The sequence below is a fragment of the Vibrio sp. THAF64 genome (assembly GCF_009363455.1).
In the GTDB taxonomy this organism is placed as follows: Bacteria; Pseudomonadota; Gammaproteobacteria; order Enterobacterales; family Vibrionaceae; genus Vibrio; species Vibrio coralliilyticus.
The window spans coordinates 57,672-288,357 of sequence record NZ_CP045355.1 but is presented as its reverse complement, the minus strand read 5'-3'; the positions used below and the strand labels follow the sequence as shown (position 1 = coordinate 288,357).

Below are 230,686 nucleotides of genomic sequence, written 5' to 3'. Positions count from 1 at the left end.
CGGGGTTTTGTCCGTTAATTAAGGCGATTATTATCGTCTCCATCCTTACGCTCATATTCCCCTTCAAACGTATTACCGTCTTTAGGTTGTTGATTAAACGGGTCTTGATCAAAAGGGCCTTGTTGGAAGTTTCCAGAACCGAAGCCGCCTTGAAAGCCACCACCGACAGACTGCACCGTCATCTTACTCATAAGGTATTTTGCCATCGCAGCGCGTGGTGCCGGTAATAGCACCAACATGCCGAGCGCATCGGTCATAAAGCCCGGTGTCAGCAGTAGTACCCCTGAGACCGCTAGCATCACACCTTCAAGAATTTGCTGAGCAGGCAGCTCGCCTTGCTGCAAGCGGTTTTGCACTGACATCAAAGTCTGTAAACCTTGGCTGCGTACCAAAGACGCACCGACAAACGCGGTAATCAGTACCAGTGCGATCGTCGGCCACAATCCTAAGTAACCGCCGACCGAAATAAACAGGCCTATTTCAATAATAGGAACGAAAATAAACATCAATAATAAGATAGGAAACACACGCCCTCCTTTGTTAGGCCCAGTGTAAGCCCAAAGCTGATTCAAGCTCAAATTAAAGCTGTAAAAAAGAGTGATAGAAATCTCAATAAACCACTACTACTTTGTGGTTATTAATACCCTGTTCATATCTTGCAAAAGTTTAACTAAACAAAAGCAAAAAAGGTGATCAAGCTACTATTTTTATCCGCTGGGTACAGTATCATGAGCCCCATAAGTCAGGACGGATTTTACAGCCAAAAATTCTGACGAAAGGATTCTTACACTGCAGAATGGCTAGCATTTTACTTTATCATCAGAATAATTATCTAAGGATCCTGTGATGGCTACCCTAACTGATACTCCAAGCACTGCAGCTGCAGCCACTCGTATCGAAGAAGACCTACTTGGCGAACGCCACGTTCCTGCCGACGCTTACTACGGCATCCACACGCTACGCGCTATCGAAAACTTCAACATCTCAAATGTCACGATTTCAGACGTACCTGAATTTGTCCGTGGCATGGTTATGACCAAGAAAGCCGCGGCGTTAGCAAACAAAGAGTTAGGCGTTATTCCTAAAGATGTCGCGAAATACGTGGTTGAAGCGTGTGATTTGATCCTTGAAACAGGTAAGTGCATGGATCAGTTCCCTTCAGACGTCTTCCAAGGCGGTGCAGGCACATCAGTCAACATGAACACCAACGAAGTGATCGCCAACGTCGCACTTGAGCTGATGGGCAAGGAAAAAGGTCAGTACGAATTCGTTAACCCAAATGACCACGTTAATAAGAGCCAGTCGACTAACTGTGCTTACCCAACGGGTTTCCGTATCGCCGTTTACAACAGTGTTCACACTCTGATTGAAGCGATTGAGTACCTGAAAGGTGCATTTGAGCTTAAGAGCCAAGAGTTCAAAGACGTGCTTAAAATGGGTCGTACTCAGCTTCAAGACGCGGTACCAATGACCGTAGGTCAAGAGTTCCACGCATGGGCGGTGACTCTGAATGAAGAAATCCGTGCCCTTGAGTACACTTCAAAGCTACTGCTTGAAATTAACTTAGGTGCCACTGCGATCGGTACCGGTTTGAACGCAGCTGAAGGCTATCAGAAACTGGCAGTGAAACACTTAGCTGACGTGACTGGCCTAGACGTAGTCCCAGCAGAAGATCTGATTGAGGCAACTTCAGACTGTGGTGCTTATGTAATGACACATGGCGCGTTGAAGCGATTGGCGGTCAAACTGTCTAAGATCTGTAATGACCTGCGCCTGCTATCTTCTGGCCCACGTTCAGGTCTAAACGAACTTAACCTCCCAGAGCTGCAAGCAGGCTCTTCTATCATGCCAGCTAAAGTTAACCCTGTGGTACCAGAAGTGGTCAACCAAGTGTGTTTCAAAGTACTAGGTAATGACAACACCATCTCATTTGCCGCAGAAGGTGGTCAGCTACAGCTAAACGTGATGGAGCCTGTCATCGCGCAAAGCATGTTCGAGTCCATTTCTCTACTATCTAACGCGTGTGTCAACCTGCGTGACAAATGTATTGATGGCATCACGGTCAACAAAGAGATCTGTGAAGGCTACGTTTACAACTCAATCGGTATCGTGACTTACCTGAACCCATACATTGGCCACCACGAAGGTGACATCGTCGGTAAGATCTGTGCGGAAACGGGTAAGAGCGTCCGTGAAGTAGTGCTAGAACGTGGCTTACTGACCGAAGAAGAGTTGGACGATATCTTGAACGTTGAAAACTTTATGCATCCTAAGTATAAAGCGAAACGCTACGAATAAGATTGCTACCAAGGAGGGCCCAATAGGGCCCTTTTTTAGGCACTAATACGGTTAACCACAATTTTATCAGGGTTAACTCATTCAGTGGCTCCCTCCTTCCATTATCTAAACGTTTAGACACTGAGTGTTTAGATAATCGAATTTAAGTTAACAATATGAGGTATCTATTATGGTAGCGGTCGAACTGTTAGTCGTTCTGCTCTTTATCTTTTTAGGAGCAAGAATCGGCGGTATTGGCATCGGCTTTGCGGGCGGTGCAGGCGTTATCGCATTGTCATTAATACTTGGCGTACCGACCAGTCAGGCATACATTCCTGTTGATGTTATTCTGATCATTATGTCGGTCATCACAGCAATTGCTGCAATGCAAGTTGCCGGTGGTATGGATTGGTTAGTACAACTGGCAGAAAACTTCTTGCGCAAGAACCCTGAGCGCATCACCTTTTATGCGCCTATCGTCACTTTCCTTATGACATTAATGGCGGGTACAGGCCACACGGCATTTTCAACTCTACCGGTTATCGCGGAAGTCGCAAAAGGTCAGGGTGTTCGTCCATCTCGTCCTCTCTCTATTGCTGTGGTCGCATCGCAAATCGCGATTACCGCTTCACCAATCTCTGCGGCGGTTGTAGCATTCGCTGCAATGCTGGCACCAATGGGTGTTGACTACCTGACACTGCTTGCGGTGTGCATCCCAACCACCTTCATCGCTTGTATGATTGGCGCCTTTGTCGCTAACTTTATGGGCAGTGAACTGAAAGATGACCCGATTTATCAGGAGCGTTTAGAGAAAGGCCTGATCAAACTCGCAACGGAAAAGCAGCGCGACATTCTGCCAACGGCAAAAACAGCCACGTACATTTTCCTTGCGGCAATAGGCTTCGTGGTTTGCTACGCAGCGGCCATCTCTAAATCAGTAGGTCTGATTGTTGACCCGGCACTTGGGCGTAACGAAGCCATCATGACAGTGATGCTGGCAGCGGCAGCAGCGATCGTTCTATTCACTAAGATTGATGCGTCAAAGATTCCTAACGCCTCGACTTTCCGTTCTGGCATGACCGCTTGTGTATGTGTTCTAGGTGTGGCTTGGTTAGGTTCAACCTTCGTCAATGCACACGTGGATGGCATTAAAGAAGTGGCAGGTGCGTTGCTGGCTGACTACCCATGGATGCTGGCCATGGTACTGTTCTTTGCCTCTATGTTGCTTTACTCACAAGGTGCAACCACGGTCGCGCTAATGCCTGCCGCCCTTGCTATTGGTGTTGCTCCGCTAACAGCAGTCGCGTCTTTCGCCGCAGTGAGCGCTCTGTTCGTTCTACCGACTTACCCAACGTTGCTTGCTGCCGTTGAAATGGATGACACAGGTTCAACTCGCATCGGTAGCTACGTATTTAACCACCCATTCTTCATCCCAGGCGTGGTAACCATTGCGTCAGCCGTTGCATTAGGCTTCACTTTCGGTGGGCTACTGATCTAATTAAAACGGTAAAAATAAAGGGAGCTTGTGCTCCCTTTTTAATTTTGTTCTCAATAAAAAGTCTCACATCACAGTTTTATTTTGACTTTAGTCAAAAGATCTCCCAAAAAATCATCCTGAATGAAAATCCGAATCAATGAATAAAAATCCTCATTTTATTTATTCATCATCAGTTATGACCTAAATAACTTGCCCTTACCTCTGATAAAGGAATAGAAATCCATTTTAATTAAACAAATACCCTAACATTATCAACTTATTTAAAAGTCAGAAAAATAACACTGAATATTTTTGTGAAGATCACCAAAGTTAGAAAATCTATCAATAATTAAAATAACCTCCAAGAGCTATTCGTAATCAGCTCAAAATAATTATCACTATTCCAATAACTTAGTATTTATGAGTTTATATTTATAACTCTAGTCGCTGATTCACTTTTATTTGTTATTCAACAAGTAAGAGTAAGGAGATCACCATGACCACCCAAACTGTACCTACCGAAGAAAAAAAAGGCGGCTTCTTTGCCAACTTTAAGTTCCCTTCCGCTTACACGATTCTGTTTGTTTTAATTGCGCTGGTTGCGATGTTGACCTGGATAGTACCTGCTGGCCAGTATGACCGAGCAATGAATGAAGATTTGGGTCGAGAAGTCCCTGTCACTGGTACTTATCAAGCTGTAGAAGGCAACCCTCAAGGTGTCATTGACGTACTACTAGCACCCATTGACGGCTTCTATGACCACAATAGCTACGAAGCCGCCGCAATTGATGTTTCTCTGTTCATCCTTGTCATTGGTGGCTTCTTGGGGCTAGTGACAAAAACGGGCGCCATCGATGCTGGGATTGAGCGCGTAACGCAGCGCCTTCAGGGCCGAGAAGAGATGATGATACCCATTCTAATGGCTCTGTTTGCTGCTGGAGGAACCGTCTACGGCATGGCCGAAGAATCCTTGCCATTCTACACCCTGTTAGTGCCAGTGATGATGGCTGCACGCTTCGACCCACTGGTTGCCGCAGCCACGGTGTTACTCGGCGCAGGCATTGGTGTATTGGGTTCCACCATAAACCCATTTGCCACCGTCATTGCTGCTAACGCATCTGGCATTCCGTTTACTGATGGCATCATGCTACGTGCCTTAATGCTGGTGATCGGCTGGGTCATTTGTGTCGCCTACGTGATGCGCTATGCCCGTATGGTGCGTGAAGACCAGAGCAAATCGATTGTTTACGATAAATACGAAGAGAACAAAGCGCATTTCCTTGGTAATCAAACTGGCGAATCTCTTGAGTTCACCACCACACGTAAAGTCATTTTAACCATCTTCGGCGGCTCATTCGGCGTGATGATCTACGGTGTCTCCGTTGCTGGCTGGTGGATGGCAGAAATCTCAGCCATGTTCTTAGCAGCAACGATTTTAGTCGGACTCGTCGCACGTATGAGCGAAGAAGAGTTCACCAACAGCTTTATTGATGGTGCTCGTGACCTACTTGGCGTAGCGCTCATCATCGGTATTGCGCGCGGGATTGTAGTTGTCATGGACCGCGGCATGATCACTGATACCATCTTGTACTCAGCGGAGCAGATGGTGACCGGTCTTTCGTCGGTCGTGTTCATTAATGTCATGTTCTTCCTTGAGATATTGCTATCTTTCCTTGTGCCTTCCACCTCTGGTCTGGCAGTACTCACTATGCCGATTATGGCTCCACTCGCAGACTTTGCTGGTGTCGGACGCGACCTAGTCATCACGGCTTATCAATCGGCTTCTGGCTTGGTCAACCTTATTACCCCCACTTCGGCAGTCGTTATGGGCGGCCTTGCCATTGCCCGTGTGCCTTATGTGCGCTGGGTGAAATGGGTGGCACCATTGCTAGCCATTCTAACACTATTCTGTGTTGTGATGATCAGTATTGGCGCACTTATCTAACCTGCTCTTTTCCTTACACTCGCTCACAGGATGTGAGCCCCCAAAGCCGCCTTAGTGCGGCTTTTCTTTTATCTGTTCAGCTGAAAATTAGAAAAACTATTCCTATCTATAATCTTCATTTATCCAATATTAATTCTCTAAAATAATCCTACGAATTTAATATGTGATCGACATTAAATTTATTATCAAAAGTTTTGTTATAAAACGAATAGCTCAACACTTAAAAGCAATTATCTAGAAAGTTAGAGTGCATAATTTCAATCTAATATACCCTTTGTAAACAATTTAAATTTGAATATTTTTCCTTGGTAAGGATATTAATCAGACATTCAACCTTAACTTATGCATAAACTTCCCCCTTAAATGGTTAAATAGGGGGTTCACATACCAATAACAACTGCATAGATATTGTTAAACCCCTTGAAAACACTGGCTTTAGGCATAAAAAACGAACTGTGATTGATCTCTAAGATTCCTACCCAGACAAGCGTAATATGAATTCCAGAAACAAAATAAGTGAATAAATAAATTCGCTCTTCTATTCCCTACAAATTAAATATTAGTTTTTTAAGTTTTAAAACTAATTAAAAATATAAGAGAGATACGATCATGAGTAAGTTATACGTAGGTTCTGAAATCGGTCAATTACGTCGCGTTCTGGTGCATCGCCCAAGACGAGCACTGACTCACCTGACGCCTTCCAACTGCCACGATCTGCTATTTGATGACGTACTTGCCGTCGAGCGTGCAGGTAAAGAGCACGATGTGTTCACCCAAACTCTGCGCGACCAAGGTGTGGAAGTGTTACTGCTTACTGACTTACTTGCAGACACGCTGGCGGTAGCAGAAGCCAAAGACTGGCTGCTAAGTCGTCAGGTATCGGATTACCGTTTAGGTAAAACTTTTGCCAATGACGTTCGTTGCTACTTAGGTGACTTACCCAATGTTGAGCTGGCTAAGATTCTTACCGGTGGTCTTTCTTATGCTGAAATGCCGATGAAATCCTCATCTATGATGCAGGGGCTTCATGCACCAACAGATTTCATCATTGAGCCATTACCAAACCACCTATTTACCCGCGACACTTCTTGCTGGGTCTATGGCGGTGTCTCTATCAACCCAATGGCGAAACCAGCCCGTCAACGTGAAACCAACCACGTTCGTGCTATCTACCGCTGGCACCCAAGCTTTGCTGGTCAGGACTTCATCAAATACTTCGGTGATGAAGAGAAAATCTACGACAACTCCACCATTGAAGGCGGCGATGTCTTAGTCATTGGTAAAGACGCCGTGCTGATTGGTATGTCAGAGCGCACAACCGCTCAAGGTGTTGAGCATCTTGCTTCTGGCTTGTTCAAACATGGTCAAGCTAAACAAGTGATTGCGATGGAGCTGCCAAAACATCGTTCATGCATGCACTTAGACACCGTCATGACTCATATGCGTGAAGATACCTTCTCTGTTTACCCAGAAGTGATGCGCAAAGATGTGAAGTGCTGGAGCCTGACTGGTGATGCGTCTGGCGCTGTGAACGTCAAAGAAGAAGGTTACTTCGTGATGGCTATCGAGAAAGCTCTTGGTGTCGACCAACTCAACCTTATCACCACTGGCGGTGACAACTTCAACGCGGAACGTGAACAGTGGAACGACGCTAACAACGTTCTCACCGTTAAGCCTGGCGTCGTGATCGGATACGAAGGCAATACCTACACCAACGAGAAGTACGACAAAGCGGGCATCACAGTATTGCCTATTCCGGGCGATGAGCTGGGTCGTGGCCGTGGCGGCGCGCGCTGCATGAGCTGCCCAATCGAACGTGATGGTATTTAAGTAACGGATAAGTTGGCGAGAGCGACTTAGCTCTCGCCCTCAGCAGAGAGATTAAAGCAATGACAAAACAAACTGTAGTTGTCGCACTTGGTGGAAACGCCCTACTTCGCCGCGGTGAGCCATTGGAAGCCGAAGTACAACGTCAGAACATCGAAATTGCCGTCAAAACCATTTCGGAAATTGCTCAGGAATACAACGTCGTACTGGTACACGGTAATGGCCCACAGGTTGGCTTGTTGGCATTACAAGGTTTGGAATACAAGAAAGTAGCACCATACCCACTGGATGTTCTGGGCAGTGAAACGCAAGGCATGATTGGTTACATGCTAATGCAAGAGTTCAAAAACCAAATGCCAAACGTCAATGCCACTTGCATGTTAACGCAGATGACAGTGGACCCTAATGACCCTGCATTTGCCGATCCAACCAAACCCATCGGCCCAATTTATGAAGAAGCCGAGGCTCGTGAACTGGCTGAGAAATACCACTGGACCATCAAACCAGATGGTCAGCACTTCCGCCGCGTCGTACCTAGCCCACAACCAACAGGCATCATCGAGCACGACGCGATCACCAAGCTCATCGACGAAGGTCACTTAGTGATTTGTACTGGTGGTGGCGGCATCCCAGTCAAAAAAGAGAATGGCAAACTGGTTGGTGTTGAAGCTGTGATTGATAAGGACATGTCCGCAGCATTCCTGGCTAAGCAGCTAAATGCTGACGCTTTGCTTATCCTCACTGACGCAGATGCGGTTTACCTCGATTGGGGCAAGCCTACTCAACATGCGCTGCGCAGCACGAACCCAACCGAATTAGCACAGTACCAGTTTGACGCCGGCTCAATGGGGCCAAAAATCGAAGCGTCATGCGAGTTCGTCAAGCAAGGTGGCAAAGTGGTCGGTATCGGCTCACTGGAAGATGGTTTACGCATTCTTCAGGGCACGGCAGGCACCAATATCACCAAAGGCTAATTACCAGCAGTCCTGACTTGAGTCAGGGCTGAGATGAAACAAACAATCACTCAAATTCATTACTGCACTTTCTTACCTCTTTCCCTGCAACGAGAAAGTGCACATCGATAAGAAGGAAAACATCATGGCTTTCAACCTACGCAACCGTAACTTCCTAAAATTATTAGACTTTACTCCGCGTGAAATTCAACACATGTTGGACCTATCCGTGGAGTTGAAAAAAGCGAAATACAACGGCTATGAGCAGCCTCGTCTGAAAGGTAAAAACATCGCTCTGATCTTCGAGAAAACGTCGACTCGTACCCGTTGTGCCTTTGAAGTTGCGGCTTTTGACCAAGGCGCTCAAGTTTCTTACTTAGGCCCAACAGGCTCTCAGATTGGTCACAAAGAATCGATGAAAGATACCGCTCGTGTTTTAGGCCGCATGTACGATGGCATCGAGTACCGCGGATTTGGTCAGGAAATTGTCGAAGAGCTGGGCGCTTACGCCGGTGTACCGGTATGGAATGGCCTGACCGATGAGTTCCACCCGACGCAAATTCTCGCTGACTTCCTAACTATGATGGAACATGGCCGTGGCAAACAGCTACACGAAATGAAGTTTGCCTACCTAGGTGATGCGCGCAACAACATGGGCAACTCTCTGATGGTTGGCGCCGCTAAGATGGGCATGGATATTCGTCTCGTCGCGCCTAAGCAGTTCTGGCCAGAAGAAGCACTTGTCGCACAGTGCCGTGAGATTGCTGAAACAACCGGTGCGAAAATTACACTGACTGAAGATGTTCAAGAAGGCGTTCAAGGTTGTGACTACCTGTACACGGATGTGTGGGTATCGATGGGCGAAGCAAAAGAAGCATGGGCAGAGCGTATCAACCTCATGCTGCCTTACCAAGTCAACATGGAAATGATCAAAGCAACAGGTAATCCTCATGTGAAATTCATGCACTGCCTACCTGCCTTCCACGGCGAAGATACCACGGTCGGTAAACAGCTTGCTGAAGAATACCCAATGCTTAAAAACGGCTGTGAAGTGACTGATGAGGTGGTTGAATCTGACTACTCTATTGTGTTCGACGAAGCTGAAAACCGTATGCACACCATCAAAGCGGTGATGGTAGCTACACTAGGTGACTAATATCATCGATTAAAAGTAATCATACTCAAATTAGACTGAGTATTGTTTGCAGGGAAATGCGGGTGGCGTTCATCATGTATCAAAAACATGCTGAATAAAGCCCGCATTTTTTTTCACACTTAAGGATTCATCATCGTTCTCAATGCAAGACAGCACAACCGCTGCAAACGTGTCGCTAAAATAGGCGAAATACGCATAAAAATCCAATTTATGAATACTTTACGCAAACGCTTGCGTTGGCTTTTTTTGTCCGTATAATCCTCCGCAATTTGTCTTCGGAGGATCAAAATGAACCTGTCAGCAACCACTCAATGTTGGCTTAACTTATGCCCTGACTCAGGAGCATGTGTGGTTTCATTTTATTCTGTCGATCCTTTTCAAGCCTCCTATTTAGGAGGCTTTTTTTTGTCTGAAATTTACATCAACCCATGGATTAGCAATCTACAAGGGTTGGACAAACTCACCCATTGAGACGAGGAAACACTGCTATGGCGCATTCGTTATTTAACAAGCACATTATCTCCATTCCTGAGCTCAGCCGCAGCGAGCTAGAGCTTATCGTCGACACCGCGGCTAGGCTAAAAGCCGAGCCAAACCCGACACTGCTAAAAAACAAAGTAGTGGCCAGCTGCTTCTTTGAACCTTCCACTCGCACCAGGCTGTCATTTGAAACGGCTGTGCAGCGCCTCGGTGGCACAATCATTGGCTTCGACAATGGTGGCAACACGTCACTGGCGAAAAAGGGGGAGACACTGGCCGACTCAGTTCAGGTGATTGCTTCTTATGTCGACGCCTTTGTGATGCGCCATCCACAAGAAGGCGCAGCACGTTTAGCGTCCGAATTTTCCAATGGCGTACCTGTGGTCAACGGGGGTGATGGCGCGAATCAGCATCCAACTCAGACTCTGCTGGATTTGTTTTCTATCTACGAAACCCAAGGCACGCTCGACAACCTCAATGTCGCGTTTGTGGGTGACCTTAAATACGGTCGTACTGTCCACTCTCTGACTCAGGCACTGGCGAAGTTCAACAACGTTCGCTTCTTCTTTATCGCTCCTGAAGCGTTGGCGATGCCCGATTACATCTGTGAAGAACTCGAAGAGGCAGGCATCAAATTCAGTATGCACAACAACATCGAAGACGTCGTACCGGAGCTTGATGTCTTGTATATGACGCGCGTACAGAAAGAGCGCTTTGACGAGTCCGAATACGCTCACATTAAGTCAGCGTTCATTCTCACCGCCGATACGCTGAAAGAGGCACGTGAAAACCTGAAGGTACTTCACCCGTTACCACGAGTCGATGAAATCACAACAGACGTCGATAAAACGCCACACGCTTACTACTTTGAGCAGGCCGAAAACGGTGTCTATGCCCGTGAAGCCTTACTTGCCCTTGTTCTTAGTGAAACCCTTTAATTGCAGGAGAATTATCATGGTGAAAGAAACTCAACTACAAGTAGAAGCCATTCGTAACGGCAGCGTGATTGACCATATTCCTGCTAACGTCGGCATTAAAGTGCTCAAACTTTTTAAAATGCACAAGACCAATCAACGCATCACCATTGGTCTCAACTTACCTTCTTCGGCGCTCGGCGAGAAAGACCTCATCAAGATTGAAAATGTCTATTTGACCAAAGAGCAGGCCAACCAATTGGCTCTGTATGCGCCGAAAGCCACCGTAAACCAGATTGAGGAATATCAGGTGGTCAACAAGCTGACCTTAGCGCTCCCAGAACATATTCATAGCGTCTTTGAGTGTCCGAACAGCAATTGTATTTCGCACGGTGAACCTGTCGAAAGCCACTTTAAAGTGCTGCAAAAGCAGAGTCACGTTCAGCTCAAATGCCACTACTGTGAAAAAGTATTCTCACGCGAAATCATGGCAGAAGTGCGCTAATCAGCTCTGACAAACGCTATTTAAAAGTGCTGTGGATATTTATTCCCATTTGAGAATAAATATCCACACACCACAGAATTATCAACCAATAAAATCACCAATTAATAGTTTTTAATTGGTGATCCCTTTCAAAAAGCCACACTTTGTTTGGTGTTAAAATACTCCCGAATCAAATCTTTAAGTCACCACAGAAGTGACCGCTCAATGTCTGAAGGCACTACTAGGGAATGAAGTGCCGAAGGTCGCAAGGAAGAGTTATCTCTACGTCATGTTTTAAGGAGTTCGCATGAGTGAAACTCTAAATCTCGCTTCGGTGGATTACACTGAAGACAAAACCCTGACCGCAGCCTGTAAACGCCTGCTTCAACAGCAGAGCTTTACCACTCAGAATGAGTTGCGCGAAGCACTGGTTGATATTGGCTTTGAAGGTATCAGCCAGTCTACGGTCTCGCGTCTGCTGTCTCAGCTTGGGGTAGTTAAGGTCCAGAATGCCTGTGGTAAAAAGGTGTATTGCATTACCGTTGAAACCGCACCTGTGCGTGTTGAGTCATCGATTTCCTCGCAGATTGAATTCATTACCCATAATCAGGCGATGGTGGTGGTTAAAACTCACCCAGGCAGTGCCCAGCTTGTCGCACGATTGGTCGACATCGACCCACACACCGAAATCCTCGGTACAGTAGGTGGCAACGACACCGTCCTCGTGATACCAAAAGACACCGATCATATTGATGCCTGCGAACGAGTGGTTCGCGCTCGACTCGGTGTGGCTTAAGTCTTGCCTACATCATCTCAACTTAAGTCAGGTATCGGCCTGACTTAAGCTTTTGAATTGGCGATATTTGTCGGAGTATGAAACTTATTCCCCCTTTCCCCTGTCTGATTGAGTTAAAATGATGAAAATTTAACTCAAGTGACTTTTCTATGCGTGCCGTCTTTTCACTGATTTTATTATGTCTGACTGTAGCTTCTGCCCCTGCTATGGCGCTTTTCGAGCAGTCTAACTCTGCGCCTAGCTTCGGAAATCAGAGCAATACTTTTGTCCCTGTCGATCAAGCTTTCCCGTTTAACGCCTACCAACAAGGCGATCGGGTTTTCCTCGACTGGCAAGTCAAACAGGATTACTACCTCTACCAACACCGTTTATCGGTCAGCGGCGAAAATGTCACGGTAGGCGAGCTGAAAATGGAAGACGGCCAGCCCTACAAAGACGAGTTTTTCGGTGAGGTCAACATCTATACCACACCTCTGTTTGTCGAAGTGCCTTTGGCCGATTATCAGGATGGCGCCCGTCTGATTGTCCAGTATCAGGGCTGTGCAAAAGCTGGCTTTTGCTACCCACCAGAGACTCGCGTGGTTGACTTAACCAGCTTCCAATCCAGCGCTGGTGACCAATCAGCGCCATCTGGCAGCGCAAGTTCTTCTGCCCCAACTGACACTCCAGTCAAACCGTCACAGCCGGTTTCTCAGGAGTCGAGCCTAGCGTCCAGCCTAAGTGATAGCTGGTGGACCCCCTTACTGTTTTTAGCACTGGGTGTTGGCCTTGCGTTTACGCCATGCGTACTGCCGATGTATCCGATTTTGACCAGTATTGTGCTTGGCAGCGGCAAACTGAGTCACGGCCGAGCATTAGGCCTGGCGTTTATTTACGTTCAAGGGATGGCACTCACCTACACCTTATTGGGATTGGTTGTCGCCTCGGCGGGTATGCAGTTTCAGGCCGCCATGCAACACCCTTATGTCCTGATTGGTTTAAGCGTCATGTTTGTTGCCCTAGCGCTGTCGATGTTTGGTGCCTACACCATTCAGCTGCCAAGTGCAGTGCAGACTTGGCTCAATAACCTAAGTAACAAACAGCAAGGCGGCAGCTCGCTGGGCGTGTTTGCCATGGGTGCAATTTCTGGATTAGTCTGCTCCCCTTGCACCACAGCGCCGCTTTCAGGCGCACTGCTCTACGTCGCACAAAGCGGTGACTTACTCACGGGCGGCGTCGCACTGTACGCTCTCGCTTTAGGTATGGGCATCCCGCTAATGCTGGTTGCGGTATTTGGCAACAAACTGCTGCCAAAAGCCGGTAACTGGATGGACAGAGTAAAAACCCTGTTTGGCTTTATTCTGCTTGCTGCGCCAATCTTCTTACTTGAACGTATCCTGCCAGAAACTTGGGCAACCGGGTTGTGGTCCGCACTTGGTCTAGCCGCTTTTGGCTGGCTATACCATGTTAAAAACTCACTGCCATTTGGCGGCTGGAAACAAAGTGCAGTCGGTATCATTGCGGTTCTTGGCTTATTCGCTTCAGCGCAACCCGCACTCAACTATTGGTTTGGTGGTCATACAGAACAAGCGCAGCCTAGTATTCAATTTACACGCATTAGCACTGTGGATGACCTCAACAGCCAGTTGGAACAAGCTAAGCTGGCAGGCAAGCCTGTGATGCTCGACTTCTATGCTGACTGGTGTGTGGCGTGTAAAGAGTTCGAAAAGTACACCTTCCACAAGCCTGATGTAGAAGCAAAGCTACGTAATTTTGTGCTGTTACAGGCCGATGTCACCAAGAACCTGCCGCAAGACATCGCACTGCTAAAAGAGATGAATGTACTTGGCCTGCCAACAATAGAGTTCTGGGACGCCAGCGGCCAACATGTCTCCAACGCCAGAGTAACCGGATTTATGCAGGCAGAGCCGTTTTTACAACACATCAACGCCCACAGCCTGTAAGCACCAGCGGATTAACTTCACGCCAGTCTAACGACTGGCGTTTTTGTATCTTGTTTATTTATATGCAATTTGGCGATAAAACCCGATACAGTTCAGACTTTTAGGGTATGGATATTGTCCATACTCTCAAAGGTGACAATAATTCCTGTAAGCAAACTTTCAATAGCAGTTAACGTCATGGACTCGACCTACACCATTATCATCGCCGACGATCACCCTTTATTTCGTAATGCACTGTTTCAATCTGTGCACATGGCGGTTAGTGGTGCCAATTTATTGGAAGCGGACTCCCTCGATGCGCTTCTGGCAGTTCTTGCCAAAGAAGACGAACCCGACCTTCTGCTGCTTGATTTAAAAATGCCTGGCGCCAACGGGATGTCTGGGCTGATTCAGCTACGGGCAGAGTACCCGGACATGCCCATTGTGGTCGTGTCGGCCAGTGAAGAACCTTCCGTAGTCACTCAGGTCAAGAGCCACGGTGCGTTTGGTTTTATCCCTAAGTCGAGTGACATGCGAGAATTGGTCAGTGCATTGAATCAGGTCTTGAGCGGCGAACCTTTCTTCCCAGAAGGCTCCATCACCAACAACGCAGCTTGTAATGACTTAGCAGAGAAAATTGCCACTTTAACGCCACAGCAATACAAAGTACTCGGAATGTTATCTGATGGTCTGCTAAACAAGCAAATTGCCTATGAGTTAAATGTTTCTGAAGCAACGATAAAAGCCCACATGACTGCGATCTTTAGAAAGTTAGGTGTTAAAAACCGTACTCAGGCTGTGATTTTACTTCAGCAGCTAGAATCTGAATCTTAATTTTCTTTTTCACCCTATCTCGATCATTTATCTGCTAAGATAGTCAAGTCGGTCATCTGATCGACTTATTCATCCCTCTGTTTCACTAACTCTGGGAGTCAAATCATTGCTTAGCGTATTGATCACTCAATTTGTCGTTCTCTGGGCCGTCATCGATCCGATTGGTTCAGTTCCGGTCTATCTATCCCAAACTCAACACCTTACTGCCAAGCAACGCCGTTTAGTGGCGCTCAAAGCGGTAGGTATTTCAACAGGCGTACTTCTGTTCTTCCTCATTGCCGGTCAGCTGCTGCTGGATGCAATGCAGATTCCTCTACCTGCGTTTCAGGCAGCTGGTGGCTTAGTACTCTTGCTGTTCGCTCTAACAATGATTTTTGGTGAATCTAAGCCTGAACAGGAAACTAAGCTTTCTGAAGAAGTCAGCCACTCCGATCTGGCTGACTTAGCCGTCTACCCACTCGCGATCCCTTCAATTGCCTCTCCCGGCGCAATGATGGCGATCGTGATGCTGACCGACAACCACCGTTATTCCTTGGTCGACCAAGGCATTACTGCCGCGGTGATGGTGAGTGTTCTGTTGATCACCTTACTCCTGCTGCTTGGCGCGACACATATCCAGAAATGGATTGGCAATGTCGGCGCTGCGATCATCAGCCGAGTCATGGGGTTGATCCTTGCAGCAGTGGCTTTAAACAACCTGTTATTGGGCATCAAAGACTTCTACCTTGGTTGAATTATTTTATAAAGTCATCAACACATCATTAGACCTTAGGCTAATTTAACACCACATTAACATCACAAAAATCTATCATTCAAATATTAAGCACCTGATTTTTAGGTGCTTTTTGTTTTTTCTCTCGCGACTAAAGTTGCAAAGAGTTCTTGTCAGCACCTTGCTAATGTAGATGGTGAAACATTTATTTAACAACGAAACCAATCGTAAGGAGGCGGCAATGGCGTTTGAAAGTCAGGAACGAGCCAAAGCCTACTGGGACAAAAACGTAAAACTGATGATTAGCTTAATGGTTATATGGTTTGTCGTTTCTTTTGGCTGCGGCATTCTATTTGTCGACGAGCTTAACCAATTTCAGATAGGTGGTTACAAACTGGGCTTCTGGTTTGCACAACAAGGTTCCATCTATACCTTTCTAGGCATTATTTTCTACTACGCGTGGAAAATGCGCCAAATCGATCGCGAATTTGATGTGGACGAGTAAGGAGCAGTTCAGATGGATTTGAAAACAATCACTTATCTCGTTGTAGGTGCCACCTTTATCCTTTATATCGGTATCGCAATTTGGGCACGCGCGGGATCAACTAAAGAGTTCTATGTTGCAGGGGGCGGGGTTAACCCGATCGCCAACGGCATGGCAACCGCCGCAGACTGGATGTCTGCTGCTTCCTTCATTTCAATGGCAGGCCTTATCGCTTTCATGGGCTACGGTGGTTCTGTATTCCTGATGGGCTGGACAGGCGGCTATGTACTACTCGCTCTGCTTTTAGCGCCTTACCTACGCAAATTTGGTAAGTTCACGGTACCTGAGTTCGTTGGTGAGCGTTTCTACTCCAATGGTGCACGTATTGTTGCGGTTGTGTGTCTGATTATCGCGTCAGTGACTTACGTAATCGGTCAGATGAAAGGGGTTGGTGTTGCCTTCGGTCGATTCCTTGAAGTGGACTACTCAACAGGTCTACTGATCGGTATGTGTATTGTATTCATGTACGCAGTAATGGGCGGCATGAAAGGCATTACCTACACGCAGATTGCTCAGTACTGTGTACTTATTCTTGCGTACACTATTCCAGCTATCTTTATCTCGCTCCAACTAACGGGTAACCCAATTCCACAAATCGGTCTCGGCAGTACCATGGCCGGAACGGATGTCTATCTACTCGATCGGCTTGATCAGGTGGTCACCGAACTCGGCTTCAGTGAATATACCACCCAAGTACGTGGCGATACCTTGAACATGTTCGTCTACACCATGTCTCTGATGATTGGTACTGCGGGTCTACCGCACGTTATCATCCGTTTCTTCACGGTACCGAAAGTACGTGATGCACGTACTTCAGCAGGCTGGGCGCTAGTCTTTATCGCGATTCTATACACGACTGCACCTGCGGTATCTGCAATGGCACGTCTAAACCTAATGGATACGGTTAACCCGGCTCCGGGTCAAAATCTTGCTTACGATGAACGCCCTGACTGGTTCAAAAACTGGGAAAAAACTGGCCTACTTGGCTTTGATGACAAGAACGGTGATGGCAACATCCAGTACACATCAAATGCTGAAACCAACGAGCTGAAAGTCGACCGTGACATCATGGTATTGGCTAACCCAGAAATTGCCAAGCTACCTAACTGGGTTATTGCACTGGTTGCCGCGGGTGGTTTAGCCGCTGCTCTATCTACCGCTGCTGGCCTGCTACTTGCGATATCGTCGGCAATATCTCATGACTTAATCAAAGGTGTGATAAATCCGAATATCTCTGAGAAGAAAGAGCTACTGGCGAGCCGGATATCCATGGCGGTCGCAATTGCTGTCGCCGGTTATCTGGGGTTAAATCCTCCTGGCTTTGCAGCAGGTACGGTGGCACTGGCCTTCGGTCTGGCCGCATCGTCCATCTTCCCAGCCTTGATGATGGGTATTTTCAGTAAGAACATCAACAAGGAAGGCGCGATTGCCGGTATGATTGCAGGTATCACGATCACTCTATTCTACGTATTCCAGCACAAAGGCATCCTGTTCATCGCTGACTGGAAGTACCTAGAAAGCTGGGGCAGCAACTGGTTCCTAGGTATCGAACCTAATGCCTTCGGTGCTATCGGTGCGCTATTCAACTTCCTAGTTGCATTCGCGGTATCGAGAGTCACGGCAGAAACACCACAAGAAGTGAAAGATTTGGTCGAACACGTTCGTGTTCCAGCAGGCGCTGGAGATGCGGTAGATCACTAATCTACACTTAACTATTAAAGCCCCTCACGGGACGACCCGTCCGGGGCTTTTTTATTGCTCTTAATTCAGTTACCGTAGTTTCGAAATGTTGTCGCAAGGAAGCCAAGATGTTCAAAAATAAGCACTTTATTGTCGCTCTTTTGATTGCACCGATTCTGTCCATTATTGCCTATTTCGGCACTGACATGGCAGTCAGCGAAAAACCCCATGCCGCCAAAGAAGGCCAGAGCTACAAACTGGTCAGCAAATCAAACTGCCGCTACACCAGTGGTTTGTGCGATATGGAAAATGGAGACTTTAAGGTCAAGTTCCGCTCAGAAAAGCTTACTGATGAAAATCTTGAGTTATCACTTCATTCAGCCCATTCTCTCGAAGGCGTTAAGCTTTCTTTGGTCGACAGCCAAGAGCAGAACGCGCAACCAATCAATATGGAACCAGCCGATCAAGCAGGGCAAAACTGGTATATCACGTTACCTAAACCCACATCAGCAGACAGCTGGTTGAGAGTGGCGATTCAATCTGACGGCACGCTGTATTATGGGGAAACACAAACCGCATTCGTGAAATACGAAACACTGTTTACTGAGTAAACCGAAATTAGAATAGCTAAAAGGGTTGACGTGAAGCGTCAACCCTTTTTGTTTAAACGCACTGAGTCATATTCAAACGCGCGACAGGATGCTTGGTAAGCCTAGACCCGATTCAGAATCGCTCTAAGTTTGAGCGGTTTAACTGGCTTAGGAATAAAGCTAAATCCGTTAGATTTAATGCCATCCATCATGTCGTTGGTTCGATCAGCACTGATGATCACCCCTTCAAAGCTATCTCCCAAGCGCAGGCGACACTGTTGGAGAACTTCAAGCCCTGTACGGCCGTTATCGAGACGATAGTCGGAGAGAACCACGTCCGGCAGCCACTCTTCGTCTAGACATTTCAGACTAGTGACAATATCGGTTGCCGTGCGCACGTTACATCCCCAACGCGCAAGCAAGTTTTCCATCCCGACCAAGATTTCTGGCTCATTGTCGACACAGAGTACATTAAGGTGGCTGAGGTCAGAGACGGCAGCAGAAGGCGCAGCTTGCGGCTGCACTAAAGCTTCTGCACTGCGGTGGAGTGTGATTGAGAATACACTGCCTTTACCGGGCCACGAACGCATGGATATTTGATGACCAAGCACGTGGGCGATGCCTTTCGAAATCGCTAAACCAAGCCCAAGCCCCTGATCCGAACGAACCTGACTGCCGCGGGTAAACTCTTCAAAAATTTCCTGCTGTTTGTCTTCATCGATACCGGTGCCGTTATCCCACACTTCAATCCTCGCCTGTTGACCTACCCGTCTTACCCCAAGCACCACCTTGCCTTTGGGATTGTAACGGAAAGCATTGGTTAGGAAGTTCTGCACCACCCTGCGCAGTAGTTTCGGGTCAGATTGAACAATCAGCTGGCTTGGCACCATCTCAAACTCTATCCCCTGCTGTTTTGCCAACGCACTGAATTCAGCATTTAGATTGGAGAGAACATCATTAATTGCAAAGCTATGCACATTAATATCAAGCTTGCCAGACTCCAACCGAGAAATATCAAGCAAGTCACCAATCAGATCTTCAGCAGCCTCCAAAGCACTTTCAATATGCTTGGAGAGACGCTTGGTTTCCTCTTCTTGCGCCACCTCAGACAGTGATGAAGCAAACAAGCGGGCGGCATTGAGTGGCTGCATCAGATCATGACTGACCGCCGCAAGAAAGCGCGATTTCGACTGAGATTCATGCTCGGAACGTTGAGTGGCAGAGACCAGCTGTTTGTTGAGTTGCTCCAGCTCTTGAGTCCGCTCATGAACCCGCTCTTCCAAACTTTCGTTAGCATCCTTAAGTGCCTGTTCCGCATCACGGAACACTGTAATGTCCGTAAAACTCATCACAAAGCCGCCACCGGGCATCGGATTGCCCTGCACTTCAATAACCCGACCATCAGGCCGAACTCGTGAAGAAGTATGACGGGTGCCTTGTTCAAGGTGATAGATACGGCGACGGACATGGTCTTCTGGGTCACCGGGGCCACATAGCCCCTGCTCCGCATTGTGACGAATCACATCCGCTATCGGCCTGCCTACCTGAATCAACCCTTGAGGAAATACAAACAGTTCCAGATATCGTTGGTTCCATGCCACCAGACGAAGCTGCTTATCCACCACCGCAATGCCTTGGCCAATATGCTCAATCGCCCCTTGGAGAAGCCCGCGGCTAAAGTCATACAACTCAGAGGCTTCATCGACAATGGTCGCGACTTCTTCCAGTTGCATGTTGCGACCTTGTAGGGCAGAGGTCAGGACCAACTTTGCTGAAGAGGCGCCAAAGACGCCAGCCAACACCCGTTCCGTGTGGCGGATTAAACTGGCGGGTGCTTGCTGATTTGGCAGCATAGTTTCGTGTTGCTGGGCCCAGTATTGCTCAAACGCAATGCGCACCCTTTGTCGACCAACAAATCGCGCAGCTAGCATTTCCAGCTCTCCCACCGTCACGCGGCTTTGGTAGAGGCTGATGTTCTCACTTTCTGGCATTGGCGTACCGACAAAAGACGCCGACTGCAAACGCTCACTCAGACTTGAACGCGTCATTAACGAAACTACTACATAGCACAGCGCGTTGATCGTCACGCTGAGGACAATTCCCCAGTCAGAACCTTTGATGCCTACAGCCTGTAAAGCCTCTGGCGGTGTCACTAGCCACAGAAGGAAATTACTGTTGGCATCGCCGGCCAGCATATCGGTCTGACTCATTAGGGTAATAAGCCACAAGCCAAAGCCAAACGCGAGGCCAACATAGACACCTTTTCGGTTGCCATTTCGCCAGTACATTCCGCCCAGAAGAGCAGGTGCAAACTGAGTAATAGCCGCAAATGAAAGAAAGCCAATTGCCGATAGAGAGTGGATGTTGCCTAATGCCTGATAGAAACCCCATGCCCCAAGTAACAGCAGCAAAATTAAGCCACGTCGAATAACCAGTAATAAGCCTGAAAAGTGGCGATGATTTCGCTGAGCAAGCTTCATCCGGCGCAGCAACAGCGGCATCACCAGATCGTTCGACACCATGATGGCTAACGCAATAGTCGAGACAATAACCATTCCGCTAGCGGCAGACGTGCCACCGAGAAAAGCCAGCAAAGCAATATCCTGAGCACCTACGGCCATCGGTAAGCTGATCACATACGTATCCGGGCTCGCACTACTCAGCAGCCCCTGCCCTACCCAAGCAATAGGCAAAACAAAGATGCCCATCAGCACCAGATAAACAGGGAATAACCAGCGCGCCGTATGCAAGTCCTGTGCGCGCTCGTTTTCCACTACCATGGTATGGAACTGACGCGGCAGACAAACAATCGCCATCATGGTCAGCACAGTGTGAATTAATAATGTCGGTAGGTTTGGTGATTGATAGGTGTCAGAGGCAATCGACATCAGCTCAATGTCGCTGCGATTGAGCGCCAGATAGAGGATGAAACACCCAACGGCGAGGAATGCCACCAGCTTGACGATCGACTCAAATGCGATCGCCATCATCATTCCACGATGGTGCTCTGTGTTGTCGATGTGGCGCGTACCGAACAACATGGTAAATATCGCCAATGCACCAACCACAAACCAAGATACATCCATGCCCCGAGCGTTAAATGCTTCCGGTAATTCCGGAGAGACGATCTCCAACCCCATGGTAATACCACGCAGCTGTAAGGCGATGTAGGGCAAGATCCCCGCCACGGCAATCAGAGTGACGGCGACGGCTAAGCCTTGAGATTTACCATAGCGAGCAGCGATAAAGTCGGCAATCGACGTAATGTGTTCGCGCTTAGCGGTAATGATCAAGCGAGCTAGTACTCGCCATCCAAGGGTGAACACCAAGATAGGTGCAATGTAAATCGGGAGGAATGACCACGGATTGTTACTGGCCTGCCCCACCGTGCCATAGAAGGTCCACGACGTACAGTAGACCGCAATCGACAAACTGTAGATCCACGGCCGCCAGCGAGCTAGCCAACGATGCTGCTTATCGCCATACCAAGCAATGAGAAAGAGGAGTCCGAGGTACATCAGTGATACGGTGATCACTAGCCAGCCTTGCATCTGATTTCCTTATCGAATTGAATTCCGCAGCTTTGTTTATACAAACAAAAACCTCTCCATACTGGAGAGGTTTCATTTAACTAAGGAAGCGAATCGAACTCAAACAGTTCCGCTTAATTCTGTGCTTTAACGTCGATAACCGAGGTACGTTCGCGTTTTGGTTCAACACGAATAAACAGGGCCAGAATACCCATCACCGCCATCGCCCAAAACACGTTCGCGCCCCAATTCTCATACCCCCAACCACTCAAAGCGGTCATCAGAGCGATGAATGCACCGAGCGGAATCGCATTGTACAGTGCTTGCAGGGCGACCATTTTTCTTGGCTCCGAGTGCTGGATGTATTGAATAGCAGCAATGTGTGCGACGGCAAACGTCACACCGTGGAGTAATTGGATTAAGACAAGCCCAATCAGAACCGTGGTCGAAGCGGTCAACCCCCAGCGAACCACGACTCCAATAGCAGCGACTAAAAACAGTGCACGTAGCGACCAGCCGGCAAACAGGCGTTTACTCAAGGCGAAAATTGCCACTTCCGCCACCACGCCTAAGCTCCATAAATAGCCGATTATATCTTCAGAATGCCCGGCTTCTTTCCAGTATATTGAGCTAAAACTGTAGTAAGCGGCATGACTGCCCTGAATCAAAGCCGCCAGAGCGAGGAACTTCAAGACGGAAGACTCCTTTAGTAGCTCGGTCAGTTTCGGTCTTTCTGCCTGCTCTTCTTCCGTCGTGACAGGCATCGGATTGGTGTTGCGCATCCCAACTAAAATGGCAAAAAATACCCCCGCTAGCGCGGTATACAAAATCATATCAGTGCCGAATTTGGCCACCAGATAGCCGACCACCGTAGAACCTGCAATAAAGGCCACAGATCCCCACAGTCGAGCACGCCCATAGTCGAGCATCTTCAGCCGCGCATAGTAGTTCGCCATCGCATCAGACAGCGGCACAATCGGCCCGCAGCAAAGGTTAAACAGCACAGTTGCACCTGCCATCAACCAAAAACTACCGCCCGTAAAGAAGTGAAAACCGATAAAAATTAGGGCTGCAATGCTCAACCAGCGCAGCGCGGGCATCAGGTGCTCAACTATATGGATACGCGGCGTTAGTACCATATTGGCGACACAACGAGTCGCAAAACCAATTCCAACTAATAAGCCGATATCTGTAGCTGAAACACCCTGTTCCTCAAACCACAACGCCCAGAATGGCAGATAGACACCATAGGCAAAAAAGAATCCGACAAAGTATTGAGATATCCAGCCATAGGGAGACGGATTGAGCATTTTGACCTCTGAATGCGATATGAGAGCGGATGCCGCATTATCTCTGCTTACTTGCTGAATAAAAAGGGAAGATTACTCACCAATCTGTTTCCGCACAGCCATCCTAAATTAGAGTAATTCGACCAAAGTCGTCTGGCACTTAAAAGGAAACTTGTCACACTTAAAACATGGTTTCTTTTCTCACGCGGATCCGGTATGCCAGATAAATTCAACATGCACTCTCCACCGTTTGATCGTCTCGACGAAAGACAGCAGAACAAGCTACGTGCTTCGCTGGATGTGGCGTACTACCGAGATAAAGAAGTTTTGCTGGCAACCGATGGGGACAGCCAGCACCTGCATATTCTGATTAAAGGCGCTGTTGAGGAGCGCAGTGCTAATGGAGAGGAAGTATTCGCCCATTACGCCAATGATGACTTGTTTGATGTACGCGCGCTGTTTGAAGGTAAAGTCCGCCACCACTACGTCGCGCTGGAAGATACACTCACGTATCTGCTGCCTAAAGCGGTCTTTCTTGAGCTATACAACGAAAATGGCCAGTTTGCGGCCTATTTCGATAACAATCTCGCCAAGCGACAGCAGTTGATTGAAGCTGCCCAGCAGCAACAGAATCTGGCCGAGTTTATTCTCACTAAAGTTGACCGTGATATCTATCACCCTCCGATGATTCTTAACCCTGAGCAACCGCTTAATGAGGTCACTCAGGTCTTAAAACAAAATGGGATTGATGCCGCTTTGGTCAGGCTCCATGATGACGATCCACGCTTGACCAACAACCCAAATCAGCTGCCTTTCGCTATCGTCACCCGAACCAACATGCTGCATGCCGTAATGCTTGACGGTCATCCGCTGGATACTCAAATCAGCGCGATTGCTACCTTTCCGGTGGTTCATGTCGACGATGGCGATTTTCTGTTTAACGCGATGATAAAGATGACCCGTCAGCGTCTGAAACGGGTCATGGTGGCGGACGGTAAAGAAGCAGTCGGTATGCTGGATATGACCCAGATTCTCAGTGCCTTTTCGACCCATTCTCATGTATTAACCTTGAGCATAGCCCGCGCTTCCAGCATCGAAGAACTGGCATTAGCATCCAATCGCCAGCGTCAGTTAGTCGATAGCCTGCTAGGAAACGGCATTCGTACACGCTTTATCATGGAGCTGATTTCAGCAGTCAACGAGCAAATTATCGAAAAAGCGTTTGAGCTGATTGTTCCTCCTGCCCTTCACGATCATTGCTGTCTGATCGTTTTAGGCTCAGAAGGGCGCGGGGAACAGATCTTAAAAACCGACCAAGACAATGCATTGATTATCAGAGACGGATTGGACTGGCCTCAGTGCGACACAGTTATGGCTCAACTGACCCACACTTTACAACAACTAGGCTACCCACTTTGCCCGGGTAACGTGATGGTCAACAATCCGAAATGGGTAAAAAGTCAGAGTAACTGGCAGACAACATTAACACGCTGGTCTAAACCTTCTTCTGCCGAGCACGTCATGGATCTGGCTATTTTCACCGATGCCCACGCGGTCGCGGGCAACAAGACCTTACTCACTCCTGTGCGACAACACCTCAAAGGGCTGATGCTGAATAATATGCTGGCGCTACAGGACTTCACTCGACCCGCCTTGCAGTTCTCTCTGCCACTGACTCTGTTTGGCAACGTCAAATCGGATAAACAAGGAGTCGATCTGAAAAGTGGCGGTATCTTCCCAATCGTTCACGGGATTCGTACCCTAGCACTGGAATATGGCTTAGAGGAAAACAACACCTTTGACCGGATTGAAGCGTTGCGTAACAAGCGCATCTTAGAGCCAGAAACCGCGGACAACCTCAATGAAGCATTGAAACTGTTCTTTAAACTCCGTCTTAGCCAACAGGTCGCGAATCAACATAGTCACAACCGCATCAACCTCAAACTGCTCGAACGCACGGAACGTGACTTACTGCGACACAGCCTGCATGTGGTCAAAAAATTCAAACAGTTCCTTGGCTACCACTATCAAATTCGGGACTAATGATGAACTGGATTCAGCGCCGTTACTGGTATCACAAATTGAAGGGCTCTCCTTATCAGCCCCTGTTTGCCTCAGTCCAAAAAGGTGAGTATGTCTCGCTCGACTGTGAAACCACCAGCTTAGATCCAAAGCGCGCCGAACTGGTCACCATCGCAGCGACCAAAATCATCGACAACCGCATCATCACCAGCCAACCTTTCGAAGTGAGATTAAGAGCTCCCCAATCGCTGGATTCTAATTCGGTCAAGATCCATCAGATTCGCCATTCAGATCTGGCCGATGGTATCGATGAAAAACAGGCATTGACACAGTTACTGGCTTTTGTCGGCAATCGGCCACTGGTGGGATACCACATTCGCTACGACAAGAAGATTCTTGATCTGGCGTGTAAACGTCATCTGGGATTTCCTCTCCCCAACCCCTTGATTGAAGTCAGCCAGATTTACCACGACAAACTGGAGAAACACTTACCCAACGCCTATTTCGATCTGAGTCTGGAAGCCATTTGCAAACATCTCGATTTACCGATGCAGAGTAAGCACGACGCTTTGCAAGATGCCATCTCAGCGGCGCTGGTATTTGTTCGCCTGACCAAAGGAGACTTACCGAGCTTAAGTCTGCCCTATACCCGCTAACGGATTCCTACGATCCAACTCTCAAAATCAAACATAGCTTCCTCAATACTAAGCAGAATCAGGCCTCTCATCCTAAAGTCTAATTGTCGAATTACGCTCGGTGCTAGAAAGTTACGGATATAGGGAATTTCGACAAACGTGGAAAACGTTTTAAACGAACACTTGCTCAATTCGTTCTGAATTAAGCCCAAGGAGAAAAGCAATGAGTGAAGCCCATATTTATCCGGTAAAAGAAAATATCAAAACAAATACCCATGCGGATAATGATACCTACCTCGCCATGTACCAACAGTCTGTCTCTGACCCAGAAGGATTCTGGACTGAGCACGGTAAGATTGTTGATTGGATCAAACCCTTCACCAAAGTTAAAAACACTTCATTTGACACAGGCCATGTCGATATTCGCTGGTTTGAAGATGGTACGCTCAACGTATCTGCAAACTGTATTGACCGCCACCTAGCTGAGCGCGGTGACGACGTGGCAATCATCTGGGAAGGTGACGACCCAGCAGACGATAAAACACTGACGTTCAACGAACTGCATAAAGAAGTGTGCCGTTTCTCTAATGCTCTAAAAGAGCAAGGTGTACGTAAAGGCGACGTCGTGTGTCTTTACATGCCAATGGTACCTGAAGCGGCTGTTGCTATGCTGGCTTGTACTCGTATCGGTGCAGTCCACACGGTTGTTTTCGGTGGCTTCTCTCCAGAAGCACTATCAGGACGTATCATTGACTCAGATGCCAAAGTCGTTGTCACAGCCGATGAAGGTGTGCGCGGTGGTCGAGCGGTTCCGCTGAAAAAGAACGTCGATGAAGCATTGACCAACCCAGAAGTAAAAACAATCGATAAAGTACTAGTGCTGAAGCGCACTGGTGGTGATATTGACTGGCATGAGCATCGCGATGTTTGGTGGCATGAAGCAACGGCCTCTGTTTCAGATGATTGCCCACCAGAAGAAATGAAAGCGGAAGACCCACTCTTCATCCTCTACACATCAGGTTCAACCGGTAAACCTAAAGGTGTCCTTCACACCACAGGCGGTTACCTCGTTTACGCCACCATGACTTTCAAATATGTCTTCGACTACCAGCCAGGTGAAACCTTCTGGTGTACCGCTGACGTAGGTTGGATTACAGGTCACACTTACCTTATCTACGGCCCTCTAGCTAATGGTGCTAAAACCATCCTGTTCGAAGGTGTGCCGAACTACCCGAACACCAACCGCATGAGTGAAGTTGTTGATAAACACCAAGTCAATATTCTTTACACTGCACCAACGGCTATTCGTGCGTTAATGGCAAAAGGCAATGAAGCAGTAGATGGCACTACTCGTGACAGCCTGCGTATTATGGGCTCAGTAGGTGAACCAATTAACCCTGAAGCATGGGAGTGGTACTACAAGACGATTGGTAATGAGAAATCTCCGATTGTCGATACTTGGTGGCAAACCGAAACCGGTGGCATCCTTATAACTCCACTACCAGGTGCTACGGCACTAAAACCTGGCTCTGCAACTCGTCCATTCTTTGGCGTACAGCCTGCGTTAGTCGATAACATGGGTAACATCATTGAAGAAACCGCAGCTGAAGGCAACTTGGTGATCCTTGATTCATGGCCAGGTCAAATGCGTACTGTTTATGGCGACCATGAGCGCTTTGAGCAAACGTACTTCTCTACGTTCAAAGGCATGTACTTCACCAGTGACGGTGCCCGTCGTGACGAAGACGGCTACTACTGGATCACAGGCCGTGTTGATGACGTACTCAACGTCTCAGGCCACCGTATGGGTACCGCAGAGATTGAATCGGCTTTAGTTGCCCACGATAAGATTGCAGAAGCGGCAATTGTTGGTATCCCGCATGACATCAAAGGTCAGGCCATTTACGCTTACGTTACGCTTAACGATGGTGAGTTCCCATCAGCAGAGCTGCACAAAGAAGTGAAGGACTGGGTACGTAAAGAGATTGGCCCAATAGCCACGCCAGACGTACTGCACTGGACAGATTCTCTACCGAAAACTCGCTCCGGTAAGATCATGCGTCGTATCCTACGCAAGATAGCCACTGGTGATACCAGCAACTTAGGCGACACCTCAACACTGGCCGATCCAAGCGTTGTTGATAAGTTAATCGCCGAAAAAGCCGAACTTGCATAGAAATAGCAAAACAAGACCAAGCCGCCACATTTGTGGCGGCTTTTTTATTTGTTGGAACATATCTAGCGAGCTGAAGTCCAAGACAAAGCAGTCAAATTTGTTACCTTGGTAGCAGTTTTTCATCTCAGAAACGGGAGATTAGACCAGTAAATTGCTGCTAAATGCGCTGAATTGGCTATAATCTGGGTCTATTTTAAAGATCCAGCGTAAAATTTGACAATACAATCACGCTGAATCGGAAATATTATGGGAAGATTCCAGTTCATATCATGAAGTAGGAAGATGGCAGCACAATGACAGCTAAATCACGCATTCTTGTCTTAAATGGTCCAAATTTAAATCTGTTGGGTCTACGCGAACCGGGTCACTATGGTTCTCAAACCCTACCACAGATTATCGACACTTTAACCGAGCAAGCCCACAAAGCTGGTGTTGAACTAGAGCATCTGCAATCAAATCGCGAATATGAACTGATTGAGAAAATCCACGAATCTTTTGGCAAAGTTGATTTCATTATCATCAACCCAGCAGCCTTCACACATACTAGTGTTGCTCTGCGAGACGCCCTGCTCGGCGTTTCTATCCCATTTATTGAAGTACATTTATCCAACGTGCACGCACGCGAGCCTTTCCGCCATCACTCTTATCTCTCAGATAAGGCACAAGGTGTGATTTGCGGCCTAGGTGCACAAGGTTATGAATTCGCTTTGTCTGCTGCCGTAAACACATTGCAGGCACAGTAGCTTAATTACTATCACAGTAAATGAACACACTCTGCAGCTCACAGAGAGCTGTCTTATTCACAAGATAAAAGAGAAAGAAAAAATGGATATCCGTAAAATCAAAAAGCTTATCGAGTTAGTTGAAGAATCTGGCATTGCTGAGCTAGAAATCTCTGAAGGTGAAGAGTCGGTACGAATCAGCCGTAACGGTTCAGCGGCACCAGCTCCAATTCAATACGCAGCAGCACCAGTTGCAGCGGCACCAGCAGCAGCTCCTGCGGCGGCACCGGCAGCAGCACCTGCTCCAGCGGCAGAAGCAGCAGCGCCAGCAGTACCAGCGGGTCATCAAGTTCTTTCTCCAATGGTCGGTACTTTCTACCGTGCTCCAAGCCCAGACGCGAAAGCATTCATCGAAGTAGGTCAATCAGTAACCGCTGGCGAAACTCTATGTATCGTTGAAGCAATGAAGATGATGAACCAAATCGAAGCAGACAAATCTGGTGTAGTTACTGCAATCCTAGTTGACGATGGTCAGCCAGTTGAATTCGACCAACCACTTGTTGTTATCGAATAATAGAGGCTGTCTCTTATGTTAGATAAATTAGTCATCGCGAACCGAGGCGAAATTGCGCTTCGTATTCTTCGCGCATGTAAAGAATTAGGCATCAAAACCGTTGCCGTACACTCAACAGCAGACCGTGATTTGAAACACGTTCTTCTTGCTGACGAGGCAATTTGTATCGGTCCAGCTCGCGGTATCGATAGCTACTTGAACATCCCACGTATCATTTCTGCAGCAGAAGTAACGGGCGCGATCGCTATCCACCCAGGTTATGGCTTCCTGTCTGAGAATGCAGACTTTGCAGAGCAAGTTGAGCGTAGCGGCTTTATCTTTGTTGGCCCGAAAGCGGAAACGATCCGCATCATGGGTGACAAGGTTTCTGCTATCACTGCAATGAAGAAAGCGGGCGTTCCTTGTGTACCAGGTTCTGACGGCCCTCTAAACGATGATGAAGCGACGAATAAAGCGCACGCTAAACGCATCGGCTACCCAGTCATCATCAAAGCCTCTGGTGGCGGCGGTGGTCGTGGTATGCGCGTGGTTCGCTCTGAAGCTGAGCTAGTAGAAGCTATCGCGATGACGCGTGCAGAAGCAAAAGCAGCATTCAACAACGACATGGTTTACATGGAGAAATTCCTAGAAAACCCACGTCACGTTGAAGTACAGGTGATTGCTGATGGTCAAGGCGGTGCTATCCACCTAGGTGAACGTGACTGTTCTATGCAGCGTCGTCACCAGAAAGTGGTTGAAGAAGCGCCTGCTCCGGGTATCACAGCAGAAATGCGTAAGTACATTGGTGAACGTTGTACGCGTGCTTGTTTGGAAATCGGTTACCGTGGTGCAGGTACTTTCGAGTTCCTTTACGAAAACGGCGAATTCTACTTCATCGAAATGAACACACGTATTCAGGTAGAGCACCCAGTAACAGAAATGGTGACGGGCGTTGACCTAATCAAAGAGCAGCTTCGTGTTGCAGCAGGCCAGCCTTTGTCATTCACTCAGGATGACATCAAGATCCGCGGCCATGCGATTGAGTGTCGTATCAACGCAGAAGACCCTGAGCGTTTCCTACCTTCACCAGGTAAGATTGAGCGCTTCCACGCACCAGGCGGTATGGGTGTTCGTTGGGAATCGCACATCTACACGGGCTACACAGTGCCACCGCACTATGACTCAATGGTCGGTAAGCTGATCACATTCGGTGAAAACCGTGATGTTGCCATTGCTCGCATGAAGAACGCACTCGGTGAGATGATCATCGAAGGCATTAAGACCAACGTTCCGCTGCAAGAAAGCATCATGAACGACGAAAACTTCCAACACGGTGGTGCGAACATCCACTACCTAGAGAAGAAACTCGGTCTGCAGTAATTCGATTACTGACACGATACAAATGCTCACTTCGGTGAGCATTTTTGTTTTCAGCGCACTCTGGACTCAAATAACCCCCCGAGTTCTGCTACACTCTGCGCAAATTTAAATCTAACTATCTAGACGAGCACATACCCATGCCTTGGATTCAAATCAAACTCAATGCGACCAACGACAACGCTGAGCAAATCGGCGACATGCTAATGGAAGAAACAGGAGCACTGTCTGTAACCTTCTTAGACGCGCAGGATACGCCAGTATTTGAACCTTTGCCGGGAGAAACTCGTCTGTGGGGTGATACGGATATTCTCGCTCTGTACGACGCAGAAGCGGATACTAAGTTTATTATTGACCAGACCAAGAACAGCAACTTGCTACCAGAAGGCTTTGCTTACAAAGTGGAGCAGTTGGAAGACAAAGACTGGGAACGAGAGTGGATGGACAATTTCCACCCGATGAAGTTTGGTGAGCGTTTATGGATCTGCCCAAGCTGGCGAGACGTCCCAGAGCCGGATGCGGTCAACGTGATGTTAGACCCTGGCCTCGCTTTTGGTACTGGTACTCACCCAACTACTGCTCTGTGTCTGGAGTGGCTGGAAGGGCTAGACCTGTCGAGTAAAACCGTGATCGATTTTGGTTGTGGATCTGGCATCTTAGCGATCGCTGCGATCAAACTCGGTGCCGAAAAGGTCATCGGGATCGATATTGATCCTCAGGCTCTCATCGCTTCAAAAGACAACGCCGAGCGCAATGGCGTTGCCGATAAGCTCGAAGTTTTCCTACCTCAAGATCAGCCAGAGGGCCTGATTGCTGACGTCGTCGTCGCGAACATCCTTGCCGGCCCACTTCGTGAGTTGTCGCCGATTATCAAGTCTCTAGTCAAACCGAACGGTAAACTGGCGATGTCTGGCGTGCTGGATACACAAGCAGAAGATGTGGCTAACTATTACCGTGATGAACTTCACATTGATCCTATCAAGGAGCAAAGTGAATGGTGTCGCATCTCTGGTCGAAAGCAAGGCTAGATAAGACTTTCAGGGCTAATTGTTTGAAATTCATACAAATTACAAAAACAATTTGTAAATGCTCAAATATTAGTCTTTTCACAGCGGAAAAAAATGCGTAAAATGCGCGCCCTTGCTGGTACTAAGCTGTGAAGACGTTTTGAAAATCGGAAATCATCAACTTAAGAATAATCTCATCGTCGCCCCGATGGCGGGAGTGACCGATAGACCGTTTCGAGAGTTATGCCTCCGCTATGGTGCTGGGATGGCCGTCAGTGAAATGATGTCCTCAAACCCAAAGCTATGGAAAACGTCAAAGTCCAAGCAGCGCATGGTGCATGAAGGTGAATCGGGCATTCGCTCTGTACAGATTGCGGGTGCGGATCCACAACTGATGGCCGATGCTGCTCAGTTTAGCGTTGAAAACGGTGCGCAAATCATCGATATCAACATGGGCTGCCCAGCAAAAAAAGTGAATAAGAAGCTTGCCGGTTCTGCACTGCTTCGCTTCCCAGATATCATCGAAGATATCCTGAAAGCGGTAGTCAATGCAGTCGATGTCCCAGTGACACTCAAAACCCGAACAGGCTGGGACCCAGATAATAAAAACTGTGTCCAAATCGCTAAATTAGCCGAAGACTGCGGCATACAAGCGCTTGCTCTGCATGGCAGAACAAAAGCCTGTATGTACAAAGGTGAGGCCGAATATGACAGCATCAGAGCGGTCAAGCAGGCAATTTCGATACCGGTTATCGCAAACGGTGATATCGATAGCCCAGAGAAAGCCAAGCGCGTACTGGAGTACACCGGTGCAGACGCTCTGATGATTGGACGTCCCGCCCAAGGTCGTCCGTGGATTTTCCAGGAAATCCAACACTTTTTGGAAAACGGCACCACGATGCCTGACCTTCCGTCCGCGGAAGTGAAAGACATTCTGCTGGGTCATGTGAATGCGCTCCACGATTTTTATGGAGAGTACTTAGGACCACGAATCGCGCGTAAGCACGTAGGTTGGTACCTAAAAGAGCATGAGCAAGCAAGTGAGTTTCGCCGTGCCTTCAACGCGATTGAGGCAGCAGAGCTGCAACTTGAAGCGTTAGAAGAGTATTTTGATAAAGCCTAACTATTTGAAGCGAACGCTTCAGATACGATGGCTAAACGTTGCATCATAATTAAGAGAAGAGCTAGACCGAATATGTTCGAACAAAATCTGACTTCAGAAGCATTAACAGTAACTACAGTAACGTCACAGGACCAGATTACTCAGAAACCATTACGTGACTCTGTTAAAGCGTCTCTTAAAAACTACTTGGCTCAACTAAACGGCCAAGAAGTCACAGAACTATACGAATTAGTTCTAGCTGAAGTTGAACAGCCACTACTAGATACCATCATGCAGTACACTCGCGGTAACCAAACTCGCGCAGCAACTATGATGGGTATCAACCGCGGTACTCTTCGCAAGAAACTTAAAAAATACGGCATGAACTAATACGTTCTGACGAATTTTGTTTTGAGAAAGCCGATTCCAAATGGATTCGGCTTTTTCCGTTTCTAGTCGCCATTACTTTATAAAATTCAATTAATTTGCACACTCACTGCTCAGCATGTTTTACTTTTGAGACTCCCAAAGAGCAGAGAAACCAAACGCATATTAAGTCTCACTTTCGTGCCATCTAACTGAGCAAATAGTAAGCAAACTGTGATCTATCACGATTGCCATCACTACCTGTCTAGATATAATGCGGTGTTCATCTGTTGTTGGATAAAACTATATGCTTGATAAGCAAAGGGAAGCATGGCTAAGCCTGATTCTGAATGAACTTCCTGACCGACTTTTCGTTTTAGAGCAGTCGGGGCGCTTTGTCGAGGGCTTTGGGGGAACGTTCCACTCCGTTCGTCTAGAAAAAAATGGTTACGCCAACAAAACGCTTCACGACATCCTTCCACAGGATAAAGCCGACCAGTTACTCAGTTACATACAAGATGTTAGTGAGTCAGCCAAACCTCTGGTTGTACAGTACAGTGTCAACCCTATCGAATGCTTGCAACTGTCTATTGATGAGCTGGAAACACTAGATGGCCCTGAAGACATGTGGTTCGAAGCTACCATTAAGCCACTGTGCTTAGTAGATGGCACCCAGTATGTCCTGTGGCAAGAACGTGACATCACGAGCAACTATCGCCGTCAGGAAGAGCTGAAGCGCCTGTCTGAAACCGATGAGCTAACCGGCATCTTCAACCGCCGCGCCTTCCTTGAAGCTCTTGAGCAGGAATTACAAAGCTACAATGAGACTCAGCGTAATTTGTCTTGCTTGATGATCGATATCGATCACTTTAAAGAAATCAACGATCAAGTCGGTCACCTTTCGGGTGATGAAGTCATCACTCAGGTTGCCAGAATTTGTCAGAAACAGATCCGTGGCAGTGACTACATTGGTCGACTGGGCGGCGAAGAGTTTGGCATTGTACTCTCAAACACAAATGCCATTCAGGCTTACGATATTGCCGAACGCATACGACAATCAATTGAAAGTTCCCCCTGCAGTGTCGACGACCATATCATTCATCCAACCGTCAGTATTGGTATCGCAGAAGTTACCTCAGGCATCTCTCATGTGAAAGAACTCTTGGTTCAGGCAGATAAAGCGATGTATTACTCTAAACAGACGGGTCGCAATCAAGTCACGCTCTACCACGATAACTTGCCGGATATGAAGGTTCAGTCCGCGATTCAAGCCAAAATTCGACAAGCGAGTTAAGGCTCATCACAGCAAGTCGCTGGGCTCTCTTCACTGCCCAGCGCCCCTAAAATCGAACAATGACTGGCATCGTCATCAATATGACCACAACACGCATCGTTGATTTTCTTCAATGCATGGCGAATACGGGTCAACTCCGCAATCTTTTCATCAATCACTTCGAGTTTTGCCGAGGTGATGGCTTTTACTTCTGCACAACTGTGCTCGGTGGCTTCCAGCTTTATCTCTAACAGTTCGCGAATTTCTTCCAGGCTTAGCCCTAGGTCTTTAGCTTTTAAGATAAAACCGACCTGTTTTTGATTTTCTTCGTTATAAATACGATAACCCGATTCACTGCGCCCCATGGGGCGGATCAGTTCATTTTTCTCATAGAAGCGCAAAGTATCGGTGGTCACACCACAACGCTTTGCCAGTTCTCCAATCTGGAACATAACTTTCCTTATTAACTATCTCGTTACTTTTTAAGTTAAAAAGCATGGTTTTCATAATTATTTTTGAGATGCCAAACGATTGCGCGAGCTTTTTTGTAATAAATTAGTTAGAATGTGCGCCATCAAGTTTAGAGTCTAATATCTGTCCGGTCTCGACTGGCAAAAAGGTCTTTACCAAAACTGGCCAATATTTTATCCCTACGAGATAAAAACAAGTTCATTTTTGGCAAATATCTTTAGTTTTAACTCCATGACTTTGAGGAAGATGGAAGCATGAACAACGCTCGTCCAATTCGCCGCGCCCTAATCAGCGTATCAGACAAAACAGGTATTGTTGAGTTTGCCCAAGCTCTCGCTGAACGCGGTGTCGATATCCTATCCACAGGTGGTACTGCCCGCTTACTAGCTGAGCAAGGCATTGCTGTCACAGAAGTATCCGATTATACGGGTTTCCCGGAAATGATGGACGGACGCGTTAAAACGCTTCACCCAAAGGTTCATGGTGGTGTTTTAGGCCGTCGCGGTCAAGACGATGACGTGATGGAAAAACACGGCATCAATCCTATCGATATGGTTGTCGTTAACCTATATCCATTTGCTGAAACTGTGGCTAAAGAAGGCTGTACGCTTGCTGACGCGGTTGAGAACATCGATATCGGTGGTCCAACAATGGTTCGCTCTGCTGCGAAAAACCACAAAGACGTGACTATCGTAGTAAATGCACACGACTACGACCGCGTCATCGCAGAAATGGACGCAAACGAAACGTCTCTTACGCTAGAAACACGCTTCGATCTCGCTATCGCGGCATTCGAGCACACAGCGTCTTATGACGGTATGATCGCAAACTACTTCGGCACTATGGTTCCTAGCTACGGCGAGAACAAAGAAGGTGACGAAGAGAGCAAATTCCCTCGCACATTCAACCAACAGTTCGAGAAGAAGCAAGACATGCGCTACGGTGAGAACAGCCACCAAGCAGCGGCTTTCTACGTTGAAGCAAACCCTGAAGAAGCTTCGGTTTCCACTGCTCGCCAGATCCAAGGCAAAGCCCTTTCTTACAACAACATCGCAGACACGGACGCGGCGCTTGAGTGTGTGAAAGAGTTCGCTGAACCAGCGTGTGTGATCGTAAAACACGCGAACCCATGTGGTGTTGCACTTGGCGAAGACATCCTTGAAGCATATAACCGTGCTTACCAGACTGACCCGACATCGGCATTTGGCGGCATCATCGCGTTCAACCGCGAACTTGATGCAGCAACAGCATCTGCGATTGTTGAGCGCCAATTCGTTGAGGTTATCATCGCACCATCTGTTTCTGCTGAAGCAATCGAGGTTGTTGCAGCGAAGAAGAACGTTCGCCTACTTGAATGTGGCGAATGGACAACTAAAACAACTGGCTTCGACGTAAAACGCGTTAACGGTGGCCTGCTGGTTCAAGACCGCGACCAAGGCATGGTAAGCCTAGATGACCTTAAAGTGGTCTCTAAGCGTCAGCCAACAGAAGAAGAACTGAAAGATGCCCTATTCTGCTGGAAAGTAGCAAAGTACGTGAAATCTAACGCGATCGTTTACTCGAAAGGTGACATGACGATTGGTGTAGGCGCCGGCCAAATGAGCCGCGTTTACTCAGCGAAAATCGCAGGCATCAAAGCGGCAGACGAAGGTCTGCAGGTTGAAGGTTGTGTGATGGCATCAGATGCATTCTTCCCATTCCGTGACGGTATCGATGCGGCGGCAGAAGCGGGCATCAAGTGTGTAATTCAACCGGGCGGTTCTATGCGTGATGACGAAGTTATCGCTGCAGCGGACGAACACGGCATGGCGATGATCTTTACCGGTATGCGTCACTTCCGCCACTAATTTCCTCTTCGTATTTGGCACTGTGGCGTCGTTAGCGGCTTTCGCCCACCCCAGCTGGCTATGCTCCCGGGGATGGGCTCAATTGCTACCTAGCCACATCACCAATTACTTTGAGCAAGACTTATAATTTTGTTTTTTAAATATTCCGATATTTGAAATACGTAGAGCAAGTCAGTGACTTTAGTTCAAGGAAAACACGCGGAGCTTATGACCATAAGTGAGCATGTTTGACACAGAAATAAAGGCTCTGAAGCAGCTATAAGGATTTTAAAACATGAATGTATTGATTATTGGTGCCGGCGGTCGTGAGCACGCTTTAGGTTGGAAAGCAGCACAAAACCCAAACGTTGAGACAGTATTCGTTGCACCTGGTAACGCAGGTACCGCGCTTGAGCCAAAGCTAGAAAACGTAAACATTGGTGTTGAAGCAATCTCTGAGCTGGTTGCATTCGCTCAAGAGAAGAAGATCGAGCTGACGATTGTTGGCCCAGAAGCGCCACTCGTTATTGGTGTAGTTGATGCTTTCCGTGAAGCGGGATTACCTATATTTGGTCCTACTCAAGCCGCTGCGCAGCTAGAAGGCTCTAAAGCGTTCACCAAAGATTTCCTTGCACGCCATAATATTCCAACTGCGGCTTACGCTAACTTCACTGAGATTGAACCAGCTCTTGCTTACGTTCGTGAACAAGGTGCTCCTATTGTTGTAAAAGCAGACGGTCTTGCTGCAGGTAAAGGTGTTATCGTTGCGATGACGCTAGAAGAAGCAGAAGACGCAATCAAAGACATGCTCGCAGGTAACGCGTTTGGTGAAGCCGGCAGCCGTGTGGTGATCGAAGAATTCCTAGACGGTGAGGAAGCCAGTTTCATCGTGATGGTTGACGGCCAGAGCGTTCTGCCAATGGCCACCAGCCAAGACCACAAACGTGTTGGCGACAAAGACACTGGCCCTAACACCGGCGGTATGGGCGCTTACTCCCCTGCACCAGTGGTAACGCCAGAAATTCACGAGCGTATTCTTGAAGAAGTTATCTACCCAACCGTGCGCGGCATGGATGCGGAAGGTCACCCATACACTGGTTTCCTTTACGCTGGTCTTATGATCGACAAAGACGGCACGTCAAAAGTTATCGAATACAACTGCCGCTTTGGCGATCCAGAAACCCAGCCTATTATGATGCGTATGGAATCTGACCTTGTTGAGCTTTGCCTGATGGCTATCGACGAGAAACTTGATGAAGCCGAGTCTAAATGGGATCCACGTGCGTCTATCGGTGTGGTTCTAGCAGCTGGCGGCTACCCTGCTGACTACGCGAAAGGTGATGTAATTTCACTTCCTACAGGCGATGTTGAAGGCCAAAAAATCTTCCACGCAGGTACAGCGAATAACGAAGCAGGCGAAGTTGTGACGAATGGCGGTCGTGTTCTATGTGCAACGGCACTGGGAAATAGCGTCTCAGACGCTCAGCAGCAAGCGTATGCGCTGGCTAAGCAAGTTAGCTGGAATGGTATGTTCCACCGCAATGACATTGGTTACAGAGCGATAGAGCGCGAACAAAGCAAATAATCGCTCTGTATCCAAAAAGGCGCCTCTTTAGGCGCCTTTTATATTTTAATCAGATAGCAGACTAGGCCTTTCAATACAGGAGTGATCTTCATCTGCCAGCATGAGTAAGTCTTCAACAATAACTCGGTTGGTGCGTGTCGAACCAAGGAAAGCTACGTAGTTGTCCACTCCAGCTAAGCGATTCACCACAAATGACGGCAGTGTCTGATTAAACTCCAATCGAGAGTAGCTCTGTCCAGAACAGGTTTCAAATGTTGAACCGTCCCAGTAGCCTTGAATCAGCTCTTGACCTTTTTTATCCTGCTCTTTCGTCACGGTTACCACAGTCATCGCATCATTTTTGTAGCGTTCGAGTTCAGCTGGCTTGACCGGAAGCACTTTGCCATCTAATCGGTACTGCTGATAAACCGCTTCACCGTCCTTATTGAAACGAACATGCACTCGGTATTTCACCAGCCCTTGTTCGCCTTTAAGCTGTTCGCCTTCACGAATCAGTTCTCTCAGCTCCCCTTCCGTCCAGCTGTAGTCGGTTTTATACCAACCGTAATCTCCTGCTGTGACATAGTCTGCGGCTGCGCTAGGAGAAGCAATCTTTTCCGTATACCAGTATAAGCTTGTGGCATCGCCCATGCTTTTCCCGCCCGTGTAATAAGCGAACTGATCTAAGTTAGGAGTAGGAACGCTGGAAGAACAACCAACAATAAAAGAAGTGATTAGTGAAGAGAATAAACGTTTTTTCATGACAGTGATGCGCCAAGACAGAAGACTACCTTGGCGCATTATAAATTATTTCACTGCGTCTTTCAGAGCTTTACCTGAAACAAATGCAGGAACGTTTGCAGCAGCGATTTGGATCTCATCACCAGTTTTTGGGTTACGGCCAGTGCGAGCTGCACGGTGGTTTACTTTGAACGTACCAAAACCAATTAGTTGAACTTGGTCACCCTCTTTAAGTGCATCAGTCACACCGTCAAGAGTTGCTTCAAGAGCAGCTTTAGCTTGTGCTTTAGATAGATCTGCTTTCTCTGCGATAAAGTCGATTAATTGGGTCTTGTTCATTAGGTTTCCCTTCTCATATGTTATCGAATTCAACTCACTCTAAAGCATAAATGCCCCATCTGGCAAAGGTTTGTAAGCGATCTTTAGCTTTCATGACGTACTTTTAACCATAATATGAGTAATAACTCACAATTTGTTACCTTCCTCTCCTATGCGAAGGCTTGTTTTTAATCATAATTAACCTTATTTATAAAACGCGGATAGTCCACGAAGCCTGATATTGTGGGGCCTGAAGCGAATATAAAATACTCACACCAATAATGCCCAGGCATAGTGACTCATTTCATAATTGATAATTTTGATGAGTACATTGCAAAATTCGGTGGTGGTATAAACCTGATATAGGACATTTATGTTACTGCTAACCATCTACGTCTCTGTTGCGATTGGCGTATCCTTTATCTGCTCGGTCCTCGAAGCGGTTCTACTGAGTATTACTCCCAGCTATCTGGCACAACTGCGTCAGCAAGGCCATCCGGCCGCAGAGAAATTATCAAAATTAAAAGCGGATATCGACCGCCCACTAGCTTCAATTCTGACACTGAATACCATCGCTCACACTATCGGCGCCGCCAGTGCAGGTGCACAAGCTGCTGTAGTTTTTGGTAGCGAATGGCTAGGTGTATTCTCAGGTGTATTAACTCTGGGTATTCTTGTGCTATCGGAAATTGTGCCTAAAACCATTGGCGCAACATACTGGCGTCAGCTGTCTCCTCTTGCAGCCATTACGTTACGTTGGATGGTGTGGGCACTGACACCGTTTGTGTGGTTTTCAGAGCAGATCACTAAACGCCTTGCCCGCGGTCACCAAGCACCAAAGATGCGTGATGAACTCTCTGCGATGGCGATTCTGGCTAAAGAGAGCGGTGAATTTGCAGAAGGTGAGACGAAAATTCTCAACAACCTGCTTGGCATTCAGGACGTTCCTGTCACTCAGGTCATGACACCACGTCCGGTCGTGTTCCGTGTTGACGCTGAAATGAGCATCAATGAATTTCTGGCTCAGCATAAAGACACACCGTTTTCTCGCCCACTGGTTTACAGCCAGTCCAAAGACAATATCATCGGTTTTGTACACCGCTTAGAGATGTTTAAACTTCAGCAGGCAGGTTGTGGTGAGAAGCAGTTAGGAGCAGTGATGCGTCCGGTTCACGTACTACTGAACAACTTATCTTTGCCAAAAGCGTTTGAGCAGATGATGGCGAAGCGCCTCCAGTTGGCGATGGTTGTTGATGAATACGGCACCATTCAAGGAATCCTAACGCTGGAAGATATCTTCGAGCACTTAGTTGGAGAAGAGATCGTCGATGAAGCGGACAGAGCTACCGACATGCAAGAGCTTGCGTTTGAGCGTTGGGAGAAATGGAAAGAGACACACGGCGTGATTGAAAGTCGTGATGACGATGAAGAAAATCAGGTTTCTGAACTACAAACCAAGAAAGAAGACCACTAATAAAATCGGGAGCCTATGGCTCCCGATTCACATTAAAGGCTGACGCCAATATTGCTGATACCATCTTCTCTCAGCTCAAAGCGAAGATCTTTAATCAGTTCAATGTCTCGTTCCTGAGCATCTTTCAGTGGACGGAAAATAGCCCACTGCACATCCCACTCTTCACAAACCGCTTCATTGTCTTTCTGATTATCATTAGTTATTTCGAGGCCAGTTTGCGCTTCTTCTAGCTGAGCCACCGTCTGTACCGACTGTTGACTGATTTTTTGCATGCTTTCAAATAAGTCATCGCGATCCAACAGGCCGTGTAGCAGGGTAGACAAACCAATACAGGCATCAATCGCGGGGTAGACACCATAAAAATCAAAATCTTCAGAACTTGGAATAATCTCTTCTAACTTCTCCAACTGGCGCTCATAATTAACCTTGGCACTCTTGACTGTTAGTTGCTCCCAAATGCTATCCAGAATATCGCGATAAATACGTGGCTCTGCAAATTCCGTGCTGTCACAAAACATCGCAAAATTAGGGTACATACGTTCACACAGACACGCCATAAAGGTAATCTGCTTCCAAGGTTCTAACTTCTCAAGACGAAGTTGAAGAGGGTTCTGTAGCATAAGGACTCATTGGTTCAGAAAAAGACAGCGGAAGTGTACTTGATAACCATAGTGGAAAAAAGCGAAGCCGATGAACAATTTCACCAACAAAGTCTATTTACTGACTGAGCACAACGAAACTTACCAGCAGCAGATCGACAAGCTGCAGTTACCGGATCTCGAGATCACCGACAATCCAGAAGATGCTTCTATTTTACTCGCCTCTCCACCACTGGTCGCCAAACGGCTTAGTGATTTTCCCAACGTAGAGTGGATGCAATCGGTTTATGCTGGAGTCGACGCTCTCACCACCAACACCCCGAATTTTCTCCTCACCAATGTGAAGGGGATATTTGGTCAGCAAATCTCGGAATACGTTCTCGGTTACCTTATTCAACATCATCGCCACTTTTTGCACTATCAAGAAAGTCAGAATCAGGCCAAATGGGAGCCCAAACCCTATCAATCTCTAAGCGCACTCACTTTATTGATTTTAGGGACTGGCTCAATAGGTAACCATCTCGCCAAAACGGCTCAGGCATTTGGCATAAAAGTGATCGGTATTAACCGCAGTGGTATTCCGTCCATGCATTCTCCTTTTGACGAAACTTACCATATTCAGGAGCTAGACAGTGTACTGAGCCGAGTCGATGTGGTAGTTAACACGCTGCCCAGTACCAAAGAAACACATCATCTACTTAATCATCAGTCTCTCAGTCACTGCCAATCCGCCTTACTATTCAATGTGGGCCGCGGTGATGTCGTGTGTGAGAACGGTTTACTTGCCGCTATAGAAGAGCAAGCCATTGCCCATGCCTTTCTTGATGTGTTTGAAAACGAGCCACTCGAAGCCAGCCATCCATTCTGGCACCACCCAGCTGTTACAATCACTCCGCATATCGCCGCTCTTAGCTTCCCTGAACAGGTAGTCGAGATCTTTGCTGACAACTATCAACGTTGGCGAGATGGGTTTTCTCTACTGAATGAAGTCGATCTCGACAAAGGTTACTGATGCTAGAAGATCTGCTCCAACAAATTCGCCAATGCCGGCTGTGCGAGCCTAATCTACCCCTGGGAGCCAATCCCATTATTCAGGCGAGTAAAGAAGCCAAGCTACTGATCATCGGCCAAGCGCCAGGGACCCGAGTGCACAAAACGTCCATCCCTTGGAATGACCCGAGCGGTGACAGGTTAAGACAATGGCTTAAGCTTGATAAAACGGCCTTTTATGACGCGACCAAGATAGCCATCATGCCCATGGGGCTGTGTTATCCCGGCAAAGGCAAAAGCGGTGATCTCCCTCCAAGAAAAGAGTGTGCCCCGCAATGGCACAGTAAGGTGCTCGAACAACTGCCTAACATCGGTATGACGCTGTTGATAGGCCAGTATGCACAAAACTATTATCTGCAAGACAAACCGAAAACACTCACCGAAACCGTCAGAGCGTGGCAGCAGTGGGCACCTCACTATTTGCCCCTACCTCACCCTTCTCCGAGAAATACTTTGTGGTTAAAGCGTAACCCTTGGTTCGAAGCCGAAGTGGTGCCTTTTATCCGCGAATACGTTCATGCTCATATAGGGCTTGAACAAGAAACGAGTTTTGAATCAGCTCGTATTTCTGTAATAAAGTTTCAACAAATATAGAAAAAATAGCCACATCACCTTAGTTGCATTCACTTGCACAATATTTGCAATCTTAGCCTACAGCATTTGACTCACAGCGATATTTTTCGCTAGATTGTCTACTTAACAAGGAACAATGGATGTAATTTTTTTACAAGGCAGGACGACAATGAACGAGAAATACTCTGCACTCAGAAGCAACGTGAGCATGTTGGGACACTTGCTCGGTAATACCATTAAGGACGCCCATGGTGATGCACTTCTGGAAAAAGTAGAAACGATTCGTAAGCTTTCTAAGTCTGCGCTTTCTGGTAATCAATCAGATCGTGAAAGCTTGATTGAGGAAATTAAAAGCCTACCCGATGAGCAACTGACGCCTGTTGCCCACGCTTTCAACCAGTTCCTCAACCTGACGAACATGGCGGAGCAGTACCACACTATTTCACGTCATTGCGATGCACATGTCTGCGAACCAGACGCCATCAACAACCTGTTTTCCAAACTTAGCCAAAACGACATAAGCAAACTCGACACTGCTCAAGCGGTGCGAGCTCTCAACATTGAGTTAGTGCTTACTGCGCACCCAACCGAAATCACTCGACGCACCATGATCAACAAGCTGGTCAAAATCAATAAGTGTTTGTCGAAACTAGAGTTAAACGACCTGTCAGCCAAAGAACGCCAGAAGACTGAACGTCGCCTCGAACAATTGATTGCCCAAGGCTGGCACTCTGACACTATTCGTCAGCAGCGTCCAACCCCTCTTGATGAAGCCAAATGGGGCTTTGCCGTCGTCGAGAACTCCCTGTGGGAAGCAGTGCCTGACTTCTTACGCGAATTGGATGGTCGTCTGCGTGGTTATCTTGAAGAAGGCCTGCCTATTGATGCTCGCCCTGTGCATTTCTCTTCTTGGATGGGTGGCGACCGTGATGGTAACCCATTTGTCACCCACACTATTACCCGAGAAGTCATGCTGCTGTCACGCTGGAAAGCCGCAGATCTCTACCTCAATGACATCAATGAGCTGGTCAGTGAACTGTCGATGACCCGCTGCAATGACGCGGTACGCTCGCTCGCGGGAGAAGACGAACACGAACCTTACCGCGCCGTACTGAAACAGCTGCGAGCTTTGCTGACTGAAACCAAAGAAATACTGGATGCCAAAGTAAATGGTCAGAAGCTGGCTGTTAAAGCTCCCCTTCAATGTGTCGAGCAGTTATGGGAACCTCTTTATGCTTGTTACCAATCTCTTCATGAGTGCGGTATGGGCATCATTGCTGATGGCTCGCTTCTCGACACGCTACGCCGAATCAAAGCCTTTGGGGTTCATCTGGTACGCCTCGATATTCGTCAGGAAAGTACGCGCCACTCCGATGCTTTATCAGAGCTGACTCGCTACCTTGGCATTGGTGATTACAACCAGTGGAGCGAACAGGACAAGATAGCGTTTTTGACCAATGAGCTGGCTTCTAAACGCCCACTTCTCCCACGTGACTGGCAACCATCCGAGCAAGTCCAAGAAGTACTCGATACCTGTAAGATTGTCGCCGCCCAGCCACGTGAAGCCTTTGGGGCTTACGTGATTTCTATGGCGCGCACGGCTTCTGACGTATTGGCCGTACATTTACTTCTGCAAGAAGCAGGCTGTCCATATCGCATGGATGTCTGCCCACTGTTTGAAACGTTAGACGATCTGAATAATGCCGAATCCGTGATCAAACAATTGATGGGCATTGATCTCTACCGTGGCTTTATCCAGAACCACCAAATGGTGATGATCGGTTACTCTGATTCTGCAAAAGATGCTGGTGTGATGTCAGCGGGCTGGGCTCAGTATCATGCGATGGAAGCACTGGTCAAAGTCGCTGAAGAAGAAGGGGTTGAACTGACACTATTCCATGGTCGAGGTGGCACCATTGGTCGAGGCGGTGCGCCCGCTCATGCAGCTCTATTGTCTCAACCACCGAAGAGCTTGAAAGGTGGCCTGCGAGTGACAGAACAAGGGGAAATGATCCGCTTCAAGCTGGGCTTACCTGAAGTTGCTGTCAATAGCTTCAATCTATATGCCAGTGCGATCTTGGAAGCTAACCTGCTGCCGCCTCCCGAACCAAAACAAGAGTGGCGTGATCTGATGAATGTACTTTCAGAGGTCAGTTGTGAGGCGTATCGAAGTGTTGTTCGCGGTGAACCTGACTTTGTTCCGTACTTCCGTCAGGCAACGCCAGAATTGGAGTTAGGTAAACTACCTCTTGGCTCTCGCCCCGCTAAACGTAATCCAAAAGGTGGCGTAGAAAGCTTACGTGCAATTCCATGGATCTTCTCTTGGAGTCAAAACCGTTTGGTTCTACCGGCGTGGTTAGGTGCTGGTGAAGCCATTCAATACTCCATCGATAAAGGTCATCAGGCGCTACTCGAAGAGATGTGTCGTGAGTGGCCGTTCTTCTCCACTCGCTTAGGCATGCTGGAAATGGTGTACACCAAGTGTAACCTTGAGATCTCACGTTACTATGATGAGCGCTTAGCTGATCCTAAACTGCTGCCTCTTGGCGATAAGCTGCGAGCTCAACTTCAGCAAGATATCAAAGCGGTACTCAACGTTGAAAACAACGAGAACCTGATGCAAAGCGATCCGTGGGGTCAGGAGTCAATCCGTCTGCGTAACATTTACGTCGAGCCATTGAACATGCTGCAGGCTGAACTGCTTTATCGTACTCGTCAGAGCGACGCTGCGTCACCTGAGCTGGAAGAAGCATTGATGGTAACTATCGCTGGTATTGCAGCGGGCATGCGCAACACAGGATAAACTTGTAACAAAGTACAAAAAAGGCTGTCTCAACGGGCAGCCTTTACTATATCTGATTCTAAAAACGTCAAATCAAATAGCATTATTTAAACAAAAAAGTGGCAAAACTATCAATCAAGCAGGACAATAAACTAAAATATCCATTTATTGAGCAAATTATCAGTTTTTTGGGTTATTTTGTCCTTCTATTCCACTTTATGCTTATTATTTAGATATACTAATGCTCCCTTGCGATACACAACAACATCTACATATCGCTCTAGGTGATAAAACGGCTTTTAAGGTGACATGGCCAACTTTGTTGGCGCTGCTTAAAGAAATTAACTGATGATAAGTGCCACAGAAGCACGACAGTAACTAAGCAGTTGTTAGTAGTTATTTGACCATTTGGATTGAAGACATGTCATTACCACACGTTATCCTGACAGTTCTGAGCACACGCGACGCAACTGGATATGATATCACCAAAGAATTTTCCGCCACTATTGGTTACTTCTGGAAAGCAAGCCACCAACAAGTTTACCGCGAGCTGAATAAAATGGCTCAGAATGAGTTGGTTACCTGCGTATTAGAACCTCAAGAAGGCAAACCAGACCGCAAAGTATATTCGATCACAGATTCAGGCCGTGTCGCTTTAGGTGAATGGTTCGATCAGCCAACAGCGCACCCAACAGTTCGTGATGAATTCTCCGCTAAGTTGATGGCTTGCGCCGTTCAACCTTCCGCACCTTATCGTGAACAACTGGCTGAATTGGTTGAGGAATCACGCAAGCTAGTGGCTCACTATCAAGAAATAGAAAATGCGTACTATTCAACTCCTGCAACTTTGGATAAACAGCAGCGCTTGGAACGTTTAACGCTTCGCCGTAATCTATTGGTTCGCCAAGCTTGGATTGAATGGGCTGAAGAAGTACTCGCTGAATTAGCCTCTCTAGGCTAATGCGATAAAAAAGGGTTGAAGCCAAAACTTCAACCCTTTTTTGTTTTCTTATCAGCGGTTCAGTGTTAAATGCCGTCTCCACCAATAAAGCTTTGTGAACGGCCGTTAAACTGTTGATCCATATCCAGTGAGGGCTTATCCGTTTTAGGGCGACCAACAATCTTAGCTGGTACACCCGCCACCGTGGTGTGAGCAGGAACTGGCTGCAATACGACAGAGCAAGACCCAATCTTAGCGCCTTCACCAACTTCAATATTGCCAAGAATCTTAGCGCCCGCGCCGATCATCACCCCTTCACGGATCTTCGGATGTCGATCTCCGCACTCTTTACCAGTACCGCCTAACGTTACGTCTTGCAGAATCGAGACATCATTTTCGACGACCGCCGTTTCGCCAATCACTATGCCCGTTGCGTGGTCAAGCATGATGCCATGACCAATTTTTGCTGCCGGATGAATATCCACCTGGCACGCCACTGAAATCTGGTTTTGCAGGTAGGTGGCCAGCGCAATGCGACCCTGGCGCCATAACCAGTTCGCCACACGATAACCTTGCAAAGCATGATAGCCTTTCAAGTACAGTAAAGGCATTGAGTACATAGAAACCGCAGGATCTCGATTCACTGTAGCACAGATGTCACAAGCCGCCGCTTCTGTTATCGAGTGATCAGCGTTAAAAGCTTCTTCAACCACTTCTCGCACGGCCATCGCTGGCATAGACGCTGTATTCAGCTTGTTGGCTAAAATATAACTCAGCGCGGCTGCTAGGCTTTCATGCTTGATGATCGTCGCATGGTAAAAGCTTGCTAGCATTGGCTCTTGTTCTGAAAGCTCTCGCGCTTCGCGAACAATGGCTTGCCATACTTTCTGTTTTTCACAATGTTTCATTTCTCAACCCTTCACCTAAGCTTGCTTAAGTGTTTTTCGCTTTCCGTGTCTCTGGACGTTTACGCCTCTGATTTCTTATCACGAGCAAGCAAATCTTTTGCTGCCATGTGTGCATCTTTTCCTTGATACAACACTTGATAAATTTGGTCAACAATTGGCATCTCGACACCCATGCGCTGTGACAATAGCCAGACCTCTTTGGTATTACGATAGCCTTCGACGACCTGGCCAATCTCATCTTGAGCAGTATCCACATCTTTACCCTGACCTAGAGCTAGGCCAAAGCGACGGTTACGTGATTGGTTATCTGTACAAGTCAGAACCAGATCCCCCAACCCCGCCATACCCATGAAGGTTTCTGGCTGCGCACCTAATGCAGCGCCAAGACGCGTCATTTCAGCAAGGCCACGAGTAATCAGAGCCGTTCGAGCGTTAGCGCCAAAACCAATACCGTCTGACATGCCAGCACCGATCGCAATCACGTTCTTAACTGCGCCACCCAACTGCATACCTGTAAAGTCACTGTTGGCATAGACACGAAACGTCTTGCTGCAGTGAATTTTCTCTTGGAGTTCAGAAACAAAACTTTCATCAGGGGAGGCCACTGAAATCGCCGTTGGCATGCCCATCGCAAGCTCTTTGGCAAACGTAGGTCCTGATAGCACAGCTAAAGAGTACCCTTCCCCCAACGCTTCTACAGCCACATCTTTCAGCAGACGCCCTGTCTCTGGCTCAAGCCCTTTCGTTGCCCAGCAAATACGTGAGTCGGCTCTTAAATGAGGCTTAATGTTGTTAAGCACGATACCAAACACATGACTCGGTACCACAACCAGTAAATCGCGACTGGCCTGCACGGCTTTTTCTAAATCTGACTCAACAATCAGTGATTGTGGAAAATCAATATCTGGCAAGAATTCGTGATTCGCTCTATCCGACTGCAAACGTGCCATATGCTCAGGGTCATGGCCCCAAATCACCACATTCGCGCCATTTCTCGCCAGTGAAATAGCCAGAGATGTACCGTATGAGCCAGCACCAAGCACCGTCATAGCAATTTCTTTCCCGTAGCCGTTTTGAATGTCTGAGTCCGTCATTAATCCGCCCGATCGTATTAAAAATTTGGAAGTTGGAACTTCGAATGGTTTCAGTGTAAGGAACTATTGTAGGCAATAAACAAAAAATGCACATCACATCCTTTGATGCTCTGTGCATTTTGTTTATGCCGAGAAACAGCGGTAAAGCAATTAAGCTTCCGCAGTGCCTTCTTGCTGAGCTTGTTGCTGCAGGTAGTTCATAAACAGAGCGTCGAAGTTAACTGGCGCTAAGTTCAGTTGTGGGAATGTACCTTTAACAACTAGGCTAGAAATCGTTTCACGAGCGTATGGGAATAGAATGTTAGGGCAGAATGCACCTAGACAATGCGCAAGCTGGCCTGCTTCCATTTTGTCAGCAGTAAAAATACCACCTTGTTGAACTTCACACAAAAACGCAGTTTCTTCTTCATTCTTCACCGTTACAGTCAGACGTAGAACAACCTCATAAACCCCTTCACCAAGCTCGCGACTTTGAGTGTCTAGATCTAGCTTCACATCTGGGTTCCACTCTTTCTGGAACATATTTGGTGAGTTAGGCGCTTCAAAAGATACGTCTTTAAGGAAGATACGTTGAATCGCAAAGTTTTGTACGTCTTGTTGTGGTGCTGCTTCAGCCATTTTGAAATCCTTTAATAATCAAGTTGTCTGCTTGGAGACTAACCGAGAGAGCTTGCTATGACTAGGTTTCCGCTAAAATTCGTGGAAATGTTCACATCTCTCTATAACAAACGCTGATTTTTCAATCAGCGTTTTCAGTAAAGCCACTAAATTTATTTTTTGCCTTTAACCAAAGGCAAGTTTGCTTCATTCCAAGCAATCAGGCCATTCTTCAGCAAGCTGACATTTTCAAAGCCTGCTTTTGCCAGAAGGTTAGCACTCTCTTGTGCTGTCTGACCTGTTTTGCATACCACAATGATTGGGCTAGATTTGTGGTTTTCAAGGCTGCCAAAGTTACCGGCCTTGATATCAGAAGGTAAAATGTGAACTGCATCGGTAATATGCCCCTTACGGAACTCATCTTTACTACGAATATCCACCACAACACCATTTTCACGGTTCATAAGTTGTGTCGTTTGTGATGCAGTGATCTCTTTGTATGCCGCTGTCGTTGATTTGACGATATTCATAATAAGGGCAACCAATAGACCAACCCATACTAGAGAGAGAATCATGTTCTCTTGAAAAAATGCGATGTATTCTTGCATGTCCTGTGCTCTTCAATAATAGAGCTGCTTTGTTAAGCAGCTCTGGACTAAAATTCAGACTGGGAGTATAGCGGGGATGAGAACTTAAGGCGAGAGCACCTTAAGTTTGATAGTTAAATAGCTAGTCATTCTCTCGACGAAATGCATAACGGATAAGAACAATCGCTACACCTAAAATCCCCCCAAACAATGTCGCTAGGATACATATCAATGCTCGTTTAGGGCCAACCTTTTCTTCAGGTACCACAGGAGGGTCGATAACTTTAAACGCATATTCATCTTTCACTTCAGCCAGCATTAAGGTTTTCGTTTGCTCCTCAATAAGTTGGTAAAATACATTTTGCATATCAACGACTTTGGTTCTGTCCAACTGTTGTTCAAGATATTCAATATTGCGATTCGTTTCAGTTAAAGACTCTTCTTTCATCCATAGGTTAAGCTCCTTAACCAGCCACTGAGTCCATTGCTGTGCCACGTATGGAGACAAGTGAGTAATGCTAACGCTTACAATACCCGTATCTGTAGCTTCGGACACATTTAGAACACCTTTAAATTTTTTGTAAGCTTGCCAAGCTGTAGGCTCGAGAGATTTTTCTGGATCCTCGGGATCATTTAACCAACGAATACCATCATAAAACTCTGGGTTCAGTACTAACTTATTATTCTCCTTATCCCAATATTCCGTTGCCATCAAAATTGGAAGTAAAGCATATTTATCAATAAATGCATTGATAAACTTACGAGATTCCAACGTTGCAAGAGATACAGACTTATCGTCTGTTCTCCCACCTCCGACGTTAATTCCCGCCAAAGAGGCAAGTCCTCCAAACTGACTAGCCATTGCAGCTAGCCCACCACTTTTTTCATCATTTGCAGAGACCAAGGTTGCAGATGCTCGGTAAGTATTCGGTTGGGATAAAGCAAACCAAACACCGCCTATTGTAAATAGTACGGCAGTAACAATTACCACCCACTTTCCACTCCAAAGGGCAAGGAACACCCCCCTTAAATCTATTTCATCATTAACAATTGACAAGTCTTGGACTTGAGTGAAATTACGTTCATGAATGACTGGCTTATTCATAATATCTTCTTGAATATAAAAGCGCTCTCTAGACAATAGAGAGCTAATAAACTAATTAATCTTTTACAGCACTCCAAGCTACACCAATTTGGTACAAGATTTGCGTCGCTGAAGTCAATGTGCTCAAGCCATCTAGGTAATCCGTATCTAAAGGCACGATGATTGTGTCCCCAGGTTCCAAAGGATTAGATTTACGACTGAACCAAAATGAATTGTTGGGCAGCATGACAGAACCATCAGCACGCACAACATAAACTCGGTCTGTATCCGCTTGTTTTTTAGTGCCGCCAGCCGAAGAAATATAATCTTCGATAGTCATCCCAGGAGTAAAAGTATGGTTAGAGGAAAACTGCACTTCTCCCATCACACTCACAATTGGCTGCCTTGCAGGGACATATAGTTTGTCACCTTTTTCAACCATAATATCAGCATCAGAATTTCCAGCTAGCGCTTCAGGAAGGTTAATGACTAAACGACCAATGGCCTCAGTCGATGCAAGCTCATCGGCAATAGTCATCGCTTCAGTTGGGCTAGTAGTAAAGGTAGCGCTTGAGTTTTGCCGACGTAGCGCTAAGTTACCAATTTCTTGTTTCAATTGTAGATTGAGTAGCTTCAACCTCTCTTCTTCTTGACGGCGCAAACTTTCACGACTAAATACCGCTCCTTGAGCATAGGCAAACTGAGTTAATCCACCTGCACGCTCTATAAGGTCTTGAATCGTTTCACCGCGCTGGAAGGTATAGGTTCCCGGAAAAACAACTTCACCTTGTAATTCAATTGAATTGCCACGTTGCCAATTTGGCTGAGTCTTGATCACAATGTGATCTTGTGCCTGAATATCAAGCTTTTCCTGACCACTCAGAATCTCATTCGGGGAGAAAGAGTAGTGCTGAACAACAAAGTCTTGCTTTACTTTTTCCGAACGACTTAATTCAGCGCTATACATAAATGCTTGCTCAGCAAAACCACCAGCAGAAGCAATCAGTTTTTCAAAGTTGGCATTCTCAGCCAAAGGATAAACTCCTGGATATTTTACTGCGCCTGTGACTTCTATAATTTTTGCTTGCTCGGTAATGTTAGCTTGGCCTTTAAGCCTTTCAATGATTGGTTTTAGCAAGGACTCTCGACTAGACAAGCGAAAATCATCCGCTAGCGCAAACTTATCATCGTCAGCAATATCAAGTTTCTTTTGCTGCTCTTTTTCTACAAGAGCGCCTGTTTCTGAGTCCAGTACAACAACGCTCTTCGAGTCAACTGATGGTAATTGCTCATTTTGGAGCGTTTTATCTTGATATTGCTCAACAGTGTTCCTATCAATACTCTCACTGAGCTTCTTCGCTCTCTTGGAGCTAGTAGATTTTTGCTCTCTATACCAGTAATCTACGTTTAAGCCATTATCAAATACAAATAACTGGTCACCTTTGTGAAGAGAAAAATTATCGACCGAGCTTGGCGACTTTAACACCTTACCTAAATTAAATTGCCATACACTAATATCACGGCTGTCAGGCTTTTCTCTAACCAGTAGCGCATAAGACAGGTCTGCGTTTTCTTTGAGATCAACTCGGCTGATCACATCACTGATCCTAAGCCCTTCTACAAATTGATAAGCACCTTGACGGAATAGTTCACCACGAAGTGCGATGGCATTATCCAGTTTATCACCTACTGGCAATAAAGAGACTTCATCACCTGCTTGTAATTTAAAATTTTCCCCATGTGGGGATGACAAATCTAATGTCAGCGGCTCAATGCCCTTTACGCTGCGCCTTTTCACACTAACTTTTGATAAATAAGCACTAGGTAAAGCCCCACCAGCGATATTGATTAAGCCATTTAAGCGACTATCTAATTTGATTTCGTAGTGAGCAGGGCGAAGGACTTCACCTTTGACCACAATCTCAGCTTGCTTCGCAGGAACAAGAATAGTGTCTCCAGCTTGTAAACGAATATCTTGGCTAGAATTACCATTAACTATCAAATCATAAGCATCAAATGACACCACAGTTTTTCCAAGTCGTTTTACTTTAATATCTCGTAAACTGCCCGTAAATTTGATTCCGCCTGCTGCTATCAAAGCTTGAGATAAAGTAGTCAGCCCATTGACATTATAAGCGCCGGGCTGCTTAACATCACCAGTAACAAACACCTGCATGGTTCGCATGGCACTCAAAGAGACAACCGCTTCGACACCAATAGACTTACGCTGAATAAGCGATGCTACATAGCTTTTTAGCTCGCTAAACGTTTGTCCTGCAACATATTCGGGGCCATATTCAGGGATATTGAGTTTGCCCTCTCTATCGATTTTTAACTTTAAGTCACTATAAGACTTTCCATACAGTTGAACTCGAACTTCATCCCCAGGGGCAATAATGTAGTCATGAGGAACAGGCAAATTATCGACGGGAGTAAAATCTAGTGATCCCCCTGAAAAAACATCGTACCCAAAATAAGGCAATTCAGAGGCTTTTTGTTCATTAACCGCTTCAGTATCTTTCCCTGAAACTTCGGTCGCTCTCTCTGATTTCTTCATTTCAGGGATTTCTGTATCTGCACTAGAAGAAGCAGCACCGAGAGAATTTATTGCAGAAAGATCGACCCCCATTTGCCGAGCAAGCTGTTCTTGTTGGGCTTTAGGGAGAGATTGGAACTGATTGATCTGATCTTGAGTTGGCGTTGCTGCGTTGACACTCGCACTTAGGAGTATTGAGGCAGCCAACATATGTATATTGAACTTCAAAGTTGTGATACTCATTAAATTATATAATCTACTGTTCTCTGGTGTTAGCGACACAATCAAAACCTAAATTCATACCTAGAACCAAATACCATCTCACTGTCATTGGTGTCTTTATTGATATAATCTGCGCTAAGCTTAATTCTTCCTTGGAATGCAGGAAGCTGGTAAGCCAGTTGATATTGTCTCTGCCTGTCATTTTTGTCATTCAATAATTTTTGCGTCGAAACAATCGCAGAAACCTGATGATCATTGACTAGTTGAAGATAACTACTCAACGACCAACTACTTTCATTCAGGTAACTAGCCTGCAAGTAATTATCAATTCCTTCATCCACAATTAATTTGCGCTCTTTCGAAGTCATTGACTGATATTCGACCGCTACACGAAATGAACTGTTGAATATAGGCTTATGTCCACTCCAACCTATCAGGTAAGCACCTAAACTATTTTCCTTTTGAGCTGAGGCTACTTCAGCATACAGCCCATGCTGCACATTATATACTTTTGGTAAAGTTAGCTTTACATCGACAGCGGATTGCTTCTGATTTTTTGCTACGTAATTCGTATTTGCTTCAAACCAATAATGCTGAGTAAAACCGAGCTCTAACCAAGAATTCAGTTTACCAGCATATCTCATAGAGGTTCTGTATTCATAATCGAGATCCTCTAACTTTGAGGTCACAATATTTACACTCCACACTCCAAGAAAATGATTGTCTCCGATCCAGTTCAGACCAGCATCTAAATCATTTCCTGACGTTGCTAAAATGAGACTGTGATTCCAACCGTGCCCCCACCATCTAGGTAGCATACTTATATCAAGTAACGCGCGGCCAGCATTCAGTGCAATGTAACTGTCTTTAAAAGAAAACTCTTGATCATTAGCATGCTCTAGGTAATAAGAAGAGTTGAGCCTATACGCATAACTGTTAGCTAGGTATTCATAGCTCGCTTCTACAGCCCATTTATCACGCTTTATATCCGCAAACCAACCATTGTCTAACTCTTTATTACCACCTGATAATGCGAAGCGACGATTACCACGATTAAGTTTAGCCGTCTGAAGAGCGTAATTAAAGTGAGAAAATTCGACATTTAAGCCACTAGATATATCGACGAAACTTTTATCTCCTGCTGCAGATGACCAACGTAATGGAAATGTGCTAGTTACGCCGTTAAGCACTGCTCCATCACTTAGCGCGACCATAGATGACCTTAAAAAAGGATCACTTGCTTCGATCCAAGGAGAAGAATAGGCATAATTACTAATTAACATAATAGATGTAAATGGTACAAATAACCTAAATATTTCAATCCTTGGCATGTATCCTACTTATGTATGTCTCTGAATCGATAAACAATACGAGCAAATTCAGAACCGATTTCCTTAGTTTTAGCTCATTATAAAGGGCGATATAGATTAAGCAATCCACCATATTGTGATCACCTTGCATTAAAGAAATTTAAATTTTTACAGATATAAAAAAGTGAAATAGAATCAAAACTGGAACAAAATAATTTGTTCCTACATCGATGTTAAATTGTAAATTTACAAGGAACACTCAATGAAGAAAATTGCTCTAACGATGTTAGTTGCGTTATGCGCGTCTGCTGGTGCTTTCGCTGAGGAAAGTACCGCCGCTAGCACTGCTGGCGGTTCAACTGCTGGTGGTACTGCTGCAGGTTCTACTGCTGCAGCCTCAACAGCAGCGGCAGGTGTAGCGACAACAACAGCAGTAGCAGTTGGCGCAGCTGTTACTGTTGCCGCTGTTGCCGTTGCTGCATCAGATAATGATGGAACAGACGGTACAACTAATTAATTTAGTTTAACCAACAAACACCCTTAGCTCCGCTAAGGGTGTTTTTTTGCGATATTTATTAGTTCGAGCTTTCATCATGACAAATAAACTACTTGCCCTATCTATAGTTGCTCTTTCTGCCTTTTTAACTGGGTGCACACAACGTTTTTCAGACACTAATGACACACTAAAAGAAGCGTTCTGGGGCTTTGAGGACGTAATTTTAAATAAAGAAACAATCGAAAAAATACCCTATGCTAGCAGCTATTTTAAGATTAATGATGGGCCACAAATTTTTATGGTGCTTGCATTCGTTGAAAAAAATCCACAATCTGGAAAAACTCAGCATAAATGGCTCTCCAGTGACAAAGCGATGATTGTTACCGAAGAAGGTCGTATCGTCAGGACTTATAACCTCCCAGAGGCAAACCTAGCTGGCAAAATATCGCCCAATAGCATCATACATTTTAACACTCCTCAGTATCACTGGACTTCCGTATACGATTGGCAACCTGAATACCAATATAATCACCAAGCAAAAGTCACCACAGAGTCTGTGGCAACAATTAAATTAGACTCTGTGATGTGGTCTCAAAAGGTCAAAATCTGGCATGAGTATATTTCATTTGAAAGATTGGGTGAAACCATGCAAAGCACTTTTTGGGTGAATGACAATGGAGATGTATTGAAATCAGCCCAATGGGTCATTCCAGACCAACTTTTCATCGAGCAAGAAATACTCAAGCCATTTAAGGGGTGATCTAGATGACTCGTAGCTTTTTATTTCTTTTCTCTCTAGGTGTTTTCAGTGACGCTATTGCTAACACCGTAAAATTAGAGCTTCCAAGTGAGCAATTAGTGATTGACTACACTGCACCTGTACGCCTTGAGAGAGCTATTGCGGACACTGTATTACACAGCGAGAACAATGCCCCATTTAGTTATCCACTGAATAACGCTCTATTTAACATAGATAAACAAAGAGTCGCCAATAACAAAAAACAGGCTGTACTGAACTTAATTGATAAACTCAAAACGCAAGAGCCGACACTTTACGAAAGTCTGGGTATTCTGCGCGAACAAGTGAAAACTTGGTCAGTAGGTTATAGAGAAAACGTCTCATTAGATCTAGACTTCGTTCGCCTGACACCTTCAGCCAACCCTATGCTTAGCGGTCATTACCAATTCGAATATCCAGATCGTCCGACAAACATACACTTAGAGGGGTTATTTTTTAGTACCACTATGCCAGAAGCAAGGCCTGATTGGACGGTCAAAGATTACTTATCAACGTCTAGAGTGCTTTCTAGCGCCAGCAATAGTTATGCTTGGGTTATCTACCCAGATGGCAATTATAAGCAAGTTGGTTTCGCTTACTGGAATGATGAGAATACCCCACTTCCTCCGGGCTCTAGCATCTTCCTAGGATTTAACAATCCATCAAAAGAGCTTTCTCAGCTTGAGCAAGATATTGTCTCTCTAATTGCCTGGAGAAGAAATTACTAATGAAACTTAATGCAATCACCTCTTTATTCCTCTTTCTTGGTTTCGTTTCAACAGTTCAGGCAAGCGATAATCTTAAAGTCTCCCAAACCGATTTTGGTGGAGTGGGGCTAATGCAGATGCCTTCAGGACGTATGGCCGAAGAAGGAGAATTCAATATAGGTGTTAGCGTCAACGACGACTACCAACAATACACTGCATCAATTCAGTTAATGACCTGGCTGGAGTCAACGGTGCGCTACACACGAGTACCAGACTTGTTATTTAGTAGCGATCCTTCCTACAGTGGCGATAATTTGTATACTGACAAAGGCATCGATTTCAAAGTCCGCCTTTGGCAAGAAGGTTACTGGCTACCTGAGGCTTCAATTGGTGTTCGTGATTTTGGTGGGACCGGCCTATTTGACGGTGAATTTATTGCTGCGACAAAACGCTTTGGCAATTTGGACGTAACCCTAGGCCTTGGCTGGGGTTACTTAGGCCAGCGTGGTAATGTGACCAATCCTTTCTGTAAAGCAAGCGATGAATACTGTACTCGCGACAGTGATTTCAGAGGTACAGGCGGTAGTGTCGATTACGAGCGATGGTTTAAAGGCCCTGCAGCTGTATTTGGTGGTCTTGAGTACCAAACACCTTACACACCACTCCGCTTAAAACTCGAATACGATGGCAATGACTATACACAAGACTACCCCGTACGCTCAGGTAAACCAATGCCTCAGCACACTCCGTGGAATGTAGGCATTAACTATCGTTTAGGAGATTGGGGGGACGCAAAAGCCAGCTATCAGCGCGGAGATACGATCACTTTTGGTATCAATATCTACACCAATTTCAACGACATGAGAGCAACATGGCGTGATGAGCCCAAACAGGCTGTCACCAACGTTAACAATAATAACCCTGACTGGCAATCGGCAGCAAAGCAGATTGAGTTAAACGCAGGCTTTGAGAAAAACTCGATTGCACTTGATGGCGATACCATCATAGTCAAAGGCCAACAGAAGAAGTACCGCGACAGAGAAGAAGCGCTAGATCGGACCGCAGCCATTTTGTCTAACAATTCAAATGACCTGATTCGCGTATTTAAAATCGTAGAACAACAAGACGGTATGGACCTTAAAGAAACCACCATCGATAAACAGAAATACCTCACTGCAGCGAATTACTTATCAACCGAAGCAAAAGTCAAAGACAGTTTTGAGGAATCTGAGCCTAAGAGTATTACCAAGGACCCTATAGCAGAAAACAAAGAGCGCTGGGATTATGGCTTAGAACCTGTCCTAAAGCAGAGCATCGGTGGTCCAGAGTCATTCTATTTGTACAGTTTAGGCATCAGCGCAAATTCGAACTACTGGCTAACGGATAACCTTGAGTTTGGCGGTTCAATCATCTTCAACTTGGTCGACAACTACGACAAGTTTAACTACATCGAAAACTCACCACATGTAAGAAATTACTCAACACCTAGAGTCCGAACCATGTTCCGTGCCTATGTGCATGATAATCCAGTCAGGCTCAACCATCTTCAGCTCACATGGTTTGAGCAGCCATTCGAAGAAATTTACACCCAGATGTACGGTGGCTATCTCGAAATGATGTTTGCTGGTGTCGGCGGTGAAGTACTATACAGACCAATGAATAAAAACTGGGCAGTAGGCTTCGACGCTAACCTAGTCAGCCAACGCGACCCTGATTCATGGTTTGGCACATATGGTGAAGATTACTTCTTCTATGATGAAGCAACCTGTAATGACCCAACACCGTCTTGCCAAGCATATGTTTTAAGTCAAGGTACGACAGGTCATGTCACGGGTTATTATATGCCAAATTGGGACTTCCTAAGAGATACGCTGTTTAAGATTAGTGCAGGTAAGTTCTTGGGAGGAGACATGGGTGCTCGCTTCGATTTTTCTAAGCAATTCAAGTCTGGCGTGATTGTCGGTGCTTACGCAACATTTACCGATTTAACGGCAGAAGAATATGGCGAAGGAAGTTACAACAAAGGTTTCTATATTTCGATTCCTTTGGACATCATGACGATAAAACCAAGCACTAGTCGCGCAGACATTTCATGGGAACCTATTACCCGAGATGGCGGACAAATGCTGAAGAAACAGTACAATCTGTTCGATAAAACAGACGTTCGTTCTCAGTGGTATCAGAAACCAAGCACTGTTGAGTAGCGTAAAGAACCAAAAGGCTGACAGCAGTGTCAGCCTTTTTACTATTATGCTCTAGGGAAAGGGAATGCGGTTATCTTATCAATGTGATCATTGCTGGTCGCCAACATAACTAGGCGATCGATACCTAATGCTACTCCCGCACACTTTGGCAAGCCTGCCTCTAGTGCTTTGATCAAATGATTATCAATAGGCTGCGTATTTAATCCCATTTGTTCTCGTTTGGCATTATCTGACTCAAAACGTTTAAGTTGTTCTGTTGCATTGTCTAACTCATGGAAGCCATTTGCTAACTCTATTCCTTTAAAGTACACCTCAAAGCGATCCGCAACGCGGCTGTCTTGGCGGTTTATCCTTGCCAATGCGGCTTGTGACGCAGGAAAATCATATACAAATACGGGGACATGCTGGCCTATTTCAGGTTCAACTCCAACACTAAATAATAGTTGCAGCAAGATATCCCTGTCTTGCTCAGGTTGAGCAATATCACTGAGCCCAAGCTTATCAGCAGTCACCTTCAGTTCATCCATCGACGCCTCTAAAGGACACACACTTAGCACTTGTAGAAACGCCTGCTGATACGTCATACGCTCCGCTGCGCCAACTTTCAGAAGTCGCTGCAGTAGGTCATCCATTTCATCCATCAACTGGTGGTGATCAAATCCGATCCGATACCATTCAAGCATGGTGAATTCAGGGTTGTGATATCGACCATTTTCCTCATTTCGAAAAGACTTGCAGATCTGGTAGATACAACCACTTCCCGCCGCGAGTAAGCGCTTCATATGGAACTCTGGGCTGGTCATCAGGTAGAGCTTCTTGCCTTTCGCATAGCCCGGGCCGACAAAATCAGTTTGAAATGTATGAAGATGGATGTCCGTTACCGTCGCATGACTCATCGCAGGCGTATCAACTTCGAGGACATCTCTATCATCAAAAAACTGGCGTACCTGTCGAATTAAATTAGCTCGCTGCTTTAACTGTTCAATGCTTGCTGTGGGTTGCCAATCTGCCTGCATACCTAATCTCTCATGATGCTTTATTGTGGCGAAAACTATCATCTTTCACTCAAAATGCAAATGAGTTGTACTTAGCCTGAAGCGCTTAAATTACGTCTCACAGCCAATAATTCCTTCCATTAATCATTGGGGAAATTAATAACAAATCTCACTCGCAACATCCCCGTAACAGCTGGCACAGCAAAGGGTTAGTATCGATATGGCTTTGCCGTGATAGCAATCACATAACCTATATTTTCTATGCTCTCATATGCATTACCGGAGCAAAAACCTAAATACATCAATTTTTCCATAATGATGCTCTTCTACACTAACCCTACCACTTTTGGGGAATTACCCATTTAACGATAACAAGCGGAATACTCCGCAAATTCACACTGGAGGATAACTGTGCAAACTATCACCACAGATATCGCAGTCATCGGCGCAGGCGGCGCTGGTCTTCGCACTGCTATTGCAGCAGCTGAAGCAAACCCTGACTTAGAAGTCGCACTGATTTCTAAAGTTTACCCAATGCGTTCTCACACAGTCGCAGCGGAGGGTGGCTCAGCAGCAGTTATCAAGGATGAAGATAGCCTAGACAACCACTTCAACGACACTGTTGGCGGTGGCGATTGGCTATGTGAACAGGACGTTGTTGAATATTTTGTAGAAAACGCGACTCGCGAAATGATCCAAATGGAGCAATGGGGTTGCCCATGGAGTCGTAAAGAAAACGGTGAAGTCAACGTACGCCGATTCGGTGGTATGAAGGTTGAGCGTACATGGTTCGCGGCTGATAAAACTGGCTTCCATATGCTTCACACCCTATTCCAGACATCAATGAAGTACGACAACATCAAACGCTTTGACGAGTACTTTGTGGTGGATCTGCTTGTCGATGAAGGCGAAGTTCAAGGTCTCATTGCCATTCACATGTCGGAAGGCGAGCTGATCACTATCAAAGCCAAATCAGTAGTCCTAGCAACGGGTGGCGCAGGTCGAGTTTACCACTGCAACACCAATGGCGGCATCGTAACAGGTGATGGCATGGCGATGGCCTACCGTCATGGTGTACCTCTACGTGATATGGAGTTTGTTCAGTACCACCCAACAGGTCTTCCAGGCACAGGGATCCTGATGACTGAAGGCTGTCGTGGTGAAGGCGGTATCATCGTTAACAAGAATGGCTACCGTTACCTACAAGATTACGGCATGGGCCCTGAAACTCCAGTTGGCCAGCCAAAGAACAAATACATGGAACTTGGTCCTCGCGACAAGGTTTCACAAGCTTTCTGGCATGAGCAGCAAAAAGGCAACACCATCAAACACCCTCTTGGTGATGTAGTTCATCTAGACCTTCGCCACTTGGGTGAAGAGTACCTACAAGAACGTCTACCGTTTATCTGTGAGCTAGCTAAAGCTTACGTCAACGTTGATCCTGCAAAAGAGCCGATTCCAATTCGTCCAACGGTGCACTACACCATGGGTGGTATTGAAACCAACGGCGAATGTGAAACTCGTATTAAAGGCCTATTCGCAGTAGGCGAATGTGCCTCAGTTGGCCTACACGGTGCAAACCGCCTCGGTTCTAACTCTCTGGCTGAGTTCGTGGTATTTGGCCGTGTTGCTGGTGAACAAGCGGTGAAGCGTGCTGCGGAATTCAGAGGCTGGAACGAAGAGTCTATCGCAGCTCAAGTAAAAGCAGTTGAAGAGCGTATCGCAGCACTGATGAACCAAGAAGGCGATGAAAACTGGGCAGATATCCGCACTGAAATGGGTCATACCATGGAAGCTGGCTGTGGTATCTACCGCCAAGAAGATCTGATGCAAGCGACGATCGATAAGATTACTGAATTGAAAGCTCGCTACAAAAACATCAGTATCAAAGACAAAGGCAAAGTGTTCAACACTGACCTTCTTTACGCTATCGAAGTTGGTTACGGCCTAGAAGTCGCTGAAGCTATGGTTCACTCTGCGATCCTACGTAAAGAGTCTCGTGGCGCCCACCAGCGTCTGGACGAAGGCTGCACTGAGCGTGATGACGTAGAGTTCCTCAAACACTCTCTGGCTTTCTTCCAGCCAGATGCCGCGCCAACTATCGACTACAGCAAGGTGACCATCACTAAGTCACAGCCCAAAGCGCGTCTATACGGTGAGGCAGCAGAGAAAGCAGCCGCTGAAGAAGCAGCGAAAGCGGCAGAGAAGAAAGCAGAGGAGCAAGCGTAATGTCAGCCAATCGCATCCAAAAAGTAGAGATTTTGCGTTATGACCCTGAAAAAGACGCAGAACCGCATTTCCAGACCTTTGAAGTACCATTCGACGAAACCATGTCGACGCTTGACGCCCTCGGCTACATCAAAGATAACCTAGATAAAGACCTGTCTTACCGTTGGTCTTGTCGTATGGCGATCTGTGGTTCATGCGGCATTATGGTTAATGGTGTGCCAAAGCTCGCTTGTAAAAGCTTCCTCCGCGATTACCCAAACGGCGTGAAAATCGAACCACTAGCGAACTTCCCAATCGAGAAAGACTTGATTGTCGATATGACGCCGTTCATCGAGCGCCTCGAAGCCATCAAGCCTTACATCATTGGTAACGACCGCAAGCCTGAAGATGGCACGAACCTACAAACACCTGAGCAAATGGCCAAGTACAAGCAATTTGCTGGTTGTATCAACTGTGGGCTTTGCTACGCGGCATGTCCTCAGTTTGGTTTAAACCCTGAGTTTATCGGCCCTGCTGCGCTGACACTCGCGCATCGTTACAACCTAGACAGCCGTGATAACGGTAAAGATGAGCGTATGGCACTCATTAATGGCGAGAACGGTGCTTGGGGCTGTACCTTTGTGGGTTACTGCTCTGAAGTTTGTCCGAAGAATGTAGACCCAGCAGCAGCGGTAAACCAAGGTAAGGTCGAGTCTTCTATGGACTTCGTGATCTCAATGTTCAAGCCTGATGGCACACCAACAAAGACTACACAGGAGGCGTAAGATGAGCAACCGTAAACCTTACGTTCGCGAGGTAACACGAACTTGGTGGAAAGATCATCCGTTTTATCGCTTCTACATGCTGCGTGAAGCCACGGTATTGCCGTTAGTCCTATTCACTTTGTTCCTGACTTTCGGCCTAGGGTCGCTGGTGAAAGGCCCGGAAGCTTGGCAAGGCTGGCTTGAGTTTATGGCGAACCCTGTTGTCATTGCGATCAATATCGTCGCTTTACTGGGCAGCCTACTGCACGCACAGACCTTCTTCAGCATGATGCCGCAAGTTATGCCAATTCGCCTGAAAGGCAAACCTGTTGATAAGAAAATTATCGTTCTGACTCAGTGGGCTGCTGTGGCATTTATTTCTCTGATTGTGCTAGTAATCGTATAAGGAGCTATGACTATGAAACCTAATTTTTCTGTAGATAGAGCTCCCAAGCGTTCTGATGAGCCTATCTGGTGGAGTCTATTTGGCGCAGGCGGTACTTGGTTTGCCATGATCACTCCGGTGACGGTATTAGTGCTGGGTATTCTTGTTCCCATGGGTGTAATTGATGCTGAAGCGATGAGCTACGAGCGTATCACCGCATTCGCCACCAGCATTATCGGCGCTCTGTTTATCATTGGTACTCTCGCACTACCAATGTGGCATGCCATGCATCGTATTCATCATGGTATGCATGATCTCAAAGTTCATGGGGGGCCAGCCGGGAAAGTCGGCTGCTACGCCTTTGCAGGGCTCATCTCGGCCTTGAGCGTGATTTTTATCTTTATGCTCTGAGAAAACTTGAGGAAAAAGCTGGCTTAATGCCAGCTTTTTTATTGCGCGCAGTCCATCACTACTCAATGAAGGTTGCGATATCAGGCAAAGGTTTCTTGTGGGTCGCATGTTCAGGAATCGTTGCATCTTCAGCAGGATAGCCCGTCACAATCAACATGTACGGCCTGTCAACATCGTTATCACGACCACAAATCTTACTCAGAAAGCTCATTGGTTTCGGGGTATGCGTTAACGTTCCTAGGCCAGCATTATGCAGTGCTTGCAGTAAAAAGCCCGTCGCGATACCGACCGACTCATGCACGTAATAATTGGTTTGCTCCCCATCATTGCTCATGCCACCTTTCTTCTGTGAAAAAACCGCAATTAACCAAGGCGCAGTCTCAAGATAGGGTTTACTGGCGTGAGTCCCTAAGGGCTTTAAAGCATCCAGCCACTCCTGTCCTGCTCTACCTTCGTAGAAAGAACGCTCTAACTCTTCTGCGGCTTGGCGTATTTGACCTTTTACCTCAGCACTGTTGATGGCGACAAAGTGCCACGGCTGATGATTCGCTCCGCTAGGCGCCGTTCCGGCAGCACGGATGCAGTTCTCAATAATATCTTTCGCCACTGGGCGATCTGAAAAGCTGCGAATCGAATGGCGGCGTTTGAGCTGTTGGTAATTTTGCTCAGCACGCGCGGACATTTCCTCGGCAGGAAATTCAATAAAATCGTTCAAAGGCGAATGGGATTCTGTGGTCGACATGTTGCTTCCTTGCGCAGTTAGAGTCATTCCACTATAGCGCTATTTGTCTATCTCGCGAGGTAGCAAATGGAGGGAAACCAAAGAGTGAGAGTGAACGCAAACTTCCTTCAACGATTAATAACAAAAAAGCCGATCTTGCGATCGGCTTTTTCCTTAGGTGTAGATTAAAGAATGAAACGACTTAGGTCTTCATCTTCTATTGTTTCGCCTAACTTGGCTTTAACGTATTCGGCATCAATCGTCAGTTGAGAGCCGGATTTATCCGTTGCTTCAAAAGAAATTTCATCCATCAAACGTTCCATCACCGTATGTAAGCGGCGAGCACCAATATTCTCAGTGGTTTCGTTCACGGTCCAGGCAGCTTCTGCAATTTGAGTGATGCCTTCTTCCGTAAATTCGATATCCACGTCTTCCGTCTTCATTAGAGCAATGTACTGCTCTGTCAGTGACGCTTTTGGCTCAGTCAGAATACGTTTGAAGTCATTGCTTGAAAGCGCTTCTAACTCGACACGAATTGGCAGACGACCTTGCAGCTCAGGAATCAGATCCGAAGGTTTGGCCACCTGAAACGCGCCAGATGCCACAAATAGAATGTGGTCTGTTTTCACCATGCCGTGCTTAGTTGACACTGTGCTGCCTTCAATCAGAGGGAGCAGATCACGCTGAACACCTTCGCGAGACACATCTGGGCCTGAACTTTCGCCACGCTTACAGATCTTGTCAATCTCATCGATAAACACGATACCGTTGTTCTCAACGTTGAAGATAGCCTGTTCTTTCAGCTCTTCCTGATTAACCAGTTTCGCAGCTTCTTCTTCCGTTAGCGCCTTAAAAGCATCTTTGATTTTCAGCTTACGTTTTTTCTTAGTATCGCCAGCTAAGTTTTGGAACATACCTTGAAGCTGATTAGTCATCTCCTCCATACCAGGAGGCGCCATGATTTCTACACCCATTTGTGGCGCAGCGACATCGACTTCGATCTCTTTGTCGTCTAGCTTGCCTTCACGTAGTTTCTTACGGAAAATTTGACGCGTATTCGAAGAGCTTTCGTCTTGCTGCTCACTTTGCCCCCAAGCATCTCGCGCTGGTGGTAAAAGCGCATCAAGAACACGTTCTTCTGCTTGCTCTTCGGCACGGAATTTCACTTTCTCCATCGCTTGCTGATGCGTCATCTTAATAGCGACATCCGTCAGATCGCGAATGATAGTCTCGACTTCTTTACCAACGTAACCCACTTCAGTGAATTTTGTTGCTTCTACTTTAATAAACGGTGCATTGGCCAGTTTAGCTAAACGACGGGCAATCTCCGTTTTACCAACACCAGTTGGACCAATCATCAGAATGTTCTTTGGTGTGACTTCAACGCGTAAGCTTTCTTCAAGCTGCATACGGCGCCAGCGGTTACGCAGTGCAATGGCCACTGAGCGTTTCGCGTTATCCTGACCAATGATATGGCGGTTAAGTTCATGAACAATTTCGCGGGGAGTCATTTCAGACATAATCAAATTCCTTAAATTCGGTAGCCACTATCTTGGGTTATTCAGCGTTAAGTTCCGCTGGGATTTCTAGTTCTTCGATAGTGTGGTGATGATTGGTAAACACACAGATATCACCAGCAATTTTTAGTGATTTCTCCGCGATGTCACGAGCATCTAGCTCTGTGTTCTCTAGTAAAGCGGTCGCCGCTGCTTGGGCGAAATTACCACCAGAGCCAATCGCAATCAGATCGTTCTCAGGCTGGACCACATCACCATTACCAGTGATGATAAGCGAGGCAGTTTCGTCTGCTACCGCAAGTAGGGCTTCAAGTTTGCGTAACGCACGGTCACTGCGCCAATCTTTGGCCAACTCAACAGCAGCTTTAGTTAAGTGACCTTGGTGCATTTGCAGTTTGCTTTCAAACTTTTCAAACAGCGTAAATGCGTCTGCGGTACCACCAGCAAAACCAGCAAGCACTTTGTTGTTGTACAAACGACGTACTTTACGTGCGTTGCCTTTCATCACAGTGTTACCCAGTGATACTTGTCCATCGCCGGCAATGACGACTTTGTTGTTTCGACGTACAGATACAATAGTAGTCACGAGTAGGGCCTCATAATTATTTTCATCTTGGTGTTAAGAGATATATGAGGCTGGCTTAAGGGGAATTCAAGGGCAGCAGTGGCTGGGATTACGCTCCACGTTGAGAGCGTGTTCTATCTACAATCCAATGAACAAAAAACGAGCCTGATGGCTCGTTTTCTTTACTGACTGTCTTTCCAAATGGCACAAGGCTCAATCTTGGCCCTCTGAAGTTTGTGCTTATCTCGTTCAGCGTCACGTTTGAACTTATATGGCCCGAGTACAACGCGATACCACTTGCTGCCTTCTTTCTTGCGGATCTTACTGTTGATACCTTGAAAGGCTATATCCAACTTACGCGCTTCGGCTTGAGAAGCATTGGTGTACGCACCACACTGCATGATATAAGGGATCTCAGACACTACCTGCTTTTTCGCCGTGACTTCGATTTCACGACTCGGCAGAGAATCAACGTAGTCCCATTTCTCTTCCGGAGGAGGAGGAAGCACCTTTTCTGCCTTTGGTTTTGGCTTAGGCTTGCTTTGCTGCACAACTGGTTGTGGCGGCTCAGGATCATTACTCAACGTATAAAGCCCGTAACCAAAACCACCTACCAGTAGAATCGCTAACAATCCACTGCGCCAGGGTTTTCTTTTTGGTGCCGACTTTTTACGCGCTGGTTTACGCCCGCTGTTACCACGGCCGCGTTTCACATAATCTCTATTTGCCACTGCTGTACATCAATGTCTGTTACCTCTGCCGCTATGTTAATGCAGAATGCGCCCTGATTACAGAGGGGAAATGGAAGCGGCGCATCAAAATGCGCCGCTGAGTAAAAGCAATCGTCAGATGACTCGCGGTGGAGCAGCGCTTTCCCTGACAACCAGCTGAGTTTCCAGCAATCGAGAACCGGCACGAACATCATGGCCGCGCAACAACTCAAGCATCATCAACATTGCCTGTCGGCCAATCTCGTAACGTGGCTGAGAAATGGTCGTCAGTGGTGGATCGCAGTACTGAGCAAACTGAATATCATCAAAGCCAACGACAGACAGGTCTTGCGGGACGCGCAAGCCCAGCTTCTTCGCTTCTTGAATTGCCCCGATGGCCATCGCATCGTTGTGACAGAAAATCGCGGTTGGCGGCTCAGGTAAAGCCAACAATTGTCTGACGGCTTTCGCACCATCTTCAAACGAGAAGTCACCGTAGATACAGTAATTCGGATTCATACTAATGCCGGCTCGGCGTAACGCTTGCTGGTAACCTTGGTAGCGGAACTGGCATAGTACCGCAGAACTAGGGCCCGAAATCTGAGCAATGCGCTTGTGACCCATCTGCGTAAGATAGTTCACGGCTTCAAATGCCGATGTCAGGTTATCAATGTGCACCGTTGGCAGCTCCAGTTCAGGTGCAAACTCACATGCCATCACCATAGGCGGCAGGTTTTTCTGCTCAGGTTTGCTGACGTCAAACGGCAGATCAGTACCAAGCAGCAACATTCCATCGGCCTGCTTAGTAAAGACAAGATTGACAAAAGAACTCTCACGCTTTTTCTGCTGACCACTGTCTCCCAGCAGCACGATGTATCCATGTTCCATCGCAGCGTCTTCAATTCCACGGATGATCTCTGTGTAGTAGGGATCACAAATATCCGGGATGATTGCAATTATGGTTTTGGACTCATTTCGGCGCAGGTTGCGCGCCAGAGAATTTGGTGAATATCCGGCTTCTAATACTGCATCTTCTACTCGCTTCCTTGTAGCTGAAGATACTTTTTCCGGGTTCATTAGAGCACGCGATACTGTTGCAGTTGAAACGCCTGCTAGCTGAGCAACATCCTTCATTGTCGCCATATATTAATTACCCTCTTCATTTCCTAAACACGGTAGCGCCTAGTGCCACCTAAACCGATATTGATGAGCTCAAACCCATTCTTATGTTTATTGCCTATAGCAATCGTTTACCTGTCTTATATCACTCAACCTTTTCAATTGAGCTAATCCATAGTTTATTCATTTCGAAACAGAAAGTTACGGGAAGATTAACAAATTTAAATCCCGAGACGAGACGTGAGTCACAATTAAATGAAAAAGGTGAGAAATCAGCTCAAATCCTGCGGCTCAATATCTAAAGACCAACGCACCTTTTTCGCATTCGGTAACATTTGGATCGCCGGTTTCGCACTGGAAAGTAACTTTTGCATGGTTGGCCGAGTTTGCGTCTGTAGCATCAATTGCCAACGATGTTTACCGGCACGTTTTGCAAGTGGGGCTGGAGTGGGGCCCAAAACCTGACAATACCCATCAAAGAGCGGGTGGGCTTCTAAGGTATGGCGAACCTGACGCAAAAACGCTTCCACATGCTGGGAGTTATTCGCCTCAGCACGGAACAAGGTCAGATAAGTATAAGGAGGCAACATGGCAAACTTACGTTCCTGCAATGCGGTCTCGGCAAAATGTCGATAGCTTTTGGTCAGCAGAGCCTGAAGTAAGCTGTGTTCAGGGTGATGCGTTTGTAGGATCACCTCTCCGGGCTTGCTGGCTCGCCCAGCTCGCCCTGCCACCTGAATAAACAGCTGAGCCAAGCGCTCGGATGCTCTGAAATCACTGCTGTATAGCGAGCCATCAACATCCAGCAGCGCTACCAATGTCACATCAGGGAAGTGATGGCCTTTCGCCAACATTTGGGTACCAATCAATATCTGGTACTTGCCGCTGCGAATGTCTCCAAGAGCCGATTCCAAACTGCCTTTACGCCGAGTGCTGTCACGGTCAATACGAATGGTTTGATATTCAGGAAAAAGCTCACCAAGCTGCGCTTCAAGCTGCTCTGTCCCTACGCCCACAGTGACCAGATTTGACGATCCGCACCCCTGACACTGATGAATCGTTGGCTGCTGAGAGCCACAATGATGGCAACGAATCTCATTGCTGTATTGGTGATAGGTATAGTAAGCGTCGCATCGCTTACATTCTGCAATCCAACCGCAATCATGGCACATCAAGGCTGGCGAAAAACCGCGACGATTGAGGAATAACATCACCTGATTACCGGCACTGAGGTGTTGACGCATTTCCGCAATCAGAGAGGCGGATAAACCACTTTCCAGATACTGACCTTTCACATCCAGCACCTTGTTTGACGTCGGTACAGCATTACCGGCGCGTTCGGTTAGTGTCAGATGGTGGTACTTGCCCGATAAAGCATTATGCAGAGTTTCCAATGCCGGTGTCGCAGAGCCTAGTACAATTGGAATTTGTTCTTTGTTGGCTCGCATCACAGCAACATCGCGCGCATGATAGCGAAGGCTGTCTTGCTGCTTATAAGAAGCATCGTGTTCTTCATCAACAATGATGATGCCGAGATCAGCAAAAGGCGTCAGTAGTGCTGAGCGTGTGCCAATGACGATGCCAGCGGCTTTATCTCGGGCACTTAACCAAGCGTTCAATCTTTCGCTGTCGTTAAGCCCAGAATGAATCACTTCGACTGGCACATCAAACCTGTGGCGAAAACGGTTAATGGTTTGTGGCGTCAGACCAATTTCCGGTACTAAAACGAGAGCTTGCCGCCCTTTCTCCAACACTGGCTTGATAAGGTTAAGATAAACTTCCGTCTTACCTGAACCGGTCACTCCTTCCAGTAAGAAACAACCAAAGCCATCAAAGCTATTAACGGTCGCAATAGCGACAGCCTGCTCTTCATTAAGCTTTGGCTTATCCACATCCGCTTCAACCTGCCGACTCCAATCGCGCATCTCCGGTTTGCACTCTATCGACTCAATCCAGCCTTTCTCTTGCAAGGTTTTGAGAACACTAGAGCTGATTTCTTCATCAATGAAGTGCTGGTGTGGTACTGAACCACTTTCAAGCATATGCATGACTTTGGCTTGCTTGACGGCTCGGCCAAAACCTAACATCAGCTGATTACGCCCAGCTGCAGTCAACTGCCATTCCACCAGCGTTGCAAAATCGGCTTCTTTGCCTTTACGAAGTGCACTTGGCATCGCATTGAGCAAGGTGTCTCCAAGAGGATACTGGTAAAACTGACTGCACCATTGCAGTAACTCGTAGAGGCTATCTGGCCAAACAGGCTGAGAATCCAACACTTGTTTTAACGGTTTGAGCTTGTCAAAACTGAACTCAGACTGATTCACCAGCGCCGTAACCACACCGACCAGCGTCTGACGACCAAAGGGGACAGACACGCGCCCACCAATAATAGGAAACAGGTGAGCAGGAATCTGATAGTCAAACTGTTTGTCGAGCGGTACAGGTAAGGCCACTCGGGCAATCGTCGGTCGCATATAGGCTTAAAACAAAATGAAAGGAACGCAATTAGTCTAAGGGAAAAGCGCTAAGCGGGGAAGCAACAGCATCACTAAGCCGATTTCTAGCATGGATACACATCAGCGGCTAAAAAAGTAGCAACTTTATTGGTAAATCGGTTGATCCCTGAGGCCGTATTCATTACTATATCGCGCCTTAGTGATATGGCTTGTTTTTGAACAGCGGTATCCAAAGGAAATTTTATTAACTACGTGTGGTGTCCGGCATAGAATCGGATAGCGACACGGCCTATTTTAGAGGTTCTCCCATGAAAGCTGGTATCCACCCAGAGTACAAAGCAGTTAAAGCAACTTGTTCTTGCGGTAACTCTTTCGAGTTCAACTCAACTCTAACTAAAGAGTCAATCCACCTAGACGTATGTGACAAATGTCACCCATTCTACACTGGTAAGCAGCGTATCGTTGATACTGGCGGCCGTGTAGATCGCTTCAACAAGCGTTTCGGTGCTCTTTCTTCTAAGAAGTAATTTCTTTTTAGATGAAGAGAAAAGGACGCTACGGCGTCCTTTTTTGTTATCTGCTTCTTCAGCTATTCATTCAGAGTAATATCTTCCACTGTTTGATATTCGCTAGCCATATCTCTACCCATCTGGTCTTATCTCCAGTCATTTAGCACATTTTATTGCTTTAGCTCGCATTCTGACCTAGGCAGCTTGACTTAGTTACTCTAGAATGGATTACCCCCTATCCTAATTATTATTAACGAGTACCTACACCTATGTCCGATGACAATCGCCAAGAACTATCCCCTGAAGAACAATTCCGTCAGCAAGCGCTGGATTACCATGCTTACCCAACAGCAGGTAAAATTTCGGTTGAGCTGACAACACCAGCCGAAACGGCAGGTGATCTGGCGTTAGCGTACAGCCCAGGCGTGGCTGAGCCTGTACGTGAAATTGCACAGAATGCAGATAATGTCTACAAATACACCTCTAAAGGTAACATGGTAGCGGTTATCTCTAACGGAACAGCAATTCTTGGTCTTGGTAACTTAGGTCCACTGGCATCAAAGCCAGTCATGGAAGGTAAAGCTCTTTTGTTCAAACGCTTTGCAGGTTTGGACTCTATCGACATTGAAGTCAAACACCGCACAATCGAAGAATTTGTCGACACGGTCGCTAACATTGCCGATACGTTTGGCGGTATCAACCTTGAAGACATCAAAGCGCCAGATTGTTTTGAAATTGAAAAGCAGTTGATTGAGCGCTGTGATGTGCCGGTTTTTCACGATGACCAACACGGCACAGCAATCGTAACCGCAGCAGGCATGCTTAACGCGATTGAACTGCAAGGCAAAAAGCTAGAAGACGCTACGATTGTATGTCTTGGCGCAGGCGCTGCCGCAGTAGCTTGTATGGAGCTACTGATCAAGTGTGGTGCAATGCGTGAAAAGATCTACATGCTTGACCGCAAAGGCGTTATCCACACTCGCCGTGATGATCTCAACGAATACAAGCAACTATTTGCGAATAACACTGACAAGCGTACGCTGGAAGACGTTATCGAAGGTGCAGACCTGTTCTTGGGCGTATCTGGTCCGAACTTGCTTGCGCCTGAAGCACTCAAACTGATGGCTGACAAACCTGTTGTCTTCGCGTGTTCAAACCCAGATCCGGAAATCAAACCAGAGTTGGCACATGAAGTTCGTGATGATTTAATCATGGGTACAGGTCGCAGCGACTACCCGAACCAAGTAAACAACGTACTGTGTTTCCCATTCATCTTCCGTGGTGCTCTTGACGTTCGTGCTAGCGAAATCAACGATGAAATGAAACTCGCTGCGGTAGATGCCATTCGTGAACTGGCGAAAGAAGAAGTTCCAGCGGAAGTATTGAAAGCCGCTGGCGTGGATAAGCTGGAATTTGGTCCTGGTTACATCATTCCTAAACCGATGGACTCTCGCCTATTGCCACGTGTTGCAAAAGCAGTTGCTCTAGCAGCAGTAGAGTCAGGTGTGGCTCGCATTGAAATGCCAGAGAATTACATGGAAGCGTAAGCGTTCCTCTCGGCAACTAAAAAACCGCTGAACATTCAGCGGTTTTTTAGTTTTCAGCAAAATAAAAACCAGGCGCGCTGCCAGTTGTTACTCTTCATCATACGCTTCGAATTCAATGCCCATCTCAGTCATGAGTTTTTTCACTTCCGCAGGAATATCATCTGGGCGGTCTTTACGCAAATCTTCATCGGTAGGTAATGGCTGGCCTGTATAAGCGTGCAGAAACGCTTCACAAAGCAGCTCACTGTTCGTCGCATGGCGCAGGTTATTAATCTGACGACGCGTTCGCTCATCAGTTAAAACCTTCAATACTTTCAATGGAATAGAAACCGTGATCTTCTTTACTTGCTCGCTTTTCTTTCCATGTTCAGCATACGGACTAATGTATTCGCCGTTCCAATCTGCCATTGCGCACCTTTATGATTCATTATGTATAAAATTAGAAAGCGTAATTTTAGCGGGATTTATGGCCACAAGCAAAGACATATAGACGTCTAGAAGTGTTGACGTCTTAAAAAATGAGAAGTAAAGTGAAGAGATATACGATTGGAATAACATATATCTAACATCCGGCAAACAGGTATAGTGTAATCTCCAGCCAAGTCACTACAGTTCGAAAGGAAACACTTATGAGCGCCCGTAAACCAGCCACAATCGCGGTACGTACTGGTATCGAGTCAGACACTCAGCATCACGCCGTTGTGCCACCTATTTACCTCTCGACTAACTACGGATTTCCCGCCTTCGGCGAAGTGCCAAAATATGACTACACTCGCTCGGGTAACCCAAACCGTGGCTTATTAGAAAAAGCTCTGTATGAGCTGGAGTCCGGTAAAGGTGCGGTAGTGACCAACTGTGGAACCTCAGCGTTAAACTTATGGGTCTCTGCATTTCTTGGCCCAGATGACCTGATCATCGCGCCACACGATTGCTACGGCGGTACGTACCGTTTATTTAACACCCGCGCTCAGAAAGGTGACTTCAAGGTTCAGTTTGTCGATCAATCAGATCAAAAAGCCCTGAACGACGCTATAGCAAAGAAACCTAAACTGATTCTGTTGGAAACACCGTCTAATCCTTTGGTTCGAGTAGTCGACATTGCTGCAGTATGTGAAAAAGCCCGCCAGGTTGGTGCTCTGGTCGGCGTCGATAATACCTTTTTGACACCTGTGTTCCAAAAGCCTCTTGAACTCGGCGCTGACTTCGTCATTCACTCGACAACCAAGTACATTAACGGTCATTCTGATGTCATAGGTGGCGTGGTAATCACCAAAACTGAGCAGCATGCTGAAGATCTTGCTTGGTGGGGTAACTGTATCGGCGCTACCGGCACACCATTCGACAGCTACATGACATTACGCGGTATTCGCACCTTGGGTGCGCGCATGAAAGTGCATGAAGAAAGCTCAGCACACATTCTCAACTACCTGCAATCTCAGTCTCTGGTTGGCAACATCTATCACCCAAGCTTGCCTGAACACCCGGGCCATGAGATTGCGAAAAAGCAGCAGTCTGGATTCGGCTCTATGCTCAGCTTTGAGTTTGCAGGCAGCTTTGAACAGCTCAAACACTTTGTTGGTGAGCTAGAACTGTTTTCACTCGCCGAATCACTTGGCGGCGTGGAGAGCCTGATTTGCCACCCAGCGTCAATGACACATAGAGCAATGGGTGAAGCCGCATTAGCAGAAGCCGGAGTCTCACAACAGCTTCTCCGCCTTTCTGTCGGCCTCGAAGACGCTGATGACCTGATAGCCGATCTAGATCAAGCATTCAGTAAAACTCAGGAGGCGTTGTCATGAGCCAGCAGCGTCAATTGCATAAATTTGGCGGCAGTAGCCTCGCGGATCCAGAGTGTTACCGCCGCGTAGTTAGTATTCTCAAAGAATATTCTAATCAAGAAGATTTAATTGTTGTCTCAGCGGCAGGCAAGACCACCAATCGTTTGATTGAGTTTTTAGACTCACTGAACAAAGATGGCCGCCTCGCCCACGAAGCTTTGCAGTCATTACGTCAGTTTCAGGTACAGCTGGTCGAAGACCTGTTACAAGGTGAAAGCCAACAGCAGCTTCTTGCCACACTCAACGACGAATTCAGCACACTGGGTGAGCTAACGGCTCCCTTAACGACGGCCGAGCGCGCAGCCGTTTTAGGTCACGGAGAGGTTTGGTCTTCTCGATTGCTGGCGGCATTACTGAATCAAAATGATCTACAGGCTGTCGCTCAGGATGCAAGAGCTTTCCTACGTGCCGAAGCAGGCACACAACCTGAAGTTGACCGGGGCACCTCCTATCCACTGATCAAAGAAGTGCTCGCTCAACACGCCCATCACCGTGTTGTGATCACAGGATTTATGGCACAGGATGAGCAAGGCCATACCGTTCTGCTTGGTCGTAATGGTTCAGATTACTCCGCCACCGTCATTGGTGCGCTAGCCGAAGTAAAACGCGTGACCATCTGGAGTGACGTTGCGGGTGTCTACAGCGCAGACCCGCGTTTAGTCTCTGATGCGTGTCTTTTGCCATTGCTTCGCCTAGACGAAGCCAGCGAATTAGCCCGACTTGCGGCACCAGTCCTGCACAGCCGCACCCTTCAGCCGGTCGCACAAAGTGCGATGGATTTACACCTGCGTTGCAGCTATGAGCCAGAAGATGGCTCCACACGCATTGAACGCGTGCTGGCCTCAGGTCGCGGCGCTAAAATCATTTCTTCATTGAAAGAAGTGCTGCTAATCCAACTCAACTTTGCCTCTGGCCACGATTTCAGTCGCCTTGAACAAGAAACACTTGCAGGGCTGAAACGCGCTCAACTTGAGCCACTGACCTATGAAACACAGGAAGACCAACAAACGCTGCGCTTAGCGTATACCGCTGAGATTGCAGGCGGCGCACTCGAATACCTCCAAGACGCCGCGATAGAAGCTGAAATTAAGCTCAAAGAGGGCTATTCGTTGATTGCAGCAGTCGGTGCAGGTGTAACTAAAAATGCCAACCACTGCTACGGTTTCTACCAGAAGCTTAAGTCTTCTCCTGTGGAGTTTATTTCAGAATCTCAGTCAGGATTAAGCTTGGTCGCAGTGTTGCGCAGTACAGATACTTCTGTTCTGGTCAAATCGATCCACAGCCAACTGTTCCAGGCTCAAAAGCGCGTTGGTATCGCTTTGTGTGGCAAAGGTAATATTGGCTCAAGCTGGCTTGAACTTTTTGCTGAGCAAAAAGCCGAGCTGGAAAAACGTCGCGGCATGAACTTCGAACTGGTTGCTGTCGTTGGCAGTCAAAACTACTGGTTCAATCCTAAAGGTATTGATGCCAGCACCGTCAGCGCTCACTACGAAGAAGAAGCGATTGAGTATCAAGGCGATGAGTGGGTAAGAAAGCTTGGCGCGATTCAGGGCTACGATGATGTCGTTGTGCTCGATGTGACGGCTAGCCAGCAACTGGCCGAGCGCTACCTGAACATCGCAGAACAAGGCATGCACCTTATCTCTGCCAACAAAGTCGCTGGCTCCGCATCCAGTGATTATTATCATCAGGTGCAAGATGCCTTTGCCAAGATAAACCGCCACTGGCTTTACAATGCAACTGTCGGAGCTGGTTTACCGATTAACCACACGGTGAAGGACTTACGTGAAAGTGGCGATGACATTCATGCCTTATCAGGCATTTTCTCTGGCACGCTTTCTTGGCTGTTTCAGCAGTATGACGGTAATGTACCTTTTGCAGAACTAGTGGATCTCGCTTGGCAGCAAGGTTTGACTGAACCGGACCCGCGCTGCGATCTGGATGGCTCTGATGTAATGCGTAAGCTAGTTATTTTAGCGCGTGAAGCCGGGCTCGATCTGGAACCAGAAGCGGTTAAAGTGGAAAGTCTGGTTCCTGCTGAGCTTGCCGATCTGTCGCTGGACGATTTCCTCGATAAAAGCCAACTATTAAGTGAGCTGTTAGCCAAGCGTTTAGAGAAAGCTCAGCGCGAAGACAAGATACTGCGCTACGTTGCAAGACTGGAGAAGAACGGTTCAGCAACGGTCGGTGTTGAAGCGCTAAGTAAAGAACATGCTCTGGCTAATTTGCTGCCATGTGACAACATCTTCGCCATCGAAAGCAAATGGTACAAGGATAACCCACTGGTTATTCGCGGCCCCGGCGCAGGCCGAGAGGTAACCGCAGGTGCGATTCAGTCAGACCTCAATCTGCTTTCCAGCTTCTTATAATTGACTAAAGCGCAGCTCTTAGCTGCGCTTTTTCTTTCTCAGTCATACCATTACCTTTCAAGTTGAAAACGTCTAATATTTAACTTGAAAAAAATTCATAATCGTACTGTTGACTTTAAATCGTATTCAATACATCCTGTGGACATATAGACGTCTAAACGTCGATTTGAGGATTTGAGTTTTGTGGTCCAGTTGCCACATGGAGAGAGTAAGATGGGATATACGCACGCCGGCCATATAGATGCCTTAAACCAGAATATTGCGGAACTTTCTGACAACATCAATGTGTCATTTGAGTTTTTTCCACCCAGCAGTGAAAAGATGGAAGAAACCCTATGGAACTCAGTCCATCGCCTCAAAACGCTAAAGCCTAAATTCGTTTCCGTCACTTACGGTGCGAACTCAGGTGAACGTGACCGCACACATTCCATCATTAAAGAAATTAAAGCTGAAACAGGGCTAATTGCCGCTCCTCATCTAACATGTATTGACGCGTCACGTGAAGAGCTAGCACGCATTGCTGATGATTACTGGGCAAACGGTATTCAGAGCATCGTCGCGCTGCGTGGTGACATCCCACCGGGCGGCGGTAAACCAGAAATGTACGCCTCCGATCTGGTGAAACTTCTAAAAGAGCGTCATGATTTTGATATCTCCGTTGCCGCTTTCCCTGAGGTGCACCCAGAAGCCAAAAGTGCACAGGCGGATCTACTCAATCTCAAACGTAAAGTCGATGCAGGCGCAAACCGCGCTATTACTCAGTTCTTCTTTGACGTTGAAAGCTATCTTCGTTTCCGTGATCGCTGTGTTGCAGCAGGCATCGACGTTGAAATCGTACCGGGTATTTTACCGGTTTCGAACTTTAAGCAAGCGTCACGCTTTGCCGCTCAAAACAACGTTAAAGTACCAAGCTGGATGGCGAAACAGTTTGAAGGTCTGGATGATGACCCGACGACACGTCAGCTGGTTGGCGCAAGCCAAGCCATCGATATGATTCGAGTGCTGAGCCGTGAAGGTGTGAAAGACTTCCACTTCTACACACTAAACCGCGCAGAAATGACCTACGCGCTGTGCCATACGTTAGGCGTGCGCCCTCAAGTGTAACCTGAGCCCTCATTATCCTCTAAAAACCCAAAAAGGGTGGCCATGGCCACCCTTTTTGTCATTAGACGATGCTTACTCAACTTCGTCCATCTTACCTAGCAGGTTACGAATACGCTCCTGCCAAGCTGAATGCTCTTGTTGCATCTGCTGCGCTTTTTGTTCGATCTCTTCACGGCTAGAACGAAGCTCATTTGCTTCTACTGCCAGCTTCTCTTTTTCTTCTTTCAGCTCTTCCACTTCCATTTGTAGAAGTGCAATGGTGTCAACTGCAGTTTGGATTTTCGCTTCTAGTTTTTCTAGTACTTCAAAAGACATCTTAGCCTACCTTGTATTGTCCGGTTATTGTGAAGAGCTTTCTCCACCTAATGTCCTCATTCTACTCAGGCAGAGAGTGATAAACACGCCCTATATTCTATATTTCGCACCATTCGGTCAAAAAAACAGCATACATTGACAATGCACTGACGGAGAAGCGCTGAGGCCAAATTTTTTGTCGATTTTCACCTCATTTTGATCGAGTTCAATTCCGCTGGGCGAAAATGGCAAACGTTTACTTGCAACTATGCTAAAATCCTGCGCGTTTAATTCATTCCCCTATTCTCTAGATTTGGAGTCATCATGAAACGCGATTTGGCAATGGCATTTTCCCGAGTAACAGAAGGCGCCGCATTGGCTGGTTATAAATGGCTAGGGCGTGGTGACAAAAATGCGGCCGACGGCGCTGCCGTTGAAGTGATGCGAATCTTGCTCAACAAGACCGATATCAGTGGTGAAATTGTGATTGGTGAAGGCGAGATTGATGATGCACCTATGCTGTACATAGGTGAAAACGTCGGAATTGGCGGTGATGAAGTCGATATTGCAGTCGATCCCATTGAAGGCACGCGCATGACAGCTATGGGGCAATCAAATGCGTTAGCAGTACTCGCCGCAGGTGAGAAAGGCAGCTTCCTAAAAGCACCTGACATGTACATGGAAAAGCTGGTAGTAGGTCCAGGTGCGAAAGGCTGCATCGACCTCAACAAACCACTGAAAGACAATCTAGAGAACATCGCCCAAGCGTTGAATAAAACGCTAGATACGTTAGTCGTCATTACGCTCGCTAAACCACGCCATGACAAAGTGATTGCAGAAATGCAGGCAATGGGAGTGCGTGTGTTTGCTGTACCAGATGGTGATGTGGCCGCTTCGATTCTGACATGTATGCCTGACAGCGAAGTTGATGCAATGTACTGTATTGGCGGTGCACCTGAAGGAGTGGTGTCTGCTGCAGTCATCCGCGCTCTGGATGGTGACATGCACGGCCGTTTACTGCCTCGTCATGAAATCAAAGGCGATACGGAAGAAAACCGTATTTACGGGACAGCAGAGCTAACACGCTGCAAAGAAATGGGCGTAGAAGCAAATGTCGTACTCACGATGGAAGACATGGCCAAGAGTGATAATGTGGTCTTCTCAGCAACGGGGATTACTAAAGGTGACCTGCTCGAAGGCATCACTCGCCAAGGTAACATTGCCACAACAGAAACGCTGCTTATCCGTGGTCGATGTCGCACCATTCGCCGTATTAAGTCCACTCACTATCTTGAGCGCAAAGACGCTGAAGTAAGAGAGATTATTCTCTAGAGACAGAGGGCTTGTATGATGACAAATAAGTTTCTGGCTATATAAACACAGATCATCAGATACGAAAACGGAGCCTAAAGGCTCCGTTTTTATTTGGCTGAAGTAGCTCAGGGGGATTACATCATACCGCCCATGCCACCCATACCGCCCATGCCACCCATATCAGGCATTGCAGGAGCATCTTTCTGAGGTAGGTCTGTAACCATTGCTTCTGTAGTGATCATTAGGCCAGCAACTGATGCCGCGAACTGAAGTGCAGAACGAGTTACTTTTGTTGGGTCTAGGATACCCATCTCAAGCATGTCGCCGTACTCACCAGTTGCCGCATTGTAACCGTAAGAACCTTCACCACCTTTCACGTTGTTCGCAACCACAGACTCTTCGTCGCCTGCGTTTGTAGTGATTTGACGGATAGGCGCTTCCATTGCACGTAGAGCAACGCGGATACCAACGTTTTGCTCTTCGTTATCACCTTGAAGTTCAGTGATCTTAGAAGCTGCGCGGATTAGTGCAACACCACCTCCAGCAACAACACCTTCCTCAACCGCTGCGCGAGTTGCGTGTAGTGCATCTTCTACGCGGTCTTTCTTCTCTTTCATTTCAACTTCAGTCGCTGCGCCAACTTTGATTACTGCAACACCGCCTGCCAGTTTAGCAACACGCTCTTGTAGCTTCTCTTTGTCGTAGTCTGAAGTCGCTTCTTCGATTTGCTGACGGATTTGAGCAACACGACCAGAGATCATTACTTCTTCACCAATGCCATCAATGATGGTAGTGTTTTCTTTAGTGATAGCAACACGCTTCGCTTGACCTAGGTCTTCTAGAACGACTTTCTCTAGCTCTAGGCCGACTTCTTCAGAAATCACTGTACCACCAGTCAGAATAGCGATGTCTTGTAGCATAGCTTTACGGCGATCACCGAAGCCAGGCGCTTTAACAGCCGCTACTTTCACAATGCCACGCATGTTGTTCACAACTAGAGTTGCTAGTGCTTCGCCTTCTACATCCTCAGCGATGATCAGAAGTGGGCGAGATGCTTTTGCTACCGCTTCTAGAGTCGGAAGAAGTTCGCGAATGTTAGAAACTTTCTTGTCGATTAGAAGAATAAATGGGTTTTCAAGGTCAACAGAACCTGCTTCTTGGTTGTTGATGAAGTAAGGTGATAGGTAACCGCGGTCGAACTGCATACCTTCAACAACATCTAACTCATCTTGTAGAGCTTGACCTTCTTCGACCGTGATAACACCATCACGACCTACTTTCTCCATCGCTTCAGCAATGATGTTACCTACGCTTGAATCTGAGTTTGCAGAGATAGTACCTACCTGTGCAATCGCTTTGGTATCAGCACATTCAACAGACAGTGCTTTTAGTTCTTCAACCGCTGCGATGACAGCTTTGTCGATACCGCGCTTAAGATCCATTGGGTTCATGCCAGCAGCAACCGCTTTCAGGCCTTCGTTAACGATAGCTTGAGCAAGTACTGTTGCAGTTGTTGTACCGTCACCCGCAGCGTCGTTTGCTTGAGACGCTACCTCTTTAACCATTTGTGCGCCCATGTTTTGGAACTTGTCTTCAAGTTCGATTTCACGCGCTACAGATACACCATCTTTAGTAATCGTTGGTGCACCAAAAGATTTGTCTAGAACTACGTTACGGCCTTTAGGACCTAGTGTTACTTTTACAGCGTCAGCCAGAACGTTTACACCTTCTAGCATTTTTACACGTGCATCGTTACCAAATTTAACGTCTTTAGCAGCCATCTTTAGTTTCCTTTTCTAAATTCTTTGTTTTGATTTGCAGTTGAATCTGAGCAAAAAATTACTCAATGATTGCTATTACTCAACGATCGCCATGATGTCATTTTCAGACATCACTAGCACTTCTTTACCGTCGATTTTTTCTGTCTTCGTACCGTAACCTTCAACGAAGATAACCGTATCGCCGACTTTAACGTCCAGTGGCATCACAGTGCCGTTTTCTAGGATGCGGCCTTTACCTACAGCTAGAATTACGCCGCGAGTCGATTTCTCTGCAGCAGAACCAGTCAGAACAATACCACCCGCTGATTTAGACTCAACTTCTTGGCGTTCTACGATAACTCGGTCGTGTAATGGACGAATGTTCATCGGTCGTCTCTCCTGATTAGTTTCCATATTTGATATGATGAATGGCTATAACAGCCTAATGGTGTCTATATGAGGGAAAGACAGGCGAAACCCAAGGGGGAAATGAAAATTTTTGTGTGATCTAGCTCTTAGATGCGATTTAGAATCAAAAAGCCGGATTCATTGCTAAATGAGCCCGGCTAAAAGTTGGTATTTATTTAATCTTGCTCTCGACGGAAAGCAAAACGTATCAGCACGATAGCCACACCTAATGTTCCACCGAGTAATGTCCCCAAGATAACAATCAGAGTGCGTTTTGGTTTATCACGGCTTATTGGTTTATCAACACTTTCTAAGAAGCGAAAAGTTTGAAACCGAATCGAGCGATCTATTTTAAGATACTCTAGCATATCCAATTTTGCATTAATTTGTTGGAGGCGAGGCTCTACTACACTTAAGTTTTTTACCAATTCTAATGCTTTGACTTTAGCTTCAAGAGCTTTAGTGCCTAAGTCAATGCCAAAGATTTCATTACTACTATTAGTGCGGATAGGCTGCGTAACACCCGCAGCTTTCGCAATGTCCATTGCGAACTTAGCTCTTTCTATTTCAACAACTAACTTGTTAACTGCTTGGCTTTCCAAAATTCGCTTCTGCTGAATAAGCTCATTGCGCTTGCCATCTACCACTGCCTGTAAGTTGTTTAAGGCATTTTGATGAGCCTTACGTTTAATAATCCCAATATATTCATTTAGCAAAGAGTAGCTACTTTCTTTGGTTGTTGATTGAAGCGAGATATCATATGGACTCTGCTTACCTATGCCATCTTGTTTAACTGTGATCTTTTGGAACCATGCAGCATATAGTTGTCTAGTTACCTCAGCCTCAGTCTCAGTCTCAGTCTCAGTCTCAGTCTCAAGTTTCGCTTTAAAGGCTCTAAACTCACTGCTTGAGTCTAAGAAATCTCTTTTGTTATTACTCGAATTAAAAGCGTCAACAAAACGTTTAAACAAAACCTCCGTATCGACTAGATTATCCAACTCTTCGCTAACTAAAACTGTGCCATCATCTTGATAGATATCGAATACGGGTTGAAACTGTTTTACTTGCTGCTGATATGCTGCGATGTCTTGAGGTTGAGCTTTAGTAACTTTCGCTTTAGATGACCACCATTCCTGCGAGTTAAGTGCAAAGACCACAGCTCCTACAGCGAAGACTAACGTGGTAATAATGATGATTAACTTACCATTCCAAAGAGCTTCGAGCAGCTCTCTAAGATCAATTTCGTCACTAACTGGGAAAGAATTTGGTAATTGAGGTGAGTATTGCTGCTCGTTAGGTGATTGTTGAATTTGCCCGCTCACACTTGATCCTTTTAAGGCGATAGCACCTTAACTATTCTAAAATTTGTATACAGCGCGGGAGTGTAACATAGCGAATATATAGTGAACAGGACTTCGGCTTAACTTGAACAATAGATTACACTTATTATCTTAACGCCATTCATCTAGCAGAATCACTTCTACGTCCCTATCAAACTTATCTCGAACATCACCTTCAAGAGCTTCGTGAAATTTGCCCATCTGGCTGACAAGCTCTCTCATTAAGACTACATTAGTATGGTTGGGGTTTTTACAATGACCGACGACCCTATCAATATGACTTTGCTGAGCCCACAACCTATCTCGCATATCTTTAGAAGCAGACTGAATCATTTCTTCACACATCTCTTTTTTGAAGCGATTAAAGGCTTCTGGATTATCTTGCGCCAGAGCCATAAGTTCATCAAAAGTGGGTAAGGTTTGATTGATTAACGTCGCGCTCATAATTGCCCCTTAATGGTGATAGTTTTATCAACACCATAAAAAGAGCTTAGATGAAGAATATTAGAAATGAAACACGTCAACCCTAGCTTCTCAATTCTGAGACTGAAAGCTGCATCATCATGGACGATTCGTTCTACTAACAGTAATGATGTAAAAAACTTTACCAAGTTGGTTTGACGTATTTCATCGCTACGAGTTGCTTCTTAAGGCTATAACGTTCAAACAGTCCTTTTAGCGAGTTAGGTAACTGACTCGCGTCAATCGTCTCGAAGTTATGTTGAGCATAAAATGTTTCAAGATGAGCGTAAGCAAAGCAGAAATCTTGCTCTGATAAAACATATTCAACACAGTAGTCCATTAGCTGATGCCCCAAGCCAGCTCTCCTGTGTTCTGGTATCACTAACATTCCGGTCAGCAAACGATATTTTTCAATATTTCTGAAGCGAACTAGAGCGACAATCTGTTGATCGATTGATCCTGCAATGGTCAGCTCATCTTTTTTCGCCTTACCTGAAGGGTAATAGGCTTTGTATATACGAGAGATAATTGGAGTGTATACTGGGTCGAGTATGTCGATTTTTAGAATCACACTGAACACCTTTTAAGCAAAGATACAGCAACCTTTTCTTATCATTTAAATAACAATTGAAAAGGTTGTTTACCATTTCGAGCTAACAATTAGGTTTTCTACACACAACACCACTTAATGCACTAACGCATATAGAACATTGCGTACTAACCAATCTGCCCTTTCTTGCGTACATGATTCAGAGTAACACCTCAGCTCGGGCGCATTTCCAGAGGGACGAATATGAACAATATCATCATTGTGGAAATAAATTCTGAGCCCATCAGTCTGATCAACTCTTTTTATACCTGAAAGCCCAAGCTGCCACAAAGCGACCAGCTCTTCTGGTCTAGTATGGCCCAAAGCTAGTAACTCTTTGCTTCGATTGTACTCAAAGTTCTGTATGCGATCACTAGCTGTATAACGGTCTGGCAGCTCCTCCACTAACTGAGAAATTTTCTTATCCAGTTCAGCAGACTTAGCTAATACCACAATTGCAGGTAAGACTGCATCACGAGTTGGCAACGCATCTAAGCGTGATCTCGACATTGAAACATCAGAGCCCAGTATAAACCCACCGTTGGCTTCGAAGCCTGCTACTCTTGAATAACGTTTTTTAAGTTCTTCAATTTCAGCTACCACATATGGAGAACCAATCTGTGTGTAGCTTGTATGTGAGAATTTTCCTGACTCGGTAACTGACGTATTACAACTAATCGGAATTGCGACAGCCTCTATCCCAATGGCCTCTGCACAGAGCAAACCTAAAATATCACCTCTAAGCCAATCTCCGTTTTCATCAGCTAACATAGGACGATCTCCATCACCATCCGTTGTAAAAATAGCATCGAGCTTATATTTGGTAGACCATACCTTTGCCTTTCGACGCTCCTCTTCTCCTACTGCTTCGGTATCCACAGGAACAAAGATGTCACTGCGCTCTAACGAAATCACCTCTGCTCCAAGCTTCGATAAAATCAAAGAATATAAATCCCTCCCTGAACTGGAATGTTCATAAACACCTATACGCATTCTTGAAAGTGGCAGCCCATCGAAAATAAGGGTATTTCTATCTATATAATCTTTAGACGCTTCACTATTAATTTCTAATTCTGGTATTAGTGATATATCTCTAACACTAGCTTCCGACTCTAGGATAGACAATTCATCTTGCTTAGTAATTTCTCCATCGGGTCGGTAAAACTTTAAACCATTTCGGTCAAAGGGAATATGACTACCGGTAACCATGATTGATGGAACTTGATGCTTCATAGACATTAAAGCCAGGGCTGGAGTTGGCACGACACCATAATACACAACCTTGATACCGGCTTGCTTGGCAGCACTCGCACAAGCCTTCACCATCAATTCACTACTTGGTCGATTATCAATCGCCAATGCGATCGTCTCAAAGTTAAAATTTCTTTTTAAAACATCTAAAAATGCTACGGTAAACGCAGCGCACACTTCAGGAGTGAACTGTTTTACTAAACCTCTCGCACCACTTGTACCAAAAGTGACCCCACTACTATAAAGAATTTCATTTGCCTTCTTTGTATTACTCATCGCTTTAACCTATTTACTACACCCGTAACAGTCTTCAAAACGAACAATATCATTCTCTTGCAAATAGCTTCCAGTTTGAACCTCTATCATCTCCAAAGGGATTTTTCCTGGATTTTCAAGAGCATGAACTGTTCCAAGAGGTATATATATAGACTGGTCCTCTGTTACCAGCTTAGTTGAATCCCCTATTGTAACTAGAGCCGTTCCTGCAACTACAATCCAATGTTCACTGCGATGATGATGCATCTGAAGTGATAGCTTTTCATCTGGTTTAACCGTGATACGCTTAACTTGATACCTATTACCAGTATCTACTGCATCATATTTACCCCAAGGGCGATAAACTTCTCGATGAAGAATATGCTCCTGACGGCCACTCCTCTCCAACGACTCAACAAGTGATTTAACTTGTTGCACTTTATCCTTGTTAGCAATTAGCACTACGTCTTTAGTTTCCACTGCGACAATATCATCTACGCCAACAGCAGCGATCATCTTATGCTCTGCACGAAATAAGTTATTAGAACTGTCTAAACAAAGCACGTCACCTTGAATCACATTCCCTTTTGCATCCTTATCTGTTAACTCCCATAACGCAGACCAAGATCCTATATCACTCCATTTAGCACTCAATGGCACAACAACTGCGTTTTTTGTATGTTCCATAACTGCGTAGTCTATCGATTCTGATTCACACTTAGAAAAAAGATCTTTGTCAATTCGAAGAAAATCTAAATCTTTGGTTGCTGTCGATATAGAGTTATCGCAAACTCGGTAAATGTTTGGACGAAACTGCTGGAGCTCTTTCAAATATTGTGAAGCTTTAAATAGAAACATTCCACTGTTCCAGTAATACCCCTCGTCCAAATAACGCTGAGCATTCTCTATATCGGGTTTTTCTACAAATTGTTTAACATCCCATCCATCTATTACTTTCTTTCCAGGTTTAATGTACCCGTAGCCAGTTTCAGGGTAAGTAGGCTTCACACCAAATGTAGCCATTTTCCCACGACTTACGATCATAGAAGCTTTATGAACACTGTCTAAAAAGTCAGCTTGTTCTTCAATAAAGTGGTCTGCTGAAAGAACCAACATTAGAGCATCGCCATGCTCTTTTTTTATTTCTAAGGCTGCCAAAGCAATTGCAGGTGCCGTATTTCTACCTTCTGGCTCTAGGATTAATTTTCCTAAAAGGCCGATTTCCCTAAGCTGCTCAGCAGCTAGAAAACGATGCTCATCGCCACATATTGTTATGCTTCTTTCATTACATATAGCTTCAGCTCTTATCGCAGTTTCCTGCAACATAGTTTTTTCACTAGTAAGCTTTAAAAACTGCTTGGGGTGCTGTGCTCTAGACAAAGGCCACAATCTAGAACCTATACCTCCAGCTAAAATAACAGGAATAATTTTCAAGTCATTTCCCTCATCTAAAATCCCATTGATATTTTCAGGTTGCGACTGTACCACTTATCCCTGACCTACCCAAATATCTCACTTTACATAATGCCCTTGTAAGTTGCTCATTATCACCAAACTTCAATTTAGGGTAGAATACAGGCAGTTTAGATTATTCGATAAATCCGATGCAAATATTAGCCAACGCAGATCTTAGTCGCTCCCACACCTTTTCTATCTCGCAAACCTGCTCTTATCTGGTTGAAGTTGCAACCGTTGAAGAGATCAAACATGCCTATCAAAAACAAGAGTGGTTGAGCCTTCCTAAACTGATTTTAGGTAAAGGCAGTAATGTTTTGTTTACCCAGCCCTACCAAGGCGTGGTGGTAGTCAATAAATTGCTCGGTAAGTCGGCCAGTGAATCCGACACGCACTGGCATCTGCATATCGCTGGTGGTGAAGATTGGCCAAACTTGGTGAAATGGAGTGTCGAACAAGGTTATTTTGGATTGGAGAATCTCGCTCTCATCCCCGGCTGTGCTGGGAGCGCTCCTATTCAGAACATCGGCGCTTATGGCGTTGAGCTGAAAGACATCTGCGAATATGTCGACGTACTTTGTTTAGAAACCTTCAATACCAAACGGTTGAGCGCTGACGAGTGTCAGTTTGGCTATCGAGACTCCATTTTTAAACATGAGCTGTTTGAGAAAGTTATGGTTACAGCGATCGGCTTAAAACTCCCAAAGCAGTGGTCAGCAAATATCGAATATGGCCCGCTTCAATCTCTACAAAGCGAAAAACTCACCGCGCAACAAGTGTTTGAGCGAGTTTGCCAAATCCGAATGGAAAAGCTGCCTGATCCTGCCAATCTAGGCAATGCAGGGAGCTTTTTTAAAAACCCGGTTATCTCAAACAAACGATTCGAAATGTTGAGTAAACAATTCCCAAATATTGCTGCATACCCAACACAAGGTGGCGTAAAAGTCGCTGCAGGCTGGCTAATAGATCAATGCCAATTGAAAGGCCATCAAATCGGTGGTGCTCAAGTCCACCCTAAACAGGCTTTAGTGCTAGTGAATACAGGCAATGCGAACGCAAACGATGTGATCAAGTTAGCCGCAACAGTGCGCCAAACCGTATTAGAAAAATATCAGATAGCATTAGAGCATGAAGTGAGATTTATCGGTTCTCATACAGAAACGAATTTAGAGACAATATTAGAGAGCCAACAATGAAAGAGCATTCCGTAAAACTTTCTATCTTGAAAGCTTTATCACAAGGCGGCTTTCATTCCGGAGAAGAGCTTGGAGATCGACTTGGCGTATCCAGAGCCGCGATTAGTAAGCATATCAAAGGCATCCAAGAGTGGGGCGTCGATGTGTTTCGTGTACAGGGGAAAGGCTACCAGCTCGCCAAGCCTATGCAATTGCTCGACAAAGAGATACTCCAAAATAGTTTAACGAACCGAATAGAGCTGATCCCCATAATTGACTCAACAAACCAATATCTACTTGATAGAGTCGATAGCTTAGAATCTGGGTCAGTATGCCTTGCTGAGTATCAAGCTCAAGGCCGAGGTCGCCGTGGGCGCGAGTGGGTTTCTCCTTTTGGCTCAAACCTATACCTATCGATGTTTTGGCGTTTAGATGCTGGTATGGCAGCCGCTATGGGGTTAAGCCTAGTTGTTGGCGTAGCAATCGTTGAAGCTCTCGAAGAGATGGGACTGACAGGCGTAAAACTAAAGTGGCCGAATGACCTCTATTATCAAGACAAGAAGCTCGCAGGTATTCTGGTCGAAATGTCAGGCCAAGCTGGTGCAGCAGCCAACCTTGTCATAGGTATGGGGCTCAACTTGATGATGTCAGAGGCGACAGAAGGCATTACCCAGCCTTGGGCCAGCTTAGATGATGTTGCAGATAATCAACAGATTGATAGAAACCAACTCGCGATTACCATGATAACCACCCTACACAAGGCTTTGGATGACTACGAACTCTATGGGATGGCTGGTTTTGTCGAGAGATGGAATCGTTTGGACAACTTTATCAACCGCCCGGTAAAACTGCTTATGGGGCCTAGAGAGATTGCCGGAATCGCCAGAGGCATCAACGAACAAGGCGCCGTTATTTTAGAAACCGAAAGTGGATTAGAAACCTTCATCGGTGGTGAAATCAGTCTTCGTCCTCATCAGTAAATCACAGGTTTTACAACTAGCATTGTCGAACTAGGATCTGGCAACTAGGAACTGCTAGTACATTTTGCTAATATCCTTGTCCACTTTAAGTAAAGGTAACCCATCCAACATGATGACTAATAGGAACTTATTCGAACAACTTCCTACTTTAGCGCAAGACCCAGCTCAGTTTGAGACACTTTATGCAGCTAAAGATTTTCGAACTCGCTTAATAGAAGCGATTCGTAAGGCAAGTAAACGAATCTACCTGGTTGCTCTTTATTTGGAGGATGATGAAGCAGGAAGAGAGATCTTAACTGAGCTCTATGAAGCGAAACAGCGCAACCCTGGTCTTGAGATCAATGTATGTGTTGATTGGCATCGTGCTCAGCGCGGCTTAATTGGTGCAGAACCAGGCGAAACCAACGCCTCTATGTATAAAAGCTTCGCGGATAATTACGAGCACAGAATTCCTATCTATGGTGTTCCGGTTCGTGGACGTGAAGTATTCGGCGTTTTGCATTTAAAAGGCTTCATTATTGATGACCAAGTTATCTACAGTGGTGCGAGCCTTAACAACATCTATCTCAACTACAAAGAACGTTATCGCTTCGACCGCTATCATGTACTAAATAACAAAGCTCTTGCAGATAGCATGGTTAATTTCGTTCAGAAAGAGATGATCGACCACCCTGCAGTTAACAACCTAGCTTGTTCAAAGAAACCAGAGACCAAAGAGATAAAGGCGCAAATTCGCCAATTAAGGGCTTCGCTCGCCAAGTCCTCGTATCAATTTGAGTCACAAGCAGTCTCTCAAGAGCAGGTTGCAGTAACGCCTATCGTCGGCGTGGGTAAAAAACGTAACAAGCTTAATCAAGGCATCAATCAGTTACTCGCACAAGCCAAAGATGAGATCTTCATCTGTACACCTTATTTCAACTTCCCGCGCAGCGTGGCTAAGGAAGTAAAAAAAGCGCTAAAGCGTGGTGTGAAAGTGACTATAGTGGTTGGTGATAAAACGGCGAATGACTTTTATATCTCACCTGAGGAAGAGTTTAAAACCATCGGTGGTCTGCCCTACCTTTATGAACGTAATTTGCGTCAGTTTGCTAAGTCGAATGAGGCCAATATCGCCAGTCGCAAGCTTTCTATCCACCTATGGAAGCATGAAGAAAACAGCTTCCATCTAAAAGGCATTTGGGTAGACAAGCGTTACATGCTGATTACGGGCAATAACCTAAACCCGAGAGCATGGAGCTTGGACTTGGAAAACGCTCTCTTTATCCAAGATAACTTCCACCACCTAACACCTCAATTTGAAAAAGAGGTGGAGAATATTCTTCAGCACACTCAGCTAATTTGTACCTATAGACAATTAGAGAAAGCAGAAGATTACCCTGATGCTGTTCAAAAGCTGATGCGTAAGATTACCCGCGTAAAAGCAGATCGGGTATTGAAGCAAATTCTATAAATTCAATTTTACCTTATAACCACCAACCTTAGGCTAAAAAGTGTTAATTCCATTTGTTGACTTATCGTTCTTATTTTTTTTCTCATTGGTTACGACCTTTACAATGAGAAAAGTTGCGCAAAAAATAGGCCTCGTAGATAAACCAAACGAGAGAAAACTACACAATGGAGCTATACCTCTTATTGGGGGTATCTCGATATGCATCTCTATCCTTTACTTTCTATTTAATAACCCCAATATACTACCTAACACTCCTCTTTATGCTGCTTGCATATTAATCCTTGTAAGTGTTGGCGCTTTAGATGATAAGTATGATTTGAGTTTTAAATTAAGGTTTGCTATTCAAGCTGCACTCTCGGTCGCTATGATGGTTCTTGGTGGAATAGAACTAAACACTATAGGTGATGTATTTGGTACAGGAGAGATCATAACCCTGGGCTGGTTTGGCTATTTTGTTACGATACTTGCTGTCGTTGGAGCTATCAATGCTTTTAATATGGTAGATGGTATTGACGGACTTCTAGGCGGTTTATCAATAGTCACCTTTGGTGGACTAGGTATCATGCTCGCTTATGACGAACAATTCAACTTAGCGTATATTTGCGTGATACTAATCGTTACTATTATTCCTTACATCCTTCTCAATCTGGGTTTTTTTGGTAGAAAAAGAAAAGTATTCATGGGCGATGCTGGTAGTATGCTAATAGGTTTTACCGTGATCTGGTTGCTATTGCTATCAAGTCAAAATGGTACGAATCCTCCACTTAGACCAGTAACAGCTCTCTGGTTGATCTCAGTTCCTTTAATGGATATGGCTGCAATTATGATTCGAAGACTTAGACGTGGTGACTCACCCTTTAAGCCTGATAGAGAGCATTTACACCACCTTTTTCAACGTATAGGACTTAGCTCCACACAAACGCTGGTCGCTATCTGTACAATTGCAGCATTATATGCCGGTATTGGTATCTACGCAGAGATGATTAATATACCGGAATACATAATGCTATATGCATTCTTAGCATGCTTTTTTATCTATATAGCAATACTAAGTAACGTTTGGAAGATTACTGCTAATATAAGAAAATGTAGACAAAAACAGTAATCCTAAAGTAAAGCCATTATACTGGCCCATTAAGCTCAAGCCTTGTCGCTCCCTCTTGAGCTTAATCAACGATTCCATGCAATTATAAAACATGAAGCTCTAAATTTATTTAGATATCTGATTACATACCACCGTATAAAGCAAGATCATAGACGATTACTTCGACACCTTTATTTTTTAATATATTTCGTAATCAAACGATATACATCTATTACACACTTAGGGCAACGATAAATAATACCTGTAACAAAATCTTTCCTTATTTCCTCATTTCCTTATTTCCTTATTTCCTTATTTCCTTATTGCATTAGAGTTAAAAATCATACGAATAAGGTTATGGGCTAAATCTTAATAATTTGTTCGCAATTGTGTCACCCTCTCCCAAAAGCTAGTCGTTAGCAATTAGAACTTTTCCGTTTACAATGAAAAAAACGGAGAACGCATGATGAAAAATAGAAACACAAATCGTAAAGACCCTGAATGAAGTGGAAGCATATCGAAAGGTCAACGAAGTCTGTCGTGAATATGGTATCTCTGATGCGACATACTACAACTAGAAGTCCAAATATGGTGGTATGGAATCGGATATTCAACGACTAAAAGAACTCTAGGACGAGAATCGGAGGCTCAAACAAATGTTTGCCGACCTCAGTATCGAGCACCGTATCATGAAAGATATTCTGGAAAAAAAGCTGTAAAGCCAGTGATTGAATGCGAGCTAGTCAATTTCGCTCGCAAACAATATCAGGTCAGTTTACGAATGCTCCGCCGCGCAGTTGGCATTAGCAGCTTAGTCAATCGCTATCGACCAGTTCCCCATTGAGAGGATGAAGTTCCAGCGAAATTACAGTAAGTAGCAGAGCGGCATCCTGCGTACGGATTTGGCAAATTATTTAAAGTACTTAGGCGTTGGAGGACACTGATGGAATCATAAACAATAATTTATGGAGCATCACTCTATAAAATAAAACCTACTGTGCAAGGACGAAAGGATACTTGAGCGTATTATTACCTGGCGAGGAGCCCAGTAAGCTGCGCATGGATGGCCCTGAACGTATCTCAATCGCTCTGGCTCAGTGGGCGGAAAAGAACAAGGTTGAGCTTGAGTTTATCCGCCCTGACAATCCAACTGACAAACTCTTACATTGAACGATTTAATCGAACTTGTCGGACATAAATACTCACATGTACGCGTTTAAAGCCCTGAACGAAGTCCGAGAACTGACAGAGCAATGGATGAAGGAATACGATGATAAGCCCCCTCATGACTCAATCAACTAACTCCCTAGGAGGGTCTAGCAAGGCAGGAAAACTCAAATTTAGCGCACCAGCAAAACTGGGAGGGCTAAATTAGCGTTTTCCCAGTACAGTTCTAATAACTCCACAAATGTTAGAAGTCAGCACTCCTATGAAGTCAATAGGACTTCGATTCACTATATGTGTAGTTTTTCACCACTTTCATTAATACACCAAGCTTTTCAACTAAACTGCGACCGGCAAATCCAGCTTCACCGTAATTAACAACTTCGGCATTTAGTACTTAGCTCATAATGTTTAACTTTCATCACTAAGAAGACTATTGTATATGTCTAGATAACTTTCAGCCATTGTTTGGTAAGAAAACAAAGATTCTGCCCTTGTTCTCGCATTATCAACAAACTCAAGGTATCGTTTGTCTTCATTCATATTAATCATTGCTGTCGCTAATGCCTGAGAGTCCGCAGGTGCAACCACGTAGCCTGTTAAGTTGTGTTCATTGACAAATGAAGTACCTGTTGATATGTCACATGAAATAATTGGCCTACCGTGATATAAGGCTTCAACTAATGACACACCGAAAGCTTCAGACCTTATGAAAGATGGAAATACGAAGCACTTACACAAGGAAAGGAGGGCATTTTTTTCTGCTTCAGAAACGAAACCTAAAAAGTGGACGTTACTCAACTGATTTTGCTTTACGTACTCTTTAAGTCGTTTCTCTTCTGGTCCTTTTCCGGCAATAACGATTGGGCAATTGGATATCTTTGCCGCTTCCACAAGATACTGAAGCCCTTTATAGTATCTGAGTACACCAACAAACAAAAAGAAGTCACGACCAACTTTCTCCTCCATTGACTCTCTGATCACTGTGTCAACAGCTGTATACTCTTCGAAGTCCACACCAAGCGCCACAACAGAGCATTTTTCTTTATAAGAGGCTAAGGTTGTACTTGATTTTAGATAATTCTGGCTAGTCGGAACAATTGCATCAGCCCTTTTTAGGAAGTATTTCTCTAACGGGCTATAAACTATTCTTAACAGTTTCTGTCTGACAATATCTGAATGATACGTAACTACAATAGGTTTAACTTTGTCAATTAGGGGTATGAACATGTCTCCTGATGGCCAAGGATAATGAAAGTTGATAACATCAGCCCAATCAAAGTGAGGCTTGATATTTTTCAACATTGATAGAGAAAAGCAGTTGGACTTAATAGAAAAAGTTCTTTTAAAAAAGACAACTTCTACTCCCTGATAATTTACAACCTTGTCTTCATCAGACAATGCAAGGATTCGGACGTTTTGGTCTAACTCTAACAACCCTTTAGAAAGATTTTTAATAACTTGCTCTATGCCACCCTGAGTTTCAGGGTAACACGTTTTATAAACATGCAATATTTTGCTCATTTGACTACTTTCTCTTTATAATTCTCGGGTGACCAGATGAATGATTCTCATCCAATTCATATGTGTCATTGATAACACTTTCGTCTACTTGCATTATTTTTCTTATCGAACTAGAACCATAAACTCCTCCATCAATCAAGCGGCCGTTCACCGTAGTAGCAGATACAACGTTAACGTTTTTCTCTATTATTGAACCAGGATTAATCGTACAGTTAGAACCAATATAAACACCGCTACCTATCCGGATACTTTCTAATTTGATGAATCTTGTTTTTCCCTCATTGACATGAAGAAAACCATGTGTCCAAAACTTACTATCACGTCCTCCAATAACAGAAAAATCTCCCACGTAAATTGACTCCGACAAATCAAAATAGTGAGAGCTGGTTATTATACTGCTATCTCCAAGAACCAAAGAGCTATTATGTTTGAAAACGCTTCGCCTAGGGCCGCGGAATAGTACAAAATTTGATATTCTCGCGCTTTCGTTTAGCCTAAGGGAAAAATTACCTGTTATTTGGTTGAAGTGGCCAAGGGAAGCATTCGATTGTAGTTCTAATTTCCCTCTAGAAGTGATTAAGTTAAAGTGGCCTATTGAGGCACCAGCTTCTAAATCTAGATCTGTATTAAGAATTAAACTAAAACCAACCTTGGCTGAAGGTGATACTTTAGCCCCCATCAATCGAAATAAATGGTTTTTAATTCTACTTTTAGGCACAAAAAGAGATATAATAGCGAAAAATATTTTATGCATACACTAGGACTCTTTAAGCTTTTTCAATAATTGCCCAGCCACAAGCTTAACATTTGTATCAAGGGTACATGTTTTAGAGTAAATAGGGTCAGATATTTCACCAAAGTATGAGTTACCTCTAGAGTGGGTAATTATTCGTTCAAGAGGAAACTTGACCTCAGCTGGCAAAATCTGACTGTCTTCCACATAATGCGAATTTGGGTAACCATAGAAGAGAGACTCTTTCTCAGTAATCAATGCTTTTTGGGCCAAAATTGTTTCTATTCCGACGGTTCCAGTAACAGAATAAACTCTACATACAGAATCAAAAATATCTGTCATTTTTGTTTTTTGGCTGAGACATACAACACGATCGCAACTTTCTACATAATCTAAAAGCTCATCAGAAAGCTCATATTTTGACCTCGGATTCGGCTTAACAATAACTTTTTCGCCTTCTTGCAATACTGATACTAGTCTCTTTAAGTTCTTAAGCTGATCATTGTGAGGATAGCCCCATACATCCAAATTTGCTTCAGGTTGCATTTGGAGTGGGTACAGGATGCCGTTAACAAGATCATCATGGGATACTTGATCCCTTTGAGCGCACCTTTCAAGACGAGACTTGTTGTTAGCTAGCATCTTTTGAAACTTATATTTAACAACAGGGCTTGGCGTATTGTAACATTCCCCTGTTAAACGCGAACGCAATGAAGTGTATGTATTGTAGAGTTTATATATTGTACCTCTAACGGAAGTAAAACCTATGGAGAAACTCATATAACTAGGAACAATACTTTTATTAACTATACCGTCAATGATCGCCAGATCTTCATCATTAACTTCAAACTCCTTTTCGTCGTAGCTATTGAGCGAGTCAGAGTCTAACAGGGCAAACTTGCCCAATGGATAACGAGTGGGGGAAGGGTGCAAAAATTGAATATTGAGCTTTTTACACGCTTCCACAACCATTTGCTCGTGAAATAACGTCACTTCGCCGATTACAAAATCCGGTTTCTCGTTTTCTAAGTATCTATATATAACATCGTAATAATATTTATAATGGTCAACACGCCCGCCATAAATATAAACTGATCGATCTCTTTTTTCGAGATCTGAAAAAAAAGGAGTTTCGCAATATTCTAAATCCACTTTTTTTGGATAAGGTATATTAAAACAGTCGCTAGTCGGAGAAAAATAATGGTTTTGAGCTAGCCATCTAATTTCAACATTATTATCTAGTTTTTTTATTTCACTCGCACACCGTGCCCAGAACACAGTTTTAAACCGGTTCTCTACAAACAAAACTTTCACGTCAAACACCACTTTTATTCTTAGATAACAAAAACGAACCTAGCGATATAACAGAAATACAGAGTATCTGAAATATACCTAGCCCACCATAGAAAAAGTTACCTATCGGGCTCAGCATCATGATAACTAAAAAAACAAAAATATCTACGCTAAAATATTTAACAGATAAACTTAACGCAAAAACAAATAAGAATATAGTTCCTAATATAAAACTAGCGTAAAAAACCCCGAAGTCATAAATAAAGTCGAAATATATAGTTTTGTAAACACCTGCACGATAGAAATCTTCATCTAGTGTACAACCAAGCACTGAACATGTTGCATTTTTAGATATTTGACCATTAAGATCAAGTATATTAAGTATGTCGGCTGCTAAATAAGTCGAAAACTCACCTATAGAATGGTAAAGATAATGTGACAAAAATACATATCCTTTAAAATACTCGAAGCCATCAAGAGCTATTACCCAATCACTAATTCCTACGATTTGCGTAGATATGGTACTTTGTAAGTGCACACTCCAATCAAAATCTTCCGCATTAAATGCTTTCATTTCGGTCGTTTCTTTGAATATCACAACTATTAACAATACAAATATGATCATTAAAAACCAAGACAGCTTGCTTTTTAGCATTTTTTTCACATCGAAAGTAAAAACGATCCAAAATAACAGAACAAAGGTAGGTGTCATTCGCATTGCAAGAAAAAGTGCATCAAAAATCAAAAATCCAAAAATAGCAAAATAGATCAAATGATGAAACTTGTATATTCTATTGAGGTAAAAGATTATAATACAGCTTGGGTAAAAGAATATAGCCAGATAAGAAAACCAACCTCCCCCGGCTGCATTGTTCCGAATATCATAGACAGATGAGTAGTCAAAAAACAGCTGAGCATAACCTACTCGGCTTGCCATCTTACCTATCATGGATATTAGGAAAACTAAAAGTACAAACCTAACATCGGGGAAGTAAAGTGGCTTGCTACCTACTTTAAATAGATACAAAGCAATAATAGGGAATAAATAAACAATCATAAGTATCGTAAAGTCAAAAGTTTTAAAATCGACAAAGAATACTTGATGAGTTAAGGCAATCAGAAAAAAGCAAATAATAACAAATAGCATGTTATTAATTATTGATTCTCCATCTAACCTGTGGTTTTCTCGAAGGCTATACATTAAATATTGCACTCTATAGCAGCGGCAACTAACTTCGCATTACTTTGGTAAGAAAAACCATCGACGCCACGTAAATAGAAGTCATCAACAATACCGACAGGCATTTTTGAGAATATTTTATTACACGCTGTATGCTCAAATTTAACTTCGCTAGAGATAAGGTTATAAATATCGTCAGTTGATTTATCTTTAAGATCTGACAACTCTAATACGTTATCTAAACCCATGTACCAAGTATGTCCGAAAACGATACAATACTTATTCTCTACTGCGGATTCCCATGCAATAGTACCCGATATCGTCGCACTACAAATTGAATGCTCTAGCAACTTATGAGAAGGCGTTGAAGAGTGAATCAGTATGACATTTTTAATACTCATTAGACGATTAAAGAAACTAGAAGAACGATATCTGTTATCCTGTCGAGGATTATCTTTAACAACTATTTTGACTTCATCTGGAAGTAATTTCGCCAAATGCTCTATAGCTAGCACTTGATCTTCGTATTCCTTACCCAAAATTGACGTCGTTAGTTCCGGCTGCTGGTGCAAGGGAAAGTATACATACTTCACTTTATCATTAACAAGATTTTGAAGATTGGCTGAAAAAAACTCTGCTTTTCTTTTTTTATATACATAGTTGTCGATACCTTCAATAAGCTTTAGTGCTCGGTGACGAAAATAACCTTTTTTCCTTAATTTTTTAAATGAAACTCTATCAATTAGGTCTCTAAATTTGTAGTAGATAAGCTCTGGTAATGGCGAAAATCCAGCTATTCCCTTCATATAGCATAAGCCTTCCTCAAAATACTTTTCCAAATCAACTGGAGGATAGTCACTTTTAACTGACGTTTTAAAATAACCATAATCATCGATAGTATCGAAGATATAAAATCGATTAGAAAATATTGATTGGTGACAAATAACAGTCTTAATCTCAAGTTCTTGCGCTACTCTATATAAGATGTAGTCGAAACCTTCATGAGGTAAGTTTTGGAACACTAGGCAATCCACACCTGACTTTGAGAGCATTTCTTCAGATAGCTTAATAAAGTAATAAAACTCGTCTCTTACCATTGGGAACGAATTGTAGTAGGTTCCTCTTCGTGCAACGAGCTGGTTGTACATTATTAGATCGTCTTGGTTAAGATTCACTCTGCTAGGAGCGATATGGTTTTCTTTGTCCAAATGAAAAGCCCCTAGCAGCTTCAGATCTAATTGTTTTACGTTGTTTATATTATAATTATTAGAAAGCTCTCGAGATACTTCATTCCACAATTCGGAATCAAAGGCATAAAGCATTAGGTTCTTTTTCATTTTTCTACCCTAAAATGTCTAAATGATATTATTGACTTTATTAAAAACAGATAAGAAAACGTTATTAGTAAACTATAGCCAACAGTATAAATGATTTCTAAATTAGAAAGAGATAATATATAAATAGCGAGAATTAATACTATTACACTTGTCACTGACACTGCACATAATTTTTTATCCATACCTGACGCATACATATAGTAATGTGGCAGATAAGATAATGAATTAATATTTGCCACCAAAAGAAGAACAAAGAAATAGTCCATCGAAGATAAATACTCCTCTTTGCCGATATATTCAAACAAATAGGGTAATATTATTACGGCAGACACATTAACGATAACAAGAACTACTATAAGCTCTAATAAAATATTCCTAGTTTTTTTGGCTATGACATTACAATCTTTACTTCCAACTGAACGAATAAAGTCAGGTAGGTTATATGAATAGACCGTCGATAGTAATAGTGAAGTAACCGATGTCGATATTACAATAAAAATAGTATGTGTAGCTAAGCTGATATCAGTGCCATGCTTAGATAAAGTATATCTATCAATAAAAAATAACAAACTAGCGCCTATACCAGAAATGAAATAAATAATTGAATTTCTAGTAGATTCTTTAAACCAGTTTTTAAAATCGCCATCTTCCGTGCTAGTTTTATTTTTTGAAAAGTACTTTTTAATATTAACAAAAGAGTACAATCCTGATATTAGCGACATCACCACATATACTCCAAACAGCGTGTCGATGTTTCTATACTCTGTGTTACTAATAAACAAAATAACAACAATCAAGCTCCAACCACCATTTCGAATGAATGAAGCAATGGCAGCTTGCACATGCCTATCTAAAGCGATTAAATACCTAGCAAGTTCTTGAGCAATAAGTTCAAAGAAAAGCAGTACTATCAGCATGTAGAATGAATAAACTGAAATATAATCTATAAAATAAAGTATGGCTAATAGGACAAAGAGTGGAATGGAGATTATAGCCTGAGTTTTAAGATGGCTAAATATCTCAAACATTTTATCATCTTTTGTTGCTATTCTTCTTTGAGAATAAGCATAAATTTCAAATCCAAATATTACTAGCATAATATTTAGATAAGACATAAACTCACCATAAGCCGCTACATCTTGAACAGACAGCAATTTTGCTATAGTAAGTATAAATATCATTTTTACTGTTAGACCAAATCCTTTTAGTGCTAGTAAAAATATTTTATTTTTCAATAACATTGGTGCTAAGCTAATGTCGGATAAGCGTGTTTTAAGTCAACTCTTTTTATAATTGAAAGTGCACAGTCTTCATGTTTATTTCCAACCGAAGTACTACCATCATGTTGCATGATTTTTTTACTTATCAACTTGAAGCAAGGGTTCCACGTAAACAATGTATCAAACTCCATTTTATAGGAGTATAGGTTTTCTCTGTGATGATACGGGTTTTTTTGAGGATCCGAATCAAAATCAAATATAACGATATATCCATCTTCATTAAGTAATCGCATTGTATTAGCCACTATATTTGGCAAGTCTTCGGGATCCATCAAATATAAAGAATGACCAAAAATGATCATGTCAAACTTGCTTACACACTTATCTAGAAAAGTACTAGCATCACCAACCAATAGCTCCAACTCAGTTAAATCAGAGTTCGCTATACCGTAGTTTACTGCTTCTTTACTCGGCTCTATTCCGACCACTTGATAGCCATCACTTTTAAGCCAACCCAATCGATATCCTATTGAAGCACCAACTTCTAGCACTTTACCTTTTGCATCAAGCTTTTTAATGTTTTGATACAGATAATCGTCTATTGCAAGCTTATCTTTGAGTGATTCTATATTTCTTTTAAACCATTGGTCTGCTTCTGATGAAAGAAAGATATCTTTTTGCATTTTTAATAACCTAAATTAGCTTGCCCATTCTTATGCTATCCACATAGCGACCTTCAAATATAAAGTGCTCAACGAAGACCCCTTCTCGTTTGTAACCCATACTTTCAAATAGACTTACTGAGCGTTCATTACAATCGTAGCAGCCAGCAGTAATCCTTCTTAGCGACAGTTGGCTTTTTGCATATTCTTCCAACAATTGAATAGCTTCTCGGGCATAGCCTCTACCCCAAACATTCTGGTCACCAATCAAAATGCCGATTTCTGCTCGCTTATACCTACGGTTGATTTCTGCCAACTTAACATTACCAATATGCGTACCGCTTTCCAGCTCAAATATTGCGAACATCACCGAGTTTTCGTCATCTTGCACTGATTGCACGAAGTCTTTACACGTCTCCATTGTATGCGATACATACCTTGACTCTAGATATTTGTTCACCTTAGGATCATTCAACCAAGCGACGTAGGTATCTGAAACCATATCAGCGTTTAATTCTTCTAACTTTATTCTTTTGCCTATAATCATAAATATCTCTCAGTAAAAAACTCAATCAGTAGATTTAAACTCACTATATTATTTTACAGTTTCTCATCTTACAAAACTATATAGCCTAAATTTGAGTATTCTTATCTAGGCTATAAAGCTAACTAGCAACTTAAAATTATTGAAGTACTATTAAATCTGCTTCAATCATTGGCTGAAGCGTTGCATATAAATCATCAAACGATTCGTCGATTAATTGAGCTATGTCCAACAAGGTATGCTCACCATCACAGTAAGACAGAAGATTGAGCATCATTCGTACCTTCATACCTGACTCTTTAGTACTTAAATTAGGATAGAGCCCGCGTTTACCAAGTTGCGGTTCACATAGAACCGTAATTTTGGGCCTACAATCCCTTTCAATCACTTCAATTGACTGTTTAATCGCATCATAGCCACCTTGTAATCCGTCCGGTGTCACTAGCGTAAAGTCATCTAAGGAAGTGTGGTATTCAGGGTACTCGCCATACTTAGTGCGCATTATCGACGCTATAGGCAAGTCAACACCTGGTGAACAATATTGCCTCTCATCACTACCACGATCTAACCACTTGTAAGTTTTAAAGTCAGGGTCAATATTTTTCAGTACATACTGTGCAGCTTTGTCCGAAATCGTATTCCCTGCCCGAGATGGTAAAAATGAGTAAGCTCTATCATCACCTACACAACTAATATTAAAACCAGCGACAACATGCTTCTTTAGATGCTCTAAGTTTTTGCTTATATAAACAATTGAACCAATTGTCTCTGGTACAAACACGATACGATATGTGTACTTTCTATTTTTTAGGCCTTTGAGCCATTTCACCAAATACGTAGTGACTAAAGGCCCTGATAACTCATTATTCGCCATTGAAGGATGACAAATGTAGGTAGAAATAAGGACCTCTTTTTCACTTTCACCAGGAATGATAATTTCACCGTAGTTCAGTTCACCATCGAAATGTGCTGACTCTATAACTGCATGATACTCACCAGGTACTAAAGCCTTTTTTGCCTTTTCGGCCATGCAAAAACCCCAATACTTCGAGTAATAAGAAGTAATATATGGGATAGCATTAGGCTGCTCAGGAAGTGTGTGGATACGTTCGCACAGGGTTTCAAGTGTCATCTTTTCATTCACTGGCTCGGAGTATCCAACAACATGAAGATTCGACTTTTTAAAATCAATAACTCTCTCACCAGCTTCATTTAGAACGTAAGCATCTTTAATATTCCACTCTTGAGGCACCTGCCAATCAAAAGCTTGATATCCGGAAGGAACAGAGTGAACCACCAAGTCTGGTAAGTGCTCTTTTAAGATATCGAACGTCTCACGCACTCCGTTACCAGTTAAACTACGACATATCGGAAATAGTCTTTTCCCCAACTCATGCATTTCATCGCCGTAAGTTTTCATTCAATTACCTTTGTTCGTTAAAAACCAAGTGTCTTGGGCTAGTAGTTCCTTGAAAGCAGTTTCTACATCTTCTATCGTGATACTCCCAACATTGCCTCGACCTACGATGCTACGAACATAACTTCCTTTCTCTGACACATACTCATTAAAGCGCTCAAAATTAGCTTCCGACCCAGCGATCTCAAGATCTCTAACCCAAAGTGTCGATGTTGCTTGGTGGTAATCACCGTCCAAATACAGCTCTCCGCTAAACGTTTTGTCAAATCGGTAGGGAACTTCATATTTGCGTTCAAAGAAATGAAGTAGTGTTGTGCCAGCATCAAAGTTAATATTAAAAACCCTTACTTTTTGCTCTATTAATCGAGCAAATACACTGCTATCAGAGTATGCATTATCGTCGATAACCTGCGTTAAAGCATCGGCGTGCCTACCTACTGCTGCAACAGAAACTGAAGGGTCATTACTACGGTAAGAGTCAGGCAATTGCCTAATATATTCAGAGAACATACCGCAATTTGATACTGAGGTTTCGACATTAAAACGTTCCTGAGTACCAAATGAGTATGTGAAGGTTGGGACAACCAAAGTCCCGCTATCACCAATCACACTCCGAATACTAGAATATATCATTGCTAGAGCATCATTTTTGCTCTTGGCACCTTCCGGTAGACCTAAATAACCGACATTGCTATGGCAGAAGAGAATATCACCTTCTGTAACTCCTACTTCACGAATAGCTTTCGTCAGTGCTTCTAGAGAGTATCCCTTTCCCAAAATTTAACCTTTTAGTTCATTAATAATCTCAACTAAGCCCAGAATGGTTGAAAATCGTCTGTCTTCAAACTGGCTTTCCGAAAACACAACCCCAAATTCAGATTCACAATAGTCCATCAACATGATCACATCAAAAGAGTCAATAAGACCAGTTTCAAAGTAATTAGCTTCTTGAACAATGTCAGTTTGACCAGATTGTTGCTCAAACCATGAAAGGAGTTTTTGCTGAATTGTCATTACATTTCCTCAATTGCAAAACATCGAGCAGGAGCACCATCACCATCTTTTATCTTCAATGGTGCGACAATAAGAGTAATCTCTTCTTTTTCTATCTTTCGAATGTCGACCAAATATTCAACGATAACGACACCAGCCCCGAGCAGGATTTTGTGATTAGGAGCATCTTTTTCAGCTCCACGTCCATTGAGTGGGTTATCTGGTTGTGGTGTATCGAGTGCAATGACTTTACACCCATTATCAACCAGCCATTGGCAGGCTTCTTCAGAAAAGAATGCATGATCTGTGTAATATTCGTTAGAGTTGAGTTTCAGGTCCCAGTCAAATCTTCCAACTAAACGCTCAGGGCATTTGTCACCTAGCGCTAACCGCAGCTCTTGTTCAGTAATTTCATGCTTATCAGGTAGGGCAGAAAAATCAACGATTCGAGCTGGACCATTTAGTTGCTCCAGTGAAATATTTTCAATGGTTTCGCCTTCAGCGATAAAATGTCGAGGAGCATCAATATGCGTGCCGGTATGAGTACCCAAAATAATTTTTCTGGTTTCTCGGTTCTCTATACCATGTCGACCCAACTGTGTTGACTCATAAAAAGGGTGCCAGTGGGCAGCAAAGGTCTGCATTCCTTCTTCCAACACCATTGATAGATCCGTAATTTTCATTCTATACCTCAACTAATTCGATAATGATCCCGGTCGGTGATTTCATCAAAGCGATTGAAAGAGATTTCCCGTTTACTTCCAAGGAAAATGTGTCAGAAATCCAAGATGCACTCTCCATTACCAACTGCTTGCACGCTTGTAGGTTCTTTGTGATAAAAGCAATAGACGTGAAACCATTTAAATCCAGTTTTTGCTCGACCAAAGTGGCCGAAGATTCTGTGAATTGTATTTCAATGTCCCAAGCAGGTACAGGCCTTTTTAGATATACACCACCGTCATTCACTTTAAATCCGAGGTTAGCCCAGAACTCACTTTCTGATGGTTGTTTTCCAGTAGGGATAATGATTGAGACAACTTTATCTTTGTCGTTGAACAAACGATTCTGAACTTCGCTAGTCTCACTGTAATGGTTAAGAACCTCCACATCATAATGAGTTTCATGACGAAGTAGATGGATATCATGTTTCTCACTGTAGAACTTTAGCAAAGGTTTCTTGTTGGTGTGGTTAGGCAAACCCAACTCAGAAAAATCAATTTGATAACCTTGGTTTTTAAGGTCATTAATAACTGTTTCAACCTTGGGGGTGTTGAAGATTAAATGTGAAAAGCCAACAATCATCTATTTGCACTCTTGAACGATGCTATTTTTAACTATCTTACCTGTAACGGTTTTAGGAAATGATTTTACTGTATATATTTTTTCTGGAAGCTGATCCGAAGAAAGCTTCTGCCCTAACAGGTTTCTTAGCGATTTTTCACAGTAAGCGTCATTTGGCAACACATACAAGATAGGTACTTCGCCCCAGAACGGATGTGTTCCAGCGACAACAGCAGATTCGTCCACACCTTCATATTCAAGAGCGGCTTCTTCAATATATCTAGGACTGATATTCTGACCACCTTTAATAATCAGATCTTTCTTGCGTCCTGTAATAAGTAGCTTTTCATTGTTCAGTTTGCCAATATCTCCACTCTCTCTTCCATTACCTTTGGCGTTCAAGTAGCCTAACATCGCCCATGGTGATTCAATCAAAATTTCATCATCTGGTGCAAACGTCATCTTAACCCCATCAAGTAAGCGTCCTACACCTTCTTCCTGACCCTCCCCATATTGAGCACAAGAGATAAACAATAGTTCGCTAGTACCATAGCTTTCAAGCACTTCACAGGAAAATTTGTCCTTAAAGAAGTCTTTACTGTTTCTAGGTAATGGAGCGGTTCCGACAAATACCTTGGAACTGGATTTAGAAAGCCACGCAACTGATTCAGGATCTCTAGCCATTTTGGAGGACAACAATAACATCGATGGACTCAACCAAATCGTATTTGCTTTACAGTCATAGTACTTTTTAAACAAAACAGGCGCATTCTGAGCAGAAAAAGTATTACCTAGAACAACTGTTCCGCCCGCAACAAGGGGAGACAAAAATGTGTTCAATATTCCTGCCATATAAAAACGAGGCATAACGTGCATCATTTTTGTGTTAGAACTTAAGTTATTATGCTTATTAAAGACTTCCGCACATTTAACAAGGCGCTCCACACTGTGACACACTCCTTTAGGCACACCCGTAGTACCAGAGGTAAAGGTCACCAATCCCATCGCTTGCAGCGAACAAGGTGTATGCCTTTCTTGTTGCTCAATGAGCTCCACTTTCCCTTCAGACAAAACGACTACGTCTGGTTGGAAAATATCAAGAATAGTATGAACGTACTCGTCTGAGTACGAATCGGATAAAGGGCAGACAACTGCCCCTTTTGTAAAACACGCTAAGAGGAACACGAAGTAGTCCACAGGTTCAATTGCTTTCAAACAAACTCTTGAACCTCGACCTACTCCGATGTCATCTAACTTTTGGCATGAAAGAAAAACTTGCTCTTCTAACTCACGGTAAGTGATTTGCGTTTCATTGTATTCAATGGCGATGGTTTCCCCATCGCCCCTCAATATTTTATCGATCATAACTCAGCTTGTTCATTCACAAAGTAATTTTTGTAGCTCGGTTTCCATGCTCCTTTTTTACTGTGGGCTTCAGCAATAGCTTTGGCATGATGTTCTACAAGCTCAGATTCTGCATTGACAATATCTTCTGAACACACTGCAGAAATAAGTTGACGAGGGTCAACACGATACTTGGTAGACATTTCATGGATCACAGGCATGTAACTTGAGTGGAATAGAGCCATACCAGATACCGTATCTATGGAGGTAAGGCCACGCTTTTCTATCATTGGTTTGATTAGTTCCTCGCCAATGTCCATAACTTTGATAGGATCGATATTGCCTTCAAGACCCATACGAGCCAAACAGCCCAACATTTGTTCAGTTGTCGTATTACCAGCACTTCGACCAAATCCTTGTAAGGACGTATCAATAATAGAAGCGCCAGCTTCTATTGCTGCTAGGGCATTGCCAATACCCAAACCTAAGTTATTGTGGCCATGAAAACCGATCACAGCATCCGATTTCTCTGCCAAAATGGCTTCAACATATAGCTTAACTTCATTCGGTAACATGCCTCCTGCAGAATCTACGACGTACACCGCATCCACGCCCATCTCAAATGCCAGTTTTGAAGCTTGGGCTAGATCTTCTGGTTTAGCTGCGTAAGACTTCATAAAGTTAGCGCAAGTCATCATACCTTGGGATTTAGCAGATGAAACAAATGCTTCACTCTTGGGAAAATCCTCAATAGTGGAACCAATACGAATAAAATCCATATCGTAGTTTTTTGCCATTTCCAAGTGCTCTAAGGTAGCGATACCTGGAATAGCAAACATGCCCCATTTACCATTCGTGACTGATTCGGCAGCGGATTTCATGTAAACTTCATCAGACTCTAACGCAACACCTATCTTTTTCTCTGTTGCCCCTAATCCAACACCGTGACCTACTTCTATAAGCTCAAATCCAGCCTCATCAAGGGCTAGTGCAATATCATCTGCATTCTTTTTTGAAAACTGGAAATCAATTTCGTAGCTGCCGTCACGTAGAGTACATTCAAGTATTTTCGGGTTATTCATGTTTCATACCTATTAATTTTTGCTTTAGAAATCAGATAAATCCTCCCACTTCAAAGCTGTACCCTTAGGTAAAGCTTTTAAAGCACGACGACCTAAAACTTGCTCGTAATATTTTGGTGCCAAACCATACCCCGGTCGTATACTTCTGACATTTTCTTCTGTCAGAATTTCACCTTTTTCAACCGTTTTCACTATGTATAGAGAACGACGAAACTTCACATTACCCTTTTCAGCTTCAGTTCTTTCGTAGTTTACGTTGCCTAACGCCCGCCATGCAGTCTCGGTGTCTTGGCAAAGGGCTCTTAATTCTAATGGCTCAAGTGAAAAACTATCATCAGCGCCACCACCATTTCTATCCATCGTAACATGCTTTTCTATTAAGCAAGCACCCAGAGCAATAGACGTCACTGCCGTAGCGTTATCTATCGTATGGTCAGAGAGACCTGAAAGCACATTAAAACGCTTTGCAATATCAGCAATTGTTCTTAAATTATATTGCTCTGCGGGGGCTGGATAACCACTAACACAATGTAAAACTACCAACTCTTGGCAACCGTTATTTCTAGCCGTCTCAATGGCTTCTGCAATTTCGACTTCATTAGCCATGCCAGTAGAGATTATCATCGGTTTACCCGTTTGAGCTACACGCTTTATTAGTGGTAAGTCAATAACTTCAAAAGATGCGATTTTGTATGCAGGAGAATCTAACTCTTCAAGTAAATCAACTGCCTTAAAGTCGAATGGAGAACTAAATACTGTAATACCCAGCTCTCTTGCCTTTTCAAACAGTGGTTGATGCCACTCCCAAGGCATGTGCGCACCTTTATATAGCTCATATAAGGTCTGCCCATCCCAAAGCCCCCCGTGAATCTGAAACTCCTCTGAATCACAATCTATTGTTATGGTTTCATGTGTATAGGTTTGCAGCTTTATCGCATCGGCGCCTGCCTTTTTGGCTTCTTCCATGATTTGGAATGCACGATTAATATCACCGTTGTGATTAGCGGATAGCTCTGCGATGATATATGGTGGGAAATTTGGGCCGATTTTTCGGCCGTCAATAGTGATAAATGGCTTCATTTTTGCCTCAATAGATAGGGTGTCGGACATAAGTTTCTTCATCGGTTTGTTGGTAGCAAGCTTTCTGAAAGAGCCTTTGAGAAGCTAAATTAGCTTTTAGTACCTTTGCATGCAAAGTAATGTCAGGGTAGATGAGATCCACTAACTTAAGAACTTCAGAGGCTATGCCCTTTCCATAACTCATTGGATCAATAAAGATAGATACAAGGTAGTGGCCAGCCCGTTTTCTATCTAAACGCACGACTCCCACTTTTTCGCCACTTTCTTTGTCAATTACCATATAGAAATAGTCTGATGGGGACTGCAACTTCTTATACATCCACTCGTGATGTTCAACCCATGATGGAATATTCGTGTTCAATGCGTACTTTCTTGTTTCTGAGTGGCATTGCCATTCATAAACTTGTTTAATATCTTGTTGGGTCGCTTTTTCAAGACAATAACTGTCATCACTAACACTAAATAACTGTTCAATTTCAAACACTACTCGCTTTACACCACGTCCATCGCAGATACTAAGGTTAGCCAACTTAAACGCCTCCCAGTGTCGAAGTGTCGTTTGATAGCTAGAAAGTAACCGACTTGGAATGTCTTCAATGTCAACTTTTATCGCTGCACCATATTTAACAAGCTCTTCGCTGATCATCTGTTGGTTATCAGCAAGGGGGACGATTACATTCGGCAAACCCAAACAAGCTCTTTCCCAACTTGTAGTACCAGGGGCTCCAATAGCAATGTCATGCTCTAGCATTAAACCAGCCATATCAGAGACAAAATCTAGATGAGTAACATTAGAGTAACGTGAACACCATGTTGCTACTTGTTGAAAATTCGGCGATCTTGGAGATAACAGGACTGTGAAGTTGGCACTTACATTAGGATGTAAAATATTTAAGGCTTTTAAAGTCGCATTTGGAGCATCAACTCCCCCCATGGATATCAGTACGTTAGGTTTATCGTTACTCAACGCCTTTGACAGAGCGAACTCTCTTTTAATAGAAAAGCGAGGCTGCAATAAAGCATAATCACTCCCCACAAGCGCTGGAGCTTTTGATTCATTGTAATCACTTTCTAAACGACCTAGCGTCTGATCCAAAATCAAATCTGCTCTGTGACATCTTGCTAAGTCATCAATCGCTAGCAGTCGACAATTCATAGAATCGATAACTAGGTCTTGCCACTCTCTACCAATCGCATAGTGATCAGTAATAACTAAATCAGCAGAAATGAGCGTCGCAACAAAATCTTTCGCATCTTCAATAACAGATCTTCTTAACCAACCCACGTAGTCAACTGGGCTACTCGGTACATATATCGAAGCTCCTAGATGCAAAACCTCGACCTTGTACCCTCTTTTTTCAATGAAATCTATCATGTCCCCTTGTTGGGCGATACAAGAAAACTTTACTTCCGCTCCTCTCTTTTTTAGCTCATCAGCAAGCACTAGGCAGCGCATCACATGACCGCTACCTATATAAATAGAGGCATCTACCCTAAAAACTACTTTCATCGTACTTTAAATAGCGGTACCAGAACGTCACAATCTAACTGCGCTGTAATATCACCGTTTCCAAGACTACGTTTTAGTAATACAAAAAATTCATTGTAAGCCTTTAGGAGCGCATCAATATGTTCTTTAGTATGAGAAAAGCTTAGGTTATGCGAACCAAATGATAAGATTCCGTGCTTAAACATTTCTTGCATATACAGTGTTTTAATCTCTAAAGACGTTGCGTTTTCACAATCGGAGAAAGTGATAAATGACCAAGAGGGGTGACCAACGACACGCACCACTTTTTGTAGGTCTTGCTTGTCAATGAGATCTTTCAGATTGGCTATTAAATACTCCCCTAATTCAGCTATGTAATCACACACTTTATCGTTTTTCACTTTCTCAAGTACGACATTCGCAGCAGCTAAAGAAGACGTTTCACCGGCAAACGTCCCCGAGTAAAAAATATCCTCCATCAGCACCATAATATCCTTTCTTCCCATAACAGCAGAAAGAGGAAATCCATTGCCAATACCTTTACCAAACGTCGCAAGATCAGGCGTTACGTTGAATAGTTGTTGAGCTCCACCAGGGGAAAAGCGACATCCTGTAATAGTTTCATCAAAGACCATTACAATATCTTCATTTTTCGTGACTTCACGAATGTGCTCAAGAAAACCAGCTTGAGGAAACTCTACATTCATTGGCTCCATAATGACCGCAGCTATCTGGTCTTTATAGTCATGAATCAGTTGATCAAAAGATTGCAAATCGTTGTATTTAAAAACCTTTGTCAGCGAGCGAGTCACCTCCGGCACCCCCAGGCTTCGGCTTGTCGACCCTATATACCAGTCTTGCCATCCATGGTAACCACAAACGAGCACAATATCTTTTTTCGTGTACGCCCGCGCTAATCGAATCGCTGCAGAAGTGCTATCCGTACCATTTTTGCCAAATCGAACCATTTCTGCACAAGGGACTAAATCAATAAGTTTTTCCGCGACTTCAACTTCCAGACTATGTGATAAAGAAAAAGTTACCCCATTCTCTAGCTGTGCCTTTACAGCATTGTTAATGTCATCATTGGCATACCCAATAGAAATACTCAAAAGGCCATTAATAAAGTCAATATATTCATTTCCATCGACATCCCATATCTGGGCACCTTTCGCCTTTTTAGCAAAATAGGGCGATACACCATGTGGAAATTGAGTCATACTTTTAGAAAAAGTTTGTGACCCGAGTGGGATTGCTTTTAGCGCTCTCTCTAGCAATTTTTCTGAAGCGACATAACGTTGTGACATAATAAAATCTCAATACTTATCTTTATCCAATGACAGATGGTATCCCTCGTTGCGCTCTATATTTTGATTTATCGCTAGCAACTCAGGCTCGTTAACTATCACACTTAAGATATCTTGTGTCGTAAAGTGAGGGTTGTTTAAATAGAGACGAGAATAGATCTCTAAAACAAAGTTAAAGTCTCGCGGTTCATCTACAGTCCACCTTAAATATGAAAGGTCTTTATCATTTTTAACATTTTCAAGATAAAAACTGGACTCAGGTTTGCGTATATAAGGTGTCACATGCTCCCGCTCTGATTGAAGCTTGGCATTTGTCCAAGCCCTTTCCAGCGAGCCTATTGTCATCACTTCAACATCAAGTCCATCAGGGTAAGTGGGAGGTGCAATATTTGATGTATAATCCGCTCCAGAATCTAGATGATGAGCGACTACTTTGTCCACAACCTCTGGACAAATCAAAGGACAGTCGCCTGTTAGCCTAACGACATGAATAGCATTCGCACTTTTCGCTGCGTGATAAAAACGATCCAAAACATCATCGAGATTACCTCGAAAACACTTAACCCCCATACTGTTCGCCAGAGCTTGTAGCTCATCATCAGAAGTTTGGTCCGATGTGGCTAAAATCAGCTCATCAATCGTATTGCACAGCGAGAGCCTTTCTAGCTGCCGCTGTAACATGGGTAGACCCAAGATGGGTTTTAAAACTTTTTTGGGTAAACGAGAAGAGGAAACTCGTGCTTGCAAAATAGCAACAACTTTCATACTGCCTTCTTACCATTTAGATGGATTAAGTAAATCTTCGTTTGATGAAGTAAAATTAGGGAAGTCTAGCTCATCTAACTTAGTCATATTGTTATAAGCTGAAGCAATTTGCTCAAGTTGTTCAACATTCGTGCAGCCTACAACCCCACACTCTATTTGCGATTTTTCAATTAAATATGACAAAGCCAACTCTAGTCGACTAAAACGCGATTTTGCACAAAAATCATCGTATTTAGAAAAATCGCTAAAATGGCAAAACTTCTCAGGTCGATCTTGAGGTTTAGCGAGCAAAAGCCCCTGAAGAAACAGAGATCGAACATGGATTTCCACTCCGTTTTTTTCTGCCGCATCTAAGACACCAGCAATCTCAAAACGTGAATCGAACAAGTTAGCGGGTATTTGAATGAGGTCGACAAGTCCTGCCTCAATAACAGACAACGCACTTTGAGAGTCATAAAATGAGACGCCAATTTTACTAACAAGGCCCTCTTCTTTCAGTGACTTGAGCTCCAATAAATTGCGCCAATTGCTGGCAAATGCATCATTTTCGTCATGAAGCATCATTCCATACAAATGATCTATGTTCAGTCGTTCGAGAGATTGCTTGGTCATCTGATTAATAGAGCTTTTGGCTCCTGCCAAGGAAGGGATTTTTGAGGTAACCTTGAAAGCTTTTAAATCAAATTGCCCTAGCACACTCTCACTATTACCATAAGCTATTGCGGTATCAAGAGAATTAATGCCCAGATTAGGCGCTAGGTCAAGCATCTCCTCAACGACAGAGCGTTCTACTTGTCCACCACTGTTCGTCACTCCGTAATCTAAGCCGAATTGCACGGTACCTAAAGATAGTTTCATTCCAAACTCTCAAGCAAAATATCGTTAAGGACTTTATACACCTCGTCTTGCTGTTCAAGAGTCATTCCGTGAAATATAGGGAGCGAAATGGCTTCTCGGTAATAACTTTCAGCAGCTGGGAAGTCACCTTGCTTGAAACCCATTCTGGCATAGTAAGGTTGAGTATGGACCGGGATATAATGCAAGTTCACACCGATACCATTTTCCCGTAGAGCGTTAAACACTTCTTTATGAGTTAGAGATATCTCATCTAACTTCAGCCTAATAACATATAAATGCAACCCTGAATATGTATTTTCAAGCTGATATGGGAGAACGACAGGAAGAGAGCTCAATATTTTGTTGTAACGCTCAGCTAAACGGTGACGTGATGCAACAAACTCGTCAAGACGTCGCATTTGAGACACCCCCAACGCACCTTGCAGTTCAGTCATTCGATAGTTAAAGCCTAAGTCAATTTGTTGATAGTACCATCTACCATGACTGCCACCTTCCATTTGATCTAAATCTCGAGTGATCCCGTGACTACGGTAGAGCTCCATTTTGTCAGCCAGTGCTTTTTGATTGGTTAACGCAGCACCGCCTTCAGCCGTGGTAACTATTTTCACTGGATGAAAACTAAAGACTGTAATATCTGAAAACGCACAGTTACCAATTGGCTCACCATGATAACGTCCACCAATAGCATGAGAGGCGTCTTCTATAACCTTGAAGCCATATTCTTTTGCAAGCTTATGTATCGCTCTCATATCACATGGCTGTCCGCAAAGATGAACAGGAACAACAACTTTCGGTAATTTTCCAGCCTCTTTTGCTTCTTTGAGTTTTTCTTCCAGCTTCTGCGGACACAGGTTGTATGTATCTGGATCGATATCTACAAAATCAACCTGTGCACCACAATATAAAGCACAGTTTGCTGATGCCACAAAGGTTATAGGAGAAGTCCATAGCCAATCCCCTTTACCGACACCTAGAGCCAAGCAAGCAATATGTAGCGCTGATGTTGCACTATTTACTGCCACGGCATAACTTGCACTAGAATGATTTTTGAGAGACTGTTCAAATTCAGGGACCTTAGGACCTTGAGTGAGAAAGTCTGAAGTAAGTACATCGACTACAACATCAATATCTTCTTGCTTTATTTCTTGTTTACCGTATGGGATCACTATTTTTTACTCACTTAGACTGTGAAATTTGGGTCGACATGTTCAACAATAAGTTTGCGCAAACTTTCTACTGTTTCCCATTCAGTGTTTGTTCCAGAGTTGTACTTGAATCCAAACGGCACTTTTTCAGCTTTGTGGTGCATTAGATATTCACGCTCTGAGTAAGTGAACGATACAGAAGGCAGAATTGCGTAGTATTCACCAAGATCGATAGTATTAAGAGAATCTGTATCTGTGATCATTTCTTCATGTAGTTTTTCCCCAGGTCGAATACCAACCATTTTGGTTTCACAATCGGGAGCAATAGCCTCGGCGATGTCTAAGATCTTATATGATGGGATTTTGGGTACAAAAATCTCACCACCAAGGTGGTTCTCCAAAGCATACATCACCATGTTTACGCCATCTTGCAAGGAGATATTGAAGCGAGTCATATCCTCATGAGTAATCGGAAGTACGCCCTCTTCTTTTCTTTTCATGAAAAATGGGATAACTGAACCTCTAGACCCCATTACGTTGCCGTATCGAACAACACTGAAACGAATATCTTTCGAACCTTTAATATTATTTGCTGCTGTGAATAGCTTGTCAGAAGCAAGTTTAGTGGCCCCATAAAGGTTAATGGGTGCACATGCTTTATCTGTCGAAAGCGCTACTACATCCTTTACCCCACATTGCAATGCCGCGTGAATGACATTCTCTGCACCATCAACATTTGTACGGATACACTCAGTAGGGTTGTATTCGGCAGTGTCAACCTGCTTAATTGCAGCCGCATGGATTATTACATCGACGCCTTCGCAAGCTTGCACCATTCGTTGCTGATCGCGAACATCACCAATAAAAAAACGCAATTGTGGGAAAGCTTTTTGAGGATACTGCTGCTTGATCTCAAACTGTTTGAGTTCGTCTCGGGAAAATATAATGATTTTTTTGACGTCTGAGTATCGCTCAAGGATTGTTTTAATAAATTTCTTACCAAAGGATCCCGTGCCACCGGTTATAAGAACCGTTTTATTGTTCAACATGATTAATTCCGTAAGTATAGTTCCACCATAAAGAATACCCTCAGAAGTTTTGTTCATGCTTGCCAAGCAACCTACATTAAGACCCCATCAGTGAGCTTCTATATGCGCTCGGCACTACGTAAACTGAGCATTAAACGTAGGGGTATTCGTTTTGAGTGGATGATACAATAAAATATTTAAGTAATCGAATTTTACCTTTACTCTAGTACTTAGAGATACTGCAAGAAGAGCAACAATACTGTAATATCTCCAAAAATAACTTGTAGGTTGAGGTTTATAAATGATCATCGTAACTGGCGGCGCTGGCATGATTGGCAGCAACATTGTCAAAGCACTAAATGACAAAGGCATCAACGACATTTTGGTAGTTGATAACCTTAAGAATGGTAAGAAGTTCCAAAATTTGGTTGATTTAGATATCACAGACTATATGGATCGTGATGATTTCCTCACTCAAGTAATGGCGGGCGATGACTTTGGGCCTATCGAGGCCATCTTCCATGAAGGTGCTTGTTCTGCAACTACTGAGTGGGATGGCAAGTACATGATGCTCAACAATTATGAGTATTCAAAAGAGCTGCTGCATTTCTGTTTGGAGCGTGAAATTCCTTTCCTTTATGCTTCTTCAGCTGCAACTTACGGTGAAACTGATACTTTCATTGAAGAGAAAGAGTATGAAGGCGCACTAAATGTATACGGTTACTCAAAACAACAGTTCGATAACTATGTACGCCGCATTTTGCAAGATGCTGAAGAGCATGGTGAGCAACTTTCTCAAATTACTGGTTTCCGTTACTTCAACGTTTATGGTCCTCGCGAACAGCACAAAGGTTCAATGGCATCAGTAGCCTTCCACCTAAACAACCAAATGAACTCAGGTGAAAATCCAAAGTTATTTGCAGGCAGCGAGACTTTCAAGCGTGACTTCGTTTACGTCGGCGATGTTGCGGCAGTAAACTTATCGTTTTTGGAAAGCGGCCAGTCAGGTATTTTTAACCTTGGAACAGGTAATGCGGAATCTTTCGAAGCAGTCGCTAAAGCCGTGATTAAGTTCCATGGTAAAGGTGAAGTAGAAACTATTCCATTCCCTGAACACCTTAAAGGCGCATACCAAGAGTTTACTCAAGCAGACCTAACAAAACTGCGTGCAGCAGGTTGTGATCACCAGTTCAAAACAGTCGAAGAAGGCGTTGCTGAATATATGCAGAAGATAAACAAGTAGCCTCTAATATTTTAAAGGCTACTATAGAAAGGTGGTTTCAATGCCACCTTTTTATTGTCTCTCCACTAGATAAAGGTAAGTTGTGACAAAACCGGCAATTCTTCATATTTGTCTTTCCCAAGGCTGGGGAGGGCTAGAAATGTATCCGATAAGAACTGGCAAAGAGTTTCTTGAACGTGGCTATAACGTTTATGGTCTATGTACCAGTGGAACACAAGTTGCTCAAGGAATGCGAAGCTCTGGTATTGAGACCTTTGAGATATCGAGTAAAGGGAAGTTAATAGCGTCTAAACTTTTACGACTGAACCACTGGCTAAAACAAAGAAACGTCAAAATTATTCATTGCCACAAATCTGGTGATATTCTGGTTTCAGCGCTACTGAGCTTATTAACTAGACGGAAAACTTTTTTCACGGAGCACATGGGGGTTACTCGCCCTAAAAAAGACCTCTACCATAAGTGGGCTTATTCACATATTGACCAGATTTTTTCAATCAGTAATGAAACCTATAAACGCAATCTAGAAGCACTCCCTGTACCTGAAAATAGAATCACCCGGCTCTGGTTAGGCACCGACATCCCAGAGCAACCAATTGATAACCAAAACCAAATTGCCACTATAAAGTTTGAAGTGGGGTTACCTAGAGATAGTATAATTATTGGTAATCTAGGTAGGGTCTGCTCTGGCAAAGGTCAAATGGAGCTTTTAGAGGCCTTCCATTTACTGAAAGACACATATCCCGAGCTTCATCTATTACTAGTCGGAGGGTTAGATGTTTCAGAAGGTTCGGACAACACTTTCGTTCACAAGCTAAAAGATAGCATTAATCACTTAAACTTAACCCAGCGCGTTCATCTAGCTGGATTTAGGACAGATACTAATCGCATGTTAGCTGCAATGGATATTGTATGCCTACCAAACCACAACGAAGCTTTTGGTTTAACTGCAATCGAAGCTATGGCTGCAAAGAAGCCAATAGTTGCAGCTAATACTGGAGCACTACCAGAAATACTATACTCAACGGCTTTGTTGGCTGATCCATTAGACCCTCAAAAAATAGCAGACAATATAGAATATTATCTGCTCGATAAAGAGTTGATGAAGAAAAATTCAGCTCGAGCTTACCAACGAGCACAATCAGAGTTTTCGATGAGTACACATATTCAGAAGCTAGCAAAGTACTATCATGAGTAATGAGTAACCTCCGTCAACAGATTAGCCTAACCTTGAGTCCATCCTATTCAAAGAGAATAGACCAACTACCAAGGTGAATAAATAAACTACATGCGTATGGTGAAAAGGCACATCAGATAATCCCGCAATGAACACAAGCATAACTAACACTTGGGTGATGACACGATCTCTTTCTCGAGCTTTATTAAGCCTTACTGGATAGAAAAACCAAACCATCATGATAAAAAAACCAACAGAACCGTATCTAGCAAGTGTATCTATGTACTGATTATGGAGGTGAAGTTGTCGATAAGCCTTTCTGTTTGGTACTTTTCGAATACCTTCTTCTAACATTATATCGCCTTCCCCAACCATAGGTTGCTCTTTCCAAACATCAACACCGAACGTCCATAAATCTAATCGTGCCCCAAAAGATGTCTCGTAGTTCCCTTTGCTGATAGAGTTAAACTCAGCGACTGTCCTGTCAACACGTTCATCTATCATTGGCTTAAATGACAGATAAATAGCACTTAAGCCAATCAATGTGAAAGTACCTAACTTAACGAGTGATAAATTATTAAAGCTCCTATAAATTACAAGCATCATTGCTATTGGGTATGCTACCCAAACACCACGAGAGTCTGTCAAAATTAATGCCCATAAAGACAATAAGAATCCAGTAATACATAAACCTTGAATAAATCTCGATTCATAGTGTTTAGTCAAAGCTAAAGAAGACAAAGAAACAAAAGAGCAGTAAAGTGCATAGGGTATTGGATTGGTTGCTATACCAACCCTAGCTATATTTAAATAGTAATGTTCAAATATAGCATTAAGCCCACATACAGATGCAGAAAGTATAATTGTATTATATACCCAAGAATTAGAAAACTTACTCCAAGGAACAACAGATAAGTAAACTAAACATGTCAATAAAGTCCTAGGCAATCCAAAATTGTCACCTCTCCAAACATGCATAATAGAAAAATATGAAAAAACCAGAATGCTAGCTAAAAAAAACTTTTTGTAACCATACTGGTTAAAATTAGTCTTAATACATTGCCTATATCTTATTATGCTATAAACAATAACAATAACAGTAACCCTAGAAACTAAAGACTTAGTATCTGTGAAGTTAAATATTGAGATTAAAACTAAAAAAACTGGAGAGAAAAGAAATGCCTTCTCCAATTGCTGAGCTAAATTCTTCATTGATACTTTCTGTTATAAATACGCAGGGCAATCTTTCTGTATAGAGAGTAAAGCTCTCGAGTAGGTTTTCGATACAACCTAGCTTTACTTTCTTCACCTAGTTGAATTGTTGTTGCGAATTCTTGAGGGTTTTCAACAACAGCAGGGGAAAGAATATAGGAAGGCATATCATGAAGATACAAGGAGCCAACATAGTTATCTACTGGCATACACCATCGTTCAGAGTTACTAACAAGCTTTTTTGCAGCATACGGTGAAATGGCATAACACCTAAGTCCACCATAGTTATTCGTCATAAAAGAGATGCTAAAGTTATCATCCTCTTCCTTCAGACACAAAACCCCTTTGTCTGTTTTAGACTCTAAACGCAAGAAACCGTATCTATCGATTTTTTCTTGAACCACTTTCAAGCTACTTGGAAATGAAGGTAAGATAGAAGCGTCATCTTCAAAAACTATAATAGGCTCATCAAGCTCAATCGATTTTTTCCATAGAAGGTAATGACTTCCGTATACACCGAGCTCTCCTTTCGAGGGCATTCGGCCGCTGGTAAGCCATAGCCGTTTAGCATAGTTATAATTTTCGAACAATTTGTGAGGAGGCTCTGCTCTGCCGTCAACTGCATCAAAAAACTCAAAATCAATATTAAGTTGGTCTAGCTGCTTCTTGATGTACTCTCTACGCTCAGGACTACGCTGTAAACTAATAACAAAAACTTTCACTAAACACTACCAAACCAAGAGAAATGGACGCCATTAGACCATATATGACAATTAAATTGAACCGAATTTCACCAACACTCACACAAACCTAACGTCACACCTCCATCCCACGACCCTCTTAATAATTGATGTTTACCCAACGAATCAAGAACACGAAAGCAACTGGTTTCACCCGAAGACTTGTCCAAGTGTTTAGCACAACTCAACCATAACTACGCTCAATAGCCATAAACCCAACTATATTAACTGTGTTTTCAAAACAGTAATAGACAACGTCATTACATGGTCATTGCTTTATATTTTAGTTAATGAGCTATACCATATAAAAATGAATGGATAGATATAGGTGAATACAATGCTCAGTTTTACTAACAGACTAAGAAACAAAATAAAAATATCGGGTCGACATCAATTCGCAATAGATCCATCGTCAAAAATACGACAATGTAAGATTGTTATTAAAGGAGAGAACAACAGCCTAAAAATAGGAAAAAATGCCAACTTGCGTCGTTGCATCATTGAAATAGATGGTAATAATTGTCATTTAACAATTGATGACAACACAATCATAGGCCATGACTGCTACCTTTCTGCTAGAGAAAATGGAATTAAGCTAACAATTGGCGAAGGAAGCATGCTATCCCGAAACGTGAAGATTATGACTAGCGATGGCCATAATATTACTAAAGATGGAAAGCGCATCAACAGTGCTCAGAGTATCGAAATTGGTCCTAAGGTTTGGCTTACAGATAATGTAACAGTTTTAAAAGGTGTTACTGTCGGTGAAGGATCAATCATTGGCATCAACTCTACCTTGACCAAATCAGTCCCATCGGGCGCCATTGCTGTTGGTAACCCTGCCAAAGTCGTACAGAATGGAGTATCATGGCAGCATGAACTGACTTATTAGATGAACCCTAGCTTCCTAAATGAAAATTCTCATTATCGGTCCCTCTTGGGTTGGCGACATGGTGATGTCGCAAAGCTTGTATACGACTCTCAAAGATAAATATCCAGACTGTGAACTGGATGTCCTTGCTCCTGCTTGGTGTAAACCTATCCTAGAACGCATGCCAGAAGTACATCAAGCCATAGAGATGCCGATTGGACATGGGGACTTCAATCTATTTGGTCGAAGAGCAATTGGGCATGAGTTACGTAAAAATCATTATAGCCATGCATTCATATTACCTAATTCTGCAAAGTCAGCCCTAATTCCATGGTTTGCTGGAATACCAGTACGAACTGGCTGGAAAGGTGAGTTCAGATATGGGCTACTTACAGATCTTCGTCCTGATAAGCGTGTATTTCAATATATGGTTGAAAGGTACGTCGCTCTCGCTTCAACTTCTAAAAAGATGTTGGAAGAGGTTAAGTTAGCCAATTGCCCAAAGCCCAGTTTAACCGTCGACACCACTTCACAACTCGCTGCTCGTCAGAGACTCAATCTAGATTTACAACTTCCAATTGTAGGCCTCTGCCCTGGCGCGGAGTTTGGCCCGGCTAAGCGTTGGCCAGACCGGCACTATTCTAAGCTTGCTAAACATCTTGTAGATAAAGGCCAGCAAGTTTGGTTGTTCGGCTCAGAAAAAGACAGAGCTGTCACCGAAAAAATCAAATCAGCTCTCACATCAGATCAACAACAATATTGCTTTAACTTAGCTGGCGAAACATCACTAATCGAAGCAGTAGACTTATTAGCAGCTTGCCATACCGTTGTATCGAACGATTCAGGCTTAATGCATGTTTCTGCTGCCGTAGGGTGCAATATAGTTGCGATTTATGGCTCTAGCTCACCAAAATATACGCCGCCTCTGACTGACAAGTTAGAAATGGTGCATACTGATATCGAGTGTCGGCCGTGTTTCAAACGCGAGTGTCCGCTTGGCCACCAAGACTGTCTCAATAAACTAATGCCTTCTCAAGTCATCAATGCTGTTGATAAATTTCTAGAGCAATAACTCATGAAACACCTATGGTTTGAGCGTGGTGCTTACGCTTCTAAAAAAGCACGCAAGTATATTCAAGATGATTTTCAGCCTCAAAAAATCAAGAAAATAGCAGTAATTAGACACGCAGCACTTGGGGATCAGGTTGTTGTTCGCCCATTTCTAGTTGAAGCCAGAAAGTTTTTTCCTAACGCTGAAATTACGTTAGTTCCAGTTTCCAACTATATGTATGGAATACCGAGTGACTTGGTTGATCATGTTCATGTGATGCCAGGAAAAGAGCCTGGAAAAACAACACCTGTCAAAGAAAAAGTTCGAAACATCAAACAACTAGGCGAGCAAGACATAATTTTCGATTTGGCGAGCACTAACCGTTCTCATTGGATGACAGCATTAAGTAAAGCCAAACTAAAAATAGGGTTTCCATACAAATGGTACTTCTGCGGTACTTTGTTTAATGTTGCAGTTCATCGTTCAGATTTTCAGCCAGAAGTGGAATGCATGTTAGATATGCTCAAGCTACTAGGCCACAACCCCGCTCACCCACTGGACTTTGCCTATCCTGATCATCGCAAACTGGTAGACACTGAAGCTCCCTATGTGCTCTATTTTAACGGCGCCTCGCAGCTGCGAAAAATATTATCTAAAGAGCAAATGTTTGCGGTATTAGAGAAGGCAGTCCAAGAGAACCCAAATCATACCCACGTGTATCTGGAAGGAAAAAATGATTTTGAGAAAGGGGATTTTTGCCAAAGCCTTTTAAAATATCCAAACTTCAAAATTCAACCATGCTTACCACTTGAAGAGCTAGTTGATCTAACGGCAAAAGCTGCACTAATGGTCGCTCCTGATACAGGTGTCCGGAACATTGCAATATCGACCCATACACCAACTGTAGGCATTTTCTATGCGACGGTGCCTTTTCGATATACGCCTTTGTATGAGCACCATGACATCGTGATGAATGCTGATGGCTCAATACCGACCACGGCGCAAATCACAGATGCAATTTCCCGTGCCCTATCGAATCAATAACTTCATTTCGGAATTTTATAAGCAGCAATGAAAAATCTATCAATTTTAGTTTCCAATAGACTAATTAGGCTCATCGGCAACATTTTTAAAATGTTGTCGTATCCTTTTCATGCCTTGTTTCCAAATAAGCGCTTTACGATCCCATCGCTCTCCAGCCCAAAGGTCAACTCTAACGAACAAACCAAGATACCTAAGATAATTTGGCAAACTAACTTTTCTGCACAAAGCACTCTGCCTGTTTATCTTAACTATTTGTTCAATCGCCTGATGTCCTTAGATTATGAATACCGCTATGTGAGTACAGAAGAACGAGCCGAGTTCATTAAAGCAAATGCTTCTGAGCGAGTGTATAACGCCTACATGCAATTGAATGATGGTGCTGCGCAAGCAGATTTGTGGCGACTCATCACAATTCACACTCACGGTGGCATCTACATGGATATTGATGCGACACTAGTGTGGCCACTTAAACGCATCTTACCTACCGATGAAAATGCGATGTATGTGAAGTTAAAAAAGAATCAGCACTATACCAATTTCTTTCTCGCTTCAGCTCCTAACAATCCAGATTACGAACTTGCGATCAATAAGATTGTCGAAAATATAGAAAGCCGAAGCATAGAACAAGGTGTTTATTTTCTTACGGGTCCAATGGTTATAACTGGTGTACTGGATAACAAGTCAGTCGTATACAAAGAAAGAAAATACGTTTGCATACAAGGCACATTTACTAATGAATATTTCCAATACCTAGATAAGCCTCGTAGCAAATGGACACATAAAAAACCGGAAGATCTCCTCAAGTGATACGACTTCTATATACACTTTTACTAGTCATTGCACTTCCTTTCCTTTTACCAAGCTTATATAAACATAAGCTTGGTAAACCTTCCGTAGGCTCTCGCTGGAAAGAACATTTCGGTTTCACACCTAGCCTGAACAACCCTGAGAAGAAACCTGTCATATGGATTCACGCTGTTTCAGTGGGAGAAGTTATTGCTGCATCACCGTTGATTAAGAAGATACATCAAGCCCAGCCAAATGCTAAAATCCTTGTCACTACCACAACTCCAACAGGCGCTAAGCAGGCAGATAATTTAAAGGAATATGCAGAACACAGATATATGCCTCTGGATTTTACTTTTGCGGTGAAAGCATTTTTAAAAGTCGTGAGACCGAAACAGTTAATCATTGTCGAAACTGAACTTTGGCCTAATACATTAATTACCGTATCCGAAAAGCACATTCCAATCACGGTAGTCAACGCACGTTTATCAGACAAGTCTTTCCGTGGCTACTCAAAAGTCAAACCGTTATTTGATCTACTTTCACCTTCTTTAAGTAAAGTTATATGTCAGCATAAAGATGATGCCAGAAGATTTGAAAATCTCGGGATACCTCAAAATAAAATCTTTGTCTCCGGCTCGATAAAATTCGATATATCCATTTCATCCGAGCAGTCAATCAAGGGAAATCAGCTCAGGAGTGAATTGGATAGCTCTCGCCCTATTTGGGTTGCAGCCAGCACTCATCAAGGAGAAGATGAAAAAATACTCGCTGCTCATTCACAGGTTTTAAAACAAGTACCTAATGCTCTCCTCATACTGGTTCCTAGGCATCCTGAGAGATTTAATGATGTCATGGTGAAATGCAGTGAACTCTTTACTACTGTCCGTCGGACAGGTAATTCAACCGTATCAGCCAGTACACAAGTCTACTTAGGTGACACCATGGGTGAAATGTTAACACTCATTGGCGCTAGCGATGTCTGCTTCATGGGCGGAAGCTTACTTGGAAATAAAGTGGGCGGACACAACCTCTTAGAGCCCGCGGCATTGGCAAAGCCAACTCTGACTGGGCCTAGTTATTTCAATTTTTCTGATATCACAAAGCAACTAGTTGCATCGAATAGTTGTCAGATCATCAACTCTGAATCTGAGCTCGCAGAAAAAATTATTGAGCTTTTTCACTCCACAGATCTTAGGGACGAACAAGGCCAGGCCGCATTAAGTGTGGTGGAGCGAAACCGAGGCGCGCTCAAAAACACTATCCAACACATTTTCGGAGAAGCAAGATGAGTTTGAAGAAGTTATCCAAGCTGTACCACTATGTGAGATGTATACCCAAAACTCTATTCTTTAATTTCTATTACCTACCATTTCACCAAGCGATAAAACTTCCAATTTTAGTCAATCATCGTACCAAGTTTGTTGCTCTAGGTGGCAGGATATCTATCCCTGAATCAGCGAAGCTAGGCAAGATCAAACTAGGATTTGGTCGAGTACAAATTGCTGACAACAAATACTCTCGTTTTATATGGAATATTGGCAAGAATGGACATATAAAGTTTGGCCATCACATTAAGGTAGGTACAGGCTCCAAACTCCATATCAATGGCACGTTAGCAATTGGCTCAGGCAGCAATTTCACTGGCGAAGCAACTATCATTTGTAATCATATGATCTCTTTTGGTGATAACTGTCTAATCTCTTGGCAAACTCTTTTTATGGATTCAGATCTACACAAAATTACAGATTTAGAAAATCAACAAACTAACCCAGATCAACCTATAACCATTGAAGATAAAGTATGGGTTGGCGCTAGATCCACTATCCTCAAAGGGACGCACGTTGCAACAAATTCCGTTGTCGCAAGTACCTCGACAGTAACTTCACAGTTTAACAGTAATAATGTTATCGGGGGAAACCCAGCCAAAGCTATTTCTTCACTTTCTGGGAAGTGCTTTCATCATTAAAGTCGCGTTAAAAACTTAGCTCTGCCCTTTATTAGGTAATGCTTTGGCGAATAAAATACGGTTCCAAACGCTCATACGTAGAAACCTGTAAAACCTATACAACTCTCGGTTCAGTTTATTGATTAGAGATACTTTACTTTTCTCACCTAGCTGAATTGTAGATTCGTATTCAGCTTTTGAAGACGCATAAGGCATAATCCCTAGGCAGGGAATCTTTGTTCTATAAGCTTCGCCTATATAGTTATCTACTGCACAAATCCATTTTTCACTTCGTTTCAGTAACTTGGCAGCACCTCTAGGTGAAATACTGTAGCATCGTGTAGAGCCACTTTGGTTATCACACCAATGAACTATGTTTTCATTAACATCTATAACTTGAGGAACTTCGCTAGTATCACTTATCCCTAATCTAAAATATTCGAACCCTTTGCTGTGTAGCTTTTCAACACGATTACATATTGAAACAAAACAATCTTCGAGGACCACGTCGTCTTCCATGATCAAAAAAGGTTCATTTTGCTGAACGCACTTTTCCCATAATAGATAATTGCTAGCATATATACCGCGCTCTCCATATGATAAAGGCCTGCTTCTAAATTTCTTCCGATGTTCATCATCAACTTTGTCAGCTAGATAACTAGGCATCTGACTGCCATCGATAGCTTCAAAAAACTCATAATTGGCAACCCCAAGCTTCTTTAGCTGAGCTTCCATAGAAATTCGACGATCTACTGACCTTGGTAGGTTAATAACAAATATTTTCATATATACACTGACGCGGTTTAAAGGTATAAATTTGCGAATATCTCTATACGAGATTACTGTTTTAGATGCTGAAAATCATCTAGTTTCCAATGAATCCCACCCTTACCTACTTCCTTTTCAAACGACCTTTTCAATCTATCCAAGTTGCTCAGTTTCCAGCCATTTCCTGATTGCTGATAGCATTTATCAAAGTCGATTATCCACACTTTGTCTTGCTCATCTATCAGGATATTGTGAATGTTAAGGTCGGTATGATTAACCTGTGCATCATGCATCTTGCGGATTTCTTGACCAATCTTCTGATACATTTCGGCAGGAAGTGGTTTTTCCATCAGGATAGAAACCAAGTCCCGTGCATTGGGGATTTTTTCGCTCAATAGATCCGCTTTGTAGGTTACACCACTTTTTACCGTGCGGGCAGCGATTGGTCTAGGTACATTGACGCCAGCTTCAATCAAAGTGTTTAGCAACTGAAATTCCTGATAGCTGCGAGTTTTTTCCCAACTTGAAAAGAGATAGCTATCTTCCACTAGTTTTCCAAACAAGCCACCGCGACGATAATGCCTGAGTGCCGCTTCAATAGTTTCCGTTTGCACAAACCAAGTGGTTCCACGCCCTTGGGCACTGCCGATGACTTTACCGGCATTTTGCCAAAATCCGGCGTCAAACACCCGTTTAGGGTCTTCCTTTAGCAAGGTTTCGTCATACCAGATGGTTTGGTTATCCAATTGCACGGTTTTCATGCGGAGGCTATCTCTGATTAAATTTCAGTGGCCATTTTACATTTATTGAGCGCCTCTGCATAATCTTCACCATTGCTAGCTAAAAGAATTGTTTATGAGCCTTTTTTCTTCTGCCCCTGAGTCTTTGTGCATTCTGCGTTTATCTGCGATTGGCGATGTGTGTAATACCGTTGCGGCAGTTCAAGCCATTCAACATCAGTGGCCACAAACCGACATTGTCTGGATCACAGGTAAGCTTGAAGCCAAACTGATTGAAGACATACCCGGCATTCGTGTGATTGTGTTTGACAAGAAGGAAGGCTGGCAGGGCTATAAAAAACTCTGGGCAACGCTAAAAGGACACAAGTTTGATGCACTGCTGCACATGCAGTACGCATTCAGAGCCAGCATTGCCACTCTAGGGATTAAGGCGAAATACAAGCTCGGTTTTGATTCTATCCGCAGTCAGGACTTCCAAACTCTGTTTACCAACGTCAAAGTGCCTTCACCTGATTCCATGCACGTCTTAGATGGGCTACTCGCCTTTGGCCACACACTTGGTATTGAAGATATGAGCCCTGTCTGGACGCTTGAATATTCAGATGAAGATGAACATTGGGCACAACAGCAATTATCTACCGACAAACGCAACTTGGTTGTCGTACCTGCGGCAAGTAAAGCCTACAAGAACTGGACAGCCGAAGGCTACGCAGAACTTATCCAGCACGCCGTAGACCAAGGCTGGCAGGTCACCTTAGCCGGTAGCCCAGCACAAGTAGAATTAGACCTAGCGACGAAGATTGAAAACAAGCTGACATGCACAATCAACAATCAAGTCGGCCAAAGTTCGCTGAAGCAAATGCTGGCACTGTTAGACCAAGCTGATTTGGTGATCGCCCCCGACACTGGCCCTGCTCATATGGCCAATGCAGTCAATACACCGGTTATTGGTTTGTATGCCCACCACAACCCTGAACGCACTGGGCCTTATCAATATCGCCAGTATGTGGTGTCTGCTTATGAAGACGCAATTCAAGCTGAGACGGGGAAATCTGCAGCTCAGCTTAGCTGGCGTGCCCGTGTCAAAGACAAAAACGCCATGGAGCGCATTCAACCTCAGCAAGTCATCGCCATGTTTGATAAAGTAACCACAGAACTCCATTTACAATAAACTCCGAGAGACTTCAGAGGTACCACAGTGAGTAAACCAACCATTGCCGTCGCACTTATCGTTAAGAACGAAGCGCAGCACCTGAAAGCTTGTTTAGAAACCGTTCACGACTGGGTAGACGAGATTGTGGTACTGGACTCTGGGAGTACAGACAATACCGAACAGATTGCACGCCGTTTTACGGACAAGTTTTACGTCAATCCTGAATGGCCTGGCTTTGGCCCTCAGCGCCGCTTGGCTCAGTCCTACGTTGAGTCGGATTACGTCCTTTGGTTAGATGCCGATGAGCGTGTTACTCCTGAGCTCAAGCAAAGCATTTTAGATTCAGTGAGTGAAAACAAGGCTGATACCATTTATCAAACGGCGCGTCTAAGCTGGGTATTTGGACGCTATATCCGTCATTGTGGCTGGTATCCCGATCGTGTATTGCGCTTATACCCAACCACGTTAACGCAATACAATGACGCTCTGGTCCATGAAAAAGTCGAAGTGACGAAAACCATGAAAGTCGAAAACTTGAATGGAGATTTGATTCACTTTACCTATAACGACATGAATCACTACTTAGTGAAGTCGGCGGGCTATGCCAAAGCCTGGGCTGAACAGCGCGAGAAAAAAGGTAAGAAAAGCAGCATCTCACAAGGCATTTTGCACGCATTAGGCTGCTTCTTGAAAATGTATGTTGTTAAAGCCGGCTTTCTTGATGGCAAGCAAGGCTTCTTGCTCTCTCTGCTTTCAGCACATTCTACTTTTGTGAAATATGCGGATCTGTGGGTTCGCAGTGAAACGGACAAGATGCCAGATAAATTCTAATCTTGTTAATTCAGCTTACGGCTTATCCATGGTTGTAACTCTCTCGAGACCACATCTATATCAATTCTGGCCATATTTTCCTGACTGGCTTTATCTTCTGCCTCTGGTGGGCAAAAAGCGATATGGTTGCCTGCCGAGTTAATTGGTTTCCAGCGCAGCGGTGTCGCTGAACGCTTACTTGGAAAAAAGCCAACGGTCGGTACATCTATCGCCGCCGCGATATGCAAGGGCCCAGTAGAACCTGCAATAAACAAGTCGGCACAAGCAATAGAACAAGAGAAATCGACCAAGCCATCGTTCTTGTCGTACACCACCGAGGCTCTGCCCTTTTCTTTCAGTAGGTTATGTAACTCAGCCGCTTTCTGCTCTTCTCCCGGCCCAGCCGTCAGTATAATTTCAAACGGCTCCGGCATATCGCAGATTAACTGAGTGTATTGCTGTAGAGATAAGTTATTGGCTGAACCACCGCTACCGGTATGAACGAACACCCATTGCTTCTCTACGTTCAAATTCAATTGTTGTGAGAGCTTGTGCTTTTGTTGCTGTATATCGTCAACTGAGAAAGAGAGATAAGGTGCGCTAGGCTCAGCCACCGCTTGACCAATATCCGTTAAAAACGCACGCACTAAGTCTAGGTTGTATTCGTATTCTGGCTTTGCTGATTGTGAACGCTTTTGCTTGATACGCTTGTTATAAAAGATCTGTGCTAGCTTTGTCGCTGGAGCAAGACGGTAAGGGATTTTCGCTTTCCAGACCAATTTCGCGTTATATGTCGTAGAGAAAAGGTTGATGGATGCATCAAAGCGCTCCGCTTTTATTTGCTCAATCAAAGTCGATTGCGCGTGCTTAGAACCCTTCTTCGTTGGATCAACCAGCACTTTATCAATCCAAGGACACAGCTCTGCCAGCGCTACCGTGTAATTAGGTACCAGCGCTGTAATCTGACAATCCGGCATCGAAGCTTTCAGCATCGCGAAACTGGGCCAAGCCAGCATAAAGTCGCCTATTTTGTCGTTACGAACCACCAGTATCTTTTTCATTACTTTTCCTAACTCTCAATCTTTGCTCCCAATGATAACGGCTAAGTTGGGTAAATGTGAGCCTTTTTGTTACCATTAAGCGATATAAAAGAATCATTTGAGTAACTGACTGTGAGCAAAAAACGCCTTTCCCGAGTGATCTATCCAGGAACCTTTGATCCGATTACCAATGGCCATTTAGATTTAATCGAACGTGCGGCAGATATGTTTGATGAAGTGATCATTGCTGTTGCTGCCAGCCCAAGTAAGAACACCATGTTTACGCTAGAAGAGCGCGTAACTTTTGCACAGCAGGTGACTCAGCATTTGGACAATGTAAGCTCGAAGGGATTTTCGGGTTTGATGGTCGACTTTGCGAAGCAAGAAAATGCGAACGTTCTTATCCGTGGTTTACGTACCACCGTAGACTTTGAGTACGAATTTGGTTTAACCAATATGTATCGTAGACTGATGCCCGGATTAGAAAGCGTTTTCCTCACACCCGCGGAAGAGCACGCATTTATCTCCTCGACCATAGTCCGTGAAGTGGCTATTCATGGAGGGGATGTCACCAACTTTGTGCCTAAAGCGGTAGCTGAGGCATTGAAAAACAAAGCGAAAGTCTAATTTTAATAGAGATATAGAGCTGACATGAAACCTCAGCTCTATATTTAACTATTTCTGACAATGGCGACAAAAAAACGTATTGCGCTGACCAATTTTCTGCTCTTCAATCGCTTCGCCACAGCTAGGACAGGCTTCACCAGCTTTGCCATAAATTTGCAGCTCTTGAGCAAAATAGCCCGGTTTACCATCCGCCTGAGCAAAATCTTTTAATGTTGTTCCGCCCTGCTTAATGGCCGTATCGAGCACCTGTTTAATCTCTTTAACCAAACGTTGCCACTCTTTCGCCGTTAGCGTGCCTGCTGATCGTGTCGGATGGATACGTGCACTAAACAATGACTCATTAGCGTAGATATTTCCTACCCCAACTACGACTTTGTTATCCATAATGAACTGCTTCACCGCGACACGCTTATTCTTTGCCTTATCCGCGATGTATTGCGCATCAAAGTCTTCCGTTAGCGGCTCTGGCCCCATATGGCCCAAGGCATCATGTTCACCATCTTCGGTCCACAACCAAGCCCCAAAACGTCTGGGATCGTTATAACGTAGTACCTTGCCATTGGTCAGCTTTAAGTCGACATGATCGTGTTTTCCCGGCTCCATGTCTGCATCCAGTACACGTAAAGACCCCGACATACCCAAATGCACAATCGCGCTACCTACATCGGTTTCAATCAGCAAGTATTTAGCACGGCGAGAAATACTGCGGATCACCTGACCTTCCATCTTCTTTAGCTCATGTGGGATATCCCAGCGCAGCTTGGGGGTGCGAAAAGTCAGCTTGGCAACGGTTTGTCCAGCTAAATGAGGAGTGATCCCCATACGGCTGACTTCAACTTCAGGTAATTCAGGCATAGTGGTATGGCAATTAATAACTCAGGGCGTTTAAGGTAGCAGATATTCTGGATCAACTGAAACGGCTATCCATTGATCCTGCCAGTTTTTCAACAACCAGAATTGTGGGGTTTGATAGAAGGTGATCCTTTGAGGCTCTTCTTGATCGCGATACCAAACTTCAATCGTCTGTGGTGAGGTCAATTGAGGCTTCAATCCATCAAAAGTGTCCTGATCAACTTCGGTCCCAACTAAGCCCGACCAGCGTTCAACTAGCTCCTGTGGTGAAAGGCTACTTTGCTTAGTCAAACTCCACTCACCGTTCAAGTGCTCCAGTGACCAGTCAGAAAAATGCAGTGCTTTCAACTCCGCCGACGGATTGAGCAAATAAGGATAAGGACTAACTTCAGCGACCGGTTCGTCATCAATCAAATAGGTTTTGATGATAGTCGGCAAATTGAGGATCGCGATGAAAGCGATGATGCCCAATATCATGATGTTGTTCCAGCGACGCCGCCGTGAAGTAGAAACACGCATGAACTTTGATTTCCCTGTAGGTAACTATAAGAAAAGGTAGCAGAAAACAGGAAAGAGGGAAATGAGCGGAGGTAGGCTAGACTGTGAAGCCTTTTGGGAATTTCAGGTAATAAAAAACCCAGCGAGAACGCTGGGTTTCTAATTCAGACTTCTGTTTAGAAGCTTCAAAGAAGAAATCAATTACTTGATTTTAGCTTCTTTGTACATAACGTGCTGGCGAACAACTGGATCAAACTTTTTGATCTCAAATTTGCCTGGCATGTTACGTTTGTTCTTGTCAGTAGTGTAGAAGTGACCAGTACCTGCAGAAGATACTAGACGGATTTTCTCACGTACGCCTTTCTTTGCCATTGCCTATTTCCTCTTAAACGTTTTCGCCGTTTGCGCGAATGTCAACAAGAACAGCATCGATGCCCTTCTTATCGATGATACGCATACCTTTAGCAGATAGACGTAGTTTAACAAAACGTTTTTCGCTCTCTACCCAGAAACGATGAGTTTGTAGGTTCGGCAGAAAACGACGCTTAGTAGCATTGCGTGCGTGTGAACGGTTGTTACCCGTTACTGGACGCTTACCAGTTACTTGGCATACTCGTGACATGAATGTCTTCTCCAAAATCGTTTCAGCTCGATATCAACCTTGGTGGCCGAACCTCTCAGTTTCTAAATATAGAAGTTTGAGGTCTTATACCGCTATGGAAACCCATACAAGGCTATCAAAGGTCGCGCATTATACTAACTTGACTAGCATTGCTCAAGACCCGAACAGATCCTTTTTCAAGGTTTTCGTGATCTTTTTTAGGCAGAGCTGATAATAGTTCAAAAAATGTCGGGGGATTGTAGCAGAATTCGCGCAACTCACAACAAATAATGTGATTTAAATCCATCCACGCTCAGCGAAGGAAATTACATCGCCATCTCCAACCACAAAATGATCGAGAATTCGAATGTCGACCAAAGCCAGCGCATCACTGATACGCTGGGTGATTCTGCGATCAGCCTGACTCGGTTCCGCCACCCCTGATGGATGATTATGAGCAAGAATCAAAGCCGCTGCATTATGCTCCAATGCCCGCTTCACAACCTCTCGGGGATATATAGATGCGGCGTCTATGGTTCCTTCAAACATCACTTCATCCTTGATTACCCGATGTTGATTATCAAGAAACAATATATAGAAAGCTTCCCGCTGGCGATCGCGCAACATGCTAGAAAGATAAAGCTTGGTCTGCTGAGGGCTGGTTAACGCTTCGCCACGTTGTAAGGTTTCGCTTAGGTAGCGCTGTGTCATCTCAAGCACGGCTTGCAGCTGGACATATTTGGCTTCTCCCAGCCCTTTGTGCTGACAGAACTCCTCTTTGCTCGCCGCAAATAAGCTGCGTAGCGAACCGAGATCCTTAAGCAGTTTGTCTGATAACTGGAGTACATTCATGCCCTGCGTACCAGTGCGAAGAAAAATCGCTAACAGCTCCGCATCGGTGAGCGATTGTGGACCTCGGCTGAGCAGTTTTTCTCTTGGCATCGACTCTCTAGGCAACATGTAAACACTTATCCTTAAGACAATAAATAGGGTGGTATTAGCTTAAACTTTCTTATTCACTCACTGGCGAGCAAAAGAATTATCTTCGTCGCAGTGAAAGATTTTCTGTAAATGATAGGTATATAAAGAAGCAATAACGAGAAAGGCAAAAGCGCACGGAATCTGCAACAACACTTTCCATTTCTAGAGTCTCAATTGGCTGCGTGGTAATCTACTCGCAGTATTTTTTAAGGATGATCATCATGCAAACACTCGCGGGCAAAAAGATCCTACTTGGTATCGGTGGTGGTATTGCCGCTTATAAATGTGCCGACCTGACGCGTCGTCTGATTGAACGTGGCGCTGAAGTTCAGATTGTTATGACTAAAGCCGCAAAAGAATTCATTACACCACTGACAATGCAGGCGGTCTCCGGACGTCCAGTCTCCGATAGCTTATTGGATCCGGCGGCAGAAGCCTCTATGGGCCATATTGAGCTGGCTAAATGGGCGGATTTGGTCTTACTTGCACCAGCCACCGCTGATCTAATTGCACGCATGGCAGCGGGCATGGGCAATGATTTACTCACCACACTGGTACTTGCGACCGATGCTCCAATCGCAGTCTCTCCGGCCATGAACCAACAGATGTATCTCAATCAAGCAACACAAGAGAACATTGCGACGCTAGAGCGACGTGGCATGCACATCTGGGGACCAGCAGCCGGTGAACAAGCCTGTGGCGATGTCGGCCCTGGCCGAATGTTAGAACCAATGCAACTGGTGGGATTGTGCGAACAGTTCTGGGGCGACAAACCTCTCAAAGGTAAATCAGTATTAATTTCTGCTGGGCCAACCCGTGAAGCCATCGACCCAGTACGTTACATCACTAACCACAGCTCAGGGAAAATGGGCTTCTCATTAGCGGAAGCAGCGGCTCAGCTCGGTGCAACGGTCACGTTAGTCGCAGGCCCGGTGAATCTTAAAACACCAGCTGGTTCGCAGCGCATTGATGTGGCGAGCGCAGAAGATATGTATAACGCCGTAATGGACAAGGCTTGTGAGCATGATGTTTTCATCAGCTGCGCAGCCGTGGCGGATTATCGCCCACAAGCGGTTTCAGATCAGAAAATTAAGAAGACGGATGACAGCGAACAAATGACCATCACTATGGTCAAAAACCCTGATATTGTCGCTTCAGTGGCCGGTATGACTCAACAGCGCCCATTTACCGTTGGTTTTGCCGCAGAAACTCAGGATGTAGAACATTACGCTCGAACTAAGCTGACCAAGAAAAATCTCGATATGATTTGTGCCAACGATGTCTCAGTAGAAGGACAAGGCTTCAACAGCAACGACAATGCGATTAACCTATACTGGAAAGATGGTGAGCAATCACTTACCCTTGCATCAAAACAACAAATTGCGAAGCAGATACTTACAATTATCGCCGCAAAGTTAGACAATTAAGTCGCTATTCTAACAATCAGAAATTCGTCTATTCCGCCCATCTTAGCCTGCTAAGTTGGGCGAATGCCTGTGTCTATGGGCATCAACAGTGGTAACAAAAGGAACACGTTCATGGCCGGAACAAGAAAAAGCAACCGCCGGGAAGAAATCTTACAAGCACTCGCACAAATGCTCGAATCTAACGATGGTGGTTCTCGCATCACCACCGCCAAGCTAGCGAAACGCGTCGGCGTATCAGAAGCGGCGCTATATCGACATTTCCCGAGCAAAGCTCGCATGTTTGAAGGCTTGATCGAGTTCATTGAAGAATCCTTGATGTCGCGCATCAACCGTATACTGGATGAAGAAAAAGATACCCTGACCCGCATTCGTCTGGTGTTGCAACTGATTCTGGCCTTTGCTGAACGTAACCCTGGGCTTACGCGTATCCTTTCTGGACACGCACTAATGTTTGAGAATGAGCGACTGAGAGAGCGCATCAATCAACTGTTTGAACGCATTGAAACGTCTATTCGTCAAATTCTGCGTGAACGTAAGCTCAGAGAAGGTAAGTCCTTCCCTGTGGACGAAACCATTCTGGCCGCTCAGCTTCTTGGGCAAGTAGAAGGCAGCTTGAACCGTTTCGTACGCTCAGACTTTAAATATCAACCGACCGCCAACTTTGAAGAATACTGGTCACTGTTGAGTGCACAGATTAAGTAATCACTATGAGCAAAAAAAATACCGTCGAAAAGCCTAAGTTTACTCCAGCCCTACTCCACCCTAAATATTGGGGCGTATGGTTTGGGTTTGGTTTACTGGCCCTGACCGTCAACCTTCTGCCTTATGCATTACTGCTTAAAATCGGCCGAGGTATCGGTGCGTTGGGTATGAAGTTAGGTAAATCCCGAGTCAAAATCGCCAAGCGTAACCTTGAGCTGGCTTTTCCTGAGATGGAAGCCAAAGAGGTCGACCACATGGTCGTAGAGAACTTCAAAAACACCGGTATGGCTTTGATCGAAACGGGCATTACTTGGTTTTGGCCGACTTGGCGTTTCAAGCGTATTTTGATTGCGAAAGATATCAAAGAGCTACAGCGGCTCAACGATGAAGGTAAGGGTGTGCTGCTCTGTTGTGTGCATGCGCTGAACTTAGAAATTACCGCTCGTGCATTTGGTGTACTGGGTTTACCTGGATACGGCGCTTACCGCCCCCACACAAACCCAGCTTACGAGTTCATCCAATATAGAGGACGCACACGTAACGGCAACCAACTCATCTATCGTCGTGATCTTAAACAGATGGTGCGCGTTTTGCGCCAAGGCCATCGCCTGTTCTACCTACCAGATCAGGACTACGGCCATAATAAATCTGTGTTCGTGCCTTTCTTTGCTGTCGAAGAAGCTTGTACAACAACAGGAACCAGCATCCTTGCTTACACTAGTAAGAGTGCCATCGTGCCAGGTTCTGGATTCCGTAACCAAAACGGCAAATACGAAATCATGGCCGATAAGTCTATCGACCAAGATTTTCCGCAAAAAGATGAAACGGCGGCCGCAGCCTACATGAATAAATTCGTCGAAGAGATTATCATGCGCGCTCCGGAACAGTGGATGTGGCTACACAAGCGATTCAAATCGCTGCCAGACCACTCTCTTACTAACTCAAGATATCAATAACATAGGTGCTGCTTTCAATGAGCAACAACGATAAAAATAGCATCGATAAACATTTGCATAACCCAACCTTTGAGTGGGCATTTTTACACCCTAAACACTGGGGGACGTGGCTGGGCATTTTATTTGCCGCCTTGTTGGCCTTTATTCCATACCGCTGGCGCGATAGCTTGGCGCGAAAACTGTCTGTATTTGTGGTACGCAAAAATGGTCGTGTTGTCCGTCGTGCACGAGTGAACCTAAAGTACTGTTTTCCTGAAAAGTCAGACCAAGAGCGTCAGGATATTCTGGAAGAGACTTTTGTTAAGGCAGCTCAGTACCTGTTTGGCTATTCTGAGTTTCTGGTACGCTCTACCAAGCACAACCAAGAACGAGGTGTCATGATTGGCGAAGAGAACATCTTGCCGCTGCTCGATGCGGGGGAGAAAGTGATCATCTTAGCGCCTCACGCTTGGGCAGTTGATTACCCAGCAGTGATGCTGGCTGCAAAGGGCTACAAAGTCACCACCATCATGAAGCCGCAGCGCAACCCAATCGGCGATTGGCTAATGCAAGTACAGCGCATGCAATATGGCGGTCGTATCTTCGCCCGTGAAGCGGGGGTAAAACCTTTCGTACGCTCAATTAAAGACGGTTATCTTGGCTACTGGTTACCAGACGAAGACTTCGGCGCCGCCAACTCGGTATTTGTCCCATTCTTTGGTACGGAGAAAGCGACTCTAAAAGGCTTTGGTAAAATGGCACGCCTATCGAAAGCCAAGGTGTTTCCAGTTTTACCTGCTTACAACGACAAATCAGGTAAGTACGAAGTACATATTCTGCCAGCCTTGGAAAACTTCCCGACAGGCGATGAAGAAGCCGATGCGCGAGCAATGAACCAAGCGATCGAAGATTTGGTCAGACCGCATCCTGAACAATACATGTGGAATCTGTCGTTATTAAAAACGCAGCGAGACGGAAGCGAAATCTACGATAACTCTCACTAGAGCAATACAAGCTCGCGAGAGGCAAGAAACAAAAAGGGTTGATGCATGTGCATCAACCCTTTTTAATATTTGCAGATCGAGGTTCAGTCACTTACTACTGGCTATGGCTAAACCTCTTCCATAGCGCTCTGTTAGATGCCGTATTCAGCACGATAAGCTTTTACCGCTTCAAGGTGCTCGGTTGCATTCCCTTTCTCTTCAAGATAAGTCACTAAGTCACCCAAGCTAACAATGGAGATCACTGCGCAGCCAAAGTCACGCTCGACTTCTTGAATCGCAGACAGCTCACCTTTGCCTTTTTCCTGACGGTCAATCGCCACCAATACACCAGCCAAGTCTGCACCGTTTGCCTTAATAATTTCCATCGACTCACGGATTGCTGTACCCGCGGTAATTACATCATCAACCAGCATGATGCGGCCTTCCAGCGCACTGCCGACCAGATTGCCGCCTTCGCCGTGGTCTTTCGCCTCTTTGCGGTTAAAGCAATAAGGCGTGTCAATCTCGTGATGATCCGCTAATGCAACGGCTGTGGTCGTCGCAATTGGAATCCCTTTGTATGCTGGGCCAAACAAAACATCAAACTCGATGCCAGAATCTGCCAGCGCAGCGGCATAGAATCGACCTAAACGCGCCAAATCTCGGCCCGTGTTGAAAAGACCAGCGTTAAAGAAGTACGGGCTCTTACGACCTGACTTTAAAGTAAACTCACCAAACTTCAGTACTTCTTTCTCTAGTGCAAACTCAATAAATTCACGCTGGTATGCTTTCATCACTTTCTCTCTAAATAAAAGGTCTAGTTTTCTAGACGGTTTATAAACAGGTCAAAACTTCGCCTGAGCCAAGCCTTGATAAAAAAATAGCTTCCTTTTTAGGGGAAGCTATTTAACAAAAATTAATTTTCTAACGCCGCCTTCTGCGCCGCTACAATCTCGGTGATCCCTTTGGTCGCCGACTCCAATAACTTCATCAGCTCAGCATGGGTGAACGGTTCGCCCTCTGCGGTACCTTGAACTTCGATCATGCGGCCGTCTTCCGTCATAACCACGTTCATATCCGTGTCAGCGGCAGAGTCTTCGACATACTCTAGGTCACACAATACGTCTTCACCCAGGATACCGACTGAAACGGCAGCGACATGGCCTTTCATCGGGTTTTTCTTCAGCTTACCGTTCTCAATTAGGTGTTGGAACGCATCGGCCATTGCCACGCTTGCGCCTGAAATCGATGCAGTACGTGTACCGCCATCAGCCTGAATTACGTCACAGTCTACAGTCACCATAATCTCACCCATCGCTTCTAGGTCGACCACGGCACGAAGGCTACGTGCAATCAGGCGTTGGATTTCCATGGTACGACCGCCCTGTTTACCACTTGCCGCTTCACGACGCATACGTGAATGCGTTGAACGTGGCAACATGCCGTATTCAGCCGTCACCCAGCCCTTGCCCTGACCTTTTAGCCAACGTGGCACGTTCTCTTCAACGGTCGCATTACACAATACTTTTGTATTGCCGAATTCCACTAAAACTGAGCCTTCAGCGTAAGCCGTGTAATTACGAGTGATTTTGATTGGGCGAATTTGATCCGCCTGACGGTCATTTGGACGCATGGGCATCTACCTTAGTTATCTACCTAACGAGAGGGGGAGACGAATTTGGTTGGAGCAGGATTCTAGCAGAAAGCGGGATATCGGGAAAGCATCCCATCTGCGTTACATTCCAAATCTCGTGCATTCTGCTACTATTGCAACGCGTTATTTTCGAAGATGATGAAATAGGAAAATTCGATGATCTACAGTATGACCGCCTACGCACGTAAAGAAGTGAAAGGCGATTGGGGTACCGCTGTTTGGGAAATCCGCAGTGTGAACCAACGTTACCTAGAAACCTACTTCCGCCTGCCGGAACAGTTCCGAGGTTTAGAGCCCGTTCTTCGTGAGCGTTTTCGCAAGCGCCTAGCACGCGGTAAAGTGGAATGTGCGTTGCGCTTTGAAGCTAACCCAGCAGCAAAAGGCGAGCTGAGCATTAACGAAGGTTTGGCACAGCAAGTGATCAACGCCGCTAGCCAAGTGATGAAGATGACTGGTGATGAAAGCCGTCTTAACCCATTCCAGATCATGAACTGGCCGGGCGTGATGGAAACTTCTGAGCAGGACATGGATGCGGTAAACAAAGATTTGTTGGCGGCTTTTGACCAAGCAGTAAGCGAATTCATCGAAGCCCGTGGCCGTGAAGGCGAAAACATGAAGGCGCTGATTGAACAGCGTTTATCAGCCATTACTGACGAAGTGGTCAAAGTTCGTGCACGCATGCCGGAAATTCTCGATTGGCAACGTGAGCGCCTGTTTGCCAAATTTGAAGAAGCTAAGGTTGAACTCGACCCTTCACGAGTTGAACAAGAACTGATCTTATTAGCGCAAAAGTCAGACGTAGCAGAAGAGCTGGACCGCTTGGACTCTCACGTTAAAGAAGCGACTAATATCCTGAAAAAAGGCGGCGCATGTGGCCGTCGTCTCGACTTTATGATGCAAGAGTTCAACCGTGAATCGAACACGCTCGCCTCTAAGTCTATCAGCACTGACATCACCGCATCTGGCGTGGAACTGAAAGTTCTGATTGAGCAGATGCGAGAGCAGATCCAGAATATTGAGTAATAGCTAAACGATTAGTTACTATGCTTAAGGGCCCTCAATACTATGCGGGCCTTATAAATATCTTTGCTTCAGCACTAAAAACAAAGTAAGAGAAACTGCTGAATTGAATATCTATTAGGTAATAGCTGCCCTATCTCACTTTTCTACTGAAAACAACTCCAATTACCACAATGTATCAGGCTACATCGTAGCCCTAGTACCGTATAGTTTAACAATACATTCCCGTGGCTGATACCGTTGGAGTTTTTTTGCTTCTGGTCACGAGAAAGGCTTCTGTGGGTGGATTGGGTGGTTAAGGGAAGAGGGACGCCACTCGGATGAGTGGCGTTAGCACAAAGCTTACAAAGTCACATATTATCTGATTAAGACCGAGCTTGATGCTCTTTCCAGATATCACCGGGGACGCTATACGTATCGGCTTCTTCCTTCGTTAAAGAACTGATACTTCTCATATACAAACCACTCCAAGTGTTATCTTTTTCAATATAAGCAAAATCTATATGCAACTTGCCTTCATTTGTAACAGTAACTTTACAGTGAGTCCAACGTTCTTGAGCAAATATGGGGTGTTGTTGAAGGAGCTCTAATTGTTTGGAGATCAATCGTATTACATCACGTGGATTGCAACCAAATTCATGCCATGCTTCATTACCATTATCATCTAACCATGAGTACGCATACTCTGTAAATGTGTCGAAAAGTTGGCATTGGAAGTACGCTTCTAACGCATCTTCTGGAAAAATCGACCAAATTAGACTTCCTATTTCCTGATAAATTCGTTGTGGGTCTTGTACTTCAATCTCACTCACTGTATTACATCCTCACGTTTTTAATCACACGTTCTTTTTCTATTCCATTATTGATTTTATATGTTACAACAATTTCATCTGGTCGCTTACTGCTTCCTGTATATACTGGTTTAATATCCACCTTAACAACACTCCCCCTATCTAGCTCATTTCTCCATATTCTCTCTAGGCTGCCCCACTCACCACCAGAACCATTTACCTTTTTGTTCATAGGTACATAATTAATCTGCTCACCTAGTCCATCGAACATAGACGCAATGAGATGTCCTCCGTGATCATCCTCTAAACCATCTTTTATACCGCCTGTCTTACCAGCTTGCCGTTGCTGATAAGTATTTCTATCTCTTCGTACTAGTTCTGTTAAATCCGTTGAAACCGAATCTACTCGTCCCAACTCATCTGTTTTATACAAGCTATCACTTGTTTTATAGTTCGTATTTGGCTCTGGGTTGTTTAGGAACTTATTCCACCCACCTTTTTGCCCCGGAGTAGTTTCAATAACAGTCCGCCCTGTATCTTGTTCGATAGAAACCCTCGCTATATTCTCGGCACCATATTTATCTTCAAGAGCGTTCTTTGCTTCATCTGATATGTAGAAGCCTTGATTTCCATTAGGCTTGCGAGTTGTTGAATCACTGATTATCTCAGTAGTATCACTGGCTTTAGGCTTTAACTTGACTGTAATATTCGCGCCATTACTGCCAAATGTTCCTTGTTCTGCCTTTACCTCAACTCTTTTAAGAGTATCAACTGCATTTTTATACCCAATGTACAAATCATCCAAGCCAGCCTTAGTCGCGTCAGTAACATCCACTTTCCAGCTCTTTAAGGAAGCAACCAGCTCATCCTTACTCTTAAGCACGACACCTTTAGTAAGTAGAACTTGTGCTATGTCTGGTCCAAGTTGAGCTACACCCACAACACCCGCTAACGCTGAAGGAGCACCCGCGGCAGTATATGCTGTATCCCAATTATCCTTGATGGCATTAACACGTTCACTTGTTGATGGGTCCAAGAGCATGTCGGAGACACCTAATGATGTGATATTCAAAGTGGCTCTTTTAAATGCTTCCCTTTGCTCATCATCAGGACCAATCATGAAGTCATTAATCTTAGCTTCATTGTTCTCCAAGAATTTAGTGATTTCTGGACTCACGCCTTGCTTGTTTAGTTGCTCGGTTACATACCTCATTTTAGACGTAGAAGATGCGCCCGAATTTGCCAACGGTCCATAGGTCATAATATGGGTGACATTTTCCAGCAGGTTGTTCATTTCATCCAGAGACAGCTTCTTAGTATTAGGGTCGGTTGCCATTAACTGCGCAAATCGACCATACCCGCCATCTCTAACCGTTTCGAAATCCAGTTGCCCTACAGGAACATTCTTAACTGTCTCCCAGTTATTTCTAACCAGAGCAGAGTCGTTACCAATATGTGAGTTAGTATTGCCTTTATTAACCTTGCCAAGACCGCTGTTCTCTAGTGCAAATTCGTAGTTACCTTCAGCATAGCTACCTACCAGTTCAGCGTAGTTTTCTCCTTGATCTCCTTTATCCCCGATGATGCCTTGCTTCTCTAATCCGTGAGTAACTTCATGAGCCAGAGTGTTCATATAGTCTTGAGCATTTTTCATTGCCTTATCATTCAGAACAATGTTACTGCCCTTGTCGCCTGTATAGTGCGCACCACCAATCGATTTATTAACTGCAATAACCAAGGCACTCTCGATGGAAATACCGAATACTTCTGAGTAGGCAACAGCGTAATCATTGATGGCTGTTTGCTTCTGCTCAGCGGTAGCACTGTCGAGGTTATTGATATTGACCGCTGCATCACCGTTGTTTTGAGCAATTAATAACTGAACATCCAGCTCTTTCTGCACGACGTTCATGTGCTCAAAGGTATCAGCGAGTGTGACTGAGTCTTTTAGGGCGATATCGGCAAGTGATTGTCCCGCTAACTCAGTCCGCTTCATATCCTCCGCGATCTGTTGGCGCCCACCCTTACTCAACAACCGATGATCAACCGTAACATCGATATCTCCCTGCTGACGGTCAACACTAAACAAGTCTTTATCTGTATGTTCAATGTCGCGATTTAAGCGTGAGGTGTCGTCGGAGTTTTCTGAGTCCGCGATGGTTAACTGACCTTGCCCTATGGTCGCTAGGGTCTTAGATTTGCTGTAACCCGACGTATTCTTGTATTGAACAGACGTTGAATTATTGGTTGAATCCAGTTCACCGTCATTTACTCCGACACTCGTGTTTAACCCCATGCTTCTATTTTGGTTGTAACTGGTGTTCGAAAGGTCGGCGTAAGTGAAGGAGCCTGTGGATAGGTTAAGCTGACCACTGTCTTTGCCCTCATCGTCTAGAGCTGCAATGGTGGCGCCTTTAATATCCGTGTTGCCCGTCACCTGCACATCAGCATAACCACCTGAAGTAAGGCTAGTTAATACTGTTTGCTTGGAGCGAGCCCGTCCATTTGATGCATTAAAGCCACCATTTGCACCCTTCACATCGCCAGCACTACTTACCTCTTCCAGCATACCTTCAGGCAGAACTCCAGCTCCGTCAGCCATATCACCACCGCCCAAAGACAAACCGGTACTGAAACCACTGCCACGCTGGCTAGAACTATGACGGTCTTGCACTGAGGTGATATTCAGGTCTCCGCCAACATTCACCACCAAACTGTCGTGGGCCGCGACGTTAGCACCATTCACATTGGTATCGGCTTGCGAGGTAATAGCAATATGCTGCCCACTCAACTTGCTATTGGTGTGTGTCGTCGCTGTTGTTGTTTCTTCACTACGGTTGGAACTGCCCGTGAGGTTTATTCCTGATGATGCTCCATACACGGTGAGAGAAGCACCTATAGAGCCAGATTCTGTTTGAGACTGGCGATGGTAAGTGTCTTGAGATGCTTCTAAATTGACCTCATTGGCGGCTACCGTCAGGCTCTCTTTAGCCTCAACTATCGAGCCCCGCACTAAGGCTTGATCGCCGTTTTTCTGTCCTGCGTTTAATACGACATTCTGACCTGACAGATTTGACCCAATTGACGTAGTCTGCTGCGTGGTAGAATCAGTTTGGCTAGCTTGAATATCAAGGTGAAGACCCGCATTAAACCCATAAGTAGCGGCACTTTGTGATGCAGCCGCGCTCTGCTGAGCAAGTAGTGTTGTCTTGGATGTGACATCTTCAGCCGCTAAGGCAACCCCTGAGACATACCAAGCTTCATCACTCTTAACGTCAGACACTAAATCACGAAGTTCTTCCACATCTTCAAATGAGACACCCGGCTTGTTGTCAGAATACTCTTGCTCTAGACGCGCTAGGGTTGAAGAAAGTGAATCGAGTCCTTTTTTGTACTGCTTATAGTCTTGCTGCGCTTTCTTAAGACGCTTGGTTGAGTCTTTTAATGCTTCGGCTGCTTTGGCTACTTCCGCAGCCTGATGCTGAACCACCAAACTGACTTCTGCCGAACCATGTATTTCTTCTTTCTGCTCGTTGAACTGATCGACGACTTCTTTGACGATGATGCTATCTTTCGCCTCTAGGTTTAGATCCCCTATGCGATCACTATCTGCATCTGCGCGTAAGTCTGAGCCTTCAACCCGAATGTCTGACTCTGCAGATAAAGATAAATTACCCCTCGATGTAATAGCGCTGCCTTGATGGCGTATCTCTTCGCTTTGTGTGGTAACTTTATCGTATTTTGCTTCTCCCAATGTGACTTTAAGGGTACCGTCATCAAAGCTAATTCCCTGATTAAAGTCGCCCAGGCCGACAGATAGTTTTTCTTCGCTTTCGAAGCGAGAAATAGATTCCTTCGCTGAAAGTACTTCAACATTACCCGTGTCTGCCTTTAGCGAAGCATCTTGCCCAGAAGTGAGGCTTGAACCCACCACTTTAATCGAACCTGCCTCAACATTTAGGTTACCGCCAGCCGAAATTTGACTTGCTTGTGCAGTTGAAGATTGCCCACCTTGACGCTTTTTCTCCATTTCAAACAAGTTACCGCCACTCAGGAAGGAAGATTTCTCATCCCACTGCTGACTCTGCTTCAAGACCTCACCGGCTGCCACTAACACATCGTCAATGGCGTTCAAATTAACGTCACCCCCGCTAGTCACTTCACTCGCCAGAACACCAATACTCTGACCTGAAGTAACAGAGACATCGCCAGAGTTAATCACATAACTGCTATTGAGTAGGGTCGCATCATCGATACTTCCTTTGCGATGACCGCTTAATCCACCAAAGCCTTTCTTGATTGACTCGTGACGTTCATATGTTTTATATGACTGAGCAGCTAATGTGACATCGCCATCTGCTGTTAGGCTGACCTGTTCTTGAGCATTGAGCTCTGAACCAATCAAACGGATATCGCTGTCGCCACCTGGAGTCAAAGTTGAATCTAGGTTTTGTGCCGTCAGTGTGATGTCCTCACCAGCCGCAATAGCGCTTCCTTTCGCCTTCTCATGATAGGTTTCGTTGATTGTGGTCTTGCTTCGGCCAAATGATTTCTTACTTACCGTTTTATCAAAGTGATATTGGCTATCATTAACGGCAAGTACATTGATATCCTGTTTCGCTTTCAGCGAAGCCGAGCCTTCGGCCATGATCTGGCTTCCAGATAAAGTGATATCTGACCCCGAAGTCACGACGACATCAGAGCCACTTAATGAAGACCCTTGATGACTTATCGAACGGTTTAATTCTGAATAACCAGAGCGATACAGGTGATCTGATTGTAGATTCTTTGCTGTCTGAACCGTCACATCCCCGATGGCGTGTACGTTCAAGTCCCCAATAGCACTAATCTCACTGGCAGTGACAGAAACATCACGCCCAGCGACTATAGATAGTTGACCACCTGAACCAATGCTAGAACCAATATGTTCTGTCGTTTTCTCTCCAACGCGTTTATGTCCTAGATCTACATCAAACGCATGTGTATTGGCTTTAGTATCCAGAACAATATCTTGAACTGCAGCCAGAGAAACATCGCCACCCGCAGAGATTGACGCAGCGATGTTCTCGATGTTTTCTCCTGCATTAATACTCAGAGCATTGCCAGAACCAATGTTGGCAGTACGACCAATATCTGTGAAAACACTTTCTCCTCCACCATGCATTGCGCGGAGCTCTTTCACTAAAGTTTCATTGATCACGCTGCCAGATGAGCTGGTTAGGGCAAGATTCTCACCTAAAATATCACCGCTGAGGTTCAGGATATCGTTCTCGGCTGTTAGCGATACGTTACCACCACGTATCGTTCCTCTCTTGTTGCTAATCCCATCTTGGCTAACGACTTTTAGTGAGTCGAAGCCCACTATTTCACCAGAATTGTCTAGGTCACCAGATTGAATGTTTGTATGAGTGGCAGCGATTTGTGCTCCAGAAACAATATGGTTCTTCGTCACTTCAGCAAGATACAGCTTCGGAGCTAAAACAGACTGCCCGTTCACCTCAATGGTTTCGTACCAAACAATATCATGGCTCAGGCTAGCCACTTGTTCTGCAGATAACGCAATACCAACTTGTAAATCCAGCGCTTGCTTTTCTGCTGCCGCTGAATCCATCAACTGTTGCATCTGAGCCAGATCGCTACCCACATTTTTACCTAGATATCGCTGGCCTGTTTGCTCAAAGATAGCCTGGGTAATAACTCGAGTATCATAGAAAGCGTCCCCTAGGAAAGTGACGTCTTCTTCTGGGTAATAATCCACCTGGTTTTGAAAGTAGTCTGAACCTAAGAACTGGTCCAAGTTAGTCAGCAACGGATTGGTTTCTATGACATATCGCCCTTCAGGTTTAGGGCTAAAAACAAACAATCCATTTGGCTGAGTAGGTAGGCGAAACTCAGGAAACGGAACAGGCCCCCTACTGATTAAGCGAATATCTGGGCGGGGTTGTTCATTGATAATAAGAGCCTTTGCGACTGGTGGAACGCTAACATTACTCTTACGTGAAATTTTAGTTTGACCACTTTCTTCACTTAAAACCTGACCAAGTATATCCGGAAGGTCATTACTTCCTCCAATATTGCCACTAGATATTGATACCTCAGAAGGGCCATTGACATCATTCCGGTTAGTCGCATGAGTATAACGACCTTCTTCTCGTATGATGCTGTTGCTAATCTCAAGGCTATCAGGAGAATTTATATCCGTTGTCACCGCTTTATCCGGTGTACTTACAGCAAAGTCACGACGCGACATTACGCCTTCAGTTGAGATTGAAACTATTTCAGGCTCATTATGGCTCTTTAAGTTAACCTCAGTTGCACTATCGGGTTGTTCTACTCTAGCCACTCTAGTATTAGAAACTGTCTGCGACTCTATATCAGCTGATTGAATAGTGTCTACATCCCCTAAATGTTCCAAACTCAGATTATCAGGGCCTGAAACCACAGCGCTTTGCGTTGCTTGCAGTTGACGAGACTGCGCTGTGCTGCCGCTAACGGCACTATTCGCTCTAATTGTCGAATTGTTGACGGTATTCGAAACATTTAGGTTTAAACGATTACTTGCCGTTATCGAACTATTGAGCTGACTACCTCCATGATTGACTCGACGAGTATTAACCCTGTTGAATTGGAGTGTATTTATACTCCAACGATCACTTAATTTGTAATCATAGTAAGTGGTGTGTTCTGAAAACTGATAGCCTTTGTTGGTCAGTGAGTTAGCACTGATAGAAACATTTTCACCAGCTATCTGACTCGAGTTATTTAAAACGGTCCCCGCGCCAATAACGAGGTCTTCTTTTGCAAGGATTTTACTCACAGAAGACGCATTTTTTAAGCGCACAGATTCCTTGTAAGCAAGAACTGTAAACTCATGTCCTGAAATGACTCTATATGCCCATGAACAGCGATTGCCTCTTTCTCTATCTCTGCAATTATCAGTTCTATAATACTCTGTGGTAGGTTCATGCTTAGTACCTTTGGAGTTATAGAGTGTTGGGTACTGAGCGCGTTTATCTTGCGACACTACCGTCTGAACCTCTAACGTTGTCCTCTTATTTGTCAGGTTTCCGGTATATATTGAAACATCACCACCTGACGATTCGATGGTACCTGAGCTATTCGTGACACTGGTGTTCCGTTCATTAGCTGCATTCCGAGCAATCACCATATCCTGATCGGATAACACATCACTATAATTGTTCAGATTTTCACTAAATAGATTGGCATTACCACCCGCATACAACAACCCATGGTTTGTCAGCGTTCCACCGCTCTGAAGTGTCAAATCAGAAAGTGATACCAGCGCACCACTGTTATTCAACGAATCAGAGGTCAATCCTAATGCCTTAATCGCTTGCAGCGTTCCTGAGTTAGCCACATCACCAGCTTGGATTTCTGTGGTATCGCCTGAGATTACACCTCCAGACTGGTTGGTTAGACCTTCGTCTAGCTCTACCCGAGTCAAATTGCGACTACTAATCTCCGAACTATTTTCTAATCGCACTGCTTTCAGATGCAAATTACGCCCAGCAATCAGAGCGTGCTGATTGTTGTATTCACCATTCACTGTAATATCTAAATCACGATTTGAAGCCAACGTGCCTTGATGTGCCAGCTGGTGCGCTTGAACTTCAAAGTCTTGGTGGGATTGTAATTGCCCCTGATTATTCAACTGATTCGTAAAAATCTTGCTGTCACCACCACTTAGCCACTTTCCTTGGTGATGAAATTGTTCTGAATTAGCCGCTAAGTCAACGCCCGCTTTTAATGAGCTTTGACTTTGTGTCATCAGTGAATTGTCAGCGGTTATAAGCATGCTCTGGCCTGACTGGATCTCACCAGAAACCACTATTTGATCTGCCTTTAAGGTCATATCTCCTAACGATAGGATGCGGCCAGTTTGTGTTAGAGCCTTAGCTTGAGCGATAAGAGTGGACAAGCTACTCACTACACCAGAGATTTGTATTGAATCAGCAGTCAGACTCATGGCTTTGCTCGATAACAACTTCTGGCTGCTCGACAGCACACCCGTCTCGACAGATAACGCACCACCTGACTCAACATCACCCGTCAACGACACCGAATCACGCTGCGATAACGTCATATCCCCAACACTGGCTAAGACACCACTTTGTGATAACGACTGACCTCGCACCGTCACAGCATCCTGCGACGTCACCGTTCCACCCAGTGTCACCGAATCACCTTCTATGACTAACTCTGCACCCGTACCTGTCTTACCTGTCAAAGAAACTTGAGGACCCGTCACTCTCAAGCGCTGACCCGCCAGTAACTGACTGTCACGCCCGCTGCTCACTTGAGTACCACCGGCCAGCAAAACCTCACCCGTCGACTGCACCGTCCCAGTGATGTCCAGACGCTCACCCTGCACCGTCAGGTCTCCCCCACTGACAGTGGTCCCTGAAAGGGTCTGGCTGTCTGACAATAACTGCGCATCACCACTACTCACCACGGTTCCAGACTGCGTAAGAGACGCTGTACGCAGCAATACGCTACCCACTCCTGAGCCCGATGACAGCGCATGAGTATGGTCAACCGACACCACACCACTGTTATTAATACTTTGATTGGCGTTTATCAGCGCCTGACCCAAGGCAATTACACGTCCGGTATTCAGCAGAGAATCTGCGGTTAAGTTCAGCGTATCTAAAGCCTGCAACGTCCCCGCATTCGTTATACTGCGTGACGATAACGTCAATTGTTCGCCCGCTAAGACGCCAGACGCACGGTTCACCACACCTTCTGTCACGCGCACAACCAACGCATCCGATGTCGATAACTCCCCTCGGTTATCCAGACTTTTCGCGGTGACCGATATCTCGCCACCACTGACGACATCACCATCCGACACTAAATCGGATTCTGTGATTAACTGAATACCCTGATTGGCTTCAATGTCACCATTTTGAACTAACGTGCTACCATTGAGTGAAACTGCACCTGCCGATGAGATTGTCCCTTGATGGGTCAGATGCTCCGCCGACACGTCAATATCACCACCACTGGAAAATTGACCCTGATTCACTAAGGTTTGACTGGTTATCGTCAATGGCAACTGGCTAACCAGCTGCCCTTGGCTCCCCACATTTAGGTCACGTTGAAGCGTGACGGATAAGGTATCATCACTCTGGACACGACCATTAAGATGAGCCTCACCCGCCAACAATGACAACGCTTGTTTGGCCACCATCTGACCAGACTGAGTCAGCAAATCACTCTTCAGTGTGAGCTGCTCTCCGCTACTCACTTCACCTTGCAACGTTGTCGTGTCAGCAGTCAGACTCATGACTTTGCTCGATAACAACTTCTGGCTGCTCGACAGCACACCCGTCTCGACAGATAACGCACCACCTGACTCAACATCACCCGTCAACGACACCGAATCACGCTGCGATAACGTCATATCCCCAACACTGGCTAAGACACCACTTTGTGATAACGACTGACCTCGCACCGTCACAGCATCCTGCGACGTCACCGTTCCACCCAGTGTCACCGAATCACCTTCTATGACTAACTCTGCACCCGTACCTGTCTTACCTGTCAAAGAAACTTGAGGACCCGTCACTCTCAAACGCTGACCCGCCAGTAACTGACTGTCACGCCCGCTGCTCACTTGAGTACCACCGGCCAGCAAAACCTCACCCGTCGACTGCACCGTCCCAGTGATGTCCAGACGCTCACCCTGCACCGTCAGGTCTCCCCCACTGACAGTGGTCCCTGAAAGGGTCTGGCTGTCTGACAATAACTGCGCATCACCACTACTCACCACGGTTCCAGACTGCGTAAGAGACGCTGTACGCAGCAATACGCTACCCACTCCTGAGCCCGATGACAGCGCATGAGTATGGTCAACCGACACCACACCACTGTTATTAATACTTTGATTGGCGTTTATCAGCGCCTGACCCAAGGCAATTACACGTCCGGTATTCAGCAGAGAATCTGCGGTTAAGTTCAGCGTATCTAAAGCCTGCAACGTCCCCGCATTCGTTATACTGCGTGACGATAACGTCAATTGTTCGCCCGCTAAGACGCCAGACGCACGGTTCACCACACCTTCTGTCACGCGCACAACCAACGCATCCGATGTCGATAACTCCCCTCGGTTATCCAGACTTTTCGCGGTGACCGATATCTCGCCACCACTGACGACATCACCATCCGACACTAAATCGGATTCTGTGATTAACTGAATACCCTGATTGGCTTCAATGTCACCATTTTGAACTAACGTGCTACCATTGAGTGAAACTGCACCTGCCGATGAGATTGTCCCTTGATGGGTCAGATGCTCCGCCGACACGTCAATATCACCACCACTGGAAAATTGACCCTGATTCACTAAGGTTTGACTGGTTATCGTCAATGGCAACTGGCTAACCAGCTGCCCTTGGCTCCCCACATTTAGGTCACGTTGAAGCGTGACGGATAAGGTATCATCACTCTGGACACGACCATTAAGATGAGCCTCACCCGCCAACAATGACAACGCTTGTTTGGCCACCATCTGACCAGACTGAGTCAGCAAATCACTCTTCAGTGTGAGCTGCTCTCCGCTACTCACTTCACCTTGCAACGTTGTCGTGTCAGCAGTCAGACTCATGACTTTGCTCGATAACAACTTCTGGCTGCTCGACAGCACACCCGTCTCGACAGATAACGCACCACCTGACTCAACATCACCCGTCAACGACACCGAATCACGCTGCGATAACGTCATATCCCCAACACTGGCTAAGACACCACTTTGTGATAACGACTGACCTCGCACCGTCACAGCATCCTGCGACGTCACCGTTCCACCCAGTGTCACCGAATCACCTTCTATGACTAACTCTGCACCCGTACCTGTCTTACCTGTCAAAGAAACTTGAGGACCCGTCACTCTCAAACGCTGACCCGCCAGTAACTGACTGTCACGCCCGCTGCTCACTTGAGTACCACCGGCCAGCAAAACCTCACCCGTCGACTGCACCGTCCCAGTGATGTCCAGACGCTCACCCTGCACCGTCAGGTCTCCCCCACTGACAGTGGTCCCTGAAAGGGTCTGGCTGTCTGACAATAACTGCGCATCACCACTACTCACCACGGTTCCAGACTGCGTAAGAGACGCTGTACGCAGCAATACGCTACCCACTCCTGAGCCCGATGACAGCGCATGAGTATGGTCAACCGACACCACACCACTGTTATTAATACTTTGATTGGCGTTTATCAGCGCCTGACCCAAGGCAATTACACGTCCGGTATTCAGCAGAGAATCTGCGGTTAAGTTCAGCGTATCTAAAGCCTGCAACGTCCCCGCATTCGTTATACTGCGTGACGATAACGTCAATTGTTCGCCCGCTAAGACGCCAGACGCACGGTTCACCACACCTTCTGTCACGCGCACAACCAACGCATCCGATGTCGATAACTCCCCTCGGTTATCCAGACTTTTCGCGGTGACCGATATCTCGCCACCACTGACGACATCACCATCCGACACTAAATCGGATTCTGTGATTAACTGAATACCCTGATTGGCTTCAATGTCACCATTTTGAACTAACGTGCTACCATTGAGTGAAACTGCACCTGCCGATGAGATTGTCCCTTGATGGGTCAGATGCTCCGCCGACACGTCAATATCACCACCACTGGAAAATTGACCCTGATTCACTAAGGTTTGACTGGTTATCGTCAATGGCAACTGGCTAACCAGCTGCCCTTGGCTCCCCACATTTAGGTCACGTTGAAGCGTGACGGATAAGGTATCATCACTCTGGACACGACCATTAAGATGAGCCTCACCCGCCAACAATGACAACGCTTGTTTGGCCACCATCTGACCAGACTGAGTCAGCAAATCACTCTTCAGTGTGAGCTGCTCTCCGCTACTCACTTCACCTTGCAACGTTGTCGTGTCAGCAGTCAGACTCATGACTTTGCTCGATAACAACTTCTGGCTGCTCGACAGCACACCCGTCTCGACAGATAACGCACCACCTGACTCAACATCACCCGTCAACGACACCGAATCACGCTGCGATAACGTCATATCCCCAACACTGGCTAAGACACCACTTTGTGATAACGACTGACCTCGCACCGTCACAGCATCCTGCGACGTCACCGTTCCACCCAGTGTCACCGAATCACCTTCTATGACTAACTCTGCACCCGTACCTGTCTTACCTGTCAAAGAAACTTGAGGACCCGTCACTCTCAAACGCTGACCCGCCAGTAACTGACTGTCACGCCCGCTGCTCACTTGAGTACCACCGGCCAGCAAAACCTCACCCGTCGACTGCACCGTCCCAGTGATGTCCAGACGCTCACCCTGCACCGTCAGGTCTCCCCCACTGACAGTGGTCCCTGAAAGGGTCTGGCTGTCTGACAATAACTGCGCATCACCACTACTCACCACGGTTCCAGACTGCGTAAGAGACGCTGTACGCAGCAATACGCTACCCACTCCTGAGCCCGATGACAGCGCATGAGTATGGTCAACCGACACCACACCACTGTTATTAATACTTTGATTGGCGTTTATCAGCGCCTGACCCAAGGCAATTACACGTCCGGTATTCAGCAGAGAATCTGCGGTTAAGTTCAGCGTATCTAAAGCCTGCAACGTCCCCGCATTCGTTATACTGCGTGACGATAACGTCAATTGTTCGCCCGCTAAGACGCCAGACGCACGGTTCACCACACCTTCTGTCACGCGCACAACCAACGCATCCGATGTCGATAACTCCCCTCGGTTATCCAGACTTTTCGCGGTGACCGATATCTCGCCACCACTGACGACATCACCATCCGACACTAAATCGGATTCTGTGATTAACTGAATACCCTGATTGGCTTCAATGTCACCATTTTGAACTAACGTGCTACCATTGAGTGAAACTGCACCTGCCGATGAGATTGTCCCTTGATGGGTCAGATGCTCCGCCGACACGTCAATATCACCACCACTGGAAAATTGACCCTGATTCACTAAGGTTTGACTGGTTATCGTCAATGGCAACTGGCTAACCAGCTGCCCTTGGCTCCCCACATTTAGGTCACGTTGAAGCGTGACGGATAAGGTATCATCACTCTGGACACGACCATTAAGATGAGCCTCACCCGCCAACAATGACAACGCTTGTTTGGCCACCATCTGACCAGACTGAGTCAGCAAATCACTCTTCAGTGTGAGCTGCTCTCCGCTACTCACTTCACCTTGCAACGTTGTCGTGTCAGCAGTCAGACTCATGACTTTGCTCGATAACAACTTCTGGCTGCTCGACAGCACACCCGTCTCGACAGATAACGCACCACCTGACTCAACATCACCCGTCAACGATACCGAATCACGCTGCGATAACGTCATATCCCCAACACTGGCTAACACACCACTTTGTGATAACGACTGACCTCGCACCGTCACAGCATCCTGCGACGTCACTGTACCGCCCAGTGTCACCGAATCACCTTCTATGACTAACTCTGCACCCGTACCTGTCTTACCTGTCAAAGAAACTTGAGGACCCGTCACTCTCAAACGCTGACCCGCCAGCAACTGACTGTCACGCCCGCTGCTCACTTGAGTACCACCGGCCAGCAAAGCCTCACCCGTCGACTGCACCGTCCCAGAAATGTCCAGATGCTCACCCTGTACCGTCAGGTCTCCAACACTCTCCAACACACCTGTTATAGAAGAGGCTGCCGCATCAATAACTACAGTCTTACCTTGCGCTTGTCCTCGGTGAACTACTTTTTCACCGCTAACTAGTAGGCTAGAACCTGACTTAAGATGGCCGCTAGCATCTATATGAGAACTACTTAAAGTTAGATTATCTACTGCACTGAGATCCGTTTCTTCTGTTAATTTCAAGTGCTCATTTGATCTCAGCACCGCTTGCTCTGTTCTTGCTGTGCTACCAAATGTCAAAGTATCCGAAGAAATACTCAATTGCTTTGTTTGTATTGTTCCTGAGCCCGTTACACTCAACGTCTTTCCTGACACATCCAATGTCTCGGCTACCGAAATAGATCCTTGGTTTTCAAGACGGCTCACATTACTCCATTGAGCATTTTGAGTATTTAACGAGCTGCTAGCATTCAACTGGCTACGACTAACTTTTGCCTCCAGATCGATGGTATCGATCTGACTTCCCAACAACGTCAAACCATCAGCATCCAAGTCTACATTCTGTCCTGCCGCAACTTTTGCATCCTGGATAGCTACTTCTGCCCCTTCAATTGACAATTCAGTTTTGATACGTTGTTCGCCTTCAATAACCACATTGTCTTGGCTGCTAATCTCTAGTGATTTAGCGCTATCCACTCTTCCTAGGCGAACCTCACCGTCAGCACTAATTGTGATGTTTCCCTGGGAAGTTGACAGTTCACCAACATTAACCCCAACACCATCTTCTGTTGCAATTAAAGCGATACGACCCGCATACATCCCTCCAATAGATGAAGTATCTATCGCCAATTGAGGTTTGTTTGAGGGGCTATTCTCTTGTTTGATGGTTTTGTTCGTCAAATATTCAACTTGATTACTTCCCGTAATGATGGATAAATCATTAGCATGAATAGCCGCATTTATTTCTGCTGTGCGACTTATAATGTCAAAATAAGTTTGATTTGAGGCATCCAGCCCAAGCCCTTCGATACTTACCGAACCTTCGGCTACATTAAATCCGCTTAAAGCGCCCTTCTCAAACTCAGGCGTACCTGTTGAGAAGGTCACCCGAGGTGTATTGATAAAACCACATCCGTTACAAGTAATCCCGTATGGGTTTGCAAGAATAACATTGGCACTTTGACCAAAAACCTCGGTATACCCCTCAAGCTTACTTCTGTTAGCTCCTGTCACTTCATTCAAGATGACACTGGCGGATTTTCCGTTTAAGTTGGGGTTGTTCTGTAACAAGCCACCAAGCTGTGATTGCGCTAATTGCGCAGTCGAGTTATTGAGGATAAGTCCCTTCGAATCTACGTTAAACTGTTTATACTTGTTATGAGACAAACCGTTGCTGTCTGGTGTCGCGATATTAACCACTTCTACACCATTGCCAGCCGCAACTTTCGATGTGTTTACTACTGAGGTATCGATTACCACATTAGCCATCGCTGGCTGAAGTGTCATCAAACAGCATAGTGTATAGGTCAGAGTCACCTGACTAAAAGTCAAACGTTTATCCATAGAAGAAAGCCTTATACTCAAATCGACAGTTCAAGTCGGTAATAGACAACGTAATCATCAGCTTTAAGCTGAGACGGAAAAGCCAAGGGGAGGCCTAAAGAAAGGGAGCTAGATGCATGCTTCGATCTTGTTTTAACCCCAAAGCTAGCACCGGCAAGCGAACCGCGTTCTGATTCATCAGTTGGATCTTTAGCTATGCTTCCCATATCTAAGGCAGCATTAAGCGAGATTTGCCCTAGGTAAGGGTATTGGCTTACATTTTTTGTTAGGTCATTACGCCAGTAATAACCTTCATCTCCAGATAAGGATTTACCTTTAAAGCCTCGAACCGAGTATTCGCCACCAATACTAATTCGCTCTGCGCCATACAGGGTGTCATTGCTCCACTGACCAAAAAATGTACTAGAAAAAATAAGTTCATTCGCCAGAAAATGGGTATAGCTTCCAGATATAGTTCCTTTTGAGAACTGAGCTCTTGGAATAGTAGGGTCTGAAGACTGATTCTCTTCACCACCAAACCAATCAGTCCCTAAAGAATATTTAGGAGAGACCGTTAAGAAACCATCACCCAAGCGCGTGCTGTGTTCCCATGAAAATGAAGCAGAAGACAAATCTCGTGAGCTAGATTCAAGCAATTGATCAAGTAGGTAGTTTTTTTCCCGTCGATGATTAATTCCAAGTCTAAAAGAAGACTTACTCCTATCATCTCGATAAAATAACCATTTTATATCTGCATCATGACTATTTGTTTTTCCAGACGCATCAAAGACAAAGTCATTACTTGTGAAATTGGTGCTGTATTTACTGAACGCTGACCTGTAGCCAATATTCCAATAACCGACTGGGAAGTCGAGGCTCAAGTATAGGCTCTCGGAATCTCTAGAATCGATAAAAGCGGCACTCTTAGTGGCTGAAATTGTCCATTTGTCAAATAAATTCAGCATATCTTCCGCCGAGACACTGAGCGATAATTGCTCTTCGCCCGTCGATTTTTGACCACCATTGCTTAAACCGGCACTAGCTGAAACTATTCGACCTAATTCAGTTTTTATATCAACAATCGAGTAGCCTTGTTTTTTACCTGGCAGAAACTGAATTTGAGCATTATAACGAGACAATCGATTTATCTGTTCTAAACCTTGCTCAATATCTCTTAAGTTAAGCACTCCTCTCATGGCCCTTGGAAGTACCATATTCAAACTAGACGAAGGAGCACCATTTAATAGTATCTGCTCTATTTTTCCTTCCAGAATTACTATCTTAAGCACTCCAGAACTAAGATCCTGAGGGATTAGGAAAGCGCGTGAGGTAACGTAACCACTCTTGACATAGTGGTTTGTAATTACCCTTAAATATTCATTTATTTCATTTAAGCCAATGCATGATGGGGAAAAATTCAACCAATGCACCAGCTCTTCGTCAGAGTAAATCTCGTTACCTTCGAAGCTCAAACTATGCACTTCAAAGCATTCAGCCGATTCTACGCTGTCACTTTTTGGTAAAGTAGGGAAATTGTGTAACTGACTAACCGAATCTTTTGCTTTTTCTAACTGCTCTAATCTGATTGCTTGCTCTCTTTCTTGCTCAGCAAGAGTAGAAGGAGACACTACATTTATGAGGGTTGAAGCCATGCTCAATTTAATTGACATAACAACAAAAACACCGAGTGCGGTCGCTTTAACTCCACACTGGAAAGACAACATATTTTACCTGCCAATCAAACGTTATTTTTTTGTAAAACGAATAATTAATTTATTATTTATGAGTCAGGTACAATAACACTTGATTATAATTTGACAAGATGAAATTGACTAAAAATACATCAAGTAAATATATTGCATATTTGTGCAAAAGGTATGATTAAAATCAGGATAATTAAAAAAGCCCCGCTCTGAGAGCGGGGCTTTTTAGTTTCAGAATCTTATTACAGCAGTATCAAGTAAGTCAGGAAGATAGCCGATAGAGCGTAAATCACCGGATGAACCTGTTTACCTTTACCTGCCACAACCATGGTAAATGCGTAGCTAATAAAGCCCATCGCCATACCGTTGGCTGGTGAAAAACTTAGAACAGTGAACATGATGGTAAAGAATGCCGCAATGCGGGATTCTTTTTGCTCCCAGCTAATTTGCCCTAAGCGCCCGATCATATAAATGCCCACTACGACCATCGCTGGCGCTACCATGGCGGCTGAGAAAATCGAAAACAGCGGATATAGGAACAGAGACACTAAGAACAGGCCTGCGACCATCACGGCAGCTAATCCGGTTTTGGCGCCCTGAGAAGAAGCGATGCCGGACTCTGAGAATGCAGTGATGGAGGTGGTTCCCAGAACTGAACCAATCACTGTACCACCAGCATCTGCAACCAATGCAGAACGTGCATTGGGTACCTTGCCATCTTTATCGATGATCCCTGCATCACGGCCAACGCCAACAATCGTGCTCAGGCCATCAAAGAAATCGACAATTAGGAAAATAATCACAATAAGCAGCAGATCAAACATTTTGTCCGCCGTTAATCCTGAAAAATCGAACACTGCACCAAAACTGCCCGCTAAGCTTGGCGGCGCGGAGACCAATTGCTCTGGAATCGGCGCGTTGTTGGTCCCCATCACCATGTCAGCAAAGACGGTTAACACAATAGCAGTGACAAAAGAAATAAAGGTCGCCAGCTTGATATCGCGCACCATGCATCCCAAAGCGACAAAGATACTGATGTAAGCAATGATGACCTGTGGGTCTGTCACCTTGCCCATGCTGACCAGAATGATCGGGTTAGAAACAATAATGCCGGCGTTTTTCAGGCCAAGAAAGGCAATGAACAGTCCAAGTGAAACAGTGATCGCCAGCTTAAGATCTTCTGGTATCGACTCAATCATCGCCTTGCGGATATTGGTCATCGACAGAATCAGGTACAACACACCGGAGAGAAAGATACCAAACAGTGCTTCATGCCACACCAATGCAACCGAGCTACTCAGCAACATCCCCTTGAAGAAGCCATTCATGCTCATGCCTGGCGCTAGCATCACTGGGTAATTGCCCCAAATGCCCATAATCAAGGTGGCTACCGCCGCTGCGATCGCCGTCGCCGTAAACACCGCGCCTTTATCCATACCGGGAATACTGCCCAGAATGGCTGGGTTAACAGCCAGAATATAGCTCATCGCCAAAAACGTAATAAAGCCTGCGTACAGCTCAGTACCTAGGGTGGTATTACGTTGAGTGATTTTAAATACCGATTCCAGTACACCGGACTGATTCTGGCTTTTCAGGGTTGATTCGAGACTCACAATGAAACCTTTACAAGTGGGGTAAACAGTAAACGGGTTCAATGCTGTATGAAGAGAAAAGGGGCAAAGCAACTGTAGTCACCGAGATAGGCTCAGCGGTAGAAACGTCCAATCCATTTCATCAGACATATACAGCATTTAATCGTTTGCGCGGATTGTAAGGATCTTGAGTGAAATCTCAATGCTTTTGTGTAAATTTAGCAAACGTTTGCTTCGAGTATGTATTGGTCAATCAAATGCTAGATTCATTCACTACTGAACGTAAAACCGAACCGGAACCGTCCAAGTTAAGGTCGCACCACTAACTTCGTCGGGTGGTAATGGCAATGGCATAGCGCGGTAAACAAGATCCACCGCTTCTTTATCGAGCGATTCTGTTCCGCTACTGCGCACCAGTTTGACGCCCAACACCTGCCCTGCTCTATCCATAGTAAAAGTTATCAAGGGCACACCTTGTTTACGCATTCGCTTAGCGCGGCGCGGATACTGCTTATGCTGCTCAAGATGTAGCACCAGTTGCTGCTTCCAACTCACCTTGACTTGTTTGAGGTGCTGGCTGAATGCCCCCGATACGCCTTGAACCTGCTTACGCTCTTTTTCGACTTCAAGCTTGGGAGCACTCTTTTTAATCTGGGCGACCGAAGCTTGCTGACTGACTGAAGGCGTCTCGACTTTCGGCGTTTCCATCTGTTTTTGAACCTGAGCTACAGGTGTGCTTTCTGCTTTCTTTTTTGGCTTCGTTTCTTTTGGTTTTGCCGGCTTGGGCACAGTAGTCGCAATCTCTGAAGGACGCTGTGTTTCTTTGACCACAATCGGAGTCGGCTCTGGTGCACTCTCGACCTCTTGTTGGATCTCCTTTTGTAGCTCAAGCGGCTCTGGGCGAGCCATTGACGCCATAGAGTCCATCGACTCATTTTGCTCTGGGCCAGTGTTTAATGCAGGCTTTTCAACATGTGGCGCCGCGACGGGCGCAACCAAAGCAACACTGACCGGAATCGCTGCCGGCGGCTGAATAAATTCAGCTTTAGGTTGGTAAAAATAATAGGCCGCGACAGCCAGATGCAGGCCGACACTAACGGCTATACCGGGGAACAACCAAGGGCCAAAGCTATCATGCGATGTGGCTCTGCCTAACTGACTGCCCATCATGCCCCTGCTGTCTCTGGTTGTTCCAACCCGACCAAAGCGATCTGCGCATAACCTTCCGCGACCAACGCATTCATCACTTTCATCAAGCTTTGATAATCCAGTGCTTTGTCAGCACGCAAATAGATACGTTGCTCTTTATCGGGCAAAGCTTGGGCTAACGCTTGAGGCAGTTGTTCGAGAGTCACTGTTTTCTCCTCGCCCAATGTCAGTGCCAGATCGGTGCTGACGGTCAAGTAAAACGGAGCCTTAGGTTGAGGTGTCGGTGCCGCCGAAGACGTTGGTAAATCGACCGGTATATTGACCGTCGCCAGTGGTGCCGCAACCATTACTATGATCAGCAACACCAGCATGACATCAACAAATGGCGTTATGTTGATCTCATGATTGACCGCCAACTCATCCTGCTGCGAAGCAACTTTAAATCCCATATCTATTCTCCGCTCAGGCTGCTAACTTTTTTCCGTCGATAGAAACGGGCTCTCTATCGAGATCTCGGCTCACCAGTACCATCAGCGCTGCAGAGATATCCGCCATGAGCGCGCGATACTGACTGACGCCACGAGTAAAGTGGTTATAAAGCACAACAGCAGGAATCGCAGCTACCAAACCAATCGCTGTTGCCAGCAAGGCTTCTGCAATCCCCGGCGCCACGACGGCTAATGTGGTGTTTTGAGATTTAGCGATGCCGATAAAGGCATTCATGATCCCCCAAACAGTGCCAAATAGGCCGACAAAAGGGCCAACAGAACCAACCGTCGCCAGCACTCCGGTACCTCCCACCATCGCACTGCTTAAACCAGCCTGAACACGTTCGAGTCTGAGCTGTAAGCGCTCTTTAATGCCATCTTCATTGTCTGCTCGAGCAGATAACGCAAGCTCTTTTTCTGTAGCTTCAATCAACGCCAGCCCAGCGCCTTCTGCACTGTCGCAGCGCAGCTTGCCTTCGACCAAGGTTTCCGAATCAAGCAATTCATTAAGAATATGACGCGCACGGCGACGCGCTAGGTTTAACTGGATTTGCTTTGCGATACCAATCGCCCAAGTCACGCCTGAGGCCACCAGCAGTAAAATCATCACCGCTTTAACCACCCAGTCAGCCGATTGATACATGCCATAGGGAGACATGTCGTGTTGAGGAGTTGCGGCGACCAAATCCGGTGGCGACATGTTGTCGCTCACCGGTGCAGGAAGCGCAGAGATTTCAGCCTTCTCTGCGATGGTCGCCCTTTCCTGCATAACGGGTTGTGACCCGATTTCTGACGTTGTTTCAGCCCAGCTGAATGGGGCCGCTAAAAAAAAGTAAATTATCAGTAGTGTTCTGGATAAGCATTCCATTGTTTTACTCACATTCGGTTTATCTGTGCGCACTATGCCTAGCCAAACACGTGCACCTCTATCAGTAACACCGAACAACAATGAAAAATCCGTAAAAGTTTTTTCATTTATTTTTCAAATGACCAGTAAACCATTGATTATTTTCAGAATCTTTTTTCTAGTTTTATACTGTATTGATGCTGCTTGTAGCTGTATGCCCAATCAACATTACTCTTGGTCTGATTGGCTTTGACTTCGATGAGCGGTTTAAACCCGGCAAACAGCTCTGGCAAGGTCACCACTAAGGTATAATTTTGCTCAGTATCGTCACGCCGCTCACCGAGCACCGCATTGAAGTCACCATAAATACGTTGCCGCAACGAAGCGAATAAGGCCACGTCAGTATTCAGCGATGTGAAGGTTTTATTCACGCCCAATCGACCTCCCCACAAATCGTACTCATGCACCGCCTGTCGGTTTTGTTTCAGTGTCCAGTCTACACCACCAAACACTAACCATTTGTCGGGTAACTGATGCCAGTAAGTGCCAAAGACAGACCATTGCCAGTCGGATTGGTAACGAAAGGCCTGATTACGATAATCGAGGTATTCCCCTTCCACTTCGAGTTTCATAGCAGAAGTCTGGCTAAGATTGGTGAACCAATCCGCCTTGAAGCCGCCCGAAGCAAACAACGCCTGATTCGCTAAGGCGCGATATTCAAACTGCGGTGCAATACTGATCTGATGTTTGGCAGTCTGATAGCTGTAACCAAAGGTCACGTTTAACGTCTGCTCGTTATGTTCTTTGTGGTTCTGATAATTGGTGCCATAGGCAAAGCTGCGTAGCTGCAAGCCATGATGACCACTAAGCGAAAAACGTCGATTTAAACTGGCGTCGTAGTCAATACCATAGGCAGATTTAACCTTGGGCGCGCTGCGCTCTAAAAAACACTGACCATTGGTGAAATAGACCAGACATTCATAATGTTTCGAGGACAAATTGAGGTTGTCATTGTAGGTCGGCCCAAAGGAAAACGCGCCTTGCCAATCATCACGATACTCCAGTGCACTAACAAAACTTTCTACCGTATTCCGGACTCCCGCCGATCTCGGGTTATCAGCAGGTAAGCGGGTGAGGATGTCATTAAACAACGACAAAGAAGCGCTGTTTTCTCTGTCTTCAAACCAGACGCGAGCTAACTCCAGCTCTGCGGGCAAAAAGTTTTCCTGCATCTCAAGCAATGCCGAGTAGTGCGTTTCTGCCTGATTATAATCACGCGCATTGCGTGCCAATGCCCCCGATGCGTAGTGCACCAACATAGGATCAAAATCCGCCAACGCCATATACCTTTCCAGCAGACTCTCTGCCAGTGCCCATTGACGCTGCCGAACCGCGACATGCAATGCCGGTCCAAGCTCATCTGCGGTGTTCGCTACACTCGATTCTGAGCCTGACGCCGACTGTTCAGCTAGGCGTTCTTTTTCCAGCTCTTCTTCAATAAGAGCATTTTCGTTTTGACGGGAAGATAGCGCGTCGCGTTGCTGGATACGTAAATCGGTATCCTGATCCGCGTAAGAGAAAAAGGAATAGCTAACGCTCACCATTAACAGTGAGCCAAGAATAAAGTTACGGTCGATTTTCATTGATGTATTTCAATCGGAGAAAAAATGGGAGCAAGTCACTTGCTCCCCAAAAGAGAAAGACAAAAACGAAAATTAGTTTTTGCTACCGCCAAAGGCAGTATCTAGCGTGCTGTCGCCAGCAAACTTAGCAAAGCCAGCTAGGAAAGCGGCATCGGCGCCAAAGAAGTGGCCTTGAGAGTGACCGATAGACATGCCATTCGCCACTGCGGTTCCAGAGAATTCCGCGGTAGACGCATTAATCGCGTTGTTGTATAGATTGATCGACAGATTGCTATTTGAAAGAGCACCGTTAAGTGTTTGCGCACCAAAATCCGCCGTGAACTGACCGCTTAGAGTTGCACCGTTATTGATACCAGCGACTGTATAGGTGGCTGAGCCAGATGTAGGTACGGTTGTGCCTGTGTCATCGCCCACGTAGTAAACTGCGCGATCCACAGCCTGACCGTTTTCAGTGCCTGAAGACCATTCACCAAACCAGATATCTTGACCAGCAACCTGAGAGAAAACGTATTTAGAGTTGTTGTGGTCACTGCCAGAGGTATACACATCCCCATTTTGGCTGGCAAAGACGGTTAGGCCGTCAAAGTCGACTTTTTTACCACCTGTACTACCGATACCTGCTTTACCTTTAGAGTGGATAAACGGAACCCAGACTTCAGATTCACCCACCTGACGCTGCGAACCGTCACTGATGGCACCATCAAAACCAGCATGTGCCAGTGAGCTTAGGCCAAGCATGGCCGCTGAAATCCATGAAAGTTGTACGATTTTCATTATTCAATCCTTAATAGGCTATATGTTGTCATCTGCTGCCCAGACGTTTTTATCCGCTGTCTTTAGCAGCTTCATTCAATACACCGGATGAAACAGAGGAACCCGTAAATAAGCATGAAAAAAACCGCAGTCTTAGCTGCGGATTTTTGATTGAAGTTAGAATCGGCTGGTCAGTTTGACGCTGATGGTGCGACCCGGTGCAGGAATCCCAGTTACGGCTCCAGGTTCGAGGTAGTACATGTCGGTTAGGTTACTGCCACGTACTTCAAACTGAAGATGTTCGTTATAGGCGTAACCAATATACGCATCCACAGTAGTCACATGATCGCGTTTAACATAGTCTTCTGAATGACTGTCTGACGCATAATAGGTGCGAGTTCCGGCAATCAGCTTCTTGTTAAAGAATCGTGCCCCAAAATGAACACTACCACTGATTTCAGGGGGGGCTTTATTGGCGAGATAGCTGGTATTGCTAAAGCCACCACGTCGGCATTGCTTATACTCCGCAGAGCCAGTGCTGGCAATGTCCGCCATAAAACGCTGCGTGGCTGCACTTTCATCACATACTTCATATTCAAGATTGTAGGCAACGGATAAATCACCAAAGTAATCGCCATCGTCATAATCCAGCTGCAATTCTAAGCCACTGGTACTCAATTTCTCTAAGTTAGTAAAGCTGGTTGTATTTAGTGACGTATTCCTGTCCATCACGTCTTCAATCACCTGATCAAAATAGGTCAGTTTGATATTGGCGTGATCGAAGTAATAGACATAGCCCAGCTCCCAGAGTTTGGAACGTTCAGGCGCCAATGGCGATGACACCGATGGCACTGCCGAAAAGCCAACCGTACTTTCAAACATACTAGGAAAGCGCAATGATTCGGCGTAGCGAATATAACTGCGGCTGTCTTCGGTCATTAACCAGGTCAAAGAGGCCGATGGCATCCAACCGCTGTCACTTGATTCGGTATTGGTGTAGGTACTGGTTGAAGAGGCACTGATGGATTGTGCTGAGCAGCTGCCCGCAACGTAGTTGGGGTCATTCGCAGCAGCAATACAGCCATTATCTGATGCACTGTAGTTATTCTGGCCATCATGACGCCATTCTGACTCAATATCTTCCACATAGGATGTGTGTGTGGCAGCGTCAGCGACTCCCTGAGCTACTAGCGCATCCTGCTCAACTATTTTGGCATCTAACTGTGTCTGCACAATGGGAATAAGAAAAGGAGGGACATCGTTTAACGCCTGCCTCAAATTTGCAATTTCTTCGTTTAAACTGGTATCCGCATTTCGGATGCCACTTTCAATACCAGACAAATACTCCGCACGATTCGCATCAGTAATCGGCACATTCATCTGATAAGAAAGCTTATAGCCTTCACTGCCATACTGAGATAACGCTTGAGTGTCGCCCGCTGCCAAGCGATTTTTGACATAGTTATCGACGGTTTTGTAGTAGCCATAACGAATACCAGCGTTGAAAATCAATGACTCCGTCGCCCGCCACTCAATATTGGCACTGCCATTGTATTCCGTTCGCTCCCCCGCTCGCGCTTGCTCAAACTCCTCAATCACAGCGTTCAAGTCGCCTTTAGGCGCCAGCTCATGGAATTGGTAGTTACCAGAGAGAGTGAAATCAACATCGTTACCAAGCAGCATTTTGTTGCTGACACTCAAGCCATAGCGATCTTCTTCAGAGTTTATGCGTGCTGTGTTTTTAATAATTGTCGAGCCATCTGTCAGGCTGTTGGGGGAACCGGATCCCGAATTTGAACTAACATCGGACAAAGTCATCCACAGGTTGGATTTAAAATCGATATAGGGATTATCTGGCTTGGAACTTAGTTTAAGATTGTAGGCTTGCAGTCTGGTCTCATTTAACGGCCATTGAGCCACACCTGATAAGTACCTTGCTTCAGCACGGCTTGCAAGGATTTCACCGTGGGTACTCTTGGTGTAGCGAGCCCCCACCTCGACCTTAGTATCGTAGTTTAGGTTAAAGGCAAATTTACCCAAAAACGATTCCATTTTAGAAGAAGTATTCGGTACCTCTTCACCGGGGCGATAGACCAAGGCTAAGTGCTCTGGACGAATCACTGTCTGGCGCCCTCCTAATTCTTCTCCTTCCGCCAAAGGCTGTCGGTAAAATCCAGCGTCATTCTTGCCTGAAAAGTAGTTACCTCGACTGCGATAAGCATAAGCCGCCAACCACTCCACTTTTGGCCCAATACCCGAAACAGCCAATCGGTAAGCCGTATCTTCACCATTTAACGGATTATCATCCTGACGCTGATCAGGATTAATAACCAAAGCAGGGTCGTTGTACAACAGATCACTTGCAGGATTATCGAGGTTAGCATATTCCGGAATGGTGCTAACATCTTGTCCTGTATACAACCTCGGCTCTTCTGGTGCAGTTGAGTTACTGCTGCTTTCGGCAATGAATTCCATACCAAAAGTTTCGCCGGGTTGCACAATATCTCGTGGAGATAACGTCGTGATTTCCACCGCTCCGCCCACTGAGGTGTTCACGTCTGGATTGATTTGCGCACCCTTATGAACTGTCATGCCACCAATCAAGTTCGGGTCGAGAAAACTTCGATTAGACGCCCCGCGATAACCGTTGTTCACCGTAATCGCCTGCTCAGTACCGTCAATAATCACAGGGACCCGGCCCGGTCCCTGAATGCCGCGAATATTCGGGTCAATACCACCGCCATTGCGCGCATCGCCACTGTGTACGTTGGCCATCCCTTTAAAGATGTCCGAAGCGTCCGCCCCTTTGAAGCGCTCAAGTTCTTCCTTGCCACGGTATTCCGTTGCGGCGTCTTTGTCATAGACATTGGCTTCACCCGCTTCATCGCGGCTAATGCCACCGTCAAGGCTGGTCCCAACCTGAATCGCATCCAGCGACCATTCATCACCACCGTCAACCACATACGAACCATCAAGCTGCTTTTGCGCACTGAGCCCGGCATCCGCGAGTAAAACATTAAACGCATCGTCTGGTTGGTAATCTCCTTGTAAACCTAAGCTGTACTGGCCCTGACTCAGGCTGGCATCAATCGAATATTCAATACCTGCCTGAAGCGCAAACTGATTGAGCACGCTATCTAAGTCGCCTGCGGGAATATTGAAATTCTGCGCCTGAGCAGATAGCGCCACAATGGGCAGTACCAGACCAGCCAAACCAAGCTGGGTACGGATCGCCGTCGACAAAAGGTTAGAGGTGAAAGGAGACTGCACGTTTATGTCCTTATTCGCTGGGTTAACTAGTGACTACACCGAGCGAATGAGTCAAAGCCTCAATCGATGAGAGAAAAATTATCCAAGTTGTCAGTAATTCATGCTCTTTTGCTAGCAATACTGACCCAGAAGCGAGTACGGAAGTGCACTTCAATGGGCAAGATCTGGCGCAGATTTTCCAGTGTTTGGTCGGTATCGCGAATCGAGTACACACCGGAGATACGCAACGCTGATAGCTCAGGGGACACCTTGATCACGCCGCGGCGATAACGGGACAGCTCAGCAATAAATTCCGGTAACGGCGTATCGTGGGCGAGGATTTTTTCTTCTAACCACAACGCATCCGTGGCGAGCAAGCTCTGTTTTCGGCCTTGATGGTAAGCGCTAAACTCGCTTTTCTCCCCAGCGAGCAAGTGTTGGCCTTGTGCCTGTCGCTGAGACTTCGCGATGACTTCGCCTTCGAACACACTGACCCGCGTCTGTTCAGGTTCGAGGCGAACACTGAACTTAGTCCCGATCGGCGTCACACTGCCCTGTGGAGTGATGACATGGAAAGGCGTCAGGTGATGGCCAGTGGTGACCATAATTTCACCTTCCATCAGGCGGATAACTCTTTGATGCTGATTGAAATCGACACGCATGCGACTGGCGGTATTGAGCACAACCACGGTGCCATCCGACAGCTTTATCGGCTTCACTTCTCCAGTGGCAGAGGCGTATTCCGTTTCACCTTGTGGCATGGCTGCATCACTGGAAAGCACCAAACTCATGGTGGCTAGAGAAACGCCGCCCCAAATCAACACTTGCCTGCGTGACACGCGTTGACGATAGGTTCCTAGCACCTTACTACCCGACTGCGGATCCGGCAGGGAGGTAAATTTTTGCTGTAGCGACTCCATCTGTCGCCAAGCGTAGTCATTGTCTGGGTGACGAGTGCGCCAGAGATGGAATGCACGCTTATCCTGCTCGGTCACATCGTCCGACCACATCCGTGCCATCCACAATGACGCCTGTTCAATTGATTTGCGAGATACGCGCTCCATGTTCAGTAATAACCTTCCATGGCAGCCAACATACAACCTTGCAACGCTTTGGCGACGTATTTCTCCACTGAAGAGACCGACACCTCAAGACGCTGAGCAATTTCCTTGTAACTCAAGCCTTCCATCTGCCTGAGGATCAAAGCCTGACGAACCTTAAATGGCAATTTGTGCAACATGGCATCAATCTCCACCAGCACTTCAACCATCATGGTTTGAGTTTCCGGCGATGACGCCACGTCTTCAGGCTGTTGTTCAAGCAGCTCTAAATAGGCGGTTTCAATCCGGCGGCGGCGATAGAGGTCAATCACCAAGCCTTTGGCAATGTGCGTAAGGTAGCGACGTGAATCTTTACGCTCGGGCAATTTACCGCTGACAAGAAGGCGCAAATACGTATCCTGGACCAGATCGGCACTGACTTGAGGGCAACTCAATCTCCGCTGAATAAACAACGAAAGCCAGCCATGATGCTCTCGATACATGCTGTCTACTTCGTTGATATCCACAGGGCTGATGGCCGTCATAATTTGCCACTCCTTTCTTTCAGTTGCATAAGATCACAAATGAAAATAATTATCATTAAAATTTATTCATAAGCAACGATTATCGAAAAAAAGTGTGCTATAGAAATTCAATCTATTGTCTAAATCATAAATAAATCAGTTAATTATGTTCAAAAACTAGACAAAAAAAGAATTTAACCGCACATCAACTTATTTAAAAGACTGATTGGTAAGGAGAAATTGAAATCAATCAGGGTCATTCAACTAAGCATTTCGGAGGAGGAAAAAGCGCCGATCATCTGCATTTAAAAAGCAGCTACTCTCCACTCAAATGCTTGTGAAGATCCTTAGGATCATGCTACTCTTCGCCTCCATTTTTCTGACCTAATTTTCACCACTTCGGTGATCCTTCATGGTCGGTGCTATCTTTAACATGTCGGCTTTCCAAGTCGGCAAGATCAAACCAAACGTGGAATTGTACCTATGGGCAAAGGCACTCTTTATATCGTATCTGCACCAAGCGGCGCGGGTAAATCGAGCTTGATTTCAGCCATGCTGGAAACCAATCCGACTTACGCAATGAAAGTGTCTGTATCGCACACGACACGCGGCATGCGCCCGGGTGAACAAGATGGCGTCCACTACCATTTTGTCCAGAAAGAGTATTTTGAAGAGCTGATCGACCAAGGTGCTTTCCTTGAGTACGCCGAAGTGTTTGGTAACTATTACGGCACTTCACGTCCGTGGATTGAAGAGAATCTCGATAAAGGTATCGATGTCTTTCTTGATATCGACTGGCAAGGCGCTCGTCAGATCCGCGAACAGATGCCTCAGGCACAAAGCATCTTTATTCTGCCACCATCAAATGGTGAGCTAGAGCGACGCCTCAATGCTCGCGGTCAAGATAGCGAAGCCGTAATTGCTAAGCGCATGGCCGAAGCAAAATCAGAAATTTCACACTACAACGAATACGACTATGTGATCGTCAATGACGATTTCGATAGCGCACTGATGGACTTTAAAGCCATCATCCGTGCAGAAAGATTGAAGCAAGATAAGCAAGCTGCTAAATATAAAGGCATGCTTGACGCGCTTTTAGCAGAATAAACTGGCTTGTTAACAAGCTGTTTATCAAGAAATACTGTCTCTGCCTACTCTGATCTAGACACTGGGAACACTGAGACTGTATAATTTCTTGTCATACAAAATTTTAGTTAACTAATTTGGAGTCCTCATGGCACGCGTAACTGTTCAAGACGCTGTTGAAAAAGTTGGCAACCGTTTCGACCTAGTTCTCATTGCGGCTCGCCGCGCTCGTCAAATGCAAACTGGCGGTAAAGATTCACTAGTGCCAGAAGAGAATGATAAGGCAACGGTTATCGCTCTACGCGAAATCGAAGAAGGCCTGATCACTAAAGAAATCCTAGATGCTCGTGAGCGTCAGGAACAGCAGGAACAAGAAGCAGCAGAACTAGCAGCCGTAAGCAGCATTGCTCACAGTCGTTAATCTGACTTCCTTCTCATCAACTATCTTCCAGGCCTAAAGTTTGTATCTATTCGATAGCCTAAAAGACGTTGCCCAAGAATACCTATCAGAGCCTCAAGTTGAGGCTCTGCGTCAATCTTATGTGGTAGCGAAAGATGCCCATGAAGGGCAGACCCGCTCAAGCGGTGAACCTTATATCATCCACCCTGTTGCTGTAGCTCGTATCTTGGCGGAAATGCGCCTTGATATTGAAACGCTACAAGCCGCCCTTCTTCACGATGTGATTGAAGATACTGAAGTCACCAAAGAAGAGTTAGAAACTCAATTTGGTACTACAGTGGCCGAACTGGTCGATGGTGTGTCTAAGCTGGATAAGCTTAAATTTCGAGATCGCAAAGAAGCTCAGGCTGAGAACTTCCGCAAAATGGTCCTTGCCATGGTGCAAGACATTCGCGTTATTCTGATCAAACTGGCTGACCGTACGCACAACATGCGCACTTTGGGTGCTCTACGTGCTGACAAAAAGCGTCGCATCGCCCGTGAAACGCTGGAAATCTATTCTCCACTCGCTCACCGTCTTGGTATCCACAACATCAAAACCGAACTTGAAGAATTAGGTTTTGAAGCCTTGTACCCGAACCGCTATCGCGTTCTTAAAGAAGTGGTGAGATCGGCGCGTGGTAACCGTAAAGAGATGATTCAGCGTATTCATGATGAAATTGAAGGCCGTCTTGAAGACGTTGGCCTGAAAGCTCGTGTATTTGGTCGTGAGAAGAACCTGTTCTCCATCTACAACAAGATGAAGACTAAAGAACAGCGATTCCACACCATCATGGATATCTACGCTTTCCGTGTTGTGGTTGAAGATGCCGATACCTGTTATCGCGTATTGGGTCAGGTCCACAGCCTGTACAAGCCGCGCCCGGGCCGTATGAAAGATTACATTGCGGTACCAAAAGCGAACGGCTACCAGTCTATCCACACTTCAATGGTTGGCCCACATGGTGTGCCGGTTGAAGTGCAGATCCGTACCGAAGATATGGATCAAATGGCAGACAAAGGTGTCGCAGCACACTGGTCTTATAAAGGCAGTGGTGATCGCACCGGTACCACAGCACAGGTCAAAGCCCAGCGCTGGATGCAAAGCCTGCTTGAGCTACAGCAAAGTGCGGGTAACTCTTTCGAATTTATCGAAAATGTTAAGTCTGACCTATTCCCGGATGAGATTTACGTCTTCACACCGAAAGGACGCATTGTTGAACTGCCTGTTGGCGCCACTGCGGTTGATTTTGCTTATGCGGTACACACTGATGTAGGTAATACCTGTGTTGGTGCACGTGTTGACCGTAACCCGTATCCACTCAGCAAAGCGCTTAAGAACGGACAGACGATCGAAATCATCAGTGCGCCTGGCGCACGTCCAAATGCAGCTTGGCTGAACTATGTAGTGACTTCTCGTGCGCGTACGAAGATTCGTCAGGTTCTGAAGACTATGCGCCGTGAAGAGTCGGTGACGCTAGGTCGTCGCTTGCTTAACCATGCACTTGGTGATCTCTCTCTGTCTGACATAGACGAAGAGAATATCAATCATGTCCTTTCTGAGCTGAAAGTCGACAGCGTGGAAGACCTGCTGGCGGATATCGGCTTGGGTGAGCTGATGAGTATTGTTATTGCTCGTCGCTTACTGGGTGATGTCGATGAGCTGACCGAAGTAGCAAGCAGCGATAGCAATAAACCGAAGAAGAAGCTGCCAATCCGTGGAGCGGAAGGGCTGCTTCTAACATTCGCCAACTGTTGTCACCCGATTCCAGACGATCACATTATTGCTCACGTCTCACCGGGTCGCGGCTTAGTGGTGCACCGTGAAACCTGTCCAAACGTACGCGGTTATCAGAAAGAACCAGATAAGTACATGGCAGTGGAATGGTCTGAAGACTACGATCAAGAGTTCATTACTGAACTGAATGTCGATGTACAAAACCGTCAGGGTGCTCTGGCTGAGTTGACCAATGTGATCTCCCAAACGGGGTCAAACATTCATGGTCTTTCCACAGAAGAAAAAGATGGCCGCCTGTACACAGTGACCGTACTTCTGACAACTAAAGATCGTGTCCACCTAGCTGGAATCATGCGGAAAATCAAAGCGATGCCACACACATTGAAAGTGCGACGTCGTAAAAACTAATCTCTTTTTTCGAAGAAAAATGCCCTTGAAATGACCGTTTCAAGGGCTTTTGTTTTACTGCCATTATGAATTTAGAACGCTACAACCGAATCCAACAAGTCCTCAAGTCCCGTCAGGCTGACCTGACTTTCTGTCTTGAGGAAGTCCACAAGCCAAACAACGTATCTGCGGTGATAAGAACTGCCGATGCGACAGGTATCCATAAGATCCATGCTGTTTGGCCGAATGATATGCGCACTCTTAGCCATACTTCTGCCGGTGCCCGTAACTGGGTTGAAGTGGAAACCCACGACTCTATCGGTAAGGCAGTTGCCGAGCTGAAAGATCAGGGCATGCAGATATTGGTCACCAACCTGTCTGACACTGCAGTCGATTTTCGTGAGATCGACTACACCAAACCGACAGCCATTATTCTTGGTAGCGAGAAAATTGGCGCTTCCGAAGAGGCTAAGCAACTGGCGGATCAAGACATCATCATACCGATGATTGGCATGGTGCAGTCACTCAATGTCTCGGTTGCCAGCGCGGTTATCATGTACGAAGCTCAGCGCCAGCGCCAAGCAGCCGGTATGTACGACAATCAGGTCAGCAACTTACCGCAAGAAACCATCCATCGCATTCTGTTTGAGCGTGGCCACCCTGTTTTAGCAAAAGTTGCCAAGCGTAAAGGCTTAGCGTACCCACCACTCGACGAACAAGGTCAGATTGTCGCGGACGAAGCATGGTGGCAGGAAATGCAGAAGAAATAATCCCGCTGCTCAGCGTCAGGCAAGGCGCGCTATTTTCTCCTGTACAAAAACACAGCTCGGTGGTTAACTATTAGGGTAATCGCCTATGTAACTTACTGAATAACTTACCGAGCTTTGTTATGTCCCAATTGCTATCTGCTGTTCCTCTCACTTCTCTGACTGGCGTTGGCGCCAAAGTCGCGGAAAAGCTGGCAAAAGTCGGGCTCAATTCAGTACAAGATCTGCTTTTCCACTTACCGCTTCGTTACGAAGACCGCACACGCATTTACCCTATCGTCAAGCTGCATGCTGGGTTGTGGGCCGCAGTACAAGGGAAAGTGATGAGCGCCGATACCTTGTTTGGCAAGCGAAAAATGCTGACGGTAAAAATCAGTGATGGCAATGGCACCATTACACTGCGCTTTTTCAATTTCACCGCTGCAATGAAGAATAATTTTGCCGAAGGTAAAACCGTTCACGCCTATGGTGAAATCAAACGCGGCAGTTTCGGGTTGGAAATCGTCCATCCGGATTACAAGTTTTATGCCCCTAATCAGCCAGCCGAAGTGGAGCAGAACCTGACGCCGGTTTACCCGACCACAGACGGCTTGCGCCAAATCACCTTGCGCAATCTGACCGATCAAGCATTAGCCTTAATTGACAAAGCCGCGGTCCAAGAACTACTGCCTTCTGGCTTGTATAACCAGCAAGTTTCGCTCGCTCAGGCGCTGCACACCATTCACCGCCCGACACCGGATATTGATTTGCAGGCATTTGATGAGGGTAAGCACCCGGCGCAAATACGCCTGATTATGGAAGAGCTACTGGCTCAGAATCTCTCCATGCTTTCCGTCCGTAGCAAAGGCCAACAAGATGTTGCTCTGCCGCTGGCTGAGCGGAACCAACTTAAACAGCAATTACTCGATCAATTACCTTTCTCACCAACCAAAGCACAATCACGCGTTGTCGCCGAAATTGAGCAAGACCTTGAGAAGCCTCACCCGATGATGCGCCTGGTTCAGGGGGATGTCGGTTCAGGTAAAACCTTAGTCGCGGCATTAGCAGCGCTACGGGCCCTGGAGCATGGTTATCAAGTAGCGCTAATGGCGCCGACTGAACTGCTGGCCGAGCAGCACGCGCTCAACTTTGCTCAGTGGCTGGAACCAATGGGCATAAACGTTGGCTGGCTTGCAGGTAAATTAAAAGGCAAAGCCAAAGAAATCGAGCTGGCGAAAATTGCCAGTGGCGAAGCACAAATGGTGGTCGGTACCCATGCTCTGTTTCAGGAGCACGTCATCTTTCATCACCTTGCGTTAGTCATCATTGACGAGCAACATAGATTCGGCGTCCACCAGCGCCTTGAACTGAGAGAGAAAGGCGAAAAGCAAGGCGCTTTTCCTCATCAATTGATCATGACGGCGACACCGATTCCGCGCACACTGGCGATGACCGCCTATGCCGATCTTGAAACCTCCGTCATTGATGAACTGCCACCGGGCCGAACGCCAATTCAGACCGTCGCCATCCCAGATACCAAACGAGATGATATTGTCGAACGTGTTCGCAACGCCTGCCTCAATGAAGGCAAGCAGGCCTATTGGGTATGCACCCTGATTGATGAGTCAGAAGTTTTAGAAGCTCAGGCTGCTGCTGATACCGCTGAAGAGCTACAAAGAAAGCTGCCTGACGTTAAAATTGGCTTAGTGCATGGCCGGATGAAACCGGCGGAAAAACAGTCGGTCATGCAGGACTTTAAAGACAACAAGCTGCACCTCTTGGTCGCGACCACCGTGATTGAAGTGGGTGTGGACGTCCCTAACTCAAGCTTAATGATCATTGAAAACCCAGAGCGATTGGGACTGGCTCAGCTGCACCAGCTACGCGGTCGAGTGGGTCGAGGCAGCGTCGCCAGCCATTGTGTGCTGCTCTACCATTCTCCACTGTCTAAAACCGCACAAAAGCGTTTAGGTGTGCTTCGTGAGAGCAACGATGGCTTTGTCATTGCGCAGCGCGATTTGGAAATTCGCGGCCCCGGAGAACTACTGGGGACCAAGCAGACCGGAATGGCTGACTTTAAGATTGCCGATTTAATCCGGGATCAGCATTTAATCCCTGAAGTGCAACGTGTCGCGCGTCATATTCATGATAACTTCCCAGACAATGCAGCAGCGATTATCGACCGCTGGCTGGGAGACCGAGACATGTATTCGAAGGCATAGTAAGAAAAGTAGAAAGGGTTGGTACACAATGACCAACCCTTTTTATTTGAAGAGTGAGAGTAATAAACAGTGCGACAAGCGCTTTAGTTTAGCTAGTCTTTCACTTGGAGGATTTCGTCCCAAGGTAGGCGTTCATCGCCAAGAACGATGAAGTTAGGGTTTTCCAGCGTCTCACGCTCATTGTAGGACAGAGGTTCAAGCTGAGTACTTAGAATCCGGCCACCCGCCTCTTCAACAATACACTGAGTCGCCGCGGTATCCCATTCCCCAGTAGGTCCAAGACGCAGATAGCAATCCACCGCGCCTTCCGCCACTAAGCACGCTTTAAGCGCCGCAGAGCCCAATGGTACCAAGTCATAATTCCAACCACTGCTCATGCGACTAGTAATACGATTGATGTCTTGGCGACGGCTGATCGCAATCGCAATTGGGTGCGCCTGACCATCGTGATTGTGGGTCTTAATCCGCACACTTTCGTCCATGTCTGGGATTTTCCATGCCCCTTTATCTTTGTAGGCATAATACGTCACGCCAGACACTGGGCCATACACCACTCCCATTATCGGCTGATGATTCTCAACCAATGCAATAATAGTCGCGAAATCGCCGCTACGAGCAATAAACTCCTGTGTCCCGTCTAACGGGTCCACCAACCAATAACGGCTCCATTGCGAGCGCTTATCGAGGCTGATATCAGCGGCTTCTTCCGATAACACGGGAATATCCGGCGTCAGATCGGAGAGCTTTTCCATGATCAGTTTATGTGCTGCGATATCCGCACTGGTCACCGGTGTTTCATCACTCTTGGTGTAGGCTTGGTATTCTTTTTTCTCGTAAATATCAAGAATTAGCTGACCTGCCGAGCGGGCAATATCAATCACGGCAGGCAAATGGTGGGAAAGGTCTTCTGTCATTGGCATAGTCAATCCTTCACGCTCTACATTGATTATGGTTTTAAGATACGTAGAGCAAGCATCAGCGCGGTAATACTGCGCGCCTCACAAAAATCGAGGTGAGTCAGAAGCTCTTCTGCCTGGGCAAGTGGCCAGCGAATTACTTCCAAAGGTTCAGGTTCATCCCCTTCTAATTGTTCTGAGTATAGATCCTCTGCGATAAACAGGGTCATTTTGCTCGAGAAATAAGAAGGCGCGAGCACCACATCTTTCAATGGTGTCAGCTTGTTGGTCCCGAAGCCGATTTCTTCTTTCAACTCTCTGTCGGCAGCTTCTGCTGGCGACTCTCCAGCATCAATCAACCCTTTAGGAAAGCCGAGTTCATAACGTTCGGTACCTGCGGCATATTCGCGAACCAGCAATATATCTCCCTCTGCGGTTACTGGCACCATCATCACCGCGTTACGACCACTCGGTTTCATGCGTTCGTAGGTGCGTTCAACACCATTGCTAAAGCGTAAATCAAGCGCTTCAACGGCAAACAATTTGGATTGAGCTACAGTTTGTTTTGCCAGAATTTCTGGTGGGTTCCGTTTAGCCACTTGCTTACTCCTTAGCCGTAGAGGAAGTCTTTAATATATGAGAAAACTGTCATGTTTGAAAACAAAAAAGGGCTGACTTTTTCGTCAACCCTTTGTATTGCATATGGTTAAATCTGTTATTTATCCAGTTATCAGTAGTAAGAGTGCTCACCACGGTCATGCTCAGTCGCATCGCGAACTGCGCTCAACTCGCCCTCAAACTGTTGCAGCAGTTCTTTCTCGATACCTTCTTTTAGTGTCACATCAACCATAGAACAACCGTTACAACCACCGCCAAAGGCAACAATCGCGATACCGTCTTCAGTGATTTCTACCAGATTGACGTGACCGCCGTGCCCTGCTAGTTGAGGGTTTACCTGAGTTTGAATCACGTATTCAACACGCTCAACCAATGGTGCATCGTCAGACACTTTACGCATTTTCGCGTTTGGCGCTTTCAGCGTCAGCTGAGAACCCATTTTGTCTGTCACGAAGTCGATTTCCGCGTCTTCAAGGAATGGCAGGCTCAGCTCGTCAACGTAAGCAGAGAAACCTTCATACTTGATCTCAGTATCTGTAGCTTCAATCGCTTCAGTTGGGCAGTAAGAAACGCCACATTCTGCATTTTGCGTCCCCGGATTCACAACGAATACGCGGATGTTCGTCCCTTCTGGCTGTTGGCTCAAAAGGTTGGCAAAGTGTTTCTGGGCATTTTCAGTAATAGTAATAGGATTTGACACGACGAATACCTGAGTAAATTTGTAGGCTATTTGAGCACCATTTTACTCCTGATTTTCGCAAGATCTAGCCTTTTAGATCAAATCAGAGACACTTTAGCGGCTAGAAGGTTCAGGAGTGCGACAAATGCAATAAATATCAATGGTTTTCACTCCAGCATCAAGCAATAATTCACATAATTGATGTACTGTACTGCCCGTAGTTAACACATCATCGACAATAGCGACATGCTCGGCATTTATCGACTTTCTTAGATGAAAAGCCTGACGCACATTCTCCTTACGCTGCTTTTTATCCATTCCTTGTTGCCTTTCCGTTGCACGCTTTTTCTTAAATAGAGCCTCACAAGGCACATCCAGCTCTCGACCAATTTGCCATGCCAGATGCTGACTTTGGTTGTAGCCACGATAACAGTAACGACGCCAGTGCAAGGGGACAAAAGTAATCAGGTCTGGTCGAGTGTCGATGCGTGACACCAACAGCAAAGACAAGGTTTTAGCCTGCCAGTACTGACCTTCGTACTTAAGTCGGTGAACGTAACTCGATAGCGGCGGTTGATAGTCTCCGACACAATACAAGTGCGTCCACAATGGCGGGGCAACTAAACATTCCCCACACATTTCGACGTACTCAGAGGTCACCAAGCCACATCGTCTGCAGCGAGGAACTGGCGCAAAACGTCGCAGACAGAAACAGCAGAATAAGGGGTGCGCCGCTTGCGATCCGATCGCCATCTGGCACAAATCGCAATGACTGGGTAACAGGTAGGCTGTGTGTTTCTTAATCCAATCGGTTAACATGGCGCTCAATATCTGACAACTAGATAATTAACTTACCGCTTTAAATCAGGTGTAAAGGATGGAAAACGTGGCACAGAATGAGATCAAACCAACAACGCCATATTGGCAGTCAACAGGTCAAGGTGACGATTTGGTCTTAGTTCATGGGTGGGGGATGAATGGTGCTGTCTGGCATCAGGCCGTTGAGCAGTTAAGCCAGCATTTTCGCGTGCACGTCGTTGACCTACCGGGGTTTGGCCACAGCCATCAATTACACTTCGAAACGATGGAAGAGCTCGCGCAACAGGTTCTGCACAGCGCACCTGACAATGCGATTTGGCTCGGCTGGTCTTTGGGTGGCTTGGTGGCAACACACATCGCGATTCATCACCCAGAGCGCATAACCAAGCTAATCACCGTTGCTAGCTCACCTAAGTTTTCAGCAGAAAAGCGCTGGCGTGGAATCCAACCCCAAGTTCTGAGTGCGTTCACCGAGCAACTAGTAGATGATTTTCGCGTCACCATTGAGCGATTTATGGCGTTGCAAGCAATGGGCAGCCCTTCTGCTCGCCAAGATGTCAAAACCCTCAAGCAAGCGGTCCTATCTCGCCCTGAACCGAACCCTCAGTCCCTGCTCGCAGGCCTACAGCTGCTTGCCGATGTGGATTATCGCCAAGCGCTACTCGATGTCTCAGTGCCTACCTTGCGTTTATACGGACGCTTGGACGGGCTAGTGCCAGCCAAAGTTGCGACTGATGTCGACACACTGATGCCGACCAGTGAGAGTTATATGTTTGGCGCTTCATCACACGCACCATTTATGACCGAACTTAATGAGTTTTGTCAGCAAGTTACCCGATTTTCGGCTGGTAGATAAAAATTATTTTATCCGATACGCTAAAATTTTGACTATAAAGGCCGATAAATAATCGAGCCAAGAAAACGCTGTTTTATTGCATTTTCTGGCTGGGCGTGAGGAGGTTAAAATGCTCGTATCACCTACGAACGTAAGTGTACCGCTGATCGCCCCATCGGTTAATGTGCAAACGGAGCAGGCAGCCAGAGACAATAAAGTCCGCGAGCCCGTCACTCCCACTGTAGCGTTAACCAAAAGTAACGCTGAACGTAAAGTCAAAGCCGATGATAAAAGGCGACGACAATCCTCTTGGGATCCAGCTGAGCACCCGAGCTATGAAGCCAGTGAACAGGAAGAAGTTAAAGCCACTTATCAGGAAGATCCAAAAGATACGCTCGAACGGATTTTCCAGCTGATTGCTCTGGACAGCTACAGCGAAGATCAGGGCAAGGGCTACGCAATGCGCTTTCGGTTACCAAGGCACATAATCGATGCGGCGATAACTGAAGGCAAGATGGCCAAGCGCAGAACCGTAATCAAGTTTCACTACGGTGATGCGGTTGCACCCAATACACCTTCAGATGTAATTGCGGTGTTGTAGTACCTAAGCATAATGATTAGGAAATACCGAAAAAAATCCCCGCAATTGCGGGGATTTGTATTTCTAACCGAGACTATTTCTTGGCTTTAGCAAAAGCAGCGGCAAATGCCCCGCCCATTGCACCATTTGCTGGCTCTTCACGACGACGTTGGCCACCTTTGTTGCCTTGGCTCTGACGTTGTTGACCACGTGGCGCAGAAGAACGCTGAGAGCGGTTATCTTGGCCCGGCTCATCATTAAGACGCATAGACAGACCAATACGCTTACGCTGAATATCCACTTCCATCACTTTGACTTTAACGATATCCCCCGCCTTCACGACTTCTCTTGGATCAGAGACAAATCGATCGGTTAAAGCCGAAATATGCACTAAACCATCCTGATGAACGCCAATATCAACGAAAGCACCAAAGTTCGCCACGTTGGATACCACGCCTTCCAGCACCATACCCGGTTCGAGATCCGACACTTCATTTACGCCATCGGCGAACGTTGCGGTTTTGAATTCAGGACGAGGGTCACGTCCCGGCTTGTCCAACTCTTTGATAATATCGCTGACCGTCGGAACACCAAAATTGTCATCGGTGTAGTCCACAGCATGTAAGCCACGCAGGAACTGAGTATCGCCAATCAAGGCGCGAACGTCTTTACTGTTTTTCTCCGCGATTGCTTTCACCACAGGGTAAGCCTCTGGGTGAACCGATGACGCATCCAGCGGGTTCTTACCATCCATAATACGGAGGAAACCAGCACACTGTTCAAACGCTTTTGGCCCAAGGCGGGCAACTTTCTTCAGTGTGGTACGTGCTTCAAACCGGCCATTCTCATCACGGTAATCAACAATGTTCTGCGCAATAGTGCTCGACAGCCCCGCCACTCGCGTTAACAAAGCAGGAGACGCCGTATTCACATCAACACCAACAGCGTTTACACAGTCCTCAACAACCGCATCCAGACGCTTAGCCAGCATCGATTGGCTGACATCGTGTTGATACTGGCCAACACCAATCGATTTAGGGTCGATTTTCACCAGCTCTGCCAGTGGGTCTTGCAGACGACGAGCAATCGACACGGCGCCACGCAGTGACACGTCCAAACCCGGGAACTCTTTGGCCGCCAGCTCAGACGCCGAATAGACGGACGCGCCCGCTTCACTGACCATAATCTTCTGCACTTTGAGGTTATTTCGCTTAATCAGATCAGCGACAAAGCTGTCAGTTTCACGCGAAGCCGTGCCGTTACCAATAGCGATTAGGTCGACATTGAACTGCTGTACCAGCTTCGCCACCACCTGTGCCGATTTGTCATACTGTTTTTGCGGCGGATGAGGGTAGATGGTTTCCGTGGCTAACACTTTACCAGTTGAGTCCACCACCGCGATTTTCGACCCCGTTCTCAAGCCTGGATCGAGGCCTAATGTGGCTCGTGGACCTGCAGGAGCCGCCATTAACAAATCTTTCAGGTTTGTGGCAAACACTTCAATCGCTTCGATTTCAGCACGCTCTTTCATCGCTCCCATCAGCTCAGTTTCCATGTGCATCGACACCTTGATGCGCCACGCCCAACTGATCACTTGCTTACGCCACACATCCGCTGGGGCTTGGCTAAGTGAAATACCGTAGTGATCTGCAATAATGGTTTCGCAATACGACTGGCGAGCCCCCTCTTCTTGTTCTGGGTCAGCATTCATCGCCAATGTTAAGAAGCCTTCATTACGGCCGCGCAACATGGCTAGTGCACGGTGTGATGGCACCTTGCTTAAGGCTTCATTGTGCTCAAAGTAATCTTTGAATTTTTCGCCTTCGTGCTCTTTACCTTCCACAACGCGAGCCACCAGCTCTGCGTTACGGTTAAGGTGCGCACGAATTTTTTCCAGCAGATTGGCATCTTCAGCAATGCGTTCCATCACAATGGCACGCGCGCCATCAAGCGCCGCTTTCGTGTCTGCAACACCTTTGTCTACGTCAATGTATTGAGCCGCTTCTTGCTCCGGCTCCGTCTGCGGTTCGTTCCACAATTTGTCTGCCAGCGGTTCCAAACCAGCTTCAATCGCAATCTGGCCTTTGGTGCGGCGCTTAGGCTTGTACGGAAGATACAAGTCTTCAAGGCGAGTTTTACTGTCCGCCTGATGGATTTCAGTTTCAAGCTCAGTCGTCAGTTTGCCCTGCTCCTGAATGGATTTCAGAATCGTCTGACGACGATCATCCAGTTCACGCAGGTAAGAGAGGCGGCTGTCGAGATTACGCAATTGGGTATCGTCCAGACCACCTGTCACTTCTTTTCGATAGCGGGCGATGAATGGCACCGTGTTGCCATCATCGATCAGATTAACAGCAGCGGTAACTTGCTCAGTGCGAACATTCAGTTCTTGAGCAATCATTTGACAGATAGCTTGGCTCATCCGTTGATTCTCTTAATTCTATAATGTGAAGGAGTTTGTCTGTTCTAGAGATTGGGGCAAATCATGGATTTTGCAATGTTTTAAATCTTGACCGGAAAAAATCACCGCCTCCTGATAGACGCGGTGCACATTTGTGTCAAAACTGCAGTCGCAATTGAAATATATTCATTATATTTAAGTAAGTTATACCTTTTCGAGTTACTTAATAAGTATCGATACTTTGATTTAGTTTGGGAAATTATTGCATGAAGAAGCTCTCTTTGATTCTGACTTTGACAGGCGCCCTAATGACCGCCCCACAAGCTTGGTCTGAGACCCTTTCCGCCACCACACAAAACCCAGCCTATCAGGTGGACAACGAACTGATTCTGGGCCGCATCGAGAACGTCTACTACAACGATATTCCAGAACTCAAAGGCGTACCCTTTATGGGCAAGATTGACACCGGCGCTGATACCACCTCGATTCATGCTGAAAACATTCACCTCACCAGCACGCATCCAGACTTTAAAGATTTGACCGATAATGACCTGCTATGGGCGGTGGTTAACGACCGACGTGAAAACAAGCTGAAGAGAAATACAGAAACCTACTTGTCTTATCAGGTCACTATTGCCTTTACTATTCGCCACCCGTATACCGGTGAAGATATCAATATCAAAGACGATCTTGAACGCATCAGCATCATCCGCAGCCGCACCAGTAAAAAACCTATTCTTCGTCCAGCGGTAAGAATGCCACTAACAATCGGCGGCCGTACCGTGGAAGCCATGATTAACCTCACCAAGCGCAGCCAGTTTTCGTCGCCCATCCTGATTGGTAAAACCTTTCTTGAAGATAACGCTTGGGTGATGGCAGGTTATGATTACCTGCAAGAGCAACCTCGTGCTCAAGTTATCGGTAAAAAAGAAACCGTAGAAGTTGACGGCATGCCCTATAAGGTGAGTGTCGCAACCACCAGTCGTTACTCCAACGCCCATGCTGTGGATGTAAAAATCGACAAAAAGGCTCAATCAGTATCGTTCAAGTTGGAAGATGAAAAGGGCGAGCGTAAAGCCATGACTCTGCCATTAATCCGTATTTTGAACACCAGCAATGGTGAGCGTCCACTGGTTTACCTACCAGTCAAGCTCAATCAGAATCGCACTCAGCATTGGCTGGTTTATTTACGTGACCGCAGCCATTTAAGCAGTCAGATCAGCCTTGGACGAGATGTCGCCAGCGAACATTTCGTTATCGATACCGATAGCGAAAACCTGCTCAAAAAGGCCGATACCAGCTTCAAGACTGCCCTCAAGTCTGACCCATTGGTGATCTCTCCCAAAGAGACTATCACCATAGACCAAGAGTTCAGCATTCCTGCGCAACCTAGTTTTATCGTTAAAACTCCACTGCTGAGAGTCAAAGAGTTTGAGCTCAGTAAGAAAAGCGGTAAGGAACAGGTCAGTTTCACGCTTGAAAACAGCCAAGGTGAAATGAAAACGGTGACGAAGCCTGTTCTTCGTAAACTCAAAGTCGGTAAATCCGTTCGTCCGGTTGTCGAGGGCGTATTCGAATTAGGAGACAAGAAACGAGAACTCGAATTTGCTATCGATAATCTTGGCAAAAATGACACTAAGCCTTTCTTCGTCATGGGCCACAGCATGGCGAAAAGCAGTGTACTACTCAACACCCGCACAGAGGATCTACTCAGCCCAAGCCCACTGTTCAAAGCTGGTCACATTGAAGTTGTTCAGGTGGAAGATCTGGCTTTTCCGGTCAAGCTCGACACGGGAGCGGATGTCAGCTCAATCAATGCCACAAACATCAAGCAATATCAGAAAGATGGCAAAGATATGGTGACGTTCACCTACGAAAATGATGTCGGGATGAAACAGGAATTCACTCGAGAAGTAGTCGATGTGATGCGCATTACAGCCAAGAAAGGGGAAAAAGCCAACGTGCGCCCTGTGGTTGAAATGCGAGTCAGGCTGGGAGAGTTGGATAAGATCATTCGCGTTAACCTGCAAGACAGAGGGCGATTCCACTACAGCATGATTCTGGGCAAGAACTTCCTCAAATACGGGGCAATTGTCAGCAGTGATAAGGACTACATCATTACTGAAAAACCGGACTACGAAAAATAAAAGACAAGTGCCGCGCTGCTCTGCGCGGCACCATTTCAACCGGTATAACAAATACTGTTCACAAACCACTCTTTCTCGCCTTCCGGCGTTTTGACACTGAATTCGTCATCCACTTCTTTCTTTAGCAGAGCTCGCGCCATTGGCGAGTCAATCGAGATGTAATCTTTGGCGCCACCATAAATCTCATCGGGGCCAACAATGCGAAACTTTTTCACTTCTCCGGCTTCATTTTCCACTTCGACCCATGCACCAAAAAACACTTTCCCTTCCTGCTGCGGAGCGTAATCGACCACTTTAACCTGCTCAAGACGCTTGCGTAGATAACGTACTCGACGATCAATTTCACGCAGACGTTTCTTATTGTATTGGTAATCCGCATTCTCTGAGCGATCCCCCAAGCTCGCCGCCCACGTCACTTTTTTGGTCACTTCCGGGCGCTCTTCTTTCCATAGAAAATCGAGTTCTTTTTTAAGTCGGTCAAAGCCTTCGCGTGTGATTAGGTTTGTTTTCATATTTCTGACGCTAGTGAATTGAATATGGCGTATACATTAGCTAAAAAGGACTTAAAAAGGTAATAATCGTTAACAATTCTTTGCGCCACTTTCATCAGAACAATGTTACATTCTGATTCGTGAAAAAGGGCTGCACAGCAGCTCTGTCAAAGCGCTAGCTTATTTAATAGGTGGAATCATTACATGCAAGAAAATCACAAGATCTTAGTCGTTGATGACGATGCACGTTTGCGTGCATTGCTGGAGCGTTACTTGTCTGAACAGGGATTCCAAGTACGTAGTGTTGCTAACAGTGAGCAGATGGACCGCCTGTTAACCCGTGAAAATTTTCACCTGATGGTATTGGATTTAATGCTGCCAGGCGAAGATGGCCTGTCGATTTGTCGTCGCCTGCGTAATGCCAACAGCACCTTACCGATCCTTATGCTCACCGCAAAAGGGGACGAAATTGACCGAATCGTCGGCCTGGAAGTGGGCGCAGACGACTACCTACCAAAACCATTTAATCCACGTGAGCTACTGGCTCGCATCAAAGCAGTACTGCGCCGTCAGACAACTGAGCTGCCGGGCGCACCGAGCTCAGAAGAGTCAGTGGTCGAGTTCGGTGAGTTCAGCCTAAACCTAGGTACACGTGAAATGTTCCGCGGCGATGAGGCGATGCCTCTAACCTCGGGCGAATTTGCAGTACTTAAAGCACTAGTGACCAATGCCCGCGAGCCGATGTCACGTGACAAATTGATGAACATGGCCCGTGGCCGTGAGTATTCCGCGATGGAACGCTCCATTGACGTACAGATTTCACGTCTGCGCCGTATGTTGGAAGTCGACCCGAGTAAACCTCGCTATATTCAAACTGTGTGGGGCTTAGGTTACGTGTTCGTGCCAGACGGTAAAGAAGCATAATTGCTCACCTGATGAGAGTGCGAGACTATGTCTCGCACTTTTTGTTTTCACCTCTATCAAGGCCGCCAATATGCGTATTCGCAGTTCCTTTACTCAATCGATTTTTATCTTTCTGACCTTATTGATTGCCAGTCAGGTTTACTCCTACTACGCCGTATTTAACTATGCGTTGATGCCGAGTTTGCAGCAGTTCAATAAGATCCTCGGCCACGAAATCAATCTGATGCTCGATGATTCTGCTGCCATAGAAGGCGGCTTGCAGATGGATGCCCCCTTGAGACGCAGAGTTCTGGAGCAGTTAGGTGTCACCATTCATGCCGACGATAGTCCAATAGCGGATGAGTATTATCATGCGGTCAGTATTGATCTCATGAGCGAAGAGATGAGTAAAGAGCTCGGTTCACCTACCGATGTGCGCATGATGCTGGGATCCGAAAGTTACATTCTGTGGATGAAAATCGATTCTTTGCCCGGCTCTCTGCTGCGTATTCCGCTGTCTGAATTGCAGGAAGAAGACTTTGCGCCACTATTTCGCAATAGCTTGATTATGGCGTTACTGATTGTCGCTGGCGGCTGGCTTTTCATCCGTTTACAAAACCGACCTTTGATTGCTCTGGAAAAAGCCGCTAAAGGTGTTGGTCGAGGGGATATTCCTCCGCCTTTACCAGAGAAAGGCGCGACAGAAATCCGTTCGGTAACGCGAGCATTTAATCAGATGTCAAAAGGCATTCAGGCTCTGGAAGAAGACCGCGCACTGCTGATGGCGGGCATCAGTCATGATTTAAGAACGCCTCTGACACGCATCCGTCTTGCCACTGAAATGATGTCACCGGAAGACAGCTATCTGGCTGAAGGTATCATCAGTGATACCGAAGAGTGTAATGAGATCATCAGCCAGTTCATGGACTACCTAAAACCGGTCAATAAAGAGTCATTCATCGAGGTTGATCTCAATGAAATCGCCAATGATATTGCGACTTCAGAGGGTGGCTACGAAATTCAAATTGAAACGGAGTTGCAGCAACCACTTAAGGTCACTAATGGTAGCCCGATAGCGATTAAGCGAGCGGTGAGTAACTTAGTAGTTAACGCAATACGCTACGGCAATGGCTGGGTCAAAGTCAGCACTGGCGTAACCGCGGACAACAAGTTGGTCTGGGTGTGCATAGAAGACAATGGCCCGGGTATTGAACAAAGTCAGATCGGTAAGTTATTTGAACCTTTCACCCGAGGCGATACCGCACGTGGTAGCGAAGGCACAGGCCTTGGGCTAGCGATTGTGAAACGTATCGCCAGCCAGCATAACGGCAATGTAATCATCAATAATCGTAGCGGTGGTGGCTTACGGGCGCAGATCAGTTTTCCGACTGCCGGCAAATAATTACTAAAACAAAAAGGGGCCGAAGCCCCTTTTTTTAATGAATTTCAACAGCCTTAGAGGCGCCCTTGATAAGTAAACTGATAACGACCTTCAGAGTCTGGCGTTGGTAACCATTTCAGTTGTTCTGCCAATGAGCCTGGAAACTCGTTGCCCGGTTTAAACCAAGCCGAAGCCTGATAACTGCGATTGGCTTGCATCACAACTTCCGCCGCACTGCTCACCTGTTGACTGTTTTGATCACCTTTCAGTGTGATCTGGCTATCCTGACAACTAAAGTCGACCACAACTGGGCCAACGCTCAGCTCATCCAATGGCGTAATCACTTTATCAGTACTCCATACCACTGACCCTTCACCAGTCTGGCAATAAGGCACGGCATACACCATCGACTTAATACTCAACTCAACCTGCCCTGTCAGTTCAACAGGCACTGGCATCGGAGGTGTCAGTTCGAGGATTTTTTCAACCGGTAATGAAGCGATCAGATTCTCGGCATAAGGGCCCGACATACTGTAGCCTACAACACCGCGTCCAGTGACTTGCATGTCACTACCTCGACCAAAACGGACCTGTGCTTCGGCTTTGCCCGTTAGAAGTTTCAGTGGCGCCAATTGCCAATGCAAAGCCCCTAACTTCTGTCTTTGCCAACTAACACCTGTGGCGCTGCCATCCCAGATGGTACCTGAAACACCACTAATCACTAACTGCGGTGGCAATGGTAAATAGTTCAGCACAACCTGAGCGGGAACATGCGCCACAGCACTGACTAGAAAGACCATCACCAGCGCCAAACTGAGCAGAATGACTCTTTTCACTTCGCGTTATCCTTTAACAAACTGTAGGCGCTTGACTTCAACCGTCCCATCTTGCTCACCTTTATCAATATCCATAAAGGTTGCTGAGACACCATGCTTTTCCTGCAGGAACGTCATCCAATCAATCAGGCGGTTAAATGGCATCGGCTGAACCCAAACCTGCAGTTCCTCGCCACGCGGCTGGACCCTGACAAGCTCTGCACCAAAACGTGAAGCCGTTGAAGAAATGGACTGGTTAAGTGGCAAGCTCGACGACGCTACTCCACCCTGAGCACGCAGTTGGCTGATATTGTCTGCTTTGTCTTTCACCCAGTTGAGCAGTTGTTTCTCACTCTGGATACGATTCGTTGCCATTTCGGCACGCTGACTGACTGGTTGCAATATGCCCCAGTAGATCACACCCAAAAACAGCAGTACCGAACAAGCGATTAATAAGCGCTGCTCACGCTGGCTAGTGCCAACCCACCACGTCTGAAGTGAAGATAATAATTGTTTCATCAGCGGCTCCCTATAAACGCTTAAGCACAAAGGTGCCGTTAACTAGAGTCCCTGATTTACTCAGTTGTCCCTGCTCAACTGTAAATTGACCCGACATCAGCTCACGCGCTTTTTCAAACGTTTGGAAATCATTACTTTGCGCCTGAAGCCTGACTTCGCCACGAGTACTGTCGTACTTGAAGCTAGTGAGCCTTAGGCCCGGTACCTGCTTCATCACTTGAGGCATTTTCACCATCCATTCCAGAACTGAGTCACCACTACCGCCACCGGACAGTCGGCTCTCCTCTCGTTCCATTTCCCGTTTTAGATAGGTGACGGTCGGAATTTTGTTCTTGCTGGTCACTTGGCGGAAAATACGTTCACTTTCCTGACGATAGGCATTGGCTTGCGTTTCAGCACTTTGGATTTGCAGCCAGTTGTCGACACTGAGAATGGCAACCAAAACTCCTGCTGCAATCGCTGCTTTACGCCACACTTTGAGATGACGACCAAAAGACGATTTCGGCTTAAACTCACCAGACAACAGGTTGAGCTTACTTTTGACAGCTTGTTCAGAAAGCAGCTGCATGACCAACTGTGGTTGTTCATTGTGCCATTTTTGCTCATCCGCCAATGTCAGCTCTGGTAAGTGTGAGTATGCCTGAAGTGGCAGGTACTCCTCCTCTTGCTTCACCCAGTCAGACTGAGCCAAAAGCGGCAACCAAGCTAGTTCAATACTTACCGCACTGAACTGACCTTTTTTCACTAACCACTGGCCATCCAGCTCTACTGCACTCAAACCTGACTCTTCAGCGACAGGCAAAGCCAATGCGTCAGGTAATACCTTACGCACCGCGAAGCCAAGCTGTCGCATGTCAGCCAATATTGATTCCAGCCAGCTGTAGTCAATACCACAGACATACGCCTGATTGGCTTCCTTTGCCAAGACAGTAAAGTGCAGCTCGTCGACATCCTGCGCCACATCGTCTTCCAACATGAATGGCAGCATAGAATCAAACTGACGATTCGCGCCTGCTGGGACTTCCAACTGAGTCAGAACCAGATTGGCTGCAGACACCAGTACAATAACTTGGCGCCCTTCTGCGTAATTGGCAAGCTCGGCCAAATCCTGGTGATCTTGCAGTTCACCGCTCGCTATCACTTCCTTTTGGCTTTCTGACCAAACCAGCCATTGAATCGCTGCTGTTTTACTTTTGCTCAGCCGAACGATTAGAAACTCGTTCACCGATCCCTCCAAAGCGACGGCGTATTACCGTTGCAGTTTCTCTATTATTACTAAACAACAGGCTGCGGATTCGCACCCTGGATTTATCCACCAGCACCTCAGCATCGAGCTCAAAATACACGCTGTCGACACTCAGGTAACCTTTGACCTGCTTTTTAACATCCTCGCTCAAACCACTCAGGTCCGATTCAGCGAGAAAGTCATCCGTTGACGCCCATCCATCGGGGCCACGGTTTTCCAAAATCTGTTTTGCCTGAGACGAACTCAGATTCGGATAGAACATTGCCGCCAGCAGCGCTGCATGCTCGGGCGCAATGGTATTCACATTAAGACGAAAGTCAGAAGTTGGCAGCGCGCAAATCATCGGGCTGACTTTTTCCATCACTTCGCCGCTAACCTGATTTACTGATCGTAACTCACTGCTGTCGGCCAACAAGGTATTGGCACTCAAATATGCAGGCGATAAACCTTCGTAATGGCTGTCTTCGACACCCGATGATGAGTTAACTGAATCATTGCTATCCACAAATTCCCACAGCGACTGGGCGATGGTTTCTGCTTCGTAGTTGTCCACCTGCAGCTCTTCAAGCAGATTCTGAAACTTTTCTACCAAGAAGGGTAACTGTGCAGACCCAGCGGTTTGTTCCACATCAGACAACGCATTGATATTGAAGCACGCCTGAGCATCATGCAACTTGCCACTAACTGTGCCATAGTCCAATGGCATGCTATCCAACTCTTGAGCCCAAGGCTGGGATAGATTGATGCTGTCATCGTTGTCTTTATAGCTTTGTTCAATACCGTACTTAGCCAGCGCTTCAACACCCAAGCTGTACCAGTACGCTTGCTGATAATTGATTTGGCTGCCAGCACGCTTGAACTGACTGAACAAACGATCGGCCATACTGGCGGCGATACTGACCATAACCGCTAAGAGCAGCAAAATTACAATCAGGGCGACACCGCGCTGAGGACGTTTAGCTGCCATCGCTTTTCTCCTCAGAACCGCCAATCTCACCACCCGCTGTCATATAAATGCGTTCAATCTTGCCGTAATCTTCCAGTTCAAGTTCAACCGCTACTGCCTGAGGCAACATGGCTTTCTTATCCCACTCTTTTTTCCAGTCGGAGCCGTCAAAGAACTTCACATTAAACTTTTCCACTTTGTCGATCAGCGGCATCGCTATTCCCGCTTGCCCTGCGGGCGTATCAGCATAGCGCCACCAGACACGTTCAAGCACGTCATCCTTTATTCGGTAGCCTACTTTACTCACTTCACCACGCGGAAACTGCTGCTGCGGGTTATGCCAGCCTAAACGGGTAAACATGATCCCGTTGGCATCGGAATCCAGCAAATACTCTTTCCACTGCACCAACAGGCCATTGGACTCCTCACCATTAGTTCTAGTCTGGCGTAGAGCCATCTGACGAAAGTCGCCATCCATAAACACTAAGGCACGTTGCAGCGTTTTCAGTCGCTCACTGCGTTCCATGGACAGCTCGTTGCTGCGCTGTACTTGATTCAGCACCTGATAAGCGCCCACGCTTAAGCTGGCAAAGATGGCAATCGCCACCAGAACTTCAATCAGAGTGAAACCGCCCTGAGAGGCCGATGTTTTACTTCGCCACATAACTTCTTACCGTAACTACTGGCGAACTTTTTTCACTGGTGGCCACCTTGACATCAAACGCCTGCAAAATATCACCGGCCGTTTCAACAGGTTCTATAGACCAGAACCAATCGCGCCCAGCCAATTCGTCTTTGCCTTTTTTCTTGCTCGGCTTGCTGCCTGCCAGCATCACTTTAGCCATCTGGTTATCCGCGACTAACGCAGCGAAGGTTTTTTCTTCCAGGTAATTTAAGGTGTTGATATGTTGACTGACGGAACGAATGGTCGCGATCGCGGCAGTAGCGAATATTGCCAACGCAACCAACACTTCCAGTAACGTCATACCCCGTTTAGCTTTCATCTTCGCTTTCTCCCGGAGCCAACAACACTATCTGTCCATTTTCTTTTGCCACTACTTTCCACGCATCCTGCTCTTCATCACCTTGCTCAGGATAAATGGCAACAGAAAATGGCGTCACTTCACCACTGGACACAATAAATACTTGTGGCGGACGCAGCTTTTTCTCTTCTTTGTACTCAGCAAACATATCTTCATCAAACAGGCTTCCCGGCTTAAACAGACGATCATCATCGCCCCACGCGCCACCACCCATAGTCAGCGTCACGGCTACCGATTCATTCAACTTCGTTTCGTAAGGAATCTGGTCGATATTGAGTTTCTGCCAGCCTTCACTTTCCAGCGACATCAAGTAGTAGACCGATTTCTTCTCATCGACGCGCAGACCGAAATCTCGGCCACTGAGCATCGCTTCTTCATTGAGTAGCATTATTCGCTGAAAAAGAGACTCGGCCTGCTTCTTTGCTACATCTTTTGAGCTGGTCGGTAACGTGGAGATCACTGCCACAGAAGCAAGGGACACCAGTACCAGAACCAGTAAGATTTCCAGCAGAGTAAAGCCAGTACGAGAGAGAGTTGGGTAACCTTGACGCATAGGAAAAAGAGGGCGGCTTATGCCGCCTCTGCCTTATTGAAAGTCCTGAATGTTCCAGTTGCCGATATCGGCATTGACACCTTCACCACCTTCTTGGCCATCAGCACCTAGAGTGAAAATATCGATGTTACCGTTGTCACCTGGGCTCAGGTATTGGTAGTCGTTACCCCAAGGGTCGGTTGGCAGGCGCTTGATGTAACCACCATCGCGGTAGTTACGCGGTTCAGGGCTTGATGGCTTGTTAACTAGCGCTTCCAAACCTTGGTCTGTGGTTGGATAAACGCTGTTGTCCAGCTTGTACATATCCAGTGCATTTTCTAGCGCAACAATATCAGTAATAGCTTTTTGTTGGTCAGCCTTTTCTTTATTACCCAACAAGTTAGGAACAACAAAGCTTGCTAAAATACCTAAGATGACGACAACAACCATCACCTCTAAAAGCGTAAAGCCAGACTGCTTGTTCATTTTTCTTTTCATTATATTCTCCAAATAAAAATTCATAGCGAGAGGTTAAACTGCTCTCAGTATGACTATCCACTCATTAAGTTGTTCATTTCTAAAATTGGCATCAGGGTCGCCATTACGATAAACAGTACTAATCCAGCCATCAGTGCAATCAATGCCGGGGTGAAGATACCTAATGCGATATTGACTGTGGATTCAAAGTTGGCATCCTGATTATCGGCCGCACGAGTCAGCATACTTTCCAGCTCACCACTCTGTTCACCACTGGCGATCATGTGCAGCATCATTGGTGGGAAAAGCTTGGTCTGCTCAAGTGACTTACGCAGGCTTGCCCCTTCACGGACGTTATCGGTCGCGCTGAGAACTTGCTGCTTAACGTAATGGTTCGACATTACGTCTACCGCCACTTTCATCCCTTCCAATATTGGAATTGCACTGGAAGTACAGATGGATAGCGTACGCGCAAAGCGAGAGGTATTCAGGCCACGAGAGATTTTTCCAATCATCGGCATATGAACAATTTTGCGATCCCAACTCAGGCGCAGATTAGGCTTACTGAGAGCAAACTTAAACAGATACACCAACACGGTCAGAGCGACTAAAATTTGAATGCCCCAGTTTTGAATAAAATCACTGGAAGCAAGAAGGAACTGAGTCGATTGAGGCAGTTCTTGTCCCATCTGAACAAACTGGCCGACAATTTTGGGTACCACTGCCGCGAGCAAAAACGCTACAATACCGACAGCAAACACCACCAGCACCACAGGGTAGATCATCGCCTGCTGCAGCTTCGAGCGCATTTTTTGACGATTTTCTGCATAGTCCGCCAAACGCTCCAAAACCGCATCTAGATGACCAGACTTTTCACCCGCCGACACCATAGAGCGGAACAAATCATCAAAGATGTGCGGAAAGTCCGCCAAACTGTCAGCCAGCGTGTAGCCTTCGGTGACTTTTGAGCGCACGGCGAGCAGCATGGTTCGAATGCGCGGCTTTTCAGACTGCTCTGAAACCGCCTTAAGACACTCTTCTAGAGGCATTCCCGACTGAACCAGTGTCGCTAGCTGGCGAGTAATCAAAGCTAAATCAGGTGTGCTGATGCCACGCTTAAAGGTTAACCCAGCTTGCTCGGTCTGCTTCTTGGCTTTCTGACGTGTTTCATTCACCTCAACCGGCATTAACCCCTGCTCTTTGAGCCGGGCTCGAACCTGACGTGCGTTATCGCCTTCAATCACCCCTTTCTGGGTTTTGCCTTTTTTATTGAGGGCTTTATATTCAAACGCTGCCATTAGCCTTCCTTAGTCACCCGCATGACTTCTTCAAGAGAAGTGATACCTTGACGGACTTTACTCAGGCCATCATCACGAATACTTGGCGTATGCTCACGAATGGCTTTTTCAATTGCCTGCTCGCCAGCTTCGCTGTGAATTTTCTCTTGTACCTGCTCGTTAACCACCAGCAACTCGTGAATACCAGTACGACCACGATAACCTTTGTGATTACAGTTTTCACAGCCATTAGCTCGATAAAGAATTAGCTCTTCTTTCTTCTTCAGATCAAACAGCTTTTTGGTTTCTTTGTCTGCTTCGTAAGGTACTTTACAATCAGGGCAAAGAGTACGAACTAGGCGTTGTGCCAATACTCCTAATAGTGAGGACGAGATAAGGAACGGCTCAATACCCATATCCCGCAGACGGGTAATCGCACCCACTGCCGTATTGGTGTGTAGGGTCGACATTACTAAGTGACCGGTTAAAGAAGCTTGAACAGCTATCTGCGCCGTTTCCAAGTCACGGATCTCACCGACCATCACCACATCAGGGTCCTGACGCAAAATTGCACGCAAGCCACGAGCGAAGGTCATATCTACCTTAGGGTTAACTTGCGTCTGACCGATCCCATCGATATCAAATTCAATCGGATCTTCAACGGTAAGGATATTGCGTTCGTTGCTGTTGAGTTCCTGGAGGCCAGCATACAAGGTAGTCGATTTACCCGAGCCAGTTGGGCCGGTAACCAAAATGATGCCGTGCGGGCGCTCAATCATGCTGCGGAAATTTTCATGGTTGGCTGGCGTCATGCCTAAGCTATGCAGATCAAGTCGAGTGGCATTCTTATCCAGAAGACGCATCACCACGCGCTCTCCGTGCGACGAAGGCATGGTGGAAACACGCACATCAACCGCTCGACCACCAATACGCAGAGAAATACGGCCATCTTGAGGCACACGCTTCTCAGCGATATCCAGCTTAGCCATAACCTTAACGCGAGAGACCAATAACGGTGCTAGCTTACGACTCGGCGACAACACATCACGCAATACGCCATCAATGCGGAAACGGATTGAAAGTGCTTTTTCGAAGGTCTCGATGTGGATATCCGATGCCCCCTCCTTAATCGCTTCACCGAGCATAGCGTTGATCAACTTGATGATAGGCGCATCGTCATCTGACTCAAGCAGGTCTTCATCTTGCGGCAAATCCTCAGCCAACGAGAAGAAGTCATCACTATCTGCGCCTAAGTCTTCCATTAGCTGACGAGCTTCCGACGAGTCGCGCTGATACGCTTCCGTCAATTTGGAATCGAACTCATCTTTGGACACTTCGCGCAGCTCAAAATGTTCGCCTACCACACGTTTTACTTCGATCAAGGCTTCAAATGCCAACGGCGCAACATAATACAGCGTGAGACCTTGCTCTGAAGGCTCAAGTACCAGTTGGAAGCGGTTGGCAAAACTAAATGGCAAACGACGGAATGTGACTAACTCATCCATCACTTAGTTTCCATTTGGTCTAGGAAAGCCTGAATCTCAGCAGGGTGACTAATATCTTCACCAAACTTAGGCAGCACAGGCGTTTGCACGTCTTCCATCAATCTCAGACCTTGGTCCGCCTTGTAAAGCTGCTCGGCACGAATAAAGTTGTATTTACGCTGAGTAATACCATCTGCGGTCACACCATCGCGAATGATGGTTGGCTTAATGAATACCATTAGATTGGATTTTTGTAGCTGAGAGCTGGTCGATTTAAATAGACGGCCTAAGTAAGGAATATCGCCCAGAAGCGGAACTTTAGATTCACTTTCTTGTGCGCGCTCGTCAATCAAACCACCCAGTACAATCATCTGGCCATCTTCTACCATAACTGACGTATTGAGCTGGCGTTTAGCAAAGCTGACATCCACCGCTGCGTTACTGGTCGCAGGCAGAACGTTAGACACCTCTTGCTCAATGGTAAGCTGTACCGAGTTACCTTCGTTGATTTGAGGAACGACTTTGAGCTTGATACCAACTTCTTTACGATCAACAGTCTGGAATGGGTTGTCGTTGTTTGACCCTGCCGCAGACCCAGTGATGACGGGTACTTCTTCACCGACAATGAAAGATGCTTCACCGTTGTCCATTACAGTAATGCTCGGAGAAGACAGGATGTTAGAGTTGGTGTCGCTTGATACTGCGCTGATCAGTGCCGTCCAGTCTCCCATTACTACACTAAGTGCCGCACCATTAACGCCAGAGAGCGCTGAAGCCAATGTGGAGTAGTCTCCTGGTTCCGTAACATCATAAGGTACTCGTTCACCTGCACTATTGGTGTAATACTCTGTACTCTTTTGATCTTCAGCCTCTTCAAGGCCCACCATTACGTTACCGATCTTGGTTCCGGCATTGCCGTACTGGATTACTGCACCAGTTTCGAGCGAGCCCCACTGGACACCTAAGTTAATACCGTCACCTTCTGTCATTTCGACAATCAAGGCTTCAATCAGCACCTGCGCGCGGCGAATATCCAGTTGAGAAATTACATCCTGAAGCGCATTCATAATATCTGGCGGCGCAGTCAGTACGAGCGCATTGGTACCTGGGTGAGCTGAGATCATCACCTCGCCACGTTTGGCGCTGGACGACTGTTTAGAACCTGATGATTTTTCTGCCTGAAGATTGTCAGAGACACCTTTCAACACATCAACCAAGTCTTCCGCTTTGGCGTACTTTAGATACACCACGCGGTTATTGCCTTTGGTAGCCATCTCAATATCAAGCTGCTTAATCAGCTTACGCAGGCGCTGACGTACCTGAGGATCACCGGAAATGAGAATAGAGTTCGTGCGATCATCGGCAACCAGTTTTGGCTGTAAGAAAGCAGGTGTGCTTTTCGCATCAGTCGTCTTGTTCAGAGCTTCAACAATACGAACCATCTCAGCAGCAGAAGCATTATCCAATTCAACTACTTCGATTTCTTTGTCACCCGCTTGGTCGACACGTTTGATGATGTCTGCCAATCGGTTAACCACCGCTGCGCGGCCTGTAATAAGAATGATATTAGCTGGGTCGTAGTGCACAACGTTACCTGCACCCGCATTGTCATTTAGCTGACGAAGCAGAGGTGAAAGCTCACGCACCGAGACATTACGAACTGCAACAACACGAGTTACGACTTCATCGCCTTGGATTGATCCATCGCCAACCACGGGAATCGCGGAGGTTTTCGCATCTTTAGATTTGATGACCTTGATGACACCGTTGTCCATTTCCACCACAGCGTAGCCATAGACTTCCAGAACGTTTAAAAAGAAGCTGTAATATTGTTCTTCCGACAGCATGTCGTAGCTGCGTACATCGATCTTGCCACGTACGGATGGATCAACAATGATGGTTTTTTCCAGATTCCGACCAACAATGTTGATGAACTCTTGAATATCTGTGCCTTTAAAGCTCGCACTGTATTCGTTAGCGAATACAGCGGCAGGTGACGTCAACAAGCTTCCTGCTAAAAGCCAAGCGCTTTTTTTAAGCCAATGGTTCACTCTCTACTCCTCGGAATGATTCACGCATCTGCATCATTCTTATAATTCAATATAAATTTCATAAGGCTGGCCATCTCGTTCTACCGTTAAATTCAGCTCGGTAAGTTGAGACATATTTTTGAAGATCTCCCCCATCGTCGCGGGGTTACTCAGATCCTGGCCATTGATTTGTGTTGCTATATCCCCTGACTGTAAGCCAACTGATTCGAATAGTTCTTTCTCTTTTCCAGGGGTTAAGCGATAACCAATAACTTCGCCATCTCTTTTTATCTGAGACATACGAACGTATTGGAAAATTTGTTTCGCGTCTTTGCGAATGACAGAGCGTATTTCATCCAGCTTATCGGCGGAGACGTCTGCCTCAATCGATTTGGTTTTAGGCTGTTGCTGTAGATTCTTGGTGTATTTAAGCCCTTCTAGCATGACAGTTTCATTACGGCCGGAGTTATCGACGATAATACGATCATACAAGACTTGAACTACCGTCGCCCTGGTACCTTCCAAGGTTTCGCCGATACCATAAGTCGCCTGCTGACCTCGACTCGCCACCACCGCAAGGTTTTTATTCGCTTCAGTGCTAGTTACAACACCGACCAAGATGACGTTCAAGCGACTTTTCGGCGCTTCGGTTACTACAGGCTTTTTCTCAACCGGCGCCTGCGCTTGATAGCGACCAAACAAGTTACTGTTTTGCAGCTCAGCGATATTTAAACCCGAATCCTTGCTGACACTACCTGCCACTGACGTTGGCTGCCAAGGGGTTACCGATTGCGACTCCATCGGCTTCCAGATCAATGCACCAGATACCCATGCACTCATGCCCAGCAACACTACCGTTGCCATTGAGCTCAAGCGGTCCTGATTTTTCAGGAAACTATCTAGTTGAATTACACCACGTATGTTCACTCACAATCCTTTTGATCACCAGCTGACGAAGCCATGCAAGGTAATGTTTACCAAGCAAAGTACTCTATAATTAGAGTTTTTATTTGAACCAATTATTCTACCAAAATATGAAACAGGCTAAATAGTTAACGGCCTGATTAACATGTAAAGCGGTGGAATTTTACCATGTACCTTGAAAAATGCGCGCTTCATCACCATTGTTACACCAATAATTTGGCACAAGATTCACCACCAGTTAGAGGCTAGTATCCACAATGGGTTCCCAAACTGAAGCAGTTCGACTCGATAAATGGCTATGGGCAGCACGTTTTTACAAAACTCGTTCCATTGCTCGAAATATGGTCGACGGCGGTAAAGTTCACTATAATGGCCAACGCAGCAAGCCGAGTAAGGCGGTTGAGCTCGGCGCAATCATTACTCTTCGACAGGGGCACGAGGAGAAAACCGTGGTTATCGAAAAGATTTCGGATCAACGACGTGGCGCTCCCGAAGCACAAACCCTCTATACCGAAACTGGGGACAGTCTTGCTAAGCGTGAAGAAAATGCCGCCCGTCGCAAACTTCATGCGCATAGCCCAAGCCCAGATCGTCGCCCTGATAAAAAGCAGCGTCGCGACATCATCAAATTTAAACATCAATAATATCAGCCACCATCTGGCTGGTATCAGTAGTACCATACGTACGAGGAAATGCTTACATGGCAAACAATGTTTTAAACCGCTACCTTTTTGAAGACCTGTCTGTACGTGGCGAGTTGGTACAATTGGATGAAGCCTACCAACGCATCATTTCTAGCAAGGAATACCCAGCACCACTACAGAAGCTGTTGGGTGAGCTACTGGTATCGACAACCCTGCTGACCGCGACTTTAAAGTTCGAAGGCTCTATCACGATGCAATTACAAGGTGACGGCCCGGTATCTCTGGCTGTCATTAATGGCGATCACGACCAGAAAGTGCGTGGCGTCGCGCGCTGGGAAGGGGATATCGCCGATGATGCCAGCATTCATGACATGTTGGGTAAAGGTCACTTAGTGATCACTATCGATCCTAAAAAGGGCGAACGTTACCAAGGTATTGTTGGCCTTGATGGCGACAACTTATCGGACATTCTTGAAAGCTACTTCGCAAACTCAGAGCAGTTGAAGACGCGTATATGGTTGCGCCTCGGAGAACACGAAGGCCAGCAGCGTGCTGCGGGTATGCTGATTCAGGTGATGCCAGATGGTACAGGTACACCTGAAGATTTCGAGCACCTAGAGCAACTGACAGATACGGTCAAAAACGAAGAGCTATTCACGCTCGAAGCGAACGACCTACTTTATCGTCTATACAACCAAGAGAAAGTTCGCCTGTTTGACCCACAACCTGTCGAATTCCACTGTGGCTGTTCACGCGAGCGCAGTGGCGCCGCCATCGTGACCATCGATCGTGCGGAAGTAAATGACATTTTGGCGGAAGTCGGCTCAATTTCTTTACATTGTGATTACTGCGGCACGAACTATACGTTCGACGAAGCTCAGGTATCTGAGTTGTTCGATCAGACCGATTCAGGCAACAAAACGCTGCATTAATTTTTATAATTTAAGAAGCACGTAATTTACCAGTCAAAAGGCCAGCACATCGCTGGCCTTTTTGTGATCAAAGCCCCGTAAACATTAGCCTTTCACGTAATAAAGCAACCGCTTAATTTTAATCAATTAATAATCCTTTTTGATCTAGCGCAATCCTTTGCGCGCGGGATACACTATCCCAGCCAATATGTGATGAGTCGCTTAAAACCCTATAGAAATCATGGATAATTTTTGAGCTATATCCCTGTTTTCACTCAGACCCGTTGCTAGCATGGTGAGCAGATAACAATCAAAACATTATTACAAAATCCCTACAAAATATTCCTACAAGGAGCACCTATGACCGTTATGGAACATGCAAAGGCTGCAACAATTGATCTTACCAAACACGGGCTTCACAACGTAAAAGAGGTTGTCCGCAACCCAAGTTACGAAATGTTGTTCGAAGAAGAAACGCGCGCTGATCTAGAAGGCTACGAAAAGGGTGTAGTCACTGAGCTGGGTGCGGTTGCCGTGGATACTGGTATCTTTACTGGACGCTCACCAAAAGATAAGTACATCGTTAAAGACGCAACTACAGAAGAACACATGTGGTGGACTTCTGATGCGGTTAAAAACGACAACAAGCCCATCACTCAAGAGATCTGGAATGACCTTAAAGATCAGGTCACTGACCAGTTATCAGGTAAACGTGTATTCGTGATTGACGGATACTGCGGTGCCAACCCAGATACTCGTCTAAGCATCCGCGTTATTACTGAAGTCGCGTGGCAAGCGCACTTCGTTAAGAACATGTTCATTCGTCCTAGCGAAGAAGAACTAGCAACGTTCGAACCAGACTTCGTCGTAATGAATGGTGCTAAGTGCACCAACCAAAAATGGAAAGAGCACGGCCTAAACTCTGAAAACTTTACTGTCTTCAACCTGACTGAACGCATGCAGTTGATCGGCGGTACTTGGTACGGTGGTGAGATGAAGAAGGGTATGTTCGCTATGATGAACTACTTCCTTCCTCTTAAAGACATTGCTTCTATGCACTGTAGTGCTAACAAGTGTAAAGAAAACGGCGATGTTGCTGTCTTCTTCGGCCTATCTGGAACAGGTAAAACCACACTATCCACCGACCCTAAACGTGAGTTAATCGGCGATGATGAGCACGGTTGGGATGACGACGGCATCTTCAACTTTGAAGGCGGCTGTTACGCGAAAACCATCAAGCTTTCAAAAGAAGCAGAACCAGACATCTACAATGCGATTCGTCGTGACGCGCTGCTTGAAAACGTAACGGTACTTAGCGACGGCTCGATTGATTTCGATGACGGCTCAAAAACGGAAAACACTCGTGTGTCTTACCCAATTGAGCACATCGAGAACATAGTTAAGCCAGTATCAAAAGCAGGTCATGCCAACAAGGTGATCTTCTTGTCTGCGGATGCATTCGGCGTACTGCCTCCTGTGTCTAAGCTGACTCCAGAGCAAACCAAGTACCACTTCCTGTCTGGCTTTACCGCGAAGCTTGCAGGTACTGAGCGTGGCATTACAGAGCCAACACCAACCTTCTCTGCTTGTTTCGGCGCGGCGTTCCTAACGCTACACCCAACCAAGTACGCAGAAGTACTGGTGAAACGTATGGAAGCAGCGGGTGCTGAAGCGTACCTAGTTAACACAGGTTGGAACGGCAGTGGCAAACGTATCTCTATTCAAGATACTCGCGGCATCATTGATGCGATCTTAGATGGTTCGATTGAAAAAGCAGAGACTAAGCACATTCCAATCTTTAACTTGGAAGTGCCGACAGCACTGCATGACGTTGACCCAGCAATCCTAGATCCACGTGATACTTACACTGACCCACTACAGTGGGAAAGCAAAGCCAAAGATCTGGCTCAGCGCTTCATCAACAACTTCGACAAGTACACAGATAACGATGAAGGTAAATCTCTGGTTGCGGCAGGCCCTCAGCTAGATTAGTGATATCGTCACCAATTGCTTAGCTAAGCCCCTCTTTCGAGGGGCTTTTTGTTGCCTGAAAAGCAAAAATGTTCCAAGCTAGCTACATCTACTCCGAGGGAAGGTCGAGATTTTGAAGAAAGCACTGCTGCTGACTGCCATTGCAATTGTCAGCCTGATCAGCTTACCGCTACTGGCCCTGTTCGTTCTGCTCAACACCAGCTATGCGAGCCAAGTGGTCAACTTGATGCTAAAAAATCTGACCCCTTATACCATCACGGCTCAGCAAGCGTCATATTCCCCTCCCTTCCAACTGACATTAGAAGATGTTGAAATTGACGCAGAGCCAAAAGCTATACTCATCCCCAAGCTGACCGTCTGGTTAAGTCCAACACTGTGGCAAAACAACCAAGCCTCGTTTGACTCTGTCTTAATTGAAGGCGCCAATCTAGACATCAACGAACTGAATTCACCTTTGCTGCATGCCATTCACTTGCAGCAACTGGCGCTGCAGCATGTCGACATTACTGCGCCGGGTTGGTCAGCCAGAGACGTCAATCTGCAGGTGAAAAAGCCTCAATGGCTCAACCAAGAGCAAAACCTGCCCTATGGTGACATTCAACTGTCAGCCAAGCAGCTGTATGTCAAAGGGGAAGCATTAGATAACCTACTGATCGACGCGCAATATCAGGCACAAGACAGCACGATCTATGGCGCGTCATTCAGCTGGTATGGCGCGGAAATTTCCGGTCAAGCGGAGCAATTTAGCCAAGGATGGTCGTTGATCAACGTCACCGTCAATAAACTCGATTTACCGCAAAATAGCTCGGCTGAGAAATTACTCTCAAGACTCAAATCGCTCGACCTACCGATTTATCATATTAATAGTCTCGACCTCCTCAGCAGCAACCTCCATTACGCTGGGTGGCAATTCAATCATCTCGATGCGTCTTTGGAAAATCTCACGCTCGATCGCCCTCTGTGGCAACAAGAACAAGGCTATATCTCGTTTGATGCTGAGAGTGTGGATTTCGACCAGCTAAGGTTTATCGCACCAACAGCCAAGCTGGGCTTCACTTCAAATCACATCTCAGTGGATGAGTTTGATACTGATTTCAAGCAAGGCCGTGTTCAGCTAAGCGGAATACTGACACCAGAAGACATCGCACTTAACCGCCTAAAGGTCACTGGGGTAAAATGGCTGGATCAAACCGATCAGCTCATCAGTACTCTGGCGCAAATGTCACAGCCTCTGCACTCGCTTAAGATTGCTGAGCTCGACATCGAAAATGCCCAACTTATTCAAGTCGAACGTCCTCCCTACTGGCAGTTATCTGGCCTCAATATCGAAGGGCAAGAGCTGACTTTGATTCATGATGATCAAGTCGGGCTTTACGATGGCAGCCTGGAAATCAGTGCCAACAATGCCAGTATTGAACAGCTGCTGACTACCCAAGCCGTACTAAAAGCGTCGGCCAAGCAGGGTAACATTACCTTAGAGCGCGCTTTTATCCCGCTAGATCAAGGCTATATCGAAGCAAGCGGACAATGGCAGCGTCAATCTGTCAGTGCCCCATGGCAACTGTCACTGCATGCCGATGGTTTTCAAGTCAATCAACCGCTACTGCAGGCCCAATTGCCGTTTAAGCTCGCCGGGCTAGCTGAAGTCGAACTGGAAATGAGTGGTTTATCTGGTGATTATTCAATGCTGGCGCATAGCCTGAGCGGTACGCTCAATGGCTACCTGCATGACGGTGCGCTGGAAGCAAAAAGTGTCGATGGCGATCAAAGCTATCTGCAGCTCTGGCCCTTAGATAAAATCACACTCCAAGCCGATCGTGGCCGGATTGAGATTGCATCGAAAGGGGAGAAAGCGCAGCTGGCAGGGACGTTAGATCTGACCAAACCTGAGTTTGGCACATTAATTTTTACCAGTGAGCACAACTGCCAGAGATTGTGGTCCGATATATTCAATCTGACCAATGTGATTCAAGATGTGTGTGGCGAGCCGATCGAACCAATCGTACCCGCCAACGAAGCAAATCATTCTTCAGAAGATGAAGAGGCAGGCAAATCCAGCATCGACTTATAATTCGGTAGCAGCATATAAGTGCCGACAAACTCAACGGCTTCCGTATCGCCACTGTGAATAGTGACATGGATGACAATACGGGCTTTTCGACCGGAAGCCAGGCGGTCCAAGTCTCCACTGATCCCATCTAAAGAGGTTGAAGCTACTGGATTCTGCGTCACCGGATGACGGTAGCGAATCTGGCTGTCAGCCAGAACGATATCACCACTCAAACCACGTTCTTTCATCAACAACCACGTCATTCCCCACCCTGTCAGGGTCGCAAGGGTAAAAGCAGAACCTGCAAACATAGTGTTGTGCGGGTTGAGGTTAGGGTTGAGCTGAGAACAACACTCGAACTGATAGCCCGTGTACTGATTGATCTTGATGCCCATCTTATCGCTGATAGGGATTTGATGCTCCCAGCGCTCTTGCAGCTCGGTACACCACTCAGGCTTACGTAGTACGTTAGCCATCGGGTCGAGCTTTTTGACCATCTGCTGGTGACGCACAGGGCCACGCTCATCGGTTAATTCACCGCGGCGCTCAAAACCGTTCTTTTCGTAGAAAGAAATGGCATCCTCACGCGCATTACATACCAGACGTTTGGCCCCTTCCTGACGGGCAAGCGATTCCAGTGCCACCAGCACCAGCGAGCCCATACCTTTGCTACGACGATTGCCTTTCACTGCCATATAACGAATTTGCGCTTCACTGTCCGGAGTGATGTAAAGTCGGCCTATAGCCATAGGTCGACCACGACCATCAACAATCATGCGGTGGTGGCTCATCGGATCGTATTCATCACGCTCAGAGCCTAACGGCATGCGCCAAGGTTCGCGCAGCATTTGCCAGCGAAAGTGGTAATACTTATTGAGTTGGTTATCCGTTTTTGGCGTGATCAGCTTAAACATAAAATTCCTTTTCCATGGAAACGCACTTGGCGCTTCCCCTCTAGCCTATCTTTATAATTATACCTGTAACCAGAAGGTTACTGGGCCGTCATTAACCAGTGATACTTTCATATCAGCAGCGAAGCGCCCTCGCTCTGTCGGCAGCACTTGCGAGCACTGGTCAGCGAAGTAATCGTATAAACGCTCAGCATCCGCTGGATGCGCTCCACGGGAGAAGCCAGCACGGGTACCTTTATTGGTATCGGCAGGCAAGGTAAATTGGGAAACCACCAGCACTTTACCTTCCACCTGTTTCACGTTGAGGTTCATCTTGCCTTCATCGTCACCAAATACTCGGTAAGTGGTCACACGCTCCATCAATCGCTTCGCTTTAGCTTCATCATCGTCCTTTTCTACACCAAGTAGAACAAGTAGACCTTGGTCGATTTCACCAACCACTTCACCATCAACGCGCACTGCGGCTTCACTTACTCTTTGGATCAGCGCTATCACTGCTTTTTCCTTCTTGCTGCTGTTTAATCGTTTCCGTCGAGTGTACCATTTCTTGGTCATCACTCCACTGCTCTCGCTCACCTAATGCCGCCGTAACCTCAGCGCCAATCAAAACAATCAGCCAACACAGGTAAACCCAGACAAACAGAATTGGAATCGCAGCCAGCGCGCCATAAATTAACTGGTAGGAAGGAAATTGAGTAATGTACGCCGCAAAACCTTTTTTACTTGCCTCAAACAGCAAGGCCGCAACAATAGCCCCGACTACCGCATGAGAGACATAGACCTTCTTATTCGGTACTAAGATATACAAGCCCATAAACGCAAAGAAGGACAACAAAAAAGGCAGCCAGCGCAACAGAAAGTCGTAAGCCCCTGAAATTGCTTCACTATCGATAATTTTTAATGACGTTACATAGGAAGTTGCGGCGATACTCGCCCCGACCAAGATCGGCCCTAGAGTCAATACCATCCAGTACATGGAGAATGAGAACACGGCACGCCGTTTGTGCTCCACTCGCCAGATGTAATTGAGATTCTTATCAATGTTGGAGATCAGCATCAAAGCGGCGACAAATAAGAACAAACCACCCACGGCGGTCATCTTGCCAGTATTGGCGACAAACTCGAGTAGCGCCTGCTTTACTGCATCCCCTGCTGCGGGAACAAAATGGGTAATGACAAAATCTTGGATCACGTCCCCAGCGTTAGCGAATACAGAAAACGAAGACAGTACAGATAACAGCACGGTTAACATAGGTACGATCGACAGCAAGGTAATGTATGCCAGATAGCCCGCATTAACGTTCACTCTGTCATGCCCCATTCGGGTGAGCAGATATCGCCCAAAGTTCAGACTTTGCTTGCTCAATTGCTCGATATTCAACTTGTAACTCCTCATCAACTCCGCCATCCTAACATCATCATTTTAAAGGAAAGGACACAATCATGCCGTACTTACTGGCGCTGATGCTCTCCATTTTTACCCTCACGGGCTGTCAATCTGCTTATTACTCAGCGATGGAACAAGTAGGCTATCACAAACGCGACATCATGGTAGATCGTGTCGAAGATGCCAAACAGTCTCAGCAAGATGCGCAACAAGAGTTCACAAGTGCACTGGAAGCGCTCTCAGCACTCACTCAGTTTGATGGTGGCGAACTGGAAACCGTCTACAACCAGATTAACGACAAATACCAAGACAGTGAAAAAGCAGCACAAGAAGTCAGTGACCGAATTGCAGCAATTGAAGATGTGTCAGACGCACTCTTCGCCGAATGGCAAAGCGAGTTAGGTCTCTATACCAGCACTAAGCTCAAACGGGCAAGTGAACAGAAACTCAAAGAGACTCAGCGCTCATACAACACTATGTTAAGCGCGATGAAGCGTGCAGAAGATAAGATGACACCTGTACTCAATACATTGCGCGACAATACGCTTTACTTGAAGCACAACCTCAATGCGAGTGCGATTGGTTCACTGCAAGGCGAGTTTGCAAACTTAGAACAAGATATCCAGTACGCAATCAAGGATATGAATGCCGCGATAGCAGAATCAGATAAGTTCCTGCAAAAGCTCAATCAAAAGTAGTGCTTTAAGGCCGCCTCCAAGTGAGGCGGCTTTCGTTTGTGGCCTCAGCGACTATAGCTGTTACCTGATGAACAAAGGCCACGCATTCTTTACGACTGCGTAACAACAAAAAGCCCTGAGTTGATATCAACTCAGGGCTTTAAAGCTTAAATAACGATTAAGTAAAATTACTTAGCGTTACGTGCTTCACGCTTACGATCGCTTTCCGTTAGGAACTTTTTACGGATACGGATACTTTCAGGCGTTACTTCTACTAGCTCGTCGTCATCGATGAACTCAAGTGCTTGCTCAAGCGTCATGATGATTGGCGGAGTAAGAACCTGTGCGTCATCAGTACCTGATGCACGAACGTTGGTTAGCTGCTTACCTTTCAGTACGTTTACTGTTAGGTCGTTGTCACGGCTGTGGATACCAACAACCATGCCTTCGTATACTTCAACACCGTGACCGATGAACATACGGCCACGCTCTTGAAGGTTGAATAGTGCGTTGGTTAGCGCTTTACCCATACCGTTAGAAATCAGTACGCCGTTGATACGTTGACCGATCTCGCCACCTTTGTGCGGACCGTAGTGATCGAATGTGTGGTAAAGAAGACCAGAACCCGACGTTAGCGTCATGAATTCAGTTTGGAAACCAATCAGACCACGAGATGGCATGATGAAGTCCATACGTACACGGCCTTTACCATCTGGAGACATATCAGTCAGCTCACCTTTACGTAGGCCGATGTTCTCCATGATGCCGCCTTGGTGCTCTTCCATCACGTCGATAGTTACCGTTTCGTACGGTTCCATTAGCTGACCATCTTCTTCTTTGATGATAACTTCAGGACGAGATACCGCTAGCTCGAAGCCTTCACGACGCATGTTTTCGATCAGGATAGATAGGTGAAGTTCACCACGGCCTGATACGCGGAATTTGTCTGGATCATCTAGTTGCTCAACGCGCAGTGCAACGTTGTGTACTAGTTCTTTTTCTAGGCGCTCAAGGATGTTACGTGACGTTACGAATTTACCTTCTTTACCAGCAAACGGAGACGTGTTTACTTGGAACGTCATGGTTACCGTTGGCTCATCAACAGAAAGTGCTGGCAACGCTTCAACTTGGTTTTGTGCACAGATAGTATCGGAGATTTTTAGCTCACCAAGACCAGTGATTGCAACGATGTCACCTGCGTTAGCTTGGTCAACTTCGTGACGTTCAAGGCCTAGGTAGCCCATTACAGTGCCGACTTTACCATTGCGAGTCTTACCATCCGCACCGATAACAGTAACCTGTTGGTTAGGCTTAACGCTACCACGAGTTACGCGAGCAACACCGATAACACCAACATAAGAGCTGTAATCTAGCTGAGAAACTTGCATCTGAAGTGGACCGTCTAGGTCAACTTGCGGTGCTGTCACCTCTTCAACGATGGTTTCGAATAGCGGTTCCATATCTTCGCCAGTTTCGCCTTCTTCTAGAGAAGCCCAACCGTTAAGCGCTGATGCGTAAACCACTTTGAAGTCTAGCTGTTCATCAGTTGCACCTAGGTTATCGAATAGGTCGAATACTTGATCCATAACCCAATCAGGACGAGCGCCAGGACGGTCAATCTTGTTGATAACAACAATTGGCTTAAGACCGTGAGCAAATGCTTTCTGTGTGACGAAGCGTGTTTGAGGCATAGGGCCATCAACAGCGTCAACAATCAGCAGCACTGAGTCTACCATTGACATAATACGCTCAACTTCACCACCGAAGTCCGCGTGTCCTGGGGTATCTACGATGTTGATGCGGTAGTCATTCCAGTTAATTGCTGTGTTTTTAGCAAGGATGGTAATGCCACGCTCTTTTTCGATGTCGTTCGAGTCCATGACTCGCTCTTCAGCTTCACCGCGAGACTCTAAAGTGCCTGATTGCTGTAGCAGTTTATCAACCAGTGTTGTTTTACCGTGGTCAACGTGCGCGATGATCGCGATATTTCTCAATTTATCAATCTGTGGAGTAGCCATGGATTTGATTCACTCGATAGTAGAAGCTCGCTTCAAACATGGTCGATGAATGAAGCGAGCTTACTTGATTAAAAAAACGGCCATAATGTACCAGATTTTAGCGAAAAACCCAGAAATATGTGATCTGATACGTTGGTTTTCTGAAGAATATGCTTTGATCGAACACAATATCGCTCTGAATATGCAAAATTGTGCATTGACATAGGTAGCGAATGGCGGCTGAATGGAATACGCTTTTGTTTCATATTGGTGCACTTCAAGATATTTGCACCAATAGAGTGCAATTAAAGATCATTTTGGTGCAAACTGGTGCACCAAACTGATACCCAAACCACTAATTCATTGAAATTAATGGAATAATTTTTTTGGCATGGTTTTGGCTTTATTGATATCAGCATCGATTAATACGATTGAAATGAAATTAATCAATGCTGGATTTGTTCATCAATCGAGCTAACACCGCTTTAATAACACTGGAGGTTATCCAAGATGTCAGTTGAAAACGTTCTATCGCTGATCCAAGAAAACGAAGTTAAGTTTGTTGACCTACGCTTTACCGATACAAAAGGTAAAGAGCAGCACATCTCAATTCCTGCTCACCAGATCGATGCAGACTTCTTCGAAGAAGGTAAGATGTTCGATGGTTCTTCAGTTGCTGGCTGGAAAGGCATCAACGAGTCAGACATGGTTATGATGCCAGACGCATCATCCGCTGTACTTGACCCATTCACAGAAGATGCAACACTGAACATCCGTTGTGACATCCTTGAGCCTGCAACTATGCAAGGCTACGATCGCGACCCTCGCTCTATCGCCAAGCGTGCTGAAGATTACATGCGCTCAACAGGTGTTGCAGATACCGTGCTTATCGGCCCTGAGCCAGAATTCTTCCTATTCGACGACGTGAAGTTCGCGACTGATATGTCAGGCTCTTTCTTTAAGATCGACGACGTAGAAGCTGCATGGAACACAGGTTCTGATTACGAAGAAGGCAACAAAGGCCACCGTCCAGGCGTGAAAGGTGGTTACTTCCCAGTGGCTCCTGTCGATTCATCTCAAGACATCCGTTCTGCTATGTGTCTAATCATGGAAGAAATGGGTCTGGTTGTAGAAGCGCACCACCACGAAGTAGCGACTGCAGGTCAGAACGAAATCGCGACTCGTTTCAACACACTGACTTCGAAAGCAGACGAAATCCAAATCTACAAATACGTGGTTCATAATGTTGCTCACGCATTTGGTAAGACAGCGACCTTCATGCCTAAACCACTAGTTGGTGACAACGGCTCTGGTATGCACGTTCACCAATCTCTAGCTAAAGACGGCGTTAACCTATTCGCGGGTGACAAGTACGGCGGCCTGTCTGAAACAGCCCTTTACTACATCGGTGGTATCATCAAGCACGCTCGCGCAATCAACGCATTCGCGAACGCAGCGACTAACTCATACAAGCGTCTCGTTCCTGGCTTCGAAGCGCCTGTAATGCTGGCTTACTCTGCTCGTAACCGTAGTGCTTCTATTCGTATCCCTGTGGTACCAAGCCCTAAAGCACGTCGTATCGAAGTTCGCTTCGGTGATCCATCAGCTAACCCATACCTATGTTTCGCAGCAATGCTAATGGCTGGTCTTGACGGCATTAAGAACAAGATCCACCCAGGTGAAGCAATGGATAAAGATTTATACGACCTACCAGCGGAAGAAGCAGCTGAAATCCCAACTGTTGCTTACTCACTGAAAGATGCACTAGATTCACTAGATGCAGACCGTGAGTTCCTAACAGCTGGCGGCGTGTTCTCTGACGACTTCATCGATTCTTACATCGGCCTTAAGTCTCAGGACGTTGAGCAAGTAAACATGACGACTCACCCACTTGAGTTCGAACTTTACTACTCAGTGTAATCGCTCGATCGATTAACCCTTCCTTCGAGGCTCACCTTTTTGGTGAGCCTTTTTTATGTCTTATATATCAATAAAATTCACTTCAAATCTTTTCTATTCAATACCTTATGCACGGCAAGCTTATTGCATTGTTACAGTTCATAACGGTGCAATTAACGGCAAGGATACTGAAAAGCCTGTGATATATGGACTTTTCACTTCTTCTGCATGAGTTATTGCGCCATACTTGGAATGTAACCGCACCAAATTGGTGCATTGCACATTTTAAGGTCAAGGATGAGGGACGACAGTGAGCAGCGAACTCGATAACATAATACTCAATCATCAGGTCACCTCCGTGCTGATCATGAACGAATCGCTTCAGGTTCGTTATGCCAACCCAGCCGCAGAGCAGTTGTTTTCACAAAGCGCTAAACGCATCGTTGACCAGCCATTGTCCAAGCTCATTCAACACGCTTCTATGGACTTAGCCTTGTTGTCTCAACCGCTACAAAGTGGCCAGAGCATCACTGACAGCGATGTGACTTTTGTGGTCGATGGCAAACCTTTAATGCTTGAAGTCACCGTCAGCCCAATCTCTTGGCAGAAAGAACTCATGCTGCTGGTCGAAATGCGCAAAATTGGTCAGCAACGTCGTTTGTCGCAAGAACTTAATCAACACGCTCAACAGCAAGCCGCCAAGCTACTGGTACGGGGACTCGCTCATGAGATAAAAAACCCGCTGGGCGGGCTGCGCGGCGCGGCTCAGTTACTTGAACGCATGCTGCCCGACCAATCTTTGACGGAATACACCCAGATCATCATCGAACAGGCAGACCGATTACGCTCCTTAGTCGATCGCCTGCTTGGCCCACAAAAGCCTGGCAAGAAACAACAGGAAAACCTTCATCTGATTCTGGAGAAGGTACGCCAGTTAGTTGAGCTCGAAGTTGCTCAGTCCGTGACGATTGAGCGCGATTACGACCCGAGCTTGCCTGAGTTTTTAATGGATTCGGATCAGATTGAGCAAGCGCTTTTGAATATTGTCAGTAATGCTGGGCAAATTCTGCAAAAGCAGAACAATGGCAATATCATCATTCGCACCAGAACGGTGCATCAAACCAATATTCACGGTCAGCGCTGCAAATTAGCGGCGCGGGTGGAGATCATCGACAACGGGCCGGGCATCCCCGCAGAATTACAAGACACCCTTTTCTATCCCATGGTCAGCGGAAGAGAAGGCGGTACAGGGCTGGGCTTATCCATTGCTCAGAACCTGATAGACCAGCATCAGGGCAAAATTGATGTCGAAAGCTGGCCAGGCAGAACCATATTCACCATATATCTGCCAATTTAAATTTTACGTTAGTGGCATTGCTGAAAGGATAAGTTTGTTATGAGTAAAGGATACGTTTGGGTAGTAGATGATGACAGCTCTATCCGCTGGGTCATGGAGAAAACCCTTTCATCAGCAAATATTAAGTGCGATACATTTTCTGATGCAGAAAGCGTTTTGCTGGCACTGGAACGCGAAACACCAGATGTACTGGTCTCCGACATTCGTATGCCGGGTATCGACGGCATAGAGCTTCTCAAACAAGTTAACGAACGCTCACCAGACTTACCTGTGATCATCATGACGGCGCACTCTGATCTGGATGCCGCAGTCAATGCCTATCAAAAAGGGGCTTTCGAATACCTACCTAAGCCATTTGATGTGGATGAAACACTAACGTTAGTTGAACGTGCCATCACCCACAGTCAGGAGCAAAAACGCGACCAAGCGAATTCAGATCCCAACGACTACAATGCGCCAGAAATTATTGGTGAAGCGCCCGCAATGCAAGAAGTGTTTCGCGCTATCGGCCGCCTATCTCGTTCTTCAATTTCAGTATTGATAAATGGTGAATCTGGTACAGGTAAAGAGCTCGTCGCTCACGCTCTGCACCGCCACAGCCCGCGAGCCAGTAAACCATTTATTGCGCTTAACATGGCAGCAATTCCCAAAGACCTGATTGAGTCTGAATTGTTTGGGCATGAAAAAGGCGCCTTTACCGGTGCTAATAGCGTTCGACAAGGCCGTTTTGAGCAAGCAAACGGAGGGACTTTGTTTCTGGATGAAATTGGTGACATGCCACTCGACATTCAGACTCGGCTGCTACGTGTCCTAGCTGATGGCCAGTTCTATCGAGTCGGGGGACACTCTCCAATAAAAGTGGATGTGCGTATTGTTGCTGCGACTCACCAGAATCTGGAAAAGCTGGTCCATCAAGGTGATTTTCGTGAGGATTTATTCCATCGTCTTAATGTTATCCGCGTTCAAATTCCAGCCCTTCGTGAACGTAAACAGGATATCGAAAAACTCACTCTGCACTTTCTTTCCTTAGCCGCAGAAGAACTTGGTGTAGATGTCAAAACCCTCCATCCTTCGGCGATTGAAGCGTTGAATAAACTTAGCTGGCCGGGCAATGTCAGACAGCTAGAGAACATCTGTCGCTGGCTAACCGTCATGGCCAGCGGAAGCGAAATTCTCCCCGCCGATCTACCCGCTGAACTGCTAGAGGAGAAATCCAGCACCAGCTTTGATACCAATGTCAGTTGGCAGCAGCAGCTTTCTAGCTGGGCAAGACAGTCTCTCTCTCAAGGGGATACCGAATTGCTGACCTACGCACTTCCTGAATTTGAACGTATACTTTTGGAAGCGGCCTTAGAGCATACTAACGGCCATAAGCAAGATGCAGCCAAAGTGCTTGGTTGGGGCAGAAACACCTTAACCAGAAAACTAAAAGAGCTTTATTAACATCTAGCTCATTAATTTATTCCATAAAGCCTGTCGCATTGTACAATTGATAAGCATTTTAGGGCTTTATGGGTCAGCACCAGTGCACTATGGCTGTTTGCTTGCAGACTCAAACCCGCCAACACGGATTTTAGTTTCAGGTATTTAAGGACAGCATGTCGGCAACTACGCAAATCACATTAAGAACCGCAGTCGTTCTCCCTTTTGTCATGATCTTTATCTTTACAATAGGGGTCATCGTCGCTGTGCAAAAGCGCAGCTACGAAGAGATGGTTCTCGATATCAGCGACAAACAACTCACGGCGCTCACAGACAATGTCACTCTTGAGCTTAATGCCTTTCTCAGTAAACCATTCGAAGCCAGCCTGTCTCTCAGCCATAACATCGGCTTCAATCAGCTCTATGAGAAAGGCGACACCAGTGAGATAGAACAGTTTCTCCTAGCCAGCTTCCAAGATTTGTATCGCTCCATACCGCAACTAGACGTAATCGGCTTTGGTGGCGAGGGCGCTGAGTATGTCGGCTTTCGTAAAGAATCGAATCAGGGTTACACCTTAATGATTCAAGATGACCGCACAGCACAGAAACTGGTTATTTATCGCGGTCAGGTGATGAGCAAGGATATACGCTCTGTTTTTGAGGGCTATGACCCTAGGATCCGTCCTTGGTATGCCCCTGTCGCTGAAAGTCGATCGCCAATGTGGTCATCCATTTATGCCAATGCTGATGAACGTCAGGAAATCACCTTGTCAGCGTTAACACCCGTATACCAACAACAAGCATTTCAGGGAGTGGTCGTCACCGACGTCAAAATCGACACCTTTAATACGTTCTTAAAGCATCAACAGGAAAGAACCAACGCGGCAATTTACCTATTTGATGCGAAGCAAAGGCTGGTTGCTCACTCTACTGGTGGAAGTGTGGTCTCGTGGGGCACACCCCTTAGCGACAAAGGCCAGCGCTTATTGGCGACCGAGAGCTCCAATCCGATAGTGCAAACCAGTGCTCAATACGCCTTTGAACAAGGCTATCACGCCTCGCAGGAAACCAATCGCTTTAGTATCAATATCAACGGTGCAAGATACTTCAATCACATCACGCCTTACACCGATCAATTCGGCCTTAAATGGTATATCGGGGTAGCCATTTCTGAATCCGACTTACTTGGCCAGCTACCTGAAAGCCAGCGCGATAGTTGGATCATCGGCGTCATTGCCAGCTTTATTGGCATATTGATTGGTTTATTGGCGTTTAATCGCGTCGTCGCGCCCATCACTTCAACGGCTGCAGCTGCAAAACATTTGGCAAAAGGTGACTGGGACAGCACCATGCCTAAACCGGGTTACATCTACGAAACCAGTATGCTGGTCTTTGCCTTCAATGAGATGGCCAATAACCTCAAAGCCTCATTCCGCGCCTTACGTTCGCAGTTACTCTACGATTCATTGACCAAGCTTTACAGCCGAGAAGGGCTGATCGAGACCTGCGATGCGTTGCCGAAGATGAATGGTTGCCTGCTGCTGATCGGGATCAACAAATTCCGTGATATCAACGATAGTCTTGGCCACTATAAAGGTGATCAATTGCTGGTGATCATCGCCGAGCGCCTACGAACCTTGTTTGACGATGATTGGTACCTCGCAAGAATTGCTGGTGACGAGTTTGCGTTTTATTTTTCTCAACTACCAAGTGATGAGCAAGTTACCCTGGCGATCCATCGAATCCAGCAAATGTTTGCATCACCTTTTGTCATGGAGCAAGAGAGTGTGGTGGTAAATGTGTCAATTGGTGTGGTTACCGAAAGTGAGCACGATAATATGACGCTTTGGCTTCGCAACGGCAGCATCGCGCTGAGTAATGCGAAGCAGGAACTGACTCAAGTCAGCTACTACAAACCTGAAATGGCCGATGTTTCACGTAAACGCACGTTAATGCAGGCCAAAATCAAAGATGCTTTGGAGCATCAAGAGTTCGTTCCTTTCTACCAACCGATTGTTGATCTTAACACCGGAGCAGTCATCGGTGCTGAGGCGCTTGCGCGTTGGCTATCCCCCTCCTCGGGTCTCATCTCACCACTCGATTTTATCCCTATCGCTGAAGAAAGCGGACTAATTGGCTCTATCGGTGAGCAAATACTCACTCAGGCCTGCAATGACACGGTGAAAGGCATGAAAGAAGGCAAGTGGGACGAGCGCTTCCATCTGCATGTCAATCTGTCAGTTAATCAGCTTTCTCAGCCAGATCTCATCAATTCACTGCGCTCAGTACTTTCTTCATCAGGTCTAAACGCTGGCAACCTGACTTTAGAAATTACCGAGTCGAGGATTGTCGATAATGATCCTGTCATCGTTAAAAATATGCAGGCTATCCGAGATCTGGGTATTCATATCGCCATTGACGATTTTGGTACTGGCTACAGCTCTCTGGCATATCTGCATAAGCTGCCTTTTGACTGCCTGAAAATCGATCGCACTTTCGTGCAGAAAATGGAAAAAGAGAATCTCGACACATCCATTGTCGCCGCCATCATCAACATGACTCGTGGTATGAAAGTCGACTTGGTCGCTGAAGGCATAGAAACATCGGAGCAAGCGCAAATGCTGACTTCTCTCAATTGCCCTCAGGGACAAGGGTTCTTATTTAGTCGTCCAGTTCCGTTCGAAGAGTGGCCAACAGATCTGGTTAACATGAAGTAAATAACACCACTCTTGGCCGGTTTTGCGAGCATTTGCTACTGACACTTCTGGTATTGATTCTTATACTTAGCTCAATTCAGACAATCGGAATTACTATAATGATAACCAAGAACATACCACTTACAGATTTGCACCGTCATCTTGACGGAAACATCCGCACCAAAACCATTTTAGAACTTGGCCAGAAGTTTGGTGTTGCCCTGCCAGCTTACGATGTGGAATCATTGACACCGCATGTACAAATCGTTGAGGCAGAGCCATCTCTTGTCGCATTCCTGTCTAAGTTAGATTGGGGAGTGTCTGTTCTTGGTGATCTGGACGCTTGTCGTCGCGTTGCTTACGAAAATGTTGAAGATGCACTGAATGCGCAAATTGATTACGCTGAGCTGCGCTTCTCACCTTACTACATGGCGATGAAACACAAACTGCCTGTAGAAGGTGTAGTTGAAGCGGTTGTCGATGGCGTAGAGGCTGGTGTTCGTGATTTTGGTATCAAAGCTAACCTAATTGGCATTATGAGTCGTACATTCGGTACAGATGCATGTCAGCAAGAACTGGATGCCATCCTGACACAAAAAGACAAAATCGTAGCCGTTGATCTGGCCGGTGACGAACTGGGCCAACCAGGTGATCGCTTTGTTAAACATTTCACTCAAGTCAAAAATGCTGGTCTGAATGTAACGGTTCATGCAGGTGAAGCGGCTGGTGCCGAAAGCATGTGGCAAGCAATTCAAGAGCTAGGTGCTACTCGTATTGGTCATGGTGTCAAAGCTATTCACGATCCTAAACTGATGGATTACCTTGCAGAAAACCGTATTGGTATTGAGTCGTGTCTAACCTCTAACTTCCAGACCAGTACAGTAGAATCGCTCGCCAACCACCCGATCAAACAGTTCCTTGATCACGGTGTGCTAGCCTGTCTGAACACCGACGACCCAGCAGTGGAAGGCATTGAACTGCCATACGAATATGAAGTAGCCGCGCCGCAAGCGGGCCTATCACAAGATGAAATTCGTCAGACACAGATCAACGGCTTAGAACTGGCATTCATTTCGGATGCAGAGAAGCAAGAACTAAAGGATAAAGTTGCCAACCGCGCTTAATCTATTTACTAGCTTTTTATTTGGCCGACATTATGTGTCGGCTTTTTTGTATCTTCAGCAACTAGATATAGAGGTAGTATTTATTAGGTAGTAGTTTTCTAATACCAGAAATGCAAAAAGCCCGTTGCGTTAGCAACGGGCTTTTTTAATAGTGGCGGAGAGATAGGGATTTGAACCCTAGATACGCTATTAACGTATGCCGGTTTTCAAGACCGGTGCTTTCAACCACTCAGCCATCTCTCCACAAATTGTCATCGTCAGATTGGTGCACTGATGATGTTGTTACACGTATTACGAGTAACGATATTTGAAGCCTGGCGATGTCCTACTCTCACATGGGGAAGCCCCACACTACCATCGGCGCTATTTGCGTTTCACTTCTGAGTTCGGCATGGGATCAGGTGGGTCCACAACGCTATGGTCGCCAAGCAAATTCTTTAATCTGGAAAGCTGTTATTGTGTTCTCAACACATTCAATTTGTTCTTGCTTTGAGTCCATCAAAACCCTTTGGGTGTTGTATGGTTAAGCCTCACGGGCAATTAGTACAGGTTAGCTCAACGCCTCACAACGCTTACACACCCTGCCTATCAACGTTCTAGTCTCGAACAACCCTTTAGGACCCTCAAGGGGTCAGGGAAGACTCATCTCAGGGCTCGCTTCCCGCTTAGATGCTTTCAGCGGTTATCGATTCCGAACTTAGCTACCGGGCAATGCCATTGGCATGACAACCCGAACACCAGAGGTTCGTCCACTCCGGTCCTCTCGTACTAGGAGCAGCCCCCTTCAATCTTCCAACGCCCACGGCAGATAGGGACCGAACTGTCTCACGACGTTCTAAACCCAGCTCGCGTACCACTTTAAATGGCGAACAGCCATACCCTTGGGACCGACTTCAGCCCCAGGATGTGATGAGCCGACATCGAGGTGCCAAACACCGCCGTCGATATGAACTCTTGGGCGGTATCAGCCTGTTATCCCCGGAGTACCTTTTATCCGTTGAGCGATGGCCCTTCCATACAGAACCACCGGATCACTATGACCTGCTTTCGCACCTGCTCGAATTGTCATTCTCGCAGTCAAGCGGGCTTATGCCATTGCACTAACCTCACGATGTCCAACCGTGATTAGCCCACCTTCGTGCTCCTCCGTTACTCTTTGGGAGGAGACCGCCCCAGTCAAACTACCCACCAGGCACTGTCCTCAACCCGGATGACGGGTCTAAGTTAGAACATCAACACTACAAGGGTGGTATTTCAAGGACGGCTCCACCGATACTGGCGTACCGGTTTCAAAGCCTCCCACCTATCCTACACATGTAGGGTCAATGTTCAGTGCCAAGCTGTAGTAAAGGTTCACGGGGTCTTTCCGTCTAGCCGCGGGTACACTGCATCTTCACAGCGATTTCAATTTCACTGAGTCTCGGGTGGAGACAGCGTGGCCATCATTACGCCATTCGTGCAGGTCGGAACTTACCCGACAAGGAATTTCGCTACCTTAGGACCGTTATAGTTACGGCCGCCGTTTACCGGGGCTTCGATCAAGAGCTTCGACTTACGTCTAACCCCATCAATTAACCTTCCGGCACCGGGCAGGCGTCACACCGTATACGTCATCTTACGATTTTGCACAGTGCTGTGTTTTTAATAAACAGTTGCAGCCACCTGGTATCTGCGACTCCCGTTAGCTCCATCCGCAAGGGACTTCACCGACAGGAGCGTACCTTCTCCCGAAGTTACGGTACCATTTTGCCTAGTTCCTTCACCCGAGTTCTCTCAAGCGCCTTGGTATTCTCTACCCGACCACCTGTGTCGGTTTGGGGTACGATTCCTTACAATCTGAAGCTTAGAGGCTTTTCCTGGAAGCATGGCATCAATGACTTCACACCCGTAGGTGCTCGACGTCGTGTCTCAGCCTTAGAGAGAGCCGGATTTACCTAACTCTCAAGCCTACGCACTTGAACCTGGACAACCGTCGCCAGGCCCACCTAGCCTTCTCCGTCCCCCCATCGCAATTGTAAGAAGTACGGGAATATTAACCCGTTTCCCATCGACTACGCCTTTCGGCCTCGCCTTAGGGGTCGACTTACCCTGCCCCGATTAACGTTGGACAGGAACCCTTGGTCTTCCGGCGAGGAGGTTTTTCACCCCCTTTATCGTTACTCATGTCAGCATTCGCACTTCTGATACCTCCAGCAAGCTTTACAGCTCACCTTCAACGGCTTACAGAACGCTCCCCTACCCAATACATAAAATGCATTGCCGCAGCTTCGGTTTACAGCTTAGCCCCGTTACATCTTCCGCGCAGGCCGACTCGACTAGTGAGCTATTACGCTTTCTTTAAATGATGGCTGCTTCTAAGCCAACATCCTAGCTGTCTAAGCCTTCCCACATCGTTTCCCACTTAGCTGTAATTTGGGACCTTAGCTGGCGGTCTGGGTTGTTTCCCTCTCCACGACGGACGTTAGCACCCGCCGTGTGTCTCCCGGATAGTACTTACTGGTATTCGGAGTTTGCAAAGGGTTGGTAAGTCGGGATGACCCCCTAGCCTTAACAGTGCTCTACCCCCAGTAGTATTCGTCCGAGGCTCTACCTAAATAGATTTCGGGGAGAACCAGCTATCTCCAGGTTTGATTGGCCTTTCACCCCTAGCCACAAGTCATCCGCTAATTTTTCAACATTAGTCGGTTCGGTCCTCCAGTTGATGTTACTCAACCTTCAACCTGCCCATGGCTAGATCACCTGGTTTCGGGTCTATATCCAGCAACTCGACGCCCAGTTAAGACTCGATTTCTCTACGGCTCCCCTAGATGGTTAACCTTGCTACTGAATATAAGTCGCTGACCCATTATACAAAAGGTACGCAGTCACACCACGAAGGTGCTCCTACTGCTTGTACGTACACGGTTTCAGGTTCTATTTCACTCCCCTCACAGGGGTTCTTTTCGCCTTTCCCTCACGGTACTGGTTCACTATCGGTCAGTCAGTAGTATTTAGCCTTGGAGGATGGTCCCCCCATATTCAGACAGGATATCACGTGTCCCGCCCTACTCGATTTCACCTAAAATGCGCTGTCGGTTACGGGGCTATCACCCTGTATCGCAGAACTTTCCAGAACTTTCACCTGACGCATTATAGGCTTAAGGGCTAATCCAATTTCGCTCGCCGCTACTTTCGGAATCTCGGTTGATTTCTTTTCCTCGGGGTACTTAGATGTTTCAGTTCCCCCGGTTCGCCTCATTACCCTATGTATTCAGGTAATGATACCTGCTTATGCAGGTGGGTTTCCCCATTCGGAAATCCCAGACTCAAATGACTTTTACTGTCTAATCTGGGCTTATCGCAAGTTAATACGTCCTTCATCGCCTCTGACTGCCAAGGCATCCACCGTGTACGCTTAGTCACTTAACCATACAACCCCAAAGGGTCTTCTAGTCAAACAACCAAAGTTGTCTGCCATTATTTAAACATGATGCAGACTCGATTTTGCCGGACTCAAATATCTTTTTACTTTACTTTTTTATAAAAAGTGAAAACAAAAAGCCAAGAACACTTGAATGTGTGTTGGTACCTAATTCAAAGAATTAGGATTTGAGAACTTTTATTGAATAACAACGCATCTCAAAGAGATGGGGATTGTTGTTATTCGTCAGCTTTCCAAATTGTTAAAGAGCATGTTTCTTCACAAGGAAGTTACATTTTCTAAAGACTTTCAGCGGCAAAAATCCAACCACGTACGTATTACTGAAGTGGTTTGGAAATTTGAATCCAAAAATACTTAGAGAATGGTGGGCGATACCGGGCTCGAACCAGTGACCCCCTGCTTGTAAGGCAGGTGCTCTCCCAACTGAGCTAATCGCCCACATAAGTTTTAATTCTTCGTGGAGAAGAATGGTGGGTCGTGCAGGATTCGAACCTGCGACCAATTGATTAAAAGTCAACTGCTCTACCAACTGAGCTAACGACCCAATGGTATCCCGTAGGGGAGTCGAACCCCTGTTACCGCCGTGAAAGGGCGGTGTCCTAGGCCTCTAGACGAACGGGACACTAAGTTGAAGATATTGGGATATCTTCGTTCTCTTAAACTACATAAACCATCAATCTGTGTGGACACTCACCGTGAGTAATCATCGTATAAGGAGGTGATCCAGCGCCAGGTTCCCCTAGCGCTACCTTGTTACGACTTCACCCCAGTCATGAACCACAAAGTGGTGAGCGTCCCCCCGAAGGTTAAACTACCCACTTCTTTTGCAGCCCACTCCCATGGTGTGACGGGCGGTGTGTACAAGGCCCGGGAACGTATTCACCGTAGCATTCTGATCTACGATTACTAGCGATTCCGACTTCATGGAGTCGAGTTGCAGACTCCAATCCGGACTACGACGCACTTTTTGGGATTCGCTCACTTTCGCAAGTTGGCCGCCCTCTGTATGCGCCATTGTAGCACGTGTGTAGCCCTACTCGTAAGGGCCATGATGACTTGACGTCGTCCCCACCTTCCTCCGGTTTATCACCGGCAGTCTCCCTGGAGTTCCCGACATGACTCGCTGGCAAACAAGGATAAGGGTTGCGCTCGTTGCGGGACTTAACCCAACATTTCACAACACGAGCTGACGACAGCCATGCAGCACCTGTCTCATAGTTCCCGAAGGCACCAATCCATCTCTGGAAAGTTCTATGGATGTCAAGAGTAGGTAAGGTTCTTCGCGTTGCATCGAATTAAACCACATGCTCCACCGCTTGTGCGGGCCCCCGTCAATTCATTTGAGTTTTAATCTTGCGACCGTACTCCCCAGGCGGTCTACTTAACGCGTTAGCTCCGAAAGCCACGGCTCAAGGCCACAACCTCCAAGTAGACATCGTTTACGGCGTGGACTACCAGGGTATCTAATCCTGTTTGCTCCCCACGCTTTCGCATCTGAGTGTCAGTATCTGTCCAGGGGGCCGCCTTCGCCACCGGTATTCCTTCAGATCTCTACGCATTTCACCGCTACACCTGAAATTCTACCCCCCTCTACAGTACTCTAGTCTGCCAGTTTCAAATGCAATTCCGAGGTTGAGCCCCGGGCTTTCACATCTGACTTAACAAACCACCTGCATGCGCTTTACGCCCAGTAATTCCGATTAACGCTCGCACCCTCCGTATTACCGCGGCTGCTGGCACGGAGTTAGCCGGTGCTTCTTCTGCAGCTAACGTCAAATGATAGTGCTATTAACACTACCACCTTCCTCACTGCTGAAAGTACTTTACAACCCGAAGGCCTTCTTCATACACGCGGCATGGCTGCATCAGGCTTGCGCCCATTGTGCAATATTCCCCACTGCTGCCTCCCGTAGGAGTCTGGACCGTGTCTCAGTTCCAGTGTGGCTGATCATCCTCTCAGACCAGCTAGGGATCGTCGCCTTGGTGAGCCATTACCTCACCAACTAGCTAATCCCACCTGGGCATATCCTGACGCGAGAGGCCCGAAGGTCCCCCTCTTTGAGCCGAAGCTATTATGCGGTATTAGCCATCGTTTCCAATGGTTATCCCCCACATCAGGGCAATTTCCCAGGCATTACTCACCCGTCCGCCGCTCGACGCCGTTGTCGTTCCCCGAAGGTTCAGACAACTCGTTTCCGCTCGACTTGCATGTGTTAGGCCTGCCGCCAGCGTTCAATCTGAGCCATGATCAAACTCTTCAATTTAAGATTTTGTCGGCTCAATGAATACTGAACATTACATAAGTAATGTTTGAATTGACTGTGCTGAATCCGAAGATTCAATGGTCACTTCGTATCATTGAAACCTAATTTGATACCAAAGTATCGAATTTGATTATCATCAACGAGTGCCCACACAGATTGATAGGTTTATATTGTTAAAGAGCGTTCTTCTTTGTGACTCACATCACTTCGGAAGAGGCGGTCATTTTAGCGAGATAAAGTTTAGTGTCAACCACTTTTTTCAAACTTATTTTCAAGCGTTTCCGCTTGGCTAATCGACCTTGCTAACTGGGCTTCATCGTTTCAAAACAGAAGCTTCGAAGCGTTCCCGTGTCAGCGAGGGGGCATTATAGAGATCGACGTCACGTTGGCAACCCCTTTTTGCAGTTTTTTTTGATTTTTTTGCCGTTTGAGTATTTTCTATTCAAAGATAGCTATTTTCCTTACTCTTCTACCTCTGTTTATCCAGAATTCCTCTATATAAGGAGAAAAAATGAGCGCCTTGCGTAGTTATAAAGATACACGCCCCGTCATTGGTGAGCGTGTCTATATTGATCAAAGCTCAGTGTTGGTGGGCGATATTAGAATTGGCGATGATTCGAGCATCTGGCCTTTGGTTGCGGCTCGCGGTGATGTCAACCATATTCACATTGGCAAACGAACCAATGTCCAAGACGGCAGCGTATTGCATGTTACGCACAAAAATCAGGAAAACCCTGATGGTTACCCGCTTATTATTGGCAACGATGTCACTGTCGGTCATAAAGTGATGCTGCATGGATGCATTATAAAAGACAGGGTGCTGGTAGGTATGGGCGCGATTGTATTGGATGGTGCGGTAATAGAAGAAGACGTCATGATTGGCGCTGGCAGTTTGGTCCCACCGGGAAAAACTCTCGAAAGCGGTTACTTGTATGTAGGCAGCCCAGTCAAACAGGCACGTCCTCTTAATGATAAAGAACGCGCCTTCCTACAAAAGTCAGCCGACAATTATGTGCAGAACAAAGAAGATTACCTGCATCATGTCGATGTGATTAGCAAATAACTTCGACTTGCCCTGACTGATTGAAGGCTTCGTCTTCAATCAGCTCTTCGGCTAACTCTTCCAGGTCAAACCGGTGCTGACTAAAGCAAACAAGAGCTTGCTCAGCTCCTTGAAGTTTTTGCCCAGCCAAGACTTCCAGCTGATTCAAGGTAACCACGCACTCTATCAACGCACCTGACTGCTGAGCGGGAAACACGATTGCTTGCAGGTGGTCATCCCAATGCTGCATATCGGGAAACAGAATCGACTGATTCATTACATACCCTCTAGATTCTTTCTTAATTCGCGTAGAATTTGTTTTGTCCCTGGGCGGATGCCTCGCCATAACATGAAGCTTTCCGCAGCCTGCCCCACCAGCATGCCCAATCCGTCGTATACCACCGCCGCATTATGCTCAATTGCCCACTGATTGAATGTCGTGTGACCAGAGCCATACATCATGTCATAAACGGTAGAGTTAGGTGAGAAGATTGCCGATGAAATCGCAGGCAGCTCGCCACTGAGACTGGAAGACGTCGAGTTGATGATAATGTCGTAGCTCTGTTCGATGTGTGCCATCTCAACCGCTTTAATCGGACCAAAGCTGGAAAACATCTCTTGTAGTGTCTGCGCTTTGGATAAGGTCCGGTTGGTAATCACAATTTCAGCAGGGCTTTGGTCAAGTAAAGGCTTGATTACACCACGAGCCGCACCTCCTGCACCGATCAAGAGAATTCTTGCACCTTCAATCACGACCTGATTCTGCAGTAGGTCCTGTACCAGCCCTTCACCATCGGTGTTATCACCCAAGATCTCACCATCATCGAGCTTTTTCAGTGTATTGACGGCACCCGCCAACTGAGCCCGCTCTGTTAAACGTGTAGCCAGTCGGTAAGCATCTTCCTTGAATGGCACAGTGACGTTGCATCCTTTTCCGTTTTGAGCAAAAAAAGTTTCAGCCGCCGCAACAAATCCATCCACAGGAGCCAGTTCAGCGGTATACGTCAGTGACTGATTGGTTTGACGAGCAAACAGCGTATGAATAAAGGGAGACTTACTTTGGCTTATCGGGTTTCCAAAAACGGCATAACGATCTATCTGCTGGGTCATATCCTTACCTACTCAAAACAAAAAGGGCCATTGCAAACCAATGACCCTATCATTAACCCTATAAGGAAGAAAGTGTTACCAATCGCGAGGCTTCAAGTAGTCCTGATATAGCTCTGCTTCATGGGTTCCCGGCTCAATTTGGTAACTGTATTCCCATCGCGCCAGTGGTGGCATCGACATCAGAATCGACTCCGTACGCCCACCACTTTGCAGGCCAAACAGCGTTCCGCGGTCATAAACCAAGTTAAACTCAACATAGCGACCACGACGATAGAGCTGGAACTGACGCTCTCGCTCACCGTATTCGGTTGCTTTGCGACGCTCGACAATTGGCAGGTAGGCTTGGCAATACCCTTCACCAACGGCTTTGATGTAATCAAAACACTTATCAAACTCCCAATGATTCAAATCGTCAAAGAACAAACCGCCAACACCACGTGTTTCATCACGATGAGGTAGGTAGAAATATTTGTCACACCACGCTTTATGCTCTGGATACACTTCACTGCCGAACGGTGCACACACCTCTTTAGCAGTGTTATGCCAATATTGGGCGTCTTCTTCAAACGGATAGAAAGGTGTCAGGTCAAAGCCACCACCAAACCACCAGATAGGCGCTTCACCATCTTTCTCTGCAATAAAGAAACGCACATTGGCGTGGGATGTGGGGATATAAGGGTTTTTCGGGTGCATGACCAAGGACACGCCCATCGCTTCAAATCGACGGCCTGCAAGTTCAGGGCGATGTGCCGTAGCCGACGCTGGCATTTCTTTTCCCTGTACGTGCGAAAAGTTCACACCACCTTGCTCAAATACAGCCCCCTCTTTCATCACTCGAGTGCGGCCACCACCACCTAAACGTTCACCAGGCTCACGACTCCACGCATCTTCTATAAACTCAGCATGGCCGTCGGCCTGTTCAAGTTGCTGACAAATGGAATCCTGTAGCTCCATCAGGAACTGTTTCACTGCTTGCTTGTCGATGGCTGACATGTTTCTACTTCCTTTGCAGGGTTAACCCTGTCTTAATACCTTGGATGTTTTTGCGTCGCGAATTTCACTTGGCTTGTCTCGCCCACCCGTGTCTCCCGCCAGAATTGCGACTAAGCGATCACCGAGTTGCTGTTCAACTTCTGCGGTCGTCATACAAGGGGGTTCACCGGTCAAATTTGCGCTGGTAGAGGTTAACGGCTTTCCAAGCGCATTACACATCTTTTGTACCAAAGGATGATCAGTCACACGCACCGCAATCGAGTCAAACTGGCCTGAAACCCAATCCGACACTTTGTCGCTGCACGGCATAATCCAAGTAACGGGGCCAGGCCAAGTCTGATGGACTTTCTGTAGCTGCTCATCCGTCAGCTGAGACTCATCAATGTACGGCAGCAATTGTTCATAGCTAGCAGCGATCAGGATCAGACCTTTTTCCACTGGCCTTTGTTTCAGTTCTAATAGTTTCTGAATCGCTTCAGGGTTGTCAGGATCGCAACCGACACCAAATACACCCTCCGTCGGGTACGCAATCACTTCACCGTTTTTCAGAGCCAACAGAGCCTGCTCAAAATTATCCACTGATTCTTTCCTGTCTGATGTACTGTCTAATCACTAAGTTTACAAATAATCATTGGTAGTGACTAAAGCTATTTATTTATAAATTGTGTCAATCTGGATTTAAACTTCGCGCAAACGTTTGCTTGATAGTAAAATCCCCGTATAATGCGCTCAAATTTATCTGCTCATCAATAGAGTTGCATTAAAGGAGTTTAAGATGAAAGTCGGTATCATCATGGGTTCTAAATCTGACTGGCCAACCATGAAACTAGCAGCAGAAATGCTGGATCAGTTTGGCGTCGAATATGAAACAAAAGTGGTGTCAGCTCACCGTACTCCGCAGCTTCTTGCTGATTATGCCAACAGCGCTAAAGAGCGCGGCCTGAAAGTCATCATTGCCGGTGCTGGTGGCGCTGCTCATTTACCAGGCATGGCGGCCGCTTTCACTAGCTTACCTGTTCTCGGTGTCCCTGTTCAATCGCGTGCACTAAAAGGGATGGACTCTCTACTATCAATTGTTCAAATGCCAAAAGGTATCGCGGTAGGCACATTGGCCATTGGCGAAGCAGGTGCGGCGAATGCGGGCATTCTCGCGGCTCAGATCATCGGCACACATGATGACGCCGTGATGGAGAAAGTCGAAGCATTTCGCAACCAGCAAACTGAAACCGTGTTAGCGAATCCAAACCCGGCAGAGGACTAATCCCATGCAAGTGTTAGTGCTTGGAGCGGGACAGCTGGCACGCATGATGTCACTGGCTGGAGCTCCTCTGAACATCGATATTATCGCGTATGATGTTGCGAGCGAGAATATCGTCCATCCATTGACTCAGTCGCTACTGGGAAAAGGGTTGGACAATGCGATTGAGCAAGCAGATGTGATTACCGCCGAGTTCGAGCATATCCCACATGATATTCTTGATGTTTGCCAAGCAAGCGGAAAGCTCTTCCCCTCTGCCAACGCCATCAAAGCTGGCGGTGACCGACGAATCGAAAAAGCATTGCTGGACAGGGCTAAGGTCCACAACGCCAAATACCATGTAATCCAAACACGCGAAGACTTTGCTCACGCTATAGAGTATGTCGGTATCCCAATGGTACTAAAGAGTGCCTTAGGTGGTTATGACGGCAAAGGCCAGTGGCGACTCAAAGACCCAATGCAAATAGACGCAGTATGGGCTGAGATGGAAGCGTGTATTGGCGCCACCGAAACACAAGCGATTGTTGCGGAGGAGTTTGTTCCTTTTCAACGTGAAGTGTCACTTGTCGGTGCACGCGGTAAAAATGGCGAAGTCGCGGTCTACCCACTTGCAGAAAACGTCCACACCAACGGGGTACTGAGCGTCTCAACAGCCATAGCCGATACTGAGTTGCAACAACAGGCACAAGAGATGTTCACTGCGGTAGCTAACGAGCTCAACTATGTAGGCGTTCTGGCCCTCGAGTTCTTTGATTTGAATGGCACCTTATTGGTCAACGAAATCGCACCTCGTGTCCATAATTCTGGCCACTGGACACAACAAGGCGCAGAAACCTGTCAGTTTGAGAATCACTTACGAGCAGTGTGTGGCATGCCACTGGGTAGCACCAAGCTGATCCGCGAAACGTCGATGATCAATATCCTCGGTGAAGATACCCTGCCAGAAAGCGTACTCGCTATGCCGGGATGTCACGTTCACTGGTATGGGAAAGACAAACGCGCAGGACGTAAGATGGGCCACATTAACGTGTGTGGTGATTACAGTGGTGAACTGCAACGTCAATTATCTGCTCTGGCAGAAGTCTTAGACGCGGATGCTTTCGCGGCGGTTCATGAGATCGCGCGTCACATTAAGCACTAGTCATCGCAAACTTAATAAAAACAAAAACGGCGCTGAAACAGCGCCGTTTTTATTGTTCATTCTGGGTGTGATGGCATTTTCGATCGGCACACTGATGTTTAATCCCACTAGCGAGCTTCTTCTCGATCAATAAAGGAAAACCACATTTTTCGCACTTACCCTTAACTGGCTGCTGATTGACCGCAAACTTGCATTTAGGGTAGTTATCGCAGGCAAAGAAGGCTTTGCCAAAACGGTTCTTCCTCTCGACCAAATGACCTTTGCCACACTCCGGGCACGCATGTTCTGCTTGAACCTCTTGTTCAGTCGGTTGCTCAAGCGACTCGATATGGTCACAGTGCGGATAATGACTGCAACCAATAAACATACCGTAACGCCCTTGGCGGAGCACCAATTCATTAGAGCACTCCGGACAAGGTACGCCCAGCTCTTTAATGATATGGCCGTCATTCTGATGTAAAGGTTGGATAAAGTCGCAGGTTGGATACTGATTACAGCCCAAAAACGGGCCATGCTTGCCGTGACGAAGTTGTAGCTCGCCCTCGCGCTGCTCAGACTGGCATTTAGGGCACGCTTTATGTTCTAAAGCGTGCTCATGGGCCGAAAACAACTGATGATCTATTTTACCGCTCATAGCCACTCATGGAGTTTAGTGAAGAATACCTTGCTCTTTGGTATACAACAGCTCTTCCATAAGCGTGTAGGCGTTTTCATTACCTGGAACATTGAACAGAACCATCAGCACAATCCATTTCAGATCATCCAGTTCAAACTCGTCTGTTTCAAGCCCCATGATACGGTCAATCACCATTTCACGCGTCTCAGTCGTCAGCACATTGACCTGCTCAAGGAAAGTCAGAAAACCTCGCGATTCAAGGTTTAAGCGCTCACACTCTTTCGCGGTATAGATACGCGTTG

The 230,686-nt window shown here is 45.8% G+C and carries 193 protein-coding genes, 4 tRNA genes, 3 rRNA genes, 1 pseudogene and 1 riboswitch (1 of these 202 running past the window's edge); of the genes and pseudogenes, 90 read left to right on the top strand and 111 right to left on the bottom strand.

The genetic code is table 11. The annotated features are described in order from the left end of the window. Positions 1-14: 14 nt before the first annotated feature. Positions 15-527 carry an FxsA family protein gene (locus tag FIU99_RS01260; RefSeq protein WP_006963248.1) on the bottom strand — a complete coding sequence of 171 codons (513 nt, stop codon included), beginning with the start codon at positions 525-527 and terminating at the stop codon, positions 15-17. A 319-nt stretch (positions 528-846) separates the two neighbouring features. Here FIU99_RS01260 and aspA point away from each other — a divergent pair, with 319 nt between their 5' ends. The 15 genes from aspA to FIU99_RS01185 all read left to right on the top strand — a co-directional run bounded on the left by aspA (position 847) and on the right by FIU99_RS01185 (position 18,612). Next, the gene (aspA, locus tag FIU99_RS01255; RefSeq protein ID WP_006963249.1) at positions 847-2,298 is read left to right on the top strand and encodes an aspartate ammonia-lyase; all 1,452 of its coding nucleotides are present in this window, start codon (positions 847-849) and stop codon (positions 2,296-2,298) included. Between the two features lie 169 nt (positions 2,299-2,467). Beyond that, a complete protein-coding gene (locus tag FIU99_RS01250; protein ID WP_006963250.1) occupies positions 2,468-3,775 on the top strand; it encodes an anaerobic C4-dicarboxylate transporter in 1,308 nt (435 codons plus the stop codon). 475 nt (positions 3,776-4,250) lie between these two features. Then, positions 4,251-5,699 carry a YfcC family protein gene (locus FIU99_RS01245; RefSeq protein WP_006963251.1) on the top strand — a complete coding sequence of 483 codons (1,449 nt, stop codon included), beginning with the start codon at positions 4,251-4,253 and terminating at the stop codon, positions 5,697-5,699. A gap of 609 nt (positions 5,700-6,308) precedes the next feature. Further along, complete coding sequence (gene arcA / locus FIU99_RS01240; RefSeq protein ID WP_152471949.1) at positions 6,309-7,529, top strand: arginine deiminase; 1,221 nt, start codon at positions 6,309-6,311, stop codon at positions 7,527-7,529. A 59-nt stretch (positions 7,530-7,588) separates the two neighbouring features. Then, the gene (gene arcC / locus FIU99_RS01235) at positions 7,589-8,500 is read left to right on the top strand and encodes a carbamate kinase (RefSeq protein WP_006963253.1); all 912 of its coding nucleotides are present in this window, start codon (positions 7,589-7,591) and stop codon (positions 8,498-8,500) included. Between the two features lie 124 nt (positions 8,501-8,624). After that, positions 8,625-9,635: an ornithine carbamoyltransferase gene (locus tag FIU99_RS01230; RefSeq protein WP_006963254.1), complete on the top strand. Its 1,011-nt coding sequence runs from the start codon at positions 8,625-8,627 to the stop codon at positions 9,633-9,635. Positions 9,636-10,123: 488 nt separating this feature from the next. Continuing rightward, a complete protein-coding gene (pyrB, locus tag FIU99_RS01225) occupies positions 10,124-11,053 on the top strand; it encodes an aspartate carbamoyltransferase (protein WP_006963257.1) in 930 nt (309 codons plus the stop codon). A gap of 16 nt (positions 11,054-11,069) precedes the next feature. Continuing rightward, on the top strand, positions 11,070-11,534 hold the full coding sequence (pyrI, locus tag FIU99_RS01220) for an aspartate carbamoyltransferase regulatory subunit (protein ID WP_006963258.1): 465 nt from the start codon (positions 11,070-11,072) through the stop codon (positions 11,532-11,534). 286 nt (positions 11,535-11,820) lie between these two features. Beyond that, complete coding sequence (locus FIU99_RS01215) at positions 11,821-12,309, top strand: arginine repressor (protein WP_006963259.1); 489 nt, start codon at positions 11,821-11,823, stop codon at positions 12,307-12,309. Between the two features lie 149 nt (positions 12,310-12,458). Beyond that, a complete protein-coding gene (locus tag FIU99_RS01210) occupies positions 12,459-14,252 on the top strand; it encodes a protein-disulfide reductase DsbD (RefSeq protein ID WP_006963260.1) in 1,794 nt (597 codons plus the stop codon). Positions 14,253-14,429: 177 nt separating this feature from the next. Beyond that, entirely contained in the window at positions 14,430-15,065 is a 636-nt protein-coding gene (locus tag FIU99_RS01205; RefSeq protein ID WP_006963261.1) for a response regulator transcription factor, read from the top strand. A gap of 106 nt (positions 15,066-15,171) precedes the next feature. Continuing rightward, positions 15,172-15,798: a MarC family protein gene (locus FIU99_RS01200; RefSeq protein WP_006963262.1), complete on the top strand. Its 627-nt coding sequence runs from the start codon at positions 15,172-15,174 to the stop codon at positions 15,796-15,798. A 220-nt stretch (positions 15,799-16,018) separates the two neighbouring features. After that, entirely contained in the window at positions 16,019-16,282 is a 264-nt protein-coding gene (locus FIU99_RS01195) for a DUF4212 domain-containing protein (RefSeq protein ID WP_006963263.1), read from the top strand. Positions 16,283-16,294: 12 nt separating this feature from the next. Beyond that, on the top strand, positions 16,295-18,022 hold the full coding sequence (locus FIU99_RS01190) for a sodium:solute symporter family protein (RefSeq protein ID WP_006963264.1): 1,728 nt from the start codon (positions 16,295-16,297) through the stop codon (positions 18,020-18,022). Positions 18,023-18,129: 107 nt separating this feature from the next. Further along, complete coding sequence (locus FIU99_RS01185; protein WP_006963265.1) at positions 18,130-18,612, top strand: hypothetical protein; 483 nt, start codon at positions 18,130-18,132, stop codon at positions 18,610-18,612. A gap of 101 nt (positions 18,613-18,713) precedes the next feature. On the opposite strand, the gene FIU99_RS01180 is transcribed toward FIU99_RS01185, so the two are convergent. Both FIU99_RS01180 and FIU99_RS01175 read right to left on the bottom strand, forming a co-directional pair. Beyond that, the gene (locus FIU99_RS01180) at positions 18,714-22,142 is read right to left on the bottom strand and encodes a NahK/ErcS family hybrid sensor histidine kinase/response regulator (protein WP_152471948.1); all 3,429 of its coding nucleotides are present in this window, start codon (positions 22,140-22,142) and stop codon (positions 18,714-18,716) included. Positions 22,143-22,255: 113 nt separating this feature from the next. Further along, the gene (locus FIU99_RS01175; protein ID WP_006963267.1) at positions 22,256-23,431 is read right to left on the bottom strand and encodes a 3-phenylpropionate MFS transporter; all 1,176 of its coding nucleotides are present in this window, start codon (positions 23,429-23,431) and stop codon (positions 22,256-22,258) included. Between the two features lie 195 nt (positions 23,432-23,626). Here FIU99_RS01175 and FIU99_RS01170 point away from each other — a divergent pair, with 195 nt between their 5' ends. The 10 genes from FIU99_RS01170 (at position 23,627) to FIU99_RS01125 (ending at position 34,664) form a co-directional block, all read left to right on the top strand. Beyond that, positions 23,627-25,453 (top strand): DUF294 nucleotidyltransferase-like domain-containing protein, encoded by a 1,827-nt coding sequence (locus FIU99_RS01170; RefSeq protein WP_006963268.1) that lies wholly within the window; start codon positions 23,627-23,629, stop codon positions 25,451-25,453. Positions 25,454-25,455: 2 nt separating this feature from the next. Further along, positions 25,456-26,088, top strand: coding sequence for a 3'-5' exonuclease (locus FIU99_RS01165; RefSeq protein WP_006963269.1), 633 nt, complete (start codon positions 25,456-25,458; stop codon positions 26,086-26,088). A 202-nt stretch (positions 26,089-26,290) separates the two neighbouring features. Beyond that, entirely contained in the window at positions 26,291-28,243 is a 1,953-nt protein-coding gene (gene acs, locus FIU99_RS01160) for an acetate--CoA ligase (protein WP_006963270.1), read from the top strand. Positions 28,244-28,536: 293 nt separating this feature from the next. Continuing rightward, entirely contained in the window at positions 28,537-28,986 is a 450-nt protein-coding gene (gene aroQ / locus FIU99_RS01155) for a type II 3-dehydroquinate dehydratase (protein ID WP_006963271.1), read from the top strand. Positions 28,987-29,068: 82 nt separating this feature from the next. Continuing rightward, positions 29,069-29,539 carry an acetyl-CoA carboxylase biotin carboxyl carrier protein gene (gene accB / locus FIU99_RS01150; RefSeq protein WP_006963272.1) on the top strand — a complete coding sequence of 157 codons (471 nt, stop codon included), beginning with the start codon at positions 29,069-29,071 and terminating at the stop codon, positions 29,537-29,539. Between the two features lie 15 nt (positions 29,540-29,554). Next, positions 29,555-30,898: an acetyl-CoA carboxylase biotin carboxylase subunit gene (gene accC / locus FIU99_RS01145; RefSeq protein ID WP_006963273.1), complete on the top strand. Its 1,344-nt coding sequence runs from the start codon at positions 29,555-29,557 to the stop codon at positions 30,896-30,898. A 137-nt stretch (positions 30,899-31,035) separates the two neighbouring features. Beyond that, positions 31,036-31,923, top strand: coding sequence for a 50S ribosomal protein L11 methyltransferase (gene prmA, locus FIU99_RS01140; protein WP_006963274.1), 888 nt, complete (start codon positions 31,036-31,038; stop codon positions 31,921-31,923). Positions 31,924-32,062: 139 nt separating this feature from the next. After that, positions 32,063-33,025, top strand: coding sequence for a tRNA dihydrouridine synthase DusB (gene dusB / locus FIU99_RS01135; protein ID WP_039952766.1), 963 nt, complete (start codon positions 32,063-32,065; stop codon positions 33,023-33,025). A gap of 72 nt (positions 33,026-33,097) precedes the next feature. After that, complete coding sequence (gene fis / locus FIU99_RS01130) at positions 33,098-33,394, top strand: DNA-binding transcriptional regulator Fis (RefSeq protein ID WP_000462885.1); 297 nt, start codon at positions 33,098-33,100, stop codon at positions 33,392-33,394. A 283-nt stretch (positions 33,395-33,677) separates the two neighbouring features. Further along, positions 33,678-34,664, top strand: a complete 987-nt coding sequence (locus FIU99_RS01125) for a sensor domain-containing diguanylate cyclase (protein ID WP_006963276.1) — start codon at positions 33,678-33,680, stop codon at positions 34,662-34,664. On the opposite strand, the gene zntR is transcribed toward FIU99_RS01125, so the two are convergent. Then, complete coding sequence (gene zntR, locus FIU99_RS01120) at positions 34,661-35,095, bottom strand: Zn(2+)-responsive transcriptional regulator (RefSeq protein WP_006963277.1); 435 nt, start codon at positions 35,093-35,095, stop codon at positions 34,661-34,663. The two genes, FIU99_RS01125 and zntR, sit on opposite strands and share 4 nt — an antisense overlap. A 273-nt stretch (positions 35,096-35,368) precedes the next feature. Between zntR and purH the strand changes: the two genes are divergently transcribed. Both purH and purD read left to right on the top strand, forming a co-directional pair. After that, positions 35,369-36,961 carry a bifunctional phosphoribosylaminoimidazolecarboxamide formyltransferase/IMP cyclohydrolase gene (gene purH / locus FIU99_RS01110; RefSeq protein WP_006963278.1) on the top strand — a complete coding sequence of 531 codons (1,593 nt, stop codon included), beginning with the start codon at positions 35,369-35,371 and terminating at the stop codon, positions 36,959-36,961. 274 nt (positions 36,962-37,235) lie between these two features. Further along, complete coding sequence (gene purD, locus FIU99_RS01105) at positions 37,236-38,525, top strand: phosphoribosylamine--glycine ligase (RefSeq protein ID WP_006963279.1); 1,290 nt, start codon at positions 37,236-37,238, stop codon at positions 38,523-38,525. Between the two features lie 45 nt (positions 38,526-38,570). Here the strand turns inward: purD and FIU99_RS01100 are convergent, their stop codons facing one another. Further along, the gene (locus FIU99_RS01100) at positions 38,571-39,266 is read right to left on the bottom strand and encodes a DUF1481 domain-containing protein (protein WP_039952769.1); all 696 of its coding nucleotides are present in this window, start codon (positions 39,264-39,266) and stop codon (positions 38,571-38,573) included. Between the two features lie 45 nt (positions 39,267-39,311). Continuing rightward, positions 39,312-39,584: a nucleoid-associated protein HU-alpha gene (gene hupA, locus FIU99_RS01095; RefSeq protein WP_006963283.1), complete on the bottom strand. Its 273-nt coding sequence runs from the start codon at positions 39,582-39,584 to the stop codon at positions 39,312-39,314. A 352-nt stretch (positions 39,585-39,936) separates the two neighbouring features. Here hupA and FIU99_RS01090 point away from each other — a divergent pair, with 352 nt between their 5' ends. Beyond that, on the top strand, positions 39,937-41,037 hold the full coding sequence (locus FIU99_RS01090; RefSeq protein WP_006963285.1) for a CNNM domain-containing protein: 1,101 nt from the start codon (positions 39,937-39,939) through the stop codon (positions 41,035-41,037). 32 nt (positions 41,038-41,069) lie between these two features. On the opposite strand, the gene FIU99_RS01085 is transcribed toward FIU99_RS01090, so the two are convergent. Then, the gene (locus FIU99_RS01085; RefSeq protein WP_006963287.1) at positions 41,070-41,657 is read right to left on the bottom strand and encodes a YjaG family protein; all 588 of its coding nucleotides are present in this window, start codon (positions 41,655-41,657) and stop codon (positions 41,070-41,072) included. Between the two features lie 70 nt (positions 41,658-41,727). On the opposite strand from FIU99_RS01085, the gene FIU99_RS01080 reads away from it, so the two are divergent. From FIU99_RS01080 to FIU99_RS01065, 4 genes are all read left to right on the top strand, one after another. After that, a complete protein-coding gene (locus tag FIU99_RS01080) occupies positions 41,728-42,648 on the top strand; it encodes a D-2-hydroxyacid dehydrogenase (RefSeq protein WP_006963289.1) in 921 nt (306 codons plus the stop codon). After that, positions 42,648-43,280 (top strand): uracil-DNA glycosylase family protein, encoded by a 633-nt coding sequence (locus tag FIU99_RS01075; RefSeq protein ID WP_006963291.1) that lies wholly within the window; start codon positions 42,648-42,650, stop codon positions 43,278-43,280. The genes FIU99_RS01080 and FIU99_RS01075 overlap by 1 nt, the downstream gene beginning before the upstream one ends. Positions 43,281-43,428: 148 nt before the next feature. Then, entirely contained in the window at positions 43,429-46,062 is a 2,634-nt protein-coding gene (ppc, locus tag FIU99_RS01070) for a phosphoenolpyruvate carboxylase (RefSeq protein WP_006963294.1), read from the top strand. Positions 46,063-46,462: 400 nt separating this feature from the next. Beyond that, positions 46,463-47,002 (top strand): PadR family transcriptional regulator, encoded by a 540-nt coding sequence (locus FIU99_RS01065; protein WP_006963298.1) that lies wholly within the window; start codon positions 46,463-46,465, stop codon positions 47,000-47,002. Positions 47,003-47,067: 65 nt separating this feature from the next. Here the strand turns inward: FIU99_RS01065 and cysE are convergent, their stop codons facing one another. The 7 genes from cysE to FIU99_RS01030 all read right to left on the bottom strand — a co-directional run bounded on the left by cysE (position 47,068) and on the right by FIU99_RS01030 (position 55,340). Then, the gene (gene cysE, locus FIU99_RS01060; RefSeq protein ID WP_006963300.1) at positions 47,068-47,889 is read right to left on the bottom strand and encodes a serine O-acetyltransferase; all 822 of its coding nucleotides are present in this window, start codon (positions 47,887-47,889) and stop codon (positions 47,068-47,070) included. 59 nt (positions 47,890-47,948) lie between these two features. Next, positions 47,949-48,983, bottom strand: a complete 1,035-nt coding sequence (gene gpsA / locus FIU99_RS01055) for an NAD(P)H-dependent glycerol-3-phosphate dehydrogenase (RefSeq protein ID WP_006963302.1) — start codon at positions 48,981-48,983, stop codon at positions 47,949-47,951. A gap of 150 nt (positions 48,984-49,133) precedes the next feature. Next, positions 49,134-49,601, bottom strand: coding sequence for a protein-export chaperone SecB (secB, locus tag FIU99_RS01050; protein WP_006963304.1), 468 nt, complete (start codon positions 49,599-49,601; stop codon positions 49,134-49,136). A 152-nt stretch (positions 49,602-49,753) separates the two neighbouring features. Next, positions 49,754-50,188, bottom strand: coding sequence for a rhodanese-like domain-containing protein (locus FIU99_RS01045; RefSeq protein ID WP_021457395.1), 435 nt, complete (start codon positions 50,186-50,188; stop codon positions 49,754-49,756). 121 nt (positions 50,189-50,309) lie between these two features. Next, positions 50,310-51,272, bottom strand: a complete 963-nt coding sequence (locus tag FIU99_RS01040) for a Wzz/FepE/Etk N-terminal domain-containing protein (protein ID WP_006963308.1) — start codon at positions 51,270-51,272, stop codon at positions 50,310-50,312. Positions 51,273-51,327: 55 nt separating this feature from the next. After that, on the bottom strand, positions 51,328-54,030 hold the full coding sequence (locus tag FIU99_RS01035; RefSeq protein WP_039952726.1) for an SLBB domain-containing protein: 2,703 nt from the start codon (positions 54,028-54,030) through the stop codon (positions 51,328-51,330). Positions 54,031-54,071: 41 nt separating this feature from the next. Beyond that, positions 54,072-55,340 carry a hypothetical protein gene (locus tag FIU99_RS01030; RefSeq protein ID WP_006963312.1) on the bottom strand — a complete coding sequence of 423 codons (1,269 nt, stop codon included), beginning with the start codon at positions 55,338-55,340 and terminating at the stop codon, positions 54,072-54,074. 241 nt (positions 55,341-55,581) lie between these two features. Between FIU99_RS01030 and FIU99_RS01025 the strand changes: the two genes are divergently transcribed. The 4 genes from FIU99_RS01025 to FIU99_RS01010 all read left to right on the top strand — a co-directional run bounded on the left by FIU99_RS01025 (position 55,582) and on the right by FIU99_RS01010 (position 59,504). Continuing rightward, the gene (locus FIU99_RS01025; RefSeq protein ID WP_006963314.1) at positions 55,582-55,836 is read left to right on the top strand and encodes a hypothetical protein; all 255 of its coding nucleotides are present in this window, start codon (positions 55,582-55,584) and stop codon (positions 55,834-55,836) included. A 76-nt stretch (positions 55,837-55,912) separates the two neighbouring features. Continuing rightward, the gene (locus tag FIU99_RS01020; RefSeq protein WP_039952728.1) at positions 55,913-56,575 is read left to right on the top strand and encodes a YjbF family lipoprotein; all 663 of its coding nucleotides are present in this window, start codon (positions 55,913-55,915) and stop codon (positions 56,573-56,575) included. Between the two features lie 5 nt (positions 56,576-56,580). After that, positions 56,581-57,321 carry a capsule biosynthesis GfcC family protein gene (locus tag FIU99_RS01015; protein WP_006963318.1) on the top strand — a complete coding sequence of 247 codons (741 nt, stop codon included), beginning with the start codon at positions 56,581-56,583 and terminating at the stop codon, positions 57,319-57,321. Then, the gene (locus tag FIU99_RS01010; RefSeq protein ID WP_006963320.1) at positions 57,321-59,504 is read left to right on the top strand and encodes a YjbH domain-containing protein; all 2,184 of its coding nucleotides are present in this window, start codon (positions 57,321-57,323) and stop codon (positions 59,502-59,504) included. The genes FIU99_RS01015 and FIU99_RS01010 overlap by 1 nt, the downstream gene beginning before the upstream one ends. 44 nt (positions 59,505-59,548) lie before the next feature. Here FIU99_RS01010 and epmA read toward each other — a convergent pair whose 3' ends face one another. Continuing rightward, complete coding sequence (gene epmA / locus FIU99_RS01005; RefSeq protein ID WP_152471947.1) at positions 59,549-60,520, bottom strand: elongation factor P--(R)-beta-lysine ligase; 972 nt, start codon at positions 60,518-60,520, stop codon at positions 59,549-59,551. Between the two features lie 390 nt (positions 60,521-60,910). Between epmA and frdA the strand changes: the two genes are divergently transcribed. Genes frdA through frdD form a run of 4 tightly spaced genes read left to right on the top strand, consistent with a single transcriptional unit; the run spans position 60,911 to position 64,267 of the window. Next, positions 60,911-62,728 carry a fumarate reductase (quinol) flavoprotein subunit gene (gene frdA, locus FIU99_RS01000; RefSeq protein WP_152471946.1) on the top strand — a complete coding sequence of 606 codons (1,818 nt, stop codon included), beginning with the start codon at positions 60,911-60,913 and terminating at the stop codon, positions 62,726-62,728. Next, entirely contained in the window at positions 62,728-63,492 is a 765-nt protein-coding gene (locus tag FIU99_RS00995; protein WP_006963326.1) for a succinate dehydrogenase/fumarate reductase iron-sulfur subunit, read from the top strand. Before frdA ends, FIU99_RS00995 begins: the two co-directional genes overlap by 1 nt. Position 63,493: 1 nt before the next feature. Next, complete coding sequence (gene frdC / locus FIU99_RS00990; protein ID WP_152471945.1) at positions 63,494-63,877, top strand: fumarate reductase subunit FrdC; 384 nt, start codon at positions 63,494-63,496, stop codon at positions 63,875-63,877. Between the two features lie 12 nt (positions 63,878-63,889). Continuing rightward, positions 63,890-64,267, top strand: a complete 378-nt coding sequence (gene frdD, locus FIU99_RS00985) for a fumarate reductase subunit FrdD (RefSeq protein WP_152471944.1) — start codon at positions 63,890-63,892, stop codon at positions 64,265-64,267. 58 nt (positions 64,268-64,325) lie between these two features. Here the strand turns inward: frdD and FIU99_RS00980 are convergent, their stop codons facing one another. The 6 genes from FIU99_RS00980 to priA all read right to left on the bottom strand — a co-directional run bounded on the left by FIU99_RS00980 (position 64,326) and on the right by priA (position 71,373). After that, positions 64,326-65,009, bottom strand: coding sequence for a nitroreductase family protein (locus FIU99_RS00980; protein WP_152471943.1), 684 nt, complete (start codon positions 65,007-65,009; stop codon positions 64,326-64,328). 164 nt (positions 65,010-65,173) lie between these two features. Beyond that, the gene (hslU, locus tag FIU99_RS00975) at positions 65,174-66,508 is read right to left on the bottom strand and encodes an HslU--HslV peptidase ATPase subunit (protein ID WP_021457296.1); all 1,335 of its coding nucleotides are present in this window, start codon (positions 66,506-66,508) and stop codon (positions 65,174-65,176) included. 37 nt (positions 66,509-66,545) lie between these two features. Next, positions 66,546-67,091 carry an ATP-dependent protease subunit HslV gene (hslV, locus tag FIU99_RS00970; protein WP_006963336.1) on the bottom strand — a complete coding sequence of 182 codons (546 nt, stop codon included), beginning with the start codon at positions 67,089-67,091 and terminating at the stop codon, positions 66,546-66,548. A gap of 161 nt (positions 67,092-67,252) precedes the next feature. Further along, entirely contained in the window at positions 67,253-67,801 is a 549-nt protein-coding gene (locus tag FIU99_RS00965; protein ID WP_029236296.1) for an SPOR domain-containing protein, read from the bottom strand. A gap of 114 nt (positions 67,802-67,915) precedes the next feature. Beyond that, positions 67,916-68,923: a DNA-binding transcriptional regulator CytR gene (cytR, locus tag FIU99_RS00960; protein ID WP_006963339.1), complete on the bottom strand. Its 1,008-nt coding sequence runs from the start codon at positions 68,921-68,923 to the stop codon at positions 67,916-67,918. Positions 68,924-69,171: 248 nt separating this feature from the next. Beyond that, on the bottom strand, positions 69,172-71,373 hold the full coding sequence (gene priA / locus FIU99_RS00955) for a primosomal protein N' (RefSeq protein WP_152471942.1): 2,202 nt from the start codon (positions 71,371-71,373) through the stop codon (positions 69,172-69,174). 290 nt (positions 71,374-71,663) lie between these two features. Here priA and rpmE point away from each other — a divergent pair, with 290 nt between their 5' ends. Both rpmE and FIU99_RS00945 read left to right on the top strand, forming a co-directional pair. Next, a complete protein-coding gene (gene rpmE, locus FIU99_RS00950; RefSeq protein ID WP_006963341.1) occupies positions 71,664-71,882 on the top strand; it encodes a 50S ribosomal protein L31 in 219 nt (72 codons plus the stop codon). Positions 71,883-72,133: 251 nt separating this feature from the next. After that, positions 72,134-73,411: a malic enzyme-like NAD(P)-binding protein gene (locus FIU99_RS00945; RefSeq protein WP_006963342.1), complete on the top strand. Its 1,278-nt coding sequence runs from the start codon at positions 72,134-72,136 to the stop codon at positions 73,409-73,411. A gap of 87 nt (positions 73,412-73,498) precedes the next feature. Here the strand turns inward: FIU99_RS00945 and metJ are convergent, their stop codons facing one another. Then, entirely contained in the window at positions 73,499-73,819 is a 321-nt protein-coding gene (metJ, locus tag FIU99_RS00940) for a met regulon transcriptional regulator MetJ (protein WP_006963343.1), read from the bottom strand. A 221-nt stretch (positions 73,820-74,040) separates the two neighbouring features. On the opposite strand from metJ, the gene FIU99_RS00935 reads away from it, so the two are divergent. From FIU99_RS00935 to metF, 3 genes are all read left to right on the top strand, one after another. Then, positions 74,041-75,210 (top strand): O-succinylhomoserine (thiol)-lyase, encoded by a 1,170-nt coding sequence (locus FIU99_RS00935; protein ID WP_006963344.1) that lies wholly within the window; start codon positions 74,041-74,043, stop codon positions 75,208-75,210. Continuing rightward, positions 75,207-77,618 carry a bifunctional aspartate kinase/homoserine dehydrogenase II gene (locus tag FIU99_RS00930; RefSeq protein ID WP_006963345.1) on the top strand — a complete coding sequence of 804 codons (2,412 nt, stop codon included), beginning with the start codon at positions 75,207-75,209 and terminating at the stop codon, positions 77,616-77,618. Before FIU99_RS00935 ends, FIU99_RS00930 begins: the two co-directional genes overlap by 4 nt. A gap of 213 nt (positions 77,619-77,831) precedes the next feature. Further along, on the top strand, positions 77,832-78,722 hold the full coding sequence (metF, locus tag FIU99_RS00925; protein ID WP_006963346.1) for a methylenetetrahydrofolate reductase: 891 nt from the start codon (positions 77,832-77,834) through the stop codon (positions 78,720-78,722). A gap of 72 nt (positions 78,723-78,794) precedes the next feature. Here the strand turns inward: metF and zapB are convergent, their stop codons facing one another. Continuing rightward, positions 78,795-79,037: a cell division protein ZapB gene (zapB, locus tag FIU99_RS00920; protein ID WP_006963347.1), complete on the bottom strand. Its 243-nt coding sequence runs from the start codon at positions 79,035-79,037 to the stop codon at positions 78,795-78,797. Positions 79,038-79,340: 303 nt separating this feature from the next. Between zapB and glpX the strand changes: the two genes are divergently transcribed. Continuing rightward, entirely contained in the window at positions 79,341-80,348 is a 1,008-nt protein-coding gene (gene glpX / locus FIU99_RS00915) for a class II fructose-bisphosphatase (RefSeq protein WP_006963348.1), read from the top strand. 116 nt (positions 80,349-80,464) lie between these two features. On the opposite strand, the gene groL is transcribed toward glpX, so the two are convergent. From groL to FIU99_RS00880, 7 genes are all read right to left on the bottom strand, one after another. After that, positions 80,465-82,111, bottom strand: coding sequence for a chaperonin GroEL (gene groL, locus FIU99_RS00910; protein ID WP_006963349.1), 1,647 nt, complete (start codon positions 82,109-82,111; stop codon positions 80,465-80,467). A gap of 75 nt (positions 82,112-82,186) precedes the next feature. Then, positions 82,187-82,477 (bottom strand): co-chaperone GroES, encoded by a 291-nt coding sequence (locus tag FIU99_RS00905; RefSeq protein ID WP_006963350.1) that lies wholly within the window; start codon positions 82,475-82,477, stop codon positions 82,187-82,189. A gap of 197 nt (positions 82,478-82,674) precedes the next feature. Further along, positions 82,675-83,820 (bottom strand): LPS O-antigen chain length determinant protein WzzB, encoded by a 1,146-nt coding sequence (locus FIU99_RS00900; protein WP_152471941.1) that lies wholly within the window; start codon positions 83,818-83,820, stop codon positions 82,675-82,677. A gap of 129 nt (positions 83,821-83,949) precedes the next feature. Beyond that, on the bottom strand, positions 83,950-84,282 hold the full coding sequence (locus FIU99_RS00895; protein WP_006963352.1) for a DUF3135 domain-containing protein: 333 nt from the start codon (positions 84,280-84,282) through the stop codon (positions 83,950-83,952). A gap of 160 nt (positions 84,283-84,442) precedes the next feature. Continuing rightward, the gene (locus tag FIU99_RS00890; RefSeq protein WP_006963353.1) at positions 84,443-84,871 is read right to left on the bottom strand and encodes a GNAT family N-acetyltransferase; all 429 of its coding nucleotides are present in this window, start codon (positions 84,869-84,871) and stop codon (positions 84,443-84,445) included. 114 nt (positions 84,872-84,985) lie between these two features. Beyond that, positions 84,986-86,416: a phosphomannomutase gene (locus FIU99_RS00885; RefSeq protein ID WP_006963354.1), complete on the bottom strand. Its 1,431-nt coding sequence runs from the start codon at positions 86,414-86,416 to the stop codon at positions 84,986-84,988. A 9-nt stretch (positions 86,417-86,425) separates the two neighbouring features. After that, complete coding sequence (locus FIU99_RS00880) at positions 86,426-87,823, bottom strand: mannose-1-phosphate guanylyltransferase/mannose-6-phosphate isomerase (protein WP_274869747.1); 1,398 nt, start codon at positions 87,821-87,823, stop codon at positions 86,426-86,428. Positions 87,824-87,999: 176 nt separating this feature from the next. On the opposite strand from FIU99_RS00880, the gene murB reads away from it, so the two are divergent. The 5 genes and pseudogenes from murB (at position 88,000) to FIU99_RS00855 (ending at position 93,849) form a co-directional block, all read left to right on the top strand. Next, complete coding sequence (gene murB / locus FIU99_RS00875; protein WP_006963356.1) at positions 88,000-89,046, top strand: UDP-N-acetylmuramate dehydrogenase; 1,047 nt, start codon at positions 88,000-88,002, stop codon at positions 89,044-89,046. Next, a complete protein-coding gene (birA, locus tag FIU99_RS00870; protein ID WP_006963357.1) occupies positions 89,043-90,005 on the top strand; it encodes a bifunctional biotin--[acetyl-CoA-carboxylase] ligase/biotin operon repressor BirA in 963 nt (320 codons plus the stop codon). Before murB ends, birA begins: the two co-directional genes overlap by 4 nt. A gap of 109 nt (positions 90,006-90,114) precedes the next feature. Beyond that, entirely contained in the window at positions 90,115-91,455 is a 1,341-nt protein-coding gene (gene pssA, locus FIU99_RS00865; RefSeq protein WP_006963358.1) for a CDP-diacylglycerol--serine O-phosphatidyltransferase, read from the top strand. Between the two features lie 40 nt (positions 91,456-91,495). After that, positions 91,496-92,560: a UDP-N-acetylglucosamine--undecaprenyl-phosphate N-acetylglucosaminephosphotransferase gene (gene wecA / locus FIU99_RS00860; RefSeq protein ID WP_006963359.1), complete on the top strand. Its 1,065-nt coding sequence runs from the start codon at positions 91,496-91,498 to the stop codon at positions 92,558-92,560. Positions 92,561-93,012: 452 nt separating this feature from the next. Next, positions 93,013-93,849 (top strand): annotated as a pseudogene (locus tag FIU99_RS00855) (integrase core domain-containing protein). A gap of 265 nt (positions 93,850-94,114) precedes the next feature. Here the strand turns inward: FIU99_RS00855 and FIU99_RS00850 are convergent. From FIU99_RS00850 to pseB, 22 genes are all read right to left on the bottom strand, one after another. Continuing rightward, positions 94,115-95,227, bottom strand: a complete 1,113-nt coding sequence (locus tag FIU99_RS00850; RefSeq protein ID WP_006963362.1) for a glycosyltransferase — start codon at positions 95,225-95,227, stop codon at positions 94,115-94,117. 4 nt (positions 95,228-95,231) lie between these two features. Beyond that, entirely contained in the window at positions 95,232-95,981 is a 750-nt protein-coding gene (locus FIU99_RS00845) for a hypothetical protein (protein ID WP_006963363.1), read from the bottom strand. Positions 95,982-95,984: 3 nt separating this feature from the next. Continuing rightward, a complete protein-coding gene (locus FIU99_RS00840) occupies positions 95,985-97,274 on the bottom strand; it encodes a hypothetical protein (RefSeq protein ID WP_006963364.1) in 1,290 nt (429 codons plus the stop codon). Position 97,275: 1 nt separating this feature from the next. Beyond that, positions 97,276-98,190, bottom strand: coding sequence for a hypothetical protein (locus FIU99_RS00835; protein WP_152471940.1), 915 nt, complete (start codon positions 98,188-98,190; stop codon positions 97,276-97,278). Between the two features lie 263 nt (positions 98,191-98,453). Next, the gene (locus FIU99_RS00830; RefSeq protein ID WP_006963366.1) at positions 98,454-99,770 is read right to left on the bottom strand and encodes a hypothetical protein; all 1,317 of its coding nucleotides are present in this window, start codon (positions 99,768-99,770) and stop codon (positions 98,454-98,456) included. After that, on the bottom strand, positions 99,767-101,005 hold the full coding sequence (locus FIU99_RS00825; RefSeq protein WP_157622151.1) for a lipopolysaccharide biosynthesis protein: 1,239 nt from the start codon (positions 101,003-101,005) through the stop codon (positions 99,767-99,769). The genes FIU99_RS00830 and FIU99_RS00825 overlap by 4 nt, the downstream gene beginning before the upstream one ends. Positions 101,006-101,016: 11 nt before the next feature. After that, positions 101,017-101,673, bottom strand: coding sequence for a bifunctional 2-polyprenyl-6-hydroxyphenol methylase/3-demethylubiquinol 3-O-methyltransferase UbiG (locus FIU99_RS00820; protein ID WP_006963368.1), 657 nt, complete (start codon positions 101,671-101,673; stop codon positions 101,017-101,019). A 10-nt stretch (positions 101,674-101,683) separates the two neighbouring features. Then, positions 101,684-102,199: a GNAT family N-acetyltransferase gene (locus FIU99_RS00815; protein ID WP_039952742.1), complete on the bottom strand. Its 516-nt coding sequence runs from the start codon at positions 102,197-102,199 to the stop codon at positions 101,684-101,686. Between the two features lie 136 nt (positions 102,200-102,335). Next, entirely contained in the window at positions 102,336-103,616 is a 1,281-nt protein-coding gene (locus FIU99_RS00810; protein WP_006963370.1) for a DUF4910 domain-containing protein, read from the bottom strand. Then, entirely contained in the window at positions 103,617-104,390 is a 774-nt protein-coding gene (locus FIU99_RS00805) for an AAC(3) family N-acetyltransferase (RefSeq protein ID WP_006963371.1), read from the bottom strand. A 3-nt stretch (positions 104,391-104,393) separates the two neighbouring features. Continuing rightward, the gene (locus FIU99_RS00800) at positions 104,394-104,627 is read right to left on the bottom strand and encodes an acyl carrier protein (protein WP_006963372.1); all 234 of its coding nucleotides are present in this window, start codon (positions 104,625-104,627) and stop codon (positions 104,394-104,396) included. Beyond that, entirely contained in the window at positions 104,627-105,289 is a 663-nt protein-coding gene (locus FIU99_RS00795; protein ID WP_006963373.1) for a cyclase family protein, read from the bottom strand. Before FIU99_RS00795 ends, FIU99_RS00800 begins: the two co-directional genes overlap by 1 nt. 1 nt (position 105,290) lies before the next feature. Further along, the gene (locus tag FIU99_RS00790; protein ID WP_006963374.1) at positions 105,291-105,908 is read right to left on the bottom strand and encodes a hypothetical protein; all 618 of its coding nucleotides are present in this window, start codon (positions 105,906-105,908) and stop codon (positions 105,291-105,293) included. Next, entirely contained in the window at positions 105,909-107,252 is a 1,344-nt protein-coding gene (locus FIU99_RS00785) for a class I adenylate-forming enzyme family protein (protein ID WP_006963375.1), read from the bottom strand. Beyond that, complete coding sequence (locus FIU99_RS00780; protein ID WP_006963376.1) at positions 107,249-108,313, bottom strand: 4-hydroxy-2-oxovalerate aldolase; 1,065 nt, start codon at positions 108,311-108,313, stop codon at positions 107,249-107,251. The genes FIU99_RS00785 and FIU99_RS00780 overlap by 4 nt, the downstream gene beginning before the upstream one ends. Before the next feature lie 24 nt (positions 108,314-108,337). Further along, a complete protein-coding gene (pseI, locus tag FIU99_RS00775) occupies positions 108,338-109,393 on the bottom strand; it encodes a pseudaminic acid synthase (protein WP_038513989.1) in 1,056 nt (351 codons plus the stop codon). Positions 109,394-109,400: 7 nt separating this feature from the next. Beyond that, positions 109,401-110,903, bottom strand: coding sequence for a UDP-2,4-diacetamido-2,4,6-trideoxy-beta-L-altropyranose hydrolase (pseG, locus tag FIU99_RS00770; RefSeq protein WP_006963378.1), 1,503 nt, complete (start codon positions 110,901-110,903; stop codon positions 109,401-109,403). Beyond that, a complete protein-coding gene (locus FIU99_RS00765) occupies positions 110,900-112,189 on the bottom strand; it encodes an aspartate aminotransferase family protein (RefSeq protein WP_006963379.1) in 1,290 nt (429 codons plus the stop codon). The genes pseG and FIU99_RS00765 overlap by 4 nt, the downstream gene beginning before the upstream one ends. 9 nt (positions 112,190-112,198) lie before the next feature. Continuing rightward, the gene (locus FIU99_RS00760; protein ID WP_006963380.1) at positions 112,199-112,954 is read right to left on the bottom strand and encodes an NTP transferase domain-containing protein; all 756 of its coding nucleotides are present in this window, start codon (positions 112,952-112,954) and stop codon (positions 112,199-112,201) included. 9 nt (positions 112,955-112,963) lie between these two features. Beyond that, positions 112,964-113,812: an aldo/keto reductase gene (locus FIU99_RS00755; RefSeq protein ID WP_006963381.1), complete on the bottom strand. Its 849-nt coding sequence runs from the start codon at positions 113,810-113,812 to the stop codon at positions 112,964-112,966. Continuing rightward, complete coding sequence (pseC, locus tag FIU99_RS00750; RefSeq protein WP_006963382.1) at positions 113,809-114,978, bottom strand: UDP-4-amino-4,6-dideoxy-N-acetyl-beta-L-altrosamine transaminase; 1,170 nt, start codon at positions 114,976-114,978, stop codon at positions 113,809-113,811. The genes FIU99_RS00755 and pseC overlap by 4 nt, the downstream gene beginning before the upstream one ends. A gap of 14 nt (positions 114,979-114,992) precedes the next feature. Continuing rightward, positions 114,993-116,006, bottom strand: coding sequence for a UDP-N-acetylglucosamine 4,6-dehydratase (inverting) (gene pseB / locus FIU99_RS00745; RefSeq protein WP_038514007.1), 1,014 nt, complete (start codon positions 116,004-116,006; stop codon positions 114,993-114,995). A 280-nt stretch (positions 116,007-116,286) separates the two neighbouring features. Between pseB and rfaD the strand changes: the two genes are divergently transcribed. Both rfaD and FIU99_RS00735 read left to right on the top strand, forming a co-directional pair. Next, a complete protein-coding gene (rfaD, locus tag FIU99_RS00740; protein WP_006963384.1) occupies positions 116,287-117,228 on the top strand; it encodes an ADP-glyceromanno-heptose 6-epimerase in 942 nt (313 codons plus the stop codon). 82 nt (positions 117,229-117,310) lie between these two features. Then, positions 117,311-118,423, top strand: a complete 1,113-nt coding sequence (locus FIU99_RS00735) for a glycosyltransferase (RefSeq protein WP_050778657.1) — start codon at positions 117,311-117,313, stop codon at positions 118,421-118,423. Positions 118,424-118,444: 21 nt separating this feature from the next. On the opposite strand, the gene FIU99_RS00730 is transcribed toward FIU99_RS00735, so the two are convergent. Together FIU99_RS00730 and FIU99_RS00725 are read right to left on the bottom strand one after the other, a co-directional pair. Next, positions 118,445-119,614 carry an O-antigen ligase gene (locus tag FIU99_RS00730; RefSeq protein ID WP_006963386.1) on the bottom strand — a complete coding sequence of 390 codons (1,170 nt, stop codon included), beginning with the start codon at positions 119,612-119,614 and terminating at the stop codon, positions 118,445-118,447. Further along, complete coding sequence (locus FIU99_RS00725) at positions 119,611-120,336, bottom strand: glycosyltransferase family 25 protein (protein ID WP_006963387.1); 726 nt, start codon at positions 120,334-120,336, stop codon at positions 119,611-119,613. The genes FIU99_RS00730 and FIU99_RS00725 overlap by 4 nt, the downstream gene beginning before the upstream one ends. A 355-nt stretch (positions 120,337-120,691) precedes the next feature. On the opposite strand from FIU99_RS00725, the gene FIU99_RS00720 reads away from it, so the two are divergent. Genes FIU99_RS00720 through FIU99_RS00695 form a run of 6 tightly spaced genes read left to right on the top strand, consistent with a single transcriptional unit; the run spans position 120,692 to position 126,075 of the window. Then, on the top strand, positions 120,692-121,246 hold the full coding sequence (locus tag FIU99_RS00720; protein ID WP_039952747.1) for an acyltransferase: 555 nt from the start codon (positions 120,692-120,694) through the stop codon (positions 121,244-121,246). Between the two features lie 19 nt (positions 121,247-121,265). Further along, the gene (waaF, locus tag FIU99_RS00715) at positions 121,266-122,297 is read left to right on the top strand and encodes a lipopolysaccharide heptosyltransferase II (protein ID WP_006963389.1); all 1,032 of its coding nucleotides are present in this window, start codon (positions 121,266-121,268) and stop codon (positions 122,295-122,297) included. 3 nt (positions 122,298-122,300) lie between these two features. Next, a complete protein-coding gene (locus FIU99_RS00710; RefSeq protein WP_006963390.1) occupies positions 122,301-123,320 on the top strand; it encodes a glycosyltransferase family 9 protein in 1,020 nt (339 codons plus the stop codon). 27 nt (positions 123,321-123,347) lie between these two features. Next, entirely contained in the window at positions 123,348-124,127 is a 780-nt protein-coding gene (locus FIU99_RS00705; RefSeq protein ID WP_006963391.1) for a glycosyltransferase family 32 protein, read from the top strand. Next, complete coding sequence (waaA, locus tag FIU99_RS00700; RefSeq protein WP_006963392.1) at positions 124,124-125,398, top strand: lipid IV(A) 3-deoxy-D-manno-octulosonic acid transferase; 1,275 nt, start codon at positions 124,124-124,126, stop codon at positions 125,396-125,398. Before FIU99_RS00705 ends, waaA begins: the two co-directional genes overlap by 4 nt. Beyond that, positions 125,395-126,075: a DapH/DapD/GlmU-related protein gene (locus tag FIU99_RS00695; RefSeq protein WP_006963393.1), complete on the top strand. Its 681-nt coding sequence runs from the start codon at positions 125,395-125,397 to the stop codon at positions 126,073-126,075. Before waaA ends, FIU99_RS00695 begins: the two co-directional genes overlap by 4 nt. A gap of 15 nt (positions 126,076-126,090) precedes the next feature. On the opposite strand, the gene FIU99_RS00690 is transcribed toward FIU99_RS00695, so the two are convergent. Together FIU99_RS00690 and FIU99_RS00685 are read right to left on the bottom strand one after the other, a co-directional pair. Continuing rightward, positions 126,091-126,840 (bottom strand): glycosyltransferase family 25 protein, encoded by a 750-nt coding sequence (locus tag FIU99_RS00690; RefSeq protein WP_006963394.1) that lies wholly within the window; start codon positions 126,838-126,840, stop codon positions 126,091-126,093. A gap of 53 nt (positions 126,841-126,893) precedes the next feature. Further along, positions 126,894-127,583, bottom strand: a complete 690-nt coding sequence (locus tag FIU99_RS00685; RefSeq protein WP_006963395.1) for a 3-deoxy-D-manno-octulosonic acid kinase — start codon at positions 127,581-127,583, stop codon at positions 126,894-126,896. A 94-nt stretch (positions 127,584-127,677) separates the two neighbouring features. Between FIU99_RS00685 and FIU99_RS00680 the strand changes: the two genes are divergently transcribed. Together FIU99_RS00680 and FIU99_RS00675 are read left to right on the top strand one after the other, a co-directional pair. Next, positions 127,678-128,733, top strand: a complete 1,056-nt coding sequence (locus tag FIU99_RS00680) for a glycosyltransferase family 9 protein (RefSeq protein WP_006963396.1) — start codon at positions 127,678-127,680, stop codon at positions 128,731-128,733. A 27-nt stretch (positions 128,734-128,760) separates the two neighbouring features. Further along, a complete protein-coding gene (locus FIU99_RS00675; RefSeq protein ID WP_006963397.1) occupies positions 128,761-129,546 on the top strand; it encodes a glycosyltransferase family 2 protein in 786 nt (261 codons plus the stop codon). Positions 129,547-129,551: 5 nt separating this feature from the next. On the opposite strand, the gene FIU99_RS00670 is transcribed toward FIU99_RS00675, so the two are convergent. Next, positions 129,552-130,586: a glycosyltransferase family 9 protein gene (locus tag FIU99_RS00670; RefSeq protein WP_006963398.1), complete on the bottom strand. Its 1,035-nt coding sequence runs from the start codon at positions 130,584-130,586 to the stop codon at positions 129,552-129,554. 111 nt (positions 130,587-130,697) lie between these two features. On the opposite strand from FIU99_RS00670, the gene coaD reads away from it, so the two are divergent. After that, positions 130,698-131,192, top strand: coding sequence for a pantetheine-phosphate adenylyltransferase (gene coaD, locus FIU99_RS00665; RefSeq protein ID WP_006963399.1), 495 nt, complete (start codon positions 130,698-130,700; stop codon positions 131,190-131,192). A 48-nt stretch (positions 131,193-131,240) separates the two neighbouring features. Here coaD and mutM read toward each other — a convergent pair whose 3' ends face one another. The 5 genes from mutM to radC form a co-directional block, all read right to left on the bottom strand. Beyond that, the gene (mutM, locus tag FIU99_RS00660) at positions 131,241-132,047 is read right to left on the bottom strand and encodes a bifunctional DNA-formamidopyrimidine glycosylase/DNA-(apurinic or apyrimidinic site) lyase (protein ID WP_152471939.1); all 807 of its coding nucleotides are present in this window, start codon (positions 132,045-132,047) and stop codon (positions 131,241-131,243) included. Between the two features lie 30 nt (positions 132,048-132,077). Then, on the bottom strand, positions 132,078-132,563 hold the full coding sequence (locus FIU99_RS00655; protein WP_039952752.1) for a hypothetical protein: 486 nt from the start codon (positions 132,561-132,563) through the stop codon (positions 132,078-132,080). 180 nt (positions 132,564-132,743) lie between these two features. Then, the gene (gene rpmG, locus FIU99_RS00650) at positions 132,744-132,914 is read right to left on the bottom strand and encodes a 50S ribosomal protein L33 (RefSeq protein ID WP_004410866.1); all 171 of its coding nucleotides are present in this window, start codon (positions 132,912-132,914) and stop codon (positions 132,744-132,746) included. Positions 132,915-132,927: 13 nt separating this feature from the next. Continuing rightward, positions 132,928-133,164, bottom strand: a complete 237-nt coding sequence (gene rpmB / locus FIU99_RS00645) for a 50S ribosomal protein L28 (RefSeq protein ID WP_004410867.1) — start codon at positions 133,162-133,164, stop codon at positions 132,928-132,930. A 276-nt stretch (positions 133,165-133,440) separates the two neighbouring features. Further along, the gene (radC, locus tag FIU99_RS00640; protein ID WP_039952754.1) at positions 133,441-134,115 is read right to left on the bottom strand and encodes a DNA repair protein RadC; all 675 of its coding nucleotides are present in this window, start codon (positions 134,113-134,115) and stop codon (positions 133,441-133,443) included. 230 nt (positions 134,116-134,345) lie between these two features. On the opposite strand from radC, the gene coaBC reads away from it, so the two are divergent. The 4 genes from coaBC to lpxM all read left to right on the top strand — a co-directional run bounded on the left by coaBC (position 134,346) and on the right by lpxM (position 138,192). Continuing rightward, complete coding sequence (coaBC, locus tag FIU99_RS00635; protein WP_006963403.1) at positions 134,346-135,551, top strand: bifunctional phosphopantothenoylcysteine decarboxylase/phosphopantothenate--cysteine ligase CoaBC; 1,206 nt, start codon at positions 134,346-134,348, stop codon at positions 135,549-135,551. 111 nt (positions 135,552-135,662) lie between these two features. After that, positions 135,663-136,253 carry a nucleoid occlusion factor SlmA gene (slmA, locus tag FIU99_RS00630; protein WP_006963404.1) on the top strand — a complete coding sequence of 197 codons (591 nt, stop codon included), beginning with the start codon at positions 135,663-135,665 and terminating at the stop codon, positions 136,251-136,253. A 5-nt stretch (positions 136,254-136,258) separates the two neighbouring features. After that, on the top strand, positions 136,259-137,209 hold the full coding sequence (locus tag FIU99_RS00625; protein ID WP_006963405.1) for a Kdo(2)-lipid IV(A) acyltransferase: 951 nt from the start codon (positions 136,259-136,261) through the stop codon (positions 137,207-137,209). Positions 137,210-137,226: 17 nt separating this feature from the next. Next, complete coding sequence (lpxM, locus tag FIU99_RS00620; protein WP_152471938.1) at positions 137,227-138,192, top strand: lauroyl-Kdo(2)-lipid IV(A) myristoyltransferase; 966 nt, start codon at positions 137,227-137,229, stop codon at positions 138,190-138,192. A 131-nt stretch (positions 138,193-138,323) separates the two neighbouring features. Here lpxM and pyrE read toward each other — a convergent pair whose 3' ends face one another. Continuing rightward, complete coding sequence (pyrE, locus tag FIU99_RS00615; RefSeq protein WP_006963407.1) at positions 138,324-138,965, bottom strand: orotate phosphoribosyltransferase; 642 nt, start codon at positions 138,963-138,965, stop codon at positions 138,324-138,326. 122 nt (positions 138,966-139,087) lie between these two features. Continuing rightward, positions 139,088-139,804: a ribonuclease PH gene (rph, locus tag FIU99_RS00610; RefSeq protein WP_006963408.1), complete on the bottom strand. Its 717-nt coding sequence runs from the start codon at positions 139,802-139,804 to the stop codon at positions 139,088-139,090. 177 nt (positions 139,805-139,981) lie between these two features. Here rph and FIU99_RS00605 point away from each other — a divergent pair, with 177 nt between their 5' ends. Next, entirely contained in the window at positions 139,982-140,848 is an 867-nt protein-coding gene (locus FIU99_RS00605; protein ID WP_006963409.1) for a YicC/YloC family endoribonuclease, read from the top strand. Between the two features lie 362 nt (positions 140,849-141,210). On the opposite strand, the gene FIU99_RS00600 is transcribed toward FIU99_RS00605, so the two are convergent. The 12 genes from FIU99_RS00600 to FIU99_RS00545 form a co-directional block, all read right to left on the bottom strand. Beyond that, positions 141,211-141,657 carry an immunity protein YezG family protein gene (locus FIU99_RS00600; protein ID WP_039952758.1) on the bottom strand — a complete coding sequence of 149 codons (447 nt, stop codon included), beginning with the start codon at positions 141,655-141,657 and terminating at the stop codon, positions 141,211-141,213. Between the two features lie 4 nt (positions 141,658-141,661). Further along, positions 141,662-156,844 carry a hemagglutinin repeat-containing protein gene (locus FIU99_RS00595; protein ID WP_152471937.1) on the bottom strand — a complete coding sequence of 5,061 codons (15,183 nt, stop codon included), beginning with the start codon at positions 156,842-156,844 and terminating at the stop codon, positions 141,662-141,664. 17 nt (positions 156,845-156,861) lie between these two features. After that, positions 156,862-158,547, bottom strand: coding sequence for a ShlB/FhaC/HecB family hemolysin secretion/activation protein (locus FIU99_RS00590; protein WP_006957173.1), 1,686 nt, complete (start codon positions 158,545-158,547; stop codon positions 156,862-156,864). A gap of 221 nt (positions 158,548-158,768) precedes the next feature. Then, positions 158,769-160,139, bottom strand: a complete 1,371-nt coding sequence (locus tag FIU99_RS00585) for an NCS2 family permease (RefSeq protein ID WP_006957174.1) — start codon at positions 160,137-160,139, stop codon at positions 158,769-158,771. 55 nt (positions 160,140-160,194) lie between these two features. Further along, a riboswitch (purine riboswitch) is annotated at positions 160,195-160,294 on the bottom strand. Positions 160,295-160,391: 97 nt separating this feature from the next. Beyond that, complete coding sequence (locus tag FIU99_RS00580) at positions 160,392-161,288, bottom strand: energy transducer TonB (RefSeq protein WP_006957175.1); 897 nt, start codon at positions 161,286-161,288, stop codon at positions 160,392-160,394. Continuing rightward, positions 161,285-161,716 (bottom strand): TonB system transport protein ExbD, encoded by a 432-nt coding sequence (gene exbD / locus FIU99_RS00575; RefSeq protein WP_006957176.1) that lies wholly within the window; start codon positions 161,714-161,716, stop codon positions 161,285-161,287. Before exbD ends, FIU99_RS00580 begins: the two co-directional genes overlap by 4 nt. Before the next feature lie 13 nt (positions 161,717-161,729). Next, positions 161,730-162,623, bottom strand: coding sequence for a tonB-system energizer ExbB (exbB, locus tag FIU99_RS00570; RefSeq protein ID WP_236612146.1), 894 nt, complete (start codon positions 162,621-162,623; stop codon positions 161,730-161,732). Positions 162,624-162,766: 143 nt separating this feature from the next. Further along, entirely contained in the window at positions 162,767-164,245 is a 1,479-nt protein-coding gene (locus FIU99_RS00565; protein ID WP_006957178.1) for a surface lipoprotein assembly modifier, read from the bottom strand. 72 nt (positions 164,246-164,317) lie between these two features. Further along, positions 164,318-165,019 (bottom strand): Slam-dependent surface lipoprotein, encoded by a 702-nt coding sequence (locus tag FIU99_RS00560; protein WP_006957179.1) that lies wholly within the window; start codon positions 165,017-165,019, stop codon positions 164,318-164,320. 156 nt (positions 165,020-165,175) lie between these two features. Beyond that, positions 165,176-168,268, bottom strand: a complete 3,093-nt coding sequence (locus tag FIU99_RS00555) for a TonB-dependent receptor (RefSeq protein ID WP_006957180.1) — start codon at positions 168,266-168,268, stop codon at positions 165,176-165,178. A 98-nt stretch (positions 168,269-168,366) separates the two neighbouring features. Then, the gene (locus FIU99_RS00550; protein WP_006957181.1) at positions 168,367-169,311 is read right to left on the bottom strand and encodes a FecR domain-containing protein; all 945 of its coding nucleotides are present in this window, start codon (positions 169,309-169,311) and stop codon (positions 168,367-168,369) included. Positions 169,312-169,313: 2 nt separating this feature from the next. Continuing rightward, positions 169,314-169,832 (bottom strand): sigma-70 family RNA polymerase sigma factor, encoded by a 519-nt coding sequence (locus tag FIU99_RS00545; RefSeq protein WP_006957182.1) that lies wholly within the window; start codon positions 169,830-169,832, stop codon positions 169,314-169,316. A 462-nt stretch (positions 169,833-170,294) separates the two neighbouring features. On the opposite strand from FIU99_RS00545, the gene gmk reads away from it, so the two are divergent. The 5 genes from gmk to recG all read left to right on the top strand — a co-directional run bounded on the left by gmk (position 170,295) and on the right by recG (position 176,429). After that, a complete protein-coding gene (gene gmk / locus FIU99_RS00540; RefSeq protein ID WP_006957183.1) occupies positions 170,295-170,918 on the top strand; it encodes a guanylate kinase in 624 nt (207 codons plus the stop codon). Between the two features lie 127 nt (positions 170,919-171,045). After that, positions 171,046-171,318, top strand: a complete 273-nt coding sequence (gene rpoZ, locus FIU99_RS00535) for a DNA-directed RNA polymerase subunit omega (protein WP_006957184.1) — start codon at positions 171,046-171,048, stop codon at positions 171,316-171,318. A 40-nt stretch (positions 171,319-171,358) separates the two neighbouring features. Next, on the top strand, positions 171,359-173,482 hold the full coding sequence (gene spoT, locus FIU99_RS00530; RefSeq protein WP_006957185.1) for a bifunctional GTP diphosphokinase/guanosine-3',5'-bis pyrophosphate 3'-pyrophosphohydrolase: 2,124 nt from the start codon (positions 171,359-171,361) through the stop codon (positions 173,480-173,482). A 65-nt stretch (positions 173,483-173,547) separates the two neighbouring features. Beyond that, on the top strand, positions 173,548-174,231 hold the full coding sequence (gene trmH / locus FIU99_RS00525; RefSeq protein ID WP_006957186.1) for a tRNA (guanosine(18)-2'-O)-methyltransferase TrmH: 684 nt from the start codon (positions 173,548-173,550) through the stop codon (positions 174,229-174,231). A 119-nt stretch (positions 174,232-174,350) separates the two neighbouring features. Next, positions 174,351-176,429 (top strand): ATP-dependent DNA helicase RecG, encoded by a 2,079-nt coding sequence (gene recG, locus FIU99_RS00520; protein WP_006957187.1) that lies wholly within the window; start codon positions 174,351-174,353, stop codon positions 176,427-176,429. 92 nt (positions 176,430-176,521) lie between these two features. Here the strand turns inward: recG and cysQ are convergent, their stop codons facing one another. The 4 genes from cysQ to FIU99_RS00500 all read right to left on the bottom strand — a co-directional run bounded on the left by cysQ (position 176,522) and on the right by FIU99_RS00500 (position 179,441). Further along, the gene (gene cysQ / locus FIU99_RS00515; protein ID WP_006957188.1) at positions 176,522-177,349 is read right to left on the bottom strand and encodes a 3'(2'),5'-bisphosphate nucleotidase CysQ; all 828 of its coding nucleotides are present in this window, start codon (positions 177,347-177,349) and stop codon (positions 176,522-176,524) included. Between the two features lie 26 nt (positions 177,350-177,375). Next, positions 177,376-177,924 carry an ADP compounds hydrolase NudE gene (gene nudE, locus FIU99_RS00510; protein WP_006957191.1) on the bottom strand — a complete coding sequence of 183 codons (549 nt, stop codon included), beginning with the start codon at positions 177,922-177,924 and terminating at the stop codon, positions 177,376-177,378. 131 nt (positions 177,925-178,055) lie between these two features. Continuing rightward, positions 178,056-178,643: a Fe-S biogenesis protein NfuA gene (gene nfuA / locus FIU99_RS00505; RefSeq protein WP_006957194.1), complete on the bottom strand. Its 588-nt coding sequence runs from the start codon at positions 178,641-178,643 to the stop codon at positions 178,056-178,058. A 93-nt stretch (positions 178,644-178,736) separates the two neighbouring features. Next, a complete protein-coding gene (locus FIU99_RS00500; protein WP_006957196.1) occupies positions 178,737-179,441 on the bottom strand; it encodes an amidophosphoribosyltransferase in 705 nt (234 codons plus the stop codon). 58 nt (positions 179,442-179,499) lie between these two features. Here FIU99_RS00500 and bioH point away from each other — a divergent pair, with 58 nt between their 5' ends. Together bioH and FIU99_RS00490 are read left to right on the top strand one after the other, a co-directional pair. Next, positions 179,500-180,297, top strand: a complete 798-nt coding sequence (bioH, locus tag FIU99_RS00495) for a pimeloyl-ACP methyl ester esterase BioH (RefSeq protein WP_006957197.1) — start codon at positions 179,500-179,502, stop codon at positions 180,295-180,297. A 109-nt stretch (positions 180,298-180,406) separates the two neighbouring features. Continuing rightward, positions 180,407-180,877 carry a hypothetical protein gene (locus FIU99_RS00490; RefSeq protein WP_006957199.1) on the top strand — a complete coding sequence of 157 codons (471 nt, stop codon included), beginning with the start codon at positions 180,407-180,409 and terminating at the stop codon, positions 180,875-180,877. A 73-nt stretch (positions 180,878-180,950) separates the two neighbouring features. Here FIU99_RS00490 and FIU99_RS00485 read toward each other — a convergent pair whose 3' ends face one another. After that, a complete protein-coding gene (locus FIU99_RS00485) occupies positions 180,951-183,278 on the bottom strand; it encodes a Tex family protein (RefSeq protein WP_006957200.1) in 2,328 nt (775 codons plus the stop codon). A 245-nt stretch (positions 183,279-183,523) separates the two neighbouring features. On the opposite strand from FIU99_RS00485, the gene FIU99_RS00480 reads away from it, so the two are divergent. Beyond that, positions 183,524-185,404: a RimK/LysX family protein gene (locus tag FIU99_RS00480; protein ID WP_006957201.1), complete on the top strand. Its 1,881-nt coding sequence runs from the start codon at positions 183,524-183,526 to the stop codon at positions 185,402-185,404. A 35-nt stretch (positions 185,405-185,439) separates the two neighbouring features. Here the strand turns inward: FIU99_RS00480 and greB are convergent, their stop codons facing one another. Beyond that, positions 185,440-185,916 carry a transcription elongation factor GreB gene (greB, locus tag FIU99_RS00475; RefSeq protein ID WP_006957202.1) on the bottom strand — a complete coding sequence of 159 codons (477 nt, stop codon included), beginning with the start codon at positions 185,914-185,916 and terminating at the stop codon, positions 185,440-185,442. Between the two features lie 183 nt (positions 185,917-186,099). Between greB and ompR the strand changes: the two genes are divergently transcribed. Together ompR and envZ are read left to right on the top strand one after the other, a co-directional pair. Then, complete coding sequence (gene ompR / locus FIU99_RS00470; RefSeq protein ID WP_006957204.1) at positions 186,100-186,819, top strand: two-component system response regulator OmpR; 720 nt, start codon at positions 186,100-186,102, stop codon at positions 186,817-186,819. A gap of 70 nt (positions 186,820-186,889) precedes the next feature. Beyond that, on the top strand, positions 186,890-188,200 hold the full coding sequence (gene envZ / locus FIU99_RS00465; RefSeq protein ID WP_006957205.1) for a two-component system sensor histidine kinase EnvZ: 1,311 nt from the start codon (positions 186,890-186,892) through the stop codon (positions 188,198-188,200). 53 nt (positions 188,201-188,253) lie between these two features. Here the strand turns inward: envZ and FIU99_RS00460 are convergent, their stop codons facing one another. The 12 genes from FIU99_RS00460 to gspC are packed head-to-tail and all read right to left on the bottom strand — an operon-like array spanning position 188,254 to position 199,475. Beyond that, positions 188,254-189,015 carry a type II secretion system protein N gene (locus tag FIU99_RS00460; protein WP_006957207.1) on the bottom strand — a complete coding sequence of 254 codons (762 nt, stop codon included), beginning with the start codon at positions 189,013-189,015 and terminating at the stop codon, positions 188,254-188,256. Between the two features lie 6 nt (positions 189,016-189,021). Further along, on the bottom strand, positions 189,022-189,513 hold the full coding sequence (locus tag FIU99_RS00455; RefSeq protein ID WP_006957208.1) for a type II secretion system protein M: 492 nt from the start codon (positions 189,511-189,513) through the stop codon (positions 189,022-189,024). Between the two features lie 10 nt (positions 189,514-189,523). Next, entirely contained in the window at positions 189,524-190,738 is a 1,215-nt protein-coding gene (gspL, locus tag FIU99_RS00450) for a type II secretion system protein GspL (protein WP_006957209.1), read from the bottom strand. Next, positions 190,701-191,726 carry a type II secretion system minor pseudopilin GspK gene (gspK, locus tag FIU99_RS00445; protein WP_006957211.1) on the bottom strand — a complete coding sequence of 342 codons (1,026 nt, stop codon included), beginning with the start codon at positions 191,724-191,726 and terminating at the stop codon, positions 190,701-190,703. The genes gspL and gspK overlap by 38 nt, the downstream gene beginning before the upstream one ends. Beyond that, positions 191,716-192,369 carry a type II secretion system minor pseudopilin GspJ gene (gene gspJ, locus FIU99_RS00440; RefSeq protein ID WP_006957213.1) on the bottom strand — a complete coding sequence of 218 codons (654 nt, stop codon included), beginning with the start codon at positions 192,367-192,369 and terminating at the stop codon, positions 191,716-191,718. The genes gspK and gspJ overlap by 11 nt, the downstream gene beginning before the upstream one ends. Further along, positions 192,356-192,709 carry a type II secretion system minor pseudopilin GspI gene (gene gspI, locus FIU99_RS00435; protein WP_006957215.1) on the bottom strand — a complete coding sequence of 118 codons (354 nt, stop codon included), beginning with the start codon at positions 192,707-192,709 and terminating at the stop codon, positions 192,356-192,358. The genes gspJ and gspI overlap by 14 nt, the downstream gene beginning before the upstream one ends. Next, positions 192,699-193,301, bottom strand: coding sequence for a type II secretion system minor pseudopilin GspH (gspH, locus tag FIU99_RS00430; RefSeq protein ID WP_006957216.1), 603 nt, complete (start codon positions 193,299-193,301; stop codon positions 192,699-192,701). Before gspH ends, gspI begins: the two co-directional genes overlap by 11 nt. Before the next feature lie 33 nt (positions 193,302-193,334). Further along, a complete protein-coding gene (gene gspG / locus FIU99_RS00425; protein WP_006957217.1) occupies positions 193,335-193,778 on the bottom strand; it encodes a type II secretion system major pseudopilin GspG in 444 nt (147 codons plus the stop codon). Positions 193,779-193,831: 53 nt separating this feature from the next. Beyond that, on the bottom strand, positions 193,832-195,055 hold the full coding sequence (gene gspF / locus FIU99_RS00420) for a type II secretion system inner membrane protein GspF (protein ID WP_006957218.1): 1,224 nt from the start codon (positions 195,053-195,055) through the stop codon (positions 193,832-193,834). Then, the gene (gene gspE / locus FIU99_RS00415) at positions 195,055-196,539 is read right to left on the bottom strand and encodes a type II secretion system ATPase GspE (protein WP_006957219.1); all 1,485 of its coding nucleotides are present in this window, start codon (positions 196,537-196,539) and stop codon (positions 195,055-195,057) included. Before gspE ends, gspF begins: the two co-directional genes overlap by 1 nt. Next, entirely contained in the window at positions 196,539-198,569 is a 2,031-nt protein-coding gene (gene gspD / locus FIU99_RS00410) for a type II secretion system secretin GspD (RefSeq protein ID WP_006957220.1), read from the bottom strand. The genes gspE and gspD overlap by 1 nt, the downstream gene beginning before the upstream one ends. Positions 198,570-198,608: 39 nt before the next feature. Continuing rightward, the gene (gspC, locus tag FIU99_RS00405) at positions 198,609-199,475 is read right to left on the bottom strand and encodes a type II secretion system protein GspC (RefSeq protein ID WP_152471936.1); all 867 of its coding nucleotides are present in this window, start codon (positions 199,473-199,475) and stop codon (positions 198,609-198,611) included. 254 nt (positions 199,476-199,729) lie between these two features. Here gspC and hslR point away from each other — a divergent pair, with 254 nt between their 5' ends. The 4 genes from hslR (at position 199,730) to FIU99_RS00385 (ending at position 205,090) form a co-directional block, all read left to right on the top strand. Continuing rightward, positions 199,730-200,116 carry a ribosome-associated heat shock protein Hsp15 gene (gene hslR / locus FIU99_RS00400; RefSeq protein ID WP_006957222.1) on the top strand — a complete coding sequence of 129 codons (387 nt, stop codon included), beginning with the start codon at positions 199,730-199,732 and terminating at the stop codon, positions 200,114-200,116. A 56-nt stretch (positions 200,117-200,172) separates the two neighbouring features. Beyond that, entirely contained in the window at positions 200,173-201,048 is an 876-nt protein-coding gene (hslO, locus tag FIU99_RS00395; RefSeq protein ID WP_006957223.1) for an Hsp33 family molecular chaperone HslO, read from the top strand. Between the two features lie 339 nt (positions 201,049-201,387). Beyond that, positions 201,388-203,019 (top strand): phosphoenolpyruvate carboxykinase (ATP), encoded by a 1,632-nt coding sequence (gene pckA, locus FIU99_RS00390; RefSeq protein ID WP_006957224.1) that lies wholly within the window; start codon positions 201,388-201,390, stop codon positions 203,017-203,019. A gap of 112 nt (positions 203,020-203,131) precedes the next feature. Beyond that, positions 203,132-205,090, top strand: a complete 1,959-nt coding sequence (locus FIU99_RS00385) for an AsmA family protein (protein WP_006957225.1) — start codon at positions 203,132-203,134, stop codon at positions 205,088-205,090. Here the strand turns inward: FIU99_RS00385 and FIU99_RS00380 are convergent. Genes FIU99_RS00380 through FIU99_RS00370 form a run of 3 tightly spaced genes read right to left on the bottom strand, consistent with a single transcriptional unit; the run spans position 205,042 to position 207,361 of the window. Then, positions 205,042-205,983, bottom strand: a complete 942-nt coding sequence (locus tag FIU99_RS00380) for a bifunctional GNAT family N-acetyltransferase/hotdog fold thioesterase (protein ID WP_006957226.1) — start codon at positions 205,981-205,983, stop codon at positions 205,042-205,044. The genes FIU99_RS00385 and FIU99_RS00380 overlap by 49 nt on opposite strands. A 57-nt stretch (positions 205,984-206,040) precedes the next feature. Next, positions 206,041-206,475, bottom strand: a complete 435-nt coding sequence (dtd, locus tag FIU99_RS00375; RefSeq protein WP_006957227.1) for a D-aminoacyl-tRNA deacylase — start codon at positions 206,473-206,475, stop codon at positions 206,041-206,043. Continuing rightward, positions 206,447-207,361, bottom strand: coding sequence for a virulence factor BrkB family protein (locus FIU99_RS00370; RefSeq protein WP_006957228.1), 915 nt, complete (start codon positions 207,359-207,361; stop codon positions 206,447-206,449). The genes dtd and FIU99_RS00370 overlap by 29 nt, the downstream gene beginning before the upstream one ends. 62 nt (positions 207,362-207,423) lie before the next feature. On the opposite strand from FIU99_RS00370, the gene FIU99_RS00365 reads away from it, so the two are divergent. Beyond that, complete coding sequence (locus tag FIU99_RS00365) at positions 207,424-208,065, top strand: DUF2959 domain-containing protein (protein ID WP_006957229.1); 642 nt, start codon at positions 207,424-207,426, stop codon at positions 208,063-208,065. Between the two features lie 167 nt (positions 208,066-208,232). Here the strand turns inward: FIU99_RS00365 and typA are convergent, their stop codons facing one another. Next, the gene (typA, locus tag FIU99_RS00360) at positions 208,233-210,062 is read right to left on the bottom strand and encodes a translational GTPase TypA (protein ID WP_006957230.1); all 1,830 of its coding nucleotides are present in this window, start codon (positions 210,060-210,062) and stop codon (positions 208,233-208,235) included. 489 nt (positions 210,063-210,551) lie between these two features. Here typA and glnA point away from each other — a divergent pair, with 489 nt between their 5' ends. The 5 genes from glnA to add all read left to right on the top strand — a co-directional run bounded on the left by glnA (position 210,552) and on the right by add (position 218,539). Then, complete coding sequence (glnA, locus tag FIU99_RS00355) at positions 210,552-211,961, top strand: glutamate--ammonia ligase (RefSeq protein ID WP_006957232.1); 1,410 nt, start codon at positions 210,552-210,554, stop codon at positions 211,959-211,961. Between the two features lie 289 nt (positions 211,962-212,250). After that, positions 212,251-213,297: a nitrogen regulation protein NR(II) gene (glnL, locus tag FIU99_RS00350; protein WP_006957233.1), complete on the top strand. Its 1,047-nt coding sequence runs from the start codon at positions 212,251-212,253 to the stop codon at positions 213,295-213,297. Positions 213,298-213,336: 39 nt separating this feature from the next. After that, the gene (gene glnG / locus FIU99_RS00345) at positions 213,337-214,740 is read left to right on the top strand and encodes a nitrogen regulation protein NR(I) (protein WP_006957234.1); all 1,404 of its coding nucleotides are present in this window, start codon (positions 213,337-213,339) and stop codon (positions 214,738-214,740) included. A gap of 155 nt (positions 214,741-214,895) precedes the next feature. Continuing rightward, the gene (locus FIU99_RS00340; protein WP_006957235.1) at positions 214,896-217,436 is read left to right on the top strand and encodes an EAL domain-containing protein; all 2,541 of its coding nucleotides are present in this window, start codon (positions 214,896-214,898) and stop codon (positions 217,434-217,436) included. A gap of 98 nt (positions 217,437-217,534) precedes the next feature. Then, the gene (gene add, locus FIU99_RS00335) at positions 217,535-218,539 is read left to right on the top strand and encodes an adenosine deaminase (protein ID WP_039951103.1); all 1,005 of its coding nucleotides are present in this window, start codon (positions 217,535-217,537) and stop codon (positions 218,537-218,539) included. 152 nt (positions 218,540-218,691) lie between these two features. Here the strand turns inward: add and FIU99_RS00330 are convergent. The 7 genes from FIU99_RS00330 to FIU99_RS00300 all read right to left on the bottom strand — a co-directional run bounded on the left by FIU99_RS00330 (position 218,692) and on the right by FIU99_RS00300 (position 224,224). After that, positions 218,692-218,782, bottom strand: a tRNA-Ser gene (locus tag FIU99_RS00330). A gap of 69 nt (positions 218,783-218,851) precedes the next feature. Further along, positions 218,852-218,968 (bottom strand): 5S ribosomal RNA (rrf, locus tag FIU99_RS00325). A gap of 90 nt (positions 218,969-219,058) precedes the next feature. Further along, positions 219,059-221,947, bottom strand: a 23S ribosomal RNA gene (locus tag FIU99_RS00320). A gap of 375 nt (positions 221,948-222,322) precedes the next feature. Next, positions 222,323-222,398, bottom strand: a tRNA-Val gene (locus tag FIU99_RS00315). A 30-nt stretch (positions 222,399-222,428) separates the two neighbouring features. Beyond that, positions 222,429-222,504: transfer RNA gene (locus FIU99_RS00310), tRNA-Lys, on the bottom strand. A 2-nt stretch (positions 222,505-222,506) separates the two neighbouring features. After that, a tRNA-Glu gene (locus tag FIU99_RS00305) sits at positions 222,507-222,582 on the bottom strand. A gap of 89 nt (positions 222,583-222,671) precedes the next feature. Next, a 16S ribosomal RNA gene (locus FIU99_RS00300) occupies positions 222,672-224,224 on the bottom strand. Together the 16S, 23S and 5S rRNA genes with 4 tRNA genes alongside form the textbook arrangement of a ribosomal RNA operon. Before the next feature lie 511 nt (positions 224,225-224,735). Here FIU99_RS00300 and FIU99_RS00295 point away from each other — a divergent pair. Beyond that, the gene (locus FIU99_RS00295) at positions 224,736-225,287 is read left to right on the top strand and encodes a gamma carbonic anhydrase family protein (RefSeq protein WP_006957524.1); all 552 of its coding nucleotides are present in this window, start codon (positions 224,736-224,738) and stop codon (positions 225,285-225,287) included. On the opposite strand, the gene FIU99_RS00290 is transcribed toward FIU99_RS00295, so the two are convergent. The 4 genes from FIU99_RS00290 to FIU99_RS00275 form a co-directional block, all read right to left on the bottom strand. Then, positions 225,277-225,543: a DUF1488 domain-containing protein gene (locus tag FIU99_RS00290; RefSeq protein ID WP_006957523.1), complete on the bottom strand. Its 267-nt coding sequence runs from the start codon at positions 225,541-225,543 to the stop codon at positions 225,277-225,279. The two genes, FIU99_RS00295 and FIU99_RS00290, sit on opposite strands and share 11 nt — an antisense overlap. Next, positions 225,543-226,376 (bottom strand): shikimate dehydrogenase, encoded by an 834-nt coding sequence (gene aroE / locus FIU99_RS00285; RefSeq protein ID WP_039951186.1) that lies wholly within the window; start codon positions 226,374-226,376, stop codon positions 225,543-225,545. Before aroE ends, FIU99_RS00290 begins: the two co-directional genes overlap by 1 nt. A 75-nt stretch (positions 226,377-226,451) precedes the next feature. Further along, entirely contained in the window at positions 226,452-227,369 is a 918-nt protein-coding gene (gene hemF / locus FIU99_RS00280; RefSeq protein ID WP_006957521.1) for an oxygen-dependent coproporphyrinogen oxidase, read from the bottom strand. Positions 227,370-227,390: 21 nt separating this feature from the next. Next, positions 227,391-227,948, bottom strand: coding sequence for an L-threonylcarbamoyladenylate synthase (locus tag FIU99_RS00275; protein WP_006957520.1), 558 nt, complete (start codon positions 227,946-227,948; stop codon positions 227,391-227,393). 196 nt (positions 227,949-228,144) lie between these two features. On the opposite strand from FIU99_RS00275, the gene purE reads away from it, so the two are divergent. Together purE and FIU99_RS00265 are read left to right on the top strand one after the other, a co-directional pair. Next, positions 228,145-228,630 carry a 5-(carboxyamino)imidazole ribonucleotide mutase gene (purE, locus tag FIU99_RS00270; RefSeq protein WP_006957519.1) on the top strand — a complete coding sequence of 162 codons (486 nt, stop codon included), beginning with the start codon at positions 228,145-228,147 and terminating at the stop codon, positions 228,628-228,630. Positions 228,631-228,634: 4 nt separating this feature from the next. Continuing rightward, positions 228,635-229,768: a 5-(carboxyamino)imidazole ribonucleotide synthase gene (locus tag FIU99_RS00265; RefSeq protein ID WP_006957518.1), complete on the top strand. Its 1,134-nt coding sequence runs from the start codon at positions 228,635-228,637 to the stop codon at positions 229,766-229,768. A gap of 49 nt (positions 229,769-229,817) precedes the next feature. Here FIU99_RS00265 and FIU99_RS00260 read toward each other — a convergent pair whose 3' ends face one another. Next, positions 229,818-230,402 carry a type I DNA topoisomerase gene (locus FIU99_RS00260; RefSeq protein ID WP_006957517.1) on the bottom strand — a complete coding sequence of 195 codons (585 nt, stop codon included), beginning with the start codon at positions 230,400-230,402 and terminating at the stop codon, positions 229,818-229,820. Between the two features lie 15 nt (positions 230,403-230,417). Further along, positions 230,418-230,686: the 3' portion of a DUF494 family protein gene (locus tag FIU99_RS00255; RefSeq protein ID WP_006957516.1), read on the bottom strand. 211 nt of this gene lie beyond the right edge of the window; 269 of the gene's 480 nt are visible here — the last part of the coding sequence; its start codon lies beyond the right edge, outside the window; it ends in the stop codon at positions 230,418-230,420.

What these genes read in the sequence shown, in the direction of transcription:
- hupA (WP_006963283.1), bottom strand. Translation starts at nt 39,584, where the DNA reads ATGAACAAGACCCAATTAATCGACTTTATCGCAGAGAAAGCAGATCTA.
- FIU99_RS00980 (WP_152471943.1), bottom strand. Translation starts at nt 65,009, where the DNA reads ATGTCGACCACAGAATCCCATTCGCCTTTGAACGATTTTATTGAATTT.
- FIU99_RS01230 (WP_006963254.1), top strand. Translation starts at nt 8,625, where the DNA reads ATGGCTTTCAACCTACGCAACCGTAACTTCCTAAAATTATTAGACTTT.
- FIU99_RS01195 (WP_006963263.1), top strand. Translation starts at nt 16,019, where the DNA reads ATGGCGTTTGAAAGTCAGGAACGAGCCAAAGCCTACTGGGACAAAAAC.
- FIU99_RS00655 (WP_039952752.1), bottom strand. Translation starts at nt 132,563, where the DNA reads ATGCGTGTTTCTACTTCACGGCGGCGTCGCTGGAACAACATCATGATA.
- greB (WP_006957202.1), bottom strand. Translation starts at nt 185,916, where the DNA reads ATGAAAACAAACCTAATCACACGCGAAGGCTTTGACCGACTTAAAAAA.
- gmk (WP_006957183.1), top strand. Translation starts at nt 170,295, where the DNA reads ATGGGCAAAGGCACTCTTTATATCGTATCTGCACCAAGCGGCGCGGGT.
- FIU99_RS00845 (WP_006963363.1), bottom strand. Translation starts at nt 95,981, where the DNA reads ATGCATAAAATATTTTTCGCTATTATATCTCTTTTTGTGCCTAAAAGT.
- FIU99_RS00680 (WP_006963396.1), top strand. Translation starts at nt 127,678, where the DNA reads ATGAGCCTTTTTTCTTCTGCCCCTGAGTCTTTGTGCATTCTGCGTTTA.
- rpmB (WP_004410867.1), bottom strand. Translation starts at nt 133,164, where the DNA reads ATGTCACGAGTATGCCAAGTAACTGGTAAGCGTCCAGTAACGGGTAAC.
- FIU99_RS00835 (WP_152471940.1), bottom strand. Translation starts at nt 98,190, where the DNA reads ATGGCAAGCCGAGTAGGTTATGCTCAGCTGTTTTTTGACTACTCATCT.
- cysE (WP_006963300.1), bottom strand. Translation starts at nt 47,889, where the DNA reads ATGAAACATTGTGAAAAACAGAAAGTATGGCAAGCCATTGTTCGCGAA.
- rph (WP_006963408.1), bottom strand. Translation starts at nt 139,804, where the DNA reads ATGCGTCCAAATGACCGTCAGGCGGATCAAATTCGCCCAATCAAAATC.
- FIU99_RS01010 (WP_006963320.1), top strand. Translation starts at nt 57,321, where the DNA reads ATGAAACTTAATGCAATCACCTCTTTATTCCTCTTTCTTGGTTTCGTT.
- FIU99_RS00755 (WP_006963381.1), bottom strand. Translation starts at nt 113,812, where the DNA reads ATGAAACTATCTTTAGGTACCGTGCAATTCGGCTTAGATTACGGAGTG.
- cytR (WP_006963339.1), bottom strand. Translation starts at nt 68,923, where the DNA reads ATGGCGACAATGAAGGATGTTGCTCAGCTAGCAGGCGTTTCAACTGCA.
- metJ (WP_006963343.1), bottom strand. Translation starts at nt 73,819, where the DNA reads ATGGCAGATTGGAACGGCGAATACATTAGTCCGTATGCTGAACATGGA.
- epmA (WP_152471947.1), bottom strand. Translation starts at nt 60,520, where the DNA reads ATGCAGGCAGATTGGCAACCCACAGCAAGCATTGAACAGTTAAAGCAG.
- FIU99_RS01085 (WP_006963287.1), bottom strand. Translation starts at nt 41,657, where the DNA reads ATGCTACAGAACCCTCTTCAACTTCGTCTTGAGAAGTTAGAACCTTGG.
- FIU99_RS01250 (WP_006963250.1), top strand. Translation starts at nt 2,468, where the DNA reads ATGGTAGCGGTCGAACTGTTAGTCGTTCTGCTCTTTATCTTTTTAGGA.
- FIU99_RS00795 (WP_006963373.1), bottom strand. Translation starts at nt 105,289, where the DNA reads ATGAAAATTACGGATCTATCAATGGTGTTGGAAGAAGGAATGCAGACC.
- FIU99_RS00720 (WP_039952747.1), top strand. Translation starts at nt 120,692, where the DNA reads ATGCTCAGTTTTACTAACAGACTAAGAAACAAAATAAAAATATCGGGT.
- rpoZ (WP_006957184.1), top strand. Translation starts at nt 171,046, where the DNA reads ATGGCACGCGTAACTGTTCAAGACGCTGTTGAAAAAGTTGGCAACCGT.
- metF (WP_006963346.1), top strand. Translation starts at nt 77,832, where the DNA reads ATGGGATATACGCACGCCGGCCATATAGATGCCTTAAACCAGAATATT.
- hslO (WP_006957223.1), top strand. Translation starts at nt 200,173, where the DNA reads ATGGCAAACAATGTTTTAAACCGCTACCTTTTTGAAGACCTGTCTGTA.
- FIU99_RS00685 (WP_006963395.1), bottom strand. Translation starts at nt 127,583, where the DNA reads ATGAAAACCGTGCAATTGGATAACCAAACCATCTGGTATGACGAAACC.
- FIU99_RS01245 (WP_006963251.1), top strand. Translation starts at nt 4,251, where the DNA reads ATGACCACCCAAACTGTACCTACCGAAGAAAAAAAAGGCGGCTTCTTT.
- FIU99_RS01025 (WP_006963314.1), top strand. Translation starts at nt 55,582, where the DNA reads ATGAAGAAAATTGCTCTAACGATGTTAGTTGCGTTATGCGCGTCTGCT.
- bioH (WP_006957197.1), top strand. Translation starts at nt 179,500, where the DNA reads ATGGAAAACGTGGCACAGAATGAGATCAAACCAACAACGCCATATTGG.
- FIU99_RS00590 (WP_006957173.1), bottom strand. Translation starts at nt 158,547, where the DNA reads ATGTTGTCTTTCCAGTGTGGAGTTAAAGCGACCGCACTCGGTGTTTTT.
- FIU99_RS00380 (WP_006957226.1), bottom strand. Translation starts at nt 205,983, where the DNA reads ATGTTTAAGCTGATCACGCCAAAAACGGATAACCAACTCAATAAGTAT.
- FIU99_RS01125 (WP_006963276.1), top strand. Translation starts at nt 33,678, where the DNA reads ATGCTTGATAAGCAAAGGGAAGCATGGCTAAGCCTGATTCTGAATGAA.
- rfaD (WP_006963384.1), top strand. Translation starts at nt 116,287, where the DNA reads ATGATCATCGTAACTGGCGGCGCTGGCATGATTGGCAGCAACATTGTC.
- FIU99_RS00895 (WP_006963352.1), bottom strand. Translation starts at nt 84,282, where the DNA reads ATGAGCGCGACGTTAATCAATCAAACCTTACCCACTTTTGATGAACTT.
- FIU99_RS00760 (WP_006963380.1), bottom strand. Translation starts at nt 112,954, where the DNA reads ATGAAAGTTGTTGCTATTTTGCAAGCACGAGTTTCCTCTTCTCGTTTA.
- gspI (WP_006957215.1), bottom strand. Translation starts at nt 192,709, where the DNA reads ATGAAAGCTAAACGGGGTATGACGTTACTGGAAGTGTTGGTTGCGTTG.
- pseG (WP_006963378.1), bottom strand. Translation starts at nt 110,903, where the DNA reads ATGAAAGTAGTTTTTAGGGTAGATGCCTCTATTTATATAGGTAGCGGT.
- FIU99_RS00800 (WP_006963372.1), bottom strand. Translation starts at nt 104,627, where the DNA reads ATGACAATTCAGCAAAAACTCCTTTCATGGTTTGAGCAACAATCTGGT.
- secB (WP_006963304.1), bottom strand. Translation starts at nt 49,601, where the DNA reads ATGGCTGAAGCAGCACCACAACAAGACGTACAAAACTTTGCGATTCAA.
- FIU99_RS00790 (WP_006963374.1), bottom strand. Translation starts at nt 105,908, where the DNA reads ATGATTGTTGGCTTTTCACATTTAATCTTCAACACCCCCAAGGTTGAA.
- FIU99_RS00365 (WP_006957229.1), top strand. Translation starts at nt 207,424, where the DNA reads ATGCCGTACTTACTGGCGCTGATGCTCTCCATTTTTACCCTCACGGGC.
- hslU (WP_021457296.1), bottom strand. Translation starts at nt 66,508, where the DNA reads ATGTCTGAAATGACTCCCCGCGAAATTGTTCATGAACTTAACCGCCAT.
- coaBC (WP_006963403.1), top strand. Translation starts at nt 134,346, where the DNA reads ATGCAAACACTCGCGGGCAAAAAGATCCTACTTGGTATCGGTGGTGGT.
- FIU99_RS00500 (WP_006957196.1), bottom strand. Translation starts at nt 179,441, where the DNA reads ATGTTAACCGATTGGATTAAGAAACACACAGCCTACCTGTTACCCAGT.
- add (WP_039951103.1), top strand. Translation starts at nt 217,535, where the DNA reads ATGATAACCAAGAACATACCACTTACAGATTTGCACCGTCATCTTGAC.
- FIU99_RS00785 (WP_006963375.1), bottom strand. Translation starts at nt 107,252, where the DNA reads ATGATCGATAAAATATTGAGGGGCGATGGGGAAACCATCGCCATTGAA.
- purE (WP_006957519.1), top strand. Translation starts at nt 228,145, where the DNA reads ATGAAAGTCGGTATCATCATGGGTTCTAAATCTGACTGGCCAACCATG.
- FIU99_RS00850 (WP_006963362.1), bottom strand. Translation starts at nt 95,227, where the DNA reads ATGAGCAAAATATTGCATGTTTATAAAACGTGTTACCCTGAAACTCAG.
- FIU99_RS00810 (WP_006963370.1), bottom strand. Translation starts at nt 103,616, where the DNA reads ATGAAAACTTACGGCGATGAAATGCATGAGTTGGGGAAAAGACTATTT.
- FIU99_RS01015 (WP_006963318.1), top strand. Translation starts at nt 56,581, where the DNA reads ATGACTCGTAGCTTTTTATTTCTTTTCTCTCTAGGTGTTTTCAGTGAC.
- FIU99_RS01175 (WP_006963267.1), bottom strand. Translation starts at nt 23,431, where the DNA reads ATGCTCAATCCGTCTCCCTATGGCTGGATATCTCAATACTTTGTCGGA.
- accC (WP_006963273.1), top strand. Translation starts at nt 29,555, where the DNA reads ATGTTAGATAAATTAGTCATCGCGAACCGAGGCGAAATTGCGCTTCGT.
- FIU99_RS00485 (WP_006957200.1), bottom strand. Translation starts at nt 183,278, where the DNA reads ATGAGCCAAGCTATCTGTCAAATGATTGCTCAAGAACTGAATGTTCGC.
- ppc (WP_006963294.1), top strand. Translation starts at nt 43,429, where the DNA reads ATGAACGAGAAATACTCTGCACTCAGAAGCAACGTGAGCATGTTGGGA.
- FIU99_RS01165 (WP_006963269.1), top strand. Translation starts at nt 25,456, where the DNA reads ATGAACTGGATTCAGCGCCGTTACTGGTATCACAAATTGAAGGGCTCT.
- mutM (WP_152471939.1), bottom strand. Translation starts at nt 132,047, where the DNA reads ATGCCTGAATTACCTGAAGTTGAAGTCAGCCGTATGGGGATCACTCCT.
- FIU99_RS00605 (WP_006963409.1), top strand. Translation starts at nt 139,982, where the DNA reads ATGATCTACAGTATGACCGCCTACGCACGTAAAGAAGTGAAAGGCGAT.
- FIU99_RS00885 (WP_006963354.1), bottom strand. Translation starts at nt 86,416, where the DNA reads ATGAGTAATACAAAGAAGGCAAATGAAATTCTTTATAGTAGTGGGGTC.
- FIU99_RS00930 (WP_006963345.1), top strand. Translation starts at nt 75,207, where the DNA reads ATGAGCCAGCAGCGTCAATTGCATAAATTTGGCGGCAGTAGCCTCGCG.
- cysQ (WP_006957188.1), bottom strand. Translation starts at nt 177,349, where the DNA reads ATGCCAATGACAGAAGACCTTTCCCACCATTTGCCTGCCGTGATTGAT.
- FIU99_RS00545 (WP_006957182.1), bottom strand. Translation starts at nt 169,832, where the DNA reads ATGACGGCCATCAGCCCTGTGGATATCAACGAAGTAGACAGCATGTAT.
- FIU99_RS01090 (WP_006963285.1), top strand. Translation starts at nt 39,937, where the DNA reads ATGTTACTGCTAACCATCTACGTCTCTGTTGCGATTGGCGTATCCTTT.
- zntR (WP_006963277.1), bottom strand. Translation starts at nt 35,095, where the DNA reads ATGTTCCAGATTGGAGAACTGGCAAAGCGTTGTGGTGTGACCACCGAT.
- lpxM (WP_152471938.1), top strand. Translation starts at nt 137,227, where the DNA reads ATGAGCAACAACGATAAAAATAGCATCGATAAACATTTGCATAACCCA.
- murB (WP_006963356.1), top strand. Translation starts at nt 88,000, where the DNA reads ATGCAAATATTAGCCAACGCAGATCTTAGTCGCTCCCACACCTTTTCT.
- FIU99_RS00480 (WP_006957201.1), top strand. Translation starts at nt 183,524, where the DNA reads ATGAAGAAGCTCTCTTTGATTCTGACTTTGACAGGCGCCCTAATGACC.
- FIU99_RS00710 (WP_006963390.1), top strand. Translation starts at nt 122,301, where the DNA reads ATGAAACACCTATGGTTTGAGCGTGGTGCTTACGCTTCTAAAAAAGCA.
- aroE (WP_039951186.1), bottom strand. Translation starts at nt 226,376, where the DNA reads ATGACCCAGCAGATAGATCGTTATGCCGTTTTTGGAAACCCGATAAGC.
- gspG (WP_006957217.1), bottom strand. Translation starts at nt 193,778, where the DNA reads ATGAAAAGAAAAATGAACAAGCAGTCTGGCTTTACGCTTTTAGAGGTG.
- hslR (WP_006957222.1), top strand. Translation starts at nt 199,730, where the DNA reads ATGGGTTCCCAAACTGAAGCAGTTCGACTCGATAAATGGCTATGGGCA.
- FIU99_RS01040 (WP_006963308.1), bottom strand. Translation starts at nt 51,272, where the DNA reads ATGAATAAGCCAGTCATTCATGAACGTAATTTCACTCAAGTCCAAGAC.
- birA (WP_006963357.1), top strand. Translation starts at nt 89,043, where the DNA reads ATGAAAGAGCATTCCGTAAAACTTTCTATCTTGAAAGCTTTATCACAA.
- accB (WP_006963272.1), top strand. Translation starts at nt 29,069, where the DNA reads ATGGATATCCGTAAAATCAAAAAGCTTATCGAGTTAGTTGAAGAATCT.
- priA (WP_152471942.1), bottom strand. Translation starts at nt 71,373, where the DNA reads ATGCGACCGACGATTGCCCGAGTGGCCTTACCTGTACCGCTCGACAAA.
- FIU99_RS01210 (WP_006963260.1), top strand. Translation starts at nt 12,459, where the DNA reads ATGCGTGCCGTCTTTTCACTGATTTTATTATGTCTGACTGTAGCTTCT.
- FIU99_RS01205 (WP_006963261.1), top strand. Translation starts at nt 14,430, where the DNA reads ATGGACTCGACCTACACCATTATCATCGCCGACGATCACCCTTTATTT.
- frdC (WP_152471945.1), top strand. Translation starts at nt 63,494, where the DNA reads ATGAGCAACCGTAAACCTTACGTTCGCGAGGTAACACGAACTTGGTGG.
- rpmE (WP_006963341.1), top strand. Translation starts at nt 71,664, where the DNA reads ATGAAAGCTGGTATCCACCCAGAGTACAAAGCAGTTAAAGCAACTTGT.
- FIU99_RS00565 (WP_006957178.1), bottom strand. Translation starts at nt 164,245, where the DNA reads ATGAAAATCGACCGTAACTTTATTCTTGGCTCACTGTTAATGGTGAGC.
- FIU99_RS00695 (WP_006963393.1), top strand. Translation starts at nt 125,395, where the DNA reads ATGAGTTTGAAGAAGTTATCCAAGCTGTACCACTATGTGAGATGTATA.
- FIU99_RS00730 (WP_006963386.1), bottom strand. Translation starts at nt 119,614, where the DNA reads ATGAAGAATTTAGCTCAGCAATTGGAGAAGGCATTTCTTTTCTCTCCA.
- pssA (WP_006963358.1), top strand. Translation starts at nt 90,115, where the DNA reads ATGATGACTAATAGGAACTTATTCGAACAACTTCCTACTTTAGCGCAA.
- FIU99_RS01075 (WP_006963291.1), top strand. Translation starts at nt 42,648, where the DNA reads ATGCTAGAAGATCTGCTCCAACAAATTCGCCAATGCCGGCTGTGCGAG.
- FIU99_RS01035 (WP_039952726.1), bottom strand. Translation starts at nt 54,030, where the DNA reads ATGAGTATCACAACTTTGAAGTTCAATATACATATGTTGGCTGCCTCA.
- pseB (WP_038514007.1), bottom strand. Translation starts at nt 116,006, where the DNA reads ATGTTGAACAATAAAACGGTTCTTATAACCGGTGGCACGGGATCCTTT.
- waaF (WP_006963389.1), top strand. Translation starts at nt 121,266, where the DNA reads ATGAAAATTCTCATTATCGGTCCCTCTTGGGTTGGCGACATGGTGATG.
- FIU99_RS01020 (WP_039952728.1), top strand. Translation starts at nt 55,913, where the DNA reads ATGACAAATAAACTACTTGCCCTATCTATAGTTGCTCTTTCTGCCTTT.
- recG (WP_006957187.1), top strand. Translation starts at nt 174,351, where the DNA reads ATGTCCCAATTGCTATCTGCTGTTCCTCTCACTTCTCTGACTGGCGTT.
- FIU99_RS00265 (WP_006957518.1), top strand. Translation starts at nt 228,635, where the DNA reads ATGCAAGTGTTAGTGCTTGGAGCGGGACAGCTGGCACGCATGATGTCA.
- aspA (WP_006963249.1), top strand. Translation starts at nt 847, where the DNA reads ATGGCTACCCTAACTGATACTCCAAGCACTGCAGCTGCAGCCACTCGT.
- prmA (WP_006963274.1), top strand. Translation starts at nt 31,036, where the DNA reads ATGCCTTGGATTCAAATCAAACTCAATGCGACCAACGACAACGCTGAG.
- FIU99_RS00550 (WP_006957181.1), bottom strand. Translation starts at nt 169,311, where the DNA reads ATGGAGCGCGTATCTCGCAAATCAATTGAACAGGCGTCATTGTGGATG.
- FIU99_RS01170 (WP_006963268.1), top strand. Translation starts at nt 23,627, where the DNA reads ATGCCAGATAAATTCAACATGCACTCTCCACCGTTTGATCGTCTCGAC.
- pyrI (WP_006963258.1), top strand. Translation starts at nt 11,070, where the DNA reads ATGGTGAAAGAAACTCAACTACAAGTAGAAGCCATTCGTAACGGCAGC.
- hemF (WP_006957521.1), bottom strand. Translation starts at nt 227,369, where the DNA reads ATGTCAGCCATCGACAAGCAAGCAGTGAAACAGTTCCTGATGGAGCTA.
- arcA (WP_152471949.1), top strand. Translation starts at nt 6,309, where the DNA reads ATGAGTAAGTTATACGTAGGTTCTGAAATCGGTCAATTACGTCGCGTT.
- FIU99_RS00340 (WP_006957235.1), top strand. Translation starts at nt 214,896, where the DNA reads ATGTCGGCAACTACGCAAATCACATTAAGAACCGCAGTCGTTCTCCCT.
- acs (WP_006963270.1), top strand. Translation starts at nt 26,291, where the DNA reads ATGAGTGAAGCCCATATTTATCCGGTAAAAGAAAATATCAAAACAAAT.
- FIU99_RS01215 (WP_006963259.1), top strand. Translation starts at nt 11,821, where the DNA reads ATGAGTGAAACTCTAAATCTCGCTTCGGTGGATTACACTGAAGACAAA.
- gspE (WP_006957219.1), bottom strand. Translation starts at nt 196,539, where the DNA reads ATGGATGAGTTAGTCACATTCCGTCGTTTGCCATTTAGTTTTGCCAAC.
- fis (WP_000462885.1), top strand. Translation starts at nt 33,098, where the DNA reads ATGTTCGAACAAAATCTGACTTCAGAAGCATTAACAGTAACTACAGTA.
- rpmG (WP_004410866.1), bottom strand. Translation starts at nt 132,914, where the DNA reads ATGGCAAAGAAAGGCGTACGTGAGAAAATCCGTCTAGTATCTTCTGCA.
- FIU99_RS00295 (WP_006957524.1), top strand. Translation starts at nt 224,736, where the DNA reads ATGAGCGCCTTGCGTAGTTATAAAGATACACGCCCCGTCATTGGTGAG.
- glnA (WP_006957232.1), top strand. Translation starts at nt 210,552, where the DNA reads ATGTCAGTTGAAAACGTTCTATCGCTGATCCAAGAAAACGAAGTTAAG.
- gpsA (WP_006963302.1), bottom strand. Translation starts at nt 48,983, where the DNA reads ATGACGGACTCAGACATTCAAAACGGCTACGGGAAAGAAATTGCTATG.
- FIU99_RS01065 (WP_006963298.1), top strand. Translation starts at nt 46,463, where the DNA reads ATGTCATTACCACACGTTATCCTGACAGTTCTGAGCACACGCGACGCA.
- pyrE (WP_006963407.1), bottom strand. Translation starts at nt 138,965, where the DNA reads ATGAAAGCATACCAGCGTGAATTTATTGAGTTTGCACTAGAGAAAGAA.
- frdD (WP_152471944.1), top strand. Translation starts at nt 63,890, where the DNA reads ATGAAACCTAATTTTTCTGTAGATAGAGCTCCCAAGCGTTCTGATGAG.
- ompR (WP_006957204.1), top strand. Translation starts at nt 186,100, where the DNA reads ATGCAAGAAAATCACAAGATCTTAGTCGTTGATGACGATGCACGTTTG.
- pseI (WP_038513989.1), bottom strand. Translation starts at nt 109,393, where the DNA reads ATGAAGCCATTTATCACTATTGACGGCCGAAAAATCGGCCCAAATTTC.
- exbB (WP_236612146.1), bottom strand. Translation starts at nt 162,623, where the DNA reads ATGGAATGCTTATCCAGAACACTACTGATAATTTACTTTTTTTTAGCG.
- FIU99_RS00455 (WP_006957208.1), bottom strand. Translation starts at nt 189,513, where the DNA reads ATGAAACAATTATTATCTTCACTTCAGACGTGGTGGGTTGGCACTAGC.
- glpX (WP_006963348.1), top strand. Translation starts at nt 79,341, where the DNA reads ATGAAACGCGATTTGGCAATGGCATTTTCCCGAGTAACAGAAGGCGCC.
- FIU99_RS00670 (WP_006963398.1), bottom strand. Translation starts at nt 130,586, where the DNA reads ATGAAAAAGATACTGGTGGTTCGTAACGACAAAATAGGCGACTTTATG.
- glnG (WP_006957234.1), top strand. Translation starts at nt 213,337, where the DNA reads ATGAGTAAAGGATACGTTTGGGTAGTAGATGATGACAGCTCTATCCGC.
- slmA (WP_006963404.1), top strand. Translation starts at nt 135,663, where the DNA reads ATGGCCGGAACAAGAAAAAGCAACCGCCGGGAAGAAATCTTACAAGCA.
- trmH (WP_006957186.1), top strand. Translation starts at nt 173,548, where the DNA reads ATGAATTTAGAACGCTACAACCGAATCCAACAAGTCCTCAAGTCCCGT.
- exbD (WP_006957176.1), bottom strand. Translation starts at nt 161,716, where the DNA reads ATGGGATTTAAAGTTGCTTCGCAGCAGGATGAGTTGGCGGTCAATCAT.
- FIU99_RS00780 (WP_006963376.1), bottom strand. Translation starts at nt 108,313, where the DNA reads ATGAATAACCCGAAAATACTTGAATGTACTCTACGTGACGGCAGCTAC.
- FIU99_RS00690 (WP_006963394.1), bottom strand. Translation starts at nt 126,840, where the DNA reads ATGAAAATATTTGTTATTAACCTACCAAGGTCAGTAGATCGTCGAATT.
- FIU99_RS00490 (WP_006957199.1), top strand. Translation starts at nt 180,407, where the DNA reads ATGCTCGTATCACCTACGAACGTAAGTGTACCGCTGATCGCCCCATCG.
- FIU99_RS00820 (WP_006963368.1), bottom strand. Translation starts at nt 101,673, where the DNA reads ATGCAAAAAGATATCTTTCTTTCATCAGAAGCAGACCAATGGTTTAAA.
- FIU99_RS00580 (WP_006957175.1), bottom strand. Translation starts at nt 161,288, where the DNA reads ATGATGGGCAGTCAGTTAGGCAGAGCCACATCGCATGATAGCTTTGGC.
- FIU99_RS01190 (WP_006963264.1), top strand. Translation starts at nt 16,295, where the DNA reads ATGGATTTGAAAACAATCACTTATCTCGTTGTAGGTGCCACCTTTATC.
- FIU99_RS00995 (WP_006963326.1), top strand. Translation starts at nt 62,728, where the DNA reads ATGTCAGCCAATCGCATCCAAAAAGTAGAGATTTTGCGTTATGACCCT.
- FIU99_RS01185 (WP_006963265.1), top strand. Translation starts at nt 18,130, where the DNA reads ATGTTCAAAAATAAGCACTTTATTGTCGCTCTTTTGATTGCACCGATT.
- gspJ (WP_006957213.1), bottom strand. Translation starts at nt 192,369, where the DNA reads ATGTGGCGAAGTAAAACATCGGCCTCTCAGGGCGGTTTCACTCTGATT.
- FIU99_RS00945 (WP_006963342.1), top strand. Translation starts at nt 72,134, where the DNA reads ATGTCCGATGACAATCGCCAAGAACTATCCCCTGAAGAACAATTCCGT.
- gspK (WP_006957211.1), bottom strand. Translation starts at nt 191,726, where the DNA reads ATGGCAGCTAAACGTCCTCAGCGCGGTGTCGCCCTGATTGTAATTTTG.
- FIU99_RS00260 (WP_006957517.1), bottom strand. Translation starts at nt 230,402, where the DNA reads ATGAGCGGTAAAATAGATCATCAGTTGTTTTCGGCCCATGAGCACGCT.
- arcC (WP_006963253.1), top strand. Translation starts at nt 7,589, where the DNA reads ATGACAAAACAAACTGTAGTTGTCGCACTTGGTGGAAACGCCCTACTT.
- FIU99_RS01180 (WP_152471948.1), bottom strand. Translation starts at nt 22,142, where the DNA reads ATGCAAGGCTGGCTAGTGATCACCGTATCACTGATGTACCTCGGACTC.
- FIU99_RS00815 (WP_039952742.1), bottom strand. Translation starts at nt 102,199, where the DNA reads ATGATTATAGGCAAAAGAATAAAGTTAGAAGAATTAAACGCTGATATG.
- FIU99_RS01045 (WP_021457395.1), bottom strand. Translation starts at nt 50,188, where the DNA reads ATGCAAGAATACATCGCATTTTTTCAAGAGAACATGATTCTCTCTCTA.
- purH (WP_006963278.1), top strand. Translation starts at nt 35,369, where the DNA reads ATGAACAACGCTCGTCCAATTCGCCGCGCCCTAATCAGCGTATCAGAC.
- FIU99_RS01100 (WP_039952769.1), bottom strand. Translation starts at nt 39,266, where the DNA reads ATGAAAAAACGTTTATTCTCTTCACTAATCACTTCTTTTATTGTTGGT.
- FIU99_RS00935 (WP_006963344.1), top strand. Translation starts at nt 74,041, where the DNA reads ATGAGCGCCCGTAAACCAGCCACAATCGCGGTACGTACTGGTATCGAG.
- FIU99_RS00765 (WP_006963379.1), bottom strand. Translation starts at nt 112,189, where the DNA reads ATGTCACAACGTTATGTCGCTTCAGAAAAATTGCTAGAGAGAGCGCTA.
- gspH (WP_006957216.1), bottom strand. Translation starts at nt 193,301, where the DNA reads ATGCGTCAAGGTTACCCAACTCTCTCTCGTACTGGCTTTACTCTGCTG.
- FIU99_RS00905 (WP_006963350.1), bottom strand. Translation starts at nt 82,477, where the DNA reads ATGAACATTCGTCCATTACACGACCGAGTTATCGTAGAACGCCAAGAA.
- FIU99_RS01080 (WP_006963289.1), top strand. Translation starts at nt 41,728, where the DNA reads ATGAACAATTTCACCAACAAAGTCTATTTACTGACTGAGCACAACGAA.
- FIU99_RS00560 (WP_006957179.1), bottom strand. Translation starts at nt 165,019, where the DNA reads ATGAAAATCGTACAACTTTCATGGATTTCAGCGGCCATGCTTGGCCTA.
- FIU99_RS00625 (WP_006963405.1), top strand. Translation starts at nt 136,259, where the DNA reads ATGAGCAAAAAAAATACCGTCGAAAAGCCTAAGTTTACTCCAGCCCTA.
- envZ (WP_006957205.1), top strand. Translation starts at nt 186,890, where the DNA reads ATGCGTATTCGCAGTTCCTTTACTCAATCGATTTTTATCTTTCTGACC.
- FIU99_RS00705 (WP_006963391.1), top strand. Translation starts at nt 123,348, where the DNA reads ATGAAAAATCTATCAATTTTAGTTTCCAATAGACTAATTAGGCTCATC.
- purD (WP_006963279.1), top strand. Translation starts at nt 37,236, where the DNA reads ATGAATGTATTGATTATTGGTGCCGGCGGTCGTGAGCACGCTTTAGGT.
- FIU99_RS00830 (WP_006963366.1), bottom strand. Translation starts at nt 99,770, where the DNA reads ATGAAAAAGAACCTAATGCTTTATGCCTTTGATTCCGAATTGTGGAAT.
- zapB (WP_006963347.1), bottom strand. Translation starts at nt 79,037, where the DNA reads ATGTCTTTTGAAGTACTAGAAAAACTAGAAGCGAAAATCCAAACTGCA.
- groL (WP_006963349.1), bottom strand. Translation starts at nt 82,111, where the DNA reads ATGGCTGCTAAAGACGTTAAATTTGGTAACGATGCACGTGTAAAAATG.
- pyrB (WP_006963257.1), top strand. Translation starts at nt 10,124, where the DNA reads ATGGCGCATTCGTTATTTAACAAGCACATTATCTCCATTCCTGAGCTC.
- FIU99_RS00290 (WP_006957523.1), bottom strand. Translation starts at nt 225,543, where the DNA reads ATGAATCAGTCGATTCTGTTTCCCGATATGCAGCATTGGGATGACCAC.
- pckA (WP_006957224.1), top strand. Translation starts at nt 201,388, where the DNA reads ATGACCGTTATGGAACATGCAAAGGCTGCAACAATTGATCTTACCAAA.
- typA (WP_006957230.1), bottom strand. Translation starts at nt 210,062, where the DNA reads ATGGCTACTCCACAGATTGATAAATTGAGAAATATCGCGATCATCGCG.
- FIU99_RS00595 (WP_152471937.1), bottom strand. Translation starts at nt 156,844, where the DNA reads ATGGATAAACGTTTGACTTTTAGTCAGGTGACTCTGACCTATACACTA.
- FIU99_RS01030 (WP_006963312.1), bottom strand. Translation starts at nt 55,340, where the DNA reads ATGCCAAGGATTGAAATATTTAGGTTATTTGTACCATTTACATCTATT.
- aroQ (WP_006963271.1), top strand. Translation starts at nt 28,537, where the DNA reads ATGACAGCTAAATCACGCATTCTTGTCTTAAATGGTCCAAATTTAAAT.
- gspF (WP_006957218.1), bottom strand. Translation starts at nt 195,055, where the DNA reads ATGGCAGCGTTTGAATATAAAGCCCTCAATAAAAAAGGCAAAACCCAG.